We start from the raw sequence: 164,993 nt of genomic DNA, 5'->3' as shown, positions 1-164,993 counted from the left end.
CGGCCCCCCGGGTGGGCGCTCGCGGGGCACCGCGCGGGGGGCGTTTCGGGCCCCCCTGCGGGGGGGGGTGCTGGGTTTGCCCCCCCCCCCCCCCCCCGCGCGCGCCCCCCCCGGGGGGGGGGGCCCCCACGGCTCTTCAGAACCTAGGCGTCAGCCGTTGCGCTTCCAGCGCGGCTTGTCGTCACGGCGGCCGAAGGACGAGCCCGAGCCGGAGCCGGCGCGGTCGTCACGACGGCCGTAGGGGCGGTGGCCGCCGGTGGAGGGGCGGTCGCCCTGGCGGTCGCGGTTGAACGGACGGTCGCTGCCCCGGTGGCCGGCGGAGGGACGGTCGTCGCGGCGGAAGCCACCGCCACGGTTGTCGTCACGACGCTCGAAAGAACGGCCGCCACGGTCGTCGCGGTTGAAGCCGCCACGGTCGCCGCCCCGGTCGTCACGGCGGAAGCCGCCACGGTCGCCGCCTCGGTCGCCACCGCGGTCGTCACGACGCTCGAAGGAACGGCCGCCACGGTCGCCACCGCGGTCCCCGTCACGACGGTCGTCGCGGCGGAAGCCACCCTTGTCGCCGCCGCGGTCGTCACGGCGGAAGCCGCCACCACGGTTGTCGTCACGACGCTCGAAAGAACGGCCACCACGGTCGCCACCGCGGTCGTCGCGACGCTCGAAGGAGCGGCCGCCACGGTCGTTGTCCCGGCGGAAGCCACCCTTGTCGCCACCACGGTCGTCGCGACGGAAGCCGCCCTTGTCGCCACCGCGGTCGTCACGGCGGAAGCCGCCCTTGTCGCCACCACGGTTGTCACGACGCTCGAAGTTGCCCCGGTCGTCGCGGCGCTGACGCGGCTGGTCCGAGTACGAACGCTCCGCACGCTCGGCGCGCTGCGCCTCCTCGGCGGCGGCAGCCGCCTTGGCGACCTGCTCGGCGGCGGCCTCCTGCGCGGCGGTGACCGCGGCGGCCACGCCCTCCTCGTCCTCGCCACGGTCACGGGCGGCGCGGGCGGTGAGGCGGTCGGCCTGCTCGCGCAGCTCGGCGGCGCGACGGGTCGCGCGCTCCAGCTGCTTGGTCAGGTCGGTGACCTCGCGCTCGGCCTGCTGCGCGGCGTTGCCCGCGGACTCGGCCTCGACCTCGGTCATGGAGCGGGCGCCGGTGATCTCGGCGACCTCCGGGTCGAACGCGGCGCCGCCCTGGATGATGTGACGCCCGGCGTCGACGCCCGCGTCCTCCATGAGGCGGAAGATCTGGCGGCGCTGGTGCGGCAGCGACAGGGAGACGACCGTGCCGGTGCGGCCGGCACGCGCCGTGCGGCCCGCGCGGTGCAGGTAGTCCTTGTGGTCACCGGCCGGGTCCACGTTCAGGACCAGGTCGATGTCGTCGACGTGGATGCCGCGGGCGGCGACGTCGGTGGCGACGAGGGCGTTGACGTAGCCCTTCTTGAAGTCTTCGAGGACGCGGGTACGGGCGCCCTGCGTCATGCCGCCGTGCAGCGCGTCGGACTTCACACCGGCGTCGCGGAGCTGCTCGGCGATGCGGTCGGCGCCCAGCTGGGTGCGGACGAAGATGATCGTGCGGCCCTTGCGGGAGGCGATGGCCGCGGTGACCGGCGCCTTGTCCTTGGGCTTCACGACGAGGATGTGGTGCGACATCGTCGTGACGTTGCCCTGCGCGCTGTCGACCTCGTGCGAGACCGGGTCGCTCAGGTAGCGCTTGACCAGGGTCTTGATCTCGTTCTCCATGGTGGCGGAGAACAGCATCCGCTGGCCGCCGGCCGGGACCTGGTCGAGCAGCTCGGTGACCTCGGGCATGAAGCCCAGGTCGGACATCTGGTCGGCCTCGTCGAGGACGGCGACCTCGATGTTCTCCAGGGAGCAGGCGCCGCGGTTGATGATGTCGCGCAGGCGGCCCGGGGTGGCGACGAGGATGTCGACGCCGCGCTCCAGGGCGTAGATCTGGTTGCCCATCGACGTACCGCCGCAGACGACCTTCATCTTCAGGCCGACCTGGTCGCCGTACGGCTGCAGCGCGTCCGCGACCTGCATCGCGAGCTCACGGGTCGGGGTGAGGATGACGGCGCGCGGCTTGTGCTTCTCGCTGCGGGCGCCGGCCAGGCGGGCCATCGTCGGCAGACCGAAGGAGAGGGTCTTGCCGGAGCCGGTGCGGCCACGGCCGAGGATGTCCTTGCCGGCCAGGGCGTCCGGGATGGTCGCGGCCTGGATCGGGAACGGAGTGGTCACACCGTTCTGCGCGAGCTTGCGGACGACGGGCTCGGGGAGACCGAGGTCGGCGAAGGTGAGGGTGGGCTCGTCGTTCTCGATGATGTCGACCGTGTCGGTGTCGATGTCGACGGTGGTCTCGACGTCGACGGTGGTGGTGTCGATGTCGTTCTCGACGGCCTGGTCGACGGTGTTCTCAGTGGAAATTGACATGCGAAATGCGAAACCTTCCGGAGTCTCGGCACGCGCCCGCAACTCCGTGTATTCGCAGTTCAGCAAATCGACCGCCTCAATGCGGTCCAGCCACGGCAAGGGAGAGTACGCGCCACGCGGCGCTCTCTTTAACGGCGCCGGGCAAATGGGATCAAACGATCTACCACCATACGCACCCCCCACCCCCGGAGGCAAACCCGATCCTTGAGACCCCGCTCACACGACCCGCGCTCGACCAGCGGTGGAGGCCACCGCCCCGCTGCGCCACCGCCCCGCTACGCCGGGGACCCGGCCTGCGGGCGCGGTTCACTGGCCCGCTCCGACGCGGTCTCCTCGTGCGCCGACGAGGAGGGCTCGGCGGTCGGCGGTGACGACGAGGGCGCGGGGGACGACTTCGTGGGCGAAGGAGTGCTCGTCTCGCTGGGCGGGCTCGGCCGGTGCGAGGGCCGCTCCGACGTGCTGCGGGACGGCGAGGTGGGCGCCGAGGGCGGGGCGGAGGTCTTCGTGGGCGTGGGGGACGCGGACGCGCGCGTGGCCGGGGCATCGGGCGAGGCGGGCCGCCGCGAGGGCACCTCCGAGGCCTTCCCGACCCGCGCGCCCACGTCCGCCCCGCCGTCCGGGGCCTCGGCGCCGCCGTCGGGCGCGGCGCCGGAGCCGCGCTGCGGCGGGGAGTGGGTGGGCGCGCCGCCGCCGTCGGCGCCCACGCTCATGCAGCCGGCGGCCGCGGCGACGGCCACCGTGGTCGCGGCCAACCGGCCGAGGCGGAGCACACTGAGCGACAGGGCGCGTTGCGATACGGACAGCTGGCGCACGGGCGGGCACCTCCGGTGCACGAGACGGGGTCACCATGGGGGGTACCGTCCCCAACTCCTGTCTCCCGTACGAGGACACGCGCCGCGCGAGCACCGCACAAAGCCCCCACAATCAGCGCGGGGGCCTCACCCGCGTCCCACGCGCCTCAGCCGTATCCGAGCGCGTGCAGCCGCGCGTCGTCGATCCCGAAGTGGTGTGCGATCTCGTGCACCACGGTCACCTCGGTCTCCGCGATCACGTCCTCCCTGGACTCGCACATCCGCAGCGTCGGCCCCCGGTAGATGGTGATCCGGTCCGGCAGCACCCCCGCGTACCACTCGCCCCGGTCGGTCAGCGGGGTCCCTTCGTAGAGCCCGAGCAGCTCTGGGCCCTCGGCGGGCGGCTCGTCCTCCACGAACACGGCCACGTTGTCCATGAGTCGGGTCAGCTCGGGCGGGATCCGGTCGAGCGCCTCGGCGACCAGTTCCTCGAACGTCTCGCGCGTCATCTCCAGCACACGGCCATTGTCCGGTACAACCCGCATATCCACCCGTGCACTTGGGCATACGGGAGCAATGGCCCGCTCGCCAGCCGCCGCCATACGTGGAGTCCGCCGCCGCACGCGGGGCGTTCGCGCCGCCCCGTCGGCCCTGCTGCGCCACTACCGCGACCGGCACCCCCACCCGGTCATCGAGCTGGTCCACCCGCCGCACCCCTACGTACGCGCGCTCGGCCTGGTCGCCGTCGTGCTGCTCGGTGCCTGGCTCGGCCTGCTGATCGTCGGCAGCGTGCGGACGCCGGTGGGGCCGATGGACACGAAGATGACGCTGCGCCCCTCTCTCGTGGGCGGTACGAAGATCAACGTGTCGCCGCTCGGCGCCCTTGAGCTGCACTCCCACACGGCGCCGATCCGCCTCGACGTCGACGTGGACCGGCTCGACCCGGTCCGCTCCCAGGCCCTCGTCGACCACCCCGAGCGGTTCTCCGGGCTGCAGGACGAGGTGGCGCGCGACGTCGAGCACGGCACGGTCGACCTGGCCCTGCGCTCCTGCGTGGCGGTGGTCGCGGGCGCCACGACGCTCGGCCTCGTGGTCTACCGCCGCCCGCGCCGCGCCCTGGCCGCGGGCGGTCTGGCGCTCACCCTGCTCGCGGCCTCGGGCGGCACGGCGTACGCGACGTGGAACCCGGAGTCCGTCCTGGAGCCCAAGTTCTCCGGGCTGCTCTCCTCCGCGCCCTCCGTGGTCGGCAGCGCCCGCTCGATCGTGACCGAATTCGACGCGTACCAGAAGGAGTTGGCGCTCCTCGTCACGAACGTCACCAAGCTCTACGACGCGACGTCGACGCTCCCCACGTACCAGCCGGACCCCTCGACGATCCGGGTCCTGCACGTGTCGGACATCCACCTCAACCCGGCGTCGTGGAAGATCATCGCCTCGCTCGTGGAGCAGTACAGGATCTCCGCGATCGTCGACACCGGCGACACGATGGACCACGGCTCGAAGGCGGAGAACGCGTTCCTCGACCCGATCAAGGACCTGAAGGCGCCCTACGTCTGGATCCGCGGCAACCACGACTCGAAGAACGCGACGCAGAAGTACCTCTCCGACCGGAAGCGCTTCAAGAACGTCCGCGTCCTCGACGACGGGAAAGCCGTCACGGTCGCGGGCCTGCGCTTCGCCGGGATGGGCGACCCGCAGTACACCCCGGACCGCGCCGTGAAGGCGCAGGGCGATCCGGCCGAGCGCCTGTCGGGCGTCCGGCTCGCCTCGGCGCTGCGCGACCAGCGGGCGGCGGGCACCCCGGTCGACATCGCGCTCGCCCATGAGCCGGCCGCGGCCCGTGAGGTGGACGGCGAGGTGCCGCTCGTCCTGGCGGGCCACATCCACCACCAGGAGATGGAGCTGCTCCCGCTCGGCACCCGGCTGCGCGTCGAGGGCTCCACCGGCGGCAGCGGCCTGCGCGCGGTCGACAACGAGAACGGCCACCCCGATCCGGTGGAGGCGTCCGTCCTCTATCTGGACCGCACGAGCAAGCGTCTACAGGCCTGGGACGAGATCCGGCTGGGCGGTCTGGGCCTGACGAAGGCCGAGGTCAGCCGCCATCTGCCGCAGGAGAACCAGCCCGGCGCGACCCCCTCGCCGAGCCCTGGGGAGAGCTCCCCGTAAACCGTTTTGGCGATAGCTCCCTGCATCCCATATGCTTCTCACGTCCCCGACGCGCTGCAAGGCGCACAGGCGGGCCGATAGCCCTCATCGTCTAGCGGCCTAGGACGCCGCCCTTTCAAGGCGGTAGCACGGGTTCGAATCCCGTTGGGGGCACGTAAGTCCGTGTGCGACACTGTTGCACGCAACAGCATGGTCCTGTGGAGCAGTTTGGAGTGCTCGCCACCCTGTCAAGGTGGAGGCCGCGGGTTCAAATCCCGTCAGGACCGCTTGCAGTTCGCTTCGGTGAACTGCGTGGCTGGGTAGCTCAGTTGGTACGAGCGATCGCCTGAAAAGCGATAGGTCGCCGGTTCGATCCCGGCCCCAGCCACAGGAACTAGGCCCCGTCTTCGGACGGGGCCTATTGCGTTTCCCGGCTTGTGTCCTCCGTGTCCTCCCTGTTCAGCCCGGTCAGACCGGTGCCGCGTGCAGCGGCCCCGTCCCCCGGCCGCCCGGGTGGCGATGGCGCCAGAACCAGAAGAGGGCGCAGGAGACCAGGGACCAGCCGGCAAGTACCAGGATCGGGAAGGCGTGCTGGTTGCCCTGGAAGTAGACCGCCGTGTGCTGGGCGTTGTACGAGGCTCCCGGTGGCAGCCACTGGCCGAGGCGGCCGATGACCGTGGGGAGCAGCGGGGGCGCGACCGCGCCGCCGGACGCCGGGTTGCCGAGCAGGACCAGCAGGCCCCAGGTCGGGATCATCGCCCAGCGGTGGAAGAACGTGTTGAACATCGTGAAGACCATGCCGCAGGTGAACATCGTCAGCGCGAGGATCAGCCAGGACTCGACGAAGGGCAGATCCACCGCGCCGAGTCCCCAGTCCGCGACCGCCGCCACCGCGAACCCGCCGAGCAGTGCGTAGGCGATGGTGAAGGCGATCCGCTCGGCCGGGTTGAGGCCGCGCGCGTGCACGCTGAGCTGGATCGCGCCGACGAAGCCGATGATCACCGCGGCGAGCGTGATGTAGAAGATCGTGAGGCCGCGCGGGTCGCCGCCCTGCAGCGGGTTCTGGTCCTTCACCGTCACCGGGATGCCGGTCGCCTTGCTGACCGGGGCCGCCGCCTCGGTGAAGACCTGGGCGACGGTGACCCCGGAGGCGCCGGAGACGTCGAGGTGGACGCGCGAGCCGCCGCCCCGTACGTCGAGGACGGCGTAGATCTTCTGGGCGTCGAGGGCGTCGCGGGCCGCTGCCCGGGAGGCGTAGGGCTTCAGGTCCAGCTGCGCGTCGAGCGCCTTCTCCATCGCGCCGAGGAACTTCCGGCCCTGGGCCTGGTCGTACGCGCCGGTGACCCCGGTGGGGATGTTGTGCGGCGTCGGGTTCGCCATGGAGTAGGTGTACGAGCCGGCGAACAGGGCCGCCGCCGCGGACAGGATCAGCACGAGCACGCACGCCGGGAAGAAGGGCGAGCCCTTGAACCCGGCCCAGCGCTCGGACCCGCTCAGCGGGCGCCCGTGCTCGCCGTGCGGCGGGTGTGCCTTCTCCTGCGCCTTCTCCGGTTCCGGCTCTTGGGGCAAGTGCGACATATCCGCACGTTAAGCCACGCGTCGGCGCTCTACATCCGGACGCGGGCCCCCGCCGCCCCGGCGCACCGCCCGCAAAACCGGTCGCCACGCATTTCCCCGAGGTGAGATCCTTGGGGTCGTATGTCTACGCAGCCTGCCCCCGCCGCCGATCAGTTCGCCGCCGTAGCGCGGCGGATCTCCGAGCTGTCCCTGCGCGATGCGCACCGTCTCGGGCGCAGGCTCGAAGGCGCCCGCAAGATCCGTAAGCCGGAGGCCCGCGCCGCCGTCGTCACGGAGATCGACGCGGAGGCCGAGAAGGCCGCCGCCCGCACGGACACCCGTCGCGAGCGCCGCGCGGCCCTCGACGTCACGTATCCCGAGCAGCTCCCGGTCAGCCAGAAGAAGGACGAGATCGCCGAGGCGATCCGCGACCACCAGGTCGTGATCGTCGCCGGTGAGACCGGATCGGGAAAGACCACCCAGATCCCCAAGATCTGTCTCGAACTCGGCCGTGGTGTGCGCGGCATGATCGGGCACACCCAGCCGCGCCGCATCGCCGCCCGCACGGTCGCCGAGCGCGTCGCCGACGAACTGCACACACCGCTGGGCGAGGCCGTCGGCTGGAAGGTCCGGTTCACGGACCAGGTCGACCAGGACGGCACGTTCGTCAAGCTGATGACGGACGGCATCCTGCTCGCCGAGATCCAGACGGACCGCGAGCTGCGCGCGTACGACACGATCATCATCGACGAGGCCCACGAGCGGTCCCTGAACATCGACTTCCTCCTTGGCTACCTGGCGCAGCTGTTGCCGAAGCGCCCGGACCTCAAGGTCGTCATCACCTCCGCGACCATCGACCCCGAGCGCTTCTCGCGGCACTTCGGGGACGCCCCGATCGTCGAGGTCAGCGGCCGTACGTACCCGGTGGAGGTGCGGTACCGCCCGCTCCTCGAAGAGGCCGGCGACGATGCCGACCGCGACCAGATCACCGCGATCACGGACGCCGTCGACGAGCTGCGGAAGGAAGGGCCGGGCGACGTTCTGGTCTTCCTCTCCGGAGAGCGCGAGATCCGTGACACGGCGGACGCGCTGGAGAAGAAGTACGCCCGCGCCGGGGGCGCCGTCGTCCACAACACCGAGGTGCTGCCGCTGTACGCGCGGCTCTCGCACGCCGAGCAGAACCGCGTGTTCCAGCGCCATACGGGCCGCCGCATCGTCCTCGCCACGAACGTCGCGGAGACCTCGCTGACGGTCCCCGGCATCAAGTACGTGATCGACCCGGGCACGGCCCGCATCTCGCGCTATTCGCACCGTACGAAGGTGCAGCGGCTGCCCATCGAGCCGGTCAGCCAGGCCAGCGCCAACCAGCGCAAGGGCCGCTGCGGCCGTACGTCCGACGGCATCTGCATCCGGCTCTACTCCGAGGACGACTTCCTCTCCCGACCCGAGTTCACGGACGCGGAGATCCTCCGTACGAACCTGGCCTCGGTCATCCTCCAGATGACGGCGGCGGGGCTCGGCGACATCGAGAAGTTCCCGTTCATCGACCCGCCGGACCACCGCAACATCCGCGACGGCGTCCAACTCCTCCAGGAACTGGGCGCGTTGAACGCGGCGGAGAAGGACGCCCGCAAGCGGCTCACGGACCAGGGCCGCAAGCTCGCCCAGCTCCCCGTCGACCCGCGTCTCGCCCGCATGGTCCTGGAGGCCGACAAGAACGGCTGCGTGCGCGAGGTCATGGTGATCGCCGCGGCACTCTCCATCCAGGACCCGCGCGAGCGCCCCTCCGACAAGCAGGCGCAGGCCGACCAGCAGCACGCCCGCTTCAAGGACGAGACGAGCGACTTCCTCGCCTTCCTCAACCTCTGGCGTTACGTACGGGAACAACAGAAGGAACTCGGCTCCTCCGCCTTCCGCCGGATGTGCAAGCGCGAGTTCCTGAACTTCCTGCGCATCCGCGAGTGGCAGGACATCTACACACAGCTGCGTACGGTCGCGAAGCAGATGGGCATCCATCTGGGCGACGCCGACACCCCCGCCGCAGACGACTCCATTCACCTCTCCCTCCTGTCCGGTTTGCTCTCGCACATCGGCATGAAGGACGTGAAAGAGACCAAGGAGTCCACGCAGAAGGACCCCAAGCAGGCGGGCCGCGACCGCGGGCGCAATGAGTACATCGGCGCCCGCAACGCGAAGTTCGCGATCTTCCCCGGCTCGGCCCTGTTCAAGAAGCCCCCGCGGTTCGTGATGTCGGCGGAGCTCGTCGAGACCAGCCGCCTCTGGGCCCGCGTCAACGCGAAGATCGAACCCGAGTGGGTCGAGCCGCTCGCCGAGCACCTCCTCAAGCGCACGTACAGCGAGCCGCACTGGGAGAAGGACCAGGCGGCCGTGATGGCGTACGAGAAGGTCACGCTGTACGGCGTCCCGCTCGTCGCCCAGCGCAAGGTGAACTACGGGCGGATCGACGCCGAGGTCAGCCGCGAGCTGTTCATCCGCAACGCGCTGGTCGAGGGCGACTGGCGCACGCACCACAAGTTCTTCGCCGACAACCGCCGACTCCTCACCGAGGTCGAGGAGTTGGAGCACCGGGCGCGCCGCCGCGACATCGTCGTGGACGACGACACCCTCTTCGACTTCTACGAGCAGCGGGTTCCGGAACACGTCGTGTCCGGCGCCCACTTCGACTCCTGGTGGAAGCAGAAGCAGCGTGAGGAGCCCGAACTCCTCGACTTCGAGCGCTCGATGCTGATCCGCGAGTCGGCGGAGGCGGTCACCAAGGACGACTACCCGGACAGCTGGCGCCAGGGCGGGCTCAAGTTCCGGGTGACGTACCAGTTCGAGCCGGGGGCGGACGCGGACGGCGTGACCGTCCACATCCCGCTCCAGGTGCTCAACCAGGTCACCGACGAGGGCTTCGACTGGCAGATCCCCGGTCTGCGCCAGGACGTGGTCGTCGAGCTGATCCGCTCGCTGCCGAAGCCGATCCGCCGGAACTACGTTCCGGCGCCGAACTTCGCGAAGGAGTTCCTGGACCGGGCGGTGCCCCTCCAGGAGCCGCTGCCGACGACGCTCGCCCGCGAACTCCAGCGGATGGTCGGCGTCCCGGTCAGCGCGGACGACTTCGATCTGACCCGCGTACCGGACCACCTGAAGATCACCTTCCGGATCGTCGACGAGCGGCGCCGCAAGCTCGCCGAGGACAAGGACCTGGAGGCGCTCAAGCTCAAGCTGAAGCCGAAGGCCCGGCAGGCGATCTCGCAGGCGGCCAAGGCCACCGCCGAGCGCTCCGGCGGCCCGTCCGTGGAGCAGAAGGGCCTCACCGACTGGAGCGTCGGCACGCTCTCGAAGGTGTTCGAGACCCGCCGAGCCGGCCAGCCGGTGAAGGCGTTCCCGGCCCTGGTCGACGACGGCGACACCGTTTCGGTCCGCCTCTTCGACAGCGAGGCCGAGCAGACACAGGCGATGTGGAAGGGCACGCGCCGACTGATCCTGCGCAACATCCCGGTGAACCCGGGCAAGTTCGCCTCGGACAAGCTGAGCAACGCGCAGAAGCTCGCCCTGTCCGCGAACCCGCACGGCTCCGTCCAGGCGCTCTTCGACGACTGCGCGATGGCGGCGGCGGACAAGCTCATCGGCGACTTCGGCGGCCCCGCCTGGGACGAGGAGTCGTACCGCAAGCTCTACGACAAGGTCCGCGCGGAGATCGTCGACACCACGGTGAAGGCGGTCGGCCAGGTGCAGCAGGTGCTGACGGCCTGGCAGGCCTGCGAGCGCCGCCTGAAGTCCACGAAGAGCGTGGTGCTGCTGCCCAACCTCCAGGACGTGCGCGCCCAGTTGGACGCCCTGGTGAAGCCGGGCTTCGTCACGGCCACGGGTCTGCGGCGGCTGTCCGACCTGATGCGCTATCTCGTCGCGGCCGACCGCCGGCTCCAGCAGATGCCGACCAACGTCCAGCGGGACACCACCCGCATGGAGAAGGTCCACGAGATGCGGGACGAGTACCTGTGGCTGCTCGAACAGATGCCGCAGGGACGGCCCGTGCCGCAGGAGGTGCTCGACATCCGCTGGATGATCGAGGAGCTGCGGGTCAGCTATTTCGCCCACGCGCTGGGCACGGCGTACCCCGTCTCGGACAAGCGGATCGTGAAGGCGATCGACGCGCAGGTGCCGTAACCGGCCGACCGCGCACGGTGAGTTCGACCGCACGGCCTGGGCTGCTGTAGAGTCCTGTCTCGCAGCGCAACGCAGACGAAGTCGATATGCGACTCCGCCGCGTGAGCGCAGCGAAGCAAGGTCCTGTGGAGCAGTTTGGAGTGCTCGCCACCCTGTCAAGGTGGAGGCCGCGGGTTCAAATCCCGTCAGGACCGCAGTAAGAGAGAACCCCCGCACCGTTCGGTGCGGGGGTTCTTTCGTTGCGGTTGCGGGGCTCCGCCCCGGACCCCGCGGGCTCACGTCGAAAGTGCGGGGCTCGAGTGCCTACAGAGTGGCGCCAGGAAGGCTCCTATAGCGCCACAGGAGCGTCCGTGAGGGCGATGGGGCCGAAAGGCCCTCGAAGGGGTGACCAAAGACGGCCCTGCACACCCTCAACTGGTGGCAGCCTGGGGAGAGTCGACGACGCGGGGCAGGAGCGCACACCGACGCCGGAGCCCATTAGCGCAAGGGCGTCACCTGCAACAAGCGACGGGGCGTGTGACGGGTGTCACCGAACTTGTTTTGGAAACACCGTTTCTTACCCCCTTCCTACAACGGCTCAATTTAATATGTGCAATTGCACCACCCCGACAGGTGGCCACAGAGGCACACACGAACCCCCACCGGGGGCCGGCCCGCGCGCACAAAAAAGATCGCGCTGGACCCGGCGGAGTCCAGCGCGATCGAACGACGCATGCATGAGGCTGTTGAGATGACGCCTCGGCGCTCTTCATAAGAAGGAGTCCTGTTGGGGCAGGACCCGCGTCGGGTGGAGCTATGGGGTGGAGCTAGGGGTGGGCATCCAGCGGGTTGGGGGACCCGGAACACCCGGTTTTGCTGCGTTGTGCGGTGCCTCAGGCCTCGCTGCGCTGCTGCGGGATACCCGCAAGCAGTGCGCGGACCTCGGCCTCGCGGTAGCGGCGGTGTCCGCCGAGCGTGCGGATCGACGTGAGCTTGCCAGCCTTCGCCCAGCGCGTGACCGTCTTGGGGTCGACGCGGAACATAGTGGCGACCTCAGCCGGGGTCAGCAGCGGCTCGGCATCAGGGGTGCGAGCGGTCATGAGCGGCCTCCTCGGAGAACCGATCGTTCTCGGTTCATTCCTCTAAATTCTGCACCTTGACCCGCGTTGCCCGAAATGGCGGACGCGAGTCGAGTCGGTTATAGGACGAACGGCTTGTCCTCGGCACTACAACTACACCATCCGTCCAGCCACGTCGGCCAAACCGATGGAATTGCCCTCCCAGGTGTTCATCAGCGACGGAAGCCGATGGACCATGCCATAGCGGACAGTCACGCCACAGTGACGATCAGTCACAGAGCGATCAGGAGCCATCAGATCCCCCACCGGCAGTGCAATGCCGAGTAATCCGTCCATGGTTGGACTTAGTTGGACGGAAGGAGCCCTCCCCGGACTCCTTGTCCTATTTTGGCACGAGGAGGGGTGATGGGCGCAAGGTCCCCGTAAGTGCTATCCATCACGCTTGAGGCAAAAGCCCGGATCGGGACGTAGGTCCCGAAGGCCGGTGTGAGCGGCCTCACTTGGGGACTCAGTTCGCGAACTCCCGGTCCCGCGCCGACCTCCAGCGTTCCACAAGCCTCGCGTACGCCTCTCCCGCGCCGTCCTCATCACCGACGCGCAGCGCCTCGATGCCCTCGGCCACATCCGCCGCCGAGTGGTCCTCCTCCAGGAAGTCCTGAGGCAGGGCGTGCACGAGCCCGCCGTAGTCGAGCTCGACGTGCGAACGGGGGTGGAACTCCTCGAGCCAGCGCCCCACATCTACCAGGCCGTCGATCAAGGGACCTTCCTCGATCGAGTCCTTCAGCGCCTTCAGGCCCCGCGCGACCCGGCGCCTGGCCTGCACCATCGGCGTGCGGTAGCGCAGCCGCGGAACGCCGACGCCCTCCGACCCGTCCTCGTCGCTCTTCTGCTCGTACTCGCGCTCGTCGTCCGACACGAGCACGAACCAGTTGATCGGCACCTGCCACGTGGACGTACGGATCCAGGGCCGGGCGTCGGGGTTGCGCTCCAGCCAGCGGTCGTAATCGGCGGCCGACTGCCGGCGCACCACCGGGGGGATCGCCGCGTCCAGGACCGGGGCCGGCAGCTCGCCCGGCAACTCGTCCAGGGCCTGCCAGCCGCGCAGCCTGGTGCGCCAGGGGCAGACGCACACCACCCCGTCGACCACGATCACGAACGCGTCGTCGCTCTCGTGCACCGGCACGGGCACCGGCGGCGTGGGCAACAGATCAGCCAAAGAACGGCGCAATTCATCCTGATAGGAGGGGAGACTCTCGCGTTTCGCGTAGCGCTCCCAATGACCGCGCTCGGGCTGCGGGAACGCTGCGAGGGGCTCGTACACGCGCAGATACGCCGCATACGGGACGGACACCGAGGACACCTTGGGCACGGCTGCTCCCTCCCCCACCCACCGGCTGGAAAACACTGCCCATCGTCCCACTCGGTCACCGGACGGTGACGCGGCGCGAGAGGGTGATCCTCCGCACTGCGGTGATGCCGGGCACATCCACGCTCTAATCTCTTGCTCACACACCACGTCGGACGCCCGCCACCCGCACGGGAATCCACTCAACCGCCGCTATGTACTTGGGAGTCACCACAGTGACCGATCCGACCGGCGATGTCCTGCACACCCTCTTCCACTCGGAGCAAGGGGGGCACGAGCAGGTCGTGCTCTGCCAGGACCGCGCCAGCGGCCTCAAGGCCGTCATCGCCCTCCACAGCACCGCCCTGGGCCCGGCCCTCGGCGGCACGCGCTTCTATCCGTACGCCTCCGAGGAGGAAGCGGTCGCCGACGCGCTGAACCTCGCGCGCGGCATGTCCTACAAGAACGCCATGGCCGGGCTCGACCACGGCGGCGGCAAGGCCGTGATCATCGGCGACCCGCACACGGTGAAGAGCGAGCAGCTGCTGCTCGCCTACGGCCGCTTCGTGGCCTCGCTCGGCGGCCGGTACGTGACCGCGTGCGACGTCGGCACGTACGTCGCCGACATGGACGTCGTGGCGCGCGAGTGCCGCTGGACCACCGGTCGCTCGCCCGAGAACGGCGGCGCGGGCGACTCCTCCGTGCTCACCGCCTTCGGTGTCTTCCAGGGCATGCGGGCAAGCGCCCAGCACCTGTGGGGCGATCCCACGCTGCGCGGCCGCAGGGTCGGCATCGCCGGTGTGGGCAAGGTGGGGCACCACCTCGTCGAGCACCTCCTGGAGGACGGCGCCGAGGTCGTGGTGACCGACGTCCGCGCGGAGTCCGTGCGGCAGATCACCGACCGGCACCCCGAGGTCGCGGTCGCCGCCGACACCGAGGCCCTGATCCGGGTGGAGGGGCTCGACATCTACGCGCCCTGCGCCCTGGGCGGCGCGCTGAACGACGACTCCGTGCCGGTACTGACCGCGAAGGTGGTGTGCGGCGCGGCCAACAACCAGCTCGCGCACCCGGGCGTCGAGAAGGACCTCGCGGACCGCGGGATCCTCTACGCGCCGGACTACGTGGTGAACGCGGGCGGCGTCATCCAGGTCGCCGACGAGCTGCACGGCTTCGACTTCGACCGGTGCAGGGCGAAGGCCGCGAAGATCTTCGACACGACGCTTTCCATCTTTGCTCGCGCGAAGACGGATGGGATTCCGCCGGCCGCGGCGGCCGACCGGATCGCCGAGCAGCGGATGGCCGAGGCCCGCGGACGGGGCTGATGGGAGCCCATGGGTAACGAGCATCACGCCCCTCGGCGGGTCGCTCGTCAGGAAGAGGTTAAAATCGCAGCTGACCAGCGCGGAAGGGGCTCCTGGCTGGTCCTGCGCGCAGGCGCGTCCTGCGGGCGACGTACCGTATGGGCGTGGGCTCAGGTACCGTGGAAGCCCTACGGACCGGTCTCCCTGCGGGGAGTCCGTTCCAGATCATGTACGCGTGTCAAGACTCTGGGGCCATGAAGCCCCATCACCGAGGGGGTCGAGCCATGGGGCGCGGCCGGGCCAAGGCCAAGCAGACGAAGGTCGCCCGCCAGCTGAAGTACAACAGCGGCGGGACCGACCTGTCGCGTCTGGCCAACGAGCTAGGCGCATCCACGTCGGATCCAGTATCGAATCAGCCGCCGAACGGCGAGCCTTTCGAGGATGACGACGAGGAAGACGACCCGTACGCCCGCTACGCGGATACGTACGACGAGGACGAGGACGGGGACGGCGAGTCCGGTCCTTCGTCACAGCGCCGCGGCGCTTGACCTCGTAACACGTCAGCGGCGTCGCAGTCGCTGCACTTCACCCGGTCCGGGGTGGTCACCACGCCGGACCGGGTTTTGTGCTGTCCGTACAAAGGGCGAGGGCGACGAGGGTGCCCCCACGGGGACTACTTCGCGTAGTCCCCGGTGAGCTCGGCGCCCGTGGTGTGCTCGCCGCGCTCGACGATCTCGCCGGCCACCCAGGAGTCCACGCCACGGTCCGCCAGGGTCGCCAGGGCGACCTCCACGGACTCCTGCGGCACGATCGCCATCATGCCGACGCCCATGTTCAGCGTCTTCTCCAGCTCCAGGCGCTCGACCTGACCCTTCTTTCCGACCAGGTCGAAGATCGGGTCCGGGGTCCACGTGGAGCGGTCCACGGTGGCGTGCAGGCCGTCCGGGATCACGCGGGCCAGGTTCGCCGCGAGGCCGCCGCCCGTGATGTGGCTGAAGGCGTGAACCCGCGTGGTGCTGATGAGCGACAGGCAGTCCAGGGAGTAGATCTTCGTCGGCTCCAGGAGCTCCTCGCCGAGCGTGCGGCCGAGTTCCTCGACGTGCTCGCCCAGGTCCATCGCCGCGCGCTCCAGGAGGACGTGGCGGACCAGCGAGTACCCGTTCGAGTGAAGACCGGAGGACGCCATGGCGATCACCGCGTCACCCGTACGGATGCGATCCGGACCCAGCAGGTTGTCGCGCTCCACGACGCCCGTGCCGGCGCCCGCGACGTCGAAGTCGTCCGGGCCGAGCAGACCGGGGTGCTCCGCGGTCTCGCCGCCGACGAGGGCGCAGCCCGCGAGGACACAGCCCTCGGCGATGCCCTTCACGATGCCGGCGACCCGCTCGGGGTGCACCTTGCCCACGCAGATGTAGTCGGTCATGAAGAGCGGCTCGGCGCCGCACACCACGATGTCGTCCATGACCATCGCGACGAGGTCATGGCCGATCGTGTCGTAGACGCCCAGCTGACGGGCGATGTCGACCTTCGTGCCGACGCCGTCGGTGGCCGAGGCGAGCAGCGGTCGCTCGTACTTCTTCAGGGCGGAGGCGTCGAAGAGGCCGGCGAAGCCGCCGAGGCCGCCGAGGACCTCGGGGCGCTGCGTCTTCTTCACCCACTCCTTCATCAGCTCTACGGCGCGGTCGCCGGCTTCGATGTCGACGCCCGCGGAGGCATAGGAAGCTCCGGACGACTGGGTCTCAGACATTGCCTGGGATCTTTCGCTTGGTGAACAGGAGAACGAGGAGGCCTACGGACGACGGATCGCGTCGGACGCGGCCGTGGACGCAGGACCTGCGGCCAGTTCCGTCTCCAGGAGCTGCTTGCCGAGGAGCTCCGGGTCGGGGAGGTCCATCGGGTACTCGCCGTCGAAGCAGGCACGGCAGAGGTTCGGCTTGGCGATGGTGGTCGCCTCGATCATGCCGTCGATGGAGATGTACGAGAGCGAGTCGACCCCGAGCGAGGTGCCGATCTCCTCGACCGTCATGCCGTTGGCGATCAGCTCCGCGCGGGTCGCGAAGTCGATGCCGAAGAAGCAGGGCCACTTGATGGGCGGCGAGGAGATCCGCACGTGGATCTCGGCCGCGCCGGCCTCGCGGAGCATGCGGACCAGGGCGCGCTGGGTGTTGCCGCGCACGATCGAGTCGTCGACGACGACCAGCCGCTTGCCCTTGATGACTTCCTTGAGCGGGTTCAGCTTCAGACGGATGCCGAGCTGGCGGATCGTCTGGGAGGGCTGGATGAACGTGCGCCCGACATAGGCGTTCTTCACCAGACCGTTGCCGAACGGGATGCCGGATGCCTCGGCGTAGCCGACCGCGGCCGGAGTCCCGGATTCCGGGGTGGCTATGACGAGGTCGGCGTCCGCGGGGGCTTCCTTGGCGAGCTTGCGGCCCATCTCCACACGGGAGAGGTACACGTTCCGGCCCGCGATGTCCGTGTCCGGACGGGCCAGGTACACGTACTCGAAGACACAGCCCTTGGGCTTTGCCTCGGCGAATCGGGACGTTCGCAGGCCGTTCTCGTCGATGGCGACGAACTCGCCCGGCTCGATCTCGCGGACGAAGCTGGCGCCGCAGATGTCGAGCGCGGCGCTCTCCGACGCGACGACCCAGCCGCGCTCCAGGCGGCCGAGGACCAGCGGGCGGATGCCCTGCGGGTCACGTCCCGCGTACAGAGTGTTCTCGTCCATGAAGACGAGCGAGAAGGCGCCCTTGACCTGAGGCAGCACCTTGGCGGCGGCCTCTTCCACGGTCAGCGGCTTGCCGTCCTCGTCGACCTGCCCCGCGAGCAGGGCCGTCACCAGGTCGGTGTCGTTGGTGGCCGCGACCTGACTCGCGCGGCCGTTCTCCTTGGGGAGCTCGGCGACCAGCTCGGCGAGGTGCGCCGTGTTGACCAGGTTGCCGTTGTGCCCGAGGGCGATCGAACCGTGCGCGGTGGCGCGGAACGTCGGCTGGGCGTTCTCCCATACGGAGGCCCCGGTGGTCGAGTAGCGGGCGTGACCGACCGCGATATGACCTTGGAGCGAGCCTAGAGAGGTCTCGTCGAAGACCTGGGAGACAAGTCCCATGTCCTTGAAGACGAGGATCTGGGAGCCGTTGCTGACCGCGATTCCCGCGGATTCCTGACCCCGGTGTTGGAGGGCGTAGAGCCCGAAGTAAGTGAGCTTTGCGACCTCTTCACCCGGAGCCCAGACACCGAAGACGCCACAAGCGTCCTGGGGGCCTTTCTCGCCGGGGAGCAGGTCGTGATTGAGTCGACCGTCACCACGTGGCACGTCTTCGAGTGTAGTCGTGATCCCCCGGTGGTCCGAATTGGGGACTGGGGCTACGCGGGTTGACCGGGGTGGATGTGACTCAACTCATCACGCTGTCCGAAGTACGGACCAGTAGTTGACATGTGTACGTCGATCTCGGCAGAGTCGCGGACCATGCAGCCACTCCGTGACCGTGCGGTCACCCTTGTGGAGCGCCGCCACGTCGACCTGGTCCGTGTCGCGAGCGCGATCTGTCTCTGTGCGTGAACTTCCTTCGCCGCTGACGTCCGTCTGACGTCGCTTCTTCATGCATCCGCGCCCTGTTGAGGCGCGTGCTTCGCATGCCGCCTCGGCGGCCATCACCTCGGAGACCCCATGCCTTCGCATGCCTCTCGCCTGTCCCGTCGCGCCCTCGGCGGGGCGGCCGTCGCCACCGTCGCCGCAGCAGGAGTCGGGTCCACGGCCCGGGCCGCCCATGCGGCCGAACCCCGTGAGACGCCCTTCCTGGCTGCCGCCGACCGCAGGTCACGACGGCCCAACATCCTGTTCATCCTGGGTGACGACCTCGGCTGGGCGGACCTCTCCTCGTACGGCGCCCCGCACATCAAGACCCCGAACCTCGACCGCCTGGCCCGCCAGGGCGTCCGGTTCACCGACGCGTACAGCGGCTCCGCCACCTGCTCGCCGACTCGGTTCAGCCTCTACACCGGCCGCTATCCGGGCCGTACGAAGGGCGGGCTCGCGGAGCCGATCGCCGACCGGTCCGTGGGGCTCGACCCGAACCACCCCACGCTCGCCTCGCTGCTGCGCGGCGCCGGCTACGCGACCGCGCTGATCGGCAAGTGGCACTGCGGCTATCTGCCGGATTACTCGCCGACGAAGTCCGGCTGGGACGAGTTCTTCGGGAACTTCGGCGGGGCCCTGGAGTACTACTCGAAGCTGGGCCTCGGCGGCGAGTACGACCTCTACGAGGGCGAGGTGAAGGAGGGCGACGCCGAGTACAAGGACCTGCGGTACTACACACGGATCCTGACCGAGCGGGCGAGCGAGTACGTGCGGCGGGACCACGGTGACCAACCGTGGCTGCTCAACCTCAACTTCACGACCCCGCACTGGCCGTGGATAGCCGACGGGGACGAGGAGGCGAGCGCCGAGGTCGTACGGAAGATCAAGGCGGGCGACAAGCGGGCCCTCTTCCACGACGACGGCGGATCGGTCGAGAAGTACACGGAGATGGTGCAGGACCTGGACCGGTCGATCGGACAGGTCCTGGCGGCCCTGAAGGAGTCCGGGCAGGAGCAGGACACGCTCGTCTTCTTCGCCTCGGACAACGGCGGTGAGCGCTTCTCCTACAACTGGCCGCTGTCCGGCAACAAGTCGTCCCTCCAGGAGGGCGGCATCCGCGTCCCCACCATCGTGCGCTGGCCGGCCCGGATCGGCGGCGGGCAGGTCAGCCACGAGCCGGTGTTCACCCCCGACTGGACGGCGACGCTGTTGGAGATCGGTGGGGCCCGCGCCGACAGGTCGTACCCCCTGGACGGCACCAGCCTCGCGGGCTACCTGCTGCGCGGCGAGGAGTTGACGGAGCGCGAGCTGTTCTGGCGGGTGCGCGGGGAGCGGGCCGTGCGGCGCGGCGACTGGAAGTACTACCGGGGTACCGGCGGCACCGACCAGTTGTTCAACCTGGCGGCCGACCGGCGCGAGCAGGCGGACCGGTCGGCCGACGAGCCGAAGCTGCTGGCCGAGTTGAAGGCGGTGTGGGAGAAGACGGACGGGGAGCTGCTCCCGTATCCGTCCTGAGGTCGTGGGGTCGTGGGGTCGTGAGGCCCTGAGGTCCTGTCACCCGCCGGCGGCGGTGAGTCCGATGCCGCTGCCGTTCGGCTTCTTCAGGGTGAGGGCGTCGCCCTGGATGTCGTAGGCCGCCTTGTTCTTCAGGACGTCGAGCATCGTCTTCTCGACCTCGGCGGCCGCTCCGATGCAGCCCATACGGGTGCCGGCCAGCGGTCCGAAGCTGACGTGTCCGTTGTCGACGGTGGCCTTGGCGCGGCCGCTGTTGCAGCCGAGGCGGGCGCTGACGTGGCCGTCCTTGTCGAAGACGAGCTCGGCCCTGCCCTGCGCGGCCTTCGGCAGGGAGCGGGTGGTGTCGTCGGCGCTCAGGCTGGTGACGTTCCACTTGGTGCCGACCAGTTCGGCGTCACGCTGTTCGGCGAGGGTGACGGTGTCACCGTTGGCCCGGGTGAGGGTCAGCCGGTCGTTCCCGTCGCCGACGGACTTGATCGTGTTCTTCGTGGCGAGGGCGCCGGCCAGGGTCTTCTCGAAGGAGCGGACGTCGTCGCCCTCGCAGAGCATCATGGTCCGCTTCGCCTTGCCGAGGTCGACGCTGTCCCCGGTGACCTCCGCCTCGGCGTCGAAGTGGTTGCAGCCGTAGTTGCCGCGCACCCGCTCGTCCGAGACGAATTCGAGGTACGCGCTGCCCGGGGCCTTCGTCGTCTTCCCGCCCACTGTCACGCTCTGGACGCTCCAGTGGACGCCGGTTATCGGGGCTGCCCCGGCCGACTCGGCACCGGCGGACTGCTGGTCGCCGCAGCCGGTCACGGTGGCCAGCACGGCGAGCGGCAGGACGGCGGTGCTGATCAGGGCACGTGTACGGGATGTACGTAGCGTGAGCATGGCAATGGGACGTGGCGGTCCGCCTTCCGGTTCCGGCCCGCCGCGCGTCCCGTGCGCATCACGCCATGACCGGCAGCAGTCCCGCCAGGTCGGCCCGCTCGCCGCTCGCGCTCACCAGCGCGTCCTCGACCGCCGCGGGCCAGGTCGTGCGCCCCGTGGCAAGCCGGATCCAGGTGAGCGGGTCGGTCTCCACGACGTTCGGCGGGGTGCCGCGGGTGTGCCGGGGGCCCTCGACGCACTGGACGACGGCGTACGGCGGGATCCGGACCTCGGTGGAGGCGCCGGGGGCCTTGGTGGCGAGGGCGTCCGCGAGGATCCGGGTGCAGGCGGCGAGGGCCTGGCGGTCGTACGGGATGTCGAGGCCCGGCACGGCGTCGTTCAGGTCGTCGGTGTGGACGATCAGCTCGACGGTGCGGGTGACCAGGTAGTCGGAGAGGGTCATGGCACCGGTGCGGGTCGCGATGATCCGGCCGCCGGGGTGCTGCGCGAGGGCCTGTTCAAGGCTGTGCTCGGCGTCGTCGTAGAGCGTCGCGAGGTCGTTGTCCGCCGCGAGCCCGGTCACGTACGCGGCGATGTCCTGCGCGTACGGCGCCGAGGTCACCGGCCAGTCCTGCGGCAGGAGTTGGGCCTTGCCCGGCTCGGCTGCGGCGAGTCCGCGGGCGACGGCGCTCGTCGCCATCGTGATGTGTGCGGCGAGCTCCCGCACGGTCCAGTCCCCGAGCCGCGTCGGCCCGGCGAGCTGCTCCGGCGTGAGCGCCCCGACGGCCTTCCGTACGTTGCCGAACTGGGCCAGCACGGCGGTGCGGGTCTTGTCGGCGTTGTAAACGCGGGGCTTCCTCTTGGCCGTTGGCATGAAGCGAGCCTACGGCTACGCCTCACTCGCCGGGCCCAGGACAGCCCCCACCCCGCCCCTTCCCGAAAGTCCTGCCGGACGGGCCGCCTCAATCGCCGGCGGGGCTTGATAATTCAAGCCCCGCCGGCGATTGAGGCGCGGGGTCCGGGGCGGAGCCCCGCTACGCGAGCAGCGCCGGGATCGTGCCCTCGTGGGCCGTCCGCAGCTCGTCCAGGGAGAGCTCGAACTCGCCCTGCACGTCGACGGAGTCACCGTCCACGACACCGATGCGGGTGACGGGCAGCCCCCGCGCCCCGCACATGTCGTTGAAGCGGAGCTCCTCACTGCGCGGGATCGCCACGACCGCACGGCCCGCCGACTCCGAGAAGAGGAACGTGAACGCGTCCAGGCCCTCCGGGACGACCAGACGCGCGCCCTTCCCGCCGAGCAGCGCCGACTCGGCCACGGCCTGGATCAGACCGCCGTCCGACAGGTCGTGCGCGGCGTCGATCATGCCGTCGCGGGAGGCCGAGATGAGGATCTCGCCGAGCAGCCGCTCGCGCTCCAGGTCGACCTGCGGCGGCAGCCCGCCGAGGTGCTCGTGGACGACCTGCGACCAGGCCGAACCGCCGAACTCCTCCTTGGTGTCGCCCAACAGGTAGAGGAGCTGGCCCTCTTCCTGGAAGGCGACCGGGGTGCGGCGGGCGACGTCGTCGATGACACCCAGAACCGCCACGACCGGCGTCGGGTGGATCGCCGCCTCGCCCGTCTGGTTGTAGAGCGAGACGTTGCCGCCGGTCACCGGGGTGCCGAGCTGCAGACAGCCGTCGGCGAGACCGCGGATGGCCTCGGCGAACTGCCACATGACAGCCGGGTCCTCGGGCGAACCGAAGTTCAGGCAGTCGGAGACGGCGAGCGGCTTGGCGCCGGTCGTCGCGACATTCCGGTACGCCTCCGCCAGCGCGAGCTGCGCGCCCGTGTACGGGTCGAGCTTCGCGAAGCGGCCGTTGCCGTCGGTCGCGATGGCGACACCGAGCCCGGTCTCCTCGTCGATGCGGATCATGCCCGAGTCCTCGGGCTGCGCGAGCACGGTGTTGCCCTGCACGAAGTGGTCGTACTGCTGGGTGACCCACTTCTTCGACGCCTGGTTGGGCGAGGAGACGAGCTTGAGGACCTGGTCCTTCAGCTCCGCGCCGTTCGCCGGACGCGGCAGCTTGCCCGCGTCGTCGGCCTGCAGCGCGTCCTGCCAGTCGGGGCGGGCGAGCGGGCGCTCGTAGACCGGGCCGTCGTGCGCGACCGTGCGCGGGTCGACGTCGACGATCTTCTCGCCGTGCCAGAAGATCTCCAGGCGGTCGCCGTCGGTCACCTCACCGATGACGGTGGCGATGACGTCCCACTTCTCGCAGATCTCCAGGAAGCGGTCGACCTTCCCGGGCTCGACCACGGCGCACATGCGCTCCTGCGACTCGCTCATGAGGATCTCCTCGGGCGAGAGCGTCGAGTCGCGCAGCGGTACGTCGTCCAGCTCGACGCGCATACCGCCCGAGCCGTTGGACGCCAGCTCGGAGGTGGCGCAGGAGATGCCGGCGGCGCCGAGGTCCTGGATGCCGACGACGAGCTTCTCGGCGAAGGCCTCCAGGGTGCACTCGATGAGGAGCTTCTCCTGGAAGGGGTCGCCGACCTGCACGGCGGGACGCTTCGACGGCTTCGCGTCATCGAAGGTCTCGGAGGCCAGGATCGAGGCGCCGCCGATGCCGTCGCCGCCCGTGCGGGCGCCGTACATGATGACCTTGTTGCCCGCGCCCGAGGCCTTCGCGAGGTGGATGTCCTCGTGCCGCATGACGCCGATGGCACCGGCGTTGACCAGCGGGTTGCCCTGGTAGCAGGCGTCGAAGACGAGCTCGCCGCCGATGTTCGGCAGGCCCAGGCAGTTGCCGTAGCCGCCGATGCCGGCGACGACGCCGGGCAGCACGCGCTTGGTGTCGGGGTGGTCGGCGGCGCCCATGCGCAGCGGGTCCACGACCGCGACCGGGCGGGCGCCCATCGCGATGATGTCGCGGACGATGCCGCCGACGCCGGTGGCCGCGCCCTGGTAGGGCTCGACGTACGACGGGTGGTTGTGCGACTCGACCTTGAAGGTGACGGCGTAGCCGTTGCCGACGTCGACGACGCCGGCGTTCTCGCCGATGCCGACGAGCAGCGCGTCGGTCTGCGGCGCCTTCTCGCCGAACTGGCGCAGGTGGACCTTGGAGGACTTGTACGAGCAGTGCTCGGACCACATGACCGAGTACATGGCGAGCTCGGCGCCGGTGGGACGGCGGCCGAGGATCTCCACGACCCGCTCGTACTCGTCCTTCTTCAGGCCGAGTTCGGCCCAGGGCAGCTCGACGTCGGGAGTCTTCGCGGCGTTGTCTGTGGTGTCGAGGCTCATGAGGCGGCGACCAGCTTCTTGAGGATCGAGGTGAAGAACGGGAGGCCGTCGGTGCGGCCGCTCCCGATGAGGGGCTCGACGGCGTGCTCCGGGTGCGGCATCAGACCGACGACGTTGCCCGCCGCGTTCGTGATGCCGGCGATGTCACGGAGCGAACCGTTCGGGTTCATGTCGAGGTACCGGAAGGCCACCCGTCCCTCCGCCTCCAGCATGTCGAGCGTGCGCTCGTCGGCCACGTAGCGGCCGTCCATGTTCTTCAGCGGGATGTGGATCTCCTGCCCGGCGTCGTAGTCGACGGTCCAGGCGGTGTCCGCGTTCTCCACCCGCAGCTTCTGATCGCGGCAGATGAAGTGCAGGTGGTCGTTGCCGAGCATGGCGCCGGGGAGCAGGTGGGCCTCGGTGAGGACCTGGAATCCGTTGCAGATACCGAGGACCGGGAGGCCCGCCTTCGCCTGCTCGATCAGCGTCTCCATGACGGGCGAGAAACGCGAAATGGCGCCCGCGCGCAGGTAATCGCCGTAGGAGAAACCACCGGGCAGGACGACCGCGTCGACCTGCTTCAGGTCCTTGTCCTTGTGCCAGAGCGCGACCGGCTCCGCACCGGCAAGCCGGATCGCGCGCCGGGTGTCGCGATCATCGAGGGAACCGGGAAAGGTGACGACGCCAATACGAGCGGTCACTTTTCGGCCCCCACCGCGGGCTCTTCCACCTTGACGGTGAAGTTTTCGATCACGGTGTTGGCGAGGAAGGTTTCCGCCAGCTCATGGATACGGGCAAGGGCGGCGTCATCCACCGGCCCGTCCACTTCGAGCTCGAAACGCTTTCCCTGGCGGACGTCGGAGATGCCCTCGAAACCGAGGCGCGGCAGCGCACGCTGCACGGCCTGGCCCTGAGGGTCGAGGATCTCCGGCTTGAGCATGACGTCGACTACGACGCGTGCCACTGGCACTCCCGGTGTGTGGTGCTGAGCTGGTCCGTTCAGCCTACCTGCCCAAATTTTCTACTCGCGTAGACCGTAGGAAGCTACGAGATGCGGATCACGTTATGGCAACGACATGAGATCCCCACGGAAAATTAAGGGAAAGACTCCGGATAACCACCACGCGAGACACACCGAGACTTTTAACTGGTCTTCCCACTGCATTGCCGGACAGGGTAAAAAGGAAATGGCAGATACAGGCACTCGGCCTGAACTCGGGGCACCGCATTGCCCGGGCATTGCCTGACAACAGCTGGACGGTCTGCATCACCGCACGTCAAAGCGGGGTGCTGGACGAAGGGACCGATATTCGTGGCGCAGCGTGTCGTGGTCACCCTCTTTGACGACATCGACGGCGGGGAAGCGGCGGAAACGGTCGCATTCGGTCTCGACGGCTCGTCGTACGAGATCGACCTCAATAAGACCAACGCCCACCAGCTCCGCGAGGCCCTCGCCCCCTACCTGGAGGCGGGCCGCAAGCGGTCGGGGAAGACGGGCAAGGCGTACAAGCGCACCGACCTGAGCCCGGACCCGGCGGCCGTCCGCGCCTGGGCTCGCTCGAACCACTTCGACGTGCCGCCGCGCGGCCGCATCCCGAAGCGGGTCTACGAGGCCTTCGCCGAGGCCAACTGAGCGCGCGCACCCGCCGACCGAAGCCCCTCGGCGACCGGACTTGCGCTGCACCCCCGAGGGTCGGCTAAAGTCTGGAGCACGCCGAGGGGCGAGGCCGCAGGGCCGGACCTCACGGAGTACATGCGGGTGTAGTTCAGTAGCAGAACATCCCCCTTCCAGGGGGAAGGCGCAGTGTGCAATTCCTGTCACCCGCTCCGCATCGCGTACCGAGCACTTCGGTGGGTACGGTAGGCTGATGCAAGCAGTGCGAACGTAGCTCAGTTGGTAGAGCGCAACCTTGCCAAGGTTGAGGTCGCGAGTTCGAACCTCGTCGTTCGCTCAGAGAACGAAGGCCCGGTCCTCATGGACCGGGCCTTCGTCGTGTCCGCCGGCCTTCTGACATTTGTCATGCGGGCCGATGACAGCGCGCACTGCCGACCGCCCCCGCCGGGCGGAAGGCTTGAGACATGACCAGCAACGAGCGCGTGATCGATGTCACTGATCTGCGCCGCGTGTACGGGGACGGCACCAAGAGTTCCTTCGAGGCGGTGCGCGGAGTCAGCTTCTCCGTGGGCCGCGGCGAGCTCTTCGCACTCCTCGGCACGAACGGCGCAGGAAAGACCTCCACCGTCGAGCTCATCGAGGGACTCGCGGCCCCGGCCGGTGGCCGGGTGCGGGTGCTCGGGCACGACCCGTACAGCGAACGGGACCGGGTGCGGCCGCGGATCGGGGTGATGCTGCAGGACGGCGGATTCCCCAGCGAGCTGACCGTCACCGAGACCGTACGGATGTGGGCGGGCTGCACGAGCGGGGCCCGGCCGATCGGCGAGGCGCTGGAGGCGGTGGGGCTCGGCAGGCGCGGGGCGGTCCGGGTCAAGCAGCTGTCCGGCGGCGAGAAGCGGCGGCTCGACCTCGCGCTCGCGCTGCTCGGGCGGCCCGAGGTGCTCTTCCTCGACGAGCCGACCACCGGCCTCGACGCCGAAGGGCGCCGCGACACCTGGGAGTTGGTGCGCCGGCTGAGCGCCGAGGGCACCACCGTGCTGCTGACCACGCACTACCTCGAAGAGGCCGAGGAGCTCGCCGACCGGCTCGCGATCCTGCACGAGGGCCGGATCGCCGCCGAGGGCCGCGTCGACGAGGTCGTCGCCGCGCAGCCCTCGCACATCTCCTTCGAGCTGCCCGACGGGTACTTCGTGGGCGATCTGCCGCCGCTGGGCTGGCTCGGCGTCGACACGCACGACATCGAGGGCCGGCTGATCCGGCTGCGCACCGAGGATCTGCAGCGGGCCGCCACGGGACTCCTCGTGTGGGCCAGGGACGCCGGCGTCGAACTGCGGCGGCTCGATGTGCGGGGCGCCTCGCTGGAGGAGGCGTTCCTGCGGATCGCGCAGGACGCGAAGGGTCCCGCGGGGAAGCCGGACCGGGAGAAGGAGATGGCGGTATGAGTACGACGACGGTGCCCAAGACCACGAACTCGGCCGCGACCACGGCGACGACCACCTCCGCGGGACGACTGCGCGCCCTCGCGCGGGCCGAGTTCACGCTCATCGGGCGGAGCAAGGGCGTGCTGTTCACGGCGGTGTTCGTGCCGCTCGTGCTGCCGTTCAGCGTCGCCCAGTACGTGGACCGGGACGGGCTGCGGGACGCGGGCCTGAACATCGGCTCCACCATGCTCACCGCCGCCGTCGCGTTCTCGCTGCTGTTCGCCGTGTACAGCTCGCTGGTGAGCGTGTACGCGGCACGGCGCGAGGAACTGGTCCTCAAGCGGCTGCGCACCGGAGAGCTGCGCGACCCCGAGATCCTCGCGGGCGCCGCGGTGCCGTCCGTCGTGATCGGGCTCGTGCAGTGCGTCGTGATGGCCGTCGCCTGCTCTACGGTGCTGGACGCCGGGGCCCCCGAGGCGCCTCAACTGGCGGTGCTCGGCCTGCTGTTGGGGATCCCGCTGTGCGTGGCGCTCGCCGCCTTCACCACGGCTTTCAGCCGCAGCGTGGAGAGCGCGCAGGTCGCGGCGATGCCGATGCTGCTCATCTCGATGATCGGGTCCGGCGCCACCGTTCCGCTGGAGATCCTGCCGGACAAGGTGGCGTCCGTGTGCGAGCTGCTGCCGCTCACCTCGGCGCTCACCCTGGTGCGGGGCGGCTGGAGCGGGAACCTGTCCGGCGGGGAGACCGTGCAGGCGATCGCCATCGCGGTGGCCTGGATTGTGGTCGCGGTGTTTGCTGTGCAGAAGCGGTTCCGGTGGGAACCGCGGCATTGAGAGGGGCTGGCGTGCGGGTTCGTTGGCGGGACCGGAGCAAGGTCGAGCGGGTCGAGTGGCAGACACGGTTCACGCTGCGCACGGTCAACTGGTTGTTCTTCGTGGCCTGGTCGATTTCCGGCCTCGCAGGCAGCCTGGTGCGCGACACCGTCCCGTACGCCCTCGGTGGCGCCCTTGTCGTCGTGAACCTGGTGCAGTGCGTGGTCGGCGACCGGCACGCGCTGGCCGCCCTCGACCAGTATCTGGGGCGGGGCCGCGTGCCCCGGGCCCTGACGGGAGTCAGCGCGGCACTGGCCGTCATCGCGTTCGGGTTGATCGTCGCGCTGACCGTCACCGACAGCGTGCGGGACGGCCTGATCGCCATGCCGCTGGTGTTCGCCCCCATGCCGTTCGCCTGCGCCTACGCACTGACGGTGCCCGTACGCTCCTTCGCGCGGCGGGCCGCCGTGGCCATCGTGGTCTGTGTCGCGGCCGCCGCGGTCATCGGTACCTCGCCCGGCGGCCTCGTGGTCGTGGCCCTGTTGATGATCCTGACAGCCGCTCTCGCCCTGCTGACCTTCCGGTGCTCCGCCTGGTCCCTCTCCGTGATGTGGGACTCCGAGCGCTCCCGCGAGACCAAGGCCCTGCTCGCCGTCGCCGAGGAGCGGTTGCGGTTCGGGCGGGATCTGCACGATGTGATGGGGCGCAACCTGTCCGTCGTCGCGCTGAAGAGCGAGCTCGCCGTGCAGCTCGCCCGGCGCGGGCGGACCGAGGACGCGGTGGCGCAGATGATCGAGGTGCAGCGCATCGCGCGCGAGTCGCAGAAGGAGGTGCGCGATGTCGTACGGGGCTACCGCGAGGCCGACCTCGGGGCCGAACTCGCCGGTGCGCAAGGCGTGTTGGACGCCGCTGGGATCGACTGCACCGTGACCGGGTCCGCCGCCGGACTGCCCAGCGAGGTGCAGTCCGTGCTCGGCTGGGTGGTGCGCGAGACCACGACGAACGTACTGCGGCACGGCGATGCGAAGGCCTGCCGTGTGGAGCTGGAGGTGGCTGCGGGTGGTGTGGTGTTGAGCGTGGAGAGCGACGGGGTCGGCGGCGCGCCATCGGCCTCCGGTACGGGGTCGGGGCTCGCGGGGCTGCGGGAGCGGCTGGCCGCGGTGGGCGGGGAGCTGGAGGCGGGAGTGGTGCGGAACGGAACGTTGCGCGGCGAGGTGTTCCGCGTGAAGGCCTCCGTGCCGTTGACGCCTCCGGCACAGGCGCCGGGGGCTGTGCCCACCGCTTCCACCGTGCCCGACGCACAGCAGGAGCAGGAGGCCCGCCGATGACGCTGCGCGTGCTGCTCGCCGACGACGAGCATCTGATCCGCGGCGCGCTCGCCGCACTGCTCGCCCTGGAGGACGATCTGGTCGTCGTCGCCGAGGCCGCCAGTGGGCCCGAGGCACTCGCCATGGCGCGGGCGCACAAGCCGGACGTCGCCGTGCTCGACCTGCAGATGCCGGGCGCCGACGGTGTGAGCGTGGCCACATCGATCCGGGACGAACTGCCCGGCTGCCGCACCATGATCGTGACCAGCCACGGCCGCCCGGGGCACCTGAAGCGGGCCCTCGCCGCAGGTGTGCGCGGGTTCGTACCGAAGACGGTGAGCGCGCAGCGGCTCGCCGAGATCATCCGCACGGTGCACGCGGGAAACCGTTATGTGGACCCGGAGTTGGCGGCCGACGCGATCTCCTCCGGAGACTCGCCGCTGACCGCGCGCGAGGCCGAGGTGCTCGAACTCGCGGCCGACGGCGCTCCCGTCGCGGAGATCGCCGAGCGGGCCGCGCTGTCCCAGGGGACGGTCCGCAACTATCTGTCGTCGGCCGTCTCGAAGCTCGGTGCGGAGAACCGGCACGCGGCGGTACGTCTCGCGCGCGAACGAGGTTGGGTATAGTTGGCGTCGCGCTTCGGCGCAGCGGCACCGCGCAAGCGGCGCTTGCGAACGTAGCTCAGTTGGTAGAGCGCAACCTTGCCAAGGTTGAGGTCGCGAGTTCGAACCTCGTCGTTCGCTCCACGAAGAAAGGCCCCGGTCCGAGGACCGGGGCCTTTCTCGTCGTTCCTGTCGCTACGCGTTCCAGCTCTGGCCGGTCAGCAGCTCGTACGCCTCGATGTACTTGGCGCGGGTCGCCGTCACGACCTCGTCCGGGAGCGCGGGCGGCGGCTGCTCGCTCTTGCGGTCCCAGCCGGAGGCCGGCGAGGTCAGCCAGTCCCGCACGAACTGCTTGTCGTAGCTCGGCTGGGCGCGGCCCGGCTGCCACTGGTCGGCGGGCCAGAAGCGGGAGGAGTCCGGGGTCAACACCTCGTCGGCGAGGATCAGCGCGCCGTCCTTGTCGAAGCCGAACTCGAACTTGGTGTCGGCCAGGATGATGCCGCGCTCGCGCGCGATGTCCCGCGCCCGGCTGTAGACGGCGAGGGTGGACTGGCGCAGCTGGGCGGCCGTCTCGGCGCCGACCTGGCGGGCCACCTCCTCGTAGCTCACGTTCTCGTCGTGCTCGCCGACCTCGGCCTTCGTGGCGGGCGTGAAGATCGGGGCGGGCAGCTCGGAGCCGTCCTCCAGGCCCTCGGGCAGGGCGAGGCCGCAGACCGTACGCGACTCGTTGTACTCGACCAGGCCCGAGCCGGTGAGGTAGCCGCGGGCCACGGCCTCGACCGGGACCATGTCGAGGCTCTCGCAGACGAGGGTGCGGCCCGCCCAGTCGGCGGGGGCGCCCTCGGGCAGCTCCTGCGAGATGACGTGGTTCGGGATCAGATCCTGGAGCTGGTCGAACCACCACAGCGACAGCTGCGTGAGGACCTTGCCCTTGTCCGGGATCGGGCTGGGCAGCACCCAGTCGTAGGCCGACATGCGGTCGGTGGCGACCATGACGAGGTCGCCCGCCTCGTTCCGGTACAGGTCCCGCACCTTGCCGGTGTGGAGATGCACCAGGCCCGGCACCTGTACTGGCTCGGGCTTTTCGACGAATCCGGACATGGTTCCTCCCCGTGGGTATGTACGAGTACCCCGATTCTCCCGTACGTGGGGACGAGTTTTGGCCACGGGTCCTGTGACGGGGCGTGTGCTCAGTCTCGTTTGCAGATGCGGTCGAGGAGATTCGCCGTCGCCCGCTGGATCCGCGGGTCCACGTGGCCGGGGCGGTCCAGGGCCGGGGACCAGGCGAACGTCCCGGACGCGAAGACCAGCGCTCCGGACGGCGACCGGTACAACGATGTCTCCTGGTGCCTGCGGGCCTTGTCGCTGTCGCGGTACGGGGAGTGCGCGAGCAGGATGCGGTCCTGGTGCTCGGGCAGGGACGTCCGCGGGAAGTAGCGGTCGGCCTCACCGGCCACCAGGTCCGCTATCTCGTCCCCCTCGTGCGCCCCGGTCGCCTCCCACAGCCAGTGGTCCGCGTTCCGCACGATCAGGGGGTGCGGCTCGGGGACCCGGCCCGCGTACTGGATGCCCATCAGCTGCTGCTCCGGCTTGTCGATCTCCCGCCACAGCGTCGGCCTTCCGGGGCCCCTGCGCTTGCGGCAGGTGAGCAGCCGGTCCGGTACGCCGGACGGGGCCGCGCCCAACTCCACCTGCCAGTACATGGTGTTGGCGGAGAGGAAGACGAGCGATGTCCCGTTCTCCCGGGCCAGCTCGGTCGTGCGGCGCATGTTCGCCGACCAGTACTCGTCGTGACCGGGGAAGACCAGGCCCCGGTAGCGGGTCGGGTCGATGCGGCCCGCGTGCAGATCGCGGGCGTCGGCGTACGCGAGGTCGTACCCGTACCGCTCGGCCCAGCGGATGAAGTCGTAGGCGTGCCCCACGTGCAGGGGCAGGCCCGCGCCCGCGTACGGACGGTCGAAGGAGACCGTGATCGCGGCCTCGCTCTCGCCGAGCAGCCGCCCTTCCTCGTCCCACGCGTGGTACAGGCTCGCGCCCGTGCGCCCGTCCTCCGGGTAGAGGTTGTACGCCTGCCAGGTGATGTCCGGGAGCAGGAGCAGCAGGTCGGCGGGCTCGGAGTCGCGGACCGTGAAGGGGATGTGCGAGCGATAGCCGTCGAGCGTCGTGAGGACGGCGACGTACGCGCCCGCGTTCCAGTACGACGGGATCTGCAGCCGCCACGACAGCCACCAGTGGTGGCAGGAGACCGTGCGGTCCGCGGTCAGCGGGGCCGGCTGGACGATGCCGGACAGGCGCGGGCTCGTGGTGATCTTGCGGGCGCCGTCTCCGCCGTAGTGCCCGATGCGGTAGATGTCCACGGTGAACTGCTGGGGCGGGTCCACCGTGATGTGGAAGTCGATCGCCTCGCCGGGAGCGGCGGCGCCGGTCGAGGTGAAGCCCTTGATCTGGCGGTGCACGTCGTCGGCGGTGCGGGGGCCGCTGGTGCGGGGGGCCGGGATGTCGTGCGCGCCGGGCCGCGGCACATGGTCGGCGTACCAGGGCACGACATGTCCGGTGTCGTCGAAATAGTGCTCACTTCCGCGCAGCCAGGGGAGCGGTCCCTGTCCGAACGGGTCCGTGACCGCGTGCGCCAGTGCGCCTGATTCCCAGCGGGGCGTACGCGCGCGGGGCGGGGGCATGTCCTTGCTCGCCAGGTCTTTCGGGCGCCCCTCCCTGTCCGGCCCCATGCCGCTCCCCTCCCTCGCTCCCCCGAGCCCACACCCGCGGCCTCATGTCCGCGACCGGTCCCCAGCACATCACATTACGCACGCACTCCGTCACCGTTCGTCGCGAATTGGCGAGAGTGGAACGATTCCCTCCGGGTTTCCGGGAGTTGCGGGGGTCACAGGCGGGACGGCGCCTCACACGAGGCGCACCGGCTTCTCCGCGCGGATGCCACGACGGGTCAGCCAGTCCTTGAGCGGCTCCACGTCGCCGTCCTCCACCAGACTCAGCACACGGGGCGTCAGGTCGGCCGTGCGCTCCCCGTCGACCAGGAGCGACGGGCCGTCCAGCCAGTCCAGGCCCGGCGCCGCGCCCGCCGTGTCCACAGCGGCGCAGCAGACCATCGCGGTGACGTGGTCGGCCAGCAACTCCCGCCCTGTGCGCGGCGGTTGCAGCGGGAACAGCGGCAACGCGCCCTCGTCCCACAACGCCCCGTCCGGACTCCCCTGCCCGGCGGGCGGCCCCGAGGACACGGGCCGCGCACTCTCCTCCCGGGCCACCTCGGCGGCGAGGGTGGCGGAGAGAACGTCGAGGACGGTCCCGTCCGGCTCGGCGGGCATTTCAAGCCCACCAGCGCCGGGTGCGGCCAATTCAAGCCCCTGCGGCGATTGAGCAGGCATTTCAAGCCCCTGCGGCGATTGAGCAGCGGGGTCCGGGGCGGAGCCCCGAGACGTGTGCGCGGACGACCCGCCCGGCACCACCGAAAGGTGATCCAGAACCCGGGCCAACGTCGGCCCCTCCGCACCCCCGGAGGGAACCCGTACGCCCAGCCCATCCATAACCCGGTGGAGCCGAGCCGCATCCATCCGCCACTTCCGGTCCACGACCTCGTCCGGATACTCCTGCCAGTCCACCGGCGCCCAGTCCGGCCCCCGCTCGGCGGGCCCCCCGTGGAAGAGACGCGCGGCGAGCAGCGACGCCGCCTCGTCGACCGTTCCGGGCTCTTCGAGCAGATCGCACGCGGGACGCTCCCCGAGCCGCGAGGCAAAGCTCCCGTTCTGCGCCGCGAGGCGATCGCGCCGGGACAGCTCGGTCAGCGCCGCGACCACGCCCGCGTCAAGCCGGGCGGGCCAGCGGCCCATCCGCCAGGCCGGCAGCGCGACGCGCGTGAGCAGCCGGTCCCAGCCCGCGTACGCGAGCCCGACCTGCTCCTGGGCGACGATCCGCAGGCCGTAGTCCACCGCCTGGGCGCGCTCGGCCGCGGCCGCGGCGACGCCGCGCTCCATCTCGGCGGCGTGCACCCGGCAACCGGTCAGCAGCAGCCGCGCGACCCGGCCGACACCGCCGAGCACGACACGAGCCACCGGCCCGCGGCCGCCTGCGGAGGAGACCGCCACCGCCGCGTCGAGGCCACGGATGAAGCGCCGGGCCGCCGCTATGTCGGGGTGCGCCGAGGGTCCCGTACCGGCGACGACCGGGGCCAGGAGCGCACGCAGCTCGCCCACCCGCATCCACCACAGGAAGGGCGAGCCGATGACGAGGACGGGCGCGGCGGGGGCCTTGGGGTCCCCGCTCCCGTCCGCCGCGCTCCGCCCGGGGGCGGGGCTCTGGCCGCGGCGCGTGGGCGGGCCGTGGGCAGGATGCGTACGGTCCTCGAGCCAGCTGTCGACGTCCGGGGTGAGCGCTATCGCCGAGGGGGCCGGAACATCGAGCCGGTCGGCCAGGTCGCGCACCATCCGGTACAGATCGGGGGCGGTGTTCTCGGCGATCGGGATCGTCGGACTGACGGCCGGGCGGGCGCGCGCCACCACGAGGGCGACGGCGGCGGCCGCGAGCAGGACGACGAGGGCGATCGCGCTCACGATGCCGCGCGCGACGTCCCAGCCCCCGCCCGTCAGATGGCCGGTGGTGCCTCCCGCGAGCAGCACCACGGAAACGGCTGCGGGAAGCAGCGCGATGGCCGTCGCCCTGCTGCGGATGCGCAGCACGGCGAGGGCTCGGGAGCGCGCACTCTGCGCACCCATCTCCACACCCGTACCGGACACGACCGATGTCACCCCCTGCTGCCCTTGCCTGTTGCCCAGCCAGGGGCCGAGGCCCGCAGCAGAGCTCTGGTGGCGTTGCTCACTCCCCCACAATGGCACCCGCCACTGACATCGCAATGCCGGTGGTCCGTCTGGTTCTGCGCGGCTCGCACGGGTGCCGTAACTCCGTGCGCCGCACCCTAGTTGGGGGTTCCGGCCTCGTCAGCCGGTTGGGCCAGCGGTCACTCGATGGAATGGCTTTGGGTAGAGGTGGGTGACATCGGGCGCCGGGCAGGCGAGGGTGCGGCCCGCCCGGAACCGGTGGCTGTCAGTGGCCGGAAGCGGCCTTCGCGGCGATGTCCGTGCGGTGCTGCGAGCCGTCGAGGCCGATGCGTTCCACGGCGGCGTACGCGCGCTCGCGGGCCTGCGTCAGGTCGCCGCCGACCGCGGTGACGGACAGCACGCGGCCGCCCGCGCTGACGACCGCGCCGCTCCCGCCGTCGCGCTTGGTGCCGGCGTGCAGCACGTACGCGTTCGGGGCGTCCTGCGCGGCCACCTCGTCGAGCCCGGTGATCGGGTCACCGGTGCGCGGGGTGTCGGGGTAGTTGTGCGAGGCGAGGACGACGGTGACGGCCGCGTCCTCGCTCCAGCGCAGCGGCTCGAGGTCGGCGAGCGTGCCATGGGCCGACGCCAGCAGGACACCGGCCAGCGGCGTCTTGAGGCGGGCCAGGACGACCTGGGTCTCGGGGTCGCCGAAGCGGGCGTTGAACTCGATGACGCGGACGCCGCGGCCGGTGATCGCGAGACCGGCGTAGAGCAGGCCCGAGAACGGGGTGCCGCGCCGCGCCATCTCGTCGACCGTCGGCTGCAGCACCGTGTCGAGGACCTCCCCGACCAGCTTCGGGTCGGCCCACGGGAGCGGCGAATAGGCGCCCATTCCACCGGTGTTGGGGCCCTCGTCGTTGTCGAGCGCGCGCTTGAAGTCCTGAGCGGGCTGCAGCGGGACAACGGTGGTGCCGTCGGTGATCGCGAAGAGCGAGACCTCGGGGCCGTCGAGGAACTCCTCGATGACGACGCGCTCACAGGCCTTCGCGTGGGCGCGGGCCTCCTCGATGTCGTCGGTCACGACGACGCCCTTGCCCGCGGCGAGACCGTCGTCCTTCACGACGTACGGGGCGCCGAACGCGTCGAGCGCCTCGTCGATCTCCGTGGCGTTGGTGCACACGTACGAGCGTGCGGTGGGCACACCCGCGCCGGCCATGACGTCCTTGGCGAACGCCTTGGAGCCCTCCAGCTGGGCGGCCTCGCCGGACGGGCCGAAGACGGGGATGCCGGCGGCGCGGACCGCGTCGGCGACACCGGCGACCAGGGGCGCCTCGGGGCCGACGACGACGAGCTCCGCCTCCAGCTCCTGGGCGAGAGCGGTGACCGCCGCGCCGTCGAGGGCGTCGACCGCGTGCAGCTCGGCGACCTCGGCGATGCCTGCGTTGCCGGGAGCACAGTGCAGGGCGGTGACGTCGGGGTCGAGGGACATTGAGCGGCACAGGGCGTGTTCGCGGGCGCCGCTGCCGATGACGAGGACCTTCACGCCGGTCAGCCTATCCGTACGACCGGGGTGGTCTTGTACGGGCTACCCAAGGCGGGAGGATCGGGGGTTTGTGGGTTCCTCCAGGCCCCTCCATGGGCACGGGTCCATGGGCACGGGTCCACGGGCACAGGTCCACGGGCAGGGGCTCCGCGCTATTCGTTCGTGAACTCCTCGACCACCGTCGCGCCCAGCTCACGCATGATCAGGTCGTGGCCCGACAGTGACTTCTCGTCCAGGTCCGGGTCGTCGTCCTCCGGGATGTCGTCCTCCACCGACACCGAGCGGCGGGGCGGTTCCTGGGGAGCGGGGGCCGGGGCGGGCTCCGCACTGGGCGGAGCGGGCTGGGCGGCGGACGGCTGGGACCGCTCCGGGGGTGCGGGAGCCGGCGCCGGTGCCGGGGCGGGCGCGGGGGCGTAGCCGCCTCCGCCGTAACCACCGCCACCGCCACCGCCACCGCCGTATCCGCCGCCGGGGCCGGGCGCCGGGGGTGCGCCGCCTCCGCCCGAGGTGTCGACGACGGCGTCGATCTTCCAGTTCGCCCCGAACTGCTCGGACAGTGCCGCCTTCAGTACGTCCTCGCTGCCACTGCTCACGAAGTTGTCACGGGCGCCCGCGTTCACGAAACCGAGCTGGAGCGTGGCACCGTCGAAGCCTGTGACCTGCGCGTTCTGACTGAGCAGGATCCAGGTGAAGCGGCGCTTGTTCTTGACCGCCTCCAGGATGTTCGGCCAGAGCGTACGGGGGTCCGGGCCGCCGACCGGGGCCGGTGCGGAGGGTGCGGGCGCGGGGGCCGGTGCCGGGGCCGACTGCTGCGGGGTCGGGTCGGGGGCCGGGGTCTGTGGTGCGGCCGGAGCGGGCGGCTGGCCGGAACCCGCGGCTGCGGCCGTGGGCCATCCGCCGGGCCTGCGGCCTCCACCGGCACCGCCTCCGCCGCCCGCCGGGGCGGCGGTGGGCCAGGAGCCGGGGGCGGCAGGGGCGGGCTGAGCGGTCTGGGCCTCCGCGGGCGGGGCGGGAGCCGGAGTGGGGCTCGGCGCGGGGGCCGGTGCGGGGGCCGGTGCGGGGGCCGGTGCGGGCGCCTGAGCCTGCGGAGCCATGGGCGCCGCCGGAGCCGGAGTCGGGGCCTGAGCCGCGCCGGGGCCGCCGCCCGGCCCGCCTCCTCGCACCGCCGCCCGAGCCGCCGCGGGCCCGCCACCCGGCTCGACGGACGGCACAGGCGCCTGCGCCTGCGCCGGGGCACCGGCCTGCATAGGAGCATGGGCATCGGGCCCGGGAACGTACGCCATGGAAGGCGCGGGCCCCTGCCCGCCCGGCGTGAAGACTCCGCCGCGCTCGATGCGGTCCAGGCGGGCCATGAGCGAACGCTCGTCGTTGTACGCGGCGGGCAGCAGCACGCGCGCGCAGATCAGCTCGAGCTGGAGCCGCGGAGCGTTGGCGCCGCGCAACTCGGTCAGGCCCTCGTTGACGAGATCGGCGGCCCTGCTGAGCTCGGCGGCGCCGAACGTGCCCGCCTGCGCCTGCATCCGCTCCACCACATCGGCCGGGGCGTCGATGAGCCCCTTCTCCGCGGCGTCGGGAACGGCGGCCAGGATCACGAGATCCCGCAGCCGCTCGAGCAGGTCGGCCACGAAGCGCCGCGGATCGTTGCCACCCTCGATGACCCGGTCCACGACCTCGAAGGCGGCGGCGCCGTCACCGGTGGCGAAGGCCTCGACGACGGAGTCGAGCAACGAACCGTCCGTATATCCGAGCAGACCGGTCGCCATGGCATACGTCACACCGTCTTCGCCCGCGCCGGCGAGCAGCTGGTCCATGACGGACATGGAGTCACGCACGGACCCCGCGCCTGCCCGGACGACGAGCGGCAGCACGCCCTCCGCGACAGCCATGTCCTCCTTGCCGCACACCTCACCCAGGTAGTCGCGCAGCGTCCCCGGCGGCACGAGCCGGAACGGGTAGTGGTGCGTCCTGGACCGGATCGTCCCGATGACCTTCTCGGGCTCGGTGGTCGCGAAGATGAACTTGAGGTGCTCCGGCGGCTCCTCGACCACCTTCAGCAGCGCGTTGAAGCCCGCGGACGTGACCATGTGGGCCTCGTCGATGATGTAGATCTTGTACCGGCTGCTCGCCGGGCCGAAGAAGGCCTTCTCCCGCAGGTCACGGGCGTCGTCCACACCACCGTGCGAAGCGGCGTCGATCTCGATGACGTCGATCGACCCCGGTCCGTTGCGCGCGAGGTCCTGGCAGGACTGGCACTCTCCGCACGGATTCGGGGTGGGGCCCTGCTCACAGTTGAGACAGCGGGCCAGAATGCGCGCGCTGGTCGTCTTGCCGCAGCCGCGCGGGCCCGAGAACAGGTACGCGTGATTGACCCGGTTGTTCCGCAGCGCCTGCTGCAGCGGGTCGGTTACATGTTCCTGCCCGATGACCTCGGCGAACGACTCCGGGCGGTAGCGGCGATAGAGCGCGAGAGACGACACGCATACGAGGTTATAGGCGCCCACTGACAACCGGACCCGCCCACGGGTATCGCGTGCCCCCGGAAACGTAAACGCCCCCCACGCACCCGCCAGAGCCGACTTACCCTTGCTGCCTTCCGGCCCTGGGGGAGTTCAGTCAGATAGCGCCACGTGAGGGGCTGACGCCCACAGTACCCGATCCCCCACCGTGGAAAGAACCCGGAGGTCCGACCCCTCGATCCGTCGATGACCTTGATCGTCAACGTGGTCGCGAGCACTCCTCGGCGTCTTGTATTGTTTGCGGCGGAGGATTCGCCTAGTGGCCTAGGGCGCACGCTTGGAAAGCGTGTTGGGGGCAACCCCTCACGAGTTCGAATCTCGTATCCTCCGCAGGTCAGAGGGCCCGCACCGTTCACACGGTGCGGGCCCTCTGCGTTTCTCAGCTCCCGTTGTCCTGGTCTTTGTCCACAGGGGCTGTTTCCGGCGCTCCCCAGATTGCCGTACCGATCTTCTGGGCCACCTCCTTGAGTAGGTGATCCGGCACGTGGAGGTACCGCGCACGCACCCTCGCGGCGCCGCCCGGCTCCCACCCCATGATCTGGTCGATGCCCGGTCCGGGACGCCCAGTTCCTGGCCTGCGGCGCCCTCGGCCTGGGTGCGAACACCCACGGTCAACGCGTACGCGTTGGCTTGACGTCGAGGTGTTCCGCCTCTGGCACGGGATCGTGCAGCCACAAGAACGGCGGAGCGCCGTGCGAGACGTCTGGATCGGGCCCGGCGGGTGCACGGGCACCCCTTCGCTGGACCACGCACCACACCACATTGAACCTCGCGAGATATACTCGATGGCACCGATGATATCCATGGAGGTGCAGGGATGAGCCGAACCGTGATCGATCTCGATGACCAACTGGTGACCGACGTCGCCAAGGCACTCGGCACAGGCACCAAGAAGGAAACCGTCAACACCGCCCTGCGCGAGGTGCTGGAGAACCGCCGTCGCGCGCTCGCCCTGACCCGGCTGCGCACAGCCGCCGGTGACGGCGCCTTCGACCTGGACCTCTTCGAGGACAAGGGAAACTACCGTCGGTGAACGCGGCCCAGTTCCTGATCGACACGAGCGCACTCGCTCGATTCATGCGCGGTGATGCGGAGCAGTACGGCTGGGACCGAGCCGCCGCGGCCGGGCTCATCGCCACCTGTCCCATCACCGAGCTGGAGTTCTTCTACAGTGCCCGTTCCGCCGAAGACCGGGCACGGGGTATCGAAGACATGCGGATGCTTTTCGGCTGGGTACCGGTCGATGAGCGCGCCTACACACGCGCCTGGCAAGTACAGGAAGCCCTGACCAAGCAGGGGCAACACCGCAGCGCAGGAGCCGTTGACCTGGTCGTGGCCGCCACGGCGGAACTGCAGGGGCTGACGTTGCTGCACCGCGACCGGGATTTCGACTGCGTGGCCGCTGTCACCGGGCAGGCGCTCCAGTGGTACGGGCCCGCGCCAGGCAAGTAGACCCACGTCTGGTTGCGGTTCTGGTTGCATTCACCGCCGTACAGCACCGTTCACCAGCCGTGGCTACCCGCGCTCCGCCGCAGGTCATAACGGACTCCCACCCCGCAGAACCCAAGGACGAATCAGTTGCTGGACAGCGTGTTGGGGGCAACCCCTCACGAGTTCGAATCTCGTATCCTCCGCAGGCAGAAGGCCCGGACCGAGCAATCGGTCCGGGCCTTCGTCTTTCTCCGTCTCGGTTGACCCCGGAGCGATGGAAGGGCGGCCACCCACGCCTCATGCGGGGGCCGCCCTTTCGCGGAGACATGTTCGGCTCTCGTGGGCCTACTCGGCCGCGCCCGCGAGCCAGGTCCGGGTGCTCCGCAGATTGACCAGGACCACTATCGCGCCAGCGATGAGCGCCCCTGCGACGGCCCAGGGCGAGACCGCCGCGTTCTTGACGATCAGGCCAACGACCCACAAGGCCGAGGTCACGGTGAGCGTGATGCGCAGCGCCTCACGCCCTGGCTTCAGGAAGAAGACATGGGCCGCGGTGAGCGCGATGGGCAGCAACGAGAGCACCATGACGTACACGGGATAGTCCATCGGTTCCACGATGAGTCCCACGACGACGAACACCGCGAGGGCCAGGCTGAACCAGAGCAGGATGCGCAGCGCCTTCACCGCGCCCGGAGTCGCCGGGGTGCGCGGGATCCGGTCGGCGGCGGGGACCGACTCCAGGGCGGTGCCCACGATGGCGCGCGGGTCGCCGAGTTCGGCCAGGATCACCTGCTCCTGTCCGGGGCGTTCGGCGAGCGCGACCTTGATGTGCTCGCCGAGGTCGGACAGGAGTTCCCGCTTTCTGTCCACGGGGAGCACCGCGGCTTCGCGTTCGACGGACCGGAGGAAGGAGTCGATCGAGGGGGACTGGTCGAATTCGGTCTTCATGAGTTCCGTCCGGAGTCGGTGGGGGGTGGTGAAGCGGGCTGGAGCAGTCCGTCGACGGTGTCGCGGAATACGGGCCAGATGCGGCTGAACTCCTCCAGCGCGGCGAGTCCGGACTCGGTCAGCCGGTAGTAACGGCGTGGGGGACCGGAGGCGGACTCGCGCCAGGTGGTGGCGACCAGATCGTCCCGCCGCAGCCGGGACAGCAGGGGGTAGATGGTGCCCTGCCCGGCCGCGAGTGCTCCGCTCGCGGCCAGCGCCTGCACCAGTTCCACGCCGTAGCGGGGTTCGTCCCGCATCAGCGCGAGTACGCAGTACTCCAGCACGCCCTTGCGCAGTTGGCTCTCGGCCTTGCCGGGAACGCGATCACTTGTGTCGCCCTGTTCCATGCATTGCACAGTACCCAGGAGTACTGTGTTGTGCAAGGTAGCTGGCACACGCCACTACCTGGTCGGCTTGGGTACGCCGCCGGACCTGGGGACAACCCCGGACCTGGGGTAAACCCCACCCCCAAGACACCCCGCAGCCCCATGTCGCCCGCGCCGTCGATTCGCGAGGCTTGGGGCATGACCTCGACCACGCTGTCCTACGCGAGCACCACCCCGACCGCACCGCGGACCACGGCCCGGCCGGGGTTCTGGCGCGCTCCGTTCGCCGGTGCCACCTACCGCGAGATCGGCCACACGCTCACGTCGCTCCCCGTCGCGATCGCCGGGTTCGTCTTCGCCGTGACGATGTTCGCCCTGGGGGTGAGCACGCTCGTCGTGTGGATCGGGCTGCCGGTCCTCGCGGCGGCGCTGGGCGGGGCGCGCGGGCTCGGTGCGGCGGAGCGGGGCAGGGCGCGTGCGCTGCTCGGTCTGGACGTGGCGGCGCCCGCGCCCGCCGCGCCCGGACTGCGGGGGCGGCTCGCCGACGGCGCCGGGTGGAAAGCGTTGCTCTTCCACGTGGTGATGTTCCCGTGGCGGGTGCTGACTTTCGTGGTGTCCGTGACGTTCTTCGTCACGGGCTGGGTGGTCGCGCTCTTCCCGGCCTACTCCTGGGTCTTCCACCGCTACCTGGACTGGCCCGGCTACCGGATCTACGACTTCACGACCGACGCCGGCGTGCACCACGCGTACTACGTGGAGTCGCCCGCCCAGATCGCCGCGGTCTCGGCCATCGGGTTCGTCCTTGTGTTCCTGACGCCGCAGCTGGTGCGCGGCCTGACGAACCTCGACCGCGTCGCGATCCGCTCACTGCTCGGCGGCGCCCGCTGACCCGCGCGTGAGGACCGGTCGCAGCGCGTCCAGGACCGCTACGTCATCGACCGTCGACGGCACTGGTTCGTCCAGGCCGTCGGCGATTCCGCGCATGGTCCTGCGCAGGATCTTCCCCGAGCGGGTCTTGGGCAGGGCGGCCACCACGGCGACCTCCTTCAGGGACGCGACGGCGCCGATCCGGTCCCGTACGAGCTGGACGAGTTCCGCCTCGACCACCGCGGGGTCGGACGAGACGCCCGCCTTCAGGACCACGAACCCTCGCGGGACCTGGCCCTTGAGTGAGTCCGCCACCCCGATGACCGCGCACTCGGCCACATCCGGGTGCGAGGCGAGGACCTCCTCCATCCCGCCCGTGGACAGACGGTGCCCTGCGACGTTGATGACGTCGTCGGTGCGGCCCATCACGAACACGTAGCCGTCCTCGTCCACATGCCCGCCGTCGCCGGTCAGGTAGTAGCCGTCGAAGGCGGACAGGTACGAGGAGACGAAGCGTTCGTCGTCGTTCCAGAGGGTGGGGAGGGAGCCGGGCGGCATGGGGAGGCGGACGACGATGGCGCCGTCCTCACCGGGCGGCATCGGTTTGCCGTCCCCGTCCACGACCCGTACGTCCCAGCCCGGCAGCGGGAACGTCGGGGAGCCCGCCTTGACCGGCGCGGCCTCGATGCCCACCGGGTTCGCGACGATCGGCCAGCCCGTCTCGGTCTGCCACCAGTGGTCAATCACCGGGATGCCGAGCAGCTCGCTCGCCCAGTGGTACGTCTCCGGGTCGAGCCGCTCCCCGGCCAGGAACAGGTACTTCAGGGCACTGAGGTCGTACGCACGCGTGAACCGGCCTTCCGGGTCGACCTTCTTGATCGCCCGGAAGGCGGTGGGCGCGGTGAACAGCGTCTTCACGCCGTACTCCTGCGCCACCCGCCAGAACTGGCCCGCGTCCGGGGTGCCGACCGGCTTCCCCTCGTAGAGGACGGTCGTGGCGCCGGCGAGGAGCGGGGCGTACACGATGTACGAGTGGCCGACGACCCATCCCACGTCGGACGCGGTGAACATGGTCTCGCCGGGACCCACGTCGTACACGGCCTCCATGGACCAGCGCAGCGCCACCGCGTAGCCGCCGCAGTCGCGGACGACTCCCTTGGGTTTTCCGGTCGTTCCGGACGTGTAGAGGATGTACAGGGGGTCCGTCGCCGCCATCGGCACGCAGGGCGCGGGGTGCGCGTCGCTCATCGCCTCCGCCCAGTCGACGTCCCTGCCGGGCGTCAACTCGCCCGGACCCTGCGGGCGTTGGAGGATCACGCAGGCGTCCGGCTTGTGCGTCGACAGGTCCACCGCCTCGTCGAGGAGCGGCTTGTACGGGACGACCCGTGCCCCCTCGACCCCGCAGGACGCCGACACGACGACCTTCGGTGCCGCGTCGTCGATCCGCACCGCCAGCTCGTTCGCCGCGAAGCCACCGAAGACGACCGAGTGCACGGCCCCGATCCGCGCGCACGCGAGCATCGCGACGACGGCCTCCGGGACCATCGGCATATAGAGGACGACCCGGTCACCGCGGGTCACCCCGCGGCCGGTCAGCACTCCCGCGAAGCCGGCGACCTGGTCGGTCAGCTCTTCGTAGGTGTACGTGCGTTTGGTGTCCGTCACCGGGGAGTCGTACACGAGTGCGGCCTTGCCACCGCGGCCCGCCGCGACATGGCGGTCGAGCGCGTTGTGGCAGACGTTCAGCACGCCGTCGGGGAACCAGCGGTGGAAGGGGGCCCGCGAGGAGTCGAGGGCCCTGGTCGGGGGCGTGTCCCAGTCGATCGCGCCGGCCGCCGTGAGCCAGAAGCCCTCCGGGTCCCCGGTGCTCGCTCGGAAGACTTCCTCGTACGACGGCATGCCCGCACTCCTTTGCGCAGAACCCGACCAGCGGAGCCCCGTCAACGGGGCTCCCGTAGCGACGGGAACACGATCAGGTCAGGCGGTGACCGCCGTCAACAGCACGGCAGCGTCCGTGAGCGCGACGAGACCGTGCCTCTCCTGGGGGATCGCGTGCAGCTGACCCTGCGTGAGGGTGACGTCACCGGAGACCGCGGTGAGGCGGACGCGGCCGCGCAGCACCTGGAGGGTGGCCGCGGGCGGGGCGTTGTGCTCCTCCAGGTTGCTGCCCTCGGTCAGGGCGATGACGCTCTGCCGGAGCAACGGGTCCTCTTTGATGAGGAGTTCGGCGCTGCGGCCGTGCTCGGCCTTGCGGGCCGCGGTCAGCTGGTCGTCGGCGAGGGCCGCGAGATCGTACGGGCCGTGCGTCGTGGAAGTCATGACGTCAGGGTTACCGCGGACGGCGCCGCCATGCGATGCGATGTCGCCCGGTCGTGGTCGCGGTCGTGGCCGCATGGTGCCGCGCCGGGGCGGGACCCCGGCGTGGCACCACGGACGGCGCGGCGCGATCATCGACGTATGAGCCGTATGGACGTCACCCTCCACCTCGCCCAGGAGCCCGCCGCCGACGAACTCCTCGGCCGCAGTCCGCTCGCCGCGCTCGTCGGGATGCTGCTCGACCAGCAGGTACCCATGGAGTGGGCGTTCGCGGGCCCGCGAACCATCGCCGACCGTTTGGGCGTCGACGACCTCGACGCCTACGAGATCGCCGCCCGGGACCCCGAGGCCTTCGCCGCGCTGCTCTCCGAGAAGCCGGCCGTGCACCGCTATCCCGGCTCCATGGCCAAGCGCGTACAGCAGCTGTGCCAGTACCTCGTCGACCACTACGACGGGGACGCGGCCGCCGTGTGGGAGGGCGCCGACACCGGCAAGGAGGTACTGCGGCGGCTGAACGAGCTGCCCGGCTTCGGTAAGCAGAAGGCCCAGATCTTCCTGGCTCTGCTGGGCAAGCAGCTCGGGGTGCGGCCGACGGGGTGGCGTGAGGCGGCCGGTGCGTACGGCGAACCGAAGGCGTTCCGCTCGGTCGCGGACATCACGGGGCCCGAGTCCCTCACGAAGGTGCGTGCGCACAAGCAGGAGATGAAGGCGGCGGCGAAGGCCGCCAAGTAGGGGTGCGGGTGGGCGGGCCTCGGGGGAGCCGGGATTGACGTCGCGGGGCTCTGCCCCGGACCCCGCGCCTCAAGCGCCGGCGGGGCTTGATTAATCCGTGAGGGCGGATTTGCGGCGCCATGGATCACGTCGTGGCCGGGGGTGGGCAGATGACGGGGGATGAGTGCCGTCGCGTCCGCCGCTGCCCCGGGCCACCGTGTCCCGGGCCTGGTACGCGCGCTCGTGATGGTGCTCGCCCTGCTGTTCGCGCCGCTCGCCGCCGCGCCCGCCGGGGCCTCGGCGCCGCCGCCCGCCGCCTCCTCCTGCGAACCGGGCGAGGGGACCAGGGACGGCTCCGAAGAGGCCCTCCGGCTGCCGACCGGGCACCCTGTCCGGCTCCTTACGACCCCGCCCGCGTACGCCCCGCCGCGCCCCTTCGTCGCCACGCGCCCCGACACCACGGCGCACCCCGCACCACCGTCCCGCCGCGCCCTGCGCACCGTCGTCCTGCGCTGCTGACGGGCCCCGCCCGGACCCGTCAGCACTCACGCACGACTTCGAACAGGACGGCAACACCTCATGCCCAAGGACCCCTACGCGCTCCTGCGCGCCCTGATGCGCGCGGAGGCCGCACGCGGCGAACGCGAACGCGCCGCTACGGAGAAGACGACCCCGCCCGCCTCGCGGGACCGCCGGACGCCGGGCCGGAAGAACGACCGCTGAAGCCGGTTCCCCGCGCCCCCGCACGGGACGCGGGGAACCACCCGTCAACGAAGAGCGCGCGACTACCCCGGAAGAGCCACGAACACGCCTGCCTTTCACCAACTCACCCACGGCGCCACTCATTTCAGGCCCCTGTGGGAGGCTCGACCGGTCCCGGTTGGAGCCGGTTAAGGCCGGTATTTACCGGCTGTGTACCGCGTCCCCATGGCTGCGCCCGGCAAGCCTCGCCCGGTAGGCTTTCCGTGTGATCTTCAAGCGCATCGGAAACGGCCGGCCGTACCCCGACCACGGCCGGGAAAGCACCCGGCAGTGGGCGGACGTCGCGCCGCGCCCGGTCCGCCTCGATCAGTTGGTGACGACCAAGGGCCAGCTCGATCTGGAGACCCTGCTCGCCGAGGACTCGACGTTCTACGGCGACCTCTTCGCGCACGTCGTGAAGTGGCAGGGCGATCTCTACCTGGAGGACGGCCTGCACCGCGCCGTGCGCGCCGCGCTCCAGCAGCGCCAGGTGCTGCACGCGCGCGTGCTCGAGCTCGGCTGACCACGCTTCAGGGCTGACGGCGCTTCAGGACCGTATTGGCCCTTTTGGGTTGGACTGAGCGACTGACCGTGATCATTTAATAGGCATCGTCGCCGCACAGGATTACGCTGCGCCCATGAGCATGCTCACTCCACCCGGCATGGGCGGCAAGTACCGCATCACAGGGGACAAATACCCCCGCATGCGGCGCGGGCGCCCGCGCAACAGGATCGTGCTCGCGGTCGTCGCGTCCGTCGCCGCGATCGGGCTGATCGGCTGGGGCTCGTTCCAGCTGGTCGACGTCTTCACGGGGGGTGACAAGGCCAGCGCCGCGGGGGCGAAGTCCGGCGCGTGCGAGAAGAAGCCGAGCGCGTCTCCCTCTCCCGGCACGGCGGCCCAGAAGCTGCCGAAGCCCTCCCAGATCACCGTGAACGTACTGAACGCCACGGCGCGCGGCGGCCTGGCCAAGGACACCGCGGACGAGCTGAAGAAGCGCGGCTTCAAGATCGGTGACGTCGGCAACGCCACGAAGGCGTACGACAAGAAGGTCAAGGGCCCCGGCACACTGCTCGGCGCCTCGGCGGCCACGGAAGCGGCGCTCCCGGTCCTCGGCACGCAGCTGACCGGCGCCGAACTGAAGGCCGACAAGCGCGCGAAGCCGACCGAGGTCGACCTGATCATCGGTTCCGGCTTCAAGAAGCTCACGAAGAAGCCCGCCGCGGACAAGGCGCTCTCGGCGCTGAGCCACCCGAAGCCGAAGCCGAGCGCTTCCGCCCCGGGCTGCTGACCCCGGGCACGAGCGCCGAGCGCCGAGCACCGAGCACCGAGCACCGGCAGCAGAAAGCCGAAAAGCCGCGGACGGACGTCCGCGGCTTCTTCCGTTCCCGTACGGCGTCGGGAGTCGTTACTCGGCGACCCCGTACATCCGGTCCCCGGCGTCGCCGAGGCCCGGAACGATGTACCCGTGCTCGTTGAGCCGCTCGTCGACCGAGGCCGTCACGACGGTGACCGGCGTGCCGGCCAGCTCGCGCTCCATGATCTCGACGCCCTCGGGGGCGGCGAGCAGCACCACGGCCGTGACGTCGTCGGCGCCGCGCTTGATCAGTTCCTGGATCGCCGCGACGAGCGTGCCGCCCGTGGCCAGCATCGGGTCCAGGACGTACACCTGGCGCCCGGAGAGGTCGTCCGGCATCCGCGTCGCGTACGTCGCGGGCTGCAGCGTCTCCTCGTTGCGGACCATGCCGAGGAAGCCCACCTCGGCGGTCGGCAGGAGGCGCACCATGCCGTCGAGCATGCCGAGGCCCGCGCGCAGGATCGGCACCACCAGCGGGCGCGGGTACGACAGCTTGACGCCGGTCGTCCGCGAGACGGGGGTGTCGATGTCGACCTGCTCGGTGCGCACGTCCCGGGTCGCCTCATAGGCGAGCAGGGTGACCAGCTCGTCGGCCAGGCGCCGGAAGGTCGGGGAGTCGGTGCGCTGGTCGCGCAGCGTAGTGAGCTTGTGCGCCACCAGAGGGTGGTCGACGACGTGGATCCGCATGTCCTCAACAGTAACCGGGCCACAGGGCCGCGGCTGCCCCGCGCGGTGGCATCAATGGCCGGTGCGGAGGGAAGGTGGAAGGGACTCGCCGACTGGCGCCGACTGCGCCGACCGGGCGGACTGGGGTGGTGTGGCCGATGGCGGACGGGAAGCGTCGGGAGCGGCTCGAGCGGGAGTCGGGCGGGAGCGGGGCCGGGCCCGAGCCGGAGACGGGGCCGGAGACGGACGCCGCGCGCAGGCGCAGGCGGGCCTTGTTCCTGCGGGAACTGACCGAGGCGCGGGAGCTGCGCGCCAGGGTCCAGCCGCGCCGCGCCCGGGCCGCGCGGATGCGACAGCAGATGCGGATGCGCACGTTTCGCTGGTGACGGGGCCCACTGATCGGCCCCGGATCCCCGTCTCGCGGGACCCCGTGGAGGACGCGCCACAAACACAGCGCGCGGAAGACCTCTCTTGGAGCCGGACTTTCTGCCACGATTCCGAGTGGGCGGGGCTTGAACTGCACTCCCCGCTTCCACAACCTCGCCGGGGGGATTCCCGACCGGCACACCTGAGACAAGTGGGAGAGTCACGGTGTACTTCGCCGCACTGCTCGCGCGCACCGAAGACGGGTGGGAAGCGAGCGACACAGAGCTCGACGACGTGGAGACCCTGTCGGACCTGTCCGACCTGGCCCGCGAGGCGTTGGCCGAGGCCGGCGCGGAGGACGACACGATCCTCGTCTTCATCGAACAGGAGGACGCCTGGTTCGGCGTCGTCCGCATCGACGGCGAGGAGGACCCTCGCATCTACGTCTCCGACGCGGCCGCTGCCGCCCGCAGCAGCTACGGCGAGATCCTGCTCACCGACGAACTGCTCGGCAAGGCTCCGGACGGTTCGGACGCAGCCGCCGTCGACGAACTGGACGCCCTGGACCTGGACGGGACGGAGGACGGCGAACCGGACGGCGAGGAGGCGTCCGGGGACGAGGCCGAGGACACCGGAGCCGAGACGGTGCCGCCCGGCCCGCTCGGCGACAGCGGCGTCCTGGCCGACCTGGGCGTCCCCGAGAAGGATCTGCTCACCCTCGACGGGGCGGACGCGCTGAGCGAGATCGCCGACGCCCTGGGGGCATCGGAGGTCCTCGAGACGGTGCGCTGACCGCCGCGGGGATAGATTCCTCGCCGTGACCCCCTCCGACGCCGCTCACGTACCCGGTCCCGAACCCGATCCCGTACGAGACCCCGTACCGGATCCCGTACGAGACCCCGTGCGAGACCCCTGGAAGCCGCCGATGCGGCAGGCCCTGGCCGAGGCCGGGCTCGCCGCGGCGGGCGGTGATGTTCCCGTCGGCGCCGTCGTGCTGGCGCCGGACGGGACCACCGTGCTCGCGCGGGCGCACAACGAGCGGGAGCTGACGGGGGACCCGACCGCGCACGCCGAGGTACTGGCGCTGCGGCGGGCCGCACAAGAGGTGGGAGAGTGGCGGCTGACCGGCTGCACGCTCGTCGTCACCCTGGAGCCGTGCACCATGTGCGCGGGCGCGCTCGTGCAGTCCCGCGTCGACCGGGTCGTCTACGGGGCCCGCGACGACAAGGCGGGGGCGGCCGGTTCGCTGTGGGACGTGATCCGCGACCGGCGGCTCAACCACAGGCCCGAAGTGATCTCCGAAGTACTCGCCGCGGAATGTGCGGTCCAGCTCACCCGTTTCTTCAGGGATACGGATTTCGGACCACGGCCCACCATGGGCTAGAGTTCCTCTCGGTAGCGTGTCCGAGCGGCCGAAGGAGCTCGCCTCGAAAGCGAGTGTGGGGAAACTCACCGTGGGTTCAAATCCCACCGCTACCGCTCTCACACCCTCCTGACCTGCGGAAACGTGGTCAGGAGGGTGTTTTGAAGCAACCACCAAGTTGCACCCTCCTGCTCCGGCCTCAGCGCGAGCACCCCACGGCTCACGGTCACGGGAGTCCAGCTGACGGCAGCGTGCACCTGCCCCGCCTCAGGGACCACGAGGACCGAGCCAGGCGCACTCGACAGATCCGAAACATCAGTGGTGTCGATATACGGCAGTGGACTACGCAGTACGTCAACAGGTGCTACCCACTCATCGCCCCCCTGAAGGCACCGACGGCCGTGGGACTGTCCCTGTCCAGGCGTCGCGGACGACATCCTTGAACCTTCTTTCCGGCCAGCCCTTTCTGTCCGCCGCAAGCACAGCGAAGTGCGCGTCCGCGAGCGCGACCGCGGTGTGCGCAAGCACGATGAGTAGATCACCGGGGCGCAGCCGCGTCTTCGGGTGGGCTTCTGCAACTTCGCGCCGCACGCACACCGTGTCCGTGGTCTGAATGCGCCCGTCGCCGATGTCTCCGGCCCGGAGCATGGGCACGCCGTCCAGAGCGGGGCGGCCAGGGCGGTTGATGCCGTACCCGACCACTTCCACGCCGGGCAGGTCGGCGAGCGCCGCCCACTGTGGACGTTCGTTCACAGCTCCCCCAAGACAGCGCGGAGTTCACGCTCCGTGCGCGCGGCTTCCGCGAAGTGTCCATAGAGTTCTTCGGTCAGCTCACGCACCCGCCGCGCATCGTCGCCGGGTTCACATCCCTCCGCCACCGCCGTCCGAAGGGGCGGATCCGACGAGGATCCGCATCTTCGCTTTTGTCCGGCTCGCTCGCCCGGCGGCGCTCAGCCGGCCTGCGGGGGCTGACCGCCTCCGAGCCGGACCTCGGACAGCGCCTTCTTCACGGGGACCTTGGCCAGGTACCCGGAGCCGAAGCAGATGTTCTGCAGCACGTACCAGAACTTCTCGGCACTGGTCATCTCGCAGAGCCCGTACTCACTCAGAGCCTTCTTCGAAGGAATCTTCGCGAAGTAGGCAGCTCCGAACGAGATGCACCCGAGGATGTACCAGAAGCTCTCCGCGCCCGTGGTGACTCCCCTTCCGAGGGCCTGGGTCTGGTTGGCCATGGGATGTACCTCCCTGCGCTAGTCCTGTGGGCGACCCCATGGTCCTCTCCCGGCACGGTGGGTGAAGGGACGGACACGGAAAAGCCCCGACACCTGTCGAAAGGTGCCGGGGCCTTCACGTCCCGTTCGGGTCGGGGGGAGCGGCATCGGGGGGACAAGCCACTCCCCCCGATGAGGACGCTCTCCCGTAGCCCGCGCCGCTTCCGGGGGGAAGCTGCGGCGCGGACCCCGCAGTCGGGGTCACGTCCCTGCCCATCGGATTCCTGCCAGACCCTCCGGGCTCGTCACCAATACTGCCCCTTTGTGGGGGTGCGCGGCGTCGGCAAAGGACCCATAACCGGAGGCCGTTGGTCCTTAAAGGTCGCGTCGGTGATCGTCCGCGTTAGACTCGCCGCCGTTCGACAGGGGTCGGACGGGGTCCAGACACGGGTACGGGGAGGCAACGTGGTGCAGTCGAAGAAAGTCGCGCTCTTCGTCGGGGTGGTCTTCGTGCTCTACGTGATCATCACCGACCCCTCCAAGGCCGCCGATTACGTCCAGATAGGGTTCGAAGGCGTATCGTCCGCCGCTCAGTCCATAGGTGACTTCATGACCTGGGTCGTCAACGGCGGGAAGTAACGGCAGGACGGCAGTCGGCCGCAAGCACCTCAGGGAGCCACCCGTGATCCGCCATCTGGTCCTTTTCAAGCTCAACGACGGCGTGAGCCGTGACGAACCGCGCGTGGCCGAGGGCGTCGAGGCCTTCCGCGCGCTGGGTGCGAAGATCCCCGAGCTGACGTTCTGGGAGTGCGGCTGGAACATCACCGACCGGCCGATCGCCCACGACTTCGCGATCAACTCGGCCGTCGAGGACACCGAGGCGCTGAAGCGGTACCTCGAACACCCCGCCCACCAGGAGGGCGTCGCGATGTGGCGAGAGTTCGCCACGTGGGTGATCGCGGACTACGAGTTCTGAGGCGCGCGCTCCGGCCCTTCACACGTTCGAGAAGCCTCTCACCGGAACGGTGAGGGGCTTTCGTGCGTCCTGGGCCCCCGCCGATGCCCCAACTGGGCCTTCAACACGGAGTTATGCGGTGCTTGCACACAGTGCACATGTCTTGTGATGCTATGACCGCTTTTGACCGATGAGTTGACGGAAACAGAGGTGGAGTTGACCGTGCCGGCCAGTACTGCGCCTCAAGAAGCACCGCCCGCGCCCGAGGCGCCGCCCACGCCCGAAGCACCGCCCGCGCCCGCGAAGAGCCGGGGCGCCGATGCCCGCGCGCTGACCCAGGTCCTCTTCGCGCAGATCAAGGACCTCCCGCCGGGCAGCCCCGAGCACTCCCGGGTGCGCGGCGCCCTGATCGAGGCGAACCTGCCGCTGGTGCGGTACGCGGCGGCCCGCTTCCGCAGCCGCAACGAGCCGATGGAGGACGTCGTCCAGGTCGGCACCATCGGCCTGATCAACGCCATCGACCGCTTCGACCCGGAGCGCGGCGTCCAGTTCCCGACCTTCGCGATGCCCACGGTCGTCGGCGAGATCAAGCGGTACTTCCGCGACAACGTCCGTACCGTGCACGTGCCGCGCCGCCTCCACGAACTGTGGGTGCAGGTCAACGGCGCCACCGAGGACCTGACGACGGCCTTCGGGCGCTCCCCGACCACCGCCGAGATCGCCGACCGGCTGCGGATCGGCGAGGACGAGGTGCTCGCCTGCATCGAGGCGGGCCGCTCGTACCACGCGACGTCCCTGGAGGCGGCCCAGGAGGGCGACGGGATGCCGGGCCTGCTCGACCGGCTCGGCTACGAGGACCCCGAGCTGGACGGCGTCGAGCACCGCGATCTCGTACGGCACCTCCTCGTACAGCTGCCCGAACGGGAGCAGCGGATCCTTTTGCTTCGCTACTACAGCAATCTGACGCAATCTCAGATCAGCGCGGAGCTGGGTGTCTCGCAGATGCACGTGTCAAGGCTCCTCGCCCGCAGCTTCGCTCGACTTCGGTCCGCAAACAGGATCGATGCCTAACTCGAACGGGTAGAGAAGGCCCGCGGGGCATTTCCCGCGGGAATCCGCGCCAACTCCCGCCACACCCCCTGCTTCCTGCACCGATCCATCCCATACATGTCGACATGTCACTACAGCGTGTTGCCGACATGTGACATTCTGCTGGAACGGCGTTTGGCGCAGCCCCTCGTCCGGTATTCAGGTGGAGGCTGCGCTCTTACCTGACGGGAGCGTCCGCCGCGACCGTCCGCGACCTCAAGGGGGTGGCATGTCCGCAGACCAGGGCAGCTCGAAGGTGCTCACGCTCACGCCCGGCGCACCCGCCGCGACCGATGACCTGAGCGAGCAGACGCCTGCCGCGCTGATCGACGCTCCTGTTCCCGCTTCGGTTCCGGCCCAGGCCGCCGAGAGCCCCGTGGTGTCCGTGACACCTCCGGCAAGCGGGTCCATCGACACCCGTACGTTGTCCCGTTCCCTGTTCCTGCGTCTTGCCACGCTCGATGAGCACAGCCCGGAGCGGGCGTACGTCCGCGACACCCTGATCGAGCTCAATCTGCCGCTGGTGCGGTACGCGGCGGCCCGCTTCCGCAGTCGCAACGAGCCGATGGAGGACATCGTCCAGGTCGGCACGATCGGTCTGATCAAGGCGATCGACCGTTTCGACTGCGAACGGGGCGTGGAATTCCCGACGTTCGCGATGCCGACGGTCGTCGGTGAGATCAAGCGCTTCTTCCGGGACACCTCGTGGTCGGTGCGCGTGCCGCGCCGCCTCCAGGAGCTGCGGCTCGCCCTGACCAAGGCCAGCGACGAGCTCGCGCAGAAGCTGGACCGCTCGCCGACCGTCCCCGAGCTCGCCGTGGTCCTCGGCGTCTCCGAGGAGGACGTGGTCGACGGCCTCGCGGTGGGCAACGCGTACACGGCGTCCTCCCTGGACTCGCCCGCACCCGAGGACGACGGCGGCGAGGGTTCCCTCGCGGACCGGCTCGGCTACGAGGACACGGCGCTTGAGGGCGTCGAGTACCGCGAGTCGCTCAAGCCCCTGCTCGCCAAGCTGCCGCCGCGGGAGCGCCAGATCATCATGCTCCGGTTCTTCGCGAACATGACGCAGTCGCAGATCGGCGAGGAGGTCGGCATCTCGCAGATGCACGTGTCCCGGCTGCTCACGCGGACGCTGTCGCAGCTGCGGGAAGGCCTGATCGCCGACTGAGCGAAGGCGTTCCGCGGGGCGGGTCCGGAGTCCGGGCCCGCCCCGCCGCATGTGTGGCCACCCATCACAACCGCCCCACGGGGTTCCTAATTGACGGGTCGTCAGACACACTGGCGCGATGCTGCGGACTTGGTTGCTCGGTCACAGGAAGGTCGCCGTCGGGGCCGCTTCGGTCGCCGCGGTGTGTGTGAGCGCGGGCGCCGTCGTCGCCCTCGACGGTGACGGCGGGCCCGATGCGTACGTGGCCGTGGGCGCGGCGGGAGCGGCGGCCACGAAGCCGGGCGACCGGGTCGCGCCGCACGGCAAGGTGAAGCTCGTACCGCTGGACCCACCGGAGACGGACGCCCCTGGCACCCCCGGCTCCTCGGGGAAGGGCGAGACGGGCGAGGCCGCGGAAGACGGCCCTGACGCGGGCGGCGCCCCTCCGGTCGGCGAGGTCCCCGGCGCGTCCCCCGGTTCATCTCCCGGTTCATCTCCCGGCGACAGCGGCACACCGCCCGTCACCGAGAAGCCTTCCGGGAACTCCGGCTCCGGGAGCGCCGAGGGGTCCGGCGCCGCCCCCGACCGTGGCGACACCTCCTCCTCGCCCCCCTCGGGCCCCGCCGCGCTCAAGGTCGGCGACCCGGAGTTCAAGAAGGCCGACAAACGCTGGTGCCAGGACGTGACGCTGGCGCTGCACAACTCCGGGGGCAGTGCGGTGCGTTCGGGCACGGTGACCTTCGAGACGCACGTGCTGGGCGCGCTGGGCATCGACTGGGCGACCATCGACGTCAAGAAGAAGCTCCCCGTGCCCCTCGGGGCCGGGGAGAAGAAGCGGAAGACGTGGACGGTGTGCGTCGACGAGTGGCGCGTCCCGCTCGGCATGCGGCTCGAGACCAAGGACGTCGACGTCGACTGGAAGTGAACTGCCTCGCCGGCCGGACGGGAACCGCCTCGCCGGCCGGCGGTGAACTGCCTCCGGGTACCGGCTACTTGAGCGCCAGCCAGGCCACGCCCGCCACCACGACGACCGCGAGCACGATGCCGATGATCAGGCCGACGCTCGGCCCTGACTTCGCGGCGGCCTGCGGTCGGCCGGGTCCTGCGGGAGGCTGCTCGTCGACGAAGGCGCGGAACATCTGGGTGTTGCCCGCGGGGTCGTTAGTGCCCTGGGGGCCGGGGCCTTGGGGGTTGTTAGCCATGGGGCAGGACCCTAGCGAATTGCCGTGAAGGACGCCACAGTCCGCGCGCAGGGCACCTGAGCTGGGACTTTACTGATTTGCACTCGATCTTTGCCGCGATTTTATCCGCGATCACTCTCTTTCGTTTGCCTGTGGCAACCAACTGCTTCTATGGTTGCCCTAAGCAACAAATAAAGATCTTTTGGTCAGGAGGTGCCGTGGCCGCACAACGTCATTACGACGAGCTGGCGCGACAGATGAGTGCCTTCGGAGCCGTCAAGAGGGACATGGCGCGGATCCTTCCGCACGACTGCCCGACCGGTTCGGCCGCGGTTCTCACGCTGCTCAAGCGCTACGGCGACATGCGGATGAGCCGCATGGCCGAGCTGCTCGCCGTGGACGTGTCCGTGGCCAGCCGGCACGTGGCACACGTCGCGGACCGCGGTTGGATCGAGCGCCATCCAGACCCCGCTGACAAGCGTTCGCGCATCCTCAGCCTCACCGAAAAAGGCTCGAAGCAGATGGAGGTGCTCAATGAACGGAGCACCCAACTGCTCGCCGACCGGCTGAGCGACTGGTCCGACGACGAGGTCGATCAGTTGATCGTCCTCATGACGCGACTGCGCGAGAGCTTCGGTGACTGCCGCACGACGGGGTCCCGAACGACGGTTCCGCAGGCCGCCACTGAGCCGACCACCGAGTCGACCGCTCAGACCATTACCCGTACACCCGCGTAACACGTAAGAAAAGGAATCCCATGGCAACAACCACACCGTCCGGTGTGCGGGGCAGCCATCCCAAGCATTCAGGGGCCGCCCCCGAAGCGGGCGCCCCGATGTCGCACCGGCAGGTCATGGAGGCACTGTCCGGGCTGCTGCTCGGCATGTTCGCCGCCATCGTCTCGTCGACGATCGTCACCAACGCTCTGCCCCGGATCATCGGCGATCTGGGCGGTGGCCAGTCCGCGTACACCTGGGTCGTCACCGCCTCGCTGCTGGCGATGACCGCCACCACGCCCCTGTGGGGCAAGATGGCGGACCTCTTCAGCAAGAAGGCCCTGGTCCAGATAGCCCTGGTCGTCTACGTGGTGGGCTCGGTCGTCGCCGGCCTCGCGCAGAACCCGGGCATGCTCATCACCGCCCGTGCCATCCAGGGCATCGGCGCCGGTGGTCTGTCCGCCCTGGCGCAGATCATCATGGCCGCCATGATCGCCCCGCGTGAGCGCGGTCGTTACTCCGGTTACCTCGGTGCCACGTTCGCCGTCGCCACCGTCGGCGGCCCGCTGCTCGGCGGCGTCATCACCGACACCGACTGGCTCGGCTGGCGCTACTGCCTCTTCGTCGGTGTGCCCTTCGCGCTGATCGCGCTGATCGTGCTGCAGAAGACGCTGCACCTGCCGGTGCTGAAGCGGAAGGTCAAGGTCGACTGGGCCGGCGCCTTCTTCATCACCGCCGCGGTCTGCCTGCTCCTCGTCTGGGTCACCTTCGCCGACGACAAGTACGACTGGCTGTCGTGGCAGACGTACACGATGGTCGGCGGCGCGATCGTGCTGGCGCTGATCTTCACGCTCGTCGAGTCCAAGGCCAGCGAGCCGATCATCCCGCTGCGCCTCTTCAAGAACCGCACCATCACGCTGGCCTCGCTCGCCTCGCTGTTCGTCGGTGTCGCGATGTTCGCGGGCACCGTGTACTTCTCGCAGTACTTCCAGCTGGCGCGCGGCAAGACGCCCACGATGTCGGGTGTCATGACGATCCCGATGATCGGTGGACTGTTCATCTCCTCCACCGTCTCCGGCCAGATCATCACCCGGACCGGCAAGTGGAAGGCCTGGCTCGTCGCCGGCGGTCTGTTCCTGACCGCGGGTCTGGGGCTGCTCGGCACCATCGAGTACGACACCCCGTACTGGCGCGTCGCGATCTGGATGGCGCTGCTCGGTCTCGGCGTCGGCATGATGATGCAGAACCTCGTGCTGAGCACGCAGAACCAGGTCGCCCCCCAGGACCTCGGTTCCGCCTCCTCGATGGTGACCTTCTTCCGGTCCCTCGGCGGCACGATCGGCGTCTCGGCGCTCGGCTCCGTGATGACCACCCGCATCAGCCACCACGCCACCGACACCATCGGTTCCCTCAGCCCGGAGCAGCAGCAGGCGGCAGGCAAGGCGATGGCCGGCGGTTCGCTGCCGGACATGTCCGTGCTGCCCGGCCCGATCCGCAACTGGCTGGAGGCCGCGTACGGAAGCGGCATCGCCGACATCTTCCTGTACGCCGCGCCGGTCGCGTTCCTGGCATTCATCTTCACGATCTTCATCAAGGAGGTTCCCCTGCGTACCACCGGAGCCCTCGAACAGGCCGCACAGGGCGATGCGACGCCCTCCGCCACTCCGGCCCAGGCCGCTGCTCCCGCCCCCGCGCCGGAGCAGGTGCCGAGCCTCGTCGGTGCGGGTGAGCCCGCGGCCGACACCCAGACCCAGCGGCTCGCCGCCGTGGCCTCCGCCGGTGGCGCCGCCCCGGTGGGCGGCGGCACCCCGGTCCGCGGCTTCGTCCGCGGCGCCGAGTCCGCCCCGGTGCCCCGCGCCGCGGTCACGCTGATCTCCCTCGGCGGCCGTCAGCTGGGCCGCGCCGTGGCCCAGGGCGACGGTTCGTACGCCGTCGACGCCCCCGGCGCCGGCAGCTACGTCCTGATCGCCTCGGCCGACGGCTACCAGCCGCAGGCGTCCACCGTCCTGGTGGGCGAGGACCCGGTCACGTACGACATCCTGCTCAGCGGGACCAGCGGCCTCACCGGTGTGGTGCGGGCCAGCGAGACCAAGGCGCCGGTCGCCGGGGCGATGGTCATCGTCACCGACGTCCGCGGCGATGTGCTCGCCACCGGTCAGTCCGGTCCTGCCGGCGAGTTCACCTTCGCCGAGCTGGTCCCCGGCCCGGTCACCGTGGCCGTGAACGCGCCGGGCCACCGGCCCACCGCGCTCCCGGTCGAGGTCAACGGCACGGGCGTCACCCGCGTCGAGATCGACCTGCACTCCGGCTCCCAGGTCCAGGGCACCGTCCGGGCCGCGGGCCGCGCGCTGAACGACGCGCGGGTCACGCTGGTGGACGCCGCGGGCAACGTGGTCGCCACCGCCACCACCGGTGACGACGGCGCGTACGCCTTCACCGACCTGGACGGCGGCGAGTACACGGTCATCGCGACCGGTTACCCGCCGGTGGCCACGGGCCTCAGCGTGAACGGCAGTGGCATCGACGGCCACGACATCGAACTCGCGCACCCCGGCGAGTAGGGCTTCGCCGACGGGCCGGGCTGGATGCGGGAGACCGCATCCAGCCGACTCCGACAAGACCTGTCAGCAAAGCCCCCACTGAACCCCGGGCCACCTGAATGTGTGGTTCGCGCTTTGAGCGGACGTGAAGCACACAGGCCCGGTTGTGAGAATGGGCCCCGGACCCGGCGGCGTCGCCATATCGGCAGGGGACGGCCGAGACGCATGCCGACCGGGGCCCGTCCACGTAGGGGCGGCTATGACCAGCCACCCTGCGTACGTAAGAACTTGAGCTAGGAGAGCAAAAGCATGGGACTGAGCGCGCGGATCCGCACGCGGGACGGGTGGGCCCTGCCGCACGCCGTCGTCACGGTGACCGACATGACCGGATCGCAGGTGCTGCGGGCAGAGGCCAACGACGAGGGCGCCGTGCACGACCCGGCCGCGCTCACGCCCGGTCCCTACACGGTGATCGTGACCGCCGTCGGCTACGCCCCCGCCGCCTCCACCGCGATGGTGACGGCGAGCGGCCGGGCCGACGTGGGCAGCATCGTGCTGCACCGGCAGGGCGGGGCCGAGCTGCCGCCGCCCGGGCCGTGGATGGTCGACCCGGCGCACTCCTCGGTCGCCGCGACGGCGCAGCACCTCGGGATCACCTCGGTGCACGGGCGGTTCACCGACTTCACGGCGCGCATCGACATAGCGCAGGACGTCGAGAAGTCGCGGGTCGAGGCCGTCATCAAGTCGGCGTCCATCGACACCGGCAACGGCATGCGCGACGGCCACCTGAAGTCCCCGGACTTCCTGGACGTCGAGACGTACCCGGAGATCACCTACCGGTCGACCGGCATCGAGCCCGCGGGCACCGACCGCTGGACCGTGCACGGCCAGCTGAGCCTGCACGGCGTGGCGCGCGAGGTCGACCTCGACCTCAGCTACCTCGGCACGGGCGCCGACCCGTGGGGCGGCACGCGCGCGGCGTTCAAGGCGACGGCCGAGCTGAAGCGCGAGGACTTCGCGATGAACTACAACCAGGTCGTGCAGGCCGGCATCGCGGCGATCGGCGCGACGCTGAAGGTCGAGCTCGACATCCAGGCCGTACAGGGCGACGCGCTGCCGCAGATGTGACCCCGGTCGATGTCAGTGGCCGGGGTTAAGGTGCGGGAATGGCTCCGAACATCGCGACCAACACCCGTGTCTCCATCGACGAGTTGCTCGACTTCGTAAGGCCCAGGCACCGCGCCCTCCTCATCACCGCCCGCGCCGACGGCACCCCGCAGGCCTCACCTCTGACCTGCGGGGTCGACGGCGACGGGCGGATTGTTGTTTCCACGTACCCGGAGCGCGCCAAGACGCGGAACGCGAAGCGGGATCCGCGGGTCAGCCTCGTCGTGCTCAGCGACGAGTGGAACGGGCCGTGGGTGCAGATCGACGGGGCGGCGGAGGTGATCGACTCGCCCGATTCCGTCGAGGCGCTCGTCGAGTACTTCCGGTGCATTTCGGGTGAGCATCCGGACTGGGACGAGTATCGCGAGGCGATGGTCAAGCAGGGGAAGTCGATCATCCGGGTCACGCCGGAGAAGTGGGGTCCCGTGGCCACGGGTGGGTTCCCGGCGAGGTTGGCCTAGGCGGCACCGGCGTTACGGCCTCGGGGCTCTGCCCCGGACCCCGCGCCTCAATCGCCGGCGGGGCTTGATAATTCAAGCCCCGCTCTTGGACGAGAGCCAGCGGGGTCCGGGGGCGGAGCCCCGTGGCGTCAAGTGCGGCGGGCCACCAGGGACTCGATGCCCGCGATCTGGAGGTCCAGGGCGACCTGGAAGTCCATGTCGCGCATCGCGTCCACGTCCCCACCCTCCTCCACCGCCTGCATCATCCGCTCAGCGTGCCGAAAGTCGTCCGCCATCTCCTCCGGAACGGCGAACGAGGCCATCGCCTTGTGGAAGTACTCGTCCTGCGTGAGCCCCACCTCGGCGCAGCGCTGACGGAAGTGGCCCTCGATGGTGCCGTATCCGTACACGAACTGGAAGACGGACGAGACGGCGCCGCGCTGCTCCGCCAGCGTGAGGCCGGTACGGGCCATGACCCGCTGCACCGCCCGCGAGAACAGCAGCGACTTGGGGCCGACGTTGAGGTAGTTGCCGACGAGCGGCGAGATCCACGGGTGCCGGACGAGCAAGGTCCGGTAGGTGGCGGCCAGTTCGCGCAGCTGCGTCTGCCAGTCCGGCAGCTCCTCCGCGTCCGTGTCCGGGATCTCCAGCTCGCCGAAGGCCTGGTCGAGGGCGAGTTCGAGGAGATCGTCCTTGGTGTCGACGTACCAGTAGACGGACATCGCGGTGACGCCCAGTTCGCCCGCCAGGCGCCGCATCGAGAACTTGGCGAGCCCCTCCGCGTCCAGCAGCCCCACCGTCGCCCGGGTGATCCGCTCCCGGTCGAGCCCACTGGGCTGCTCGGCCCGCCGGCCGCGCGACGCTCTGGGCCTCGGCTCCACGGCGCCATCCGTGTCCTCGAGCCAGACGCTCATCCGCGCTGCCTTCGCCATGGCGTTCCTTCCCAGGGGTTCCTCGTACGCGGGCGGGACGGTCCTGCGCACAGGACCGCTCCCCGCCCGCACCGATGCTAAGCGGAAGTCACCGCCGCTGATTCTGCCCGTTCCGCTCTGCGCAGCAACGCCGCCGCGAGCAGTCCGCCCGCGAGGACGGCGACCGCGCCGACGAGTTGGCTGGTCTCCAGACCGGAGGAGAAGGCCTCGCTGATACGGGCCCGCTCCCCGGCCGAGTCCGCCGCCGCCAGCGCCGCGGGGAACGAGGCCGCGGAGACCGATACGAGCGCGGCGAAACGGGCGTTCAGGACCGCGCCGAGCACCGCCACCCCCAGCCCGTTGCCGAACTCCGCGAGGGTGCCGTTGACCCCGGCGCCCACGCCCGCCTTCTCCGGCGGGATCGCGCTCATGATGGCGTTGGCCATGGCCGGCATCGCGAGCGCCATGCCCGCACCCATGACGACCAGGCCGAGCAGCATGCCGCCGTACCCGTCCCCGCCGAGCAGCGAGATGGCCGCGAGCCCCGCCGCCATGCACGTCATGCCGGAGGCGATGGTGACGGGCGTGCCGAGCTTGCCCAGCAGCCGGGCGCCGACCCCTGTGAGGTTGAGCGCGACGACGGTGAGTGCCATCGGCGCGGTCCGCAGCCCCGCCTCCAACGGACCGTATCCGAGCAGGAATTGGAGGTGCTGGGTGAGCAGGAACAGCGAGCCGCCCATACCGAAGGCGACGAGGATCGCGCCGGTCACCGCGCCCGTGAACTTCCGGTTCCGGAAGAAGTGCATGTCGAGCATCGGATACGGGATCCGCAGCTCCCACGTCACGAAGGCGGCCATGAACACGATGCCGGTCACGGCCGAGACCAGGACGGGCGCGGAGGTGAATCCGTCGCCGGGGCCCGAGATGATCGCGTAGACGATGCCGGTCATGCCGATGGTGGAGAGCAGCGCCCCGAGCAGGTCCGGGCGGTCGCCGAACGGATTCTTCGACTCGGGGACCAGGGCGATCACGGCGACGAGGCCGACGAGCGCGACGGGGATGTTGACGAGGAAGATCGAGCCCCACCAGAAGTGGTCGAGCAGCACGCCGCCGACCAGCGGGCCGACGGCGAAGCCGATCGTGCTGACCGTGGACCAGAGGGCGATCGCCCTGACGCGCTCGGCCTCGCTGAAGATCTGTACGACGACCGCGAGCGTCGACGTCATCATCAGCGCACCGCCGACGCCCATCCCCGCGCGGGCCGCGATCAGCTGTCCGGTGGAGCCCGCGAACGCGGCGGTCAGCGAGCCGACGCCGAAGATCGCGAGGCCCGCCGCGAGCATCTTCTTGCGGCCGTAGCGGTCGGAGGCGCTGCCCGCGGTGAGCAGCAGGCCGGACTGGACGAGCGAGTAGGCGCTGATCATCCACTGGATGTCGGACGTCGAGGCTTCCAGCTCCCTGGTGAGGGAGGGGATCGCGACATTCAGGACGGTGTTGTCGAGCAGCACGGTCAGCTGGGCGAGGCAGATGACGCCGAGGATGAGCCAGCGCTGGGGGTGACCCGCGGTGACCTGGGGTGTCTGGGTGGCCGGGTCGGCCGTGGGGGCCATGGACACTCCTCTACGGTGCATGGGCTGACGTCTCCCATACACCGTAGAGGATGTGTTGTACGCCGTACAAGCGGGCAGCGGGAAGCGGGTTGTTCGGTGGGAAGTGGGCGGTCGCGGTCCTACTTGGCCTGTGTCAGGTCGTAGAACGTGCTGCTGCCGACCGTCACCTTCTTGAAGTTGGCCTCGACCCACTTCGTGATCTTCGACGCCGAGCCGGAGCTGGAGCCGCCCATGCCGCCGCCGCTGGAGCCACTGGAGCCGCTGCCGATGAAGTAGTGGATCTTCCCGTCCTCGACGTACTGCTTGAACTGGGCGAGGGTCGGGGACGGGTCGGTGCCGTTGAAGCCGCCGATCGCCATCACCGGGTCGCCGGTGGCCAGTTGATAGCTCGACTGGTTCTGGGAGCCGATGGTGGCGGCGGCCCAGGTGTAGTCACCGGCGTTCGTCTGGAGCAGCTTCTTGGCCTTGCTGCTGACCTCGGCGCCGTTGAGGAGGCCGCCCATGCCGCCGCCTCCGCCGGGCATGCCGCCGGTCTTGCCGCCGCCCGGCATGCCGCCTTGCTTGGAGCCCTGCTTCTGGCTGCTCTTGCCGTTGCCGGTGCCCTGGTTCTGGTTCTGGTTCTGGTTCTGGCCGGGTGTGGCGCCGCCGGGGAAGCCCTTGCCGCCGGTCGGGGGCCGGCCCTGTGCCATGCCTCCCCCGCCCTTGCCGCCCTGCTTGCCCGGCATTTGGCCGCCGGGACCGCCGCCCTTGCCGCCACCAGGCCCACCACCGGGGCCGCCCATCATGCTCGCCCCGGAGGGACCCGCCGTCACGATCGACCCGGTGTGCCCGGTGTTCAGCGTGGAGATGGTGTACGCGGTGGGGGCGGCCAGCGAGGCCACCAGGCCCAACCCGGCCACGCCCAGCGCCAGTCGACGGTTCAGCCGGCCCGCGAGGACGAGGCCGAGGCCCGCCACAAGGCCACCGATCAGCACGAACCAGCGCAGCCACGGCAGGTAGTCCGTCGTCCGGCCGAGGAGGACGTAACCCCACACCGCCGTGGCCGCCACGGACACGCCCAGCGTCGCCGACGCCGTGATCCGCGCCCGCTCCTCCCACAGCACCGTGGCGCCCATGCCGATGACCGCCGCGAGATACGGGGCCAGGGCCACCGTGTAGTACTGGTGGAAGATGCCGGCCATGAAGCTGAAGACCAGGCCGGTCATCAGCAGGGAACCGCCCCACGCGAGGAACGCGGCGCGCGCCGTGTCGGTGCGCTTGGCCTTCCAGGTGAGGACGACACCCGCGACGAAGAGGATCAGCGCGGCCGGGATCAGCCACGAGATCTGGCTGCCGATCTCGGAGTTGAACATCCGGGTGAGGCCGGTCTCGCCCCACTGGCCGGTGCCGCCGCCCATGCCGCCACCACCGCCGCCGACCGAGCCGGCCTCGTCGCCGCTGATGCGGCCGAGTCCGTTGTAGCCGAAGGTCAGTTCAAGGAACGAGTTGTTCTGGGAGCCGCCGATGTACGGTCGCGAGGAGGCGGGCCACAGCTCGACGATCGCCACCCACCAGCCGCCGGAGACGACCATCGCGACGGCGGACAGGGCGAGTTGGCCGAACCGCTTGCGCACCCGTACCGGCGCGAACACCGCGTAGAGGATCGCCAGCGGCGGCAGGATCAGGAAGGCCTGCAGCGTCTTGGTGAGGAAGGCGAAGCCGACGGCGACGCCCGCCCAGACCAGCCACTTGGTGCGGCCGTGCTCCATGGCGCGCAGGACGCAGTACACCGTGACGGTCATCAGGAGCGCGAGCAGCGCGTCCGGGTTGTTGAAGCGGAACATCAGCGCGGCGACCGGGGTCGTCGCGAGGACCACCATGGCGATCAGGCCCGCGGCGGCGCTGAACCGGCGGCGTACCGCCCCGTACAGCACGCCCGCCGTGGCCAGGGCCATCAGGACCTGCGGGGCGAGGATCGCCCACGAGTTGAGGCCGAAGAGCCGCACCGACAGGCCCATCGGCCACAGCGCGGCCGGCGGCTTGTCGACGGTGATGGCGTTCGCCGCGTCGGACGAGCCGAAGAAGAACGCCTTCCAGCTCTCGCTGCCCGCCTGGGCGGCCGCCGAGTAGAAGGAGTTGGCGTAGCCGGACGCGGACAGGTTCCAGAAGTAGGCGGCCGCGATCACGAGCAGCATGCCGAGGAAGGCCGGGCGGGCCCAGCGCGGGTCCTCGGGCCTGCCGCACCACACGCGCGTGAGGAACGCGGCCCGGGGAGGGGGAGGGGACTCGGCGGGCGCCTCGGGAGGCGCCTCGTACGAGGGGCGGATGTCTGTGGTCATCGCTGGGTCGTCCTTGCCTGCGGAACCTCGGAGTTCGAGTCCCGTACGGGGATGGGGGCGGGGTCGGGGGTGGAGAACGGCTCGGAGGTGGTGCGGTCGGTCGTCCGGTCCGAGAACACCCACGCCCGGAAGAGCAGGAAGCGCAGGATCGTCGCCGCGAGGTTGGCCGCGATCAGCACGATCAGCTCGGTGGAGTGCGCCGGGGCGCCGGAGGCCGTCTGGAGCGCGGCGAGCGAGCCGGCGGTAAGGGCCCAGCCGATGCCGAAGACGACGATGCCCTGGGCCTGGTGGCGTACGGCCTTGTCCCGGCCGCGTACACCGAACGTCAGGCGCCGGTTGGCTGCCGTGTTCGCGATGGCCGAGACGAACAGGGCGAGAGCATTGGCGAGTTGCGCCCCCGAGAACGAACGGAAGCCGGAGTACAGCAGCAGATACAGCAGCGTCGACAGGCCGCCGACGACGCAGAAGCCGAGCAGCTGGCGGGCCAGCCCCTTGGGCACATCGGTGAGTTGACGGTCCCGCGGGTCGTCGCCGAAGGGGCGGGCGAGACGGTCGAGGGAGAGCGAGCCGGTGGCGAGCGCCTTGCCGACGCGCCACACGCCCTTGAGGTCCTCGGTCGCCGTCTTGACGATGTGCACGGTCGAGTTCGGGTCGTCGACCCAGTCGACGGGCACCTCGTGGATCCGGAGCCCGGCGCGCTCCGCGAGCACGAGCATCTCGGTGTCGAAGAACCAGCCGGTGTCCTCCACCAGGGGCATCAGCACCTGCGCGACATCGCGCCGGATCGCCTTGAACCCGCACTGGGCGTCGGAGAAACGGGCCTGCAGGGAGCCGCGCAGGATGAGGTTGTAGGCGCGGCTGATGAACTCGCGCTTCGTGCCGCGCACGACCCGGCTCGCGCGGGCGAGCCGGGAGCCGATCGCGAGGTCGGAGTGCCCGGAGATCAGCGGCGCCACCAGCGGAAGGAGCGCGTTCAGGTCGGTGGACAGATCCACGTCCATGTACGCGAGGACCGGCGCGTCCGAGGCCGACCAGACGGTGCGCAGGGCGCGCCCGCGGCCCTTCTGCTCGAGACGGAAGTACGTGGCCTCCGGCAGTTCGGCAGCCAGTTCGTGCGCCACCTCGGGCGTGCTGTCGGTGGAGGCGTTGTCCGCGACGGTGATACGGAAGGGGTAGGGGAAGGTGCGGACCAGGTGGGCGCGCAGCCTGCGCACGCACTCACCGAGGTCCTTCTCCTCGTTGTAGACGGGGATGACAACGTCCAGGACCGGCACATCGCCGCGGCCGGCAGGGAGGTGCTCCCGCGCCGGCAGCGCCCCGAACCTCGCGGAGGCGGAGGTGGGGTCGATGCCCGGAGAAGATTCGGTTCGCATGACATCGACATTCGCCAACTGCCCTGTTAGGGCTGTGTGGTGAGGCTTTGTCCTGGCTGTGAGTACACCTCAAGCCCCGCCGGCGCTTCACACTCAAGCCCCGCCGGCGCGCTTCACACTCAAGCCCCGCCGGCGCGCTTCACACTCAAGCCCCGCCGGCGATTGAGGCGCGGGGTCCGGGGCGGAGCCCCGCGTCGTCAACCCCGGTGCCCTCCACGAGCCCGGCCGCGTACACCGGCAGATGCACCGTAAACACGGTCCGGCCAGGCACACTGTCCACCGTCACCGACCCCCCGTGCGCCGCCGCAACCGCCTGCACGATGGCGAGCCCCAGCCCGGTGGACCCCGCCTTACGGGACCGCGACGTGTCACCCCGCGCAAACCGTTCAAACACACGCGGCAGCAACTCCGCCGGGATACCCGGCCCGTCGTCCTCGACGTCGAGACAGACCCACGGCCCATGCCGATGCACGCGCGCGGTCACGGTCGTCCCGGCCGGCGTATGCGTACGCGCATTGGCCAGCAGATTGACGAGGACCTGGTGCAGCCGCGCGGAATCGGCGAGCACGGCGGCCGGCTCGTCCGGCAGCTCCAGGCGCCAGTAATGCCCCTGATCCGCGGCGCGGGCGTCGCTGAGCGCGTCGACGACCAGCGGCGACAGGTCCGTCGGCTCGTACGACAGCGGTCTCCCGGCGTCGAGCCGGGCGAGCAGCAGCAGGTCCTCGACGAGCCCCGTCATCCGGTCCGCCTCGGACTCGATGCGGCCGAGCGCATGCCGGGTGTCGGGGCCCGTCTCCTCGCGGCCGCGCCTGGTCAGCTCCGCGTAGCCGCGGATGGAGGCCAATGGCGTACGCAGTTCATGGCTGGCGTCGGCGACGAACTGGCGCACCCGCATCTCGCTCTGCTGGCGCGATTCGAGGGCGCCGTGCACGTGGTCGAGCATGCGGTTGAGCGCGGCGCCGACCTGGCCGACCTCGTTCCTGGGGTCGGCCAGGGACTCCGGGACGCGTTCGTAGAGGGTCACCTCGCCGCTGTGCAGCGGGAGTTCGGAGACCCGGGTCGCGGTCGCGGCGACGCGGCGCAGCGGCCGCAGATTGACGCCGACCATGATCGCCCCGGCGGCGCCGGCCGCGACGAGGGCCGCGGCGGCGACGAGCAGCTCGGTGACGATGAGCTTGTTGACCGTGGAGTCGACCTGGGCGGTGGGGCGGCCCACGTAGTAGTCGCCGTTGGAACCGGAGACGTACTGGACGCGGTAGCTGCCGAGGCCGGGCAGGTCGACGGTGTGCTTGTCGTCTGTCCGGGGGACGTCCTCCAGGGCGTCGAGCACGGCCTGGGAGAGGCCGTCGGTCTGGATCTGCCCGCCGCCCGCGGTGTTCGTTCCCTCGACACTGACCTTGCCGTCGGTGGCCTGCCCGTCGCTGACCTCTGCCCCGAGGGTCCCCGCGGGGGAGCCCATGGTCACGAACGCCAGGTCGCCGAAGTCCTGTTGGCTGTGGGGACCGGCCCCGTCGGGAAAGTCGCCCTTCGGCCCGCCCGCCCGCATCGCTATGCCGTGCACCTGCTTGTCTAGCTCGTCGTACAGGTACGAGTGCAGCGAGACGGCGGACACGACACCGATCACGGACGCCACGACGGCCATCAGCGCGACGGCCGTGACGACGAGCCGGGTCCGGAGCGTCTGGGGCCGGCCCCTGCGCTTCACGACGTCGTGGTGGCGGCCATCGCCGGCTTGATCAGATAGCCGGCGCCACGCCGGGTGTGGATCATCGGCTCACGCCCGGCGTCGATCTTCCGACGCAGATACGAGATGTAGAGCTCGACGACGTTCGCCTGCCCGCCGAAGTCGTACGACCACACGCGATCGAGGATCTGCGCCTTGCTGAGCACGCGCCGCGGATTGCGCATGAGGAAGCGCAGCAACTCGAACTCGGTGGCGGTGAGGTGGATGTTCTCCCCACCCCTGGACACCTCATGACTGTCCTCATCCAGCATCAGATCGCCGACGGCGAGCACGGACTCGCTGCGCCGGTCGGCGGCGCCGGTCCTGCGAATGAGCCCACGCAGCCGCGCGACGACCTCTTCCAAGCTGAACGGCTTGGTGACGTAGTCGTCGCCGCCCGCCGTGAGCCCCGCGATCCGGTCCTCGACGGCGTCCTTGGCGGTCAGGAAGAGCACGGGCACTTCCGGCAGCTCGCGGCGCATCCGGCCGAGCACGCTGAGCCCGTCCATGTCCGGCAGCATCATGTCGAGCACGACGGCGTCGGGCCGGAACTCGCGGGCCGTCTGCATGGCCCCCGTCCCGTCCCCCGCGGTGCGGATCTGCCAGCCCTCGTAGCGCAGGGCCATGGACAACAGCTCGGTGATGGACTGCTCGTCGTCCACGACAAGCACCCGGACGGGGCTTCCGTCCGGCCTCAGCAGTTCGGTGCGCCCCTGGGGCGAGATCGCGGTCATGGCGCAAGCTTGCGGCGCGCCTCTGAGAAGCACCTTCGCTAAATCTGTGAATCGGCTGAGAATTCGTCCTGCTCTCGCTGAGCACGATTCGGCACCTTCAAAGCAGGAAGCGAACGTGCATCCGACAGGTCACCGGTCTGGGTGATTGGAAGTACGACGCCCGCAGGGTGTCCATCTGGACCGTGGACGGGCGCATGAAGGATGTCAAGTACACCGGGTCCGCCGACCAGCATCGCGAACCTCGCCACAACCAGCGATGCCGTCAACGATCAGGGACGCGGGCTGCTGCGCTACCGCAGTTGGTCTGCCCGCAAGCGGACCCAGTTGCAGGGAAAGAACACCCGATCGGCCAATCGGCGCCCTGCCCGGCGGGCCGAGAAGGAGCACAGACATGCGACTCACGTGAATCACCGCATCAGCAAGGAGATCGTGGCTGTCGCCCAACGCACCGGTCGCGGTATCGCCGTCGAACAGCTCGATGGCGTCCGAGAACGGGTACGGCTTCGTGGCGACCAGCGAGCCACTCTCTCCTCCTGGCCCTTCCACCAACTCGGTGCACACCTCGCGTACAAGGCACGGCAAGCCGGGGTGCCGTTCATCAAGGTGGATCCGGCCTTTACCTCGCAGCGCTGCCCGCGCTGCGGGCGCACCGAGCGGGCCAACCGGCCCACTCGGGATCATTTCCGTTGTCGTCGATGCGGTCTCGCTGGACTCTCCTCGTCGTCGCTGGGGTCAACGTGAGATCCACGTTTGACCTCTGCCCGATTCCCTCCGTTCTATGAGACCTGCTCACGCAAGCTCGAACAGCGCGACGGCGTTCTCCCTGCACACGGCCCGCACCCAGTCGTCCCCGAGCCCGAGCCGCTCGATGGCCTCCAGCTGGTGCAGGTACGGATACGGGATGTTCGGGAAGTCGCTGCCGAGCAGCACCCGGTCCCCGAGATCGGCGAGCCGGCCCAACTCGTCCCTGGGGAACGGGGTGTGCCGCTCGACGAAGTCGGTGAACGCCATGGTCGTATCGAGCCGCACCCGCGCATACCGCTCGGCGAGCGCGAGGAAGTCGGTGTACTCGGGCATCCCCATGTGCGCGACGACCAGCGGCAACCGCGGGTGCCGGGCGAGCAGCCGCGCGATCGGCTCGGGCCCGGTGTGCTTTCCGGGCGCGGGCCCGGACCCGCAGTGCGCCACGATCGGCACCCCCGCCTCGGCGAGCAGCCCCCACACGGGGTCGAGCAACGGGTCGTTCGGGTCATAGGCCCCCACCTGCACATGCGCCTTGAACACCCGCGCCCCCGCGTCCAGCGCCTCGCGCACATACGCCTCGACGCCCGGCTCGGGGAAGAACGTGGCGGTGTGCAGACAGTCGGGCGTGCGGGCGGCGAAGTCGGCCGCCCACTCGTTCAGCCAGCGCGCCATGCCCGCCTTGTGCGGGTACAGCATCGACGTAAAGGCCTCGACGCGGAACTCCCGCAGCCGGGCCAGCCGCTCGCTCTCCTCCTCGCGGTACGTGATCGGCCACTCGGTGCCGACCAGCGGCCCGGCGGAATCGAAGTACGCCCAGACCTTGCGCAGCACACGCTCGGGCATGAAGTGCGTGTGCACATCGACGAGTCCTGGCAGCCGGTACCGGTCGAGGAACGCGGCGACCTGCTGGGCCTCGGTCCCGCTCTCCACGCTACTCACGCTCGAACTCCTGACTGCGCTCGACCTTGGCGACGTGCACGGTGTACCGCTCGTACCACTCGGCGCGGCCCTGCTTCTGCACGGCTCGATGCTCACCGACGGACCGCCACTGCTCATGGCGGCGGAGTCGCGGAAGTACGAGACGGTGATCCCGAGCCCACCGGGATTGCGCGCGGACTCGTGCCCCAGGTACCCCGGTATCTCCTTGACCAGCTCGTCCATCCGGTCGGCGGCCTCCCCGTAGCCACGGTCGCCCGGGGTCCGCACGGAGCTGAACACCACGACGTAATAGGGCGGTTCGAAGGCGGGCAGCGGCCGGACCGCCGGCCCGTCAGTCGCATCGACGTGATCACTCATGTCCATACGATCCCTCGTTCCGCTGCATGGGAGAAGAGCACGGGTCGACCGACTAGAAGAGCCCACCCTGCACCCCCGGAACCTCCCGCACCGCGAGCCTCGCCTCCCCGGCCCCGCCCGTGCCCTCCGGCACCCGCTCCAACGGCCATCCGGCGAGCACCCGCGTATCGACGACGAGCCGCCGCTCACCGCCGGCCTCCACGAGATGCAGATCGGGCCCGGCGGCAGCGGCCACCCGCCCCGCGACGACGGCCCCTTCACCGAGCCCGCTCACGACGGCGTCGACCCGATCGATCCCGCCGAGCCCGAAGACCTCCCCGTGATCCACCACCTGGCACGGCAGCCGCTCCAACGACTCGGGCCACTGATCGAGCCCCGCCGCGACGCCATGCGCCCGCACCAACTCGGCGCCCCGCTCCTCGATCCCCGGCAGCCCGCCCCGCACCGCGCGCTTGCGCTCGTACGGAATCCGGTCCGGCACCCCGAGCGCCACCCGCAGCAGCTCCTCGGCCCGCCGGGCCGCCATCAAGGGCCCCCGCCCCAGCCACGTAAAGGCAACGGCCCCCTGCTCAAGCAGCCGGTCGGGCCCCCTCCGAGTGCCCGTGATCCCCACCTTCACGAGCCCGTCCCCGAACCACGCCAAATACACGTGGTACGGCCGCGGGTCATCGGCGATGGTGTCCGCGGCCACGGACCGCGACCGGTCGATCGCCGCACACTCCGCGCACTGCGCCCGCGTCCCCCGCACCGGCACGGCGTCCCGCCCGGGACAGACGGTCCACCGCCCCGACCGCCACACCCCGAGACACCGCCGCTCCCCACCGACCCGAAACGCGACGCTCTCCCCGAACCGCACCCCGCTCTCCCGCTCGCTCCCGCCGTCCCCCACCCACCCGAAGACCGGCCCGCCCCCACGCCACCGCATTCCGGTGCACCACCACGTCATACGAGCCAGGATGACGCACACCACTGACAACGCCCGGAAACGCAAGAGGCCCCGGACTATTCGTCCGGGGCCTCTTACCTGTGTGCACTCGGCAGGATTCGAACCTGCAACCTTCTGATCCGTAGTCAGATGCTCTATCCGTTAAGCTACGAGTGCTTGATTTTTCTTTTTTTGTTGTCTCCGTTCCCGGCCTTTCGGCCCGTCCCGGCGACAAGAAGAACATTACATGACTGCCGCCGCCATGTGAAATCCGATTGCCCCACCCGGCCTGACCTGCGAAAACGCGCTGCGAGGCAGTCGGCGACCACAGCCGGAAAGCACCGAAGCCCCGGTCCTGAGGACCGGGGCTTCGGATCTTGCTGCGGAGGCGGAGGGATTTGAACCCTCGATGGGGGGGGTAAACCCCAAACCGCATTAGCAGTGTGTTGCCCCTCGTCGAACGACGACGGGGGGTGACTCCTCTGGGTGCGTCATCGCAGGTCATTCAAAGGGGCTGCCCCACCTCGGTGGCTCGCGACCAAGGGTGGCTGTGCCAGTTGGTGCCATCACGAAGCACGTCACCATCGACGGTCCGGCCCGTTCAGACGGAGTGCCGTAGCGCGTTACCTCTCCTCCGCAACTAGGGGCAGCCAGCGTCTGAACGGTCGGCGGCCCCCGCATCGCTGACGTTCTCGTTTCCCCGCTTGCGAACCAGAAGGTCAGTGTGCCCAGCGCTCTCGCACCCGGCCTCCCGAGCCGCACGCTGACCTAGCCCAAACGATGTGAAACCCGTAACGAACCCCCATGATCCATTTCCGTAGGCCCTGACCTGCCGCCTAGCGTCCCCCGGGCACACCGACAGCCGGGGGGCTTACGAAGCGGAGCAACATGTACCGGCCCAGTGCAGCCGACGGGCGGCTCGTGGGAGACCCTCGTCATCGCGGTGGCCGCCTTGATCGCCATCGTCGCCTGGTATCGCTTCCGGGGGCGCAAGTGATCGCCCTGGCGGACGGCATCCCCTGGTGGGCCACCATGCCGCACGACGAAGGGATGGTCGTCGCGATCATCGCGTCCGCCATCACGGTCGGCTTCGCCGTCTACCTCTTCAGGGGGCGCAAGTGATGCCGCGCTTGGACAAGTGGGTGGACGTCTTTGCTTGGGGCGGGCTGACCGTCATCACCGTCTCCGCCGCGACGGAGCCGGGCTACTCGGTTTGGAGCCGCGCATGGCGGCTGGCTTTCGGCGCCTTCCTCTTCGGCACCCTGGTCTGGAAGCTGTGCGAGAAGCGCCGCAAACGCCTCGCCCGGCGCCAGGCCGAGCTGGAGCGCCTCGACCTGCTCGTGCAGCGCGAGATACGGAGGCGGCGATGATGAAGCGGCTGAAGAGGCTCGGGGCTATACCCGCCGCCGGTGGCAGCGCCGCAGCGGGCGGGGTCGGCGGCGGCCTGGGCGGCAGCGACGTCGGCTGGACCGTGCCGGTGTGGATATGCGCCGTCGTGGGCGCCGTGTGCGCCGTCTTTCTCGTGCTCATCATCAACGACATCCGAGAGGCCGTTCGCCTCTACCGCTCGGGACGGCGGCGGCGATGAATAGGACTGTGCGGAACCTCGTGGAGTACGCCGCCGCCTCTGTGGTCGTCTTCGGCGCTCTCGGCCTCATCGGCGGCGACTGGGCCAGGGCCCTCGTCTACGGGGTGACGATCACCGCCTTCCACACTGTGCGCGACTGGTGGAAGGCCCACCGGGCCGACAAGCAGAAGGAGAACGACGATGAGTAGCCCCATGGGGCCGATAGGGCCAATCAGGCTCTCCTCGACGGAAGACCGTGAGGAAGCCCGTGCGGAAGCCCTGGGCTGCGTGAGCGGCTGCTTCATCTACGTCTTCGCCGTCGTCCTCGCGGTCGCCGTCGGGGCCGCCGTACAGGCTCTGTGGCACACGAACTGGCTGACGCTCGCGGTCGGGGCGCTCGTGCTGGCCGGTGGGTGCTGGCTCGGCTCCCGGCTCTGGCCGCGCGTAGAGCGCTTCGTGCCCGAGCCGTACCCCGAGGACGACGATGATCATTAGCGTTCTGGTCCGGATCATGTACGCGGGCGTCTTCGGCGGCATGGTCGCCTGGGTCGCGCAGGGCCTCTTCCGCGACGGCTGGGTGTCGGCCGCCTTCGGCGCCGTTACGGTCGCCGTCTGCGGGGCCTGGAACCTGCGGCGGGCCACGGTGTCCCGCGACAAGCGGCTCGGCCGCACCGGCACACGGGTCAGCCGGTTCATGGTCACCCGTACCGGCCTGGTGGTCGTGCTCGTCGTGCTGGCTCTGTGCGGGGGGCTCGTCATCGCGATCGGCGACGACGACTGTCCCTCGATGGACTCCGGCGGGAAGTGCACCCTGCCCCGCCACATGAACTGGTAGCCGGGCAGGCCTACCGCTTCTACACGAACCGGCAGGACGGCGGTCCGGCTCAGACCGGGGCTGAGTGTGATCACCTGCGGATGGCCCGGACGATCAAGGTTCCGATGTAGCCCTGCTGCGGGGCGTCGAGCACGCTGGCCTGTGCCTCGGTGAATCCGGCGGCCCGAAGCAGTTCCTCCCAGGTCTCTGGGGTGTGGCTGTACCGGTACGTGAACAGGGCCGGCCCGGCGAAGCCGCCCTTGTACATGCCCTGTGGTCCGTACGCGCCGGGGATCGCGGGAGGCTGCGAGAACACGAACGCCCCGCCGGGGTTGAGGCGTTGCGCGACGAGGGGAAAGAGGCGGGCGGGGTCGGTGAACCAGGCCGCGCCGAAGATGGAGTACACGGCGTCGTACGTGTCGGTTGTCTCTGCGAGGTAGTCGAGGACCTCGGCGCATTCGATCCGGGCGCCGCTTGCCTGCCAGCGTTCACGAGCCTTGTCGACCATGACCGGGGACAGGTCCACGCCGGTGGCCTTCACGCCTTGTTCGGCGAGATGGGCGAGGGCGCGGCCGGTGCCGCACCCGATCTCCAGGACAGTGGCCGGAGTGCCGAGGAGTTCGGGGCCGGGCCCGTGGCCGGCGTACTGGGTCCAGCAGAAGACCGGTTCGGCGTCGGGCTTGAAGGCGCTCTCGGCGTAGGTGTCCCAGAGTTCGCGTTCGGCGGCGATGTTGTGGTGTGCAGGCAACGAGGACTTCCTTGGTGACGTGGCGGGGTGGGGTGGGTCCCACCTTGCGGAGGCCGGTGCCTCGGTCGAGTTGAGGGCTCGGCGAGGGGTTCGCGGCCTCCGCGAAGCGGGTCAAGGCGATCAGTGGGAGTCGGGAACCTTGTCGTCACAGGGCGAGCAGTTGGCGCCGTCCACGGCCCACAGCTCCTCGTCGGGGGTGAAGCCGTTGTCGCGCAGCATGTCGGCGGTGCGCAGCACGATGCCGTCGCGGCGGCGTTGGATGAATGGCGCGTGGTGCTTGAACTCGCCGTCGTTGTAGGCGTTGAAGAAGGCGAAGAGAACCGGGGTGTCCAGATAGATCTGGTGGACGCCCTTGTCGACGAGCTTGCCGACGCCGAGGTGCCAGTCGGGACGCTCGATCGCTGTGATCATGTACATCACGGCGTTGCCGAGGATGCGCTCGGCCATGTCGCGCACCATCTCGTTGTCGCGGAGCAGCAGGGCGATCTCGCGGTCCCAGAGCGTCATGCCGTTGTCGAAGACGTTGATGGGCAGGTGCTTCACGTGCTGCTGTACCGCGTTGAGGAGTTCACGCGGGTCTCGGGTGCGCGAGGGTGTGGTGCGGGGTTCAAGGGCTGTGGTCACGTCGTGCGGTCCCTTCTCCTGCTGGAGGACGCTGCGGCGGAGGCCTTGCAGCGGTGGCACCGGCAGATCGGCAGCATGCTCGACGTCAACGGTGGGCCGCCCTCGCCCGTGTACAAGGTGCGCGGCGCGGTGCGGGTGCCGTCGGCGTGGATCGTGTAGACGCTGATGCTGATCGCCATATCCATGACGCTAGAAGTGGCCGGGAAGGGCGCACCACGTTGTTGCACGGTCTTGCATGCGGATTACCCGAAGGTGTTGATCGCGTCCGTGATCAGGGTGCGGGCGCGGGCCCCATAAGTGGCGTTCTTGCTCATCTCGGCGAACGCCTTGGCGTAGGTGGTGACCTCGCCGGGCGCGGTGACGTTCACGGCGGCCGTCAGCAGCTCTGAACTCACCTGGCGGTCGTCGAAGATGTAGAAGGCTTCCAACGGCCACATGCGGCGTTCGGCGTCAAACGGGATGACGCCGAGGCTGACGTTCGGCAGCGCCATGACGGCCAGGAGATAGCCCAGCTGGGAGGCCATCGTGTCCGGCGATCCGATGCGGTAGCGGAGCACCGTCTCTTCGAGGAGGAACGCGAACTGGTGGTCTCCCTCGTGCAGGACGCCGGAGCGCTCGATGCGGGAGGCGGCGGCCTCCGAGGCGTCGTCCGGCGTCCCTTGGAAGCGGGCGATCGTCGACAGCAGCGCGGTCGCGTAGGCCTCGGTCTGGAGGATGCCCGGCACCACGTTGGAGCAGTAGATCCGGAAGCGTCGGGTGCCGGCGTACAGGGGAAGTACCTCGTCCTGCGCACGACGCATGCCGTGCAGGTGCAGCTTCTTCCAGTGCACGTACATCTGGTCGGCCTGGCGGTTGGCGGCGACCAGGTCCGCGGCCTGGTCCTCGGCGCCGCACGCCGTGCACCAGTCCCGTACGTCCGCGTCCGAGGGCGGGGTCTTGGCGTTCTCGATCCGGGATCGCTTCGACGGGCTCCACCCGCACCGAAGAGCCAGCTCCCCACCTGACAGACCGGCATCCCTGCGGATGTCCCGCAGCCGTACCGCGAGGCGTTCACGGGCGGCCTGAGCTGCGGATGAAGGGGAGGCGGTCATAGGTGGCTGGCTCTTCGGTCGCGCTGGTCAGATCGTGTACTTCTCGTGCGGGATGCCGCGCTCCCACACCGCCTCGAAGGCGCTCGCGGCCAATTGAACGACGGCCGGCTCGGTGCGCACCTCCCACTTCGGCTCGGCCCAGTTCCCGTCGCCGGAGAAGTGGTTGAACAGCACCGCGGTGCGGTCGAAGAGCCAGAAGTCATTGCCCGGCAGGGAGATGTCCGAGGCGAGCCTCCGGGGCAGCCACCGCACGTCTTCACCGGCATGGATGTTGACCGTCGCTCCGGCGTGCTCGTAGCCGATGTAGTCGGTGACGGGCTCGGAGACGATGCGGGCCCGGCGCATGGCTACTCCGCGTGCGACCGTGCAGCTGACCAGGTCGACCCATGGTGTCCAGTACGCCGAGGTGGGGTCCGTGTCGCGCTCGCCGGTGCGCTTCCAGTGCTCGAAGTCGGCCGTCTCGTCGCCCACCCCGTACACGTCGCGCATCTCCAGGTGGCATGCGGAGCGGTGGGCGCCGGCGAGCAGTTCCTCAAAGCCCGGCTCGTCGCTCTGCGACATCGCACGCCTCCCTGATCATCGACACCATGCGGGCCGGGACCCGTACGACGGCCTCATGGTCCGGAATCCCTTTGGCGTGGCCGGGAACTTCGGTCGCCGCGCACTCGGCCTCCAGCTCGATGCTGGGCTTCCAGCCCTGGAACACCAGCTCTGCGCTTTCCTCGTCGACCCACACCGTTGGCGAACCCTGCTGGCCGGTTTCTGGATCAATCCCGATGAACCGTAATGCCATGACCGCCTCCGGAGTCCAGCCGATTGCATCGCGTTGCACGACGATTGCCCAGCGGGGCGAGGACGGTCAAGGGCATGCGGAGTGGCACAGGTCAGATCCAGCCACACCAAGCTCGCGGCGGATGGAGGTGCCTCAACGGTCCCCCGCCTTCAACGCCGCCAAGAGCTTCACAGCCTCGACGCGGAAGAGGTCGTCGCACGCGCCGCAGTCGTCTCCCCATATGGGAGAGCATTCGCCGCAAGGATCGGTGAGAAGGATCAGCTCGCCGAGTTCGTTGAGCCGGTTCCGGATCTTGATCGAGCGGTACGGGAACATCCGCGTTCGGGCGGCGGAAGGGTGGTCCGCCGGACGGATAGCCAGGAAGTACCGCACGACCGAGGACGCTGTGCGCGTGGCAGTACGGGCGCCGTTGCCACCCGTCCGCTTCCACGATCTGCGCCACGGCGCGGCGACGATGCTCATCGCGGCCGGGGTCGACGACAAGTTCGTTTCCGAGGTACTCGGTCACACCTCCGTGGCATTCACGAAGGACGTGTACGCGGTCGTCGCCGAAGAAATGGCACAGGACGCGGCACGGAAAATCTCGGCGTTCATTCCCCGGATGGGACGCTCCGGAGCCGTTGGTGCCATCAGCGTGCCATCTGGGCTGTGAATTCGCTCCGGAAACGACTCAGGGAGCCCATGCCGTATGACATGAACTCCCTGGTCAGAGGGCGGAGGCGGAGGGATTTGAACCCTCGATGGGGGGTAAACCCCAAACCGCATTAGCAGTGCGGCGCCATAGACCGGACTAGGCGACGCCTCCAGCGCAGCTCCCTCTCGCGGATGCGCGAGTGGGTGCGTGCAGATGATGACACAGCTGAGCGCCGCGTCACCAATCGCCCCCCACGGTACTAGGAGGGCAGGCCACAGGGCAAAGCCTGGGTGTCGGGCCGCAACGTCGGGGTGGGTACGGGCGTTGAGCACGGCATGTTCATGCGCATCTCTTCCCGGCTCCTCGGCTCCGTCGCGACCGTCGTCGGCCCGCTCGCCCTCCTCGCGGCCAGCCCCGTCGCCGCACACGCGGACGCGGGCAGCGGGCTCGGGCCCGACCACCTGACCGTCACCGTCGCCGACTCGGACAACGGCAGCGACGGGACGTACGAGCTGGAGTGCTCGCCCGTGGGCGGGACGCACTCGGACCCCGCCGCGGCCTGCGGTCGGCTCGACGAGCTGGAGGCGCAGGGCGTGGACCCGTTCGTTCCGGTCGCCTCCGACGCGCGCTGCACCATGCAGTACGGGGGCGATGCCACCGCCCGCGTCACGGGGAACTGGCACGGGCGCGCCGTCGACTCCTCCTATGCGTTGAGCAACGGATGCGAGATCACGCGTTGGCAGCAGCTCGAGCCCGTGCTGCCTGCGACCGGGCCGTGACCCTCGGTCCCACGGTCACAGGGTCGTGACTCGGCCCGCCCCGGATCCCCACATCCTCTACGTGGGCTCCGTCGCATCCGGCGCCTCGAGTTCAACCTCTGCCCGTAGACTCCCTCCCGTGATACGCCGTGGACCACGCAGCAGAGTGGTCTACGCGGTCGGCAAGTCGCAGTAATCAGGGAGGAACCGTCGTCGTGAGCAGCAGGCCATCCCGAGGCGCTGCTCGCCTCGCAGCCATACTTGACGCGCTTCCGGACGGGTTGTTGCTCGTCAACACCAACGGAACCGTGGTCAATGCCAACTCCATTGCCCTGGAGTCCTTCGAGGCCCCGGGCACGGCACTTGTGGGGCGCGGCCTGCTCGACCTCCTGCCCGAGTTCGACTCACGGCTGATCCCCGGCTCCATGCGCCGGCCCGACACCGTGACCGACGAACGCGGGCGGACCAAGCCGACGCGGATGACCGCGCGGCGGACCGACGCCGTCGAGTTCCCCGTCGAGGTGACCTCCGCCAATCTCGCCGACGGCGCGCGGGAAGCGGTGGATCCGTACGGCACCGGTGGCGGCCAGAGCTACAGCGGCTCCGAGCTGCTCATGCTCGTCGTACGGGACCTGTCGGGGGCCGTCGACACCGAGGCCGAACTGGCCCGGTCGCAGCGGCAGACCGAGATGATCCTGCGCGCCGCGTCCGAGGGTGTCGTGGGCACCGACACCGACGGGCGGATCGTGCTCGTCAACCCTGCCGCCGCGCAGATCCTGGGCTTCCGGGCCAGCGATCTGGGCGGGCAGGAGCTGCATCCGCTCATCCTGCACTCGCGTCCGGACGGTGAACCGTTCCCGTACGAGGAGTCCCCGCTCGCGGACACGCTGCGCTCCGGTCGCAAGCACCGGGTGCGCGGACAGGTGCTGTGGGCCAAGAACGGCGCGAAGGTGCCCGTCGACATGACGACGGCTCCGGTGCGCGACGGGGACCAACTGGTCGGCGCCGTCATGACGTTCGCCGACCGCCGTTCTGCCGAGAAGCAGGCCGTCGAGCACGCCGAGGAGATCGCCCGGCGCGACGAGGCCGCCGAGCGGGAGCGCGAGGAGCACGCCGCCGAGCTGCGGCGGGTCGGTGAAGAGGGCGCGGCCGAGCTGGCGCGGGTGCGCGAGGAGCTGGGCTCCGAGCTGACGTCCGTACGCGAGGAGCTGGGCTCCGAGCTCACGTCCGTGCGCGAGGCGCTGACCGGTGAACTCGCCGCGCTTCGCGAGCAGCACGCCGAGGAGCTGTCCGCCGAGAAGGAGCGGGGCGCCGCGCTCGCGGAGCGCGAGAAGGACCGTTACGAGGCCCTGGCCGCCCGGCACACGCAGCTGCTCGCCGTGCTCGGGCAATCGCTGCGCGGGCCGTTGGACGAGCTGCGCCGCGAGCTGAGCCAGCTCGCTGCCGACGACGCCGGCCAACTGTGGCCCGAGGCCAACCAGGTGCTGCACCACCTGGCCGCCGGGTACTCGCGCATGACGACGCTCGTCGACAACGTGCTGGCCTATCAGACCTTGGACGAGGGCGGTTCCCTGCTCTCGCGTACGAACGTCATGTTCGACGCCGTCGTGGCCGCCGGTGTCGACGGGGCCGTCGAGCTGATCGGGCCGGGCCGGGTGCAGTTCGCCGTGCACGCGCCGCCGATCGAGGCCGAGGTGGACGCGGGTCGGCTCGCGACCGCGCTCGCGCATCTGATCGCCGACGTCGCCGGGATCGACGCGACCGGCAATGCCCGGGTGCCCGCCGCTTCCGGGTACGTCGACTCGACCGTCGTCGTGGCCGCCGCGCAGCGGGGCGCGAATGTACGCATCGAGGTGCGCGGTCCCTACTCGGGCGGTGACCCGGTGCACGAGCCGATCGTGCACGGCATCGTGCGGGCTCATGGCGGTGTGCTGCAGACGCACGAGATGCCAGGGATGAGCGGCAGCGCGTACGTCCTCGAAGTACCGATCGGGACGGGGGCCGGGGTCGTCCCCGAGGGCGGAGTCGTCCCCGAGGCCGGGGTCGTACCCGAGGGCGGGGTCGTACCCAAGGGCGGGGTCGCTCCCGGTGCCGGAGGCGCTCACGGTCTCGGCGGTGTTCTCGATCAGGAGGCGGGGCCCGATGAGGCTCCCGGCGGTGTGCCCGCCAATGTCTCCGTCGAGGGTTCCGAAGCCACCGATTCGCAGGACGCCTCCGCCGAGGCGAACCCGAACCTTCCCGCGCAGGCCACCGGTGGTGGCAGCAGGCGCCGCAGGGCGCGGCGGGCCGCCGGGCCCTCGACGGACGCGTTCCTGGAGAGCAGCGTCTCCGGTGGCGGGGAGCCGGCATCGACTCCCTCCAGCGGTACGGGCCGCAGGCGCGGACGACCGGCCCCGGAAGAGGCTGCTGCCCAGGGCGCCGTGGTGACCTCGGCCGAACACGAGACGGCCTCCCCGGCGTTGGGTGAAACGGTGCCGCCGCAGGGCGTGCCCTCGCCGACCGGGCGCAGGGCCCGGCGTGGCGGGCATCAGGAGCAGGCCGCTCTGCCCGCACTGCCCTCCGGGTCCACCCCCGACGACGAGCAGGGTGCCGAACCGGCTCAGGGCGAGCTGGAGTTGGCCGGTGCCGGTGCTGGTGCCGCACAGCCGTCCGGGCGGCGGGCCCGGCGTGCGCTCGGCAGCGCGCAGCCGGCACAGGACGCGCAGGGCGCTCCCGCACGTGGGCAGCAGACGAAGGAGCAGCAGGCGGGTCCGCGCGAGGTGTTCGCGCTGCCGCCCGCCGAGGCCGACCGCACGCCGGAATTCCGGGCGGAGGCCAAGGCGGAGGCCGAGGCGCGGGCCGAGGCGCAGCCCGGTGGGCAGCCCGCCCCCAGTGACGTACCGCAGGAAAGCGGCGCGCAGCCGCAGCCCCGTCCGTTGCCGGACGAGGCGCACCAGCACGACACCGCCGAGGCGCACCCGGCCGAGGGCCACACGCCACCGCAGCCGCATCCGGCCCAGCCCACTCCCGCCCTGGGCACGCCCACGGCGGGTGGCGCGGGCGCCGCGCTGCCGCCGGAGAGCATGCCGGTCAGCGAGCCGGTTAGCGAGCCGGTCAGCGTGCCGGAGGAACTGGCGGTGGGCCAGGACCAGGGCCAGGCCCAGAACCAGGACCAGGCTCAAGCTCAGGCCCCGGTCCAGGCCGCGAAGCAGGCAGGGCCCCAGCCGACTGCGCAGCCCGAACCCCAGCCGGAACCCGAATCGGCTGCACAGCCGGGGGCGCAGTCGGCCGCACAGCCGCAAACCGCCCCTGCCGACGAACCGGAAAGCGCCCCGACGGCCCCGGCCGAAAGCGCCCCGGCCGCCGCCGCAGCAGCCCAGCCACTGCCCGCCGAGGCCCCGAAGCCCCAGGCTCAGGCTCAGGACCAGGCCCCTTCCGGTGACACGAACTCGACGCAGGGGCGGGCGTTCAGCGTGCGGACGCTGGGGCAGGGCGTGCCGTTCGGGCGCCAGGTCGCCTCGCAGCAGCGTCGTCCGCAGCCGCCGGTCCAGCCGCTGCCTCCGCAGGCCCCGCCGCGGCCGAACGCCGCGCCGCAGCAGAGCCCTGCGCAGGGCCAGACGCAGGGTGGTTCGGGGACGCTCGGCGGCTCCGGCACCCTCGGCGGTTCCGGACGGCGTCGCAAGCTGTCCAACCGTCAGGAGAACCGCCAGGAGAACCGGCAGGAGAACCGGCAGGAGAACCGCCAGGACGCCCGCAAGGAGCAGCCGGACACCGGCAGCACCCCGCAGCCCCCGGTGCAGAACAACCAGGGCGCCCCGCCCCAGGGCACCGCTCCCGGCACGCCCCCGCAGGGCACGCAGGCCCGGCCGCATCCGCAGCCGCTGCTGTCGCCGAACGCCTCCGAAGGCAGTGGCCGCGCGTACGCGATCGGCGCACCCGACCAGGACGGCGTCGAGGGCCCGGAGCCGCTGGACGGCCCCGGCGGCGCCGTGGAGGTCGCGAACCGGCCGCAGCCGATGCCGATGGACGACGAGTTGCCGCCCGAGCCGCTCGACAATCCGCGCCGGCTCCTCGTCTGGCCCGCGCCGGACGTGGCGACGCAGCAGGCGCTCAGCGAGCGCGGCTACCGCCCGGTGACCGTGCACTCCCGTGAGGAGGTCGACGCGCAGATCGCGGCGTTCCCCGCCGCGCTGTTCGTGGACCCGCTGACCGGGCCGATCACGCGGACCGCGTTGCAGTCGCTGCGCCAGGCGGCGGTCGCGGCCGAGGTTCCGGTCCTGGTGACCGCGGGCCTCGGACAGGCGACGCGCGAGGCCGCGTACGGCGCCGACCCCGCCGTGCTGCTCAAGGCGCTCGCCCCTCGGGACAGCGAGCAGCACCCGCCGCGAGTGCTGCTGATCGAGGAGCACGAGGAGATCGCGCTCGCCCTGACCGCGACCCTGGAACGGCGCGGGATGCAGGTCGAGCGGGCCGCGAACGACGCCGACGCGGTGGCCATCGCGTCCGAGCTGCGGCCGAACCTCGTGGTCATGGATCTGCTGCAGGTACGTCGTCGGCAGGCCGGCATCATCGACTGGCTGCGCGCGAACGGGCAGTTGAACCGTACTCCGCTGGTCGTCTACACGGCCGCCGTGGAACCCGCCGAACTGCCGCGGCTCGCGGCGGGGGAGACAGTGCTGTTCCTGGCGGAGCGTTCGACGAGCACCGAGGTGCAGGGCCGGATCGTGGACGTACTGGCGAAGATCGGCACGAACTGATCCAGCCTCTGAGCCTCGACCCCTGAGCCTCAACACGCGTACGGGGGCGGCCCTTTCGGGCCGCCCCCGTTTCACGTGAAACAGGCCGTCACAGCCTGGTGACGTCCAGGTCCCCCTCGGCGTACTGCTTGCGCAGCACCTTCTTGTCGAACTTGCCGACGCTGGTCTTCGGGACCGCGGGGACGATCGTCCAGCGCTCCGGCAGCTGCCACTTGGCGACCTTCTCGGCGAGGAACGAACGCAGCGTCTCGAAGTCGGCGCTCGCTCCCTCCTTCAACACCACCGTGGCGAGCGGTCGTTCGCCCCACTTGTCGTCGGGAACGGCGACGACCGCGGCCTCGGCGACGTCCGGGTGGGACATCAGCGCGTTCTCCAGGTCGACGCTGGAGATCCACTCACCGCCGGACTTGATGACGTCCTTGGCGCGGTCGGTGAGCGTGAGGAATCCGTCGGGGCTGATGGTGCCGACGTCGCCGGTCTTCAGCCAGCCGTCCTCGCTGAACTTGTCCTCAGGGCGCATCGGTTCATTGCCCGCGCCCGCGTAGTACGCGCCCGCGATCCAGGGACCGCGCACCTCCAGCTCGCCCGCGGACTCGCCGTCCCAGGGCAGCTCCTCGCCGCCGGGGCCGGTGAGCCGCCCCTCGACGCCGGCCGGGAAGCGGCCCTGCGTGAGCCGGTACGCGAACTCCTCCTCGCTGCCCGGCGCGGCGCTGGCCGGGGGACGGGCGACCGTGCCGAGCGGGGACGTCTCCGTCATGCCCCAGGCGTGACAGACCCGCATGCCCAGGTCGTCGAACGCCTTCATCAGCGAGGGCGGACAGGCCGCCCCGCCGATGGTGACCTGCGTGAGCGTGGAGACGTCGCGCGGCTTGGCGGTGAGCTCGGCGAGCAGGCCCTGCCAGATGGTGGGGACGGCGGCGGCGTGCGTGGGGCGCTCGGACTCGATCATCTCGGCGAGCGGCGCGGGCTGCAGGAAGCGGTCCGGCATCAGCATGTTCACGCCGGTCATGAACGTGGCATGCGGCAGGCCCCAGGCGTTGACGTGGAACTGGGGGACGACGACGAGCGAGGTGTCCGCGTCCGTGAGGCCCATCGACTGCGTCATGTTGACCTGCATGGAGTGCAGGTAGATGGAGCGGTGCGAGTAGACGACGCCCTTGGGGTCGCCCGTGGTGCCCGAGGTGTAGCACATGGCGGCGGCCCGGCGTTCGTCGAGCTCGGGCCAGTCGTACGTGGTCGGGCGGTCCGCGATCAGCTCCTCGTACTCGTGCACCTGCGCGGAGGCACCGTCGAGTACGGAGCGGTCGCCGGGCCCGGACACCACGATGTGCTCGACCGTCGGAAGCTTCGAGAGCAGCGGGGCGATCATCGGGAGCAGCGAGCCGTTGACGAGGACGACCTTGTCGGCGGCGTGGTTCACGATCCACGCCAACTGCTGGGCGGGCAACCGCAGGTTGAGCGTGTGCAGGACCGCGCCCATGCACGGCACGGCGAAGTACGCCTCGACGTGCTCCGCGTTGTTCCACATCAACGTCGCGACCCGGTCGTCCTCGCGCACGCCGAGCTCGTCGCGCAGCGCGTTCGCGAGCCGGCCCGCGCGCTCGGCGGCTTCGCGGAAGCTGCGGCGGTGCGGCTCCGCCTCGCCGGTCCACGTGGTGATCTGGGACGAACCATGCACCCGCGCGCCGTGGTGAAGAATGCGGGTCACGGTCAGCGGTACGTCCTGCATCGTGCTCAGCACGGCGTCCTCCCGGTGGGCGCTACGGAGCAGTAAGGGTCCGCTGATTCTCACTGCATACCAGGCGGTATGTCACTACTTCCCGGGATGATCGATCAGCGAATCACCCAGGATTCACCGCTGGTCACGCCGTGTGCCGCAGTTCCGGGTCCTCGCGGAGCTTGCCGAGCGCGCGCGACACCGCGCTCTTCACGGTGCCGATGGAGACGCCGAGGACCTGGGCCGTCTGGGCCTCGCTCAGGTCCTCGTAGTAGCGCAGGACGACCATCGCCCGCTGCCGCGCGGGAAGTTTCGTGATGGCGCGCCACATCGCGTCGTGCAGCGCCTGCTGCTCGGCGGGGTCCCCGGTCGGCGTCTCCCGGTGCTCCGGCAGCTCGTCGCAGACGAACTCGTCGACCTTGCGCTTGCGCCACTGCGAGGTCCGGGTGTTCAGCAGGGCCCTGCGCACATAGCCGTCGAGCGCCCGGTGGTCCTCGATCCGGTCCCACGCGACGTACGTCTTCGCGAGCGCGGTCTGCAGCAGGTCCTCGGCGTCGCACGGGTTCGACGTCAACGACCGGGCAGTGCGCAGCAGCACCGGCTGGCGCGCCCTGACGTACGACGCGAACGACGGATACGCCGAGTACGCGGTGGTTGCCGGGCGCGGCCCCGCGTGGGTGCGCGGAGCGGCCTCGGAAGCGCTGGAGCGGACAGGCACCAGGGTTGCGGTCATGGCTCCACGCTATGAGCGCCCCCTACTTCCGGGGATCGGCCGGAGGTCCCGAAGCGGCGTCCGCCTCAGGTTGTACGAGGGGTGCTGGCCCCACCTCCTGAAGGTGGAGTCGGGGGTGACGTCCCCTGGGGGACGGCCCTGACTCCCCTGCGCGCGGGCGGGCCCGGCGCCTCCCGAGCGTACGGGTCGGCGCACCCGGTTCAGCCGTCCGACCCCAGGATCAGACCCGAGGTGGGGACCCCGGTGCCGGCCGTGACCAGGGCGGTGGCCGCGCCGGATATCTGGTTCACGGCCGTGCCGCGCACCTGCCGCACGCCTTCCGCTATGCCGTTCATCCCGTGCAGATACGCCTCGCCCAGCTGTCCCCCATGGGTGTTGAGCGGCAGCCGCTCCTCCGCGACGAATCCGGCCGCCTCGCCCGGCGCGCAGAAGCCGAACTCCTCCAGCTGCATGAGCACGAACGGCGTGAAGTGGTCGTAGAGGATACCCACGTCGATCCCGTCGGGACCGAGCCCGGCCGTGCGCCACAACTGCCGCGCCACGACGCTCATCTCGGGCAGGCCCGTCAGCTCGTCCCGGTAGAAGCTCGTCATCTGCTCCTGCGCACGGCCCGCGCCCTGCGCCGCCGCCCGGATCACCGCGGGCGGGTTCGGCAGATCGCGGGCCCGCTCCACGCTGGTGACGACGATCGCCTGCCCACCGTCCGTCTCCTGGCAGCAGTCGAGCAGCCGCAGCGGATCGACGATCCAGCGCGACTCCGCGTGGTCGGCGAGCGTGATCGGCTTCTCGTAGAAGTACGCCGCCGGGTTCGTCGCCGCGTACTTGCGGTCGGTGACCGCGACATGGCCGAAGGCCTCGGGCGTCAGCCCGTACGTGTGCAGATAGCGCTGCGCCGCCATCGCCACCCAGGACGCCGGGGTGAGCAGCCCGAAGGGGAGGTTCCAGCCGAGCGCGGCACCCTCCGCCGACGGCTCCCTGTGCTGCACGCCCGAGCCGAAACGCCTGCCCGAGCGCTCGTTGAACGCCCGGTAGCAGACCACCACGTCGGCCACACCGCTCGCCACCGCGAGGGCCGCCTGCTGCACGGTGCCGCAGGCCGCGCCGCCTCCGTAGTGCACCCGGGAGAAGAAGGACAGCTCCCCCATGCCCGCGGCCTGCGCCACGGTGATCTCCGGGCTGGTGTCCATGGTGAAGGTGACCAGGCCGTCGACATCGGACGGGGACAGGCCTGCGTCGTCGAGCGCCGCGTGCACGGCCTCCACCGCGAGCTTCAGCTCGCTGCGGCCGGAGTCCTTGGAGAATTCCGTGGCACCGATGCCGACGATCGCGGCCTTCCCGCCGAGCCGGTCCTTTCCGCGCACGCTCATGCGGCGCTCCCTTCGGGAACGACGACCGTGACGGTGCCGGTGACGTGACTGCCGATGCCGTTCCTGCCGACTACCTTCACCTGCGCCGTGTCGCCCTCCACCTCGGCGATCGTGCCGCTCAACACCATGGTGTCGCCCGGATAGTTGGGCGCCCCGAGCCGTATCGCGACCTTACGTAGGACGGCGTCAGGGCCGAAGTGGTCGGTGATGTACCGCCCCACCAGGCCGTTCGTCGTGAGGATGTTCATGAAGATGTCGGGGGAGCCCTTCTGGTGCGCCAACTCCGCGTCGTGGTGCACGTCTTGGTAGTCACGGGACGCGATGGCCCCGGAGACGATCAGCGTCCGGGTGATCGGGATCGTCAAGGGCTCCAGCTCGTCCCCGGCTTTCATGCCGCTGTCGGCCTTCATGCGGCCTCCCCTCCGTCGGCCGCGCCCGCTCCCGACGCGATCACTTCGCCCAGCTCCTCCAGGAGTTCGGCGCCGCTCCCCAGATATCCGTCCAGCTGCCGGCCCCACAGGAAGTGCCGGTGCACCGGGTGGTCCAGGTCGGCGCCCATGCCGCCGTGCAGGTGCTGGCCCGTGTGCACGACCCGCTTGCCCGCCTCCGAGGCCCACCAGGCAGCGGTCAGCGCATGGCTCTCGTAGTCGAGCCCGGCGTCGCGCCGCCAGGCCGCCTCGTACGCGGTGACACGGATCGCCTCGCTGTCCATGTACGCCTCCGCGGCGCGAAGTTGGACGCCTTGCTTGGCGGCGAGCGGCCTGCCGAACTGCTCCCGCTCGTTCGTGTACGCAACGGCCCGGGCCAGCGATCCCGCGCAGACCCCCGCCTGAAGCCCGGCGAAGGCGGTCCGCGCGGCCGCGAGCACGTCTGCGTAGGCCTCGGGACCGCCGATCCGCTCGGCCTCCACGCCGTCGAGCACGAGCCGCCCCGCGGACCAGGGCGCGGTCAGCTCGACCGGCTCGCAGCCTGCGTCCTCCGCCCGGACTGTCCACAGGCTGTGGACAGAGCTTCCGCTTTCACCCCGCACCGCCACCAGTACGTGCGTCGCGTCCCGCAGCCACGGCACCCACGGCACGGCTCCGCTCAGCCGCGCCCGCCCACCCTGAAGCGGATCCACCACGATCCCACCGCGCGCGGGAAACGCCCCCGCCGCCACGGCCGAACCGTCCCGGAGGCCAGGAAGCAGCCGCTCCCGCTGCTCGTCCGTACCGTGCGCCGCCACCGCCAGGAGGCCGTACACACAGCTCGCAGCGAACGGCACCTGCGCCGTGGTCCTGCCCTGCTCCTCCAGCATCAGGACGAGCCCGAGCAGCCCGGTCTCCTCCACCGCGCCCGCTAGGCCTGCCACGCCCAGCTCCTTCCAGAGCTCGCCGTCCGTACCGCCGCCGAGGCCCGCGAGCCGCTCCGGCGTGGACAGATCCCCGAAGATCCGCGCGGCGAGATCCCGCGCCGCCTCCTGCTCCGGGGTAGGGGTGAAGTCCATGTCAGACCTCACCTCCCTGAGCGGCGTCGACGACACGGAAGACGGGCAACTCCAACTCGTCGTCCACAGCGAGGAATTCGAGCCGCACGGGCATCCCGATCCGCACCTTCTCGCTCGGCACCCCCACGACGTTGCTCACCATGCGCACGCCCTCCGCCAGCTCGATGAGGCCGACCGCGTACGGGGGATCGAAAGCGGGGAAGGGCGGGTGGTGCATGACCACGTAGCTGTAGACCGTGCCCTCGCCGCTCGCCTCGACGGTGTCCCACTCCTGCCCGCCGCACGTGTTGCACCCCGGCAGCCAGGGGAAGCGCAGCGTCTCGCACGCGCGGCAGCGCTGGATGAGCAGCCGGTGGTCGGCGACGCCCTCCCAGAAGCCCGCGTTGTCCCTGTTGACGACGGGCCTCGGCCGCCGGGTCCCGTCCTTCTTCGCGGCCCTGTCGCCCGAAATCCTCTTGGCAGGCGTGTACTTCAGGATGCGGAACCGGTGCGTCCCCGCGATCTCCTCGCCCACCCGGACGTTCATCCGGGTCGTGATGAAGTGCCCCGTGCCCAGCTTCGTCGTCTTCAACGGCGAGATCGACTCGATCACCGAGTCGTACGTGATCGCGTCACCGGGCCGCAGCGGCCGCAGATACTCCTGCTCGCAGTCGGTGGCGACGACCGAGGTGTACCCCGCGCCGTCGAGCAGCGCGAACAGCTCGTCGTGGGCAGGCGAGCGCCCTTCGTAGCTGGTCAGACCCGCCATCGTCCAGGCCTGCAGCATGGTCGGCGGCGCGATCGCGTCCGGCCCCTCGTAGGCGGGGTTCGTATCGCCCATGGCCTCGCACCAGTGCCGGATCATCGGCGCGTTCACCGGGTCCAGGCCCTCGGCCTCGGTGGCCGCGACCCGCCCCTCGAAGGTCTTCAACTTCTCGTACGCCAAGGGCTCGTGCCCCATGGACTCCTGACCCGCAACGCCCACCCGTCTCCCACCACCGCCCTCAACCGAGATCCCTACGGGACCGCTCCTCTCGTCTGCGCTCACCGCTTCCCCCTCCGCATCCCGAGCCGCATCGTCGCCACGATCTCGCGCTGCACCTCGCTCACCCCGCCGCCGAAGGTGTTGATCTGCGCCGCGCGGTTCATCCGCTCCAACTCGCCCTCACCCACGCCCGCTTCACCGCCCCCCGCCTCGCCGAACGTGCCGGGCGATCCGGTCCGCACCCATCCGGCGTCGCCCGCGATCTGCTGACATATTCGATACGTCTCGACCGCGGATTCCGTTCCCGCGAACTTCACGCCGCTGGCGTCTCCGGGGGCCAGCCGGCCCGCCCCGACATCCCCCACCAAACGCCAGTTGAGCAGGCGCGTTGCCGCCAGCCGGGCATGCGCTTCGGCCAGTTGAGATCGGACCCAGGGCGCGTCAACGCGGCGCTCGCCGGTCACCGGATCGGGGGTACGGGCGGCCTCGGCCACCCGCTCGTAGAAGTCCTCGGCCTGCATCCCGATCGCGGCGAGGGCGACCCGCTCGTGGTTGAGCTGGTTGGTGATCAGCCCCCAGCCCTCGTTCTCCTCGCCGACGAGATTCGAACCGGGAACCCGGATCCCGTCGTAGTACGTCGCCGTCGTGGTCAGGCCGCCGACGGTGTCGATCGGGGTCCACGAGAAACCGGGCGCGTCGGTCGGCACGAGGATGATCGAGATGCCCTTGTGCTTGGGCGCCTCGGGGTCGGTCCGGCACGCGAGCCAGATCCAGTCGGCGTTCTGCGCGTTCGACGTGAACACCTTCTGCCCGTCGATCACCCAGTCGCCACTTGCCTCGTCGCGCACCGCGCGCGTGCGCAGGGACGCGAGGTCCGTACCGGCCGACGGTTCGCTGTAGCCGATCGCGAAGACGAGGTCGCCCTTGAGGATCCGGGGCAGGAAGTAGGCCTTCTGCTCCTCGGTCCCGTACTTCATGAGCGTCGGGCCGACCGTGTTGAGCGTGACCATGGAGACGGGCGCGCCGGCCCGGTACGCCTCGTCGAAGAACACGAACTGCTCGTCCGCACCGCGCCCCTGCCCGCCGTACTCGACGGGCCAGCCGAGGCCCAGGAGGCCCTCGTCACCGATGCGACGCAGCAGTCGGCGCTGACCACTGGGGTCGTCGGCCGCCGGTGGTCCGCCCGGCATCAACGTACGGAATCTCTCTCGCAGTTGAGCGCGCAGCTCGCGCTGGCGCTCGGTGGGGGCGAGGTGCACGGCGGCTGCCCTCCAGGACTGGCCTCGTACCGACAAGGGTTTCTGACTGTCCGTCAGATACCGATGGGTGTCAAGAGATCGACCCGGCACCCGCACGCGCGCGTAGTCACGAAAGACGCCCGCGCGCGTAGTCACGAAAAACGCCTGCGCGGCGGCGCCGAAGCACCGCCGCGCAGACTGTCACGCACCCCACGGAAGACCCCCGCCGCGCAGGAGCCGGCGGGTTACCAGAGCTCGGTGAAGTTCACGTTGACGTTCGACTGGTCGATCGCCGTGAACCCGGAGCCGTTCACCTGAGCCTCGTTGTTCTGGTTCGAGGCGCCGTTGCCGACGGCCTGCTGCTGCGTGGTGGACGAGTTGCCGAAGTTGTCGTCGCCGACCCCGCTGCCGCTGACCGTCGCCACCCCCGCGTTCGATCCGCTGTCCGCGAAGGAGCCGTTGTCGGCCATCGCCACCCCGGAGAAGAGTGCTGCCGCAAGGGGCAGTGCGGCGACGGCGGCGATGGCGCGGGCGGTACGGATGGAAGCCATGTCTATTCCTCCAGGACAGGAAGTACGCTCCGGGCGCTCCGGACGAGGTCCGGCCACCCGTTAAGTACGGGATGTACCAGGGCAGTTGGCCGACCGCCCCGGCGATGTTCACGACGTCGCGAGATCAGAATTGCCCACCGAATCCCCGGCGAACCACCCCGGAAGCCGCGATTCGCTCGCAAGCGTGAGGACATGTCGATAAACCCTCTTCACGCCCGGAAAACCCCAGCTCAGGCCGGAGTGCGCCGCCTCGGGACCATTCCGGCCCAAGCGGCCCAAACGGCGAAGCGTTTCAGCACATTTTTGGTAAATGCTTCCCTCGGATGACCGGCCCCGCTTCCCTTCTTCGAACGTGTGTACGAACATGGAGTCATGGCCACCATGGACCGGCACCCGCCCCACTGCCCACCACACCCGTCTCTCGCGACCCTGGCCCTCGCGCACGCCCTGTCCGCCGCCGAACGCGGGCTCGCCGTCATCCCCCTGGCCAGGACCAAGCTCCCCGCACTGCCCTCGCCGCACCGCGGCGACCCGCCCACGGCCCCGCGCTGCCACGGGGAATGCGGCCTCCCTGGGCACGGTGTGTACGACGCCTCGACCGATCCGCGCCGCATCCGCGCGCTCTTCGCGGCCGCCCCCAGGGCGACGGGCTACGGCATCGCGTGCGGCTTGGCCCCGCACCACCTCATCGGCGTCGACCTGGACACCAAGTCCGGTACGGATGCCTCCGCATCCCTGCGTGAGCTGGCCTTACGGCATCTGTTCACGATCCCCGACACGGTGGTCGTGGCCACGCCGAGCGGCGGCCGGCACCTGTGGCTCTCCGGGCCGCCGGACGCCGTGGTGCCCAATTCCGCGGGCCGCCTCGCCCCCGGCATCGACATCCGGGGCGCAGGCGGCTACCTCGTGGGGCCCGGCTCCCGCACCGAGCACGGCGTCTACGGCACGGTCCCCGGCACCGGCCACCTGCCGCCCGCACCCTGCCCACCGGCGCTTCTGCGCCTGCTCACGCCCCCGCCGCGCGCGCACCACCCCATGACGGGGCGTCCGGGTCAACACGGTCTGGGCCTTGTGCAGTTCGTTCTCAGCGCCCACGAGGGCCAGCGCAACACGCGCCTCTTCTGGGCGGCCTGCCGCGCGTACGAGAACGGCGTCGGCGACACCCTCTCGGACGCCCTGACGGACGCGGCGGTGCACACCGGCCTGACGGAACGCGAGGCCCGCTCCACGATCGCCTCGGCGGAGCGCCTCACGGCGGGGCCGTAGCCCTCCCGGTATGCCTGTCGAACAAGGACGAGAGCCCTCCCGAACGCGGGCGAGCCCCCGACCCTGATCCCGGGTCGGGGGCTCGCTCAACTGCGCGGTGGGTGTGGGATTTGAACCCACGGAAGCTTGCGCCTCGACGGTTTTCAAGACCGTTCCCTTAGGCCGCTCGGGCAACCCACCCCGCGCCGCGACGGTCTTGAAAACCGTCGAGGCGCGGGACAAGCGTAACGGGTCGGTGCACGAGCCCGGTCAGCTGTCGCCCTTGCGCTCGCCCAGGGTCACGTCGGCCGTGTGCTCTTTGCCGTCGCGCGTGTAGGTGAGCTTCACGGAGTCGCCCGGCTTGTGCGTCCAGATCTGGCCGATCAGGGTCGGTCCCGAGTCGATGGGCTGGTCGTCGAGCTTCGTGATGACGTCGCCGGGCTTGAGGCCCGCCTTGTCCGCCGGACCGTTCGACGTGACGGCCGCGGAGCCGCCCGCGCCCTGCTGGGTGATCTTCGCGCCGCCGGTGCCCTCCTCCAGGGAGACGGAGGCCCCGATCACCGGATAGACCGGCTCGCCGGTCTTGATGAGCTGCTGGGCGACCATGTTGGCCTGGTTGATCGGAATGGCGAAGCCGAGACCGATCGAGCCGGACTGGCCCGAACCGCCGCCCATGCCGCCGCTGGAGGCGGACTGGATGGCGGAGTTGATGCCGATCACGTTCCCGTTGCCGTCGAGCAGCGGGCCGCCGGAGTTGCCCGGGTTGATCGACGCGTCCGTCTGCAGGGCGCTCATGTACGAGGCCTTGCTGGTGCCGGAGCCGTCGCTGGAGGCCACCGGGCGGTCCTTGGCGGAGACGATGCCCGTGGTCACCGTGTTCGACAGGCCGAAGGGAGCGCCGATCGCGATGGTCGAGTCGCCGACCGCGACCTTGTCGGAGTTGCCGAGCGTGAGTGGCTTCAGGTCGTCCGGCGCGTTCTTGAGCTTGATGACCGCGACGTCGTAACCCTGCGCGTGGCCGATCACCTCGGCGTCGTACTTCTTGCCGTTCGAGAACGTCGCCGACAGCTTGCCGCCGTCCGCGGCCTCCGCCACCACGTGGTTGTTGGTGAGGATGTGGCCCTGCTTGTCGTACACGAAACCTGTGCCGGTGCCGCCCTCGCCGTTGTTGCCCTCGGCCTCGATGGTGACCGTGCTGGGCAGCGCCTTGGCGGCGATGCCCGCGACGGTGCCCTTGTCGCGCTTGAGGTCGGCCGGGTTGGAGGCGGAGACGGTGGTCGAGCCGGTGCTCGAACCGTCGCCCCGCTCGGCCGCCCAGTAGCCCACACCGCCACCGACCGCGCCCGCGACCAGCGCCGCCGCGATGATCCCGGCGACCAGGCCACCGCGCCGGCCGCCCGGCTTGGGCTGCGGCGGCTCGTACGAGGCGCCCCAGCCGCCGCCACCGCCGCCCGACCCGTAGGCCGGCATGGCGGGCGGCGGGGGCGGCCAGTCGCCGCCGTGGGCCGGTCCTGCCGCACCCGGCGCGGCGCCCCCGGAGGGTGCCGCGGACGCGGCGGGCGCTCCGGGGCCCCCGTGACCGGCGGGCCTCGGCTCCTGGCTCGCAGGGTCAGGTCCGGCCCCCTGGGGAGCCGGCGCGGGAGCAGCGGGAGCGTCCACCGGCACGGGAGGTGCGGACGGGGCCGGGGGAACCTCAGTGCCCTCGTTCTCGGTGCTCACAGCTTTCTCTCCTCGATCCACGGCTGTCGTCGCCGGTCCGTCCTGTCTGGATGCTCAGGGAAGGCGACTGCCGCTCGTGCCGTCGCCGTCCCGGCATGGTCCTGTCACGGTCCACTTGTGCTGTTGTACGTCGTCAGCCTTTCCCACGGGACGTCAGGCCACCGTAAGGCGAGCCTGTGCGTCCCCCTGCCATCCTTTACGTCCGGCAAAACGGACGCATCCGCTGGGCCGAACTTTTCCTGGTCGCCTGCCGCGTGGTGGCACCATGACGCGGTGACCCTCGCACAACAGCAGCGCATTCAGGTCGTCGCCCACCGCGGTGCCTCTCAGGACGCCCCCGAGCACACATTGGCCGCCTACAAGAAGGCGATCGAGGACGGCGCGGACGCCCTCGAATGCGATGTGCGGCTGACGGCGGACGGGCATCTCGTATGCGTGCACGACCGTCGCGTCAACCGTACGTCGAACGGCCGTGGGGCCGTCTCCGCACTGGAGCTATCGGACCTCACCGCCCTGGACTTCGGCTCCTGGAAGGGCCACGACGAGGTCCCCGACTGGACGGGCAGCGCTTCCGACACCTCCGACACCTCCGTCCTGACGCTGGAGCGCCTGCTGGAGCTGGTCACCGACGCGGGACGCCGGGTGGAGCTGGCGATCGAGACCAAGCACCCCACACGATGGGCGGGACAGGTGGAGGAGCGGCTACTGCTCCTGCTCAAGCGGTTCGGCCTGGACGCCCCGGCCGCGGGCGATGCCTCGCGCGTGCGCGTGATGAGCTTTTCCGCGCGCTCCTTGTCGCGTGTCCAGGAGGCCTCTCCGACGCTGCCGACGGTCTACCTGATGCAGTTCGTCTCACCCCGCCACCGCGAAGGACGCCTCCCCAAGGGCGTGCACATCGCGGCCCCCAGCATCCGGATCGTGCGCAATCACCCCGCGTACATCGAGAAACTCGCGCGCGCGGGTCACCAGATCCATGTGTGGACCGTGGACGAGCCCGAGGACGTCGACCTCTGCGCGAGCCTGGACGTCGACGCGATCATCACCAACCGTCCCGCGGCGGTGCTGCGCCGACTCGGCAGGTCCTGAAACAGGTCCTGAAGCCGCTCTTGAAGGAAGAAGGGCAGCAGCAGGGACTGAATCCGGCCACCTTTCCCCAACGCCGTCACAGGGTGTGCACCGGCGCGTTCGGACCGTATTCGATCGTCACGAGTGCGTCACCGGAAGCGGGGTGGCCGGTTTCCGGTCCAGTCCATTGGGGCATTCACACCGTGGCGTGGGGCAAAGGAGGTCTCGGGGGTGGCGTTGGTGGTGGCACAGGAGGTGCCCGCGTCGTCGAGCATGGCCGTACCCCATGGCCCTGCGGGCGTGGGCGCGGCAAGACGTCGGATGCGTGATCAGCTGCGCATCAGTGGCGTACCGGAAACGGTGATCGACGATGCGGTTCTCATCCTTTCCGAACTGCTCAGCAATGCGTGCCGGCACGGCCGGCCGCTCGGCGACGATCTGGCCGGCGACGGTGACGTACGCGCCGCATGGCGGGTCGACGACCGTGGCTGTCTCGCGGTCGAGGTGACGGACGGCGGCGGGCCCACCCGCCCGATTCCGGCCACTCCCTCGATCACGGCGCACGGCGGCCGCGGGCTCAACATCATCACGGCGCTCGCCGACGACTGGGGCGTACGTGACGGCATGCGCGGCGAGGTCACCGTCTGGGTGACCGTCCACAAGGACGTCCACGCGGAGGCCATGGCCGAGCGCCGGGACGACTTCGTCTCCCGGGTGGCCGCGCCGCCCGTGGCGGACCTGGCCGACCTGGGCTTCCCGGACGCTTTCGACGATCTGGGCTGAAAGCCGGTCGGGCGCGGCCAGTTGGGCGCATCCCCCTCTTGTCAGTACGAGCGGCTAGGCTCGCGCCGTACGTACGAGAGCCGTATCCGGGAGACACCCAAGATGGCCAAGAAGCGCCCGCAGACCAAGGGCAAGCAGCACGTCACCGATGGTGCCCGCGCCGGAGGCGCCGACGGGGACCTCCCGGTCGTCGGCGCCCGCGAACCCTGCCCCTGCGGCAGCGGTCGCCGCTACAAGGCGTGCCACGGCCGGGTGGCCGCGCACGCCGTGACCGAGCTGGTGCAGCGTCCCTTCGAAGGCCTGCCGGGCGAGGGGGACTGGGTCGCGCTGCGCGAGCTGGTGCCCGCCGCGACGGCCGGGCTGACCCTGAAGGACGGCCTCCCCGAGGGCGTCCCGTCGGTGACCCTCGCGACCGTGCTGCCCATGGCCTGGCCGGCCCTGCGCCGCGACGACGGCTCGGTCCTGCTCGGCCTGCAGAACGACACGCCTTCCGGGGACATCAGCCGCGACCTGGCCGACACACTGCTGCGCGCGCTGGCCGCCGAGCCGGGCAACCCGGTGCAGACCCGCCGCGCACCGGCCGACGGGCCGCGCCTTCAGGACGTACTCGCCCCCGAGGGCGGTTTCGAGCCCATCGTCCACACGGGTTTCGAATTCTGGGTGCCGGACTCGGAGAACGCGACGGGCGAGGTCGCCGCATCCCTGGAGCGGGCCAACGCCGCGGCGATCCCCACGGTGAAGCTCTCCGGCGTGGACAGCGCCTACTGGTGCGAGACCCCGGAGAAGAACCACCTCCGGTGGGTCATGCCGCACGCCGAGGAGAAGCTGCTCGACGCGCTGGCGCGGCTGCACGCGGCGGGCACGTCGTCGCTCGGTGAGGGCACCCGCCTGGTGGGCTCCTTCAGGGCGCACGGCCTGACCGTTCCGGTCTGGGACCTGCCCAGCTCGATGCAGGCGCAGGACGTCGAGAAGCCGGCCGCGGAGTTCGCCGAGCGACTCGCCGGCGCGCTCGCCACGGACGCACCGCTGACCCCGGACGAGCGCCGGGCACGCGGGGGGCTCACCAACCGACAGGTGACGCTCAGCTGATCCACAGCTTCGGATGGGGATGGGCTGACCGACCAGTCAGCCCATCGGGACGGGACGCCTGACGGACCCGCCTCGCCGAACCGCAAGGTGAGCCGGGTCACAACTCCCGGTAGTTGCAGGTAAATCCATGTCCGAATAGAAGAGATCGAATTTGCTAACCAGCGATCTCTTGTTACCGTTCAAGTAGCCCGGTTGCTGGTGCATCCCCCGTCGCCAGCAACCGGGCGCTTCCATGTGCGCCCAGTGCCGCCGGGTCTCAACCCCCGTGCGACGGCGCCGAGTTGCTTCCGGAGCGCAGCAACAGCGGGCCTTCCCCGCCCCGCGCGTACTCCGCCACCGCCGTGTACTGATCCGGCTCTCCCCGCGTACGTCCCCGCGGTGTCTCGCACATTCCCGGCTCGTCCTCCGCACCCACGGAACAATGCAGCTGCACCGTGCGTCCGCCGGGCGCCATCAGGGTCAGTACGGCGGTCAGACCCGACCCCGTCGCGTTGCGGTAATAGGTACGCGCCCAGGTGTCGTCCCCCTGGACGAGCACGCAGGTCTGCGCCTCGATGCCGTCCGGGGCGGACAGTTGGGGGCCGCAATGGGCCTCGGTGGTCAGGCCGAGACCGGTCAGCAGAGAGGGCTTGCCGGTCTTCTGCTCGGCCGGCGTGCCGTCGCCGCTGTCGTTCGCCTTGCCGTCCCCGTTGTCGTCCGCCCTGATGTTCGCCCTGGTGGCGTCATCAGGCGCGTCCGCATCGGTGGTGGCGTGGGCCTCGGTGGCCGTATGCCGCGTGGGTCCGTCGTCCACCGGCCCCGCGGACGCACCCGCCAGCGGCAGCGCCGCCGTGAGGACCACCACGGCGAGCAGACCGAAAAGCCGGAGTCGCGCGTGCGGTCGTTCCCGCCCGGTCTCGTCCGGGAGCTGCTCGTCCGGGAGCTGAGGGAGGCGTGGCGCGGGAGGCATGCGCCGAAGATATCGGCGCACGCCTGGCTCACCGGCCCGCCGCGCGCCGGATTCCGCTACAACTCGGGCGCGCTCACACCCGTACGGGTGAGGGCGTCGACCAATGTGCCGACCACGGCCTCCACATCCGGTGTCCACGGAGCCGCCGAGCCGGGCAGCGGCGCGCGCTCCCAACGCACCTGCCCCGCGCCCGAGACCGACGGCGGCAGGGCGAGATATCCGCCCTCACCGTGGAACCGCAGCGAGCCGGGCACGAAGTCCTGCGCGTACAGGAGTTCGCCGAGCTGCTCCATCGAGTACGGCGCCACGAGGATCGCGATCCGCTCCGGCGTCGCGATCACCGGGCCGAGCCGCACGTCCCTGCGGTCGAGCGCGGCGAGCGCGCGGGCGCCCGCGACGGCCGGGAGGCTCACGGCACAGGGCGCGTGCCCCCCTGCGCCCCCGGACGGGGCACCGGTGGCGAGCACGATCGGCGCGTCGGGGCGGTTGGTCCACCACCAACGGACCATGCGCTCATCGGTCGTCGCCGCGAGCAGCCCCGGGTCGAAGGGGTGCGCGCCCGGCACCGTGCACTCCGGGTCGGGGCAGGCGCAGCGGACGCCGTCACGACGGCCTCCCGCTTCGAGCCCTATGCCCGGCAGGACCGGCCACTGCCACGCTGTCGCGAACGTGAGGGCCGCGCTGATCAGGTCAGACTTCCCGTTGTCACGCCTGGACAGGAGCCTGCGTCGCCTTCCGAGGATCTCGCGCATGAGCGCTCGTTCCTTTCCGTAGACCGAAGAGAACGCTATGGGCCACATCACACCATGTGTCGATCAGTCACTGCGCGTACGTGTTGGAGCGCCACACCCCAGCCTGAACCGCCGGCCTGAGGCAGGGGTAACCCCTATAGTCCGAGCGCCTGCTGTGTGCTTGAAAAGCCTGGCGTGGGGTGGCGGCGCCTGGCGTTTGCCGTCCCGCGTATTTCTCGCCGCCTCCGCCACGGGAGGATGGGACACGGTCGCCGATGGTTATGACGCTCGGTTCCGTCACCAGGTTCCGGGCGGATCCCAACTGCCCCTGGTCTTCACCGACTACGTACCCATCGCGGCCGCTATGACGCTCTGTCGACCACAGCTGAACAATGCCAGTCGACCGCAATAAGCGCTTCCCCCAGGCGGTTTTTGGCCATCTTCGAACGATCGGGATCGGCTTGGGATCAAGGTCGGATCACATATGAGAACCGAGATCGTTTTACTGCCGATGCCGCTTGACCACGGCAGACACCGGTAATCCCAACGGGACAATGCTGGACATCCCCCAACGAGTCCGTGTACATGTGGAGGCATTGCTGGCGGCGCAGAATGACATGGGGGTTTGCGATGCTAATGAGCAATATGCACCGGTCGGAAAGCCGGAAGCCATGACAACCCCACGCCTGCCGAAAGTGGCTGGAATCGATTCCCCTCCTGGACAGGTTCCCCCTCCCGCCCCCAGCGTCACGCCCGCTTCCCCCGTGTCGCAGATCACTCCCCCCGCGGTGGCACCCGGGGCCGTGATCCAGGACCGGCTCGCGGGCTGGGTCTCCGATCTCACGACGCTGCACGAACTCACGGAACGCCTGGCCCGCACGGCCGCACTCGAGGACGCACTGCACGAACTGCTGCGCGCCGGAGCCGCCTTGGTGGGCGCCCGGCGCGGTCTCGTCGTCCTGGAACCGGGCGACGGGCACGGCCCCGACACCACCATCGGCCTCGGCCTGTCCAGGCCCGACCTCGGACACATCGAGACCGTGCCGCGCGGTGCGACCTCGTACGGACGGATCCTCGACGGGCTGTCCGCCGAGCCCGAGTCGCGCGCCGATCTGCTCGCCGAGGACGGGCTCGACCCGCGCCACCGCGAAGTCGCCGCGCGCCTGGGCTACGCCGCGAGTTACACGATGCCGCTCGCCACCGAGGCGGCCGGCCGGCTCGGCGCCGCGGTCTGGCTCTACGACGAGCCGGCCGAGCCCGTCGAGCGGCAGCGCCACCTCATCGGCCTCTACGCGCGCTACGCCACCGAGCACCTCGCCCGCCTCCTGGAACTGGAGCGCACGCGCGCGTGGTCACGCACCGTCGCCGACGAGCTGCTGCCACCGCGCCTGCCCCGGGTCGCCGGGGTGCAGCTCGCCGCCCGGCACCGCACGGGGCCGCGCGGTGGCGGCGACTGGTACGACGCGCTGCCGCTGCCCGAGGGGGCGCTCGGGCTCGCGGTCGGCTCCGTCAGCGGCTCCGGCGCGAGCGCGGTCGCCGCGATGGGCCGGCTGCGTGCCTCTCTGCGGGCGTACGCCGTCATGGAGGGGGAGGACCCGGTGGCGGTCCTGTCCGACCTGGAGCTTCTGTTGCGCCTGACCGAGCCGGCGCGCAGCGCGACCGCCCTGTTCGCCTACTGCGAGCCCGCGCAGCGCAAGATCGTCCTCGCCGGAGCAGGGCACAGCCCGCCCCTGGTGATCGGCGAACGGCGCACCGAGTACGCCGAGACGACGCTGTCCGCGCCGCTCGGGATGCTCGCCTGCTGGGAGGCGCCGAGCGTGGAGATCACGCCGGCGCCGGGCGAGACCGTGCTGCTCTACACGGACGGTCTGCTGCGCCGCACCGGCGATCCCATGGACCGCGCGTTCGCCCGGCTGCACGCGGCCGCCGCCGGCGTGCCCAAGGGCATCCGTGACGACCCCGGAGCGATCGCCGACCACGTGCTGCGGTCGGTGCTCCCGGACGGCCTCGACACGGCCGAGAGCGAGGAGGACGTGGTGCTGCTCGCGGCGCGCTTCGAGTGACCTCCGAAGCGCTGTGCGTAACAGGCCCTCCGGCCCTGGACCCCCTTCCGTACGCTCGTACGATGGAGGGGGTCCATTGCCGTATCCAGGGCATTTCACCGGACCGCCGCGTCAAGGAGGAACCGTGTCGGAGGAGCTCAACCCGGAGGCCGCCGAGGCCGAAGAGCCCATCAAGCAGCGCAAGAACGGCCTCTACCCGGGCGTGTCCGACGAGCTCGCCGAGAACATGAAGTCCGGCTGGGCCGACACCGAGCTGCACGACCTGCAGCCGGTCCCGCAGGCCGCCGAGACCGCCGCCCGCCGCGCCGCCCTGTCCGCCCGTTTCCCGGGCGAGCGCCTCGTGGTGCCCGCGGGCAACCTCAAGACCCGCTCGAACGACACGGAGTACGCCTTCCGCGCCTCCGTCGAGTACGCGTACCTGACGGGCAACCAGACCGAGGACGGCGTCCTCGTCATGGAGCCCAAGGGCGAGGGCCACGACGCCACGCTCTACCTGCTGCCGCGCTCCAACCGCGAGAACGGCGAGTTCTGGCTCGACGGCCAGGGCGAGCTGTGGGTGGGCCGCCGCCACTCCCTGACCGAGGCCGAGAAGCACTACGGCATCCCCGCCTCCGACGTGCGCGAGCTCGCCGACAAGCTGGCCGAGGCCACGGGCCCGGTGCGCGTCGTGCGCAACTACGACGCAGGCGTCGAGGCCGCCCTGGCCGACAAGGTCACCGCCGAGCGCGACGACGAGCTGAAGGTCTTCCTCTCCGAGGCGCGCGTCGTGAAGGACGCGTTTGAAATCGGCGAGCTGCAGAAGGCGGTCGATTCGACCGTGCGCGGTTTCGAGGACGTCGTGAAGGTGCTCGACAAGGCCGAGGCCACCTCCGAGCGCTACATCGAGGGCACGTTCTTCCTTCGCGCACGCGTGGAGGGCAACGACATCGGCTACGGCTCCATCTGCGCCGCGGGCCCGCACGCCTGCACGCTGCACTGGGTCCGCAACGACGGCGCGGTCCGCTCCGGCGACCTGCTGCTGCTCGACGCCGGCGTGGAGACGCACACGTACTACACCGCCGACGTCACGCGCACGCTGCCGATCAACGGCACGTACAGCGAGCTCCAGCGCAAGATCTACGATGCCGTGTACGAGGCCCAGGAGGCCGGTATCGCGGCCGTCAAGCCGGGCGGCAAGTTCCGGGACTTCCACGACGCCGCGCAGCGTGTGCTCGCCGCGAAGCTCGTCGAGTGGGGCCTGGTCGAGGGCCCGGTCGAGCGCGTCCTGGAGCTCGGCCTGCAGCGCCGCTGGACCCTGCACGGCACCGGTCACATGCTCGGCATGGACGTCCACGACTGCGCGGTCGCGCGGACCGAGTCGTACGTGAACGGCACGCTGGAGCCCGGCATGGTGCTCACGGTCGAGCCCGGTCTGTACTTCCAGGCCGACGACCTGACCGTGCCGGAGGAGTACCGCGGCATCGGCGTCCGTATCGAGGACGACATCCTCGTCACTGAGGACGGCAACAAGAACCTGTCGGCCGGGCTGCCCCGCAAGGCCGACGAGGTCGAGGCGTGGATGGCCCGCCTGAAGGGCTGAGGCTGAGCCAAGCAAAAACGCGACATAGAAGGGCCGCACTTCACAGTGCGGCCCTTCTATGTCGCGTAAAACCAGGTCGCGTAAAAGCGGCTCACACCGCCATCAGCGGCGCGTCCTCCCGCCACTTGAGGATCTTGTCGAAGCTGACCACGGCGCCACCCTTGCCCGGTCTGTTCACGAAGTGCACGTGGTCGGCGAGCTCCTGGATCAGACACAGGCCACGGCCGTGCTCCGCGTAGTCGGGTGCCGGGCGGACGGACACGGCCGCGCGGCCCCCCGTGGCGGCGAAGCCGGGGCCGGTGTCGGCCACTTCGATGCGGCACATCTCGCCGTCCAGGTACGCGGTGACCCTGAACGCGTCCGTCGCCTCGCTCGTCGCCGCTCCGCCGTGCTCCACGGCGTTCGCACACGCCTCGCTGAGCGCGACCGACAGATCGTAGGAGACGTCGGGGTCGACGCCCGCGGTCTCCATGGTGCCCATGAGGAGGCGCCGGGCGAGCGGCACGCTCGCGGCATCACGCCGTAGCTGGAGGGACCACCAGATGCTCATGCTCCCGCCTCCCGGCCGCGACTCGACATACCGATACGTATTGCCACCACCGGCCCGGCGCAATCGTGCAGTTGACGTGATGACGCCCATACGGCCGACGCGCATACGGGCGTCGGCGGTGTACAGGAGATTCCGGACCTTGCGGACCTGCTGTATGGAGCGTGTGAAGCCAGTGCGATGATGAGGCCGCCATGTCTGCCCCCCACGAGCGCCAGGCGCGCAGCGCGGCCGATCTCCGGCTGCTCAGGGCCGCGGTGTTCGCCGCGGTCTGCGTCATGCTGTCCGCGGCGGGGCACGTCCTCGGTTCGACGGCCACCGTGCCGCTGTGGACGCTGTCGCTCGGCTTCCTCGCCGTCTTCTGTGTGGCCCTGCCACTGGCGGGACGCGAGCGGTCGCTGCCGGGCATCGCCGCCACGCTGGGGGCCGGACAGATCGCGCTGCACAGCCTCTTCGGCCTCGGTCAGCAGCACTCCATGACCATGACCGCCGCGTCGGGTGAACCCTCGGCGGTCGAGCGGGCCGCGCGGCTCATGTGCGGGGCGGGTGCGTCGACGCTCAGCCCGGCGCAGGCCCAGCGGATCCTCGACAACGCGCGCGTGCCGTCCGGCGACGCACACCACATGGCGGGCACGGCCGGCTCGGCGATGTCGCTGCTGCCGTCCCTGCCGATGCTCCTCGGGCACCTGCTCGCCGCGGCCGGCGCGGGCTGGCTGCTGCGCCACGGCGACCTCGCCCTGAGCCGCATCGTGCGGCTCTACGCGTACGCCGTCATGGACCTGGCGCCCCTCCGCTCGCTGCGGACCGTCCTCGGCCTCGTACGCGCCCTCAGGGCCGGGTTCCGGGGTGCGCCCGCCCTGCCGTGTGCCGCTCGTGCCGGGTTCGCCGAACCAGCGGCCCTGCGGGCGGCGGTACTTCAGCACTCGGTGAGCCGGCGCGGGCCACCCGCGGTCGACACGCTTCTTCTCGCTGCCTGAACGGCACGCGTGCTCCACCGCGTACTGCGTGGGGTGAGACGTGCCGCGGGCACGCGCGCGTACCCGCTTTTTCGCCGCCTACGTAGTGCGGTGTTTCGCGGTCGCGCCCTTTCACCTGTCGCTGGATCCCGCTGAACGTGGAGTTCTCCCTGTCATGAAGAAGATGTCCCGCGCCGCTCTCGTCGGTGCCGCCGCCGTCTCCTCCGTCGTCCTCGTGTCCGCCCCCGCCTTCGCGCACGTGAGCGTGCAGCCGGAGGGCGAGGCCGCCAAGGGCGACTACGCCGTCGTCGACTTCAAGGTGCCCAACGAGCGCGACGACGCCGCGACCACCAAGGTCGAGGTCAACTTCCCCACCGAGCACCCGCTCGCCTCGGTGATGCCCGAGCCCGTGCCCGGCTGGAAGGCCGACGTCACCAAGAAGAAGCTCGACAAGCCGATGGAGATGCACGGCGAGAAGATCACCGAGGCCGTCTCCAAGGTCACCTGGACCGCGACCGGTTCCGGCAAGGAGAAGGGCGTGCAGCCCGGCTACTTCCAGAAGTTCCCGGTCTCCATCGGCCAGCTGCCGACCGACTCCGACCAGCTCGTCTTCAAGGCGATCCAGACGTACGACAACAAGGAGGTCGTGCGCTGGATCGAGCCGCAGCAGAAGGGCCAGGAGGAGCCGGAGAACCCGGCGCCCACGCTTGAGCTCTCGGCCGCCTCGGACGACGGGCACGGTGCCTCGGGCGCCTCCGACGACGGTGCCAAGAAGGAAGCCGCCGCCGCGAGCACGGACTCCGGCGGTTCCGGCAGCGACACCACCGCCCGCACCCTCGGCATCGTCGGCATCGTCGTCGGCGCCGCCGGTGTGGCGTTCGGCGTCACGGCGGGCCGTCGGCGTACCAACAGCTGAGCCACCCTCGGTGGGTGCCGGGGTCGCGGTGGGCGACCCCGGCATCCGCCGGCCACCTCACATCTGGGACATTTTTCTATGCGCAACCCCCGCAAGTATTCGAAGTTCAACAGGAAGAGCCTGCTGGCCGCGGTCGGGCTCGTCACCGTCGCGACCTTCGCCCTGTCCGCCTGCGGCAGCGGCGACGACAGCGGCAAGCCCGTCGCCGAGGTGTCCTCCGACAGCGGTGCGAAGAAGGCCGCGACGGTCCTCGACAAGCCGTTCAAGAAGCCGGATCTGGTCCTCACCGACACCCACGGCAAGAAGTTCGACCTGCGCGAGCGGACCAAGAACAAGCCGACGCTGATCTACTTCGGCTACACGCACTGCCCCGACGTCTGCCCGCTGACGATGAGCAACATCGCCGTCGCCAAGAAGTCGCTGCCCAAGGCCGAGCAGGACAAGCTCCAGGTCGTCTTCGTCACCACCGACCCGGACCGTGACACCCCGTCCGTGCTCGGCAAGTGGCTCAAGGCGCAGGACAAGGACTTCATCGGCCTGACCGGTGACTTCGCCACCATCCAGGGCAGCGCCCGCACGCTCGGCATCTCCATCGAGCCGACGCGGAAGGACAAGAACGGCAAGACCGTGTCGATGCACGGCACACAGGTCATCGCCTTCTCGCCGAAGAACGACGCCGGTTATGTGCTGTACGGCGAGGACGCCACCGTCGACGACTACTCCAAGGACCTGCCCAAGATCGTCAAGGGGGAGAAGCCGTGAGGCGCACGCCCCTCGCCCTCGGGGCCCTCACGCTCGCGGCGGGGCTCGCCCTGACCGCCTGCGGTTCCGGCTCCGAGGCCGCCGACAAGCCCGATGTGAAGGTCGAGGGCGCGTTCATCCCCGCGCCCGCCTCCGGCGACATGGCGGCCGGGTTCTTCACCGTCCAGAACAAGGGTGCCGCCGACACCCTCACGTCCGTGAGCAGCGGTATTTCCCAGAAGGTGACCCTGCACAGCACCAAGGGCGGTGTGATGAAGGAGCAGAAGTCCTTCGCAGTGCCCGCGAACGGCGAGCTCGACTTCGAACGCGGCGGCAACCACCTCATGTTCGAGAACCTGAAGCGCAAGCCTGCTGAGGGCGACAAGGTGTCGGTGCAGCTGCACTTCGCCAAGTCCGGGACCGTCAAGGTCTCCTTCCCGGTGAAGGTCGCCACCTACAACCCGTCGCACGCTTCGCACTGAAGGGGCTGACCTGTACGTGAAGACCATCGCTCCCCGCACCTGGCAGCTGGTGCTGCTCTTCCTCGCCGTCAGCGGCGCACTCCTGGCCGGCGCCGTTCCCGCGTCCGCGCACGCCGCGCTGACCGGAAGCGACCCCAAGCAGGGAGCGGTGGTCGCCACGGCACCGGAGAAGGTGTCGCTCACCTTCTCCGAGAGCGTCGCGATCTCCGACGGCGCGGTCCGTGTCCTCGACCCCGCGGGCAAGCGTGTCGACGACGGAAAGGTCGCCCATCCCGGCGGCACGACCTACGCGGTGGGGCTGCACTCCGGCCTGCCCGACGGCACGTTCACCGTCAGCTACCAGGTCGTCTCCGCCGACAGCCACCCGGTCGCCGGCGCCTACACCTTCTCCATCGGAGCGCCGTCCAAGACGACCGCGGTGGTGGCCGACCAGAACGCGGGCGGCGGAGTCGTCGGCGGGATCTACGGGGTCGCGCGCTACGTCTCGTACGCGGGCTTCGCACTGCTGGTGGGAGGCGCCGCGTTCGTGCTCGGATGCTGGCGGCGCGGTGCGGGCAGCAAGCCGGTGCAGCGCGTCGTGGTCGGCGCCTGGACCACGCTCACCGCCGCCACCCTGGCCATGCTGCTGATGCGCGGCTCGTACACCGGGTCCGGGAAGCTCGGCGACGTCTTCGACATGTCGCTGCTCGGCCAGGTCCTGCAGACGAAGACCGGCGCCGCGCTCACGTCCCGGCTGCTGCTGCTCGCGGCGGCGGCCCTCTTCATCGCGGTGCTCTTCGGCGCCTACGCGAAGAAGAACGAAGCCATCGCCGAGGAAGACAGCGACAAGGAGGGGGAGAAGGAGCGCAACGACCTCACCTTCGGGCTCTCCCTTGGCGGCGCCGTCGTCGCGGCCGGGCTCGCCGCCACCTGGGCCATGGCCGAGCACGCCTCGACCGGCCTCCAGGCGGGCCTCGCGATGCCCGTCGACGTACTGCACCTGCTGGCCGTCGCCGCCTGGTTCGGCGGGCTGACCACGCTGCTCGTCGCCCTGTACCGGGTGCCGACGATCGAGGGATCGGCCGTGCGCCGCTTCTCCCGGGTCGCCTTCTGCAGCGTCCTCGTCCTCGTCGCGACCGGGCTCTACCAGTCGTGGCGCCAGGTCGGTTCCTGGTCGGCACTGACCGGGACGGCGTACGGGCAGCTGCTGATGGTGAAGGTCGGGCTCGTCGTCGTACTCGTCGGCGTCGCCTGGATCTCCCGGAAGTGGACGGCTCGGCTCACCGAGACCGCGGCCGCCGCCCCGGCTGCGGAGGGACAGGTGTCCGAGGTCTCCGAAGAGAAGGAGCCGGTCTCCGTGACCGCCGGAGGGAAGGGCGCGAGCCCTGAGCGCGCCGCCCAACTCGCCCGGCAGCGCGCCGCGATGGCGAACGCCCGTGAGAAGCGGGTGCGCGACGCCGATCCGCACCGCTTCGGGCTGCGCCGCTCGGTGCTCGTCGAGGCGGGCATCGCGGTCGTCCTGCTCGCCGTCACCACCGTGCTGACGTCCACCGAGCCGGGCCGCACCGAGGAGGAGGCCAAGTCCGCCACCTCGGCAGCGCAGGCGCAGACCGGGCCGCTCTCCCTGAAGCTTCCGTTCGACACCGGCGGCTCGGACGGCAAGGGCACCGCCCTCCTGGAGATGGACCCCGGGCGCACCGGCAACAACGAAATGCACCTCTACATAGAGCGGCCGAACGGCAAGGCCTTCGACGTTCCCGAGGTGAAGCTCGCCCTCACCCAAGAGGCGAAGAAGATCGGGCCGCTGCCCGTCGTGCCCGACCACATCGCCACAGGGCACTGGACGGCGAGCGGCGTACAGATCCCCGTGGCGGGCGACTGGAAGGTCGCGCTGACCGTGCGTACCTCGGACATCGACCAGATCACCATCAACAAGAACGCGAAGATCGGCTGAACCGCCCCATGGCTGACACGTCTGACACGTCTAACCCGGCCGACATCGCTGACACGGCCGACACGGCTGATACCAAGAGCGGCACCGGGTCCTCCCCGCAGGCCGCAGGCATCTCGCGGCGCCGACTGATCGGGACGGCGGGTGCCACCGGCGTCGCCCTCGGCGCCGTCGGTGCGAGTGCGGGGTACGCCGTGGCGTCCTCGAACTCCCCCGAGCAGCAGGCCACGTTGACGTCGATCGGGGCGGACGAGGTGATGTTTCACGGGAAACATCAGCCCGGCATCACCACCGCGATGCAGTCCCGCGGCCATGTCGTCGCATTCGACCTGGCGGCGGGCGCGGGGCGCAAGGAGGCCGCGGCCCTGCTGCGCCGCTGGTCGGCGACGGCCGAGCGGTTGATGGCGGGCGAGCCCTCGGCCTCGGACGATACGGATGTGGCCCGGGACGCGGGCCCCTCCTCGCTGACGGTCACCTTCGGCTTCGGCCACAGCTTCTTCTCCCGTACGGGACTCGAGAAGCAGCGCCCCGCCGCCCTCGACCCGCTGCCGGACTTCTACTCCGACCACCTCGACAAGGCGCGCAGCAACGGCGATCTGTGGGTGCAGATCGGCGCCAACGACTCGCTCGTCGCGTTCCACGCGCTGCGCGCGATCCAGAAGGACGCGGGATCCACGGCCAAGCTGCGCTGGCAGATGAACGGCTTCAACCGCTCGCCGGGGGCCACCACCCACCCGATGACGGTCCGCAATCTGATGGGCCAGGTCGACGGCACGGGCAATCCCAAGCCCGGCGAGGCCGACTTCAACAAGCGGATCTTCGTGCCGGGTTCGGGCTCCGCGCAATCCCCCGCCTGGATGGGAGGCGGCTCGTACGTCGTCGTACGCCGGATCCGGATGCTCCTCGACGACTGGGAGAAGCTCTCCACGGCGGCACAGGAGCACGTCATCGGGCGCAAGAAGTCGAGCGGCGCCCCGCTGACCGGCGGCAAGGAGACCACCGAGCCGGACCTGGAGAAGACCGACGCGAACGGTGACCTCGTCATCCCGCTCAACGCGCACGCCCGTATCACCCGGCCCGACCAGAACGGCGGATCCGCGCTGCTGCGCCGCCCGTTCTCGTACCACGACGGCTACGACGAGGACGGTGCCCCGGACGCCGGCCTGCTCTTCATCTGCTGGCAGGCGGACCCGCTGCGGGGCTTCGTGCCGGTGCAGCGCAAGCTCGACCGCGGCGACGCCCTGTCGAAGTTCATCCGGCACGAGGCGAGCGGGCTCTTCGCGGTGCCGGGCGGTGCGGAGAAGGGCGGCTATGTGGGGCAGCCGTTGCTGGAGGGATAGGCGGGGCCGGGAGGTGCCGTCGCAGGGCGGCCAGACGGGCCTTCGCCGCGTGGAGTGGCTCCTGAGGTATCCGTGAGCCCGGCCTCGTACGGCGCATTAGGGTGAGCCCATGCCAGCCAGTTACGCGTATCTCGGCCCCGAGGGCACCTTCACCGAAGTCGCCCTGCGCACGCTCCCGGAGACGGCCACCCGGGAACTCGTCCCCGTGGTGTCCGTGCCCGCGGCGCTCGACGCCGTCCGCGGCGGCGAGGCCGAGGCCGCGTTCGTGCCGATCGAGAACTCCGTCGAGGGCGGCATCACCACGACCCTCGACGAGCTGGTCGCCGGCGAGCCGCTGATGATCTACCGCGAGGTGCTGCTCGACATCACCTTCGCGCTGCTGGTGCGCCCCGGCACCGCGATCGCCGACATCAAGACGGTCACCGCCCACCCGGCCGCCCAGCCGCAGGTGCGCAACTGGATGAAGGACAACCTGGCAGCGGACGTGACCTGGGAGTCCGCAGCGTCGAACGCCGACGGCGCGCGCCTCGTCCAGGAGGGGCGCTACGACGCCGCGTTCGCCGGCGAGTTCGCGGCCGAGAAGTACGGGCTCGTGCCGCTGGTCACCGAGATCCACGACGCGGAGAACGCGCAGACCCGCTTCGTCCTGGTCGGCAGGCCGGCCCGGCCCGCGGCGCCCACCGGCGCGGACAAGACCTCGGTCGTCATCTGGCAGCGCGAGGACCACCCCGGTGGGCTGATGGAGCTGCTCCAGGAGTTCGCCATCCGCGGGGTCAACCTGGTGCTGCTGCAGTCCCGGCCCACCGGTACGGGCATCGGTGACTACTGCTTCGCGATCGACGCGGAGGGGCACATCGCGGACCGCCGGGTGGCGGAGGCGCTGATGGGGCTGAAGCGGGTGTGCCCGGAGGTGCGTTTCCTCGGCTCTTACCCGCGGGCCGGGGTCGCCGTCGAGGATGTGCGCGCACCGCGCTCGGGAACCTCGGACGGCGAGTTCGTGGCGGCGTCCGACTGGCTGGCGCGCTGCCAGGACGGCCGGTTCTAGGGCCTCGCCCGACGCTTCCTGCCGGATCCGGGTTTTCCACCGCCGGGTCCGGCTCCTTTTTGTCTGCACAGCCGGTCCTACCAGCGGATTTTCTTCATCCACAGAAGTTATCCACAGGGCGCCTTCTCGACCTGGGGACAAGTCGACAGGAAGGTGCCGGTTGGTCGACAAATCGGCCTACAGGCCCCAGATGCGTCCACAGCCCGGCAGGTCACCCTTCGTCCATGCATTTCCCTTGATCAACTCTTTGGAGTGAAGCATTTCCACCCGAAAGTGAGCTTGCAAGTGGTTTGAGTGGGGAATTCTTCGTTACGCATGCGGCTTTCGGAATGATCTCCTCCGGCATCCACAGATCATTTTCACAGCCTGTGGATAACTTTCCGGACGTGCGCGTCACTGTGGACAGCGGGCCCTCAAGTCCCGCCCATGACAAGGGGATCGGGTCAAGGCGAAGCGCCTCATCTGCCCCTTTCAAGGGAAGGTGTCGGGTTTCCTTGACACGCCTTTCGAGCCCCGAGTGGATCTTTTCCGGCCGCACTCCATCCTTAATTCACATTCCGGCAAATAGGGCATAAGGGAGTGCAACGGATATCGGGTCGTGGGCCGGAAGCGGGCAACGGTAACCTTGAGGGGTGATTGACCTTCGCCTGCTCCGTGAGGACCCCGACCGTGTTCGCGCCTCCCAGCGCGCCCGTGGAGAGGACGTCGCGCTTGTCGACTCCGTCCTGTCCGCCGATGAGCGGCGCAGGTCGTCCGGGCTCCGCTTCGACGAACTCCGTTCCGAGCAGAAGTCGCTCGGCAAGCTGATCCCCAAGGCCTCTCCCGAGGAGCGCCAGGAGCTGCTGAAGAAGACGGGCGAGCTCTCCGCCGCGGTCAAGGCCGCAGAGGCCGAGCAGCGCGAGGCCGAGGAAGAGACGCAGCGCCTCGCCCTCCAGCTCGGGAACATCGTGCACTCCGACGTCCCGCAGGGCGGCGAGGAGGACTTCGTCGTCCTGGAGACGCACGGCACGATCCGCGACTTCGGCGCCGAGGGCTTCGAGCCCAAGGACCACCTGGAGCTCGGCGAGGCGCTCGGCGCCATCGACGTCGAGCGCGGCGCGAAGGTCTCCGGCTCTCGCTTCTACTACTTGACCGGTGTCGGCGCGCTCCTGGAGCTCGCGCTCGTCAACGCGGCGATCGCGCAGGCCACCGAGGCCGGCTTCACGCCGATGCTGACCCCGGCCCTGGTGCGCCCGCGCGCCATGGAGGGCACGGGCTTCCTCGGCCAGGCCGCCGACAACGTGTACCACCTGGAGAAGGACGACTACTACCTGGTCGGCACCTCCGAGGTCGCGCTCGCCGGCTACCACATGGACGAGATCCTCGAGGCGGACCAGCTGCCGCTGCGCTACGCCGGCTTCTCGCCGTGCTTCCGCCGCGAGGCCGGCACGTACGGCAAGGACACTCGCGGCATCTTCCGCGTGCACCAGTTCGACAAGGTCGAGATGTTCTCGTACGTCGACCCGGCGGACGCGGAGAACGAGCACCAGCGCCTCCTCGAATGGGAGAAGCAGTGGCTGACCGGCCTCGAACTGCCCTTCCAGGTGATCGACGTCGCCACCGGTGACCTCGGCTCCTCGGCCTCGCGCAAGTTCGACTGCGAGGCGTGGATCCCGACGCAGGGCAAGTACCGCGAGCTGACCTCGGCCTCGAACTGCGACGGGTTCCAGGCGCGCCGTCTGTCGATCCGGATGCGCGACGGCAAGAAGACGCAGCCGCTGGCGACGTTGAACGGCACGCTGTGCGCCGTCCCGCGCACCATCGTGGCGATCCTGGAGAATCACCAGCAGGCCGACGGCTCGGTGCGGGTTCCGGAGATGCTGCGGCCCTACCTTGGGGGACGCACCACCCTGGACCCCAAGTAATCGCAGCCTGAACGGCCTGCGCGGCCGTGCTGCCTGTATCTCCTGGAGCCGAACGCCAAGTGAGCCACCCCGCTCCCCTCGCCCCTGCCTTTCCGTACAAGCTCGTGGCGACCGATCTCGACGGAACGTTGCTGCGTTCCGACGACACGGTCTCCGGGCGCACGCGTGACGCGCTCACCGCGGCCACCGCGGTGGGCGCCGCGCACATCATCGTGACCGGCAGGGCCGTGCCCTGGACTCGGCACATCCTCGACGACCTCGGCTACGAGGGCCTCGCGGTGTGCGGCCAGGGCGCGCAGGTCTACCACGCGGGGGAGCACCGGCTGCTCACCTCGGTGACGCTCGACCGGCAGCTGGCGGGCCTCGCGCTCGCCAAGATCGAGGCCGAGCTCGGCCCGCTGGCGCTCGCCGCGAGCCGCGACGGCATCGAGGGCGAGGTCATCGTCGGGCCCGGCTACGAGGTGCAGGAGGGCCCGCTCCCGGTCGTCCCGTTCACGGAGCTCGCGGAGCTGTGGGCGCAGCCGCTCAACAAGGTGTACGTCCAGCATCCGGGCCTGACCGACGACCAGCTGGCGGAGGTCGCGCGCACCGTCGCCGGCGGCCTGGTGGGGGTCACGATGGCGGGCGAGGGCATCGTGGAGCTGCTCCCGCTCGGCCTCTCCAAGGCCACGGGGCTCTCCCTGGCGGCCCGCCGCCTGGGCGCGAAGGCCGTCGACACGATCGCCTTCGGCGACATGCCCAACGACATCCCGATGTTCGGATGGGCGTCCTACGGCGTGGCCATGTCGAATGCCCATGAGGAGCTCAAGACGGTGGCCAGCGAGGTGACGTCGTCGAACGAGGAGGACGGCATCGCGGTGGTCCTGGAGCGGATGCTCGGCTGAGCCGTGAGGTGGCGGTCGGCCGCTCCCACGACACGGGGCTCCGCCCCGGACCCCGCGGGCTCACGTCACGAGAGCGGGGCTTGATCGTGTCCGGACCTCGCGGGTTCTCGTCCAAGAGCAGGGCTTAAAAGTACCTGCGTCGAGGGCCGGTCCCGGCACAACCGGGGCCGGCCCTCGATGCAAAGGGTGGGCGGCCCGCGTGCCACGGAAGAAGGACACGCGCTCGAAGCGGCCGCCCCGGGCAACAACCCCTGGGCGGGACTCGACGGAGTGCAATGGCTACTCCGGAGCCTGCCTCGGGCCGCCCTGCCGGGAGCTCGACGGACAACTGAATGACATCGCCGCGCTCCTCTCCCGGTCCTCGGACGCCACGGTCGGCGTGCTGACACATCTACTGTGCCGCGCGGCGAGGGCCCGACGCCACCGAATTACCGGCGGCGCCACCTGCGCCGCCGCGCCTTGCTGAAGAACCACCCCGCGGGCGGCTCGTCCGAACGCCACGGCTGGGGCTCGGGCTTGCCCGCCCGCCACCGCTCGGCGAGCATCCGGGCCCGCGCGGAGGGTTCGGTCGCCTCTGCTGCGCGTATGAAGTCGGTGTCCAGGACCACGTCGTCCCAGGCGTCCCCCTCGCGGTTCGGTTCCGATGCCATCGCGGTCCTCCGGGTCTTTCGGCAGGGCGGCCCGAAGAACGGCGCACCCTCCCACCAGTGTCCAGGTGAGAGGGTGAAATCGGCGTCAAGAACCGATGTGCCTACTCTTCGCCGGCCAGCTTCAGGGTCCGCAGCTTCTGCCCGGCGTACCAGGTCGCCAGGACCGTCACCACCACCAGGAGCACCGTCGCGAGCGGCAGCCCCACGTCCGAGGTGACGAGGTCGCCGCCGGCCACCTTCTGGGCGACCGCGAGCGACCACTGCTGCACGCTGAGCGTGCGCGCCCCGGAGACCAGGGACCCGAACAGGGCCTCCCATACGAGGGCGTAGACGAGGCCGAAGACGACCGCGTGCCGGGTGACCGTGCCGAGCAGCAGGAAGATCGCCGCGTAGGCGATCGAGGCCACCAGGGCGGCGATCGTGTAGGCGACGGCGATCTGCTGCCCGTTGCCGTTCAGGATGAAGCCCGCGATGAGCGTCGGGACGGCGGAGAACACCATGGTCACGCCGATCGCCACGATCAGCTTGGTGAAGATGATCGTGGGCCGCTTGAGCGGCTTCGACAACAGATAGACCACGGAGCCGTCATCGATCTCCGGGCCGATGGCCCCGGTCCCCGCGATGACACCGATCAGCGGCACCATCGTGGCGAGCGCGAAACCGCCGAGCAGGTCGGACGCGGTCTGGTCGTCGGCCCCCGTGAGCCCGCGCACGAGCGCGGAGATCACGACCAGGAGCACGGGCAGCGCGAAGAGGATGAGGGCCCGGCGCCTGCCGAGCAGGGCCCGGTAGGTGAGTCGGGCGACAGTGGGGTCGTACATCAGGGCCTCCTACGCCGCGACCAGATACGAGAAGACGGACTCGAGGGACTCGTCGGACGGCGAGACCGTGAGCAGCCGGATGCCGTGCGCCTGCGCGACCTTCGGGAGCAGCGTCGTGAAGCGCCCGAAGTCGACGGCCTGGACATGCAGCGCGCCCTCCTTCAGGTCGACCTCGATGCCCGCCGTCGACGGGTCCGCGATCAGTACGGCGGCCAGCGCCCGGTCGTCACTGGAGCGGATCAGGTAGCGGTGCGGGCGGTCGGTCATCAGGCGGCGGATCTTGCGGAAGTCGCCGCTCGCGGCGTGCCGGCCCGCGACGACCACCTCGATGTGGGAGGCCAGTTGCTCGACCTCTTCGAGGATGTGCGAGGAGAACAGGACCGTGCGGCCCTCGTCCCCCATGCGCCGCAGCAGCTCCATGAGCTGCATGCGCTGGCGCGGGTCCATGCCGTTGAACGGCTCGTCGAGCAGCAGCACCGACGGCGTGTGGACGAGCGCGGAGGCCATCTTCACGCGCTGCCGCATGCCCTTGGAGTACGTCGAGATCTTGCGGTCCTGCGCGTACTCCATCTCGACCGTGGCCAGCGCCTCCCCGGCCGCCTTCTTGCCGAGGCCGTGCAACTCGGCGTTGGCGACGACGAATTCGCGGCCCGTGAGGAAGTCGTACATCCCCTCGCGCTCGGGGACGATGCCGATATGCCGGTAGATCTGTTCGTTGCGCCAGATCGGCTGTCCGTCGAGGGTCACCGAGCCGTTCGAAGGGGCGAGGAAGCCGCCCATCATGTTGATGAGCGTGGACTTCCCCGCACCGTTCGGACCCAGCAGGCCGGTGACGCCGGGGCCGATGTTCATGGTGACGTCGTTGACGGCGACCACGTTGCCGAACCAGCGTGAGACGTGGTCGATGTTGATCGTGGTCACAGTCCGACCTTCCGGTAGCGGCGCATCAGCAGCCCGTAGGAGCCGGCGATGAGCCCGAGGACGACGAGCAGATAGACGAGGCCCTGGCCGGCCGAGGGTCCGTGTGCCCCGGGGAAGGACGAGCTCGCTCCGAGGAACGCGGTCTGCACTCCGTCGATGAGCGTGATCGGTGAGAAGAGACCGAGCCAGGTCACCGCCCCGCCGTTGTCCTGGGCGTCGGCGATCGCCTGGACCGTGGACACCGCGCCGTAGGAGATGGTCAGGACGGCGATGACGGCGGCGATGCCGAACCCGCGACGCGGGGTGACGGCGGAGACGACGAGACCGATCCCGGCGAAGAGCAGCGACAACAGCGCCACGGATACCAGTCCTTGGGCGAATCCCTTGGTCTGCTCCGTGAAGTCCAGCTTGGCGAGCAGAGAGCCTACGTAGAGCACGACCAGCGGCGCGGCCGTGAGGACGAACAGGGCCGATGTCATGGCGGCGAATTTCGCGACCACGTAGTCGACGCGCTCGATGGGGCGGGAGAAGTAGAGCGGGATCGACTTGAAGCGCAGGTCGAGGGAGACCGCGTTCGGCGCGGCGGACGCCACGTAGAGGCCGATCACCGCCTGGAGGATGACCGCGTAGCGCGTGTAGTCGACGGGCAGGTCCTTCGCCTTCGTGGCGACGGCCACCGCGACCATGATCAGCGCCGGTACGCACATCACGATGAAGAGCAGCATCGGCAGCACCTTGGACTTGGCCGAGCGGCCGAGTCCGTAGGCAGCGCGCAGGCTCTGCGAGAAGAGCGAGCGGCGGGCGTACGCGCGGCCCAGACGCTGGCCGTCGTAGTGGCGGTAGCCGATGTTGTGGATCTGGGTGGACACGTGGTCCACAGGGCTGGGCTCGGTGGTCATCGCGCCGCGCCTCCCGTCTGCTGCGATGCGGCGGTGGCCGCCCAGGCGGCGGCGCGCTCGGAGTCCTGCTCCGGCTGCTGCTCGGCCTCGGGGCGGAAGACCTCCGCGATCTGGTGCCTGCGCTGCTCCATGCGGACCAGGCCGAGGCCGAGGTCCGCGACGACGTCGCGCACGATGTCGTACGTCTCCTCGCCCTGCGCCGTGAGGAGGACGGTGTGCCCGGCACCTGGCAGCTCACCGCCGGCACTGGTCTCGATGCCGCGCTGCGCGAACGCCTCACGGAGCGCCTTTGTCCCGTCCGGGTGTTCGTCGCTGTCGGTGACCTCGATCGCCAGCACCGCCGTGGCCTGCGTGAAGTCCGTGGTGGAGCTGGAGCGCAGCAGCTTGCCGCCGTCGATGACGACGACGTGGTCGCACGTGCGCTCGAGCTCGCCCAGCAGGTGCGAGGTGACGAGGACCGAGATGCCGAAGTCGGTGTGCACGCGCCGGATCAGGCCGAGCATGTCGTCACGGCCGACCGGGTCCAGGCCGTTCGTCGGCTCGTCCAGGAACACCAGCTGCGGGTCGTGCACGAGCGCCTGGGCCAGCTTCACGCGCTGCTTCATGCCCGTCGAGTAGCCGCCGATGGGGCGGTAGCGCTCCTCGTACAGGCCCACGTGCCGCAGCGTGTCGGCGGTGCGCTCGCGGGCTGCCGTGGGCGGCAGGCCCGACATGCGCGCCATGTGGACGACGAACTCGGTCGCCGAGACGTCCGGCGGCAGGCAGTCGTGCTCCGGCATGTAGCCGACGCGCTCACGGATCTTGGGACCCGATGAGGGGTCCGCGACATCGAGCCCGAGCACTTCGGCTCGGCCCTCCGTCGCGGGGGACAGACCAAGCAGAATCTTGATCATGGTGGACTTGCCGGCTCCATTGGATCCGACGAGTCCGGTCACACCGGGCCCGATGTCCATGGTCAGCCGGTCAAGCGCGGTCACCTTGGGGAACCGCTTGCTCAGGCTTTCGGTCGCGATCACAGTCACGGTTCGACCGTAGTGGCGCAGGCCACACCAATTCGTCAGACCGTGGGGTCGACCTCGTCTAAGACCTGAGTATTACGGATCCCTAGGGGTCCACCCTGAGTAGACCGTGCAGGCATCAGTAGACCGTGCAGGCCTCTTGACGCCGCCGCCAAGCATTGTCACATTCATCAGTGTCAAGTTACGAACGCGTACGGCGACGACCCGGTCACGAACCGGGGCGGCCGCGACCGGGACGGACGGTGGCATGACCTCAGCGGTGGTACGTGAACTCTCGGCGGAACTGCGGGGGTTCAGAGAAGTACAGAGGCTCGCGTACGCCTGCGCGGAATCGGTCGCGGCGCAGCTCAAGCCGGGCGTGACCGAGCGCGACGCGGCGCGGATGCAGCGGGAGTGGCTGCGCGAGCGCGGGGTGCGGGACTGGTTCCATCTGCCCTTCGCCTGGTTCGGGGACCGCACCGCGTTCGTGAACTTCCGCGTACCGCTGCAGTTCTTCCCGACGAACCGGAAGCTGGAGGCGGGGATGCCCTTCATCCTCGACATGGCGCCGGTCCACCAGGGATACACCGCGGACATCGGCTACTCGGGCTGCCTCGGCCTCAACCCCGTGCACGACAAGCTGCTTTCGGACCTCCAGGCGCACCGCGAGCTGCTCCTGCGCGAGGTGCGCGAGCGGCGCTCCCTGCGGGAGATCTACGAGGACGTGGAGCGGTTGATGGTCCGCCAGGGCTATGCGAACCGGCACCGGGCGTATCCCTTCGGTGTGATCGCGCACAAGGTCGACCGGGTCAAGGAGCGGCGGATCAACCCCACGCTGTTCGGCTTCGGCACCCAGTCCCTGAAGGGCCTGGCGAGCGACGCGCTGCACGGGCACCGGGACGGCTGGTCGCCGCTGTGGTCGCCGTACAAGTTCTCCGACCACCCGCCGCAGCCCGGGCTGTGGGCGGTCGAACCCCACCTCGGGTTCCGGGGCACGGGCGCCAAGTTCGAGGAGCTTCTCGTGGTCACGGACTCCAAGGACCCGCAGGAGAGCGCCTTTTGGCTGGACGACGATCTGCCGCACGTGCGGCGCTGGGCGGAGGGCATCTGATGACGGACCTGATGAAGATCGACGGCGCGCGCGAGCGCCGGGTGCGCACGGGCGGTATCGACCTGTGCGTCGTCGAGCTGGGCGAACCCGGCGGGGCCGAGCGGCCGACGGTGGTGCTCGTGCACGGCTACCCGGACTCCAAGGAGGTGTGGTCGGAGGTCGCCGCGCGCCTCGCGGACCACTTCCACGTGGTGCTCTACGACGTACGCGGACACGGCAGGTCGACGGCGCCGCAGCCGCTGCGCGGCGGCTTCACCCTGGAGAAGCTGACCGACGACTTCCTGGCGGTCGTCGACGCGGTGAGCCCGGACCGGCCCGTGCACCTGGTGGGGCACGACTGGGGTTCGGTGCAGTCGTGGGAATTCGTCACGGTCAAGCGCACGCAGGGCCGCATCGCGTCCTTCACCTCGATGTCGGGCCCGTCCCTCGACCACTTCGGGCACTGGATCAAGCAGCGCATGAAGAAGCCCACGCCTGCCAAGGTGGGCCAGCTGCTCGGCCAGGGCGCCAAGTCCTGGTACGTGTACATGCTGCACACGCCCGTGCTGCCCGAGCTCGCCTGGCGCGGTCCGCTCGGCAAGCGCTGGCCGAAGATCCTGGAGCGCGTCGAGCGGGTCCCCGCGGGCGACTACCCGACGTCGTCGCTGCCCTCGGACGCCGCCCGCGGGGCCTGGCTGTACCGGGACAACGTGAGGGCGCGACTGCGCCGCCCGCGCGAGGACGCGTACGCGCACGCGCCCGTACAGCTCATCACGCCGCTCGGGGACGCCTTCCTGTCGCCGAGGCTGTACGACCAGCTGGAGCTGTGGGCGCCCCAGCTGACGCGGCGCGTGCTGCCCGCCAAGCACTGGGTTCCGCGCACCCGTCCCGACCAACTCGCGGCCTGGATCACCGAGTTCGTCACCGCGCACGAGGGGCAGGAGGCGGGGGTACCCGCGCAGCGCCCCGCGGCCGACGGGAAGCACGCGGACCGGTTCGCCGGTCAGCTGGTCCTGGTGACCGGTGCGGGCAGCGGCATCGGCCGGGCCACCGCGTTCGCCTTCGCGGAGGCCGGCGCGCGGGTGGTCGCCGTCGACCGGGACGCCGAGAGCGCCGCGCGGACCGCCGAGCTCGCCCAGCTCATAGGTGCCCCGCAGGCATGGGGCGAGACCGTGGACGTCACCGACGAGCAGGCCATGGAGAAGCTCGCCGAGAAGGTCGCCGCCGAGTACGGCGTGGTCGACGTCCTGGTGAACAACGCGGGGATCGGCCTGTCCGGCTCGTTCTTCGACACCACCCCGGAGGACTGGAAGAAGGTCCTCGACGTCAATCTGTGGGGCGTCATCCACGGTTGCCGCCTGTTCGGCAAGCAGATGGCCGAGCGCGGGCAGGGCGGCCACATCGTGAACACCGCGTCCGCGGCGGCGTACCAGCCCTCGAAGGCGCTCCCCGCGTACTCGACCTCCAAGGCCGCCGTCCTGATGCTCAGCGAGTGCCTGCGCGCCGAGCTGTCCGACCAGGGGATCGGGGTCTCCGCGATCTGCCCGGGACTGGTGAACACGAACATCACAGCGACGGCCCGCTTCGCCGGGGTGGACGCCGAGGAGGAGAAGCGCCGCCAGAAGAAGTCCTCGCGCCTGTACGGCCTGCGCAACTACCCGCCGGAGAAGGTCGCCGCGGCGATCCTGGAGGCCGTCGTGCACGACAAGGCGGTCGTCCCGGTCACCCCGGAGGCCCGCGGCGCCCACCTCATGTCCCGCTTCACACCCAAGGCCCTGCGCGCGGTCGCCCGGATGGAGCCGCCACTGTGAGCGTCGACGGCACGGATCAGCCGGTCGCCGAGTACCGGATCGAGGACCTGGCCCACCACAGCGGTGCCACGGTCCGCACGATCCGCGCCTATCAGGACCGCGGGCTGCTGCCGCGGCCCGAGCGCCGCGGTCGGGCCAACGTGTACACGGACACGCACCTGTCCAGGCTGCGCCAGATCGCCGACCTGCTGGACCGCGGTTACACCCTGGCGTCCATCAAGGAGCTGCTGGAGGCCTGGGACGCGGGGCGCGGCCTGGGCGGCGTGCTCGGTCTGGTCGCGGAGGTGGACGGCCCGTGGACGGACGAGCTGGCGGAGCGCATCACGCGCGCGGAGCTGGACGAGCGGTTCGGCGGCGTACCCGACGAGGCCGCCGTGCGGGACGCACTCGAACTCGGCGTACTGGAGCGTGCGCCCGGGGAGAACGACGAGTTCCTCGTTCCGAGCCCCCAAGAACTGGCGGTGGCCGTCGAGTTGCACGCTGCGGGTGTCCCGCTGTCCGCAATTTCCGGTCATCTGAGGGAGTTGAGGGGTCAGGTCGAACATATAGCGGCGCGTTTCCTGGAGTTCACCACCGAGCATGTCTTCGCGCGCTATCTCGGCCCGGAGCCGCCGACGGACGCGGAAGCGGCCGAAGCGGCCTCGCTCGTGCGGCGGCTCCGGCCGCTCGCGCAGCAGTCCGTGGACGCCGAACTGGCCCGCGCGATGCGGCTGTTCGCCACCCGGCACCTCCGTCACCACCTCACCGAAGGACCGGCGGCCGAGGCAGTGGATGAGCAGCAATCCATCGCGATACCCGTGGAGACAATGCGGGCTGTGCGCAGGCTTGTTGGTCCTGAGCAGGTCTCGGCGTTCATCACGGCCGCAGCCGAACGTGAGGTACAGACAAGGACATTGGACTCATTGACCTCAAACCCCAGCAATACGCCCACTGTTGGCGAAAAGGGTTCTGTCGCTTGAGAGTTGTCCACAGAATCGCCAACTGGCCTGTGGATAACTGGACTTGGCTGTGGATCAAACATGCGGGCCAAAATTTCTGGATTGAATGCAAGAGAATTCGAGGGGCCCCGAGGGGGACTCGGGAGAGCTCCGGGCGAGATGTGAGGGAAATCCGCATACGCTCGCAGGCATGAACGAGAACGCTCCCGCCACATCCGCTCGTCCGCTGCGCCTGAGCACCGTGATCCTGCCCTACCGCCGCTGGCACGAGGGCGCCCGCGAGGCATGGCTGCGCGCGGAGGAGCTGGGCTTCCACACCGCGTACACGTACGACCACCTGTCCTGGCGCGTGCCGTTCCGGGACGGACCGTGGTTCGGGGCGGTCCCGACGCTGACGGCCGCGGCCACCGCCACCGAGCGGATTCGCCTGGGCACCCTCGTGACCTCGCCGAACTTCCGGCACCCCGTCACCCTCGCCAAGGAACTGCTCTCGCTCGACGACATCTCCAGTGGCCGGATCACGCTCGGTATCGGCGCGGGCGGCACGGGCTTCGACGCGAGCGCCCTCGCGCACAGCGGGCAGGAGCCGTGGACGCCGCGGGAGCGCGCCGACCGTTTCGCGGAGTTCGTCCCGCTGCTCGACCGGCTGCTCACCGAGGACACGGTCTCGTACGACGGGACCTTCTACTCGGCAGGCGGCGACGTCGGCGCCCAGAACATTCCGGGCTGTGTGCAGCGCCCCCGGCTGCCGTTCGCCGTGGCCGCGACGGGCCCGCGCGGCCTGAAGCTCGCCGCGCGGCACGGGCAGGCGTGGGTGACCACCGGCGATCCGAAGCTGTACGCGACAGGCACCCCGGAGGAATCGATTCAGGCCATTCGCGGGCAGGTCTCGAAGCTGGCCTCCGCGTGCGAGGCCATCGGCCGCGACGCGGACGAACTCGACAAGGTCCTGCTCACCGGATTCACCCCGGACCGGACCCGCCCCCTCACCTCCGTCGACGCCTTCGTGGACTTCGCGGGCAGGCACCGGGAGCTGGGCTTCACCGAGCTCGTCCTGCACTGGCCGATCCCGGACACCGACTTCGCGGCCGACCAGGAGACCTTCGAAGCGATCGCCACGGAGGCCCTGGCCCAACTCGACTGAATCGGACTCCGTCACGCCGGGATCCGGGCGGGGCGCATGAGCCAGGTGCGTACTCATCTGTGCGCCCCGCAGCACGCCCGTGCACGCATATGCGCGACCATGGGTCGGTGACCTCACCGACTCCCGGGCCCCGGACTCCGGCCCCCTCCGCCCCCACGCCCCGGCTGATCGCCACCGACCTCGACGGAACGTTGCTGCACGACGACAAGACCGTTTCGCCGCGTACGGTCGCCGCGCTCGCCGCCGCGGAGGAGGCCGGCATCGAGGTCTTTTTCGTGACGGGCCGCCCGGCCCGCTGGATGGATGTCGTCAGCGACCATGTGCACGGCCACGGCCTGGCGATCTGCGGGAACGGCGCCGCCGTCGTGGACCTGCACGGCGGCGATGGCGGTCACCGCTTCGTCAAGATCCGCGAGCTGACGGTCCCGGACGCGCTCGACGTCGTCCGCATCCTGCGGGCGACCGCTCCCGGCACCACCTTCGCCGTCGAGCGCACCGGCGGCCTGCACCACGAGCCGGGGTACCCGCCGCTGCACCTGGACCCCGGCGAGTGCGTGGCCCCCGCCGAGAAACTCCTCGCCCCGGATTTCGACGTCGCGGACCAGCCGGTGCTCAAGCTCCTCGCGTACCACCCCGAGCTCGACCCCGACACCTTCCTGTCGCTGGCCCGCGCGGGGGTGGGTGACCGGGCGGCCATCACACGGTCGAGCCCCAGCGCGCTCCTGGAGATCAGCGGTCCCGGCGTCTCCAAGGCGAGCACGCTCGCAATGTGCTGCGCGGAGCGCGGCATCACGCCCACCGAGGTGGTCGCCGTCGGGGACATGCCCAACGACATGGAGATGCTCGCCTGGGCGGGCACGTCCTACGCGATGGGGAACGCGCACCCCGAGGTCCTGGCCTCGGCGACCGCACGTACGGCGACCAACAACGAGGACGGCGTGGCCCGCGTCATCGAGGACATCCTGGCCGCGCACGTCCCTGCCCGGTAGCTCCACGACGCCTACAGCTTCACGTGGCGCTCGGCGAACCACTTCACCGGGTCCACCCCGGAGCCCAGATACGGCGTGAGCCGCACCTCGAAGTGGAGGTGCGGCCCCGTCGAATTGCCGGTGGTGCCCGACTGGCCGACCCACTGTCCCGCGCGGAGCTTCTGCCCCTGGTCGACGGTGACCGCGGCGAGGTGCGCGTACTGCGTGTAATAGCCGCCGGGGTGCCGCACGACGACCTCGATGCCGAAGGCGCCGCCGCAGGACACGCTCACCACGCGGCCCGCGCCCACCGCCCGCACCGGCGTCCCGATGTCGACCGCGAAGTCCTGCCCGGTGTGCCGGTGCGACCAGCGCTCGCCCGCGCTGTCGAAGCCCGCGGACAGCTGGTACTTCTCCACAGGAGGCAGCCACGCGCGCGTAGTTGAGATTTTCGGCTCCTTGAGACGGACGGCGCCCCGGCACTTCCCCGCGGCGACCGACGTGTCCGCCTGTCCCTGGAGCTGCCAACGTGCCGCTTCGAGCTTACTTTCGATGCCCTTCTTAAGGATGGCGAGCCGTGCGTTGCGCTCCTTCAGTGAGCGCCACGCGTCCGCCGCCCTGCGCTGTCCTTCCGCGAGCCCGCGCTCGGCGCGCCGGCTCTTGTCCACGGCGTTGTTGAGGGCCAGATCGGCCTGCCAGACGGCCCGTTGACCGTGCATCAGCTTCTCGGGGTTCCCGGCCAGCAGCATCTGCGCCGTGATGGGGATGTCGCCGCCGCTGCGGTACTGGGCGCGGGCGATCCGGCCGAGGTCGTCGTGGAGCACGGAGATCTGCCGCCGCTCGCGCACGAGCAGCCGCTCCATCGTGTGTACCTCCGCCCTCTGTACGGAGGCGGCTTTACGGCCCGCTTCGTAGCGCTGCGTCGCCGTGGACGCCTCCTCGAAGAGGCGCGCGACGTCCGCGCTCGCCTCGGGGCCCTCCGCGCCCTGGGACACCGTGGGCGGTCCACCGAGGGCCACGAGGGCGCACAGCAGTACCGGGAGGACGAGCGATGTGCTGGTTCGGCGCGGTCCATGACGCATGCATCGGATCGTCGGCCGCCGCACGCCGGGCTTCCTGTGGGGCTGGTACGGCCGAGGGAACGGGTGCCCCGTACGGCGCAGGAACGTACCGCCAAACCGGGTCGGGCGGGCCTCAGTGGGGCGCCTCGGTGAGGCACCTCAGCGGGGCACCTCACTGAGACGCCTCAGTGAGGCGCCTCCCACACCACCGTCGTGCCGTCCCCGTCGAGCCCCGGCCCGTGCCAACTGGCGCCGCCGAGCGATTCGGCCCGCTTCTGGAGGTTCTTCAGGCCGCTGCGGCGCCCGCCCTCCTTGATGCCCACGCCGTCGTCCGCGACCGTCAGACGGACGCCCTGCCGCCCGTCGGGAAGGAGCACGGTGGCGTCCACGACGACGTCGATACGGTCGGCCTCCGCGTGCCGGAACGCGTTCGAAAGGGCCTCGCGCAGCGCCGCGATGAGGTGCTTGCCGGTGAGCTCGCCGACGACCGTGTCGACGGGCCCGAGGAAGCGGTGCGAGGGCTTGAACCCGAGCGGCACGGCGGCCGTGTTGATCTCGCGGAGCACCTTGGTGCGCAGGCTGGACGGCGCCTCCGCCGGGCCTTGCTGGAGCGCGAAGATCGCGGTGCGGATCTCCTGGATGGTGGTGTCGAGCTCGTCGACCGCCTTGCCGACACCGGTCTGCACCTCGGGCACCACGGAGCGGCGCTGGGCGGTCTCCAGCATCATCCCGGTGGCGAAGAGGCGCTGGATGACGAGATCGTGCAGGTCGCGCGCGATCCGGTCGCGGTCCTCCAGGACGGCGAGGCGCTCCCGGTCGCGCTGCGCGTCGGCCAAGACCAGGGCGAGCGCGGCCTGCGACGCGAACTGGGTGGCCAGAGTGCGCTCCGCCTCGGTGAAAGGACGTCCCCCACGCGCGCGGGTCATCACCAACGTCCCCAGGACCCGCCCGCCGCTCTGGAGGGGCAGCATCATGGACGGCCCGTAGTCCTGCGCGAGGCCGGTCAGCATGCGGGGGTCGGTGGCCGCGTCGTCGACGAACACGGCCTGTCCTTCGAGCAGTTCGGAGATGATCTCGCTCTCCGGCGGCACGATCGCGCCGAGCGCGGTGGAGGGCACGTCCGAGTCGACGGCGACGATCTCCATGCCGCCTTCCTCCGCGGGCAGCAGCACTATGCCGGCCGCCGAGTCCGAGAGGTGCCGTGACTGTTCGGCGACCACCTGGAGCGCGTCGTCGGCGTCGCCGCCCGAAAGGAGCGCGGTGGTCACCGCCACCGAGCCGTCGATCCACCGCTCGCGCTGCTTGGCCGCTTCGTAGAGGCGCGCGTTGCCGATGGCGATGCCCGCCTCCGTGGCGAGCACCCGGACCATGTTCAGGTCGTCGTCGTTGAACTCGCCGCCGCCCTCCTTCTCCGTGAGGTACAGGTTTCCGAAGATCTCGCCCTGTACGCGGATGGGGAGGCCGAGAAACGTGTGCATCGGCGGATGGTGCGCGGGAAAACCGCAGGAGCGCGGGTCGTCCGCGAGGTTCGGCAGGCGCACCGTCACGGGGTCGTGGATGAGCGCGCCGAGCAGCCCCTTGTGTCCGTCGGGCAGCCGCCCGATGCGCCGCGCGGTCTCCTCGTCGACTCCGGAGTAGACGAAGTCCGAGAGCCCGTCGCCGTCCTCGTCGACGACGCCGATCGCGGCGTACTTGGCGTCGGTCAGTTCGGCGGCCGTCTCACAGATCCGGTCGAGCGTGGTGTGCAGCTCGAGGCCTGTGCCCACGGAACGCATCGCTTCCAGGAGCTGCGGCAGCCGGGCGGTCAGCTCGGCCGACAGACCGTGAAGGCTGCGTGTCGCCTGAGTCGCCGCCTCCAGGGAAGCCGCGGCGGGCTCTGCGGGAGACGGGGCGCCGGGCTCCGTGGGTGCTGCCATGCGACGAGCCTAATTAGTACCAATTCACGAGGAAAGTCGGGCCCGGGTGGGTGGAGGGGTCCAGGCGGTTCCTCAGCTCCCCGCGCCGGCCAGCGCCTCCGCCGCGCCCTCCCGGCGCCGCAGCTCCCGGAGCGGGCCGTCGACCGCAACGAGCTCGGCGTACGGACCGCGCTGGGCGACCCGGCCCCCGTCGAGCACGAGCACCTCGTCCACGGCCTCCAGACCCGCGAGCCGGTGCGTGATCAGCACCGTCGTCCGCCCCTGCGTAGCGTCCAGAAGGTCCGCGGTGAGCGCGTCCGCCGTCTCCAGGTCGAGGTGTTCGGCGGGCTCATCCAGTACGAGGACGGGGAAGTCGGCGAGCAGCGCGCGGGTGAGCGCGAGCCGCTGCCGCTGGCCGCCCGAGAGACGTGCGGCGTGCTCACCCACCAGGGTGTCGAGCCCGTCCGGCAGCGCCTGCGCCCACTCCCGAAGACGTACGCGGCCGAGCACCGCCCACAGCTCGTCCTCGGTGGCGCCCTTCTTGGCGAGCAGCAGGTTCTCGCGGAGGCTGCTGTCGAAGAGGTGCGCGTCCTGGGCGCACAGCCCGACGATTCGCCGGACCGCGTCGCCGTCGAGGGCCGACGCGTCGACACCGCCGAGCGTGTACGTCCCGGCGTCCGCGTCGAGGAAGCGCAGCAACACCTGGGCGAGGGTCGTCTTGCCGGACCCCGACGGGCCGACGACGGCGACGCGGCGGCCGCGCTCCAGCGTCAGATCGAGGCCGGCGAGCGCGTCCCGCTCCTGGCCCTCGTAGCGGGCGGTGAGTCCGCGCACGGCAAGCGGGAAGGGGTCCTGCGGCGCCTGTGCGGGCCGCTCGGGCTCCCGTACGGGTTCCGGCGCGTCCAGGACCTCGTAGACCCGCTCGGCGCTCTTGTGGACGCGCTGGCGGTGCTGCACGGCGAGCGGCAGGCCGAGCACCGCCTCGAACGCGGCGAGCGGCGTCAGGACCACGACCGCGAGCGACACCCCGTGGAGCTGCCCGGTGCGCACGCCCTGGATGCCGACGAGCGCGGCCGCCGCCACGGTCAGGCCGGTGATCAGCGCGGTCAGACCGTCGCCGAGCGCGGTCGCGGTGGCGGCACGCGAGGCGATCCGTGTCAGTACGGAGTCGGCCTCCGCGGCCTCCTTCGTACGTCGCGGCAGTGCGCCCGCGACCGTCAGTTCGGCGGTGCCGGTGAGCAGTTCGGCCGCCTTGGTGGCAAGCACCCCGCGCGCGGGGGCCAGCCTGCGCTCCGCGCGCCGGGACACCGCGCCCGACAGCAGCGGCACCCCGACACCGGCGAGCAGCAGCCCCACGGCGAGTACGGCACCCGCGGTGGGCAGCAGCCACGCGGTGAACGCGACCGACCCCACGCCCACGAGCGCGGCGGCCGACGCGGGCAACAGCCAGCGCAGCCAGTAGTCCTGCAGAGCGTCCACATCGGCGACGAGCCGGGAGAGCAGGTCGCCGCGCCGCGTCGTGCGCAGCCCCGCCGGGGCGAGCCGCTCCAGGCGCCGGTACACGGCGACCCGGGTGTCGGCCAGCATCCGCAGCACCGCGTCGTGCGACACGAGCCGCTCCAGGTACCGGAAGATCGCCCGGCCGATACCGAACGCGCGCGTGGCCGTGACCGCGACCATCAGGTACAGGACCGGCGGCATCTGCGAGGCCCGCGAGATCAGCCACCCGGACGTCGCCATCAGGCCGACCGCGCTGCCGAGCGCGAGCGCGCCGAGCAGCAGGGCGAGGGTGAGCCGGGAGCGGCGCGGCCTGGCGGCGGCGCGCAGCCGTGCGAGCACATGGCGCCGGTCCACCGGCGCCTCGCCGCGCACCTCCACCGGAGCCGCTTCGACGGCATCGGCGAAGGCCTGCGCGGACGGGCTCCCCTGCGCGGCACCACGCATCTGCGCCGGCACCGCGCCCAGTGCCTCGATCCGTACGACCCGGTCCGCGACGGCGAGCAGGGCGGGACGGTGCACGACGAGCAGGACGGTCCGCCCCACGGCGAGCCTGCGCACCGCGTCGACGATGCCCGCCTCGGTCTCCCCGTCGAGCGCGGCCGTGGGTTCGTCGAGCAGCACGACCGGCCGGTCCGCGAGGAAGGCCCGTGCGAGCGCGAGCCGCTGGCGCTGCCCGGCGGAGAGCCCGGCACCGTCCTCCCCGAGCACGCTCGCCACACCTTCGGGCAGCGCCTCGACGAACTCCAGGGCCCCGGCCTCCCGCAGCGCGGCGAGCACCGCGGCGTCATCGGCGTCCGGTCGCGCGAGCCGTACGTTGTCCGCGATCGAACCGGCGTACAGCTGCGGCCGCTGTGGAACCCACGCCACGCGCGCGTGCCACGCCTCACGCGAGATCTCGGCGAGGTCGACACCGCCGACGGAGACCCGCCCACTACAAGGGCGTACAAAACCCAACAGGGCACTGACCAGCGTCGACTTACCCGCTCCACTCGGCCCTACAAGGGCCACCGTCTCGCCCTCGGCCACCTTGAAGGAGACATCCGAGACGGCGTCCGAGGACCGCCCTTCGTAGCGAACAGAAACGCTTTCACACCCGATTCCGCCGGCCGAGGGGACGTCCCGCGTACCGTCCTCGGGCAGCGGCGACTCCAGAACCGCGAAGATCTCCTCCGCCGCGGCGAGCCCCTCGGCCGCCGCGTGGTATTGCGCGCCCACCTGCCGCAGCGGCAGATACGCCTCGGGCGCGAGCACCAGAATCACGAGTCCGATGTACAGATCCATCTCGCCGTGCACGAGCCGCATGCCGATGGTCACGGCGACGAGCGCGACCGACAGCGTGGCCAGCAGCTCCAGCGCGAACGACGAGAGGAAGGCGATCCGCAGGGTGCGCATCGTCGCCCTGCGGTACTCGCCGGTGATCTTGCGGATGGACTCGGCCTGCGCCTTGGCGCGGCCGAACACCTTCAGGGTCGGCAGTCCCGCGACGACGTCCAGGAAGTGGCCCGAAAGACGGGAGAGCAGCCGCCACTGGCGGTCCATCCGGGACTGGGTCGCCCAGCCGATCAGCATCATGAAGATCGGGATGAGCGGCAGCGTGCCGACGATGATCGCCGCCGACACCCAGTCCTCGGTGACGACGCGGGCGAGCACCGCCACCGGGACCACCACCGCAAGCCCCAACTGCGGCAGATAACGGGAGAAGTAGTCGTCGAGGGCATCCACGCCGCGCGTCGCGAGCGCCACGAGAGACCCGGTGCGCTGCCCGCTCAACCACCCGGGACCGAGCAGCGTGGCCCGCTCCAAAAGCCGCCTGCGCAGCTCCGACTTGACCGCCGCACTCGCCCGGTGCGCGGCCAGTTCGGTCAGCCAGGCCACGAGCCCGCGTCCGGCCGCGACCGCCGCCAACAGCAACAGCGGCGACCGCAGTTCTGCCACGCCGAGGCCGTGCTGGAACGCGCCCACCACGGCCTCGGCGATGAGCATCGCCTGCGCGATGACCAGGCCCGCCCCGGCGGCGCCGAGCACCACCACCGCGATCAGGAAGAAGCGCGAGGCCCGGCCGTACCGGAACAGACGCTGGTCGATCGGTTTCACGTGAAACACACCCTCACGTAGACGAACGCAGACGGGGCGAAGCCGGAGCCAAGGCGCTCAGTGCGCCCCGGCAGGAATGCTCTTCGTGCTGAGCCGCTTGCGGAACACCCAGTAGGTCCAGCCCTGGTAGAGCAGGACCAGCGGCGTCATGATCCCGGCGACCCAGGTCATCACCTTCAGCGTGTACGGACCCGAGGACGTGTTGTCGATCGTCAGGTTCCACGCCTCGTTGAGCGAGGAGGGCATGACGTTCGGCACCAGGGCCAGGAAGATCGCCGCCACCACGGCCGCGATCGCGACCCCGTTGAAAGAGAACGCCCAGCCTTCGCGTCCCTTGGCGTTCATGACGAGCGTCCCGAGCAGCCCGACGACCGCCACGGCGAACGCCACCGCGGTCCACGCCGTCCCGCGCTCGACCTGGATCCAGGCGAGGAACCCGCCGCCCAGGAGCACGGTGGCCACACCCGACTTCGTCGCGAGCGCACGCGCCCGCACCCGGATGTCGCCGTCCGTCTTCAGCGCGGTGAACACCGCCCCGTGCAGCGTGCACACGGCCGTGAAGGCGAGCCCGCCGAGCAGCCCCCACCAGGTCAGCAGGTCACCGAACGAACCGGCGAAGTCCTGCTTGGAGTTGATCGGAACGCCGTGCACCATGTTCGCGAACATCACGCCCCACAGGAACGGCAGCAGCAGCGAGCTGACGAAGAGCACCAGCTCCCAGTTGCGCTGCCAGCTCTCCTCGGGCCGCTGGTGCCGGTACTCGAAGGACAGCACGCGCACGATCAGCAGCAACAGCGCGATCACGAGCAGCAGATAGAAGGCGCTGAAGAACGTCGCGTACCAGATGGGGAACGCTGCGAACATCGCGCCGGCCGCGGTGAGCAGCCAGACCTCGTTGCCGTCCCACACCGGTCCGATGATGTTGATCAGCACGCGCCGCTCGGTCCTGTCGCGCGCGAGCAGCCGCGTCAGGATGCCCACCCCGAAGTCGAAGCCTTCGAGGAAGAAGTAGCCGGTCCACAGAACGGCGATCAGAAGGAACCAGAAGTCGTTGAGGCCCATGACGTTTCTCCTCTCAGTACGCGAAGGTCAGTGGCTTGTCGGCGTCGTCGTCATCGGAGTCGTCCCCCGAAGGACCACGCAGCTTCGGGTCCTTGGTCGGCGGTTCCTCATCCGTGTCGGGGCCCTTGATGGCGTACTTCTTCATCAGCCGTACGTTGATCCAGAACAGCACCGCGTACAGCAGGGTCAGCGCGGTCAGCGAGATCGCCATCTCGGTCTGGCTGACACCGGGGGAGACCGAGTCAGCGGTCCGGAACAGTCCGAAGACGGCCCAGGGCTGACGGCCCATCTCGGTGAAGATCCAGCCGATGGAGTTGGCGATGAAGGGGAAGATCAGCGAGGCCATGCCGACCCGCCAGCCCCACTTCGTGACGGTCGGGCCGAGTTCCTTCTTGTTGGTGAGCATCAGCTTGGGGATTTCGTCCTCACCCCTTCGATGCTCGGGCAACAGCCATCGCCGCTTCCTGGTCAGCCAGAATCCGGCGCCCGCGGCGACGGCGGCGGTGAGCCCGATGCCGATCATCAAGCGGAAGCCCCAGAAGGTGACGAAGATGTTGGGGACGTAGTCCTCGGGCTGACCGCCGTACTTCTCGGCCTCGGCCTTGGCGGTCTCGTGGATGCCTGGGACACAGCTGGAGAAGTTGTCGTCGGCCAGGAAGGAGAGCAGGCCCGGAAGCTCTATCTCGACGGAGTTGTGGCCCTTGCTCACGTCGCCGACGGCGAAGATGGAGAACGGTGCGGGACATTCGGTGTCCCACAGGGCCTCGGCCGCCGCCATCTTCATCGGCTGCTGCTTGAACATCACCTTGGCCAGCTGGTCACCGGAGAGGGCGACCAGGACGCCCGCGATCATCGCGGTGACCAGACCGAGCCGGAGCGAGCTGCGCAGCGTGATGGTCCGCTTACGGTCCACCTGCTCGCCGGCTTCCTTCTGCTTCTTGATCTTCCAGAGCAGGAAGCTGGAGACGCCGATCATGAAGGCTCCGCCGGTCAGGAAGGCGGAGGAGATGGTGTGCGCGAACTGGACGACCGCGGTGTTCTGGAAGAGGACGTGCCAGATGTCGTTGAGCCGGGCCACGCCGGTCTGCTTGTCGATCTCGTAGCCGACGGGGTGCTGCATCCAGGAGTTGGCCGCCAGGATGAAGTAGGCCGAGGCCAGCGTGCCGATCGACACCAACCACATGCAGGCGCAGTGGAGCTTCTTCGGCAGCTTGTCCCAGCCGAAGATCCACAGTCCGATGAAGGTGGACTCGAAGAAGAAGGCGATCAGCGCCTCCATCGCGAGCGGGGCGCCGAAGACGTCACCGACGAACTTCGAGTAGTCCGACCAGTTCATGCCGAACTGGAACTCTTGCACGAGACCGGTGGCCACACCGATCGCGATATTGATCAGGAAAAGCTTCCCCCAGAACTTCGTGGCGTGGAAGTACTTCTCCTTGCCCGTGCGCACCCACGCCGTCTCCAGGCCCGCCGTGAGCGCAGCCAGGGAGATCGTCAGTGGGACGAACAGGAAGTGGTAGACGGTGGTGATGCCGAACTGCCATCGCGCCAGGGTCTCCGGCGCGAGGGCGACCGTTGTCGGGTCCACTGCGTCTTCTCCTTACATCGCCGTGGTCACAGCGGCAGTTTGCCCCTTTAATCCCACAAATCCTGGGAGGAACCAGGACACGCTTGTGAACGCGTTCACATTCACAAGCATTATGTCGTACTGGTTGTCGGCATACGAAGGGGGGTCCCCCGTTATTTCGGGAGACCCCCATCACTACGATCCAGGCGCCAACGCGCGGCGCTCTACAGCTCCTTGCGGAACTCCTCGGCCGTCCGCAGGAAGATGTCGTTGGCCTCGGTCTCCGCGATCGTGGTGCGCACGCCCTCGCCCGCGAACGGCCGCACGACCACGCCCGCCTGCTCACAGGCCGCAGCGAAGTCCGTCGTCTTCTCCCCCAGGCGCAGCCACACGAAGTTGGCCTGCGTCTCGGGCACCGTCCAGCCCTGCGCCCGCAGCCCCTCGACGACCCGCGTGCGCTCTGCCACCAACGAGCCGACTCGGCCGAGCAGCTCGTCCTCGGCGCGCAGCGAGGCGACCGCCGCGTCCTGTGCGAGCTGGCTCACGCCGAAGGGCACCGCCGTCTTGCGCAGCGCCGCGGCGACCGGCTCGTGCGCGATGGCGAAGCCCACGCGGAGCCCCGCGAGCCCGTATGCCTTCGAAAAGGTTCGCAGCACCGCCACGTTCGGCCGGTCCCGGTAGATCTCGACGCCGTCCGGCACCTCGGTATCGCGGATGAACTCGCGGTACGCCTCGTCGAGGACCACCAGGACATCGGAGGGCACCCGGTCGAGGAACCGTTCCAGCTCGGCCCGGCGGATGGCATTGCCCGTGGGGTTGTTGGGGTTGCAGACGAAGATGAGACGCGTGCGGTCGGTGATCGCGTCGACCATGGCGTCGAGGTCGTGGTCCTCGCTCGCCGTGAGCGGCACCTGCACCGACTTCGCGCCGCTGATCTGCGTGATGATCGGGTACGCCTCGAAGGACCGCCACGGGTAGATGACCTCGTCGCCCGGCCCCGAGGTCGCCTGGAGCAGCTGCTGCGCGACGCCGACCGAGCCGGTCCCCGTGGCCAGATGCGTGACGGGCACACCGAAACGGTCGGAGAGCTCGTTCATCAGGCCGGTGCACGCCATGTCCGGGTAGCGGTTGAAGGTCCCGGCGGCCGCGATCGCCTGCTCCATCACCCCGGGCAGCGGAGGATAGGGATTCTCGTTGGAGGACAGCTTGTAAGCCACTGGCCCCCCGGCAGCGGCCGGCTTGCCGGGCTTGTAGGCAGGGATCCCCGCCAGCTCCGCACGCAGCTTGGGGTTGATCTCGCTCACCGCAGTCCTCCTTGTGGGCACCGTTCCAATACTGCTCACCTTAAGAGGATTCGCCGCGCTCCCCAACGGCCCGGGTCCCGCCCCCTCTCCAAGGCGCGCGGAGAGGGGGGAGCGCTCCTCGCCCTGGCGCGCGCCGGTGGCTCGCGCCGTGGCGCGCATCACCCGTGAAGGTGAGTTGAGACCTACTCGCAACATCGCCGACTTGGCAGGCCCATGCGTGACGACAAGCAAAGTGCCATAGTTCTACCCATCAACTCCCTTTTATTTAAAGGTTGATGATGGGTCGTCACCTTGCAGAAACGTGCCTGTCAACGCCTGCATATGCGTCCCCACCATGCAGCCGAATGAGCCCTACTATCGGCTCGCCATGACAGCAGCAGGGAAGCACCAGGTGAGCCGGGCAGAGACGACCCGCAGGGGCACCCGGCCGAGCCGGGCAGGCATCAGAGACGTTGCCGCAGCCGCCGGGGTCTCGATCACGACTGTGTCCGATGCGCTCAACGGTAAGGGCAGGCTCCCGGACGCCACCCGAAGCCACGTCCGCGAGGTCGCCGACCGGTTGGGCTATCGCCCCTCCGCGGCCGCTCGCACGCTCCGTACCGGGAAATCGGGCCTCATCGGCCTGACCGTGACGACGTACGGGGATGAACCTTTCACCTTCACAGAATTCGCGTACTTCGCCGAGATGGCGCGCGCCGCCACCTCCGCCGCGCTCGCCCGCGGGTACGCCCTCGTCATCCTGCCCGCCACCTCACGCCATGACGTGTGGTCGAACGTCGCACTCGACGGCACCGTCGTCATCGACCCCTCCGACCATGATCCGGTCGTCACCGAGCTGGTCCGCCAGGGCCTGCCCGTCGTCTCCGACGGACGTCCCGCGGGCACCCTGCCCGTGACCGCCTGGGTCGACAACGACCACGAGGCCGCCGTGCTCGGCATCCTCGACCACCTCGCCGAGTCCGGCGCACGCCGCATCGGCCTGCTGACCGGAACCACCACCGACACGTACACACACCTCTCCACCTCGGCGTATCTGCGCTGGTGCGAGCGGATCGGACAGGAACCGGTCTACGAGTCGTACCCCGCGCACGACCCGTGCGCGGGCGCCGTCGCCGCCGACCGGCTGCTCGCCCGGCCCGACCGCCCCGACGCGGTCTACGGCCTCTTCGATCCCAACGGGACCGATCTGCTCGCCGCCGCGCGCCGCTACGGGCTGCGCGTCCCGGACGATCTGCTGCTGGTGTGCTGCAGCGAGTCGACCGTCTACGCGACCACGGAACCGCCCATCACCACCCTCTCGCTCAAACCGCGGCGGATCGGGACATCCGTCGTGCAGCTCCTCATCGACGCCATCGAAGGGGTCGAGTCCGACCAACCGGTCGAGCAAGTGATGCCGACGGAACTCATCGTGCGGACCTCGTCCCAGCGGCGCCCGCACCGCACCACGGTCAGCCCTCCCCGCTCTCCGGGACAGGGCTGACCGCCCCCGACCGCCCCCCTCCACCGACTCCGCCGACCTCCACCGAAGAGAAAAGTCCACACCAATTCGGGAGAAATGCACGGCGATCAGCCGCCCGTCACCGATTCACCACCCCTGGTGCATCACACAGCGCGAGCCGCATTCCTATGATGGGCGCACGACACCGCGGGCCACTGCGACCAGGCAGTCCGATACGGTGCACAGGCGGCGCAATGGTGGTGGAGGGGTCGATGACTCAGGGGGCCGGTCTGGGATCCGCAGCGGACACGGAGACGCTGCGCGACTTCCGTGTTCCCGCGTACGTCCATGACGTACCGGCGAACGTGCAGCCGACGGACCCCGACGTCGCCACGCCAGGCGCCGAGAATCCCGAGGCCTATCCCGCCGATTACACGCCGACCGAGCGCGACCTGCCGGTCATCGACCAGGGCGACACCGTCCAGATCGAGGCGGCGCAGCCCGCCCCCACGGGGGACGAGGGCCTCGGCCCGCTGTACGTCGTCGGCGATGTGCACGGCTACCTCGACGAGCTGCTCGCCGCGCTCCGCGAGCAGGGCCTGATCGACGCGGAGGGCAACTGGGCGGCGGGCACCGCGCGTCTGTGGTTCCTCGGCGACTTCACCGACCGCGGGCCCGACGGGATCGGCGTCATCGACCTCGTCATGCGCCTGTCCGCCGAGGCGGCGGCCGCCGGCGGCTACTGCAAGGCGCTCATGGGCAACCACGAGCTGCTGCTGCTCGGCGCGAAGCGGTTCGGCGACACGCCCGTGAACTCCGGTGCGGGCACAGCCACGTTCCAGGCGGCCTGGTTGCTCAACGGCGGGCAGAAGGCCGACATGGACCGCCTTCAGGACGTGCACCTGCAGTGGATGTCCCGGCTCGACGCGATCGAGATCGAGGACGACCACCTGCTCACGCACTCGGACACCACCGCGTATCTCGACTACGGCGATTCCATCGAGGCCGTCAACGACACGGTGCGTGAGACCCTCACGCGCAATGACGCGGACGAGTGCTGGGACCTGTTCCGCAAATTCACCAAGCGGTTCGCGTTCAAGGACGAGGAGTCGGGGCCCAGCGCCGCGCGGCAGCTCCTCGACGCCTACGGCGGCTCGCGCATCGTGCACGGCCACAGCCCGATCCCGTACCTGCTCGGCGAGGTCGGTGGGGAGGACGGGGACAGCGAGGACAGCAGGCCCCCCGTCGAGGGACCGCATGTGTACGCGAACGGCCTGGCCATCGCCATGGACGGCGGCGTGACCATGGCTGGAAAACTCCTCGTCCAGCAACTGCCCATGGATATCTGAGACTTCGCGGGGCAGACGCGAAAGCGGAGGATCCGACCGGCCGTCTGGCCAATTTCCGGAAACCCCCTGTCACCGCGTGCCGTGACAGCTCTACCATCGGCTTATCCGTAGCAGGCTCCCCTCCGTTTCTGCCCGACGGCTCGCACCCATGCGGGCCACCAAGCCCTACGGAGCATCGGGGGATGCACATGAACAGCGCTCCGCATTTGCTGAACGAGGACCGTCCCGAGTTCGAGCGGCTCCTCGATGACGCGCTGCGTACCGCACCGAATCGGCCTGAACTCGCCGCCGTGGGCCAGCGGCTCAACCCCGAACAGCTGCGCACCATGGCGCTCGGCGCCGCCGCGCTGATCAACACGGCGGCCGCCGACGAGTACCAGCGCTACGTCAAGGTCCGCGAGGAACTGCGCTCCACGCCGCGGCTCCTGCGTCCGCTACGCGAAGGAGGCAACTCCAGCGGGGAGAGCACGGGGCCGGGCGTCGCCGCGGTCGCCGTCGTGCTCGTCCCGGTCCTGGCCGGGACCGCAGCCCTGATCTTCCTGATCGTCGGCTACGTCCTGAGCATGCTCAACCCGGTGCCGGGGTTCGCCAGGACCCTGCGCACCTTCGGCTGGGTCTTCGGCGCGATCACCGCGGCGAGCATTCTCGTCGCGGCCGTCTGCCTGCTGATCGCGGCGTTGCGCAATGGGTCGACGTCGCTCCAGGCGAGCGCGCACGGCGAGGCGAGCGAGGAAGTGAAGCAGGCCAGGGAAGCCTGGCGCGTCGCGCTCCTGGACCGGGGCATCCTGCCGTTCCTGCGGGACGCCCTGGCGGATCCCTCGGCGGGCGGCGGCTCGCACCTCGGGGGCCGCGGTGGCTCCGGCGGGCGCATGCCGCAACTCGGCTACAACAGGCCGGGGTTCAGCAGCCCCGACGGCGGCGGCACGGCCACGGGCCAGCGCGCCGGCTATTCCAGCCCGGACTTCTCCAGCCCGGACTTCGGCGGCCCGGACCACCAGCCGGACTGACCCTCCGGCGGCCACCGGGCCGACGTTGGGGCCCCCACGCGCAAGAGGGGCCCCACCGTCATGCCGTCAGTCGGCGATCGGCAGATACACGCGATTGCCGGCCTGCGCGAACTCCTTCGACTTCTGCTCCATGCCCTCCTCGATCTCCGAGGACGTGGTGCCGTGTTCGCGCCGGATGTCCTGCGAGATCTTCATCGAGCAGAACTTCGGCCCGCACATCGAGCAGAAGTGCGCCGTCTTCGCGGGCTCCGCCGGCAGCGTCTCGTCGTGGAACTCCCGCGCCGTGTCCGGGTCGAGCGCCAGATTGAACTGGTCCTCCCAGCGAAACTCGAAGCGCGCGTCGGAGAGCGCGTCGTCCCAGGCCTGCGCGTCCGGGTGGCCCTTGGCGAGGTCCGCCGCATGCGCCGCGATCTTGTACGTGATGACACCGGTCTTCACGTCGTCGCGGTTGGGCAGGCCCAGGTGCTCCTTCGGCGTGACATAGCAGAGCATCGCCGTGCCCCACCAGGCGATCATCGCGGCGCCGATCCCGGACGTGATGTGGTCGTACGCCGGGGCGATGTCGGTGGTCAGCGGGCCGAGCGTGTAGAACGGCGCCTCCTCGCAGATCTCCTGCTGGAGGTCGATGTTCTCCTTGATCTTGTGCATCGGGACGTGCCCCGGGCCCTCGATCATCGTCTGCACGTTGTGACGCTTGGCGATGGAGTTCAGCTCGCCGAGCGTCCGCAGCTCCGCGAACTGCGCCTCGTCATTGGCGTCCGCGATGGAGCCGGGACGCAGGCCGTCACCGAGCGAGTATGTGACGTCGTACGCCGCGAGGATCTCGCAGAGCTCCTCGAAGTGCTCGTAGAGGAAGCTCTCCTTGTGGTGCGCGAGGCACCACGCGGCCATGATCGAGCCGCCGCGGGAGACGATGCCGGTCTTGCGGTCGGCGGTCATCGGGACGAACGGGAGACGGACGCCCGCGTGGACCGTCATGTAGTCCACGCCCTGCTCGGCCTGCTCGATGATGGTGTCCTTGTAGACCTCCCAGGACAATTCCTCGGCCTTGCCGTCGACCTTTTCGAGTGCCTGGTAGAGCGGCACGGTGCCGATCGGGACGGGGGAGTTGCGCAGCAACCACTCGCGCGTGGTGTGGATGTTGCGGCCGGTGGAGAGGTCCATGACCGTGTCGGCGCCCCACTTGGTCGCCCAGGTCATCTTGTCCACCTCCTCCTCGATGGAGCTCGTCACGGCCGAGTTGCCAATATTGGCGTTGACCTTCACCAGGAAACGCTTGCCGATGATCATCGGCTCGATCTCCGGGTGGTTGACGTTCGCGGGCAGCACGGCCCGGCCCGCCGCGATCTCCTCGCGCACGACCTCCGGCGCGACGTTCTCCCGGATGGCCACGTACTCCATCTCCGGGGTGATCTCCCCCCGGCGCGCGTACGCGAGTTGGGTCACGGCCCGGCCGTCCCGGCCGCGGCGCGGCTGGCGCGGGCGGCCGGGGAAGACCGCATCGAGGTTGCGCAGGCCGCCGCGCGGCGACGTGTGCTTGATGCCGTCGTCCTCGGGACGGGCGGGGCGACCCGCGTACTCCTCGGTGTCGCCGCGGGCGATGATCCAGTTCTCCCGCAGCGGCGCGAGACCGCGGCGGACATCGGTGTCGACAGTCGGGTCGGTGTACGGACCTGAGGTGTCGTACAGCGTCACCGACTGCCCATTGGTGAGGTGCACTTGACGGACCGGCACCTGGAGGTCGGGGCGCGAGCCCCTGATGTACCCCTTGTGCCAGCCGATGGACTGGCCGGCCTCCGCGGTCGAGCTGGAGGCAGGCGTGTGCGCGTCCGTTGTGGTCATGAGACCTACTCCCTACGCCGGCATTACCCGGTAACAGGTTCAGCGGTCGACGCAGCGATATCCGCCCCCTGGTCACGCAACTCCACGCTGTTTCACGTGAAACGCGCTGGGACGAAGGTCAGCGCCCTCTCAGCCCGGTGCTCCGAGCTCCCGCGATGGCAAAAGCGCCTCCACGCTAACGTGACGTACGCCGCGTTGACCAGAGGGCCCCCTCCGTTCTTGCGATGATCGGGCGGTGACCACCAGCCAGCAGCCCTCAGCTCCGCCGTCCCACCCGCCGCATGGGCACTCCCACAGCCATGGCCCAGCGGCGCCTGTCTCGCGGCACCTGCGCAAAGTGATCGCGGCCGTCCTGATCCCGTTCTCGCTCGCGGTCGTCGTGGGCCTCGCGGTGCTCTGGCCGGGCGGCGCCCCGCCGCACGAGCGCAGCGGTGTCGGCTTCGACCGGCAGACGCAGCAGGCCACGGTCACCCGGGTCGAGAAGGTCGACTGCTCGTCCGTGCACGCCCAGGGGCAGAGCCCCACCGGGGACCCCACGGCGCAACAGGGCACCACGGGCGAGCAGAAGACCGGTGGCACCTGTGAGAACGCGACGATCCGGATCGACAGCGGCAAGGACGAGGGCCGTACGTTCACCGAGGTCGTCCAGCCGGATTCACCGCGGCAGTTGCACGAGGGCCAGAAGGTGATCGCCGCCTACGCGCCCGACGCACCGAAGGAGCTGCAGTACTCGGTCACCGATGTGAACCGCAAGGTTCCGATGGTGCTGCTGGCCGGAATCTTCGCCCTGGCCGTGGTCGTGGTGGGCCGGATGCGCGGCGTCATGGCTCTCGTCGCGCTCGCGATCAGCTTTATGGTGCTGACGTTCTTCATCCTGCCCGCGATTCTGCAGGGGTCGAACCCCTTGGTCGTCGCGGTGGTCGGAGCCAGCGCGATCATGCTGATCGCGCTCTACATGTGTCACGGCCTGACGGCCAGAACCTCCGTCGCCGTGCTCGGCACCCTCGTCTCCCTGCTGCTGATCGGCCTGTTGGGCTCGCTGTTCATCGGCTGGGCGGCCCTGACGGGCAACACCGACGACAACACGGGGCTGATCCACGGCCTGTACCCGGACATCGACATGAGCGGTCTGCTGCTCGCCGGCGTCATCATCGGCTCGCTCGGTGTGCTCGACGACGTGACGGTCACGCAGACCTCTGCCGTGTGGGAGCTGCACGAGGCGAACCCGACGCTGGGCCGGCGCGCCCTGTACCGGGCGGCGATCCGCATCGGGCGCGACCACATCGCATCCGTCGTCAACACACTCGTCCTGGCTTACGCGGGTGCCGCGCTGCCGCTGCTGCTGCTCTTCTCGATCGCGCAGAGCAGCGTCGCCGACGTGGCCAACAGTGAGCTGGTGGCCGAGGAGATCGTGCGTACGCTGGTCGGCTCGATCGGCCTCGTCGCCTCGGTGCCGGTGACCACCGCGCTGGCCGCGCTCGTGGTCTCCGCCGACCGCCCGGAGACGCGGGAGCCCGCGATGGACGCTCCCGCTCCTGGGCGCGCAGGCCGAGGCCGGCGGCGTAAACGCTGAAAGGCGCGGAACTGCTCGGGTGCACCGTGCTGCTGAAGCGTTACGTCTGGCCCCTATGCATATGGCCCGGATACATCTGTGCGAGCCGATGGGGAGTCAGCCCGCGCTCTGCTCCTCGGCGAGAATCCGGTCGAGGGCCTCGTCGAGGTCGGACTCGAAGTCCACGCCCGTCTCCTCCTGGCCCAGCGGGACGAGCTTGTCCGTCCGGTCGAGGAACGCGATGAGCGGTGCGACCCCGGCCCTGAACAGGGCCTGATCCGCACCGACCTGGAGCCTGATGTGCACCTCTCCCGGCATCTCGCCGACGGCGCCACCCACCCGCTCCACCGGTGTGACCTGTACGTCCCCTTCGCCACTCGCCCCGTTGACCCCGTCGACGAGGAGCTCCCGGCCGAACGCCCAGGTCACGGGCGCGTCTCCGGGGAGATGGAAGGTCAGCCGCACGGCGTAGGGATCGGTGGACTCGTACCGGAGCTCCACCGGAATGCGGAACGAGAGCTCCTCGGAGACGAGGAAGCTCATCATGACCTCTGCTTGGACTGCTTGTACCGACTCGCGCATCGCCTACCCCGTCAACTTGCCGTCGATTGGCCAGGAAACTACCTCCCTGACACTGCTGGCATCTTGCTCAACGTACACACAGGATCACAAGGAGTGAGTTTTCAAATGCTGATAGAGAAGGCGAGTGTTCCTACAAGCTTGCCGATCTCGTGCTGCAACTGCCGTGCTGTGGGCAGCAGTTTCTCCGCCTGATGGGAAGGGAGAGAAATGGCCAAAGTTGCCGCGGCCGACCCGATCGTCAGCGGAAACGCGGCGCAGGCCGTACCCAGCGCGTACTCCTGACGCTCGATGATCGGTTCCATGCGGCCCACTCGGCTCAACTTCCGTAGCAGCGCACGGTCGTCACGGACCGAATACGGGGTGATGGACTGCGCGGGGTAGCGGTCGAGATGGTCCTTGCGGGCCCTCTCGTCGAGCTGGGAGAGCAGACACTGGCCGATGGCGTGGGCATGGCCGGTCTCCCGGAAGTCGGCCCACTCCTCGACGGCCGGATTGGCCGGAGTGTCGGCGACGGCGACGAGCTCGATCTCGCCGTCCCGGTAGACCGCGAAATAGACCGGGACGCCGATGGTGTCGCGCCAGTGCCGCAGCGCGTCGGTGATCATGCTGCGACGATTCTGCTGTGCTCCGCTGCTGCTCAAACGCTCGGCGGCATCACCGAAAACGAAGACGCCGTTCTCCCGGCGGAGATATCCCTCATGAGCCAGCGTGCGCAGCAGGTGGTACGCGGTGGGAAGGGCGAGGCCGGCTTCCCGCGCGAGCTGCTTGGCCGGCGCCCCGTCGTCATGGGAAGCGACCGCCTCGAGCAGTCGCATGGCCCGCTGTACGGAGCCGATGAGTGTCTGCGGGGCGGCGGGTGCGGTATCGACCGTGGCCAAGGTTCACTCCCGATGCGCGTGGGGAACCCCCGCGTGTTCGAGGCTCGCAGGGGCTAAAGCCATCGAATTCCGGACTCTAACCCTTGGCCACCGATTGGCGCCCGCCGCGCAAGCAAACTTCCCCCGGTCGTGCGAAAGGTCGCGCGACGCAACGATCGGGATCCGCACACAAGTGCGTACGGCCTCGGCGCGGCCTCACCAGTCGCGGCTCCGCGACGACGAACCGACCATGAACTTCCGCACTACGTAGATGAGTCCACCCACCAGAGCGGCGAACACGAGCACCTTGAACAGCAGGCCGATCACAAAGCCGACGACGCTCGCGATCAGACCGCCGAACACGACGATGGCGATGACCGGCACCGCGACCCACTTCACCCACCACGGCATGTCCGCGAATATCTCTCGCACTGCCATCGCTCCTTCGTTGTCTCTTCGATGCTTCTGATTCGACGCTGCTGCATCGAGCTTCTGATTCGACGCTGCTGCATCGAGCTTCTGATTCGATGCTGGCACGTCGAAGGCCCGTTTGGGCCCTTCCGATCCCTTGTCCTCCCCTGACCCGACCCTTAGGGAACCCCGAGGTGGGGCCGCCCGCGAGGCCGACCCCCGTCACCCCTCCGGAGGCGAGAAGACGACGAGGACGCGCAGGTCCTCGCTGATGTGATGGAACTTGTGCGCGACACCGGCCGGCACGTACACCACGCTGCCCCGGGCGACCTGGGTGGTCTCCATGCCGACCGAGATCGACCCGCGCCCGCTGACCACCAGATAGACCTCGTCCTGGTTGTGCGGCTGCTGCGGGTCCTGCGTGCCCGCGTCGAGCGCGTACAGCCCGACCGACATATTGCGCTCCCGCAGGAACTGCAGATACGCCCCGTCGTTGGCGGCTCTCTCCGCCTCGAGCTCATCCAACCGGAACGACTTCATCGCCCTCTCCACCCCTGTCACCAGTCATGTCTGCAACGATCAGACACATGAAGAATTTCCTCGTCAAGACGCTCGCCAACGCGGGGGCCCTGGCCGTCGCGGTCTGGGTGCTCGACAAGATCACCCTCACCGGCGACAGCACCGGCAAGAAGATCGGCACACTGGTCCTCGTCGCCCTCATCTTCGGCCTGGTCAACGTGATCGTGAAGCCGATCGTAAAACTCCTGACCTTCCCGCTGTTCATCCTCACGCTCGGCCTGATCACGCTGATCGTGAACGCCCTGATGCTGCTGCTGACCTCGTGGCTGGCCGACCAGGTGGACCTGAGCTTCCACGTCGACGGCCTCTGGACCGCGATCCTCGGTGGCCTGATCGTGTCGATCGTCTCCTGGGCGCTGAACGTCGTACTGCCCGACGGCAAGGACTGAGAGCGGCCGAGGATGACCTACCGCGTCTGTTTCGTCTGCACCGGCAACATCTGCCGCTCTCCCATGGCCGAGCACGTCTTCCGCGCCCGCGTCGAGGAGGCGGGGCTCGACGGCCTCGTCGAGGTCGACAGCGCGGGCACGGACGGCTGGCACGAGGGCGACGGCGCCGACCCGCGCACCGTCCGCGTCCTCACCGAGAACGGCTACGGCTCCGAGCACACGGCCCGCCGGTTCCATCGCGACTGGTTCGCCCGACTCGACCTGGTCGTCGCCCTCGACCACGGCCACCTGCGCACCCTGCGCCGCCTGGCGTCGACGCCCGAGGACGCCGAGAAGGTGCGTCTGCTGCGTTCCTACGATGCCGGGGCCGACGCCTCCGACCTGGAAGTCCCCGATCCGTACTACGGCGATCTGGGAGGCTTCGAGGAGTGCCTGAAGCTGGTCGAGTCGGCCTCCGAGGGCCTTCTCGTATCCGTACGCGAAGCAGTGGAGGGACGGGGCGCATGACGGAGCCCTCGGCACGGGAGCCGGGAGACGGCACGCGGGCGGTCCGGGCGGGTCTGCCCGAACCGGTCAAGAACGAACCGACCCTGCCGGGGCCCGTGTTCGCCGCACACTTCCATCTGCCCGGCGATGTGTCGGGGCCCTATGCGTACGGACGCGACGAGAACCCGACGTGGACGCATCTAGAGCGCGCCATCAGCGAGTTGGAGGCTCCGGGCCGCCCCGGCGTGGAGACGCTTGCCTTCGCCTCCGGCATGGCGGCGATCTCCGCGGTCCTCTTCTCGCAGCTGCGCGCCGGCGACGCGGTGGTCCTGCCGGCCGATGGCTACCAGGTCTTCCCGCTCGTCCGCGAGCAGCTCACGTCGTACGGGATCGAGGTGCGCACCGCGCCGACCGGCGATGACGCGCAGCTCGACGTGCTCGACGGGGCGCGCCTGCTGTGGCTGGAGACGCCGTCCAACCCCGGCCTCGACGTCTGCGACATCCGGCGCCTCGCCGATGCCGCCCACGCGCGCGGGGCGCTCGTCGCCGTGGACAACACGCTCGCGACGCCGCTCGGGCAGCGCCCGCTGGAGCTCGGCGCGGACTTCGCGGTGGCCAGCGGCACCAAGCAGCTCACGGGCCACGGCGACGTCCTGCTCGGCTACGTCGCGTGCGCCGACGCCGAGTTGATCGCCTCGGTGAAGCGCTGGCGCAAGATCGTCGGGGCGATTCCGGGGCCGATGGAGGCCTGGCTCGCGCACCGATCCCTCGCCACGCTCGAGCTGCGCGCCGAGCGGCAGAGCGCCAACGCGCTGGCCGTGGCGCGCGCCCTGCTGGAACGCGGGGACGTCGCCGGGGTGCGTCATCCCGGCCTGCCCGGCGATCCGTCCCACCGCGTCGCCGCAGGTCAGATGCGGCGGTTCGGCTGTGTGGTCTCCTTCGAGCTGCCCTCGCGCGCCCGGGCCGGGCGGTTCCTGGACGCCCTGACCCTGGTGGACGACGCGACGAGCTTCGGCGGCGTACGGTCCACTGCCGAGCGGCGCGGGCGCTGGGGCGGGGATGCCGTCACCGAGGGCTTCATCCGCTTCTCAGCGGGCGCCGAGAACACCGAGGACCTGGTGGCGGACGTACTGCGAGCGCTGGACGAGGCCCACGACCGGTGAGGTCGCGGGGCAGACCGAAGTCCTGAGAACAGGCCCTAGTACCGCGCTACGTACAACGGACGGTCCGAGCCTCCCCCCTCGTGGCTCGGACCGTCCCGGTTCTTACGCGCGAAGAACCGCGCGAACAAGGCTAGTTGACTCTGTGTCAGTGTCCAATCACCGTAGCGACAGAGACCTATCGACTTATTTATAGTTGGGCGCGGCCGGGGCTTCGGGAGGGAGGCGTGCCGCGATGGATCTCGCGTTGCTGCGCACCTTTGTGACGGTGCACCGCGCCGGCTCGTTCACCCGTGCCGCCGCGCTGCTCGGCCTGTCCCAGCCGGCGGTCACCTCCCAGATCCGCACGCTGGAGCGGCAGCTGGGGCGCCCGCTCTTCCTGCGCCAGGCGCGTGGTGTGACGGCCACGACGATCGGCGACGAGCTGGCCCACAAGGCGGCTCCGCATCTCGACGCTCTCGTGGAGATCGCCGAGGCCGGTCTCGGCGAGGAGTCCGCCGGGCGCACCCTGCACCTGGCCGGGCCCCCGGAATTCACCGCGGAGCGCGCCCTGCCCGCGCTGACGGCTCTGACCCGGGACAACGGGCAGAACATCGCGTTACGGGCGAGCTTCGGCACGGCCGAGGAAACCCTGGAGGGGCTGGCCGCGGGACATCACGATCTGGCCATCGCGACGGCCCGTCCGCGCGGCGCCCTGCTCACGGCGACTCCGCTCTGCGACGAGGAACACGTGCTGGCCGCCGCCCCGCGTTTGGCCGCCCGGATCGGCCCCGGCATGCTGCACCGCGACGCGGCGCCGTCACTGGAGAAGTTCCCAGTGGTCGAGGTGCACGAGTCGTTGCCCCTGGTCAGCCGCTACTGGGCGGCCGTCTTCGACTCCCGGCCCGCCGTGTCCGCCACGGTCGTCGTGCCCGATCTGCGCGCTGTGCTGGCCTGTGTGATCGCGGGCGCCGGCCTCGCCGTCCTGCCGCGCTATCTGTGCGAGGAAAACCTGGAGCGCGGGGAGATCATCGCCCTGCTCGACCCGCCCGTGCCGCCGCTGCGTACGTATTTCCTGGTGGTGCGCACCGGCACACTCGCCATGCCGCATATCGCGCGGGCGCACGAGTGGCTGCTGCGTGCTGCCGTCGACTGGTCGTGAGCGGGCGCCGAGCGATGCGGGATGTTTCACGTGGAACCAGCCGGGCCACATTTCTCCCATGACCGTCCGACCCGTGGTCAAGCGCACCGCACGCGCCGTCCTGCTGGATGGCGACGACCTGATCCTGATCAAGCGGACCAAGCCCGGCGTCGATCCGTACTGGGTAACTCCCGGTGGCGGGGTCGAGCCGGAGGACACGACCGTCGTGGACGCCCTCCATCGCGAGGTGCACGAGGAACTCGGCGCCAAGATCATCGACGTGGTGCCCTGCTTCGTGGACACCGTCGAGCACATCGGCGAGGACGGCGGCGCGACCGGCGTAAAGGTCCAGCACTTCTTCGTCTGCCGACTGGAGTCGATGGACACCGACGAGCGGCACGGGCCCGAGATCGAGGACCCGTGCGGCAGCTACGAGATCGTGCGGGTGCCGTTCACCCGCGTAGGCATCGCTTCGGTCCATCTGGTGCCGCTCTCACTGCGTCACTACCTGGACGGCAACATCGAGGGGGTTCGTGCGATGCACGCACCCGATCTGGGCTGACGCCTCGCTGTACGAGGTGTGGGGCCGGCGCCGCGCTTCGAGGCTCAGTCCGCCGCCGCGACCAGGTCCTCGACCGAATCGTGCCGGATGCGGCTGCCGGGGATGCCGATGCGCCGCAAGGTGTCGATGCTGCTGCGGATCATGCCGGGCGGCCCGGAGAGATACGCGTCGTACTCGTTCCAGGGGCCGTACTCCCGTACCGCGTCCGGCAGCTGGAGGTGGGCCTGCTGGTCGACGATGGGACGCACCGAGAGCCACGCGTGGCTCTGCGAGAGGCGCAGCATCGTGTCGATGTCGTACAGATCGTGGTTGGTGCGGGCGCCGTAGAACACCTCGACCGAGCGCTGGTGCCCGTGCTCGGCCACGTCCTCGACGAGCGCCTTGATGGGCGCGATACCGGTGCCGCCGCCCAGGCAGAGCAACCCGCTGTCGGTGGTGTGGTCGACGGTCATGGAGCCGGCGGGAGGGCCGAGCCGCAGCACGTCGCCGGGCCGGGCGCGGTGCACCAGGGCGTTGGAGACCCAGCCCGCCGGGACCGCCTTCACGTGGAACGAGAGCAGCCCGTCCGAGCGGGGCGCGGACGCGAACGAGTAGTGCCGCCAGATCCGCGGCCACCAAGGCGTCTCCAGTGTCGTGTACTGGCCGGCCAGGAACGGATAGGGCTGATCGGGCCGCACGGTCACCACGGCGACATCGGGGGTCCGCAGATCGTGCGACACGACCTCGGCCATCCACCAGGCCGGTGCTTTCAGCTCGTCCTCGGCCGCCGCGTCGATCATGACCTGGGAGATCGTCGTGTACGTGCGGACCCAGGCGGCCTCGGTCTCCGCGTTCCACGTGGTGGTGGCGTACTGGGTGAGCGCGGCGATCAGACACTCGCCGACGGCCGGGTAGTGGTCGGCCTGCGTGCCGTACTTGCGGTGACCGCGCCCCAGGTTCTTCAGGTACGCCACCAGGACGTCCTTGTTGTCGATGTGCTCGGCGGCGGTCAGCAGCGCCTTGAGGAGCCGGTCGCGCTGGGTGTCCATCGCCGCGGGAAAGAGTGGGCGCAGTTCGGGGTGACGCACGAAGAGCAGCGCGTAGAAGTACGAGGTGACCCGGTCCGCGACGGGGCCGATCTCCTCCATCGTGCGGCGGATGAGGATCGCGTCGGGGGAGGCATGGGGCGTGGGGCGCGGGGAGGCGGCCACGGGGCCGGACGTCTCGGCGGCCCGCGGCGGGGCGGGCGCTTGCGCTTGCTGCGCGGCCGGTGCCTGACGCGGCTCCGGTATTCGGTGCTCCTCCTGCGTCGCCTCCGGGCCGGAACCGGTGGTGGGAGGTTGCGGGGCCGGGGCCGTGCGCGGCGTGAACCAGCCCCCGCCGTCCGAACCGGAATCGGCCGACGGCGTAGTGGTCGGAGCGTCCATGCTGTGCCTCGCCTCGAACATATTTCGGTCGGTCAACGTACTCCCGAGCTGTTCCGCGCCCGGAAACTGTGGGCTTTCCCCCGCGTGCTTCGACAACAATGCAGTCCACATTGAACACTGCATTCCGGACGGCTACTGACAAGTAAGGCAAGAGTGTGACATTGTCCGCAGTCCTCTCACCGCAGCCTGCCACCCGGTGTCATTGCCCAGAACGCAAAGCGGAAAGTGCAGGTCTTCGATCTCTCCGTCCCGTTAGGCTGCGTGGGCCTGCGCGCACCACGGGCTTCCCCTCGGCCCTCTTCGGCCACCCGGCGCGATCCGGACCCGACGATACCGGCCGCCGCGAAGTCGACAACCCCCTACCGGCATAACTGCGGATTAAGCGAACCCCGGGCCACTTCGTAAATTCCTCAATTACCGGTCTCGGGGCGCCAATTCGCGCGTCCGGCACAGCCGGGCGCGAGCGAGAGCCGCCCCCGGCGCCATGTTTCACGTGAAACTCCCAGCGCGGCCGAAAGCGCCGGGCACTCTCCACAAAGCGGTGGACGCCACGGGGTGAAGTCCGACAGCCTGACCTGCGTGTCGACACCTTCCCTCTCCGGCCTGCCCATCCGTAGCCTCACCCCGCGCGATGTCCCCGCGTGCGCCGACCTGTCCGAGAACCGGGGCTGGCCCCGTGAGGAACACAAGTGGCGGCTATTGCTTTCCGCCGGTACCGGCTACGGCATCGACGACCCCGCCGGCGGTCTCGTCAGCGCGTGCGTAGTGACCGACTACGGACCCCACGAGCGGCCCGAACTCAGCGCGATCGGCATGGTCCTGGTCGCCGAGCAACACGCACGACAAGGCATCGGCAGGCGCCTGATGCGCCACATCCTCGAGCGAGCGGGCACGACGCCGCTCACACTCCACGCAACGCCGTACGGGCGGCCGCTCTATGAGGAGTTGGGCTTCAAGGTCACAGGGCGGGCCGAGATGGTGCGCGGCCGCTTCGCCGCGGGCGGGTCCTTGCCCGAGGTCTCCACCCGCGCTGCCACGGCGGATGACCTCTCGGCCATCCTCCGCCTGGACGCGGAGGTCTTCGGCCCGGACCGTACGCATGTCATCACGCGGCTTCCGGCCTTCGCAGACCAGTTGCGGGTGGCTGTGGACGGTGGGGCCGGTGGCGGGCTCATCGGCTTCGCGGCCGCCTGGCCCAACGAGGACACCCACGTCGTGGGTCCGCTCATCGCCCGCGACACCGCGACGGCAAAGGCCCTCGTGGCCTCGCTCGCGGCGGGCACGGACCGGCCGCTGCGCACCGACATCGACGTGCGCCACGAGGAGCTGCTGGCGTGGCTCAAGGAGCGCGGGCTCAAGGCCGTCGGCCTCAACGCAGTGATGAACTACGGGACTTCAGATCTGCCCGGCGACTGGACCCGCCGCTTCGCACCTCTGACCGTAGCCGCGGGCTGAGCACACGTCCGCCCCAAGTGCCGCTGTACTGCGGTGACTCGGGGCGGATGCGGGACATACGCCCAGCTGTTACGCGAGGGCCTCCACGGCCGCGGTGGCAAAGCCGTGGTCCTGCTCGGGGGCACCGCCACCGACACCGATGGCGCCGATGAGCCGCCCGTCGCGGTGGACCGGCAGGCCGCCGGCGATGAACAGCAGCGGCCGGTCCAGCGCGGTGGGCAGGGTGTGGAAGGGGCCCTCGGGCTTGACCAGGTCGACGAGGTCGGCGGTCGGGGCGTTCAGCTGGAGCGCGGTGCACGCCTTGCGCGTGCTGGTCTCGCCGGAGATGAGGACAGCGCGGTCGTCGCGACGGAAGGCCAGCAGGTGCCCACCCGCGTCGAGGACGGTGACACTGACGGTGACTCCGGCCGCCTCGGCCGCGAGGCGAGCGGCAGTGACCAGGGTCTCGGCGTCCTGCGTGCTGAGCGGAGTGATGGCGGTGGTGCTCATGAGGGGATGCTCCTTGCGGGATGGTACTGAGGGGTGCTGTGCGGCGGGGTCTACGTCGCCCCCACCGGCCGGGGTGCGGATCAGTGGTGGGCAGGCTCGGTACGCGGCTGCTCGGCGGCCGCGACGATCAGGCCCGGAGCGGACGAGCGGCGCTCGAGGGCCGCGGACAGCACGGCCAGGACGAGGGCTGCCGCGGCCAGCACGGCACCGACCCAGTTCGGGGAGGTGTAGCCGAGGCCGGCGGCGATCACCATGCCGCCGAGCCAGGCGGAGAGGGCGTTGCCGAGGTTGAAGGCACCGATGTTGACGGCCGAGGCGAGCGTCGGGGCGCCGGACGCCTGGTCGAGGACGCGCTTTTGCAGCGGCGGCACCGTCGCAAAGCCGAACGCGCCGATCAACATGATGGAGATCGCGGACAGCACCTGGTTGTGCGCGGTGACCGTGAACAGAGCCAGCACGAGGGCGAGCGCGCCCAGGGACACGTACAGCATGGGCATCAGGGCCCGGTCGGCGAACTTTCCGCCGATGAGGTTGCCGGCGACCATGCCGAGGCCGAAGAGGACCATGAGCCAGGTGACGGAGCCGTCCGCGAAGCCCGCGACGTGCGTCATCATCGGCGCGATGTAGGTGATGGCCGCGAAGACGCCGCCGAAGCCGAGCACGGTCATCGCCATGGCGAGCACGACCTGCACGTTCTTGAACGCGGCCAGCTCGTGACGCAGGCGCACGCCTTGCGGCTTGGGCAGGTCGGGCACGAGCTTGGCGATGCCGACGAGGCCGATGACGCCGAGTGCGGCGACGACCGTGAACGTCACGCGCCAGCCGACCGACTGGCCGATGAACGTGCCGAGCGGGACACCGACGACGTTGGCGACGGTCAGGCCCGTGAACATCATGGCGATCGCTCCGGCCTTCTTCTCCGGGGCCACCAGTTCGGCCGCGACGACCGAACCGATGCCGAAGAACGCGCCGTGGGCGAGCGAGGCGACCACACGGCCGATCAGCATGACGGCGAAGACCGGCGCGACGGCGGAGAGCAGGTTGCCGACGATGAAGAAGCCGAGCAACAGCATCAGCATCCGCTTACGCGGGATGCGCGTTCCCAGGGCGGTCATCAGCGGGGCGCCGAACATCACACCGAGCGCGTAGCCGGTCACCAGAAAGCCGGCCGTGGGGATGGAGACGCCGAAGTCACCCGCGACCTCTGGGAGCAATCCCATGATCACGAATTCCGTGGTTCCGATCCCGAAGGCCCCGATCGCGAGGGCGAGAAGCGCGAGAGGCATGGAGGGACCCCTTCCAGACTGTTGCGGGTGCGCTTTACGAGACCTGACAATAATTGCAGACGCTGGTTAATTGCAAACGCGGGCAACCCCGCTCATCGACTACCCTGGGCTGAGCCACTCCGGGACGGAGGAACCACGAACCATGACCGCCACAGACCCCGCACTGACCGCCCTCTCTCAGGGCTGGTGCGCGCTTTCGCTGTTGCACGGGAAGATCGAGTCCCACATCGAGCGCGCACTGCAGGCCCACCACGGGCTGAGCGTGCGCGAGTATTCGCTGCTTGACGTCCTCGGCCGTCAGCACGACGGGGAGGGCGGCCACCTCCAGATGAAGCAGGTGGCCGACGCCGTCGTCCTGAGCCAGAGCGCGACCACGCGCCTGGTCACGCGGCTCGAGGAACGCGGCCTGCTCTCCCGCTACCTGTGCCCGACCGACCGTCGGGGCATCTACACGAACGTCTCCGAAGCCGGGTTCAAGCTCCTCGAAGAGGCCCGCCCCACGAACTCCACGGCGCTGCGGGAGGCCCTCGACGCCGCGACCGAGAATCCGGACCTCGCCCCTCTGGTCAAGGCGGTCGAGGGGCTGCACGCCGCCGCCTGACCGGGCCGAGCACAGCCGGTGGGAGACCCCGCATAGGCTGCGCCCCATGGGAGATCTTGAGATCAGGTCGGCCGCGGCCGAGGATATTCCGGAGATTGTCGCCATGCTGGCCGACGACCCGCTGGGCGCCCAGCGGGAGTCACCGGAGGACCTCACGCCGTATCTCACCGCGCATGCCCGCCTGACGGCCGACCCGAATCAGCACCTCGTCGTCGCCGTGCGCGGGGGCCGCGTCGTCGGCACGCTGCAACTCAGCATCATCCCCGGGCTCTCCCGGAAGGGCTCCACCCGCTCGATCATCGAGGCCGTCCGCATCCACGCGGACGAGCGTGGCAGCGGCCTCGGCACACAGCTCATCGAGTGGGCCGTCGACGAGTCCCGGCGCCAGGACTGCCAGTTGGTACAGCTGACCTCCGATGTCACGCGTACCGATGCCCACCGCTTCTACGAGCGGCTCGGCTTCGTGGGCTCGCACCTGGGCTTCAAGCTGTAATTGTGACCGGGGAGTCGCTCGGCCGGCGTTTCACGGTCGGCTGTTTCACGTGAAACAGCCGACCGCCAGAGCTGCGCATCAGCGCGGAATGCCCCGCCACCCCACCGGGTCCACTCCACCGGGAACAGGCCCGTCCGCCGGGTACGGCTCCCGTGTGAAGACGAAGGAACCGAGGTCAAGGTGGCTCACCGCCCCGTCGTCCCGCCGGACGGCGCGGAGCAGCTCTCCCGCGTAGTAGCCGTCGAGCCCGGTCCAGGTGCCGTCGCCGTTCGACCGGAACCTGGAGCGTCGTCCGCTCCCGGTCGCCGGGCCCAGCTCCACTCCGCCATCGGCCGCCAGGCGCAGCACCACGGCCTGCGTCCCCCAGTACCAGGGCCCCACCGGCTCCAGTTCGGACGCATTCACTTCGGAGAGCGGCCGCCACGGCTCGGGCAACCGCGGCTCGGCCTCGGCGACGATCGCCAACAGCTCGGCGGCCAGCGTCCCTACGGGCACCCCCGTCGTGCAGTTGGCGAGAGCGACCGCCACGAGGCCCTCCTCCTCGCACAGCCACAGCCCTGCCACGAACCCCGGCAGCGAGCCCGTGTGTCCGGCCAGGGTGAAGCCGCCGCCCCGCACCACCTGCATGCCGAGCCCGTACGAGGCCTCCCAGTCGCCCGGCACCGTCGGCGCGGCGGGGGTCCACAGCTCCCGGACGGAATCCGTACTCAGCACCCGGTCGTCTCCACCCATGAGGAAGGAGGCAAAGACGGCCAAGTCCCGTGTGGTGGACCACAGTTGACCTGCGGGGGCCATCAGGCCCAGGTCCTCGCTCGGCTCCGGAAGCAACACATCTGCGTACGGGTGCACGGCCCAGCCCCCGGCGTGCGGCTGCTGCGGCTGGACGCTGGTGCGGGTCAGACCCAGCGGTTCGAGAATCTCGTCGCGCAGGGCCTTCTCCCAGGACACCCCGCGTACCGCCTCGATCAGGGCACCCAGGAGCGTATAGCCGGGGTTGGAGTAGTGGTGGCGACGGCCGACGGGGTGCCGGAAGGGCTGCTCGCCGAGGACGTCCGAGAGGGTCGGGCGCAGGCTCGCGGGGCTCCGCTCCCACCATTCCCCCGGCGTCTCGGCCGCCAATCCGCCGGTGTGGGCGAGCAGTTCGGCGATGGTGACCGTGCCGGCACCGGTGTCGGGCAGATGCTTCTCCAGCGGGTCCGCGAGGTCGAGCAGCCCTTCGTCCCGCAGTCGCAGCACCAGCACAGCCGTGAACGTCTTGGTGATCGAACCGATCCGGTACTGCACGTTCTCGTCCGGCCCGTGCCCGTCCACCGAGGTACGCGACCCGGTCCACACCAGCTCACCGTCCCGCGCGACCGCGGCCACGAGTGAGGGCGCCCGTCCTTCGCTCTGGGCCACGGCGATGCGGTGCAGGAGGGCGCGACGCGTGGTGGGCAACAACTCTTCCGGGGATGTCGTCATGGGCCCAGTCCATCCCGGCCGACGACCGGCGTCGAGCGGTTTTCACCGGAGGCTGATCTGCGCCGCCGGTCATCTCCCGATCAGGTCTGCGCCATGTCCACGAAGCGCGAGTAGTGGCCCTGGAAGGCGACGGTGATCGTGGCCGTCGGACCGTTACGGTGCTTGCCGACGATGATGTCCGCCTCGCCCGCGCGCGGCGACTCCTTCTCGTACGCGTCCTCACGGTGCAGAAGGATGACCATGTCGGCATCCTGCTCGATGGAGCCGGACTCGCGCAGGTCGGAGACCTGCGGCTTCTTGTCCGTGCGCTGCTCGGGGCCACGGTTCAGCTGGGAGAGCGCGATCACCGGCAGCTCCAGCTCCTTGGCCAGCAGCTTCAGGTTTCGGGACATGTCCGAGACCTCCTGCTGACGGCTCTCGGAGCGCTTCGAGCCACCGGCCTGCATCAGCTGCAGATAGTCGATGATCACGAGCTTGATGTCGTTGCGCTGCTTGAGCCGGCGGCACTTCGCGCGGATCTCCATCATCGACAGGTTCGGGGAGTCGTCGATGTACAGCGGCGCGGCCGAGACCTCGGGCATCCGGCGTGCGAGCCTCGTCCAGTCCTCGTCCGTCATCGTGCCGGAGCGCATGTGGTGCAGGGCCACTCGCGCCTCGGCCGACAGCAGGCGCATCGCGATCTCGTTGCGCCCCATTTCGAGAGAGAAGATGACGCTCGGCAGGTTGTTCTTGATCGACGCGGCGCGTGCGAAGTCCAGCGCCAGCGTGGACTTACCCATGGCGGGGCGGGCCGCGATGACGATCATCTGGCCGGGGTGCAGACCGTTGGTGAGCGAGTCGAAGTCGGTGAAGCCGGTCGGCACACCAGTCATCTCGCCGCTGCGCGAGCCGATCGCCTCGATCTCGTCGAGCGCGCCCTCCATGATGTCGCCGAGCGGGAGGTAGTCCTCGCTGGTCCGCTGCTCGGTGACCGCGTAGACCTCGGCCTGCGCCCTGTTGACGATCTCGTCGACGTCGTCGTCGCCCGCGTATCCCATCTGCGTGATCCGCGTGCCCGCCTCGACGAGACGGCGCAGCACGGCGCGCTCATGGACGATCTCCGCGTAGTACTCGGCGTTCGCCGCCGTCGGAACCGTCTGCACAAGGGTGTGCAGATACGATGCGCCACCGACCTTGTTGATCTCGCCGCGCTTGGTCAGCTCCGCCGCGATGGTGATCGGGTCGGCGGGCTCGCCCTTGGCATAGACGTCGAGGATCGCCTGAAAGATCGTTTCGTGGGCCGGCTTGTAGAAGTCGGCCCCCTTGATGACCTCCACGACGTCGGCGATCGCGTCCTTCGACAGGAGCATGCCACCGAGCACCGACTGCTCGGCGTCCAGATCCTGCGGCGGAACGCGCTCGAAGGTCGCAGGGCCCTCGTCCCAGCCGCCACCACCCTCGCTGCCCCGCTCGTGCTGATCGCCCTGGCCGCCTCGGCCGCCACCCCGGAACGGCCGGGAAGCGGGCAGGCGATCGCTGGGGCCGTCATCGGCCCAGGGGTCGTCCAATGGCTCGGAGATGCTCACCGGGCCGCCTCCTCCTGTCCGCCGAGCGGACCTCGCCGTACCCCTCATTCCTACGGCACGACACTGACAAATAAGAGGCCCAACTCCGCTTCTGACGCGTCGGATTTGTGAGGTTTCCGAGGACGCGGGACACAGTGGGCGCCGCCCCACGTTAGGCCTGTCGGCACCGTCAGCCAATCTGGTTATCCACAGGCCGTGTGGATGACGGGCCCCTCGCTGTGGAGAACCAGGGAAAACCTGTGCACGACACGGTGGACAGGCCTGTGAACAAGCCCTCAGGCTATTCCATACACATGCTCTGACCTGCTGTTTTCCCATCCACTGGCTGTGCAGAAGAAAAACTTTCCCAGTCGGCCCAAGATCTCCGTCGACCCCGCCGCGCGACACGCGGAAGACCATCACCAGTAAGGGTCATTAGCGGATTGCATCTCTTACCTGTGGAAGATTAGATTGGTGCCCATGACACAGGCTCCCGCGACGCCCAAGGCCGCCCGACGCCGGCACGACCGGGAGATCGTCGCTCTCGCCGTTCCCGCCTTCGGCGCACTCGTCGCTGAGCCTCTTTTCCTCATGGCCGACAGCGCCATCGTCGGCCATCTCGGCACCTCACAGCTCGCGGGACTTGCCGTCGCCTCGGCCCTGCTTCAGACCGCCGTCAGCATCTTCGTCTTCCTCGCCTACGCGACCACGGCGGCGGTTGCGCGACGCGTCGGCTCCGGCGATCTGAAGTCCGCCATCCAGCAGGGCATGGACGGCATCTGGCTCGCCCTGTTCCTCGGGGCCGTGGTCGTCGCGGTCGCCCTGCCCACGGCCCCGGCACTGGTCGAACTCTTCGGCGCCTCCGACACCGCGACGCCCTACGCGATCACCTACCTGCGCATTTCCTCACTCGGCATTCCCCCGATGCTCATCGTCCTCGCCGCCACCGGTGTGCTGCGCGGGCTGCAGAACACCAGGACTCCTCTGTACGTGGCGGTCGCCGGCTTCATCGCCAACGCGGGACTGAACGTCGCGCTCGTCTACGGTGCAGGCCTGGGCATCGCGGGTTCGGCCTGGGGCACCGTCATCGCCCAGGTCGGCATGGCCGCCGTCTACCTCGTCGTCGTGATTCGCGGCGCCCGCCGCCACGGAGCCTCGCTGCGTCCGGACGCGGCCGGCATCAGGGCCTGCGCCCAGGCGGGCGCTCCACTTCTCGTCCGTACGATCTCGCTCCGGGCGATCCTGATGATCGCGACGGCCGTGGCTGCCCGGCTCGGCGATGCCGATGTGGCCGCGCACCAGATCATTCTGTCCCTGTGGAGCCTGACGGCCTTCGCCCTCGATGCCATCGCCATCGCCGGTCAAGCAATCATCGGCCGCTATCTCGGAGCGGATGATGCTCCCGGCGCGCGGGCAGTCTGCCGCCGGATGGTGGAGTGGGGGATCGCCGCAGGAGTCGCCCTGGGCGTACTGATCCTCCTTGCCAGGCCACTGTTCGTCCCGATGTTCACGAGCGATCAGCTCGTACAGGACGCCGCCCTGCCCGCGCTCATCGTCGTCGCGCTGTCCCAACCCATCTGCGGAATCGTCTACGTCCTCGACGGCGTCCTCATGGGCGCGGGTGACGGGCCCTATCTGGCCTGGGCCATGCTGGTCACGTTCGCCGTCTTCACGCCGGTGGCGCTCCTGGTCCCCGTGTTCGGCGGCGGCCTCACGGCGGTGTGGGGAGCGATGGCGCTGATGATGACAGTGCGCATGATCACGCTCTGGATCCGCTACCGCTCGGGCCGCTGGGCCGTGACGGGCGCGACGCGCTGACTCCAAGCGGGCCGTTTCACGTGAAACCGTGTAAGCGAAAGCGTGTCGGCGAATCCGTTTCACGTGAAACGCCGATGGCAAGCATGTGGGGCCGCACCCCGAAGGGTGCGGCCCCACATTCGCTTCAGCGCTGCTCAATGCAGAGCTCAGGCAGAGACAACCTCGATGTTGACCTTGGCGGCAACCTCGGGGTGCAGGCGCACGGAGGCCTCGTGGCCACCGAGCGACTTGATCGGCGAGCCCAGCTCGACACGACGCTTGTCGACCTTCGGGCCACCGGCAGCCTCGATCGCCGAAGCGACGTCAGCCGGGGTGACGGAACCGAAGAGACGGCCGGCGTCGCCGGAGCGGACGGCCAGACGGACCGAGGTGCCCTCGAGCTTGGCCTTGATCTCGTTGGCCTGCTCGATGGTGGCGATCTCGTGGATCTTGCGGGCGCGGCGGATCTGCGCCACGTCCTGCTCGCCACCCTTGGTCCAGCGGATCGCAAACTTCCGCGGGATCAGGTAGTTACGGGCGTACCCGTCCTTGACGTCGACGACCTCGCCGGCGGTACCGAGGCCAGAGACCTCGTGGGTCAGGATGATCTTCATGTTTCGGTCACCCTTTCCTTATCGCGCGGTGGACGTGTAGGGCAGCAGCGCCATCTCACGGCTGTTCTTGACGGCCGTGGCGACGTCACGCTGGTGCTGCGTGCAGTTGCCGGTCACGCGGCGGGCACGGATCTTGCCGCGGTCGGAAATGAACTTCCGCAGCATGTTCGTGTCCTTGTAGTCCACGTACGTGACCTTGTCCTTGCAGAATGCGCAGACCTTCTTCTTAGGCTTGCGCACAGGCGGCTTCGCCATGGTGTTTCTCCTGTGTGATCAAGAAGTGTGGGGTGCGAACCCAGCCCTGTCAGGGAGTGATCCCTAGAAGGGGGGCTCGTCCGAGTAGCCGCCGCCGGAGCCGCCGGAGCTTCCGCCCCAGCCGCCACCGCCGCCGCCCTGCTGGCCGCCGCCGGCCGGCGCACCGGTCGCCCAGGGGTCGTTGGCCGGGGCTCCGCCCTGGCCACCTCCCTGACCGCCCTGCTGACCGCCAGGGCCGCCGCCCCAGCCGCCACCGCCGCCGCCCTGCTGGCCGCCGCCGAATCCGCCGCCGCCACCCTGGCCGCCACGACCGGGGGTCTTGGTGACCTTGGCGGTGGCGTAGCGCAGCGAGGGGCCGATCTCGTCGACCTCGAGCTCCACGACCGTCCGCTTCTCGCCCTGCTGGGTCTCGTACGAACGCTGCCGCAGGCGTCCCTGAGCGACGACGCGCATGCCGCGCGTCAGCGACTCGGCGACGTTCTCCGCGGCCTGACGCCAGATCGACGCGCGGAGGAACAGCGCATCGCCGTCCTTCCACTCATTGGTCTGGCGGTCGAACGTCCGGGGCGTCGACGCGATCGTGAAGTTCGCGACGGCCGCACCGGACGGGGTGAAGCGCAGCTCGGGGTCGTCGGTCAGGTTTCCGACGACGGTGATAACGGTCTCGCCTGCCATGGGGGAACCTCTCGGCGGGTTTGCTGCTGGCTGCTTGCTGCTACTCGGATCCCGAGTACCGCTGAACTAGGAAGTTCAGTGGGTCTCGGGACGGAGGACCTTGGTCCGGAGGACCGACTCGTTCAGGTTCATCTGGCGGTCGAGCTCCTTGACGACCGCAGGCTCGGCCTGCAGGTCGATGACCGAGTAGATGCCCTCGGGCTTCTTCTTGATCTCGTACGAGAGCCGACGACGGCCCCAGGTGTCGACCTTCTCCACCTTGCCGTCGCCCTCACGGACAACAGACATGAAGTTCTCGATCAGGGGGGCGACAGCGCGCTCCTCCAGATCGGGGTCGAGGATGACCATCACCTCGTAGTGACGCATGTGGAACCCACCTCCTTTGGACTCAGCGGCCACGGTCGTTCCGTGGCAGGAGGGTTGTTATGCGTGAGCAACGGTATCGGCCACCACTGACAATCGGGTCCGACAGGCGGATCCGAGCTGATCAGTGGGGTGAGCCCCTGGTCGGGGGCGTGAACAGACACCGGTGCAGACCGTACAGACTACCCGCACCTCTGCTTCCGGTTGAAATCCGGCAGTCGATGACCGCAATCTGTACACATCGGGTGTGTACGGCGCTACAGTGCGCCGCTTCCGCAGGAGGTGCCCCATGGCACAAGTAATGCGTCCGAACAGCACCGCTTCCTCATCCCTTTTCGCCACGGACGGCAAGCCCCACCCGCTGCCGGACACCCTGCTCGGGGTGACCGTGGTACTCGGAGCGATCGCGATCATCACGTCGATCTGGCCCGGGCTTCATCTCCTCAGCTCCTGGGCGGGGATCGTCGGCATCCTGGCCGGGGCCTACGGCCAGTTCGTCTCCGAGACGACCCGTGAACGCTTCGGGCTGATCCTGGGCCTGGGGGCGTCGGCCGTCGGCTTCTTCATCGGCATGGCCCACGGCGGCCTCTTCGGCGGGGTCCTCGGCTGAGGAGGACCCCAGCGGCCCCCTCGGAAGCTGCCGCAGGGCCGCCTTCACCACCGACCTCCCATACGGCCGGTCGGGGCGCTCACAGGGCGCAGTAGGCTTCGGCGCGAGAGCCGGAGCCCCTGTACCCATGGGGACACACCAGCCCGAGGAGCGCCCCGAATGAGCCTGACCCTGAGGACCATCAGCCGAGAGCAGCATCTGGCGTACATCCAGAGCCTGCCGTCGGCCAGCCACATGCAGGTCCCCGCATGGGCAGACGTGAAGGCGGAGTGGCGCTCCGAGCACCTGGGCTGGTTCGACGAGCGCACCGGCGAGATGGTCGGTGCGGGCCTGGTGCTGTACCGCCAGCTCCCCAAGATCAAGCGTTACCTCGCGTACCTGCCCGAGGGCCCGGTCATCAACTGGTACGCCCCGAACCTCGAAGAGTGGCTGCGCCCGATGCTCGCGCATCTGAAGCAGCAGGGCGCCTTCTCCGTGAAGATGGGCCCGCCCGTCATCATTCGCCGCTGGGACGCGCCCTCCATCAAGAAGGGCATCCAGGACGCCGATGTGAAGCGCCTGCGCGACATCGAGGCGGACCACATCGAGCCGCGCGCCTTCGAGGTCGCCGACAAGCTCCGCCGCATGGGCTGGCAGCAGGGCGAGGACGGCGGCGCCGGGTTCGGCGACGTACAGCCGCGCTATGTCTTCCAGGTGCCGCTCGCGAACCGCTCCCTCGAAGAGGTCCACAAGCAGTTCAACCAGCTGTGGCGGCGCAACATCAAGAAGGCCGAGAAGGCCGGCGTCGAGGTCGTCCAGGGCGGCTACCAGGACCTCGCCGAGTGGCAGCGCCTGTACGAGATCACGGCCACCCGCGACCACTTCCGGCCGCGCCCGCTGTCGTATTTCCAGCGCATGTGGACGGCCCTCAACACCGAGGACCCCAACCGGATGCGGCTCTACTTCGCGCGGCACAACGGCGTGAACCTCGCAGCGGCCACGATGCTCGTCGTGGGCGGGCACGTCTGGTACTCCTACGGCGCCTCCGACAACATCGGCCGCGAGGTGCGCCCGTCCAATGCCATGCAGTGGCGGATGCTGCGCGACTCCTACGCGCTCGGCGCCACCGTCTACGACCTGCGCGGCATCTCCGACTCGCTGGACGAGACCGATCACCTCTTCGGCCTGATCCAGTTCAAGGTCGGTACGGGCGGACAGGCCGCCGAATACCTGGGCGAGTGGGACTTCCCGCTCAACAAGCTGCTGCACAAGGCGCTCGACATCTACATGTCGCGGCGCTGAGCGCCCGGCACAATTCACGTAGCTACGTACTCCCCACGGAAAGGTTCCGGGACCGGCCATGGCGCTCACGCTCTACGTCGACACCGCGCGCTGGCGGGCACACCACAAGCAGGTGCTCGAGCAGTTCCCGGGTCTCGTCCCCGTCTGCAAGGGCAACGGTTACGGCTTCGGCCACGAACGGCTGGCGGAGGAGGCGACGCGTTTCGGTACCGACGTCCTTGCCGTCGGCACCACGTACGAGGCCGCCCGGATCAAGGACTGGTTCAGCGCCGACCTGCTGGTCCTGACGCCGTTCCGGCGCGGCGAGGAGCCTGTTCCGCTGCCCGACCGCGTCATCCGCTCCGTCTCCTCCGTCGACGGCGTGCACGGCCTCGTCGGCGCCCGCGTCGTCATCGAGGTCATGTCCTCGATGAAGCGGCACGGCGTCACCGAGCAGGACCTGCCGCAGCTCGCGCACGCCATACAGGACGTGCGCCTCGAGGGCTTCGCGATCCACCTGCCGCTCGACCGCACCGACGGCACGGACGCCGTCGAGGAGGTCATCGGCTGGATGGACCGGCTGCGCGCGGCCCGCCTTCCGCTGCACACCATGTTCGTCAGCCACTTGAAGGCCGACGAACTTGCGCGTCTGCAGCAGCAGTTCCCTCAGACGCAATTCCGCGCGCGCATCGGTACGCGGCTGTGGCTGGGCGACCACGAGGCGACCGAGTACCGCGGCGCCGTCCTGGACGTCACGCGCGTGACGAAGGGCGACCGGTTCGGGTACCGCCAGCAGAAGGCCCCCTCCGACGGCTGGCTGGTGGTCGTGGCGGGCGGTACGTCGCACGGTGTGGGCCTGGAGGCCCCGAAGGCCGTGCACGGCGTCATGCCGCGCGCCAAGGGCGTCGCGCGGGCCGGTCTGGCGACGGTGAACCGGAACCTGGCGCCGTTCGTCTGGGCGGGCAAGCAGCGCTGGTTCGCCGAACCGCCGCATATGCAGGTGTCGATCCTGTTCGTGCCGTCCGACGCCCCCGAGCCGCAGGTCGGCGAGGAACTGGTGGCCCATCTTCGGCACACCACCACGCAGTTCGACCGGCTCGTGGACCGCTGATCACTGGGCACGCCTCTCTGTAGGGCGTGCCGGGTCTGCGTAGGACATACGAAAGCGGGTCGGGCGCCCATGAGGTGCCCGACCCGCTTTTCGTTGCCTCTCACGAGGGCGTTCGCTCAGAGCGAACCCCCCGGTGCCCGGCCCCAGTCGACCGCCGCCGGCTCTTCCGCGGTACGGGCGGCGTGCCGGTGGCGCCGCGGACGAGCCGCCTGCCCCAGCACGAAGACGTCCTTGGCGCCGTCCAGCACACCGCCCGTGGGGTCGTCCTCACCGGAGCGGCGCACCACGTCCCGCTCGGGCAGCCAGATGTCCCGCACAATGACCGCGCAGAGGTAGAGCGTGCCCAACAGATGTGCCGCGACGACCAGTTGGTAGCCGTCCTCGGGCAGCCCCTGATGCTTGTCCCCGCTCGTCGTGTACGCGAGGTACAGCCAGATCCCCAGGAAGTACGCCACCTCGCACGCCTGCCAGACCAGGAAGTCCCGCCACTTGGGGCGCGCGAGCGCGGCGAGCGGGATCAGCCACAGGACGTACTGCGGCGAGTAGACCTTGTTGGTGAGGATGAAGGCCGCGACCACCAGGAACGCGAGCTGTGAGAAGCGCGGCCGCCGGGGTGCGGTGAGCGTCAGCGCCGCGACGCCCAGGCAGGCGAGCACCATCAGCGTCGTGGCCAGGGTGTTGACGACGTTGGTGTCGAGTGGTGTGTCCCGGTGCTGGGAGATGATCAGCCAGAAGGAGCCGAAGTCGACTCCGCGCTCCTGGCTGAACGTGTAGAACTTCGACCAGCCCTCGGGTGCCAGCATCATCACCGGCAGGTTCACGGCCAGCCACGCGACGGCGGCGCCAAGGGTCGCCCTGCCGAACTCCCGCCACCGGCCGGCCCGCCAGCACAGCACGAAGAGCGGCCCGAGCAGCAGCACCGGGTACAGCTTGGCGGCCGTCGCAAGGCCGAGCAGCACACCGAAGGCGAACGCCCTGCCCCGCGACCACATCAGCATCGCGGCCGCCGTGAGCGCCACCGCGAAGAGGTCCCAGTTGATGGTGGCTGTCAGTGCGAAGGCGGGCGCCAGGGCGACCAGCAGGGCGTCCCAGGGGCGCCTGCGATGGGTGCGGGTGACGCACACGGCGATCACCGCAGCGCAGATCATCAGTATCCCGGCGTTGACCATCCAGTACACCTGCTCCTGGTGCTGGATGGAGCCGCTGCCCGGCGTCAGCCACGCGGCGACCTCCATGAACACACCGGTGAGCACCGGGTATTCGAGGTAGTCCATGTCGCCGGAGAGCTTGTCGAAGTACGGCACGAGGCCATCGGCGAATCCGCGCCCCTGGTACAGGTGCGGGATGTCCGAGTAACAGGCGTGCGTGTACTGGGAGCTGGTGCCGTAGAACCAGGCGCCGTCGTAGCAGGGGAACTTCTGGACCATGCCGAGCGCGAACATGCCGAGCATGACGAGTGCGATCACCCGTGCGGGCGTCCACCACGAGATCCCGAGCAGCGCCCGTCGCCCCATGGGTCCGCCGATGAACCCACTGCCGACGGCCGCGACCTCGTCCTCTCTGGTCGGCCGTACCTGCTCCGGTTCCGGATCCCGTTCCGGCTGCTGCGGATTCGCGCTCGTCGTCTCTGCACTGGGCATGCGGCACATCCTGCCGTACGAGGCTGAGAACGGGGCGAGGGCCGCCACACCCGATGGGTGTGACGGCCCTCGCTTGCCGTGGAGCACGCAGCGTTTCACGTGAAACACGGTGCGTTGGTGCCGGGTCGGCTATTGGTCGGGGCCTCCGAAGATGCCGCCGCCGTTTCCATTGCCCGGGCCTCCGGTGTCGTCGGTACTCCCGTCGCTCGGCGACGACGATGCACCGCCGTCGGTCGCGCCTCCGGTGTCCGTGCCTCCAGTGCCCCCGTTGTTGTTCTTACAGGCCCAGTCCCAG

157 protein-coding genes, 12 tRNA genes, 1 other RNA gene, 1 pseudogene and 1 riboswitch (1 of these 172 running past the window's edge) are annotated in these 164,993 nt (G+C 70.0%); of the genes and pseudogenes, 87 read left to right on the top strand and 84 right to left on the bottom strand.

Annotation, left to right across the window (positions count from 1 at the left end; genetic code table 11):
• Nucleotides 1–150: 150 nt before the first annotated feature.
• The 3 genes from ACIRHA_RS20685 to ACIRHA_RS20675 form a co-directional block, all read right to left on the bottom strand.
• Nucleotides 151–2,418: a DEAD/DEAH box helicase gene (locus tag ACIRHA_RS20685; RefSeq protein ID WP_403847550.1), complete on the bottom strand. Its 2,268-nt coding sequence runs from the start codon at nt 2,416–2,418 to the stop codon at nt 151–153.
• A 275-nt stretch (nt 2,419–2,693) separates the two neighbouring features.
• A complete protein-coding gene (locus ACIRHA_RS20680; RefSeq protein ID WP_403847547.1) occupies nt 2,694–3,230 on the bottom strand; it encodes a hypothetical protein in 537 nt (178 codons plus the stop codon).
• A gap of 146 nt (nt 3,231–3,376) precedes the next feature.
• Complete coding sequence (locus tag ACIRHA_RS20675; RefSeq protein ID WP_403847545.1) at nt 3,377–3,727, bottom strand: metallopeptidase family protein; 351 nt, start codon at nt 3,725–3,727, stop codon at nt 3,377–3,379.
• 58 nt (nt 3,728–3,785) lie between these two features.
• On the opposite strand from ACIRHA_RS20675, the gene ACIRHA_RS20670 reads away from it, so the two are divergent.
• The 4 genes from ACIRHA_RS20670 (at nt 3,786) to ACIRHA_RS20655 (ending at nt 5,742) form a co-directional block, all read left to right on the top strand.
• The gene (locus ACIRHA_RS20670) at nt 3,786–5,375 is read left to right on the top strand and encodes a metallophosphoesterase (RefSeq protein WP_403847543.1); all 1,590 of its coding nucleotides are present in this window, start codon (nt 3,786–3,788) and stop codon (nt 5,373–5,375) included.
• Nucleotides 5,376–5,455: 80 nt separating this feature from the next.
• Nucleotides 5,456–5,528: transfer RNA gene (locus tag ACIRHA_RS20665), tRNA-Glu, on the top strand.
• Between the two features lie 38 nt (nt 5,529–5,566).
• Nucleotides 5,567–5,641, top strand: a tRNA-Asp gene (locus ACIRHA_RS20660).
• A gap of 27 nt (nt 5,642–5,668) precedes the next feature.
• Nucleotides 5,669–5,742 (top strand) — tRNA-Phe (locus ACIRHA_RS20655).
• A gap of 80 nt (nt 5,743–5,822) precedes the next feature.
• On the opposite strand, the gene ACIRHA_RS20650 is transcribed toward ACIRHA_RS20655, so the two are convergent.
• Entirely contained in the window at nt 5,823–6,932 is a 1,110-nt protein-coding gene (locus tag ACIRHA_RS20650; protein WP_403847540.1) for an ABC transporter permease, read from the bottom strand.
• A gap of 120 nt (nt 6,933–7,052) precedes the next feature.
• Here ACIRHA_RS20650 and hrpA point away from each other — a divergent pair, with 120 nt between their 5' ends.
• On the top strand, nt 7,053–11,084 hold the full coding sequence (hrpA, locus tag ACIRHA_RS20645) for an ATP-dependent RNA helicase HrpA (protein ID WP_403847537.1): 4,032 nt from the start codon (nt 7,053–7,055) through the stop codon (nt 11,082–11,084).
• 119 nt (nt 11,085–11,203) lie between these two features.
• Nucleotides 11,204–11,278, top strand: a tRNA-Asp gene (locus ACIRHA_RS20640).
• A gap of 678 nt (nt 11,279–11,956) precedes the next feature.
• On the opposite strand, the gene bldC is transcribed toward ACIRHA_RS20640, so the two are convergent.
• Together bldC and ACIRHA_RS20630 are read right to left on the bottom strand one after the other, a co-directional pair.
• On the bottom strand, nt 11,957–12,163 hold the full coding sequence (gene bldC, locus ACIRHA_RS20635) for a developmental transcriptional regulator BldC (protein WP_003949541.1): 207 nt from the start codon (nt 12,161–12,163) through the stop codon (nt 11,957–11,959).
• A gap of 487 nt (nt 12,164–12,650) precedes the next feature.
• Entirely contained in the window at nt 12,651–13,511 is an 861-nt protein-coding gene (locus ACIRHA_RS20630; protein ID WP_403847535.1) for a hypothetical protein, read from the bottom strand.
• Nucleotides 13,512–13,723: 212 nt separating this feature from the next.
• On the opposite strand from ACIRHA_RS20630, the gene ACIRHA_RS20625 reads away from it, so the two are divergent.
• Together ACIRHA_RS20625 and ACIRHA_RS20620 are read left to right on the top strand one after the other, a co-directional pair.
• Nucleotides 13,724–14,809 carry a Leu/Phe/Val dehydrogenase gene (locus ACIRHA_RS20625; RefSeq protein WP_403847532.1) on the top strand — a complete coding sequence of 362 codons (1,086 nt, stop codon included), beginning with the start codon at nt 13,724–13,726 and terminating at the stop codon, nt 14,807–14,809.
• A 263-nt stretch (nt 14,810–15,072) separates the two neighbouring features.
• Nucleotides 15,073–15,336 carry a DUF3073 domain-containing protein gene (locus tag ACIRHA_RS20620; protein ID WP_326020415.1) on the top strand — a complete coding sequence of 88 codons (264 nt, stop codon included), beginning with the start codon at nt 15,073–15,075 and terminating at the stop codon, nt 15,334–15,336.
• A 125-nt stretch (nt 15,337–15,461) separates the two neighbouring features.
• Here the strand turns inward: ACIRHA_RS20620 and purM are convergent, their stop codons facing one another.
• Both purM and purF read right to left on the bottom strand, forming a co-directional pair.
• Complete coding sequence (purM, locus tag ACIRHA_RS20615; protein WP_403847529.1) at nt 15,462–16,535, bottom strand: phosphoribosylformylglycinamidine cyclo-ligase; 1,074 nt, start codon at nt 16,533–16,535, stop codon at nt 15,462–15,464.
• 42 nt (nt 16,536–16,577) lie between these two features.
• Entirely contained in the window at nt 16,578–18,104 is a 1,527-nt protein-coding gene (gene purF, locus ACIRHA_RS20610) for an amidophosphoribosyltransferase (protein WP_403847526.1), read from the bottom strand.
• 153 nt (nt 18,105–18,257) lie between these two features.
• Here purF and ACIRHA_RS20605 point away from each other — a divergent pair, with 153 nt between their 5' ends.
• Together ACIRHA_RS20605 and ACIRHA_RS20600 are read left to right on the top strand one after the other, a co-directional pair.
• A complete protein-coding gene (locus tag ACIRHA_RS20605) occupies nt 18,258–18,350 on the top strand; it encodes a putative leader peptide (protein ID WP_403847523.1) in 93 nt (30 codons plus the stop codon).
• 108 nt (nt 18,351–18,458) lie between these two features.
• Nucleotides 18,459–19,883 (top strand): sulfatase, encoded by a 1,425-nt coding sequence (locus tag ACIRHA_RS20600; protein WP_403847520.1) that lies wholly within the window; start codon nt 18,459–18,461, stop codon nt 19,881–19,883.
• Between the two features lie 39 nt (nt 19,884–19,922).
• On the opposite strand, the gene ACIRHA_RS20595 is transcribed toward ACIRHA_RS20600, so the two are convergent.
• From ACIRHA_RS20595 to purS, 5 genes are all read right to left on the bottom strand, one after another.
• Complete coding sequence (locus ACIRHA_RS20595) at nt 19,923–20,753, bottom strand: META domain-containing protein (protein ID WP_403847517.1); 831 nt, start codon at nt 20,751–20,753, stop codon at nt 19,923–19,925.
• Between the two features lie 58 nt (nt 20,754–20,811).
• Entirely contained in the window at nt 20,812–21,606 is a 795-nt protein-coding gene (locus tag ACIRHA_RS20590) for a sterol carrier family protein (RefSeq protein WP_403847514.1), read from the bottom strand.
• A 160-nt stretch (nt 21,607–21,766) separates the two neighbouring features.
• Complete coding sequence (purL, locus tag ACIRHA_RS20585; protein ID WP_403847511.1) at nt 21,767–24,016, bottom strand: phosphoribosylformylglycinamidine synthase subunit PurL; 2,250 nt, start codon at nt 24,014–24,016, stop codon at nt 21,767–21,769.
• A complete protein-coding gene (purQ, locus tag ACIRHA_RS20580) occupies nt 24,013–24,696 on the bottom strand; it encodes a phosphoribosylformylglycinamidine synthase subunit PurQ (RefSeq protein ID WP_403847509.1) in 684 nt (227 codons plus the stop codon). Before purQ ends, purL begins: the two co-directional genes overlap by 4 nt.
• A complete protein-coding gene (gene purS / locus ACIRHA_RS20575) occupies nt 24,693–24,959 on the bottom strand; it encodes a phosphoribosylformylglycinamidine synthase subunit PurS (protein WP_403847506.1) in 267 nt (88 codons plus the stop codon). Before purS ends, purQ begins: the two co-directional genes overlap by 4 nt.
• Nucleotides 24,960–25,307: 348 nt before the next feature.
• On the opposite strand from purS, the gene ACIRHA_RS20570 reads away from it, so the two are divergent.
• From ACIRHA_RS20570 to ACIRHA_RS20535, 8 genes are all read left to right on the top strand, one after another.
• On the top strand, nt 25,308–25,628 hold the full coding sequence (locus ACIRHA_RS20570) for an Lsr2 family protein (RefSeq protein WP_403847503.1): 321 nt from the start codon (nt 25,308–25,310) through the stop codon (nt 25,626–25,628).
• Between the two features lie 122 nt (nt 25,629–25,750).
• A tRNA-Gly gene (locus ACIRHA_RS20565) sits at nt 25,751–25,822 on the top strand.
• 52 nt (nt 25,823–25,874) lie between these two features.
• Nucleotides 25,875–25,947, top strand: a tRNA-Gly gene (locus ACIRHA_RS20560).
• A 127-nt stretch (nt 25,948–26,074) separates the two neighbouring features.
• Nucleotides 26,075–27,052: an ABC transporter ATP-binding protein gene (locus ACIRHA_RS20555; RefSeq protein ID WP_403847501.1), complete on the top strand. Its 978-nt coding sequence runs from the start codon at nt 26,075–26,077 to the stop codon at nt 27,050–27,052.
• A complete protein-coding gene (locus ACIRHA_RS20550) occupies nt 27,049–27,864 on the top strand; it encodes an ABC transporter permease (RefSeq protein ID WP_403847499.1) in 816 nt (271 codons plus the stop codon). Before ACIRHA_RS20555 ends, ACIRHA_RS20550 begins: the two co-directional genes overlap by 4 nt.
• 11 nt (nt 27,865–27,875) lie before the next feature.
• Nucleotides 27,876–29,171: a sensor histidine kinase gene (locus ACIRHA_RS20545; protein WP_403847497.1), complete on the top strand. Its 1,296-nt coding sequence runs from the start codon at nt 27,876–27,878 to the stop codon at nt 29,169–29,171.
• Nucleotides 29,168–29,776, top strand: a complete 609-nt coding sequence (locus ACIRHA_RS20540) for a response regulator (RefSeq protein ID WP_403847494.1) — start codon at nt 29,168–29,170, stop codon at nt 29,774–29,776. Before ACIRHA_RS20545 ends, ACIRHA_RS20540 begins: the two co-directional genes overlap by 4 nt.
• 44 nt (nt 29,777–29,820) lie before the next feature.
• Nucleotides 29,821–29,896, top strand: a tRNA-Gly gene (locus ACIRHA_RS20535).
• Nucleotides 29,897–29,947: 51 nt separating this feature from the next.
• Here the strand turns inward: ACIRHA_RS20535 and ACIRHA_RS20530 are convergent.
• From ACIRHA_RS20530 to ffs, 6 genes are all read right to left on the bottom strand, one after another.
• Nucleotides 29,948–30,853 (bottom strand): phosphoribosylaminoimidazolesuccinocarboxamide synthase, encoded by a 906-nt coding sequence (locus ACIRHA_RS20530; protein WP_403847491.1) that lies wholly within the window; start codon nt 30,851–30,853, stop codon nt 29,948–29,950.
• Between the two features lie 89 nt (nt 30,854–30,942).
• Nucleotides 30,943–32,430, bottom strand: coding sequence for a N,N-dimethylformamidase beta subunit family domain-containing protein (locus ACIRHA_RS20525; protein ID WP_403847709.1), 1,488 nt, complete (start codon nt 32,428–32,430; stop codon nt 30,943–30,945).
• 222 nt (nt 32,431–32,652) lie between these two features.
• The gene (locus tag ACIRHA_RS20520; protein WP_403847489.1) at nt 32,653–34,479 is read right to left on the bottom strand and encodes a hypothetical protein; all 1,827 of its coding nucleotides are present in this window, start codon (nt 34,477–34,479) and stop codon (nt 32,653–32,655) included.
• Between the two features lie 328 nt (nt 34,480–34,807).
• Nucleotides 34,808–36,067: a phosphoribosylamine--glycine ligase gene (gene purD / locus ACIRHA_RS20515; protein ID WP_403847486.1), complete on the bottom strand. Its 1,260-nt coding sequence runs from the start codon at nt 36,065–36,067 to the stop codon at nt 34,808–34,810.
• Nucleotides 36,068–36,219: 152 nt separating this feature from the next.
• Nucleotides 36,220–38,544, bottom strand: coding sequence for a DNA polymerase III subunit gamma and tau (locus ACIRHA_RS20510; RefSeq protein ID WP_403847483.1), 2,325 nt, complete (start codon nt 38,542–38,544; stop codon nt 36,220–36,222).
• A gap of 64 nt (nt 38,545–38,608) precedes the next feature.
• An RNA gene (ffs, locus tag ACIRHA_RS20505) (signal recognition particle sRNA small type) lies at nt 38,609–38,707 on the bottom strand.
• A gap of 121 nt (nt 38,708–38,828) precedes the next feature.
• Between ffs and ACIRHA_RS20500 the strand changes: the two genes are divergently transcribed.
• Nucleotides 38,829–38,913, top strand: a tRNA-Ser gene (locus ACIRHA_RS20500).
• A 49-nt stretch (nt 38,914–38,962) separates the two neighbouring features.
• On the opposite strand, the pseudogene ACIRHA_RS20495 reads toward ACIRHA_RS20500, so the two are convergent.
• A pseudogene (locus ACIRHA_RS20495) lies at nt 38,963–39,150 on the bottom strand (site-specific integrase); the annotation flags it as partial.
• A 250-nt stretch (nt 39,151–39,400) separates the two neighbouring features.
• Here ACIRHA_RS20495 and ACIRHA_RS20490 point away from each other — a divergent pair.
• Both ACIRHA_RS20490 and ACIRHA_RS20485 read left to right on the top strand, forming a co-directional pair.
• The gene (locus ACIRHA_RS20490; protein ID WP_403847481.1) at nt 39,401–39,616 is read left to right on the top strand and encodes a type II toxin-antitoxin system VapB family antitoxin; all 216 of its coding nucleotides are present in this window, start codon (nt 39,401–39,403) and stop codon (nt 39,614–39,616) included.
• Nucleotides 39,613–40,035 (top strand): PIN domain nuclease, encoded by a 423-nt coding sequence (locus ACIRHA_RS20485; protein ID WP_403847478.1) that lies wholly within the window; start codon nt 39,613–39,615, stop codon nt 40,033–40,035. The genes ACIRHA_RS20490 and ACIRHA_RS20485 overlap by 4 nt, the downstream gene beginning before the upstream one ends.
• 324 nt (nt 40,036–40,359) lie before the next feature.
• Here ACIRHA_RS20485 and ACIRHA_RS20480 read toward each other — a convergent pair whose 3' ends face one another.
• A complete protein-coding gene (locus tag ACIRHA_RS20480) occupies nt 40,360–40,962 on the bottom strand; it encodes an HAAS signaling domain-containing protein (RefSeq protein ID WP_403847476.1) in 603 nt (200 codons plus the stop codon).
• The gene (locus tag ACIRHA_RS20475; RefSeq protein WP_403847473.1) at nt 40,959–41,348 is read right to left on the bottom strand and encodes a PadR family transcriptional regulator; all 390 of its coding nucleotides are present in this window, start codon (nt 41,346–41,348) and stop codon (nt 40,959–40,961) included. Before ACIRHA_RS20475 ends, ACIRHA_RS20480 begins: the two co-directional genes overlap by 4 nt.
• Before the next feature lie 177 nt (nt 41,349–41,525).
• Between ACIRHA_RS20475 and ACIRHA_RS20470 the strand changes: the two genes are divergently transcribed.
• Nucleotides 41,526–42,215: a sensor domain-containing protein gene (locus ACIRHA_RS20470; RefSeq protein ID WP_403847470.1), complete on the top strand. Its 690-nt coding sequence runs from the start codon at nt 41,526–41,528 to the stop codon at nt 42,213–42,215.
• On the opposite strand, the gene ACIRHA_RS20465 is transcribed toward ACIRHA_RS20470, so the two are convergent.
• Both ACIRHA_RS20465 and ACIRHA_RS20460 read right to left on the bottom strand, forming a co-directional pair.
• On the bottom strand, nt 42,192–44,093 hold the full coding sequence (locus ACIRHA_RS20465) for a propionyl-CoA synthetase (protein WP_403847468.1): 1,902 nt from the start codon (nt 44,091–44,093) through the stop codon (nt 42,192–42,194). The two genes, ACIRHA_RS20470 and ACIRHA_RS20465, sit on opposite strands and share 24 nt — an antisense overlap.
• A gap of 78 nt (nt 44,094–44,171) precedes the next feature.
• Nucleotides 44,172–44,513, bottom strand: a complete 342-nt coding sequence (locus ACIRHA_RS20460) for a cupin (protein WP_403847466.1) — start codon at nt 44,511–44,513, stop codon at nt 44,172–44,174.
• 147 nt (nt 44,514–44,660) lie between these two features.
• Between ACIRHA_RS20460 and ACIRHA_RS20455 the strand changes: the two genes are divergently transcribed.
• From ACIRHA_RS20455 to ACIRHA_RS20435, 5 genes are all read left to right on the top strand, one after another.
• The gene (locus tag ACIRHA_RS20455) at nt 44,661–45,242 is read left to right on the top strand and encodes an HhH-GPD-type base excision DNA repair protein (protein WP_403847707.1); all 582 of its coding nucleotides are present in this window, start codon (nt 44,661–44,663) and stop codon (nt 45,240–45,242) included.
• 159 nt (nt 45,243–45,401) lie between these two features.
• Nucleotides 45,402–45,740, top strand: a complete 339-nt coding sequence (locus ACIRHA_RS20450; RefSeq protein ID WP_403847464.1) for a hypothetical protein — start codon at nt 45,402–45,404, stop codon at nt 45,738–45,740.
• Between the two features lie 60 nt (nt 45,741–45,800).
• Complete coding sequence (locus tag ACIRHA_RS20445; protein ID WP_403847461.1) at nt 45,801–45,944, top strand: hypothetical protein; 144 nt, start codon at nt 45,801–45,803, stop codon at nt 45,942–45,944.
• A 244-nt stretch (nt 45,945–46,188) separates the two neighbouring features.
• A complete protein-coding gene (locus ACIRHA_RS20440) occupies nt 46,189–46,485 on the top strand; it encodes a type II toxin-antitoxin system VapB family antitoxin (RefSeq protein ID WP_003955420.1) in 297 nt (98 codons plus the stop codon).
• Between the two features lie 115 nt (nt 46,486–46,600).
• Nucleotides 46,601–47,251, top strand: a complete 651-nt coding sequence (locus tag ACIRHA_RS20435) for a LytR C-terminal domain-containing protein (RefSeq protein WP_403847458.1) — start codon at nt 46,601–46,603, stop codon at nt 47,249–47,251.
• 117 nt (nt 47,252–47,368) lie between these two features.
• On the opposite strand, the gene upp is transcribed toward ACIRHA_RS20435, so the two are convergent.
• Nucleotides 47,369–48,004 carry a uracil phosphoribosyltransferase gene (gene upp / locus ACIRHA_RS20430; protein WP_266712219.1) on the bottom strand — a complete coding sequence of 212 codons (636 nt, stop codon included), beginning with the start codon at nt 48,002–48,004 and terminating at the stop codon, nt 47,369–47,371.
• A gap of 137 nt (nt 48,005–48,141) precedes the next feature.
• Between upp and ACIRHA_RS20425 the strand changes: the two genes are divergently transcribed.
• The 4 genes from ACIRHA_RS20425 (at nt 48,142) to ACIRHA_RS20410 (ending at nt 49,828) form a co-directional block, all read left to right on the top strand.
• Complete coding sequence (locus ACIRHA_RS20425) at nt 48,142–48,369, top strand: hypothetical protein (RefSeq protein ID WP_403847456.1); 228 nt, start codon at nt 48,142–48,144, stop codon at nt 48,367–48,369.
• A 205-nt stretch (nt 48,370–48,574) separates the two neighbouring features.
• Nucleotides 48,575–49,141, top strand: coding sequence for a hypothetical protein (locus ACIRHA_RS20420; protein ID WP_403847454.1), 567 nt, complete (start codon nt 48,575–48,577; stop codon nt 49,139–49,141).
• 133 nt (nt 49,142–49,274) lie between these two features.
• Complete coding sequence (gene tadA / locus ACIRHA_RS20415; protein ID WP_403847704.1) at nt 49,275–49,733, top strand: tRNA adenosine(34) deaminase TadA; 459 nt, start codon at nt 49,275–49,277, stop codon at nt 49,731–49,733.
• A gap of 10 nt (nt 49,734–49,743) precedes the next feature.
• A tRNA-Ser gene (locus tag ACIRHA_RS20410) sits at nt 49,744–49,828 on the top strand.
• A gap of 256 nt (nt 49,829–50,084) precedes the next feature.
• On the opposite strand, the gene ACIRHA_RS20405 is transcribed toward ACIRHA_RS20410, so the two are convergent.
• A complete protein-coding gene (locus tag ACIRHA_RS20405; protein WP_403847452.1) occupies nt 50,085–50,465 on the bottom strand; it encodes a hypothetical protein in 381 nt (126 codons plus the stop codon).
• A 197-nt stretch (nt 50,466–50,662) separates the two neighbouring features.
• The gene (locus ACIRHA_RS20400) at nt 50,663–50,944 is read right to left on the bottom strand and encodes a hypothetical protein (protein ID WP_403847450.1); all 282 of its coding nucleotides are present in this window, start codon (nt 50,942–50,944) and stop codon (nt 50,663–50,665) included.
• Between the two features lie 447 nt (nt 50,945–51,391).
• On the opposite strand from ACIRHA_RS20400, the gene ACIRHA_RS20395 reads away from it, so the two are divergent.
• The 5 genes from ACIRHA_RS20395 (at nt 51,392) to ACIRHA_RS20375 (ending at nt 55,039) form a co-directional block, all read left to right on the top strand.
• Nucleotides 51,392–51,562 (top strand): hypothetical protein, encoded by a 171-nt coding sequence (locus tag ACIRHA_RS20395; protein ID WP_266719216.1) that lies wholly within the window; start codon nt 51,392–51,394, stop codon nt 51,560–51,562.
• A gap of 43 nt (nt 51,563–51,605) precedes the next feature.
• Nucleotides 51,606–51,899 (top strand): Dabb family protein, encoded by a 294-nt coding sequence (locus ACIRHA_RS20390; protein WP_403847447.1) that lies wholly within the window; start codon nt 51,606–51,608, stop codon nt 51,897–51,899.
• A gap of 201 nt (nt 51,900–52,100) precedes the next feature.
• Entirely contained in the window at nt 52,101–52,949 is an 849-nt protein-coding gene (locus tag ACIRHA_RS20385; protein ID WP_403847445.1) for an RNA polymerase sigma factor SigF, read from the top strand.
• A 247-nt stretch (nt 52,950–53,196) separates the two neighbouring features.
• A complete protein-coding gene (locus ACIRHA_RS20380) occupies nt 53,197–54,135 on the top strand; it encodes an RNA polymerase sigma factor SigF (protein WP_403847442.1) in 939 nt (312 codons plus the stop codon).
• 118 nt (nt 54,136–54,253) lie between these two features.
• Complete coding sequence (locus ACIRHA_RS20375; protein WP_403847440.1) at nt 54,254–55,039, top strand: hypothetical protein; 786 nt, start codon at nt 54,254–54,256, stop codon at nt 55,037–55,039.
• Nucleotides 55,040–55,103: 64 nt separating this feature from the next.
• On the opposite strand, the gene ACIRHA_RS20370 is transcribed toward ACIRHA_RS20375, so the two are convergent.
• Nucleotides 55,104–55,316, bottom strand: a complete 213-nt coding sequence (locus ACIRHA_RS20370; RefSeq protein ID WP_403847438.1) for a hypothetical protein — start codon at nt 55,314–55,316, stop codon at nt 55,104–55,106.
• A 197-nt stretch (nt 55,317–55,513) separates the two neighbouring features.
• On the opposite strand from ACIRHA_RS20370, the gene ACIRHA_RS20365 reads away from it, so the two are divergent.
• The 4 genes from ACIRHA_RS20365 to ACIRHA_RS20350 all read left to right on the top strand — a co-directional run bounded on the left by ACIRHA_RS20365 (nt 55,514) and on the right by ACIRHA_RS20350 (nt 60,179).
• Nucleotides 55,514–56,032 (top strand): MarR family winged helix-turn-helix transcriptional regulator, encoded by a 519-nt coding sequence (locus tag ACIRHA_RS20365; protein ID WP_403847436.1) that lies wholly within the window; start codon nt 55,514–55,516, stop codon nt 56,030–56,032.
• A 20-nt stretch (nt 56,033–56,052) separates the two neighbouring features.
• Complete coding sequence (locus tag ACIRHA_RS20360; protein ID WP_403847434.1) at nt 56,053–58,572, top strand: MFS transporter; 2,520 nt, start codon at nt 56,053–56,055, stop codon at nt 58,570–58,572.
• 288 nt (nt 58,573–58,860) lie between these two features.
• Nucleotides 58,861–59,679, top strand: a complete 819-nt coding sequence (locus ACIRHA_RS20355) for a YceI family protein (protein ID WP_403847432.1) — start codon at nt 58,861–58,863, stop codon at nt 59,677–59,679.
• A 38-nt stretch (nt 59,680–59,717) separates the two neighbouring features.
• Complete coding sequence (locus tag ACIRHA_RS20350) at nt 59,718–60,179, top strand: PPOX class F420-dependent oxidoreductase (RefSeq protein ID WP_403847430.1); 462 nt, start codon at nt 59,718–59,720, stop codon at nt 60,177–60,179.
• A gap of 128 nt (nt 60,180–60,307) precedes the next feature.
• On the opposite strand, the gene ACIRHA_RS20345 is transcribed toward ACIRHA_RS20350, so the two are convergent.
• The 6 genes from ACIRHA_RS20345 to ACIRHA_RS20320 all read right to left on the bottom strand — a co-directional run bounded on the left by ACIRHA_RS20345 (nt 60,308) and on the right by ACIRHA_RS20320 (nt 68,827).
• On the bottom strand, nt 60,308–61,090 hold the full coding sequence (locus tag ACIRHA_RS20345; protein WP_403847428.1) for a TetR/AcrR family transcriptional regulator: 783 nt from the start codon (nt 61,088–61,090) through the stop codon (nt 60,308–60,310).
• A 77-nt stretch (nt 61,091–61,167) separates the two neighbouring features.
• Nucleotides 61,168–62,679 (bottom strand): MFS transporter, encoded by a 1,512-nt coding sequence (locus tag ACIRHA_RS20340; protein WP_403847426.1) that lies wholly within the window; start codon nt 62,677–62,679, stop codon nt 61,168–61,170.
• 119 nt (nt 62,680–62,798) lie between these two features.
• Nucleotides 62,799–64,997, bottom strand: a complete 2,199-nt coding sequence (locus tag ACIRHA_RS20335) for a glycosyltransferase family 39 protein (protein ID WP_403847424.1) — start codon at nt 64,995–64,997, stop codon at nt 62,799–62,801.
• The gene (locus ACIRHA_RS20330) at nt 64,994–66,370 is read right to left on the bottom strand and encodes a glycosyltransferase (protein ID WP_403847422.1); all 1,377 of its coding nucleotides are present in this window, start codon (nt 66,368–66,370) and stop codon (nt 64,994–64,996) included. The genes ACIRHA_RS20335 and ACIRHA_RS20330 overlap by 4 nt, the downstream gene beginning before the upstream one ends.
• Nucleotides 66,371–66,515: 145 nt before the next feature.
• Entirely contained in the window at nt 66,516–68,012 is a 1,497-nt protein-coding gene (locus ACIRHA_RS20325) for an ATP-binding protein (RefSeq protein ID WP_403847701.1), read from the bottom strand.
• A 59-nt stretch (nt 68,013–68,071) separates the two neighbouring features.
• On the bottom strand, nt 68,072–68,827 hold the full coding sequence (locus tag ACIRHA_RS20320) for a response regulator transcription factor (RefSeq protein WP_403847420.1): 756 nt from the start codon (nt 68,825–68,827) through the stop codon (nt 68,072–68,074).
• A gap of 201 nt (nt 68,828–69,028) precedes the next feature.
• Between ACIRHA_RS20320 and ACIRHA_RS20315 the strand changes: the two genes are divergently transcribed.
• Nucleotides 69,029–69,568 carry an RNA-guided endonuclease TnpB family protein gene (locus tag ACIRHA_RS20315; protein WP_403847417.1) on the top strand — a complete coding sequence of 180 codons (540 nt, stop codon included), beginning with the start codon at nt 69,029–69,031 and terminating at the stop codon, nt 69,566–69,568.
• A gap of 48 nt (nt 69,569–69,616) precedes the next feature.
• Here ACIRHA_RS20315 and ACIRHA_RS20310 read toward each other — a convergent pair whose 3' ends face one another.
• The 3 genes from ACIRHA_RS20310 to ACIRHA_RS20300 all read right to left on the bottom strand — a co-directional run bounded on the left by ACIRHA_RS20310 (nt 69,617) and on the right by ACIRHA_RS20300 (nt 71,969).
• A complete protein-coding gene (locus ACIRHA_RS20310) occupies nt 69,617–70,510 on the bottom strand; it encodes an amidohydrolase family protein (RefSeq protein WP_403847414.1) in 894 nt (297 codons plus the stop codon).
• A gap of 409 nt (nt 70,511–70,919) precedes the next feature.
• Entirely contained in the window at nt 70,920–71,813 is an 894-nt protein-coding gene (locus tag ACIRHA_RS20305; protein ID WP_403847410.1) for a DUF2797 domain-containing protein, read from the bottom strand.
• An 83-nt stretch (nt 71,814–71,896) separates the two neighbouring features.
• A tRNA-Arg gene (locus tag ACIRHA_RS20300) sits at nt 71,897–71,969 on the bottom strand.
• An 816-nt stretch (nt 71,970–72,785) separates the two neighbouring features.
• Between ACIRHA_RS20300 and ACIRHA_RS20295 the strand changes: the two genes are divergently transcribed.
• The 6 genes from ACIRHA_RS20295 to ACIRHA_RS20270 are packed head-to-tail and all read left to right on the top strand — an operon-like array spanning nt 72,786 to nt 74,194.
• Nucleotides 72,786–72,914 carry a hypothetical protein gene (locus ACIRHA_RS20295; protein ID WP_403847408.1) on the top strand — a complete coding sequence of 43 codons (129 nt, stop codon included), beginning with the start codon at nt 72,786–72,788 and terminating at the stop codon, nt 72,912–72,914.
• Nucleotides 72,914–73,162: a hypothetical protein gene (locus tag ACIRHA_RS20290; RefSeq protein ID WP_403847406.1), complete on the top strand. Its 249-nt coding sequence runs from the start codon at nt 72,914–72,916 to the stop codon at nt 73,160–73,162. The genes ACIRHA_RS20295 and ACIRHA_RS20290 overlap by 1 nt, the downstream gene beginning before the upstream one ends.
• A complete protein-coding gene (locus ACIRHA_RS20285) occupies nt 73,159–73,380 on the top strand; it encodes a hypothetical protein (protein ID WP_403847403.1) in 222 nt (73 codons plus the stop codon). Before ACIRHA_RS20290 ends, ACIRHA_RS20285 begins: the two co-directional genes overlap by 4 nt.
• A complete protein-coding gene (locus ACIRHA_RS20280; RefSeq protein WP_403847401.1) occupies nt 73,377–73,568 on the top strand; it encodes a hypothetical protein in 192 nt (63 codons plus the stop codon). Before ACIRHA_RS20285 ends, ACIRHA_RS20280 begins: the two co-directional genes overlap by 4 nt.
• Nucleotides 73,561–73,854, top strand: coding sequence for a hypothetical protein (locus tag ACIRHA_RS20275; RefSeq protein WP_403847399.1), 294 nt, complete (start codon nt 73,561–73,563; stop codon nt 73,852–73,854). The genes ACIRHA_RS20280 and ACIRHA_RS20275 overlap by 8 nt, the downstream gene beginning before the upstream one ends.
• Entirely contained in the window at nt 73,844–74,194 is a 351-nt protein-coding gene (locus ACIRHA_RS20270; protein ID WP_403847397.1) for a hypothetical protein, read from the top strand. Before ACIRHA_RS20275 ends, ACIRHA_RS20270 begins: the two co-directional genes overlap by 11 nt.
• Before the next feature lie 70 nt (nt 74,195–74,264).
• Here the strand turns inward: ACIRHA_RS20270 and ACIRHA_RS20265 are convergent, their stop codons facing one another.
• A complete protein-coding gene (locus ACIRHA_RS20265; RefSeq protein WP_403847395.1) occupies nt 74,265–74,921 on the bottom strand; it encodes a class I SAM-dependent DNA methyltransferase in 657 nt (218 codons plus the stop codon).
• 120 nt (nt 74,922–75,041) lie between these two features.
• Complete coding sequence (locus ACIRHA_RS20260) at nt 75,042–75,545, bottom strand: hypothetical protein (protein ID WP_403847393.1); 504 nt, start codon at nt 75,543–75,545, stop codon at nt 75,042–75,044.
• A 3-nt stretch (nt 75,546–75,548) separates the two neighbouring features.
• Here ACIRHA_RS20260 and ACIRHA_RS20255 point away from each other — a divergent pair, with 3 nt between their 5' ends.
• On the top strand, nt 75,549–75,704 hold the full coding sequence (locus ACIRHA_RS20255; RefSeq protein WP_403847392.1) for a hypothetical protein: 156 nt from the start codon (nt 75,549–75,551) through the stop codon (nt 75,702–75,704).
• Between the two features lie 83 nt (nt 75,705–75,787).
• Here ACIRHA_RS20255 and ACIRHA_RS20250 read toward each other — a convergent pair whose 3' ends face one another.
• The 4 genes from ACIRHA_RS20250 to ACIRHA_RS20235 form a co-directional block, all read right to left on the bottom strand.
• Nucleotides 75,788–76,636 (bottom strand): helix-turn-helix domain-containing protein, encoded by an 849-nt coding sequence (locus ACIRHA_RS20250; RefSeq protein ID WP_403847389.1) that lies wholly within the window; start codon nt 76,634–76,636, stop codon nt 75,788–75,790.
• A 27-nt stretch (nt 76,637–76,663) separates the two neighbouring features.
• On the bottom strand, nt 76,664–77,197 hold the full coding sequence (locus ACIRHA_RS20245; protein ID WP_403847387.1) for a DUF6879 family protein: 534 nt from the start codon (nt 77,195–77,197) through the stop codon (nt 76,664–76,666).
• Nucleotides 77,169–77,429 (bottom strand): hypothetical protein, encoded by a 261-nt coding sequence (locus tag ACIRHA_RS20240; RefSeq protein ID WP_403847385.1) that lies wholly within the window; start codon nt 77,427–77,429, stop codon nt 77,169–77,171. Before ACIRHA_RS20240 ends, ACIRHA_RS20245 begins: the two co-directional genes overlap by 29 nt.
• Nucleotides 77,430–77,561: 132 nt before the next feature.
• Complete coding sequence (locus ACIRHA_RS20235; RefSeq protein WP_403847382.1) at nt 77,562–77,801, bottom strand: hypothetical protein; 240 nt, start codon at nt 77,799–77,801, stop codon at nt 77,562–77,564.
• Between the two features lie 19 nt (nt 77,802–77,820).
• Here ACIRHA_RS20235 and ACIRHA_RS20230 point away from each other — a divergent pair, with 19 nt between their 5' ends.
• The gene (locus ACIRHA_RS20230) at nt 77,821–78,081 is read left to right on the top strand and encodes a tyrosine-type recombinase/integrase (RefSeq protein ID WP_403847379.1); all 261 of its coding nucleotides are present in this window, start codon (nt 77,821–77,823) and stop codon (nt 78,079–78,081) included.
• 62 nt (nt 78,082–78,143) lie between these two features.
• Here the strand turns inward: ACIRHA_RS20230 and ACIRHA_RS20225 are convergent.
• Nucleotides 78,144–78,234 (bottom strand) — tRNA-Ser (locus ACIRHA_RS20225).
• Nucleotides 78,235–78,404: 170 nt separating this feature from the next.
• Here ACIRHA_RS20225 and ACIRHA_RS20220 point away from each other — a divergent pair.
• Complete coding sequence (locus ACIRHA_RS20220) at nt 78,405–78,842, top strand: SSI family serine proteinase inhibitor (protein WP_403847376.1); 438 nt, start codon at nt 78,405–78,407, stop codon at nt 78,840–78,842.
• 194 nt (nt 78,843–79,036) lie between these two features.
• Nucleotides 79,037–83,557 (top strand): PAS domain-containing protein, encoded by a 4,521-nt coding sequence (locus ACIRHA_RS20215; protein ID WP_403847374.1) that lies wholly within the window; start codon nt 79,037–79,039, stop codon nt 83,555–83,557.
• 88 nt (nt 83,558–83,645) lie between these two features.
• On the opposite strand, the gene ACIRHA_RS20210 is transcribed toward ACIRHA_RS20215, so the two are convergent.
• The 8 genes from ACIRHA_RS20210 to ACIRHA_RS20175 all read right to left on the bottom strand — a co-directional run bounded on the left by ACIRHA_RS20210 (nt 83,646) and on the right by ACIRHA_RS20175 (nt 91,613).
• On the bottom strand, nt 83,646–85,298 hold the full coding sequence (locus ACIRHA_RS20210; protein ID WP_403847370.1) for a long-chain fatty acid--CoA ligase: 1,653 nt from the start codon (nt 85,296–85,298) through the stop codon (nt 83,646–83,648).
• Nucleotides 85,299–85,419: 121 nt separating this feature from the next.
• Nucleotides 85,420–86,007: a SigE family RNA polymerase sigma factor gene (locus ACIRHA_RS20205; protein WP_403847367.1), complete on the bottom strand. Its 588-nt coding sequence runs from the start codon at nt 86,005–86,007 to the stop codon at nt 85,420–85,422.
• 200 nt (nt 86,008–86,207) lie between these two features.
• Nucleotides 86,208–87,374, bottom strand: a complete 1,167-nt coding sequence (locus ACIRHA_RS20200; RefSeq protein ID WP_403847364.1) for a lipid-transfer protein — start codon at nt 87,372–87,374, stop codon at nt 86,208–86,210.
• Complete coding sequence (locus tag ACIRHA_RS20195; protein WP_267072850.1) at nt 87,371–87,766, bottom strand: MaoC family dehydratase; 396 nt, start codon at nt 87,764–87,766, stop codon at nt 87,371–87,373. The genes ACIRHA_RS20200 and ACIRHA_RS20195 overlap by 4 nt, the downstream gene beginning before the upstream one ends.
• A gap of 14 nt (nt 87,767–87,780) precedes the next feature.
• Nucleotides 87,781–88,860, bottom strand: coding sequence for an acyl-CoA dehydrogenase family protein (locus ACIRHA_RS20190; RefSeq protein ID WP_403847362.1), 1,080 nt, complete (start codon nt 88,858–88,860; stop codon nt 87,781–87,783).
• A 1-nt stretch (nt 88,861) separates the two neighbouring features.
• Nucleotides 88,862–89,800, bottom strand: coding sequence for a bifunctional MaoC family dehydratase N-terminal/OB-fold nucleic acid binding domain-containing protein (locus ACIRHA_RS20185; protein WP_403847359.1), 939 nt, complete (start codon nt 89,798–89,800; stop codon nt 88,862–88,864).
• A gap of 83 nt (nt 89,801–89,883) precedes the next feature.
• On the bottom strand, nt 89,884–91,083 hold the full coding sequence (locus ACIRHA_RS20180; RefSeq protein WP_403847356.1) for an acyl-CoA dehydrogenase family protein: 1,200 nt from the start codon (nt 91,081–91,083) through the stop codon (nt 89,884–89,886).
• Between the two features lie 224 nt (nt 91,084–91,307).
• The gene (locus ACIRHA_RS20175; protein WP_267069836.1) at nt 91,308–91,613 is read right to left on the bottom strand and encodes a hypothetical protein; all 306 of its coding nucleotides are present in this window, start codon (nt 91,611–91,613) and stop codon (nt 91,308–91,310) included.
• Between the two features lie 372 nt (nt 91,614–91,985).
• On the opposite strand from ACIRHA_RS20175, the gene ACIRHA_RS20170 reads away from it, so the two are divergent.
• Complete coding sequence (locus ACIRHA_RS20170) at nt 91,986–92,879, top strand: bifunctional DNA primase/polymerase (protein WP_403847353.1); 894 nt, start codon at nt 91,986–91,988, stop codon at nt 92,877–92,879.
• A 95-nt stretch (nt 92,880–92,974) separates the two neighbouring features.
• Here the strand turns inward: ACIRHA_RS20170 and ACIRHA_RS20165 are convergent.
• Together ACIRHA_RS20165 and ACIRHA_RS20160 are read right to left on the bottom strand one after the other, a co-directional pair.
• A tRNA-Ser gene (locus ACIRHA_RS20165) sits at nt 92,975–93,059 on the bottom strand.
• Nucleotides 93,060–93,128: 69 nt separating this feature from the next.
• The gene (locus ACIRHA_RS20160) at nt 93,129–94,577 is read right to left on the bottom strand and encodes a S1C family serine protease (RefSeq protein ID WP_403847351.1); all 1,449 of its coding nucleotides are present in this window, start codon (nt 94,575–94,577) and stop codon (nt 93,129–93,131) included.
• A gap of 273 nt (nt 94,578–94,850) precedes the next feature.
• Between ACIRHA_RS20160 and ACIRHA_RS20155 the strand changes: the two genes are divergently transcribed.
• The 3 genes from ACIRHA_RS20155 (at nt 94,851) to ACIRHA_RS20145 (ending at nt 97,514) form a co-directional block, all read left to right on the top strand.
• Nucleotides 94,851–95,663 (top strand): glycerophosphodiester phosphodiesterase, encoded by an 813-nt coding sequence (locus ACIRHA_RS20155; RefSeq protein ID WP_403847348.1) that lies wholly within the window; start codon nt 94,851–94,853, stop codon nt 95,661–95,663.
• A 123-nt stretch (nt 95,664–95,786) separates the two neighbouring features.
• Nucleotides 95,787–96,425, top strand: coding sequence for an ATP-binding protein (locus tag ACIRHA_RS20150; RefSeq protein WP_403847346.1), 639 nt, complete (start codon nt 95,787–95,789; stop codon nt 96,423–96,425).
• 102 nt (nt 96,426–96,527) lie between these two features.
• Nucleotides 96,528–97,514 (top strand): DUF5926 family protein, encoded by a 987-nt coding sequence (locus tag ACIRHA_RS20145; protein ID WP_403847344.1) that lies wholly within the window; start codon nt 96,528–96,530, stop codon nt 97,512–97,514.
• Between the two features lie 256 nt (nt 97,515–97,770).
• Here ACIRHA_RS20145 and ACIRHA_RS20140 read toward each other — a convergent pair whose 3' ends face one another.
• Nucleotides 97,771–98,463, bottom strand: coding sequence for a hypothetical protein (locus ACIRHA_RS20140; RefSeq protein WP_403847342.1), 693 nt, complete (start codon nt 98,461–98,463; stop codon nt 97,771–97,773).
• A 56-nt stretch (nt 98,464–98,519) separates the two neighbouring features.
• Nucleotides 98,520–99,215 carry a bifunctional DNA primase/polymerase gene (locus tag ACIRHA_RS20135; RefSeq protein ID WP_403847339.1) on the bottom strand — a complete coding sequence of 232 codons (696 nt, stop codon included), beginning with the start codon at nt 99,213–99,215 and terminating at the stop codon, nt 98,520–98,522.
• 533 nt (nt 99,216–99,748) lie between these two features.
• Here ACIRHA_RS20135 and ACIRHA_RS20130 point away from each other — a divergent pair.
• Complete coding sequence (locus ACIRHA_RS20130) at nt 99,749–101,257, top strand: PP2C family protein-serine/threonine phosphatase (RefSeq protein WP_403847337.1); 1,509 nt, start codon at nt 99,749–99,751, stop codon at nt 101,255–101,257.
• A gap of 124 nt (nt 101,258–101,381) precedes the next feature.
• Nucleotides 101,382–102,836 (top strand): aminopeptidase P family protein, encoded by a 1,455-nt coding sequence (locus tag ACIRHA_RS20125; RefSeq protein WP_403847334.1) that lies wholly within the window; start codon nt 101,382–101,384, stop codon nt 102,834–102,836.
• A 91-nt stretch (nt 102,837–102,927) separates the two neighbouring features.
• Here ACIRHA_RS20125 and ACIRHA_RS20120 read toward each other — a convergent pair whose 3' ends face one another.
• On the bottom strand, nt 102,928–103,386 hold the full coding sequence (locus ACIRHA_RS20120; RefSeq protein ID WP_403847331.1) for an ATP-binding protein: 459 nt from the start codon (nt 103,384–103,386) through the stop codon (nt 102,928–102,930).
• Between the two features lie 191 nt (nt 103,387–103,577).
• On the opposite strand from ACIRHA_RS20120, the gene ACIRHA_RS20115 reads away from it, so the two are divergent.
• The 9 genes from ACIRHA_RS20115 (at nt 103,578) to ACIRHA_RS20075 (ending at nt 113,581) form a co-directional block, all read left to right on the top strand.
• Nucleotides 103,578–104,360, top strand: coding sequence for a hypothetical protein (locus tag ACIRHA_RS20115; RefSeq protein WP_403847328.1), 783 nt, complete (start codon nt 103,578–103,580; stop codon nt 104,358–104,360).
• Nucleotides 104,361–104,514: 154 nt separating this feature from the next.
• Nucleotides 104,515–105,255 (top strand): YcnI family protein, encoded by a 741-nt coding sequence (locus ACIRHA_RS20110; RefSeq protein WP_403847326.1) that lies wholly within the window; start codon nt 104,515–104,517, stop codon nt 105,253–105,255.
• A gap of 78 nt (nt 105,256–105,333) precedes the next feature.
• Nucleotides 105,334–106,017: an SCO family protein gene (locus tag ACIRHA_RS20105; protein ID WP_403847323.1), complete on the top strand. Its 684-nt coding sequence runs from the start codon at nt 105,334–105,336 to the stop codon at nt 106,015–106,017.
• Nucleotides 106,014–106,478, top strand: coding sequence for a copper chaperone PCu(A)C (locus ACIRHA_RS20100; protein ID WP_403847320.1), 465 nt, complete (start codon nt 106,014–106,016; stop codon nt 106,476–106,478). The genes ACIRHA_RS20105 and ACIRHA_RS20100 overlap by 4 nt, the downstream gene beginning before the upstream one ends.
• Nucleotides 106,479–106,494: 16 nt before the next feature.
• A complete protein-coding gene (locus ACIRHA_RS20095; protein WP_403847318.1) occupies nt 106,495–108,411 on the top strand; it encodes a copper resistance CopC/CopD family protein in 1,917 nt (638 codons plus the stop codon).
• Nucleotides 108,412–108,419: 8 nt separating this feature from the next.
• Nucleotides 108,420–109,748, top strand: coding sequence for an iron uptake transporter deferrochelatase/peroxidase subunit (gene efeB / locus ACIRHA_RS20090; RefSeq protein WP_403847315.1), 1,329 nt, complete (start codon nt 108,420–108,422; stop codon nt 109,746–109,748).
• A 109-nt stretch (nt 109,749–109,857) separates the two neighbouring features.
• Complete coding sequence (gene pheA, locus ACIRHA_RS20085; RefSeq protein WP_403847313.1) at nt 109,858–110,793, top strand: prephenate dehydratase; 936 nt, start codon at nt 109,858–109,860, stop codon at nt 110,791–110,793.
• 632 nt (nt 110,794–111,425) lie between these two features.
• Nucleotides 111,426–112,697 carry a serine--tRNA ligase gene (gene serS, locus ACIRHA_RS20080; protein WP_403847311.1) on the top strand — a complete coding sequence of 424 codons (1,272 nt, stop codon included), beginning with the start codon at nt 111,426–111,428 and terminating at the stop codon, nt 112,695–112,697.
• A gap of 59 nt (nt 112,698–112,756) precedes the next feature.
• Nucleotides 112,757–113,581, top strand: coding sequence for an HAD family hydrolase (locus tag ACIRHA_RS20075; protein ID WP_403847309.1), 825 nt, complete (start codon nt 112,757–112,759; stop codon nt 113,579–113,581).
• Between the two features lie 428 nt (nt 113,582–114,009).
• On the opposite strand, the gene ACIRHA_RS20070 is transcribed toward ACIRHA_RS20075, so the two are convergent.
• From ACIRHA_RS20070 to ACIRHA_RS20050, 5 genes are all read right to left on the bottom strand, one after another.
• Complete coding sequence (locus ACIRHA_RS20070; RefSeq protein ID WP_403847307.1) at nt 114,010–114,231, bottom strand: hypothetical protein; 222 nt, start codon at nt 114,229–114,231, stop codon at nt 114,010–114,012.
• A 101-nt stretch (nt 114,232–114,332) separates the two neighbouring features.
• Nucleotides 114,333–115,052, bottom strand: a complete 720-nt coding sequence (locus ACIRHA_RS20065) for an ABC transporter permease (protein WP_403847304.1) — start codon at nt 115,050–115,052, stop codon at nt 114,333–114,335.
• A gap of 9 nt (nt 115,053–115,061) precedes the next feature.
• Nucleotides 115,062–115,973, bottom strand: coding sequence for an ABC transporter ATP-binding protein (locus ACIRHA_RS20060; protein WP_403847302.1), 912 nt, complete (start codon nt 115,971–115,973; stop codon nt 115,062–115,064).
• Nucleotides 115,970–116,872, bottom strand: coding sequence for an ABC transporter permease (locus tag ACIRHA_RS20055; RefSeq protein ID WP_403847300.1), 903 nt, complete (start codon nt 116,870–116,872; stop codon nt 115,970–115,972). Before ACIRHA_RS20055 ends, ACIRHA_RS20060 begins: the two co-directional genes overlap by 4 nt.
• On the bottom strand, nt 116,869–117,888 hold the full coding sequence (locus ACIRHA_RS20050) for an ABC transporter ATP-binding protein (RefSeq protein WP_403847698.1): 1,020 nt from the start codon (nt 117,886–117,888) through the stop codon (nt 116,869–116,871). Before ACIRHA_RS20050 ends, ACIRHA_RS20055 begins: the two co-directional genes overlap by 4 nt.
• Nucleotides 117,889–118,138: 250 nt before the next feature.
• Between ACIRHA_RS20050 and ACIRHA_RS20045 the strand changes: the two genes are divergently transcribed.
• The 5 genes from ACIRHA_RS20045 to ACIRHA_RS20025 all read left to right on the top strand — a co-directional run bounded on the left by ACIRHA_RS20045 (nt 118,139) and on the right by ACIRHA_RS20025 (nt 123,842).
• Nucleotides 118,139–118,981 carry a M24 family metallopeptidase gene (locus ACIRHA_RS20045; protein ID WP_403847297.1) on the top strand — a complete coding sequence of 281 codons (843 nt, stop codon included), beginning with the start codon at nt 118,139–118,141 and terminating at the stop codon, nt 118,979–118,981.
• An 11-nt stretch (nt 118,982–118,992) separates the two neighbouring features.
• Complete coding sequence (locus tag ACIRHA_RS20040; RefSeq protein ID WP_403847695.1) at nt 118,993–120,771, top strand: SDR family oxidoreductase; 1,779 nt, start codon at nt 118,993–118,995, stop codon at nt 120,769–120,771.
• A complete protein-coding gene (locus ACIRHA_RS20035) occupies nt 120,768–121,730 on the top strand; it encodes a MerR family transcriptional regulator (RefSeq protein ID WP_403847295.1) in 963 nt (320 codons plus the stop codon). Before ACIRHA_RS20040 ends, ACIRHA_RS20035 begins: the two co-directional genes overlap by 4 nt.
• Nucleotides 121,731–121,899: 169 nt before the next feature.
• The gene (locus ACIRHA_RS20030; protein ID WP_403847292.1) at nt 121,900–122,853 is read left to right on the top strand and encodes an LLM class flavin-dependent oxidoreductase; all 954 of its coding nucleotides are present in this window, start codon (nt 121,900–121,902) and stop codon (nt 122,851–122,853) included.
• Between the two features lie 89 nt (nt 122,854–122,942).
• Nucleotides 122,943–123,842, top strand: coding sequence for an HAD hydrolase family protein (locus ACIRHA_RS20025; protein ID WP_403847290.1), 900 nt, complete (start codon nt 122,943–122,945; stop codon nt 123,840–123,842).
• Nucleotides 123,843–123,853: 11 nt separating this feature from the next.
• On the opposite strand, the gene ACIRHA_RS20020 is transcribed toward ACIRHA_RS20025, so the two are convergent.
• From ACIRHA_RS20020 to hisC, 6 genes are all read right to left on the bottom strand, one after another.
• The gene (locus ACIRHA_RS20020; protein WP_403847287.1) at nt 123,854–124,903 is read right to left on the bottom strand and encodes a M23 family metallopeptidase; all 1,050 of its coding nucleotides are present in this window, start codon (nt 124,901–124,903) and stop codon (nt 123,854–123,856) included.
• Between the two features lie 164 nt (nt 124,904–125,067).
• A complete protein-coding gene (locus tag ACIRHA_RS20015; protein WP_403847285.1) occupies nt 125,068–126,798 on the bottom strand; it encodes a GAF domain-containing sensor histidine kinase in 1,731 nt (576 codons plus the stop codon).
• 72 nt (nt 126,799–126,870) lie between these two features.
• On the bottom strand, nt 126,871–130,371 hold the full coding sequence (gene cydD / locus ACIRHA_RS20010) for a thiol reductant ABC exporter subunit CydD (RefSeq protein WP_403847282.1): 3,501 nt from the start codon (nt 130,369–130,371) through the stop codon (nt 126,871–126,873).
• Nucleotides 130,372–130,428: 57 nt separating this feature from the next.
• Nucleotides 130,429–131,433, bottom strand: a complete 1,005-nt coding sequence (gene cydB / locus ACIRHA_RS20005) for a cytochrome d ubiquinol oxidase subunit II (protein WP_403847280.1) — start codon at nt 131,431–131,433, stop codon at nt 130,429–130,431.
• A gap of 13 nt (nt 131,434–131,446) precedes the next feature.
• Complete coding sequence (locus ACIRHA_RS20000) at nt 131,447–133,021, bottom strand: cytochrome ubiquinol oxidase subunit I (RefSeq protein ID WP_403847278.1); 1,575 nt, start codon at nt 133,019–133,021, stop codon at nt 131,447–131,449.
• A gap of 203 nt (nt 133,022–133,224) precedes the next feature.
• Nucleotides 133,225–134,304 carry a histidinol-phosphate transaminase gene (hisC, locus tag ACIRHA_RS19995; protein WP_403847276.1) on the bottom strand — a complete coding sequence of 360 codons (1,080 nt, stop codon included), beginning with the start codon at nt 134,302–134,304 and terminating at the stop codon, nt 133,225–133,227.
• Nucleotides 134,305–134,671: 367 nt separating this feature from the next.
• Here hisC and ACIRHA_RS19990 point away from each other — a divergent pair, with 367 nt between their 5' ends.
• The 3 genes from ACIRHA_RS19990 to ACIRHA_RS19980 all read left to right on the top strand — a co-directional run bounded on the left by ACIRHA_RS19990 (nt 134,672) and on the right by ACIRHA_RS19980 (nt 138,098).
• Nucleotides 134,672–135,784 (top strand): LacI family DNA-binding transcriptional regulator, encoded by a 1,113-nt coding sequence (locus ACIRHA_RS19990; protein ID WP_403847274.1) that lies wholly within the window; start codon nt 134,672–134,674, stop codon nt 135,782–135,784.
• A 230-nt stretch (nt 135,785–136,014) separates the two neighbouring features.
• On the top strand, nt 136,015–137,091 hold the full coding sequence (locus ACIRHA_RS19985) for a metallophosphoesterase (RefSeq protein WP_403847271.1): 1,077 nt from the start codon (nt 136,015–136,017) through the stop codon (nt 137,089–137,091).
• 182 nt (nt 137,092–137,273) lie between these two features.
• Nucleotides 137,274–138,098, top strand: a complete 825-nt coding sequence (locus ACIRHA_RS19980) for a hypothetical protein (RefSeq protein ID WP_403847269.1) — start codon at nt 137,274–137,276, stop codon at nt 138,096–138,098.
• A gap of 66 nt (nt 138,099–138,164) precedes the next feature.
• On the opposite strand, the gene thiC is transcribed toward ACIRHA_RS19980, so the two are convergent.
• Nucleotides 138,165–139,940, bottom strand: coding sequence for a phosphomethylpyrimidine synthase ThiC (gene thiC, locus ACIRHA_RS19975; RefSeq protein ID WP_403847266.1), 1,776 nt, complete (start codon nt 139,938–139,940; stop codon nt 138,165–138,167).
• Nucleotides 139,933–140,104, bottom strand: a riboswitch (TPP riboswitch). It overlaps the preceding gene by 8 nt.
• Nucleotides 140,105–140,175: 71 nt before the next feature.
• Here thiC and ACIRHA_RS19970 point away from each other — a divergent pair.
• Complete coding sequence (locus tag ACIRHA_RS19970; protein ID WP_403847264.1) at nt 140,176–141,513, top strand: YibE/F family protein; 1,338 nt, start codon at nt 140,176–140,178, stop codon at nt 141,511–141,513.
• 96 nt (nt 141,514–141,609) lie between these two features.
• Here ACIRHA_RS19970 and ACIRHA_RS19965 read toward each other — a convergent pair whose 3' ends face one another.
• The 4 genes from ACIRHA_RS19965 to ACIRHA_RS19950 form a co-directional block, all read right to left on the bottom strand.
• On the bottom strand, nt 141,610–142,074 hold the full coding sequence (locus ACIRHA_RS19965; RefSeq protein ID WP_403847261.1) for an SsgA family sporulation/cell division regulator: 465 nt from the start codon (nt 142,072–142,074) through the stop codon (nt 141,610–141,612).
• 101 nt (nt 142,075–142,175) lie between these two features.
• Entirely contained in the window at nt 142,176–142,952 is a 777-nt protein-coding gene (locus tag ACIRHA_RS19960) for an IclR family transcriptional regulator (protein WP_403847258.1), read from the bottom strand.
• A 195-nt stretch (nt 142,953–143,147) separates the two neighbouring features.
• The gene (locus ACIRHA_RS19955; RefSeq protein WP_266718729.1) at nt 143,148–143,363 is read right to left on the bottom strand and encodes a DUF5326 family protein; all 216 of its coding nucleotides are present in this window, start codon (nt 143,361–143,363) and stop codon (nt 143,148–143,150) included.
• 201 nt (nt 143,364–143,564) lie between these two features.
• Nucleotides 143,565–143,882 carry a cupin domain-containing protein gene (locus tag ACIRHA_RS19950; RefSeq protein ID WP_403847255.1) on the bottom strand — a complete coding sequence of 106 codons (318 nt, stop codon included), beginning with the start codon at nt 143,880–143,882 and terminating at the stop codon, nt 143,565–143,567.
• A gap of 47 nt (nt 143,883–143,929) precedes the next feature.
• Between ACIRHA_RS19950 and ACIRHA_RS19945 the strand changes: the two genes are divergently transcribed.
• From ACIRHA_RS19945 to ACIRHA_RS19925, 5 genes are all read left to right on the top strand, one after another.
• Nucleotides 143,930–144,310, top strand: a complete 381-nt coding sequence (locus ACIRHA_RS19945; RefSeq protein ID WP_403847252.1) for a phage holin family protein — start codon at nt 143,930–143,932, stop codon at nt 144,308–144,310.
• A gap of 12 nt (nt 144,311–144,322) precedes the next feature.
• Complete coding sequence (locus ACIRHA_RS19940) at nt 144,323–144,817, top strand: low molecular weight protein-tyrosine-phosphatase (protein WP_403847250.1); 495 nt, start codon at nt 144,323–144,325, stop codon at nt 144,815–144,817.
• Nucleotides 144,814–145,959 carry a cystathionine gamma-lyase gene (locus tag ACIRHA_RS19935; protein WP_403847247.1) on the top strand — a complete coding sequence of 382 codons (1,146 nt, stop codon included), beginning with the start codon at nt 144,814–144,816 and terminating at the stop codon, nt 145,957–145,959. Before ACIRHA_RS19940 ends, ACIRHA_RS19935 begins: the two co-directional genes overlap by 4 nt.
• A gap of 232 nt (nt 145,960–146,191) precedes the next feature.
• Nucleotides 146,192–147,097 (top strand): LysR family transcriptional regulator, encoded by a 906-nt coding sequence (locus tag ACIRHA_RS19930; protein WP_403847244.1) that lies wholly within the window; start codon nt 146,192–146,194, stop codon nt 147,095–147,097.
• A gap of 58 nt (nt 147,098–147,155) precedes the next feature.
• Entirely contained in the window at nt 147,156–147,638 is a 483-nt protein-coding gene (locus ACIRHA_RS19925; RefSeq protein WP_403847242.1) for an NUDIX domain-containing protein, read from the top strand.
• 44 nt (nt 147,639–147,682) lie between these two features.
• Here ACIRHA_RS19925 and ACIRHA_RS19920 read toward each other — a convergent pair whose 3' ends face one another.
• On the bottom strand, nt 147,683–149,065 hold the full coding sequence (locus ACIRHA_RS19920; protein ID WP_403847692.1) for a globin domain-containing protein: 1,383 nt from the start codon (nt 149,063–149,065) through the stop codon (nt 147,683–147,685).
• 558 nt (nt 149,066–149,623) lie between these two features.
• Between ACIRHA_RS19920 and ACIRHA_RS19915 the strand changes: the two genes are divergently transcribed.
• Entirely contained in the window at nt 149,624–150,499 is an 876-nt protein-coding gene (locus ACIRHA_RS19915) for a GNAT family N-acetyltransferase (RefSeq protein WP_403847239.1), read from the top strand.
• Nucleotides 150,500–150,568: 69 nt separating this feature from the next.
• Here ACIRHA_RS19915 and ACIRHA_RS19910 read toward each other — a convergent pair whose 3' ends face one another.
• A complete protein-coding gene (locus ACIRHA_RS19910; protein ID WP_403847236.1) occupies nt 150,569–150,988 on the bottom strand; it encodes a heme-binding protein in 420 nt (139 codons plus the stop codon).
• Between the two features lie 80 nt (nt 150,989–151,068).
• Nucleotides 151,069–152,274 carry an MFS transporter gene (locus ACIRHA_RS19905; protein ID WP_403847234.1) on the bottom strand — a complete coding sequence of 402 codons (1,206 nt, stop codon included), beginning with the start codon at nt 152,272–152,274 and terminating at the stop codon, nt 151,069–151,071.
• A 142-nt stretch (nt 152,275–152,416) separates the two neighbouring features.
• On the opposite strand from ACIRHA_RS19905, the gene ACIRHA_RS19900 reads away from it, so the two are divergent.
• Nucleotides 152,417–152,875 (top strand): MarR family winged helix-turn-helix transcriptional regulator, encoded by a 459-nt coding sequence (locus tag ACIRHA_RS19900; protein WP_403847230.1) that lies wholly within the window; start codon nt 152,417–152,419, stop codon nt 152,873–152,875.
• 46 nt (nt 152,876–152,921) lie between these two features.
• On the top strand, nt 152,922–153,368 hold the full coding sequence (locus tag ACIRHA_RS19895) for a GNAT family N-acetyltransferase (RefSeq protein ID WP_403847227.1): 447 nt from the start codon (nt 152,922–152,924) through the stop codon (nt 153,366–153,368).
• A gap of 78 nt (nt 153,369–153,446) precedes the next feature.
• On the opposite strand, the gene ACIRHA_RS19890 is transcribed toward ACIRHA_RS19895, so the two are convergent.
• A complete protein-coding gene (locus ACIRHA_RS19890) occupies nt 153,447–154,829 on the bottom strand; it encodes a serine hydrolase domain-containing protein (RefSeq protein WP_403847225.1) in 1,383 nt (460 codons plus the stop codon).
• 80 nt (nt 154,830–154,909) lie between these two features.
• Nucleotides 154,910–156,394: a replicative DNA helicase gene (dnaB, locus tag ACIRHA_RS19885; protein ID WP_403847223.1), complete on the bottom strand. Its 1,485-nt coding sequence runs from the start codon at nt 156,392–156,394 to the stop codon at nt 154,910–154,912.
• 459 nt (nt 156,395–156,853) lie between these two features.
• Here dnaB and ACIRHA_RS19880 point away from each other — a divergent pair, with 459 nt between their 5' ends.
• Complete coding sequence (locus ACIRHA_RS19880) at nt 156,854–158,191, top strand: MATE family efflux transporter (protein ID WP_403847221.1); 1,338 nt, start codon at nt 156,854–156,856, stop codon at nt 158,189–158,191.
• A gap of 146 nt (nt 158,192–158,337) precedes the next feature.
• On the opposite strand, the gene rplI is transcribed toward ACIRHA_RS19880, so the two are convergent.
• From rplI to rpsF, 4 genes are all read right to left on the bottom strand, one after another.
• The gene (gene rplI / locus ACIRHA_RS19875) at nt 158,338–158,784 is read right to left on the bottom strand and encodes a 50S ribosomal protein L9 (RefSeq protein ID WP_266712020.1); all 447 of its coding nucleotides are present in this window, start codon (nt 158,782–158,784) and stop codon (nt 158,338–158,340) included.
• A gap of 18 nt (nt 158,785–158,802) precedes the next feature.
• Nucleotides 158,803–159,039: a 30S ribosomal protein S18 gene (gene rpsR / locus ACIRHA_RS19870; protein ID WP_003949403.1), complete on the bottom strand. Its 237-nt coding sequence runs from the start codon at nt 159,037–159,039 to the stop codon at nt 158,803–158,805.
• A gap of 63 nt (nt 159,040–159,102) precedes the next feature.
• Nucleotides 159,103–159,714, bottom strand: coding sequence for a single-stranded DNA-binding protein (locus ACIRHA_RS19865; protein WP_266712018.1), 612 nt, complete (start codon nt 159,712–159,714; stop codon nt 159,103–159,105).
• A gap of 75 nt (nt 159,715–159,789) precedes the next feature.
• Nucleotides 159,790–160,080: a 30S ribosomal protein S6 gene (gene rpsF, locus ACIRHA_RS19860; RefSeq protein WP_326018524.1), complete on the bottom strand. Its 291-nt coding sequence runs from the start codon at nt 160,078–160,080 to the stop codon at nt 159,790–159,792.
• 286 nt (nt 160,081–160,366) lie between these two features.
• Here rpsF and ACIRHA_RS19855 point away from each other — a divergent pair, with 286 nt between their 5' ends.
• From ACIRHA_RS19855 to ACIRHA_RS19845, 3 genes are all read left to right on the top strand, one after another.
• Nucleotides 160,367–160,687 carry a hypothetical protein gene (locus tag ACIRHA_RS19855; RefSeq protein ID WP_403847219.1) on the top strand — a complete coding sequence of 107 codons (321 nt, stop codon included), beginning with the start codon at nt 160,367–160,369 and terminating at the stop codon, nt 160,685–160,687.
• Between the two features lie 159 nt (nt 160,688–160,846).
• Nucleotides 160,847–161,968: a peptidoglycan bridge formation glycyltransferase FemX gene (gene femX / locus ACIRHA_RS19850; protein ID WP_403847216.1), complete on the top strand. Its 1,122-nt coding sequence runs from the start codon at nt 160,847–160,849 to the stop codon at nt 161,966–161,968.
• Between the two features lie 58 nt (nt 161,969–162,026).
• On the top strand, nt 162,027–163,058 hold the full coding sequence (locus ACIRHA_RS19845) for an alanine racemase (RefSeq protein ID WP_403847214.1): 1,032 nt from the start codon (nt 162,027–162,029) through the stop codon (nt 163,056–163,058).
• Between the two features lie 116 nt (nt 163,059–163,174).
• On the opposite strand, the gene ACIRHA_RS19840 is transcribed toward ACIRHA_RS19845, so the two are convergent.
• Together ACIRHA_RS19840 and ACIRHA_RS19835 are read right to left on the bottom strand one after the other, a co-directional pair.
• A complete protein-coding gene (locus ACIRHA_RS19840; protein WP_403847212.1) occupies nt 163,175–164,698 on the bottom strand; it encodes a glycosyltransferase family 87 protein in 1,524 nt (507 codons plus the stop codon).
• A 129-nt stretch (nt 164,699–164,827) separates the two neighbouring features.
• A protein-coding gene (locus ACIRHA_RS19835; protein WP_403847209.1) for a transglycosylase domain-containing protein crosses the window boundary here: on the bottom strand, nt 164,828–164,993 show its 3' end. 2,561 nt of this gene lie beyond the right edge of the window; only the last 166 of its 2,727 coding nucleotides appear in the window; the start codon falls outside the window, past its right edge — the gene reads right to left on this strand; it ends in the stop codon at nt 164,828–164,830.

Origin of the sequence: Streptomyces sp. NPDC102360, assembly GCF_044766085.1 — a bacterium.
Taxonomy (GTDB): domain Bacteria; phylum Actinomycetota; class Actinomycetes; order Streptomycetales; family Streptomycetaceae; genus Streptomyces.
This window is presented reverse-complemented; position numbering and strand designations above follow the sequence as displayed.

Bases quoted from the DNA above. Each gene is read 5' to 3' on its own strand.
- ACIRHA_RS20530 (WP_403847491.1), bottom strand. From the start codon at position 30,853: ATGTCCGGATTCGTCGAAAAGCCCGAGCCAGTACAGGTGCCGGGCCTG.
- ACIRHA_RS20220 (WP_403847376.1), top strand. From the start codon at position 78,405: ATGCGCATCTCTTCCCGGCTCCTCGGCTCCGTCGCGACCGTCGTCGGC.
- ACIRHA_RS20450 (WP_403847464.1), top strand. From the start codon at position 45,402: ATGAGTGCCGTCGCGTCCGCCGCTGCCCCGGGCCACCGTGTCCCGGGC.
- ACIRHA_RS20595 (WP_403847517.1), bottom strand. From the start codon at position 20,753: ATGCTCACGCTACGTACATCCCGTACACGTGCCCTGATCAGCACCGCC.
- ACIRHA_RS20200 (WP_403847364.1), bottom strand. From the start codon at position 87,374: ATGAGCGTGCGCGGAAAGGACCGGCTCGGCGGGAAGGCCGCGATCGTC.
- ACIRHA_RS20055 (WP_403847300.1), bottom strand. From the start codon at position 116,872: ATGACCACCGAGCCCAGCCCTGTGGACCACGTGTCCACCCAGATCCAC.
- ACIRHA_RS19950 (WP_403847255.1), bottom strand. From the start codon at position 143,882: ATGAAGTCGTTCCGGTTGGATGAGCTCGAGGCGGAGAGAGCCGCCAAC.
- purL (WP_403847511.1), bottom strand. From the start codon at position 24,016: ATGAGCCTCGACACCACAGACAACGCCGCGAAGACTCCCGACGTCGAG.
- ACIRHA_RS20070 (WP_403847307.1), bottom strand. From the start codon at position 114,231: ATGGCATCGGAACCGAACCGCGAGGGGGACGCCTGGGACGACGTGGTC.
- ACIRHA_RS20280 (WP_403847401.1), top strand. From the start codon at position 73,377: ATGAATAGGACTGTGCGGAACCTCGTGGAGTACGCCGCCGCCTCTGTG.
- cydB (WP_403847280.1), bottom strand. From the start codon at position 131,433: ATGGGCCTCAACGACTTCTGGTTCCTTCTGATCGCCGTTCTGTGGACC.
- ACIRHA_RS19945 (WP_403847252.1), top strand. From the start codon at position 143,930: ATGAAGAATTTCCTCGTCAAGACGCTCGCCAACGCGGGGGCCCTGGCC.
- ACIRHA_RS20345 (WP_403847428.1), bottom strand. From the start codon at position 61,090: ATGGCGAAGGCAGCGCGGATGAGCGTCTGGCTCGAGGACACGGATGGC.
- ACIRHA_RS20470 (WP_403847470.1), top strand. From the start codon at position 41,526: ATGACCTCGACCACGCTGTCCTACGCGAGCACCACCCCGACCGCACCG.
- ACIRHA_RS20460 (WP_403847466.1), bottom strand. From the start codon at position 44,513: ATGACTTCCACGACGCACGGCCCGTACGATCTCGCGGCCCTCGCCGAC.
- ACIRHA_RS20590 (WP_403847514.1), bottom strand. From the start codon at position 21,606: ATGCCAACGGCCAAGAGGAAGCCCCGCGTTTACAACGCCGACAAGACC.
- ACIRHA_RS19890 (WP_403847225.1), bottom strand. From the start codon at position 154,829: ATGACGACATCCCCGGAAGAGTTGTTGCCCACCACGCGTCGCGCCCTC.
- ACIRHA_RS20275 (WP_403847399.1), top strand. From the start codon at position 73,561: ATGAGTAGCCCCATGGGGCCGATAGGGCCAATCAGGCTCTCCTCGACG.
- ACIRHA_RS20425 (WP_403847456.1), top strand. From the start codon at position 48,142: ATGGCGGACGGGAAGCGTCGGGAGCGGCTCGAGCGGGAGTCGGGCGGG.
- ACIRHA_RS19920 (WP_403847692.1), bottom strand. From the start codon at position 149,065: ATGTTCGAGGCGAGGCACAGCATGGACGCTCCGACCACTACGCCGTCG.
- ACIRHA_RS19900 (WP_403847230.1), top strand. From the start codon at position 152,417: ATGACCGCCACAGACCCCGCACTGACCGCCCTCTCTCAGGGCTGGTGC.
- ACIRHA_RS20025 (WP_403847290.1), top strand. From the start codon at position 122,943: ATGCGCGACCATGGGTCGGTGACCTCACCGACTCCCGGGCCCCGGACT.
- efeB (WP_403847315.1), top strand. From the start codon at position 108,420: ATGGCTGACACGTCTGACACGTCTAACCCGGCCGACATCGCTGACACG.
- ACIRHA_RS19935 (WP_403847247.1), top strand. From the start codon at position 144,814: ATGACGGAGCCCTCGGCACGGGAGCCGGGAGACGGCACGCGGGCGGTC.
- ACIRHA_RS20065 (WP_403847304.1), bottom strand. From the start codon at position 115,052: ATGTACGACCCCACTGTCGCCCGACTCACCTACCGGGCCCTGCTCGGC.
- hrpA (WP_403847537.1), top strand. From the start codon at position 7,053: ATGTCTACGCAGCCTGCCCCCGCCGCCGATCAGTTCGCCGCCGTAGCG.
- bldC (WP_003949541.1), bottom strand. From the start codon at position 12,163: ATGACCGCTCGCACCCCTGATGCCGAGCCGCTGCTGACCCCGGCTGAG.
- ACIRHA_RS20620 (WP_326020415.1), top strand. From the start codon at position 15,073: ATGGGGCGCGGCCGGGCCAAGGCCAAGCAGACGAAGGTCGCCCGCCAG.
- rplI (WP_266712020.1), bottom strand. From the start codon at position 158,784: ATGAAGATCATCCTGACCCACGAGGTCTCTGGCCTCGGTACCGCCGGC.
- ACIRHA_RS20175 (WP_267069836.1), bottom strand. From the start codon at position 91,613: ATGGCTTCCATCCGTACCGCCCGCGCCATCGCCGCCGTCGCCGCACTG.
- ACIRHA_RS20375 (WP_403847440.1), top strand. From the start codon at position 54,254: ATGCTGCGGACTTGGTTGCTCGGTCACAGGAAGGTCGCCGTCGGGGCC.
- ACIRHA_RS19990 (WP_403847274.1), top strand. From the start codon at position 134,672: ATGACAGCAGCAGGGAAGCACCAGGTGAGCCGGGCAGAGACGACCCGC.
- ACIRHA_RS20370 (WP_403847438.1), bottom strand. From the start codon at position 55,316: ATGGCTAACAACCCCCAAGGCCCCGGCCCCCAGGGCACTAACGACCCC.
- ACIRHA_RS20525 (WP_403847709.1), bottom strand. From the start codon at position 32,430: ATGCCCCCGCCCCGCGCGCGTACGCCCCGCTGGGAATCAGGCGCACTG.
- ACIRHA_RS20170 (WP_403847353.1), top strand. From the start codon at position 91,986: ATGGCCACCATGGACCGGCACCCGCCCCACTGCCCACCACACCCGTCT.
- ACIRHA_RS20120 (WP_403847331.1), bottom strand. From the start codon at position 103,386: ATGAGCATCTGGTGGTCCCTCCAGCTACGGCGTGATGCCGCGAGCGTG.
- ACIRHA_RS20245 (WP_403847387.1), bottom strand. From the start codon at position 77,197: ATGTCGCAGAGCGACGAGCCGGGCTTTGAGGAACTGCTCGCCGGCGCC.
- ACIRHA_RS20400 (WP_403847450.1), bottom strand. From the start codon at position 50,944: ATGGCCAACCAGACCCAGGCCCTCGGAAGGGGAGTCACCACGGGCGCG.
- ACIRHA_RS20140 (WP_403847342.1), bottom strand. From the start codon at position 98,463: ATGCCTCCCGCGCCACGCCTCCCTCAGCTCCCGGACGAGCAGCTCCCG.
- ACIRHA_RS19985 (WP_403847271.1), top strand. From the start codon at position 136,015: ATGACTCAGGGGGCCGGTCTGGGATCCGCAGCGGACACGGAGACGCTG.
- ACIRHA_RS20550 (WP_403847499.1), top strand. From the start codon at position 27,049: ATGAGTACGACGACGGTGCCCAAGACCACGAACTCGGCCGCGACCACG.
- tadA (WP_403847704.1), top strand. From the start codon at position 49,275: ATGCGGCAGGCCCTGGCCGAGGCCGGGCTCGCCGCGGCGGGCGGTGAT.
- ACIRHA_RS20135 (WP_403847339.1), bottom strand. From the start codon at position 99,215: ATGCGCGAGATCCTCGGAAGGCGACGCAGGCTCCTGTCCAGGCGTGAC.
- femX (WP_403847216.1), top strand. From the start codon at position 160,847: ATGAGCCTGACCCTGAGGACCATCAGCCGAGAGCAGCATCTGGCGTAC.
- ACIRHA_RS20350 (WP_403847430.1), top strand. From the start codon at position 59,718: ATGGCTCCGAACATCGCGACCAACACCCGTGTCTCCATCGACGAGTTG.
- ACIRHA_RS20250 (WP_403847389.1), bottom strand. From the start codon at position 76,636: ATGACCGCCTCCCCTTCATCCGCAGCTCAGGCCGCCCGTGAACGCCTC.
- ACIRHA_RS19880 (WP_403847221.1), top strand. From the start codon at position 156,854: ATGACACAGGCTCCCGCGACGCCCAAGGCCGCCCGACGCCGGCACGAC.
- ACIRHA_RS20490 (WP_403847481.1), top strand. From the start codon at position 39,401: ATGAGCCGAACCGTGATCGATCTCGATGACCAACTGGTGACCGACGTC.
- ACIRHA_RS19925 (WP_403847242.1), top strand. From the start codon at position 147,156: ATGACCGTCCGACCCGTGGTCAAGCGCACCGCACGCGCCGTCCTGCTG.
- ACIRHA_RS20240 (WP_403847385.1), bottom strand. From the start codon at position 77,429: ATGGCATTACGGTTCATCGGGATTGATCCAGAAACCGGCCAGCAGGGT.
- ACIRHA_RS19855 (WP_403847219.1), top strand. From the start codon at position 160,367: ATGGCACAAGTAATGCGTCCGAACAGCACCGCTTCCTCATCCCTTTTC.
- ACIRHA_RS19910 (WP_403847236.1), bottom strand. From the start codon at position 150,988: ATGAGCACCACCGCCATCACTCCGCTCAGCACGCAGGACGCCGAGACC.
- ACIRHA_RS20320 (WP_403847420.1), bottom strand. From the start codon at position 68,827: ATGACCGCGATCTCGCCCCAGGGGCGCACCGAACTGCTGAGGCCGGAC.
- ACIRHA_RS19980 (WP_403847269.1), top strand. From the start codon at position 137,274: ATGCACATGAACAGCGCTCCGCATTTGCTGAACGAGGACCGTCCCGAG.
- ACIRHA_RS20190 (WP_403847362.1), bottom strand. From the start codon at position 88,860: ATGGACTTCACCCCTACCCCGGAGCAGGAGGCGGCGCGGGATCTCGCC.
- ACIRHA_RS20020 (WP_403847287.1), bottom strand. From the start codon at position 124,903: ATGCGTCATGGACCGCGCCGAACCAGCACATCGCTCGTCCTCCCGGTA.
- ACIRHA_RS20650 (WP_403847540.1), bottom strand. From the start codon at position 6,932: ATGTCGCACTTGCCCCAAGAGCCGGAACCGGAGAAGGCGCAGGAGAAG.
- ACIRHA_RS20330 (WP_403847422.1), bottom strand. From the start codon at position 66,370: ATGCGAACCGAATCTTCTCCGGGCATCGACCCCACCTCCGCCTCCGCG.
- upp (WP_266712219.1), bottom strand. From the start codon at position 48,004: ATGCGGATCCACGTCGTCGACCACCCTCTGGTGGCGCACAAGCTCACT.
- ACIRHA_RS20270 (WP_403847397.1), top strand. From the start codon at position 73,844: ATGATCATTAGCGTTCTGGTCCGGATCATGTACGCGGGCGTCTTCGGC.
- ACIRHA_RS19895 (WP_403847227.1), top strand. From the start codon at position 152,922: ATGGGAGATCTTGAGATCAGGTCGGCCGCGGCCGAGGATATTCCGGAG.
- ACIRHA_RS20475 (WP_403847473.1), bottom strand. From the start codon at position 41,348: ATGGAACAGGGCGACACAAGTGATCGCGTTCCCGGCAAGGCCGAGAGC.
- ACIRHA_RS20360 (WP_403847434.1), top strand. From the start codon at position 56,053: ATGGCAACAACCACACCGTCCGGTGTGCGGGGCAGCCATCCCAAGCAT.
- ACIRHA_RS20605 (WP_403847523.1), top strand. From the start codon at position 18,258: ATGCAGCCACTCCGTGACCGTGCGGTCACCCTTGTGGAGCGCCGCCAC.
- pheA (WP_403847313.1), top strand. From the start codon at position 109,858: ATGCCAGCCAGTTACGCGTATCTCGGCCCCGAGGGCACCTTCACCGAA.
- ACIRHA_RS20305 (WP_403847410.1), bottom strand. From the start codon at position 71,813: ATGACGTGGTGGTGCACCGGAATGCGGTGGCGTGGGGGCGGGCCGGTC.
- thiC (WP_403847266.1), bottom strand. From the start codon at position 139,940: ATGACCACAACGGACGCGCACACGCCTGCCTCCAGCTCGACCGCGGAG.
- ACIRHA_RS20030 (WP_403847292.1), top strand. From the start codon at position 121,900: ATGAACGAGAACGCTCCCGCCACATCCGCTCGTCCGCTGCGCCTGAGC.
- ACIRHA_RS20145 (WP_403847344.1), top strand. From the start codon at position 96,528: ATGGCCAAGAAGCGCCCGCAGACCAAGGGCAAGCAGCACGTCACCGAT.
- ACIRHA_RS20670 (WP_403847543.1), top strand. From the start codon at position 3,786: ATGGCCCGCTCGCCAGCCGCCGCCATACGTGGAGTCCGCCGCCGCACG.
- ACIRHA_RS20040 (WP_403847695.1), top strand. From the start codon at position 118,993: ATGAAGATCGACGGCGCGCGCGAGCGCCGGGTGCGCACGGGCGGTATC.
- ACIRHA_RS20455 (WP_403847707.1), top strand. From the start codon at position 44,661: ATGGACGTCACCCTCCACCTCGCCCAGGAGCCCGCCGCCGACGAACTC.
- ACIRHA_RS20480 (WP_403847476.1), bottom strand. From the start codon at position 40,962: ATGAAGACCGAATTCGACCAGTCCCCCTCGATCGACTCCTTCCTCCGG.
- ACIRHA_RS20290 (WP_403847406.1), top strand. From the start codon at position 72,914: ATGCCGCGCTTGGACAAGTGGGTGGACGTCTTTGCTTGGGGCGGGCTG.
- ACIRHA_RS19930 (WP_403847244.1), top strand. From the start codon at position 146,192: ATGGATCTCGCGTTGCTGCGCACCTTTGTGACGGTGCACCGCGCCGGC.
- ACIRHA_RS20105 (WP_403847323.1), top strand. From the start codon at position 105,334: ATGCGCAACCCCCGCAAGTATTCGAAGTTCAACAGGAAGAGCCTGCTG.
- ACIRHA_RS19940 (WP_403847250.1), top strand. From the start codon at position 144,323: ATGACCTACCGCGTCTGTTTCGTCTGCACCGGCAACATCTGCCGCTCT.
- ACIRHA_RS20045 (WP_403847297.1), top strand. From the start codon at position 118,139: ATGACCTCAGCGGTGGTACGTGAACTCTCGGCGGAACTGCGGGGGTTC.
- ACIRHA_RS20540 (WP_403847494.1), top strand. From the start codon at position 29,168: ATGACGCTGCGCGTGCTGCTCGCCGACGACGAGCATCTGATCCGCGGC.
- ACIRHA_RS20335 (WP_403847424.1), bottom strand. From the start codon at position 64,997: ATGACCACAGACATCCGCCCCTCGTACGAGGCGCCTCCCGAGGCGCCC.
- rpsR (WP_003949403.1), bottom strand. From the start codon at position 159,039: ATGGCGAAGCCGCCTGTGCGCAAGCCTAAGAAGAAGGTCTGCGCATTC.
- ACIRHA_RS20435 (WP_403847458.1), top strand. From the start codon at position 46,601: ATGAGCATGCTCACTCCACCCGGCATGGGCGGCAAGTACCGCATCACA.
- ACIRHA_RS20520 (WP_403847489.1), bottom strand. From the start codon at position 34,479: ATGGGTGCGCAGAGTGCGCGCTCCCGAGCCCTCGCCGTGCTGCGCATC.
- ACIRHA_RS20205 (WP_403847367.1), bottom strand. From the start codon at position 86,007: ATGACCGCAACCCTGGTGCCTGTCCGCTCCAGCGCTTCCGAGGCCGCT.
- ACIRHA_RS20340 (WP_403847426.1), bottom strand. From the start codon at position 62,679: ATGGCCCCCACGGCCGACCCGGCCACCCAGACACCCCAGGTCACCGCG.
- ACIRHA_RS20285 (WP_403847403.1), top strand. From the start codon at position 73,159: ATGATGAAGCGGCTGAAGAGGCTCGGGGCTATACCCGCCGCCGGTGGC.
- ACIRHA_RS20600 (WP_403847520.1), top strand. From the start codon at position 18,459: ATGCCTTCGCATGCCTCTCGCCTGTCCCGTCGCGCCCTCGGCGGGGCG.
- ACIRHA_RS20110 (WP_403847326.1), top strand. From the start codon at position 104,515: ATGAAGAAGATGTCCCGCGCCGCTCTCGTCGGTGCCGCCGCCGTCTCC.
- ACIRHA_RS20315 (WP_403847417.1), top strand. From the start codon at position 69,029: ATGTCAAGTACACCGGGTCCGCCGACCAGCATCGCGAACCTCGCCACA.
- ACIRHA_RS19840 (WP_403847212.1), bottom strand. From the start codon at position 164,698: ATGCCCAGTGCAGAGACGACGAGCGCGAATCCGCAGCAGCCGGAACGG.
- ACIRHA_RS20445 (WP_403847461.1), top strand. From the start codon at position 45,801: ATGCCCAAGGACCCCTACGCGCTCCTGCGCGCCCTGATGCGCGCGGAG.
- ACIRHA_RS20115 (WP_403847328.1), top strand. From the start codon at position 103,578: ATGTCTGCCCCCCACGAGCGCCAGGCGCGCAGCGCGGCCGATCTCCGG.
- ACIRHA_RS19865 (WP_266712018.1), bottom strand. From the start codon at position 159,714: ATGGCAGGCGAGACCGTTATCACCGTCGTCGGAAACCTGACCGACGAC.
- ACIRHA_RS19965 (WP_403847261.1), bottom strand. From the start codon at position 142,074: ATGCGCGAGTCGGTACAAGCAGTCCAAGCAGAGGTCATGATGAGCTTC.
- ACIRHA_RS20465 (WP_403847468.1), bottom strand. From the start codon at position 44,093: ATGCCGTCGTACGAGGAAGTCTTCCGAGCGAGCACCGGGGACCCGGAG.
- rpsF (WP_326018524.1), bottom strand. From the start codon at position 160,080: ATGCGTCACTACGAGGTGATGGTCATCCTCGACCCCGATCTGGAGGAG.
- ACIRHA_RS19905 (WP_403847234.1), bottom strand. From the start codon at position 152,274: ATGCCTCTCGCGCTTCTCGCCCTCGCGATCGGGGCCTTCGGGATCGGA.
- ACIRHA_RS19845 (WP_403847214.1), top strand. From the start codon at position 162,027: ATGGCGCTCACGCTCTACGTCGACACCGCGCGCTGGCGGGCACACCAC.
- ACIRHA_RS20015 (WP_403847285.1), bottom strand. From the start codon at position 126,798: ATGGCAGCACCCACGGAGCCCGGCGCCCCGTCTCCCGCAGAGCCCGCC.
- ACIRHA_RS20555 (WP_403847501.1), top strand. From the start codon at position 26,075: ATGACCAGCAACGAGCGCGTGATCGATGTCACTGATCTGCGCCGCGTG.
- ACIRHA_RS20195 (WP_267072850.1), bottom strand. From the start codon at position 87,766: ATGAAAGCCGGGGACGAGCTGGAGCCCTTGACGATCCCGATCACCCGG.
- ACIRHA_RS20325 (WP_403847701.1), bottom strand. From the start codon at position 68,012: ATGGCCGTCGTGGCGTCCGTGATCGGTGTCGTGTCCGCCGTCTCGCTG.
- ACIRHA_RS20130 (WP_403847337.1), top strand. From the start codon at position 99,749: ATGCTGGACATCCCCCAACGAGTCCGTGTACATGTGGAGGCATTGCTG.
- ACIRHA_RS20185 (WP_403847359.1), bottom strand. From the start codon at position 89,800: ATGGGGCACGAGCCCTTGGCGTACGAGAAGTTGAAGACCTTCGAGGGG.
- ACIRHA_RS20380 (WP_403847442.1), top strand. From the start codon at position 53,197: ATGTCCGCAGACCAGGGCAGCTCGAAGGTGCTCACGCTCACGCCCGGC.
- purM (WP_403847529.1), bottom strand. From the start codon at position 16,535: ATGTCTGAGACCCAGTCGTCCGGAGCTTCCTATGCCTCCGCGGGCGTC.
- ACIRHA_RS20685 (WP_403847550.1), bottom strand. From the start codon at position 2,418: ATGTCAATTTCCACTGAGAACACCGTCGACCAGGCCGTCGAGAACGAC.
- ACIRHA_RS20355 (WP_403847432.1), top strand. From the start codon at position 58,861: ATGGGACTGAGCGCGCGGATCCGCACGCGGGACGGGTGGGCCCTGCCG.